165 protein-coding genes, 2 pseudogenes and 2 riboswitches are annotated in these 165,879 nt (G+C 68.7%); of the genes and pseudogenes, 87 read left to right on the plus strand and 80 right to left on the minus strand.

Annotated elements, in window-relative coordinates; translation table 11 throughout:
- Positions 1-288 precede the first annotated feature (288 nt).
- Positions 289-1,110, plus strand: coding sequence for a quinoprotein dehydrogenase-associated SoxYZ-like carrier (locus tag G0D83_RS03695; RefSeq protein ID WP_164189624.1), 822 nt, complete (start codon positions 289-291; stop codon positions 1,108-1,110).
- 52 nt (positions 1,111-1,162) lie between these two features.
- Here G0D83_RS03695 and G0D83_RS03700 read toward each other — a convergent pair whose 3' ends face one another.
- The 19 genes from G0D83_RS03700 to G0D83_RS03790 all read right to left on the minus strand — a co-directional run bounded on the left by G0D83_RS03700 (position 1,163) and on the right by G0D83_RS03790 (position 18,599).
- Complete coding sequence (locus tag G0D83_RS03700; RefSeq protein WP_164189626.1) at positions 1,163-1,678, minus strand: RES family NAD+ phosphorylase; 516 nt, start codon at positions 1,676-1,678, stop codon at positions 1,163-1,165.
- A complete protein-coding gene (locus G0D83_RS03705) occupies positions 1,678-2,028 on the minus strand; it encodes an antitoxin Xre/MbcA/ParS toxin-binding domain-containing protein (RefSeq protein ID WP_108970510.1) in 351 nt (116 codons plus the stop codon). The genes G0D83_RS03700 and G0D83_RS03705 overlap by 1 nt, the downstream gene beginning before the upstream one ends.
- A 69-nt stretch (positions 2,029-2,097) precedes the next feature.
- Positions 2,098-2,448: a hypothetical protein gene (locus G0D83_RS03710; RefSeq protein ID WP_164189628.1), complete on the minus strand. Its 351-nt coding sequence runs from the start codon at positions 2,446-2,448 to the stop codon at positions 2,098-2,100.
- Complete coding sequence (locus tag G0D83_RS03715) at positions 2,445-3,116, minus strand: hypothetical protein (RefSeq protein ID WP_164189630.1); 672 nt, start codon at positions 3,114-3,116, stop codon at positions 2,445-2,447. The genes G0D83_RS03710 and G0D83_RS03715 overlap by 4 nt, the downstream gene beginning before the upstream one ends.
- A 96-nt stretch (positions 3,117-3,212) precedes the next feature.
- Positions 3,213-5,438: a PAS-domain containing protein gene (locus G0D83_RS03720; RefSeq protein ID WP_164189632.1), complete on the minus strand. Its 2,226-nt coding sequence runs from the start codon at positions 5,436-5,438 to the stop codon at positions 3,213-3,215.
- Positions 5,435-6,592, minus strand: a complete 1,158-nt coding sequence (locus G0D83_RS03725) for an FIST N-terminal domain-containing protein (RefSeq protein WP_164189634.1) — start codon at positions 6,590-6,592, stop codon at positions 5,435-5,437. Before G0D83_RS03725 ends, G0D83_RS03720 begins: the two co-directional genes overlap by 4 nt.
- 5 nt (positions 6,593-6,597) lie before the next feature.
- A complete protein-coding gene (locus G0D83_RS03730; protein ID WP_108970515.1) occupies positions 6,598-7,323 on the minus strand; it encodes a response regulator transcription factor in 726 nt (241 codons plus the stop codon).
- Between the two features lie 123 nt (positions 7,324-7,446).
- Positions 7,447-8,073, minus strand: a complete 627-nt coding sequence (gene gfa / locus G0D83_RS03735; protein WP_164189636.1) for an S-(hydroxymethyl)glutathione synthase — start codon at positions 8,071-8,073, stop codon at positions 7,447-7,449.
- Between the two features lie 134 nt (positions 8,074-8,207).
- Complete coding sequence (locus tag G0D83_RS03740) at positions 8,208-8,867, minus strand: hypothetical protein (protein WP_164189638.1); 660 nt, start codon at positions 8,865-8,867, stop codon at positions 8,208-8,210.
- A gap of 197 nt (positions 8,868-9,064) precedes the next feature.
- Positions 9,065-10,204: a plasmid replication protein RepC gene (gene repC / locus G0D83_RS03745; protein WP_164189640.1), complete on the minus strand. Its 1,140-nt coding sequence runs from the start codon at positions 10,202-10,204 to the stop codon at positions 9,065-9,067.
- Between the two features lie 180 nt (positions 10,205-10,384).
- A complete protein-coding gene (gene repB / locus G0D83_RS03750; RefSeq protein ID WP_164189642.1) occupies positions 10,385-11,353 on the minus strand; it encodes a plasmid partitioning protein RepB in 969 nt (322 codons plus the stop codon).
- Positions 11,353-12,528: a plasmid partitioning protein RepA gene (gene repA / locus G0D83_RS03755; RefSeq protein WP_108970519.1), complete on the minus strand. Its 1,176-nt coding sequence runs from the start codon at positions 12,526-12,528 to the stop codon at positions 11,353-11,355. Before repA ends, repB begins: the two co-directional genes overlap by 1 nt.
- A 357-nt stretch (positions 12,529-12,885) precedes the next feature.
- Positions 12,886-13,995, minus strand: a complete 1,110-nt coding sequence (gene pqqE, locus G0D83_RS03760; RefSeq protein WP_164189644.1) for a pyrroloquinoline quinone biosynthesis protein PqqE — start codon at positions 13,993-13,995, stop codon at positions 12,886-12,888.
- Positions 13,996-14,065: 70 nt separating this feature from the next.
- Entirely contained in the window at positions 14,066-14,341 is a 276-nt protein-coding gene (pqqD, locus tag G0D83_RS03765) for a pyrroloquinoline quinone biosynthesis peptide chaperone PqqD (RefSeq protein ID WP_108970521.1), read from the minus strand.
- Positions 14,341-15,099, minus strand: a complete 759-nt coding sequence (gene pqqC / locus G0D83_RS03770) for a pyrroloquinoline-quinone synthase PqqC (RefSeq protein ID WP_164189646.1) — start codon at positions 15,097-15,099, stop codon at positions 14,341-14,343. The genes pqqD and pqqC overlap by 1 nt, the downstream gene beginning before the upstream one ends.
- Positions 15,096-15,995: a pyrroloquinoline quinone biosynthesis protein PqqB gene (pqqB, locus tag G0D83_RS03775; protein WP_164189648.1), complete on the minus strand. Its 900-nt coding sequence runs from the start codon at positions 15,993-15,995 to the stop codon at positions 15,096-15,098. Before pqqB ends, pqqC begins: the two co-directional genes overlap by 4 nt.
- Before the next feature lie 22 nt (positions 15,996-16,017).
- A complete protein-coding gene (gene pqqA, locus G0D83_RS03780) occupies positions 16,018-16,110 on the minus strand; it encodes a pyrroloquinoline quinone precursor peptide PqqA (protein ID WP_040384855.1) in 93 nt (30 codons plus the stop codon).
- Between the two features lie 113 nt (positions 16,111-16,223).
- Complete coding sequence (locus G0D83_RS03785; RefSeq protein ID WP_164189650.1) at positions 16,224-16,904, minus strand: response regulator transcription factor; 681 nt, start codon at positions 16,902-16,904, stop codon at positions 16,224-16,226.
- Between the two features lie 9 nt (positions 16,905-16,913).
- A complete protein-coding gene (locus tag G0D83_RS03790; RefSeq protein ID WP_164189652.1) occupies positions 16,914-18,599 on the minus strand; it encodes a HAMP domain-containing sensor histidine kinase in 1,686 nt (561 codons plus the stop codon).
- A 73-nt stretch (positions 18,600-18,672) separates the two neighbouring features.
- Here G0D83_RS03790 and G0D83_RS03795 point away from each other — a divergent pair, with 73 nt between their 5' ends.
- From G0D83_RS03795 to G0D83_RS03810, 4 genes are all read left to right on the plus strand, one after another.
- Positions 18,673-18,876: a hypothetical protein gene (locus tag G0D83_RS03795; RefSeq protein ID WP_164189653.1), complete on the plus strand. Its 204-nt coding sequence runs from the start codon at positions 18,673-18,675 to the stop codon at positions 18,874-18,876.
- 169 nt (positions 18,877-19,045) lie between these two features.
- Complete coding sequence (locus G0D83_RS03800) at positions 19,046-19,876, plus strand: ABC transporter permease (RefSeq protein ID WP_370457151.1); 831 nt, start codon at positions 19,046-19,048, stop codon at positions 19,874-19,876.
- Positions 19,877-19,887: 11 nt separating this feature from the next.
- A complete protein-coding gene (locus tag G0D83_RS03805; RefSeq protein WP_164189655.1) occupies positions 19,888-20,622 on the plus strand; it encodes an ABC transporter ATP-binding protein in 735 nt (244 codons plus the stop codon).
- Positions 20,619-21,416, plus strand: a complete 798-nt coding sequence (locus G0D83_RS03810; RefSeq protein ID WP_164189657.1) for an ABC transporter permease — start codon at positions 20,619-20,621, stop codon at positions 21,414-21,416. The genes G0D83_RS03805 and G0D83_RS03810 overlap by 4 nt, the downstream gene beginning before the upstream one ends.
- Positions 21,417-21,422: 6 nt before the next feature.
- Here G0D83_RS03810 and G0D83_RS03815 read toward each other — a convergent pair whose 3' ends face one another.
- Positions 21,423-22,304 carry a LysR family transcriptional regulator gene (locus G0D83_RS03815; RefSeq protein ID WP_164189659.1) on the minus strand — a complete coding sequence of 294 codons (882 nt, stop codon included), beginning with the start codon at positions 22,302-22,304 and terminating at the stop codon, positions 21,423-21,425.
- 81 nt (positions 22,305-22,385) lie between these two features.
- Here G0D83_RS03815 and G0D83_RS03820 point away from each other — a divergent pair, with 81 nt between their 5' ends.
- A complete protein-coding gene (locus G0D83_RS03820; protein WP_203595042.1) occupies positions 22,386-23,180 on the plus strand; it encodes a phytanoyl-CoA dioxygenase family protein in 795 nt (264 codons plus the stop codon).
- A 78-nt stretch (positions 23,181-23,258) separates the two neighbouring features.
- Here G0D83_RS03820 and G0D83_RS03825 read toward each other — a convergent pair whose 3' ends face one another.
- The 4 genes from G0D83_RS03825 to G0D83_RS03840 all read right to left on the minus strand — a co-directional run bounded on the left by G0D83_RS03825 (position 23,259) and on the right by G0D83_RS03840 (position 28,736).
- Positions 23,259-26,474, minus strand: a complete 3,216-nt coding sequence (locus G0D83_RS03825; protein WP_164189661.1) for an efflux RND transporter permease subunit — start codon at positions 26,472-26,474, stop codon at positions 23,259-23,261.
- The gene (locus G0D83_RS03830) at positions 26,467-27,450 is read right to left on the minus strand and encodes an efflux RND transporter periplasmic adaptor subunit (RefSeq protein ID WP_370457153.1); all 984 of its coding nucleotides are present in this window, start codon (positions 27,448-27,450) and stop codon (positions 26,467-26,469) included. Before G0D83_RS03830 ends, G0D83_RS03825 begins: the two co-directional genes overlap by 8 nt.
- A gap of 138 nt (positions 27,451-27,588) precedes the next feature.
- Positions 27,589-28,554, minus strand: coding sequence for an LOG family protein (locus G0D83_RS03835; RefSeq protein WP_164189665.1), 966 nt, complete (start codon positions 28,552-28,554; stop codon positions 27,589-27,591).
- Positions 28,551-28,736 carry a hypothetical protein gene (locus G0D83_RS03840; RefSeq protein ID WP_164189667.1) on the minus strand — a complete coding sequence of 62 codons (186 nt, stop codon included), beginning with the start codon at positions 28,734-28,736 and terminating at the stop codon, positions 28,551-28,553. Before G0D83_RS03840 ends, G0D83_RS03835 begins: the two co-directional genes overlap by 4 nt.
- 205 nt (positions 28,737-28,941) lie before the next feature.
- On the opposite strand from G0D83_RS03840, the gene G0D83_RS03845 reads away from it, so the two are divergent.
- The gene (locus G0D83_RS03845) at positions 28,942-29,667 is read left to right on the plus strand and encodes an STAS/SEC14 domain-containing protein (RefSeq protein WP_108970532.1); all 726 of its coding nucleotides are present in this window, start codon (positions 28,942-28,944) and stop codon (positions 29,665-29,667) included.
- Positions 29,668-29,679: 12 nt separating this feature from the next.
- On the opposite strand, the gene G0D83_RS03850 is transcribed toward G0D83_RS03845, so the two are convergent.
- The 7 genes from G0D83_RS03850 to G0D83_RS03880 form a co-directional block, all read right to left on the minus strand.
- Positions 29,680-30,009, minus strand: a complete 330-nt coding sequence (locus tag G0D83_RS03850) for a hypothetical protein (protein ID WP_164189669.1) — start codon at positions 30,007-30,009, stop codon at positions 29,680-29,682.
- Between the two features lie 2 nt (positions 30,010-30,011).
- Positions 30,012-30,956, minus strand: a complete 945-nt coding sequence (locus tag G0D83_RS03855; RefSeq protein WP_164189671.1) for a DnaJ C-terminal domain-containing protein — start codon at positions 30,954-30,956, stop codon at positions 30,012-30,014.
- 139 nt (positions 30,957-31,095) lie between these two features.
- The gene (locus G0D83_RS03860; RefSeq protein ID WP_164189673.1) at positions 31,096-31,935 is read right to left on the minus strand and encodes a transporter substrate-binding domain-containing protein; all 840 of its coding nucleotides are present in this window, start codon (positions 31,933-31,935) and stop codon (positions 31,096-31,098) included.
- Between the two features lie 50 nt (positions 31,936-31,985).
- Entirely contained in the window at positions 31,986-32,747 is a 762-nt protein-coding gene (locus tag G0D83_RS03865; protein ID WP_164189675.1) for an ABC transporter ATP-binding protein, read from the minus strand.
- On the minus strand, positions 32,744-33,478 hold the full coding sequence (locus tag G0D83_RS03870; RefSeq protein WP_164189677.1) for an ABC transporter permease: 735 nt from the start codon (positions 33,476-33,478) through the stop codon (positions 32,744-32,746). Before G0D83_RS03870 ends, G0D83_RS03865 begins: the two co-directional genes overlap by 4 nt.
- Positions 33,479-33,482: 4 nt before the next feature.
- The gene (locus G0D83_RS03875; protein ID WP_095881749.1) at positions 33,483-34,199 is read right to left on the minus strand and encodes an ABC transporter permease; all 717 of its coding nucleotides are present in this window, start codon (positions 34,197-34,199) and stop codon (positions 33,483-33,485) included.
- A 20-nt stretch (positions 34,200-34,219) separates the two neighbouring features.
- Positions 34,220-35,644 (minus strand): M20 family metallopeptidase, encoded by a 1,425-nt coding sequence (locus G0D83_RS03880; RefSeq protein ID WP_164189679.1) that lies wholly within the window; start codon positions 35,642-35,644, stop codon positions 34,220-34,222.
- Between the two features lie 187 nt (positions 35,645-35,831).
- Between G0D83_RS03880 and G0D83_RS03885 the strand changes: the two genes are divergently transcribed.
- Complete coding sequence (locus tag G0D83_RS03885; protein ID WP_164189681.1) at positions 35,832-36,443, plus strand: GntR family transcriptional regulator; 612 nt, start codon at positions 35,832-35,834, stop codon at positions 36,441-36,443.
- A 106-nt stretch (positions 36,444-36,549) separates the two neighbouring features.
- On the opposite strand, the gene G0D83_RS03890 is transcribed toward G0D83_RS03885, so the two are convergent.
- Both G0D83_RS03890 and G0D83_RS03895 read right to left on the minus strand, forming a co-directional pair.
- Positions 36,550-36,774 (minus strand): hypothetical protein, encoded by a 225-nt coding sequence (locus G0D83_RS03890; protein ID WP_108970540.1) that lies wholly within the window; start codon positions 36,772-36,774, stop codon positions 36,550-36,552.
- A 218-nt stretch (positions 36,775-36,992) separates the two neighbouring features.
- The gene (locus G0D83_RS03895) at positions 36,993-37,904 is read right to left on the minus strand and encodes a LysR substrate-binding domain-containing protein (RefSeq protein ID WP_108970541.1); all 912 of its coding nucleotides are present in this window, start codon (positions 37,902-37,904) and stop codon (positions 36,993-36,995) included.
- Between the two features lie 121 nt (positions 37,905-38,025).
- On the opposite strand from G0D83_RS03895, the gene G0D83_RS03900 reads away from it, so the two are divergent.
- From G0D83_RS03900 to argE, 4 genes are all read left to right on the plus strand, one after another.
- On the plus strand, positions 38,026-38,997 hold the full coding sequence (locus tag G0D83_RS03900) for a tripartite tricarboxylate transporter substrate binding protein (protein ID WP_164189683.1): 972 nt from the start codon (positions 38,026-38,028) through the stop codon (positions 38,995-38,997).
- 136 nt (positions 38,998-39,133) lie between these two features.
- Positions 39,134-39,628, plus strand: coding sequence for a tripartite tricarboxylate transporter TctB family protein (locus G0D83_RS03905; RefSeq protein WP_164189685.1), 495 nt, complete (start codon positions 39,134-39,136; stop codon positions 39,626-39,628).
- Positions 39,629-39,640: 12 nt separating this feature from the next.
- Positions 39,641-41,131 (plus strand): tripartite tricarboxylate transporter permease, encoded by a 1,491-nt coding sequence (locus G0D83_RS03910; RefSeq protein WP_164189687.1) that lies wholly within the window; start codon positions 39,641-39,643, stop codon positions 41,129-41,131.
- Positions 41,128-42,333: an acetylornithine deacetylase gene (gene argE, locus G0D83_RS03915; protein WP_164189689.1), complete on the plus strand. Its 1,206-nt coding sequence runs from the start codon at positions 41,128-41,130 to the stop codon at positions 42,331-42,333. The genes G0D83_RS03910 and argE overlap by 4 nt, the downstream gene beginning before the upstream one ends.
- Before the next feature lie 65 nt (positions 42,334-42,398).
- Here argE and G0D83_RS03920 read toward each other — a convergent pair whose 3' ends face one another.
- Both G0D83_RS03920 and G0D83_RS03925 read right to left on the minus strand, forming a co-directional pair.
- On the minus strand, positions 42,399-42,905 hold the full coding sequence (locus tag G0D83_RS03920; RefSeq protein WP_164189691.1) for an isoprenylcysteine carboxyl methyltransferase family protein: 507 nt from the start codon (positions 42,903-42,905) through the stop codon (positions 42,399-42,401).
- Positions 42,905-43,960: a type III polyketide synthase gene (locus G0D83_RS03925; RefSeq protein ID WP_164189693.1), complete on the minus strand. Its 1,056-nt coding sequence runs from the start codon at positions 43,958-43,960 to the stop codon at positions 42,905-42,907. The genes G0D83_RS03920 and G0D83_RS03925 overlap by 1 nt, the downstream gene beginning before the upstream one ends.
- Before the next feature lie 391 nt (positions 43,961-44,351).
- Between G0D83_RS03925 and G0D83_RS03930 the strand changes: the two genes are divergently transcribed.
- Positions 44,352-45,923 (plus strand): FAD/NAD(P)-binding protein, encoded by a 1,572-nt coding sequence (locus G0D83_RS03930; RefSeq protein WP_164189695.1) that lies wholly within the window; start codon positions 44,352-44,354, stop codon positions 45,921-45,923.
- Positions 45,924-46,067: 144 nt separating this feature from the next.
- Here G0D83_RS03930 and G0D83_RS03935 read toward each other — a convergent pair whose 3' ends face one another.
- Together G0D83_RS03935 and G0D83_RS32695 are read right to left on the minus strand one after the other, a co-directional pair.
- Positions 46,068-46,862, minus strand: coding sequence for a substrate-binding domain-containing protein (locus G0D83_RS03935; RefSeq protein ID WP_370457160.1), 795 nt, complete (start codon positions 46,860-46,862; stop codon positions 46,068-46,070).
- Positions 46,863-46,931: 69 nt separating this feature from the next.
- Positions 46,932-47,093: pseudogene (locus tag G0D83_RS32695) on the minus strand (LacI family DNA-binding transcriptional regulator); the annotation flags it as partial.
- A gap of 155 nt (positions 47,094-47,248) precedes the next feature.
- Here G0D83_RS32695 and G0D83_RS03940 point away from each other — a divergent pair.
- From G0D83_RS03940 to G0D83_RS03955, 4 genes are read left to right on the plus strand one after another with little or no spacing between them, the layout of a single operon-like run.
- Positions 47,249-48,388, plus strand: a complete 1,140-nt coding sequence (locus tag G0D83_RS03940; RefSeq protein ID WP_203594913.1) for an aryl-sulfate sulfotransferase — start codon at positions 47,249-47,251, stop codon at positions 48,386-48,388.
- Positions 48,379-49,209 carry an ABC transporter permease gene (locus tag G0D83_RS03945; RefSeq protein WP_108970550.1) on the plus strand — a complete coding sequence of 277 codons (831 nt, stop codon included), beginning with the start codon at positions 48,379-48,381 and terminating at the stop codon, positions 49,207-49,209. Before G0D83_RS03940 ends, G0D83_RS03945 begins: the two co-directional genes overlap by 10 nt.
- A 4-nt stretch (positions 49,210-49,213) precedes the next feature.
- Positions 49,214-50,005, plus strand: coding sequence for an ABC transporter ATP-binding protein (locus tag G0D83_RS03950; RefSeq protein WP_164189700.1), 792 nt, complete (start codon positions 49,214-49,216; stop codon positions 50,003-50,005).
- Positions 50,006-50,033: 28 nt separating this feature from the next.
- On the plus strand, positions 50,034-50,981 hold the full coding sequence (locus tag G0D83_RS03955) for an ABC transporter substrate-binding protein (RefSeq protein WP_164189702.1): 948 nt from the start codon (positions 50,034-50,036) through the stop codon (positions 50,979-50,981).
- 62 nt (positions 50,982-51,043) lie between these two features.
- Here G0D83_RS03955 and G0D83_RS03960 read toward each other — a convergent pair whose 3' ends face one another.
- Both G0D83_RS03960 and G0D83_RS03965 read right to left on the minus strand, forming a co-directional pair.
- Positions 51,044-51,700, minus strand: coding sequence for a 3'-5' exonuclease (locus tag G0D83_RS03960; RefSeq protein WP_164189704.1), 657 nt, complete (start codon positions 51,698-51,700; stop codon positions 51,044-51,046).
- A 132-nt stretch (positions 51,701-51,832) separates the two neighbouring features.
- Positions 51,833-52,291 carry a MarR family winged helix-turn-helix transcriptional regulator gene (locus G0D83_RS03965; RefSeq protein WP_164189706.1) on the minus strand — a complete coding sequence of 153 codons (459 nt, stop codon included), beginning with the start codon at positions 52,289-52,291 and terminating at the stop codon, positions 51,833-51,835.
- A gap of 74 nt (positions 52,292-52,365) precedes the next feature.
- Here G0D83_RS03965 and hmgA point away from each other — a divergent pair, with 74 nt between their 5' ends.
- From hmgA to G0D83_RS04005, 8 genes are all read left to right on the plus strand, one after another.
- The gene (gene hmgA, locus G0D83_RS03970; RefSeq protein ID WP_164189708.1) at positions 52,366-53,733 is read left to right on the plus strand and encodes a homogentisate 1,2-dioxygenase; all 1,368 of its coding nucleotides are present in this window, start codon (positions 52,366-52,368) and stop codon (positions 53,731-53,733) included.
- A 126-nt stretch (positions 53,734-53,859) separates the two neighbouring features.
- On the plus strand, positions 53,860-55,101 hold the full coding sequence (gene fahA / locus G0D83_RS03975; protein WP_164189710.1) for a fumarylacetoacetase: 1,242 nt from the start codon (positions 53,860-53,862) through the stop codon (positions 55,099-55,101).
- 11 nt (positions 55,102-55,112) lie between these two features.
- On the plus strand, positions 55,113-56,063 hold the full coding sequence (locus G0D83_RS03980) for an MBL fold metallo-hydrolase (RefSeq protein ID WP_164189713.1): 951 nt from the start codon (positions 55,113-55,115) through the stop codon (positions 56,061-56,063).
- A 99-nt stretch (positions 56,064-56,162) separates the two neighbouring features.
- Positions 56,163-57,776: an FAD-dependent oxidoreductase gene (locus tag G0D83_RS03985; protein ID WP_164189715.1), complete on the plus strand. Its 1,614-nt coding sequence runs from the start codon at positions 56,163-56,165 to the stop codon at positions 57,774-57,776.
- Positions 57,776-57,970 carry a DUF2783 domain-containing protein gene (locus G0D83_RS03990; protein WP_108970559.1) on the plus strand — a complete coding sequence of 65 codons (195 nt, stop codon included), beginning with the start codon at positions 57,776-57,778 and terminating at the stop codon, positions 57,968-57,970. Before G0D83_RS03985 ends, G0D83_RS03990 begins: the two co-directional genes overlap by 1 nt.
- Complete coding sequence (gene maiA / locus G0D83_RS03995) at positions 57,963-58,598, plus strand: maleylacetoacetate isomerase (protein ID WP_164189717.1); 636 nt, start codon at positions 57,963-57,965, stop codon at positions 58,596-58,598. Before G0D83_RS03990 ends, maiA begins: the two co-directional genes overlap by 8 nt.
- Positions 58,599-58,648: 50 nt before the next feature.
- A complete protein-coding gene (locus G0D83_RS04000) occupies positions 58,649-59,125 on the plus strand; it encodes a MarR family transcriptional regulator (RefSeq protein WP_164189720.1) in 477 nt (158 codons plus the stop codon).
- Positions 59,126-59,249: 124 nt separating this feature from the next.
- Complete coding sequence (locus G0D83_RS04005) at positions 59,250-61,121, plus strand: heavy metal translocating P-type ATPase (RefSeq protein WP_164189722.1); 1,872 nt, start codon at positions 59,250-59,252, stop codon at positions 61,119-61,121.
- A gap of 41 nt (positions 61,122-61,162) precedes the next feature.
- Here G0D83_RS04005 and G0D83_RS04010 read toward each other — a convergent pair whose 3' ends face one another.
- Complete coding sequence (locus G0D83_RS04010; protein ID WP_164189724.1) at positions 61,163-62,176, minus strand: AraC family transcriptional regulator; 1,014 nt, start codon at positions 62,174-62,176, stop codon at positions 61,163-61,165.
- A gap of 149 nt (positions 62,177-62,325) precedes the next feature.
- Here G0D83_RS04010 and G0D83_RS04015 point away from each other — a divergent pair, with 149 nt between their 5' ends.
- The 3 genes from G0D83_RS04015 to G0D83_RS04025 are packed head-to-tail and all read left to right on the plus strand — an operon-like array spanning position 62,326 to position 64,862.
- Positions 62,326-63,102 (plus strand): SDR family oxidoreductase, encoded by a 777-nt coding sequence (locus G0D83_RS04015; RefSeq protein WP_164189726.1) that lies wholly within the window; start codon positions 62,326-62,328, stop codon positions 63,100-63,102.
- Between the two features lie 37 nt (positions 63,103-63,139).
- Positions 63,140-64,369 (plus strand): styrene monooxygenase/indole monooxygenase family protein, encoded by a 1,230-nt coding sequence (locus G0D83_RS04020; RefSeq protein WP_164189729.1) that lies wholly within the window; start codon positions 63,140-63,142, stop codon positions 64,367-64,369.
- A gap of 1 nt (position 64,370) precedes the next feature.
- Positions 64,371-64,862 carry a flavin reductase family protein gene (locus G0D83_RS04025; protein ID WP_164189731.1) on the plus strand — a complete coding sequence of 164 codons (492 nt, stop codon included), beginning with the start codon at positions 64,371-64,373 and terminating at the stop codon, positions 64,860-64,862.
- A gap of 82 nt (positions 64,863-64,944) precedes the next feature.
- Here the strand turns inward: G0D83_RS04025 and G0D83_RS04030 are convergent, their stop codons facing one another.
- Positions 64,945-65,364, minus strand: a complete 420-nt coding sequence (locus G0D83_RS04030; protein WP_164189733.1) for a thioesterase family protein — start codon at positions 65,362-65,364, stop codon at positions 64,945-64,947.
- Between the two features lie 278 nt (positions 65,365-65,642).
- On the opposite strand from G0D83_RS04030, the gene G0D83_RS04035 reads away from it, so the two are divergent.
- The 6 genes from G0D83_RS04035 (at position 65,643) to G0D83_RS04060 (ending at position 70,502) form a co-directional block, all read left to right on the plus strand.
- Positions 65,643-67,928 (plus strand): bifunctional salicylyl-CoA 5-hydroxylase/oxidoreductase, encoded by a 2,286-nt coding sequence (locus tag G0D83_RS04035; protein WP_164189753.1) that lies wholly within the window; start codon positions 65,643-65,645, stop codon positions 67,926-67,928.
- Positions 67,925-68,668, plus strand: a complete 744-nt coding sequence (locus tag G0D83_RS04040; protein ID WP_164189755.1) for an SDR family NAD(P)-dependent oxidoreductase — start codon at positions 67,925-67,927, stop codon at positions 68,666-68,668. Before G0D83_RS04035 ends, G0D83_RS04040 begins: the two co-directional genes overlap by 4 nt.
- Positions 68,665-69,093 carry an acyl-CoA thioesterase gene (locus tag G0D83_RS04045; RefSeq protein WP_370457156.1) on the plus strand — a complete coding sequence of 143 codons (429 nt, stop codon included), beginning with the start codon at positions 68,665-68,667 and terminating at the stop codon, positions 69,091-69,093. Before G0D83_RS04040 ends, G0D83_RS04045 begins: the two co-directional genes overlap by 4 nt.
- A 13-nt stretch (positions 69,094-69,106) precedes the next feature.
- Positions 69,107-69,520, plus strand: a complete 414-nt coding sequence (locus G0D83_RS04050; protein WP_108970570.1) for a RidA family protein — start codon at positions 69,107-69,109, stop codon at positions 69,518-69,520.
- Complete coding sequence (locus G0D83_RS04055; protein ID WP_164189757.1) at positions 69,513-69,905, plus strand: acyl-CoA thioesterase; 393 nt, start codon at positions 69,513-69,515, stop codon at positions 69,903-69,905. Before G0D83_RS04050 ends, G0D83_RS04055 begins: the two co-directional genes overlap by 8 nt.
- Positions 69,906-70,037: 132 nt before the next feature.
- Positions 70,038-70,502: a MarR family winged helix-turn-helix transcriptional regulator gene (locus G0D83_RS04060; protein WP_108970572.1), complete on the plus strand. Its 465-nt coding sequence runs from the start codon at positions 70,038-70,040 to the stop codon at positions 70,500-70,502.
- Between the two features lie 91 nt (positions 70,503-70,593).
- Here the strand turns inward: G0D83_RS04060 and G0D83_RS04065 are convergent, their stop codons facing one another.
- From G0D83_RS04065 to G0D83_RS04075, 3 genes are read right to left on the minus strand one after another with little or no spacing between them, the layout of a single operon-like run.
- Entirely contained in the window at positions 70,594-71,403 is an 810-nt protein-coding gene (locus G0D83_RS04065; RefSeq protein WP_164189759.1) for an SDR family NAD(P)-dependent oxidoreductase, read from the minus strand.
- Entirely contained in the window at positions 71,400-72,242 is an 843-nt protein-coding gene (locus G0D83_RS04070) for a fumarylacetoacetate hydrolase family protein (protein ID WP_164189761.1), read from the minus strand. The genes G0D83_RS04065 and G0D83_RS04070 overlap by 4 nt, the downstream gene beginning before the upstream one ends.
- A 26-nt stretch (positions 72,243-72,268) precedes the next feature.
- A complete protein-coding gene (locus G0D83_RS04075; RefSeq protein ID WP_108970575.1) occupies positions 72,269-72,697 on the minus strand; it encodes a cupin domain-containing protein in 429 nt (142 codons plus the stop codon).
- 358 nt (positions 72,698-73,055) lie between these two features.
- On the opposite strand from G0D83_RS04075, the gene G0D83_RS04080 reads away from it, so the two are divergent.
- The 25 genes from G0D83_RS04080 (at position 73,056) to G0D83_RS04200 (ending at position 99,526) form a co-directional block, all read left to right on the plus strand.
- On the plus strand, positions 73,056-73,847 hold the full coding sequence (locus G0D83_RS04080; protein WP_164189763.1) for a cyclase family protein: 792 nt from the start codon (positions 73,056-73,058) through the stop codon (positions 73,845-73,847).
- A 19-nt stretch (positions 73,848-73,866) separates the two neighbouring features.
- Complete coding sequence (locus tag G0D83_RS04085; RefSeq protein WP_164189765.1) at positions 73,867-75,438, plus strand: NAD(P)/FAD-dependent oxidoreductase; 1,572 nt, start codon at positions 73,867-73,869, stop codon at positions 75,436-75,438.
- On the plus strand, positions 75,435-75,881 hold the full coding sequence (locus G0D83_RS04090) for a MarR family winged helix-turn-helix transcriptional regulator (RefSeq protein ID WP_164189767.1): 447 nt from the start codon (positions 75,435-75,437) through the stop codon (positions 75,879-75,881). Before G0D83_RS04085 ends, G0D83_RS04090 begins: the two co-directional genes overlap by 4 nt.
- Positions 75,882-75,945: 64 nt before the next feature.
- Complete coding sequence (locus tag G0D83_RS04095; protein WP_164189776.1) at positions 75,946-78,090, plus strand: indolepyruvate ferredoxin oxidoreductase subunit alpha; 2,145 nt, start codon at positions 75,946-75,948, stop codon at positions 78,088-78,090.
- A 10-nt stretch (positions 78,091-78,100) separates the two neighbouring features.
- Positions 78,101-79,651, plus strand: a complete 1,551-nt coding sequence (locus G0D83_RS04100) for an indolepyruvate oxidoreductase subunit beta family protein (RefSeq protein WP_164189778.1) — start codon at positions 78,101-78,103, stop codon at positions 79,649-79,651.
- Positions 79,652-79,656: 5 nt separating this feature from the next.
- Positions 79,657-81,204: an NAD(P)/FAD-dependent oxidoreductase gene (locus G0D83_RS04105; RefSeq protein ID WP_164189780.1), complete on the plus strand. Its 1,548-nt coding sequence runs from the start codon at positions 79,657-79,659 to the stop codon at positions 81,202-81,204.
- Positions 81,205-81,325: 121 nt separating this feature from the next.
- On the plus strand, positions 81,326-82,864 hold the full coding sequence (locus G0D83_RS04110; protein WP_164189782.1) for an ABC transporter substrate-binding protein: 1,539 nt from the start codon (positions 81,326-81,328) through the stop codon (positions 82,862-82,864).
- A 72-nt stretch (positions 82,865-82,936) separates the two neighbouring features.
- A complete protein-coding gene (locus tag G0D83_RS04115; protein ID WP_108970583.1) occupies positions 82,937-83,944 on the plus strand; it encodes an ABC transporter permease in 1,008 nt (335 codons plus the stop codon).
- The gene (locus tag G0D83_RS04120) at positions 83,937-84,800 is read left to right on the plus strand and encodes an ABC transporter permease (protein ID WP_108970584.1); all 864 of its coding nucleotides are present in this window, start codon (positions 83,937-83,939) and stop codon (positions 84,798-84,800) included. Before G0D83_RS04115 ends, G0D83_RS04120 begins: the two co-directional genes overlap by 8 nt.
- A complete protein-coding gene (locus G0D83_RS04125; RefSeq protein WP_164189785.1) occupies positions 84,797-85,693 on the plus strand; it encodes an ABC transporter ATP-binding protein in 897 nt (298 codons plus the stop codon). The genes G0D83_RS04120 and G0D83_RS04125 overlap by 4 nt, the downstream gene beginning before the upstream one ends.
- Positions 85,690-86,544 (plus strand): ABC transporter ATP-binding protein, encoded by an 855-nt coding sequence (locus tag G0D83_RS04130; RefSeq protein ID WP_164189787.1) that lies wholly within the window; start codon positions 85,690-85,692, stop codon positions 86,542-86,544. Before G0D83_RS04125 ends, G0D83_RS04130 begins: the two co-directional genes overlap by 4 nt.
- Positions 86,545-86,756: 212 nt before the next feature.
- Positions 86,757-88,394 (plus strand): AMP-binding protein, encoded by a 1,638-nt coding sequence (locus G0D83_RS04135; protein WP_164189789.1) that lies wholly within the window; start codon positions 86,757-86,759, stop codon positions 88,392-88,394.
- 279 nt (positions 88,395-88,673) lie between these two features.
- A complete protein-coding gene (locus tag G0D83_RS04140) occupies positions 88,674-89,153 on the plus strand; it encodes a TRAP transporter small permease (protein WP_164189791.1) in 480 nt (159 codons plus the stop codon).
- Positions 89,150-90,463 (plus strand): TRAP transporter large permease, encoded by a 1,314-nt coding sequence (locus G0D83_RS04145; protein WP_164189793.1) that lies wholly within the window; start codon positions 89,150-89,152, stop codon positions 90,461-90,463. The genes G0D83_RS04140 and G0D83_RS04145 overlap by 4 nt, the downstream gene beginning before the upstream one ends.
- Positions 90,464-90,501: 38 nt before the next feature.
- Positions 90,502-91,473: a TRAP transporter substrate-binding protein DctP gene (gene dctP / locus G0D83_RS04150; protein WP_164189796.1), complete on the plus strand. Its 972-nt coding sequence runs from the start codon at positions 90,502-90,504 to the stop codon at positions 91,471-91,473.
- Positions 91,474-91,734: 261 nt separating this feature from the next.
- Positions 91,735-92,265: a ferredoxin-type protein NapF gene (locus tag G0D83_RS04155; RefSeq protein WP_164189798.1), complete on the plus strand. Its 531-nt coding sequence runs from the start codon at positions 91,735-91,737 to the stop codon at positions 92,263-92,265.
- The gene (locus tag G0D83_RS04160) at positions 92,262-92,534 is read left to right on the plus strand and encodes a chaperone NapD (RefSeq protein ID WP_164189800.1); all 273 of its coding nucleotides are present in this window, start codon (positions 92,262-92,264) and stop codon (positions 92,532-92,534) included. The genes G0D83_RS04155 and G0D83_RS04160 overlap by 4 nt, the downstream gene beginning before the upstream one ends.
- 3 nt (positions 92,535-92,537) lie before the next feature.
- Positions 92,538-95,030 carry a nitrate reductase catalytic subunit NapA gene (napA, locus tag G0D83_RS04165; protein WP_164189802.1) on the plus strand — a complete coding sequence of 831 codons (2,493 nt, stop codon included), beginning with the start codon at positions 92,538-92,540 and terminating at the stop codon, positions 95,028-95,030.
- A 44-nt stretch (positions 95,031-95,074) separates the two neighbouring features.
- Positions 95,075-95,908, plus strand: coding sequence for a ferredoxin-type protein NapG (napG, locus tag G0D83_RS04170; RefSeq protein WP_164189804.1), 834 nt, complete (start codon positions 95,075-95,077; stop codon positions 95,906-95,908).
- Positions 95,905-96,810 (plus strand): quinol dehydrogenase ferredoxin subunit NapH, encoded by a 906-nt coding sequence (gene napH / locus G0D83_RS04175; protein WP_164189806.1) that lies wholly within the window; start codon positions 95,905-95,907, stop codon positions 96,808-96,810. Before napG ends, napH begins: the two co-directional genes overlap by 4 nt.
- A gap of 37 nt (positions 96,811-96,847) precedes the next feature.
- Complete coding sequence (locus G0D83_RS04180) at positions 96,848-97,291, plus strand: nitrate reductase cytochrome c-type subunit (protein ID WP_108970596.1); 444 nt, start codon at positions 96,848-96,850, stop codon at positions 97,289-97,291.
- A gap of 26 nt (positions 97,292-97,317) precedes the next feature.
- A complete protein-coding gene (locus tag G0D83_RS04185) occupies positions 97,318-98,031 on the plus strand; it encodes a NapC/NirT family cytochrome c (RefSeq protein ID WP_108970597.1) in 714 nt (237 codons plus the stop codon).
- A gap of 62 nt (positions 98,032-98,093) precedes the next feature.
- Positions 98,094-98,366: a hypothetical protein gene (locus tag G0D83_RS04190; RefSeq protein WP_235939659.1), complete on the plus strand. Its 273-nt coding sequence runs from the start codon at positions 98,094-98,096 to the stop codon at positions 98,364-98,366.
- A 228-nt stretch (positions 98,367-98,594) separates the two neighbouring features.
- Positions 98,595-99,044 carry a UDP-N-acetylglucosamine--LPS N-acetylglucosamine transferase gene (locus tag G0D83_RS04195; RefSeq protein WP_164189809.1) on the plus strand — a complete coding sequence of 150 codons (450 nt, stop codon included), beginning with the start codon at positions 98,595-98,597 and terminating at the stop codon, positions 99,042-99,044.
- The gene (locus tag G0D83_RS04200; protein WP_164189811.1) at positions 99,041-99,526 is read left to right on the plus strand and encodes a glycosyltransferase; all 486 of its coding nucleotides are present in this window, start codon (positions 99,041-99,043) and stop codon (positions 99,524-99,526) included. The genes G0D83_RS04195 and G0D83_RS04200 overlap by 4 nt, the downstream gene beginning before the upstream one ends.
- Here G0D83_RS04200 and G0D83_RS04205 read toward each other — a convergent pair.
- The 20 genes from G0D83_RS04205 to G0D83_RS04300 all read right to left on the minus strand — a co-directional run bounded on the left by G0D83_RS04205 (position 99,511) and on the right by G0D83_RS04300 (position 122,332).
- Positions 99,511-100,263, minus strand: coding sequence for an SGNH/GDSL hydrolase family protein (locus tag G0D83_RS04205; RefSeq protein ID WP_164189813.1), 753 nt, complete (start codon positions 100,261-100,263; stop codon positions 99,511-99,513). The genes G0D83_RS04200 and G0D83_RS04205 overlap by 16 nt on opposite strands.
- The gene (locus G0D83_RS32445) at positions 100,263-100,769 is read right to left on the minus strand and encodes a DapH/DapD/GlmU-related protein (RefSeq protein WP_203594916.1); all 507 of its coding nucleotides are present in this window, start codon (positions 100,767-100,769) and stop codon (positions 100,263-100,265) included. The genes G0D83_RS04205 and G0D83_RS32445 overlap by 1 nt, the downstream gene beginning before the upstream one ends.
- Before the next feature lie 679 nt (positions 100,770-101,448).
- Positions 101,449-102,162 carry a sugar transferase gene (locus tag G0D83_RS04215; protein WP_164189816.1) on the minus strand — a complete coding sequence of 238 codons (714 nt, stop codon included), beginning with the start codon at positions 102,160-102,162 and terminating at the stop codon, positions 101,449-101,451.
- 415 nt (positions 102,163-102,577) lie between these two features.
- Entirely contained in the window at positions 102,578-103,837 is a 1,260-nt protein-coding gene (locus G0D83_RS04220; protein WP_164189818.1) for a polysaccharide pyruvyl transferase family protein, read from the minus strand.
- Entirely contained in the window at positions 103,834-104,853 is a 1,020-nt protein-coding gene (locus G0D83_RS04225; RefSeq protein WP_164189820.1) for a sulfotransferase, read from the minus strand. The genes G0D83_RS04220 and G0D83_RS04225 overlap by 4 nt, the downstream gene beginning before the upstream one ends.
- Positions 104,846-106,294 (minus strand): oligosaccharide flippase family protein, encoded by a 1,449-nt coding sequence (locus tag G0D83_RS04230; RefSeq protein ID WP_164189822.1) that lies wholly within the window; start codon positions 106,292-106,294, stop codon positions 104,846-104,848. The genes G0D83_RS04225 and G0D83_RS04230 overlap by 8 nt, the downstream gene beginning before the upstream one ends.
- A gap of 48 nt (positions 106,295-106,342) precedes the next feature.
- Positions 106,343-107,230, minus strand: a complete 888-nt coding sequence (locus G0D83_RS04235; protein ID WP_164189824.1) for a glycosyltransferase family 2 protein — start codon at positions 107,228-107,230, stop codon at positions 106,343-106,345.
- Positions 107,227-107,841, minus strand: a complete 615-nt coding sequence (locus tag G0D83_RS04240; RefSeq protein WP_235939668.1) for a DapH/DapD/GlmU-related protein — start codon at positions 107,839-107,841, stop codon at positions 107,227-107,229. Before G0D83_RS04240 ends, G0D83_RS04235 begins: the two co-directional genes overlap by 4 nt.
- Positions 107,842-107,887: 46 nt before the next feature.
- A complete protein-coding gene (locus G0D83_RS04245) occupies positions 107,888-108,964 on the minus strand; it encodes a glycosyltransferase family 2 protein (protein WP_164189829.1) in 1,077 nt (358 codons plus the stop codon).
- Between the two features lie 26 nt (positions 108,965-108,990).
- Positions 108,991-110,352 (minus strand): O-antigen ligase, encoded by a 1,362-nt coding sequence (locus G0D83_RS04250; protein ID WP_164189831.1) that lies wholly within the window; start codon positions 110,350-110,352, stop codon positions 108,991-108,993.
- On the minus strand, positions 110,342-112,174 hold the full coding sequence (locus G0D83_RS04255; RefSeq protein WP_164189834.1) for a hypothetical protein: 1,833 nt from the start codon (positions 112,172-112,174) through the stop codon (positions 110,342-110,344). The genes G0D83_RS04250 and G0D83_RS04255 overlap by 11 nt, the downstream gene beginning before the upstream one ends.
- 85 nt (positions 112,175-112,259) lie before the next feature.
- Entirely contained in the window at positions 112,260-113,501 is a 1,242-nt protein-coding gene (locus G0D83_RS04260; protein ID WP_164189836.1) for a Coenzyme F420 hydrogenase/dehydrogenase, beta subunit C-terminal domain, read from the minus strand.
- Between the two features lie 209 nt (positions 113,502-113,710).
- Entirely contained in the window at positions 113,711-114,946 is a 1,236-nt protein-coding gene (locus G0D83_RS04265; RefSeq protein WP_164189838.1) for a polysaccharide biosynthesis/export family protein, read from the minus strand.
- On the minus strand, positions 114,937-116,484 hold the full coding sequence (locus tag G0D83_RS04270; RefSeq protein WP_164189840.1) for a right-handed parallel beta-helix repeat-containing protein: 1,548 nt from the start codon (positions 116,482-116,484) through the stop codon (positions 114,937-114,939). The genes G0D83_RS04265 and G0D83_RS04270 overlap by 10 nt, the downstream gene beginning before the upstream one ends.
- Before the next feature lie 253 nt (positions 116,485-116,737).
- Positions 116,738-118,036 carry a TRAP transporter large permease gene (locus G0D83_RS04275; RefSeq protein WP_164189842.1) on the minus strand — a complete coding sequence of 433 codons (1,299 nt, stop codon included), beginning with the start codon at positions 118,034-118,036 and terminating at the stop codon, positions 116,738-116,740.
- On the minus strand, positions 118,033-118,536 hold the full coding sequence (locus G0D83_RS04280) for a TRAP transporter small permease (RefSeq protein WP_235939671.1): 504 nt from the start codon (positions 118,534-118,536) through the stop codon (positions 118,033-118,035). Before G0D83_RS04280 ends, G0D83_RS04275 begins: the two co-directional genes overlap by 4 nt.
- Positions 118,537-118,544: 8 nt before the next feature.
- Positions 118,545-119,525 (minus strand): TRAP transporter substrate-binding protein, encoded by a 981-nt coding sequence (locus G0D83_RS04285; RefSeq protein WP_164189847.1) that lies wholly within the window; start codon positions 119,523-119,525, stop codon positions 118,545-118,547.
- A 98-nt stretch (positions 119,526-119,623) separates the two neighbouring features.
- Positions 119,624-120,802, minus strand: a complete 1,179-nt coding sequence (locus G0D83_RS04290) for an NAD(P)/FAD-dependent oxidoreductase (protein ID WP_164189849.1) — start codon at positions 120,800-120,802, stop codon at positions 119,624-119,626.
- Entirely contained in the window at positions 120,799-121,122 is a 324-nt protein-coding gene (locus tag G0D83_RS04295) for a 2Fe-2S iron-sulfur cluster-binding protein (protein ID WP_108970434.1), read from the minus strand. The genes G0D83_RS04290 and G0D83_RS04295 overlap by 4 nt, the downstream gene beginning before the upstream one ends.
- A gap of 34 nt (positions 121,123-121,156) precedes the next feature.
- Positions 121,157-122,332, minus strand: coding sequence for a cytochrome P450 (locus tag G0D83_RS04300; protein WP_164189852.1), 1,176 nt, complete (start codon positions 122,330-122,332; stop codon positions 121,157-121,159).
- Between the two features lie 123 nt (positions 122,333-122,455).
- On the opposite strand from G0D83_RS04300, the gene G0D83_RS04305 reads away from it, so the two are divergent.
- Entirely contained in the window at positions 122,456-123,358 is a 903-nt protein-coding gene (locus G0D83_RS04305) for a LysR family transcriptional regulator (protein WP_164189854.1), read from the plus strand.
- A 15-nt stretch (positions 123,359-123,373) separates the two neighbouring features.
- On the opposite strand, the gene G0D83_RS04310 is transcribed toward G0D83_RS04305, so the two are convergent.
- From G0D83_RS04310 to G0D83_RS04330, 5 genes are all read right to left on the minus strand, one after another.
- Complete coding sequence (locus tag G0D83_RS04310; protein ID WP_164189856.1) at positions 123,374-123,919, minus strand: MT-A70 family methyltransferase; 546 nt, start codon at positions 123,917-123,919, stop codon at positions 123,374-123,376.
- Positions 123,920-124,151: 232 nt separating this feature from the next.
- Entirely contained in the window at positions 124,152-125,189 is a 1,038-nt protein-coding gene (locus tag G0D83_RS04315; protein WP_235939674.1) for a LacI family DNA-binding transcriptional regulator, read from the minus strand.
- 39 nt (positions 125,190-125,228) lie between these two features.
- Positions 125,229-126,725: a tripartite tricarboxylate transporter permease gene (locus tag G0D83_RS04320; RefSeq protein WP_164189859.1), complete on the minus strand. Its 1,497-nt coding sequence runs from the start codon at positions 126,723-126,725 to the stop codon at positions 125,229-125,231.
- A 10-nt stretch (positions 126,726-126,735) separates the two neighbouring features.
- A complete protein-coding gene (locus G0D83_RS04325; protein ID WP_108970439.1) occupies positions 126,736-127,155 on the minus strand; it encodes a tripartite tricarboxylate transporter TctB family protein in 420 nt (139 codons plus the stop codon).
- Positions 127,156-127,231: 76 nt separating this feature from the next.
- The gene (locus G0D83_RS04330) at positions 127,232-128,281 is read right to left on the minus strand and encodes an ABC transporter substrate-binding protein (RefSeq protein ID WP_164189861.1); all 1,050 of its coding nucleotides are present in this window, start codon (positions 128,279-128,281) and stop codon (positions 127,232-127,234) included.
- 249 nt (positions 128,282-128,530) lie between these two features.
- On the opposite strand from G0D83_RS04330, the gene araD reads away from it, so the two are divergent.
- The 3 genes from araD (at position 128,531) to G0D83_RS04345 (ending at position 131,984) form a co-directional block, all read left to right on the plus strand.
- Positions 128,531-130,273, plus strand: coding sequence for an L-arabinonate dehydratase (gene araD / locus G0D83_RS04335; RefSeq protein ID WP_164189863.1), 1,743 nt, complete (start codon positions 128,531-128,533; stop codon positions 130,271-130,273).
- Positions 130,274-130,301: 28 nt separating this feature from the next.
- A complete protein-coding gene (locus G0D83_RS04340) occupies positions 130,302-131,198 on the plus strand; it encodes a dihydrodipicolinate synthase family protein (RefSeq protein ID WP_164189865.1) in 897 nt (298 codons plus the stop codon).
- A gap of 72 nt (positions 131,199-131,270) precedes the next feature.
- A complete protein-coding gene (locus tag G0D83_RS04345; protein ID WP_164189867.1) occupies positions 131,271-131,984 on the plus strand; it encodes a ribonuclease activity regulator RraA in 714 nt (237 codons plus the stop codon).
- Between the two features lie 121 nt (positions 131,985-132,105).
- On the opposite strand, the gene G0D83_RS04350 is transcribed toward G0D83_RS04345, so the two are convergent.
- Positions 132,106-132,570 carry an Lrp/AsnC family transcriptional regulator gene (locus G0D83_RS04350; RefSeq protein ID WP_164189869.1) on the minus strand — a complete coding sequence of 155 codons (465 nt, stop codon included), beginning with the start codon at positions 132,568-132,570 and terminating at the stop codon, positions 132,106-132,108.
- Between the two features lie 130 nt (positions 132,571-132,700).
- Between G0D83_RS04350 and G0D83_RS04355 the strand changes: the two genes are divergently transcribed.
- Positions 132,701-135,079 (plus strand): 1-deoxy-D-xylulose-5-phosphate synthase N-terminal domain-containing protein, encoded by a 2,379-nt coding sequence (locus G0D83_RS04355; RefSeq protein WP_164189871.1) that lies wholly within the window; start codon positions 132,701-132,703, stop codon positions 135,077-135,079.
- Positions 135,080-135,125: 46 nt separating this feature from the next.
- On the opposite strand, the gene cobS is transcribed toward G0D83_RS04355, so the two are convergent.
- From cobS to cobU, 3 genes are read right to left on the minus strand one after another with little or no spacing between them, the layout of a single operon-like run.
- Positions 135,126-135,902, minus strand: a complete 777-nt coding sequence (gene cobS, locus G0D83_RS04360; protein ID WP_164189873.1) for an adenosylcobinamide-GDP ribazoletransferase — start codon at positions 135,900-135,902, stop codon at positions 135,126-135,128.
- Positions 135,899-136,915 carry a nicotinate-nucleotide--dimethylbenzimidazole phosphoribosyltransferase gene (gene cobT, locus G0D83_RS04365; RefSeq protein ID WP_164189875.1) on the minus strand — a complete coding sequence of 339 codons (1,017 nt, stop codon included), beginning with the start codon at positions 136,913-136,915 and terminating at the stop codon, positions 135,899-135,901. The genes cobS and cobT overlap by 4 nt, the downstream gene beginning before the upstream one ends.
- Positions 136,899-137,429, minus strand: coding sequence for a bifunctional adenosylcobinamide kinase/adenosylcobinamide-phosphate guanylyltransferase (gene cobU, locus G0D83_RS04370; protein ID WP_164189878.1), 531 nt, complete (start codon positions 137,427-137,429; stop codon positions 136,899-136,901). The genes cobT and cobU overlap by 17 nt, the downstream gene beginning before the upstream one ends.
- A gap of 52 nt (positions 137,430-137,481) precedes the next feature.
- On the opposite strand from cobU, the gene G0D83_RS04375 reads away from it, so the two are divergent.
- Genes G0D83_RS04375 through cobD form a run of 4 tightly spaced genes read left to right on the plus strand, consistent with a single transcriptional unit; the run spans position 137,482 to position 140,820 of the window.
- The gene (locus G0D83_RS04375; protein WP_235939676.1) at positions 137,482-138,069 is read left to right on the plus strand and encodes a histidine phosphatase family protein; all 588 of its coding nucleotides are present in this window, start codon (positions 137,482-137,484) and stop codon (positions 138,067-138,069) included.
- Complete coding sequence (locus G0D83_RS04380; protein ID WP_235939679.1) at positions 138,066-138,860, plus strand: propanediol utilization protein; 795 nt, start codon at positions 138,066-138,068, stop codon at positions 138,858-138,860. The genes G0D83_RS04375 and G0D83_RS04380 overlap by 4 nt, the downstream gene beginning before the upstream one ends.
- Positions 138,857-139,798, plus strand: a complete 942-nt coding sequence (gene cbiB / locus G0D83_RS04385) for an adenosylcobinamide-phosphate synthase CbiB (RefSeq protein WP_164189888.1) — start codon at positions 138,857-138,859, stop codon at positions 139,796-139,798. The genes G0D83_RS04380 and cbiB overlap by 4 nt, the downstream gene beginning before the upstream one ends.
- 5 nt (positions 139,799-139,803) lie before the next feature.
- Positions 139,804-140,820 (plus strand): threonine-phosphate decarboxylase CobD, encoded by a 1,017-nt coding sequence (cobD, locus tag G0D83_RS04390; RefSeq protein ID WP_164189890.1) that lies wholly within the window; start codon positions 139,804-139,806, stop codon positions 140,818-140,820.
- Positions 140,821-140,824: 4 nt separating this feature from the next.
- On the opposite strand, the gene cobO is transcribed toward cobD, so the two are convergent.
- The gene (cobO, locus tag G0D83_RS04395) at positions 140,825-141,436 is read right to left on the minus strand and encodes a cob(I)yrinic acid a,c-diamide adenosyltransferase (protein WP_164189893.1); all 612 of its coding nucleotides are present in this window, start codon (positions 141,434-141,436) and stop codon (positions 140,825-140,827) included.
- Positions 141,437-141,474: 38 nt separating this feature from the next.
- A riboswitch (cobalamin riboswitch) is annotated at positions 141,475-141,689 on the plus strand.
- A gap of 89 nt (positions 141,690-141,778) precedes the next feature.
- Between cobO and G0D83_RS04400 the strand changes: the two genes are divergently transcribed.
- Genes G0D83_RS04400 through cobJ form a run of 7 tightly spaced genes read left to right on the plus strand, consistent with a single transcriptional unit; the run spans position 141,779 to position 149,879 of the window.
- A complete protein-coding gene (locus tag G0D83_RS04400) occupies positions 141,779-142,192 on the plus strand; it encodes a DUF1636 domain-containing protein (RefSeq protein ID WP_164189895.1) in 414 nt (137 codons plus the stop codon).
- Positions 142,193-142,194: 2 nt separating this feature from the next.
- Positions 142,195-143,253 (plus strand): cobalamin biosynthesis protein CobW, encoded by a 1,059-nt coding sequence (gene cobW / locus G0D83_RS04405; protein ID WP_164189897.1) that lies wholly within the window; start codon positions 142,195-142,197, stop codon positions 143,251-143,253.
- A gap of 12 nt (positions 143,254-143,265) precedes the next feature.
- Positions 143,266-146,580 carry a cobaltochelatase subunit CobN gene (gene cobN, locus G0D83_RS04410; RefSeq protein WP_164189899.1) on the plus strand — a complete coding sequence of 1,105 codons (3,315 nt, stop codon included), beginning with the start codon at positions 143,266-143,268 and terminating at the stop codon, positions 146,578-146,580.
- The gene (locus tag G0D83_RS04415; protein WP_370457159.1) at positions 146,577-147,725 is read left to right on the plus strand and encodes a cobalamin biosynthesis protein CobG; all 1,149 of its coding nucleotides are present in this window, start codon (positions 146,577-146,579) and stop codon (positions 147,723-147,725) included. Before cobN ends, G0D83_RS04415 begins: the two co-directional genes overlap by 4 nt.
- Positions 147,725-148,354 (plus strand): precorrin-8X methylmutase, encoded by a 630-nt coding sequence (locus tag G0D83_RS04420; RefSeq protein WP_164189902.1) that lies wholly within the window; start codon positions 147,725-147,727, stop codon positions 148,352-148,354. Before G0D83_RS04415 ends, G0D83_RS04420 begins: the two co-directional genes overlap by 1 nt.
- A complete protein-coding gene (gene cobI, locus G0D83_RS04425; protein ID WP_203594917.1) occupies positions 148,351-149,130 on the plus strand; it encodes a precorrin-2 C(20)-methyltransferase in 780 nt (259 codons plus the stop codon). The genes G0D83_RS04420 and cobI overlap by 4 nt, the downstream gene beginning before the upstream one ends.
- The gene (gene cobJ, locus G0D83_RS04430) at positions 149,127-149,879 is read left to right on the plus strand and encodes a precorrin-3B C(17)-methyltransferase (RefSeq protein ID WP_164189905.1); all 753 of its coding nucleotides are present in this window, start codon (positions 149,127-149,129) and stop codon (positions 149,877-149,879) included. The genes cobI and cobJ overlap by 4 nt, the downstream gene beginning before the upstream one ends.
- Here cobJ and G0D83_RS04435 read toward each other — a convergent pair.
- Positions 149,852-150,607 carry a cobalt-precorrin-6A reductase gene (locus G0D83_RS04435; protein WP_164189962.1) on the minus strand — a complete coding sequence of 252 codons (756 nt, stop codon included), beginning with the start codon at positions 150,605-150,607 and terminating at the stop codon, positions 149,852-149,854. The genes cobJ and G0D83_RS04435 overlap by 28 nt on opposite strands.
- Here G0D83_RS04435 and cbiE point away from each other — a divergent pair.
- The 8 genes from cbiE to G0D83_RS04475 all read left to right on the plus strand — a co-directional run bounded on the left by cbiE (position 150,606) and on the right by G0D83_RS04475 (position 157,268).
- On the plus strand, positions 150,606-151,820 hold the full coding sequence (gene cbiE, locus G0D83_RS04440; RefSeq protein WP_164189907.1) for a precorrin-6y C5,15-methyltransferase (decarboxylating) subunit CbiE: 1,215 nt from the start codon (positions 150,606-150,608) through the stop codon (positions 151,818-151,820). The genes G0D83_RS04435 and cbiE overlap by 2 nt on opposite strands.
- Entirely contained in the window at positions 151,817-152,185 is a 369-nt protein-coding gene (locus tag G0D83_RS04445) for a cobalamin biosynthesis protein (RefSeq protein WP_164189909.1), read from the plus strand. Before cbiE ends, G0D83_RS04445 begins: the two co-directional genes overlap by 4 nt.
- Positions 152,182-152,991: a precorrin-4 C(11)-methyltransferase gene (gene cobM / locus G0D83_RS04450; RefSeq protein WP_164189912.1), complete on the plus strand. Its 810-nt coding sequence runs from the start codon at positions 152,182-152,184 to the stop codon at positions 152,989-152,991. Before G0D83_RS04445 ends, cobM begins: the two co-directional genes overlap by 4 nt.
- Positions 152,984-154,357 carry a cobyrinate a,c-diamide synthase gene (locus G0D83_RS04455; protein ID WP_164189914.1) on the plus strand — a complete coding sequence of 458 codons (1,374 nt, stop codon included), beginning with the start codon at positions 152,984-152,986 and terminating at the stop codon, positions 154,355-154,357. The genes cobM and G0D83_RS04455 overlap by 8 nt, the downstream gene beginning before the upstream one ends.
- A riboswitch (cobalamin riboswitch) is annotated at positions 154,353-154,532 on the plus strand. Its footprint overlaps the gene before it by 5 nt.
- A 53-nt stretch (positions 154,533-154,585) precedes the next feature.
- Positions 154,586-155,260, plus strand: a complete 675-nt coding sequence (locus tag G0D83_RS04460) for an energy-coupling factor ABC transporter permease (protein ID WP_164189916.1) — start codon at positions 154,586-154,588, stop codon at positions 155,258-155,260.
- A gap of 53 nt (positions 155,261-155,313) precedes the next feature.
- Positions 155,314-156,066, plus strand: a complete 753-nt coding sequence (gene cobF / locus G0D83_RS04465; RefSeq protein ID WP_164189918.1) for a precorrin-6A synthase (deacetylating) — start codon at positions 155,314-155,316, stop codon at positions 156,064-156,066.
- A gap of 281 nt (positions 156,067-156,347) precedes the next feature.
- On the plus strand, positions 156,348-156,665 hold the full coding sequence (locus tag G0D83_RS04470) for a hypothetical protein (protein ID WP_164189921.1): 318 nt from the start codon (positions 156,348-156,350) through the stop codon (positions 156,663-156,665).
- Between the two features lie 24 nt (positions 156,666-156,689).
- Entirely contained in the window at positions 156,690-157,268 is a 579-nt protein-coding gene (locus G0D83_RS04475; RefSeq protein WP_164189923.1) for a hypothetical protein, read from the plus strand.
- On the opposite strand, the gene G0D83_RS04480 is transcribed toward G0D83_RS04475, so the two are convergent.
- The 4 genes from G0D83_RS04480 to G0D83_RS04495 all read right to left on the minus strand — a co-directional run bounded on the left by G0D83_RS04480 (position 157,265) and on the right by G0D83_RS04495 (position 160,916).
- Positions 157,265-158,017, minus strand: a complete 753-nt coding sequence (locus G0D83_RS04480) for an SDR family NAD(P)-dependent oxidoreductase (RefSeq protein ID WP_164189925.1) — start codon at positions 158,015-158,017, stop codon at positions 157,265-157,267. The genes G0D83_RS04475 and G0D83_RS04480 overlap by 4 nt on opposite strands.
- A 10-nt stretch (positions 158,018-158,027) precedes the next feature.
- A complete protein-coding gene (locus tag G0D83_RS04485) occupies positions 158,028-159,356 on the minus strand; it encodes a TRAP transporter large permease (protein ID WP_164189928.1) in 1,329 nt (442 codons plus the stop codon).
- Positions 159,349-159,837 carry a TRAP transporter small permease gene (locus G0D83_RS04490; RefSeq protein ID WP_164189930.1) on the minus strand — a complete coding sequence of 163 codons (489 nt, stop codon included), beginning with the start codon at positions 159,835-159,837 and terminating at the stop codon, positions 159,349-159,351. Before G0D83_RS04490 ends, G0D83_RS04485 begins: the two co-directional genes overlap by 8 nt.
- Before the next feature lie 74 nt (positions 159,838-159,911).
- On the minus strand, positions 159,912-160,916 hold the full coding sequence (locus G0D83_RS04495; protein WP_164189932.1) for a DctP family TRAP transporter solute-binding subunit: 1,005 nt from the start codon (positions 160,914-160,916) through the stop codon (positions 159,912-159,914).
- A gap of 183 nt (positions 160,917-161,099) precedes the next feature.
- On the opposite strand from G0D83_RS04495, the gene G0D83_RS04500 reads away from it, so the two are divergent.
- The 4 genes from G0D83_RS04500 to G0D83_RS04515 are packed head-to-tail and all read left to right on the plus strand — an operon-like array spanning position 161,100 to position 165,568.
- Positions 161,100-161,930 carry an IclR family transcriptional regulator gene (locus G0D83_RS04500; protein ID WP_164189935.1) on the plus strand — a complete coding sequence of 277 codons (831 nt, stop codon included), beginning with the start codon at positions 161,100-161,102 and terminating at the stop codon, positions 161,928-161,930.
- 10 nt (positions 161,931-161,940) lie between these two features.
- Positions 161,941-163,110: an acetyl-CoA acetyltransferase gene (locus tag G0D83_RS04505; RefSeq protein ID WP_164189937.1), complete on the plus strand. Its 1,170-nt coding sequence runs from the start codon at positions 161,941-161,943 to the stop codon at positions 163,108-163,110.
- Positions 163,107-164,741: an acyl-CoA synthetase gene (locus G0D83_RS04510; protein WP_164189939.1), complete on the plus strand. Its 1,635-nt coding sequence runs from the start codon at positions 163,107-163,109 to the stop codon at positions 164,739-164,741. The genes G0D83_RS04505 and G0D83_RS04510 overlap by 4 nt, the downstream gene beginning before the upstream one ends.
- Positions 164,738-165,568, plus strand: coding sequence for a DUF296 domain-containing protein (locus tag G0D83_RS04515; protein ID WP_164189941.1), 831 nt, complete (start codon positions 164,738-164,740; stop codon positions 165,566-165,568). Before G0D83_RS04510 ends, G0D83_RS04515 begins: the two co-directional genes overlap by 4 nt.
- Positions 165,569-165,687: 119 nt before the next feature.
- Here G0D83_RS04515 and G0D83_RS04520 read toward each other — a convergent pair.
- A pseudogene (locus G0D83_RS04520) lies at positions 165,688-165,879 on the minus strand (aldehyde dehydrogenase); the annotation flags it as partial.

Consider the following 165,879-nt stretch of genomic DNA (forward strand, 5'->3'; position numbering starts at 1 on the left):
GGCGCCCGCCACGGGACGCGCCTCGAGCGCGGCGACGCAGCCCGCCCGGTCTGCCGCCTCAAAGCCCGGCAGCAGCGCGGCGCGGCAGGGCGGCTCGCCCGCCAGCCCCGCGCAGAGCATCACGATGGCCTCGAACATGCCGCCTCCCGTTTCACCACGCGCCGTGTCGGGCCAAGCCTCGCGCCCCGGCGCGGCGCGATCCATACCGACCTTGCGCTCGGTAGCCCCCTGCCCCGCCGCGGCCTAGACTGCCGCGACCCAGACCCGACCCGGTCCAGGAGGAGCCCCATGCCGCGCCAAACCATCCCCGCCGCCCTGATCGCCGCCGCCCTCGCCCTGCCCGTGCAGGCCGCCGAGACCGCCGGCACGCCGTTGCAGGACAGTCCCACCTGGGAGGAGCTGCGCCCCGACATCACCGGCGACGCCGCCATCACCCCCGCGGGCGGCCTCTTCACCGTCGAGGCCCCCTACCGCGCCGAGGACGCCGCCACCGTGCCGCTGCACATCGTGCAGACCGACCCGTCGCTGCCGATCGAGCGCGCCACGGTGGTGATCGACGAGAATCCCTCGCCGGTTGCCGGCAGCTTCACCTTCGGCAGCGCCATGGCGCCGCTCGATTTCGAGCTGCGGCTGCGGGTGAACGCCTATTCCAACGTGCGGGTGATCGCCGAGACACCGCAGGGACTGCGCATGGACGGGCGCTACGTGAAGGCCTCGGGCGGCTGCTCGGCCCCGGCCAGCAAGGCAGGAGACGAGGCGCTGGCCGATCTGGGACGGATGAAGCTGCGGCTTTTCGGCCCGGCCGAGGACCACGCCCCGCAGCAGTCCACCGCCCGGCGCGAGGCGCAGATCCAGATCCGCCATCCCAACTTCTCGGGGCTGCAGCGCGACCAGATCACCCAGCTCTTCATCCCCGCGCATTTCATCGACCATCTCGAGGTCTGGCAGGGACAGGAGATGCTCTTCGCCATGGACGGCGGCATCTCCATCTCGGAAAACCCCGCCTTCCGGTTCACCTACGCCGACAACGGCGCACCGGCGCTGCGGGTGACCGCGACCGACACCGAGGGGAACGTCTTCGACTCGGAGCTGCCGAAAGCGGGCGGCTAGGGCCCCGCGCCCGCGTGCACATAGGCGCTCAGGACAGGGCTCAGCACGGGTCTCAGGATGGCGGCGCGGGCGGATGGCGCAGGCGGTTGTCGTCGTCGATGAGCCGCAGCCGGTGCGGCAGCGCCTCTCCCCAGCGCCAGAGCACGAGGTTGCGTGCCGCCGCGCGGGCGCCGGGCGCAAAGCTCGGCACGCGCATGCCGCAATAGCCCATCGCCAGCACCCGCTCCGCCAGGTCCTGCGTCGGCGCGCTGCCCTGCATCGCCTGCCGCGCCGCCCAGTCGGGCAGGGCCAGATCCTCGGGCCGTGCGCCGATCTGCGCCAGCGCCGCCACGTCGCAGGCGTCAAAAAGCGGATCGAGATCGGCCTCCACCGCCACCAGCGTCACCGGGGCGAACTGCCCGGCCTGCTGCACCTCGTTCAGTGCCGTCTCGACGCTGTCGGCAAGGTAGAGCGCCGCCCGGCCGACCCGGTTGAAGCGCCCGCCGAAGCGCTCGGCCCCCTCACCCGACAAGGGGCGGTAAGCCCAGTAGGGCGAGAGCGCGCGGTAGAGCGTGCCGCGGAACTGCATCAGGCGGGGATGCCGGCGTCGAGCCTGTCGAGATAGAGGTGCACCCAGTCGGCGTGGCCATCGCGCACAAGCTGCATCGCCGTCGCCTCACCAAAGCCCGAAAGCGGCGCCGAACGGTACCAGGCATAGGCCAGCAGGTCCGAGCCGAAGCGCGGCGCGACGCGGTTGACGATCTCGACCATCTCGCGCAGGCGCTTCTGGGTGCGCGGGTTGCCCACCCGGTTCGCCCTGGTCAGCGCGTCGCGCCCGAGCCCGGCGGTCTGGGCGATCTCGTCCACCGTGGTGCGCAGGCTCTGCGCCATCAGCCGCGGGGCAAAGAGCCCATCATCCGAAACACCGCGAAGATCCATGCCTGCCACCCATTATGACGTGATACGCGTCAATATGGGTGGCGAAGCGGAAGAGGTCAACCCTTGCGGTCAGAAGAAGCAGACCACCTCGGCCTCGGCCTGTGCCCGGCGCAACTCTGCGACGATGCCATCGGCCATGGCCGAGCTGTTGAAGATCGCCATGCGCTCGCCGCCGGTGAGCCGAAGCGACAGCACCGTCTCGGCCTCGACGTATTTATCATAGGGCAGGATGGCGGCGATCTCGTCGATCGAGCAGGCGCATTTGCGCAGGTTCTCGCGGCTCTGGCCGTTCGCGGCCATGCAGCCGAAGACGTAGTCGGCGCGCACCTCGGTCGGGTAGTCGTTGAGCCGCTCGGCCACTCCCTGCGCCGAGAGCGCCGCCGGGGCGCAGAGCGCCAGCACCAGAACCAGCCGGATCATTGCGCCGCCACCTCGTCGAAGCGCAGCTCCGAAAGATAGCCCCCCTGCGCGCCCTCGGCGCCCGGCGCCTCGGCGATCAGGCTCAGGTACCAGCCCGGCACCGCCTCGGACATGGTGACCCGCAGCTCGAGATCGCCGAAGCCCATCATCCGCGCCCGGTTCGGATCCTCGGCAAACGGGCGCAGGGTAACGGTGCGCGTCTCGATGGTCTTGCTGCCGTAGCTGGCCTGCCCGGTCTCGACCTCGGCGGGGCGCACCAGCGACTCCTTGATCCGGTTGCGGATGTAGAAGGGCGAGCCGCCGGCGGTCTCGGCCATGTCGCGGATCACCGTCTCGTAGAAATACATGATCATCGGGTTGCCGACGCTGGCCGGGAAGCTGCCGAGGTTGCGGTGCTTGCCGTCCTTCAGGAACTGCAGGTTGGCGATCCGCGCCTCGGGCGTCTGCTCGAACGAGAGCGCGATCTCGCCGCTGCCGGTCTCGGCCGCCTCGGGCAGCACGCCGTTCTGCACGGCGCGGCTGTAATGCAGCACCGAGCCGGCAGCGATGCTGTCGAGCGTGCCTTCCTTGAACAGCAGCTCATAGGTCTGCTCCGCCTCGGTGGTGGCCGCGGCTGCGGGCAGCGCGAGCGCCCCCAGCACGGCAATTAGGGCCAGTTTCCTGCGCATGGCGCGACTCCTCCCGCGTGGTCTCCCAGTGCGCAGCCTACCCCCCCTGCCCTGCCTGTCATTGCCGACTTTTGTCGGTGCCCGCCACGTCGCACCCTAGACCTCCGGCGACTGCCAGCGCACCTTCCAGTCGATCAGCGAGCGCAGCCGGGCCAGCTGCACCGGCTTGGTCAGCACCGAGAACCCCTGTGCCGCGCCCTTTTTCAGAAGCCCGTTGCCGCGGTTGGCGGTGATCATGATCGCCGGCACCTGCGCCCCGCTGGCGCGGCGGATCTCGGCGATCGCCACGTCGCCGGTCTCGCCGCCGTCAAGCTGGTAGTCGGCGAGGATGATGTCCGGCGGCATGCCCATGTCGCGCACGTGCCCCAGCGCCTCGGAGATCGAGCGCGCCGCCAGCACGCTCGCGCCCCATTGCTCGAGCTTTTGCGAGAAGGCGAAGAGCACGTCCGGGTCGTTCTCCACCAGCAGCACGATGTGGTCCATCTCGTAGGCCACGGCCGGGGCGCGCTCGCGGTCGTCTTCGGGCGCGGCGCGGCGGCCCTCGACCACCTCCATCTCGATGCTGAAGACCGAGCCCGCGCCGGGCTTGGAGCGCACCCGCACCTGGTGGCCGAGCTGGCGGCAGGTCCGGTCGACGATCGACAGCCCCAGCCCCACCCCCGAGCCGAGCGGCACGTTGTCGGCCCGGGCGAACTCCTCGAAGATGCGCTTCTGGTCCTTGCGCGAGATGCCGATGCCGGTGTCCCAGACCTGCAGCTCGATGCGCCCGCCGCGGCGCCGGCAGCCGACCAGCACCCGGCCGCCCTCTGGGGTGTATTGCAGCGCGTTGACCACGAGGTTCTGGATCGAGCGCAGCAGGTAGACCGGATCGGAGCGCACGAAGACCATGCTCGGCACCACGTCGAGCCGCACGCCGCGGCGCTGCGCCACCGGCACCTGATCCTCCCAGACGCTGCGCATCAGCGTGCCAAGGCAAAGCTCGGAGGGGGTCAGCGCCTTGTCGGCGCTCTCGAGCCGCGAGATGTCGAGCAATGAATGCAGCAGCTGCTCGATCGAGGTGAACGAGCCTTCGAGCCGCTCCACCGTCGGCGCAAAGCGCGTGTTGACCGCGGCATCGAGCAGGGTCGCGATGAGCAGCTTGGCTGCGTTGATCGGCTGCAGCAGGTCGTGGCTGGCGGCGGCAAGAAAGCGGGTCTTCGACGAGACCGCCGCCTCGGCCCGCTCCTTGGCCAGCCGCAGCTCTTCCTCGACCCGGGCCATTTCCTCGAACTGCAGGCGCAGCTGCGCGTTGGCGCGGGTCAGCTCGGCGGTGCGCTCGATCACCCGGTTCTCGAGCATCACCGTGGCGCGGGTTTCCAGCGTCACGTCCTTCAGCTCCAGCAGCACCCCGCCATCGGGCAGCCGGTGAGCGTGCAGGTCCAGCATCCGCCCCGAGGCATGGCGCAGCCGCCGCCGCAACCGCCCCTGCCGCTCCAGCCGGTCGAGCCAATGGGCGATGTCATGCTCGGCGGCCTCGGTGATCAGCCCATGCTGGGCGACGTAATCGAGCATCCGCGCCAGCTCGACCCCCTTTTGCAGCACCGTGTAGGGCAGCCCCAGAAGCTGGCGGAACTGCTGGTTGAACATCATCACCGCGCCCTCGGGCGAAAACGTGCAGACCCCCGATGTCATGTTCTCGAAGACCGCCTGCAGGTAGTCCGCCTGCCGGTCGATCAGGCTTTCCTTCTCGGACCGGTTGCGGCGCAGGATGGCGGTCATCTCGGTGAGCAGCAGCACGATGTTCTCGTCGCTCGTGCGCTGCAGGTTGATCTGGTACCAGCGGTCGCCGGTCAGCTCGATCACCAAAGACACCACCGAGGCCCCTGCCCTGCCCCGCCGCGCCTGTGCCAGCGCCGCGTCGAAGCTGCCCTCGACGCTCACCAGATGCGCGCTCCTGGCCATGGCCGAGAGACAGGCGCCGATCTCGAGCCCCGGCCGAAGCTGCTCGGAGATGTCGGGCAGCAGCCGCTGGAAGTTGTCGTTGCAGACCTCGAGCCGCCCGCCGGTGAACAGCGCCACCCCGCCATCGAGCGCCGCCAGCGCATCGGCGAGGTTCTTGCGCATCCGCTCTGAATCGTGCCGGGCGTGGCGCAGCGCATCCGTGGTCAGCTCGAGATCGCGGGTCTTGGCCCAGACCTGCGCCTGCAGAGCAATGGCCGACTGGAACGCGCCATAGGCGGTGCTGCCGATCTCGTGCTGCCGGTTGGCACGGCGGATCAGCGCGTCGATGATCTTCGCCTGCCGGGCGACCTGGTTCTCGAGCGGCTCGTTGGGGTCGATCATGCGAAATCGCGCCTCCCCGGCTCGAAGAAGGCGACGCCGACGAAGGTCTGGTTCACATGGACCCCGCAATGCTGCTCGCCGTAGGTGTTGAACCCCAGCACCCGGCGCCGCCGGAAGATCTCGCTCACCGCCGGGGCGAGCTGCTTCTGCTCGATCTCAAGCTTGCGCAGCACGCAGTCGAAGCCGAGCACGAAATCCGGCGGCGCGTCCTGCGGGCCGGTGACGTCGAGCTCGTGCTCGAGCGTCTCGAGGATCTCCTTGCCCCGGCCCAGCGTCAGGATCAGCCCGTCGTCGATCGCCCCGAGGAAGGACAGCGCGTGCGAGCTCGGCGCGCCATGCACCGCGCGCACGTGGTAGTTCATGTTCTGCCGCACAAGCATCGGGTTCTCGGCAAAGACCTGCGGCGACAGCCGCTCGACCGGCACGCCGACGATCCGCGCGTATTCCAGCGCCGCGGGAGCACCGTTGATCTCGAACACCAGCCGCTCCTCGGGCAGCGCGCGGGTCACCACCATCTGCTCGTCGGTGGGCAGGAAATGGTCGAAGCCGAGGCCACGGAACTCGAGATCCGTTTCAACCAGAAGGAGAACGGCCGCATTGCTGTGGAAACGCCCGTCGTGCAGCACGAAGGTCTCCTTGAAGGCAAGATTGTCTCCCGCCGAGCCGCCGAAGACCGGCACCTCGCCAAGCGCCGCCTCGAGCGTGGCAACCAGCATCTCTTCTTGCTTCGCGAGCCCGTCGGCAAAGATCAGGGCCAGCCGGTTCCAGCCGGCGGTGCGGCGGAAGCGCCCCGCGTGGCTGCGCACCTCCGAGGCAATGGATTTCATCAGCAAGGGTTTCAGAGGCGAGATCAGCATCGAGGCGCAGCGGAAATGCTCGCGCGGGAAGGCCAGCAGCAGCAGCGCCCCGGTCTCGTAGCCCTCCTGGGTGATCGTCCCGGCAGTGGTGCAGCCAAAGACCGGAACCCCGCCCGCCCCCTCTTCGAGCGCCTGCGCCACGGCGTCCAGCACCAGCCCCTCGGGCATGAAGGCGAGGATGAAGCACGTGTCCGACAGGTCGAGCACCGCCAGCGCTTCGCGGACGGCACCCGCGGCCTCGGTCCGGTACGAGACCGCGATGCGGACGAAGCGCGGCAACAGGCGGTCTGGCGCCATATGGGTCAGCGGCTCAGGAAGGCTTGGGCATCGGCATCCGCGGCACCGATGGTCGTGGCGGGCTGCGAGCTCTCGACCAGCACCGCCGCCTGCGTCCGGTTCTGCACCCCGAGCCGGCGCAGGAGCGCGGTGATATGCGCCTTCACCGTAGCCTCGGCGAGATCGAGTTCATAAGCGATCTGCTTGTTGGGCTTACCGGCGCAGATCAGTTTCATGATGCGTTTCTGCTGCGGCGTCAGCTCTGCGAGCTTGGGGTGCATCGCCTCGAAAGGCGGCGCCTCGGCCTCGCTCACGGTCTCGCCCAGGTACCCCGCGTGCACGTAGCGCCGACCGGCGGCGATCTCGCGAAGCGCCTCGCGCAGCAGCGGTGTCGGGGCGTCCTTGGGCAGGAAGCCCGCGGCCCCCTCCTCCATCAGCGCCTGCACCACCTGCACCGAGGTGAGCGAAGAGATCACCAGCACCGGCACCTCGGGCAGCGCCTCGTGCAGACGCTGGAACCCGGAAATGCCGCAGACATCCGGCAGCTTGAGGTCGAACATCACCAGATCGGGGGCGAGCCCCTGCGCCAGCAGATCGAGCGCCGCGCCGAGGGTCTGCGCCTTGGACGGCTGACATTCCGGGAACACCATCCGCAAGGCGGCGTCCAGCGCGTCGCTGTAGAGCGGATGATCGTCGACGATCAGAACAGGCCCAATCGTGCCCGATGCAGCCGCATCTTGCATGTCTTTCATTGAACTCTCCTCCCACGAAGAAGGTAGCGCATGAAATTTCACTCGCGCAACGGTGTTGTTCCCCAAGGTCAAGGAACGCGCGCCTCCGCGCCGACGTCCGCGGGGCGCGCGTGGGACCCCGTGCTAGGAGAGCGCCCCGCTCTGTTTGGCCACATGGGTGGCGATGGCGTCCATCAACGGCGGCGAGAGGCAGTCGTAGGGCTCGAGCCCCAGCTCGCGCAGCCGGCCGCGGATCTCGTCCATGCGGGACGGATCGACGCCGGATTCGATGATCGAAGAGACGAAGGCGGCAAATTCCGCCGGTGCCCATCCCTCCTCGGACGACAATTCCGTGTGCACGAAGTCGAGCCCGTGGAACGGGTGACCAGTGTTCTCGATGCGGCCGTACATATGCACGCCGCAGCCCTTGCAGGCGTGGCGCTGGATCGTAGCCGAGGCATCCACCACCTCGAGCTTGTCCGCATTCTCGAGCACCTCGACCTGGTCCCGCGCGACCACGGCGATCTGGCTGAACACCGCGCCGTCGGGCTTCCAGCACTTGGTGCAGCCGCAGACGTGATTGTGCGCCGTCTGCGCGCCGATGCGGACCACGACGGGATCGCTGCTGCATTTGCACCTGAGCGTGCCGCCGGCAAAATCGGGCCGTGCCGGGGTGATGCCGCCGTCCACCTGCGGATGAATCTTCACATGGCTGAACTGCGGCGTGGACGGGGACTCGTCCCCGCCGAACAATTTGTCGAGAATTCCCATTTCCTATGGCTCCTCCCATGCGCGCCCGCCTCCCTGCGGACCCGTGGCGCAAGGGTGCGGCCTCGTCCGGGCTCTGGCAATGCAACCATTCGTATCGGCTCGGCGCCCCCTCGCCCGCGCTCGGAGGCGGATTGTCAGCCGTACGGGCAGGCCCGGCGCAGCGCCTGGCCGAGATAGGGCGCGACCTGTTCCGGCGGCAGGTTCGCATCGAGCGCCACGAGGCCGCACTGCGGATCGGGATCGCCATCCTTGCCGTCGGTGACATGCAGCAGCCGCAACAGATGCGCCCGGCACAGCGCCTCGAGCCGCGCCCCCAGCCCCTGGCCGGGCATCTCGAAGCCCGAGGCAATCACCAGCCCCGCGCCGGGCAGCGCCAGCGCGTCAAGCGCGCCGAGCCCCGGCACCAGCGGCGGGTCGTCGAAACTGCCGGCGAGCGCCATGGCTTCGGCCGCCTCATGCGCGGCGACAAGACCGGTGATGATCTCCCGCATGCCGGGCTCGCCCTGGGCGGAGGGCACCACCACCGGCGCGCTCGCGCCAAGCGCCAGAAGCGCGACCCAGCCGCCGTCCTGCACCACGCGCCAGCCGATCAGCGCCAGCGCCTCGGCCGCCGCCACCGAGCGGAAGGCCCTGAGTTGACCGCTCAGCATCGAGGGCCGGAAGTCCGCCACCAGCACCGCACCGGGCCAGTCCCCGGCGAACCACGGATGGAAATGCTCCCGCGCGGTTTCGCGCAGCGCGACGAGCTCGGTCGCTCTGAGGCTTGCACCGGGGACGTGCAGGGAGCGGGTCATCTGGACTTCCTTGGTCAGGGCCCAAAGCGGGCGGCGGGCGCTTCGGCGCGGCGGCTCAGCCGCTGCACCAAAGAGATGAGGACAATCTAGCCGAAGCGGGCAGGGCGCCGGAACACAGCCCATGGTCGCAGCCCCGGCGAACCCGCAAAAACTTGCCAGAGGGCCATATTTTCAACCCCCTGAAAACATGCGCATTTTCAGATTGTCAGCTGACAATTTCCCGCATCGGGCCGGCGCGACAGGGCCGAGAGCAGCGAGAAGACGGAGAAAGAGCCCCTCTGCGCCATCTGTGTCAGCCGCCTGAGATAGGCGCCGGGCTTGCGGATCTGCGCGTGGCGTTCGAGCAGGCACAGCAGGGTTGCCGCGGCCCTTTCCGGGCCCATGATCCGCTGCGCTTCGTGCAGCACCGGCGGCTCTATTCCCATCATCGGCGCAAGCCTCTGCGAGATCGCCACCAGTTCGTGCCAGCCCTTTGGCGCATCCGGGAAGAAGGCGCGGTACTCCCGGCAGGTCTCTGCGATCATCGGGACGGTCAGGCGCGTGTCCTTCTCTGCAGGTTCGGCAGTTTCCAGGCGCGTCACCTTTGGCTGCTGCGCGTTCTCAGAGTCAGAATAGGATCTATCTGATTCCTGTATGTGCCGCTCATTTTGGGTGTTGCTGGCGCTCAATGGGGCGGGATCGGAGACTGTCAGCGCGGGGATGTCGTCGGGCGTCTCGGTCGGAAGCTCGGCCTCGAGACGGCTGACAATCGCGGTCAGAACGTCCTCGGAGCACTTGCGGCGCAGCAGCAGGCGGGCGGCCTCGAGAAGCTCTTCGGGCGCGCCCGTCTCGAGCAGCCGCTGGCGCAGCATGCCGAGCCTGGCGCGCAGCACAGCGATGCGTTCGCGGCGCAGGGTGGCCTCGGTGACCGCCCGCTCGAGCGCAGAGGCAGCACGGGCCAGGGGGGAGAGATCGAAGCCGAAGGCGACGCCGATCTCGGACCCGGCCTGGCGGGCGAAGCGCTTGCCATTGGCGCTGTCGTGACGGTGGATGATCCCGCGCGCGGTCAGCGCGGCAAGGTGCCGCCGCAGCGTGCTCTCTGGCATGCCCGAGAGCCGCTCGGACAGCGCCCGGTTCGAGGGGAAGACGATGGCCCCGCCGGGCGTGCCGGGCAGCTCGCGCTCCGGCCAGAAGCTGAGCAGTGCCTTCAGCACGGACAGCGGGCGGTGGCCGAGACCGAAGTCCTCGGCAGCAATGGTCAGATCGCGCAGCAGCGCCCACTTGTCGTGGGAGCCGACCTGCGCCGTCAGGCAAGCCGATAGCGGCCGCCCGACCGGGTGTCGGGACGTGTCCTGCATGTGAATTTTCACGAAAGACAACAAAATTCCTGCCCCACACCGAGATGCGGAGTTGACAGGGACCGGTGCTGGCGGCTAACTCAAAGTGCTACTTTCGAGAAGGGCCTTCCGGGATCCGTCCTGGGGGGCTTTTCTTTTTGTCGCCTGTCCTCTCGTGCCTCCGTTCCTGTTATCCTGCTCTCAGTCTTCCGACCGGGTGCTTTGCCAGCGGTCGTGAAGTTCGGTGATGATGGCTTCGGCCTGCGAGTCGAGCCACCGGTCGAAGCCGTCTGCAGTGCGCGAGGGCACCGTCAGAGTCAATCCGCGCGAGGTGCTGCGCACCTCTGCCAGCGCCATGCCGTCGCGGGAACGCAGGCTGCGCGGCCGCGGGGCAGGGGCCTTGGGCGCGCTCGCCTTGCGCTGCGTCGCGGCATAAACCGCTTCGAAGCGGGCGTCGGAATCCAGCGCCTCGAAATTGGGGTGCCTCATGGCGTCCTCGGCGCGCGCGCTCGCGGCCGCGTCCTGCAGCGCCTTGGCCAGCGCCATCCAGCGGTCGCGGCCGATGCTTGGGGCCGAGCCGATGCGGCGCAGGAAGGGCAGGGCAAAGGCCGTGCCCACCTTCAGCATCCGGCTCACCATCGGCAGGTCGATCGACAGCGCCGCGGCGATTGTCTGCCGGTCATAGCCCGAATCCTGCAGCTGGGCCGCGAAGCTCGCCTTTTCCACGAAGCTGAGATCCTGCCGCGAGGTGTTTTCCTGGCCCTGCGCCATGACCAGCGCGTGGTCGTCGAGCTGGCGGACCATCGCCTTGACCTTCATCCCCAGCTCGCGCAGCGCCCCGAGGCGGCGTCGGCCGTAAACGATCTCGAAGCGGCCGTTGGTCTTGGGATGCGGGCGCAGAAGCACCGGCACCTGCTGACCATAGGTCTGCAGGCTTTCCTTGAGCTGGTCCTGTGCGGCGGGGTCTAGGCCGAGACGGTCTTCGAAACCGGCGTCGTCGATGAGATCGGCGTCGATCTCCTGAACGGCGTTTTCCTGAAGTTTCGACAGCGAGCTCTGCAGCGCGCCGACGGCGCCGCGCGGCATCATCCGCGAGTCGGCCGGGCTCGGCTTGCGTTCGCCGCCCCCGAGCGTGGAAATCCGTGGTTCCAGAATGCCTTTGCGTGCCATCAGCGTCCCCATGCTTTCTGAATGAGAGACTCGACCTCATCATTGACTTGATTCAGTGAATCGATCGCGCGGTCATAGGTGTTGCGGTGGAACTGCGAGCGGTCGACCTCGTAGAGCGTCTGAGTCGTCAGCCCGGCGTCCGAGATCGCGGTGGATTTCAGCATCGACGAGACCATCACCTCCTCGCCGAACAGTTGGCGCAGGAAGGCCACCACCTGCTGCTGCGGCCCGTCATTGGGCTCGTAACGGTTGATCAGGAAGCGCAGGAAGTCGAACTCCATGCTGGCGCCGGCGTTCGACACGACGTCGAGCAGATCGGCGCTCATCTGCAGGAATTGCGCCATCGAGGCGATGTCCAGCATGTTGGGCACGATGGTGATCAGCACGCCGGTCGAGGCGCAGAGCGCCGACATGGTCAGATAGCCAAGCTGCGGCGGACAATCGAAGATGATCACGTCGTAATCGGCCTCGACCTCCTGCAGCGTCGCGGCCATCCGCGCGAAGAACGGCGGCTGCATGTTGGCCATCAGCGCCTGCGGCGTCTCATGCTCGAATTCCTGCAGGATCAGCCCGCCCGGCGCCAGGTCGATGCCGGTGAAATAGGTCTTCTGGATGATCTGCGACATGGGCACCGGATCGTCGTAGCGGATCGCGTCGTAGATCGTGCCGGAATGCAGGAAATCATACTCGGGGCGGTAGCCGAAGAGCGTGGTCAGCGAGGCCTGCGGGTCGATGTCCACGGCCAGAACGCGGTAGCCCTTGAGTGCCAGACGCTGCGCGGTGTGGATCGAGCTGGTGGTCTTGCCCGAGCCGCCCTTGAAGTTGAGGAAGGACAGCACCTGCACCTTGTCGCCCTCGCGGCGGCCGCGCAGGTAGGTGCCCTTGGTCTTGGCGGTATTGTCGAGCGTCTTGCGGATTTCCTGCAGATCTTCGCCGGAATAGTGTCTTCTTCCACCCGGCGTGGTATGCACCTCGGGCACGCGGTTCTCGAAATGCAGCTTGCGCAGGAAGCTCGGCGAGATGCCGAGCAGCTCTGCCGCCTCGCCCGCGGAAAAGCGGCGAAGTTCCTTGCGCGCATCGGGGGCGAAGACCTTGAGCATATGGTCCTCGAGCGCCGCGCTGATCGCCTCGGCGTTCTCCCGCACACGGGCGTTGATATGGATCGGTTCCGCCACTGCTGCCCTCATCTTCGGTAACGCTGTTTTCCGCCAGCGCTTTTATTACCGTTCCTTTATGCAAGAGAGAGCGGAGTTGTCCACAGATTCCTTCGCCAAGAGGGCAGGGGGGCCGCCGCAATATTTTGCGACTCTTCACAGCGCGGACGCAAGGTGACGGATAATTGTCTGAAATTGCGGCGCTTTTTACCTGCCATCCCCGCGCCAGTCGCTGGTGCGTGTGTTCCCGATTGGACGCGGGTCCGAGCGACCAATGGGGAGTCTCGGCGACAGGGTCCGCTGCGCACACGGAGGGCGACTCGCCGGCGAGTCGCCCCGCAACAGGCTCTAATCAGGCTCAAATGGCGCTGTTTCGGCTCATTCGGCGGGTTCCGTCGCGGGCTTGCCCGGGGCGCGCCGATAGGTGAGGGGCGAGTCGGCCAGCGCATGGGCGGCGGCGCGGGCATGAAGGTCGATATGGTGGGGCGAATTGATGCAAACCGGGTCGGTGGCGGCGGGGTCGCCCGCCAGCGCCATCGCCTGGCACCGGCAGCCGCCGAAATCGATCTCGCGGCGGTCGCAGCTTGCGCAGGGCTCCTGCATCCAGCCGGTGCCGCGATAGGCCTCAAAGGCGGCGCCCTCGGTCCAGATCGCCGCCAGCGGCCGGTCGCGGACGCTGTCGAAGCGCAGGTGGGCAATCGTCTGCGCGGCATGGCAGGGCAGCACGGTGCCGTCGGGCGCGATGTTGAGCCCGGTCGAGCCCCAGCCGCCCATGCAGCGCTTGGGGTAGTCGGAATGGTAGTCGGCGGGCACGTAGTCGATCACCAGCCGCCCCTTCAGCCGGACCCGCGCCTCGGCGACGCGGCGGCTGGCCTCTTCGGCCTGCGCCTTCGTCGGCATCAGCGCGTCGCGGTTCTCAAGCGCCCAGCCGTGGAATTGCACCGTCGCCACCTCGATGCGCCGTGCGCCCATCTCGAGCGCCATCTCGATCGCGCGGGGAAGTTGGTGCAGGTTGCGCCGGTGCAGCACCGCGTTGAGGGTCAGCGGAAAGCCGATCTGCCCGATCCACTGCGCCACCTGCAGCTTCCGGGCAAAGCCGCCCCGGTAGCCGCCGATCTCGTCGGCCATCTCGGGCGTGGTGCCCTGCAGGCTGAGCTGGATATGGTCGAGCCCGGCATCGTCGAGCGCGCGCAGCCGGCGTTCGCTGAGGCCGATGCCGGAGGTGATCAGGTTCGTGTAGAGCCCGGCGTCGCGCGCGGCGCGCACGAGTTCCTCGAGATCGCGGCGGGCGGCGGGCTCGCCGCCCGAGAGGTGAAGCTGCAGCACGCCGAGATCCGCCGCCTCGCGAAAGACGCGGGACCACTCCGCGGTGGACAGCTCGGCGTCCTGGCGCGTCAGCTCGAGCGGGTTCGAGCAATAGGGGCAGGACAGCGGGCAGCGGTGGGTCAGCTCGGCGAGCATCGCGATGGGAGGCTTGGCTGCGGTCATGGCGGGGCCTTTGATCTGTGCTGCAGCCCGGGCTCGGCGCCGGGCGCTGCGTATTTGAAAAGGAGACGGGTCAGGGAGAGAGGTCGAGAAAGCGCCTTGCGTGCAGCGCCTGCAGGAAGCCGGCGGCGTCGGCGGCGATCTGTTCGGGCGGCGCGGCGTAGCGGGCGGCAAGGATCCCTGTGATCTCGGCAAGGCTGCGCGTGCCGTCGACCTCGGAAAGGATCGCGTGGGCGATGGGGTCGAGGGTGACCGCGCGCTCGGGAGCGAGCAGCACCCAGCCGCCGCGCACCCGGTCGTGGTGCAGGCGCACGCCGCGGGGCAGGGCGGGGATGGCGGCGGGATCCATCAGGCGGCCTCGGCGCCGGGGGCCAGACCTTCGCCGGGGCGCCAGGCGCCGGGGGGGATGCGCGCGGGATCCACATAGGCGCCCCAGAGCGCGTCGAGCTGCGACCAGAGCACGTCGGTCTTGAAGATCAGCGCGCGGGCGGCCTGGTCCTGTTTCTCGAGGGTGTCGGCGTGGCCCAGCACCCAGTCGAGACCGAAGGCGACGTCTTTCGGCGCTTCCTTGAGGCGGTTGCGGAAGTAGCTCAGCGCCGCCTCGTCGGCGAAGGCGTAGTTCTGCAGCAGCCCCTCGATCCGCGAGGCGTGGATCTTGGGCGCGAAGAGCTCGGTGAGCGAGGCGGCGACGGCCTCGAGCAGGGTCTTGTCGCGGACGAAGCGCACGTAGGCATCGACGGCGAAACGGGTGGCGGGCAGCACGCCCTCGCAGGAGGCGACGTAGTCGCGGTCGAGCCCCACCGCCTCGGCTAGGCGCAGCCAGCGGCGGATGCCGCCTTCGTTGGTCTCGGTGCCGTCGTGATCCTCGATCCGCGAGCGCCAGGCGCGGCGCAGGGCGGGATCCTCGACGCGGGACATGAAGGCGGCATCCTTCATCGGGATGGAGTGCTGGTAATAGTAGCGGTTGATCACCCAGGCGCGGACCTCGTCGGGGCTGCACTGCCCGCCGTGCAGCCGGTGGTGGAAGGGGTGCAGGTCGTGGTAGCGCGTCGCGCCGATGCGGCGGAGGCGGGCCTCGAAGTCTGCGCGGGACTCTGCGTCGGTCATGCGGTCAGCTCCATGCCATCGTGGCCTATGGTCCAGCCCGCCGCCTCGGCCTCGGCCCGCTCGGGGGCGCCGGGGCGCAGCACCGGGTTGGTGTTGTTCATGTGGACAAAGACCTTGCGGCCCAGATCGAGCCCGTCGAAGGCGGCGATCGACCCCGCGGGGCCGCTCATTGACATGTGCCCCATGCGGCGGCCGGTTTTTTGCCCGAGCCCGGCGGCGATCATCTCGTCGTCGCGCCAGAGCGTGCCGTCGAAGAAGACCAGCGCGGCGCCGGTCAGCCGGGCGCGCAGGCTCTCGTCGAGCCGGGCGCAGCCGGGGATGTAATAGGCGCGGGCGCTGCCCGCACGCAGCTCGACGCCCACGGTCTGCTCGCCCATGAGGTCGGTGTCCACCTCGGCGCCCTCCATGTAGAGCGGCACCTTGCCGGGCACCGCAAAGAGCGTGGCGCTCAGCCCGGGGGCGATCTCGGCGGGCGTGTCCAGCGCCAGCGCGGCGCGGGGCACCACGGCGCTGTCGAGCGCCGAGAAGACCGGGTTTTCGGCGATCACCGCGTGGATGCCGGGGGTGGCGTAGAGCGTGAAGCGCTGCATCTCGCGCAGCGTCAGGAGCCCGGCGATGTGGTCGATGTCGCCATTGGTCACCAGCACCGAGCGCAGCGGCATGTCGCGCAGCCCGGTGGGGTGCAGCTCGGCGGTGGCGGCGAGCTGCGCACGGATGTCCGGCGAGGCGTTGAGGATCGCCCAGTCCGTGCCATTCGCCGAGACGGCCAGCGAACTTTGGGTCTGGGCGGGGATGTCGCCTGCACGGGCCATCCGGCAGTTCTCGCAGCCGCAGTTCCACTGGGGCAAACCGCCCCCGGCTGCGGCTCCGAGAATACGCGCGCGGATCTGTTGCATCACGTTCTCCGCGCGCGGCTGATCAGAACAGCACCCCGTCGTCGTGCTCGGGTCCGTACATGTTGATTTCCATGCCGCACTCGATTTCGCGGATCACGGGTTTCGTCCAGGCCATGAAAGTCTCCTCCTCTCGCAGGTTGCCATGGCAGGAGTGTGCGGCCTCGGGGGTCCGCGGGGCGACTCTTATCTTCTAAGAAGCGCCGCGACGAAAGTCGGTGTCCGCGCCGCTCAGCGGATCGGCGGCGTGCCCTCGAGGCAGAAGCCCTGCTGCCGCAAGGTGATGATATCAAATCCGAAATCTGCCGAAGGTTTCAATTTCCTGCGCAGGTAACCGATGTAGACATCAACGACGTTTTCCGAGCGCGAGTCGCCGGCCCAGAGCCGGTCGAAGATCTCGCCGCGCGAGAGCGGGGTGCCGGCATGGGTGGCGAGCAACGCCAAGAGGGCGAACTCGCGGTCGGTGAGCTGCAGGCTGCGGGCGCGGGTGCTGAGACTGTGGTCCGCGGCCGACAGGCGCGCGGGTTCGGGGCGGATCGCGGCGGCGCGGTGCTGCTGCACCTGGAGGCGCGCGACGAGCTCGTCGAAGGCAAAGGGTTTGACCACGTAGTCATCGGCCCCGGCGGCGAGCCCGGCGGCGCGCTGCTCGACCTCGGAAAGCGCCGAGAGCATGACCACCGGAAGCTGCGCCCCGGCGGCGCGGGCGCTGCGCACCAGCTCGATGCCGCTGTCGGCGCCAAGCATGACGTCGATCACCGCCGCGTCGAAGCGCTGCCCGGTGAGCCGTTCGAGCGCCAGATCGGCGCGGTTGCAGGTTTCCACCGCGTAGCCGTGCAGCCCCAGCCCGCGGGCCAGGGCCGAGCAGATCTCGGGGTCGTCATCGACGACAAGGAGGCGGGGGGCATGGCTCATGGCGGCAGGCTAGCGCGCGGCGCGCGGCAGGCGAAGCGCGATCTTGGTCCCGGGTGAGCCGCCGAGCGCCTCGGCGCGGGGCAGGGGGCTTTCGATGGCGATGTGCCCGCCCTGCTGCTCGATCACCCAGCGGGCCAGCGGCAGGCCGAGGCCGAAGCCCTGTGTCCGCGTGCCGCCGCCGCCCTGCGCGAAGCGGTCGAAGAGCCGGGCCTGCAGCTCTTGCGGGATGCCGGGGCCGTTGTCGGTGAGGGTGATTTCCGCCTCGGGTCCATCGGCGCGCAGCGCTAGCTTCAGGGCGCCGCCGCTGCGGGCGTGGCGGATGGCGTTGCGGATCAACCCCGCCAGCACCTGCCGCAGCCAGTTGCGGTCTGCCTCGACGATCAGCGCGGCAGGGGGGGCGTCGGGGCCGAGGAGGTGCATCCCGGCGTTCGAGAGCTCGGCCGCGGTTTCGGCCGCAGCCTCCCGCGCCAGCTCCGCCAGATCGACCGGCACCGGGTCCAGCGCCAGCTGCCCGGTCTCGGAGCGGGCGACGCGCAGCAGGTCGTCGATGCGTCGGCTGAGGCGGCTGGCACGGGTCTCGATGGTGGCAAAGGCGGCCTCGGGTGCGGGCGCGCCCTGTCTGCCGAGCTGCGCCTCCATCAGGATCACCGTCAGCGGGGTGCGCAATTCGTGGCTGATGTCGGCGAAGAAGCGGCGGCGGTCCTCGTCGGTGCGTTCGAGCCGGGTGTTGGCGGCGCGCAGAGCCTCGGTACGCTGCGCGATGGTCTGGTTGAGCTGCGCGCGGTCCTCGGCCACCGCCTCGGCGCGGGTGGCGAGAGCCTGGGCCATGCGGCTGGTTTCGCCGTAGAGCGCGCCGATCTCGTCCTGGCGGGTGCCGGGCAGGGCGATGGCGAAATCCTCCTGCCCGATGCGCCGGGCGGCGGCGCGCAGCGCGTCGAGGCGGCGGAACTGCGGCCGCACGAGGCCGAAGTAGAACCCCGTCGAGAGCGCCAGCGCGAGCAGCCCCATGCCGAACGCCGCCAAGACCAGCCGCTGGCGCAGCGCGTCGATGCCCCGCAAGATCTCGCGGCGGAGCCGGCGCTCCTCGTTCACCGCCTCGGCAAGCAGCGGGTCCACCCCCGAGGCGAAAGTGTCGAGATGCGCGCGCAGGCGGGCGGGGTCGGTGGTGTCGGAGGTCAGCCCGGCCTGCGCCGAGTGGAACAGCGCCTCGATCCGGGCGATGGAGAGCGAGAGCGTGGCGCGCCGGCTCTGCGCGTCGAGCCCCTGCGCGGCGGCGACCTCGGTGTCGAGCCCGGCGCGCAGCCGCGCGAAGGTCTGGGCAAGGGTCGCGGCGAGGCCCTGGGTGCGCGCGGCGCGGGTCTCGGGGGGCTGGCCGCGCTGGATCAGCTCGGCGGCGACGACGATATAGGTAGAGACCTGCGTGGAAAGCGCGGCATAATCCTCGAGCCGCGCCTCGGCCGCCAGCGCCGAATCGAGTCGGTCCGAGACCCGGGCCATTCCGAGCACGATGATCGCCGCGGTCAGCAGCGTCGCAAGGCCAAGCAGCCCCGCGCCGAGTCCCAGTCGCGCCTTGAGGGAGAGGCCCGATCGCCCGACCCCCTGCCGCCGAGCTTCCGTGTCTGCCTTGAAAATGTGCGTTCGCCCAAGAAACGCGCGCGTTCTCTGGGCAATGCTGCAGTGCGGCGCAACTGACATAAATCGTGAGACCCGAATATTAACACTCAGGGGGATACTGGAAGGGCATCACGTTCAAACCCACGAGGCAACCATGATTGAGCTTCTCTTTATGGCGTGCTTGTCAAGTGCGCCCGATCAGTGTCAGCAGCGCAGCCTGATATATTCCGATGTCACCCCTCTGGCCTGCATGATGGGTGCCCAGCCGGAACTGGCCCGCTGGGTCGAGGAACATCCGGCCTACACGGTGTCCCACTGGAAATGCCGCGAACTCGGCACCGGTGAGCGCGAAGCGTGACCCCGCGCGCGGCCCGGCGGGCCATCTGCGGAGCGCGATCCATTCGTTAGTGAATTTCTATGTAGGTAATCTCTACCATCCCGGGTGGCCGGGACGAACCGCTCCCTAAGGAGCAATTGACGCGGCGCGACTCAGGCGTCACCCTCTCCGGCTGGAGAGGGAGGTCTTCGTGCAGGGCAGTGACACCGCGACGCGCTTCATTGGCAGGGGCATGGGCGGAACGACAGGCGATGCGCGCAGCGGCGCGCGGTCCGAACCGGCACGGCTCGGCGTCACGGCGGTTTCGCTGGCCGTGCTCGTGCTGCTCTGGGTGCTTGCCGCCCATCTCACCGATGATCCGCAGATCCTGCCGCAGCCCTGGGCGCTGGCGGCGCCCTTTGCCGAGGCGCTGCGCTCGGGCGAGCTGCTCTATCACCTGGGACGCACGCTGGGCCGCGTGGCCTGGGCCTTTGCCCTGGCGATGGGCGCGGGCATTGCGCTTGGCATGGCCATGGGGCGCTTTCCGAAGCTCGACCGTTGGCTCGATCCCTGGCTGGTGATCTTCCTCAACCTGCCGGCGCTGGTGCTGATCGTGCTGTGCTATCTCTGGATCGGCCTCAACGAGACCGCCGCCATCGTCGCCGTCACGCTCAACAAGATCCCCAATGTCGCCACGGTGATCCGCGAGGGCGCGCGGGCGCTCGACCCGGGGCTTGACGCCATGGCGCAGGTCTATCGCATGCCGCTGGCGCGCCGCCTGCGCCACGTGGTGCTGCCGCAGCTCGCGCCCTTCATCACGGGCGCCGCGCGCTCGGGGATCGCGGTGATCTGGAAGATCGTTCTGGTGGTGGAATTCCTTGGCCGATCGGACGGGGTGGGATTTCAGATCCACCTCTATTTCCAGCTCTTCGACGTCGGCATGGTGCTGGTCTACGCGTTTTCCTTCATCGCGGTGATGCTGGCGGTGGAATGGCTGGTGCTGCAGCCCTGGGAGCGGCGGGTGCGCCGCTGGCGGGGGTGACCGGAGCCTGAATGACCGCCCTCGACGTCTCTGATCTGCGTTACAGCTACGGGTCCAAGCGCGCGCTCGACGGTGTGAGCTTTGCGTTGCGCCCCGGGTTCACCGCGCTGCTCGGGCCGAACGGGGCGGGCAAATCGACGCTCTTCGCGCTGCTCACCCGGCTTTTCGTCACCCGCGAGGGGCGCATCACCGTCGCCGGGCACGACATGGCCCGCGCGCCGCGCGCGGCGTTGTCGAAGATCGGCGTGGTCTTCCAGCAGCCGACGCTCGATCTCGACATGAGCGTGATGCGCAACATGCGCTATTTCGCGGCGCTTCACGGCATCGCCGGGCGCGAGGCGGTGCGGCGCAGCGAGGCGGCGCTGGCGCAGCTCGGCATGGCCGAACGGGCCGGGGAGAAGGCGCGCAATCTCAACGGCGGCCACCGGCGGCGCATGGAGATCGCCCGGGCGCTCATCCACCAGCCGCAGGTGCTGCTGCTCGACGAGCCGACGGTGGGGCTCGATTTCGAGAGCCGGCAGGCCATCGTCGATCACGTGCACGGGCTGGCGAAGGCCGGGCTGACGGTGCTCTGGGCCACGCATCTCGTCGACGAAATCGCCGAGGGTGACGACGTGGTGGTGCTGCACAAGGGGCGCGTGCTCGCGCATGAGCCAGCCTCGGAGCTGCGCGCCCGCCGGCCGCTGGCCGAGGTGTTCATCGAGATGACCGGGCAGAAGAGCACCGCGCGGGAGGGGCAGGGATGAACGCCTGGCTGGTCGCCATGCTTGCCATCGTCCGGCGCGAGGCGGCCCGCTTCGTGCACCAGCGGTCGCGGTTCCTGGCGGCGCTGGTGCGGCCGCTGGTCTGGCTCATCGTCTTTGCCGCAGGCTTTCGCGCTGCGCTGGGGATGTCGATCATCCCGCCCTACGAGACCTATATCACCTACGAGGTCTACATCATCCCCGGCCTTTGCGGGATGATCCAGCTGTTCAACGGCATGCAGAGTTCGCTTTCGCTGGTCTACGATCAGGAAATGGGCTCGATGCGGCTGCTGCTGACCTCGCCGCTGCCGCGCTGGTGGCTGCTGCTGTCGAAGCTGCTGGCGGGGGTCGCGGTCTCGGTGCTGCAGGTCTACGTCTTTCTCACCGTGGCGGCGGGCTTCGGCATCGTCCTGCCGGGCTGGGGCTATGTGCTGGTGCTGCCGGCGCTGATCCTGTCGGGGCTGATGCTGGGGGCGCTGGGGCTGCTGATCTCGTCCACCATCCGCCAGCTCGAGAATTTCGCCGGGGTGATGAACTTCGTGATCTTCCCGATGTTCTTCCTGTCGACCGCGCTCTACCCGCTTTGGAAGATGGCCGAGAGCTCGACCCTGCTGCGCGACATCTGCGCGGTGAACCCCTTTACCCATGCGGTCGAGCTGATCCGCTTCGCGCTTTACCAGAGCCTGAACGGCTGGGCGCTGCTTTGGGTGGTGCTGGCCTTTGCCCTGTTCTTCGGGCTGGCGCTGGTCGGCTACGACCCGGCGCACGGGATGAGCCGGCGCCCGAAGCGCGGCTGAGCGGAGTCAGGCGAGGCAGGTCTCGAGCGCCGCGACAACTTCGAGGAAGGCCGGGTCGGTGTCGCGCAGGCGCGGCCAGATCAGCGCGATCTCTGTCGCCGCGTCGGAGGTCGAGATCGGCACCGTCGCCACGGGGCGTCCGTCGTAGCAGAGGCTGCTCGGCGGCGCGGAGTAGCTGATGCCGATCCCGGCGCCATGCGCCGCCAGCGAGCGCATCATCTCGAGCGAGCGCACCCTGTGGCCGACGGTGGGGCTGAGCCGCATGGCCTCGAAGAGCGTGGTCATGAAGCCCTCGGACAGCTCTTCGGAGAAGAAGATCAGCGGATGCGCCGCCAGTTCCTGCAGGGTCAGCGTCTCGTTCCGGGCCAGCGGATGGTCCGGCGTGAGGAAGGCCACCGGCAGGATCGTCTTCAGCACGCGGCGCTCGAACCGCGCGCCGAAGCCGACGTCATAGGAGATCGCCAGATCGACGCGGCCCTCGTCGAGCGCCGCGGCCAGATCGGAGAACCGCCCCTCGGCGCCCTCGAAGCTGACCTCGGCAAAGCGGCCGCGCAGGTGGTCCAGCGCCTTGGCGAGCTGCAGCGGCGCGAGATCCTCGAAGCAGCCGAGCACAAAGGGCGCAGGGCTGTCCGAGCTGCGCTCGATCCCCTCGGCAAGCAGCAGCAACTCGCGGATCCGGCCGAGGAGGCGATGTCCCTGCGGTGTGATCTCGACCGGGGCGCCCTTGCGGCGCAGGAAGAGGCGGGTGCCGAGCCGCTCTTCGATCCGGGTGATCGCCACCGACAGCGAGGGCTGCGAGACGTTCAGCCGCCGGGCCGCCTCGGTCAGGCTGCGCAGCTCGGCGACGGCGATCAGGTATTCGTATTGGCGCAGGGTGTTATATAGCATGAAGTTATGTAATTCATGATAAGACATTATTGGAGGTTATCTTTTAGCGGGACTAGGCTCGCCCGAAAAGAGGATATTCCGATGCACGCACTACTCACTCAGGACATGGTCGAGACCTTCCAGCGCGACGGCGTCGTGCTGATCAAGGGGCTCTTCGCCGACCACGTTGACGACATCCGCGCCGGGATCGCGCGCAACATGGCAGAGCCCGGGCCCTATGCCGCCGAGAACCTCAAGGAGGGCGAGGCGGGGCGCTTCTTCGACGATTATTGCAACTGGCAGCGCATCCCCGAGTTCGAGCGCGTGCTGCGCAGCTCGCCCGCGGCCGAGGTCGCGGCCGAGCTGATGCGCTCGGACAGGGTGCAGGTCTTCCACGATCATGTGCTGGTCAAGGAACCCGGCACCTCCAAGCCGACGCCCTGGCACCAGGATGGGCCCTATTACTTCGTGGACGGGATGCAGAACGTCAGCTTCTGGTCGCCGGTGGACCCGGTCACCGATGCCAGCCTGCGCTGCGTCGCCGGAAGCCACCTGTGGGACAAGCCGGTGCTGCCGAAGCGCTGGCTGTCCGAGACCGACTTCTTCCCCGACAGCGACGCCTACATGCCGGTGCCCGATCCCGACGCCGAGGGCATGGACATCCGGGAATGGCAGATGGAGCCGGGCGATGCCGTGGCCTTCAACTACGGCATCCTGCATGGCGCCCGGGGCAACACCTCGACCTCGCGCCGCCGGGCCTTTTCGCTGCGGCTGGTCGGGGACGACGCGCGCTACGTCGCGCGCCCGGGTCCCACCTCGCCGCCATTCCCCGGCCACGGCATGCAGCCCGGAGACGTGCTGCGCGAGGACTGGTTCCCGGTGATCTTCGAGCGCTGAGGGCGCTCGCGGCGGGGGGGCTTGGGCTGGGGTCAGGCGGTGGTCCAATCCGCCTGGCCGCAGGGGCGCTCGCCCCTGTCAGGTCTTTGCCAGCCGGTAGATCGCAGGGATCACCAGCACGGTCAGCGCGGTCGAGGTCAGCAGCCCGAAGAGCAGCGAGATCGCCAGGCCCTGGAAGATCGGGTCCATCAGGATCACCGCCGCGCCGATCATCGCCGCCAGCGCGGTCAGCAGGATCGGCTTGAAGCGTGTCGCCCCGGCCTCGATCAGCGTCTCGACATCGAGCGGTTTGTCGGGCTGGGCGTGGCGGATGAAGTCCACCAGCAGGATCGAGTTGCGCACGATGATCCCCGCCAGCGCGATGAAGCCGATCATCGAGGGCGCCGAGAAGGGCGCGCCAAAAAGCCAGTGGCCGACGATGATGCCGAGGAAGGTCAGCGGCACCGGCGTCAGGATCACCAGCGGCAGGCGGAAGCTGCCGAACTGCGCCACCACGAGGATGTAAATTCCCAGCAGGGCCACCGCGAAGGCCGCGCCCATGTCGCGGAAGGTGACCCAGGTGACCTCCCATTCGCCATCCCACAGAATGCTCGGGCTCGAGGTGTCCTGCGGCTGGCCGTGCATCGAGATCGACGGCTTTTGCCCTTCGGGCCAGTCGAGACCATCCAGGATGTCGGCGGCGGCAAGCATGCCGTAGAGCGGCGACTCGAAGTCGCCCGCCATCTCGCCCATCACCATGATCGTCTCGAGGCCGTTGTGGCGGAAGATCGGGAAGGAGGTGAGCTCGTCCTGCAAGGTCACCACATCGCCCAGTTCCACCACGCCGCGCCCGCCGGGCAGGGCGTCGGCCGGCACCGGGGTCGAGAGCGCGGTCGCATCCATCACCCGGTCCGAGCGGTCGCGCGACAGCACGATGGGGATGGGCCGCCGCTCGCCGCCACGGTGCGAGTAGCCCACGGTGCCGCTCCCGTAGAGCAGCGACAGCGTCTCCAGCGCGTCGGATTCCTGCACCTTGTAGAAATCCAGCGCCGAGGGGTCGAGCCCCACGCGGCGGCGCGGGGCCTGCACGCCGTAGCTGTCGTCGACATCGACGACGTAGGGGATCTCGTCGAAAGCGGCGCGGACGCGCTCGGCCACCCTGCGGCGGCTCTCGGCGTCGGGGCCGTAGACCTCGGCCATGAGCGTCGAGATCACCGGCGGGCCGGGGGGCGGCTCGACGGTCTTCAGCACCGTGCCTGCGGGCAGCTCGAGCGCCGCGAGCTTCTCGCGCAGGTCCAGAGCGATCTGGTGGCTGGTGCGGTCGCGGTCCCCCTTGGGGGCGAGGTTGATCTGCACGTCGCCCATCTCGGGGAGCTGGCGCAGGTAGTAGTGCCGCACCAGCCCGTTGAAGTTGAACGCCGAGGCGGTGCCCGCGTGGGTCTGGGCCGAGATCGCCTCGGGCAGGGTGAGCGCGACGCGCGCCACCTGCTGCGCGACCGCGGCGGTGGTCTCGAGCGCGCTGCCCTCGGGCAGATCGATGACCACCGACAGCTCGGACTTGTTGTCGAAGGGCAGCAGCTTGACCGTGACGTCGCGCGTGTAGAGCGCGGCGAGCGAGCCGAAGGAGAGAACGGCCACCCCCAGCAGGAAGAGCGCCGAGACGGATTTGCGCGCCAGCAGCGGCCGGGCAACCGCGGCATAGAGCCGCCCCAGCGCGCCACCCGCCGCGCCGTGCTCGGCGCCAGGGTGCAGCGGCGCGCGGCCGGCGATCCTGAGCATCAGCCACGGCGTGATGATCACCGCCACGAAGAAGGAGAAGATCATCGCCGCCGAGGCGTTGGCGGGGATGGGGCTCATGTAGGGCCCCATGAGGCCCGACACGAAGAGCATCGGCAGCAGCGCCACCACAACGGTCAGCGTGGCCACGATGGTCGGGTTGCCGACCTCTGCCACCGCCGCGACGGTGGCGCCGAAGCGGCTCTGGCCCGCGTGCTTCATGGCCCAGTGGCGGGCAATGTTCTCGATCACCACGATGGCGTCGTCGACGAGGATGCCGATCGAGAAGATCAGCGCGAAGAGCGACACGCGGTTGAGCGTGTAGCCCATGATCCAGGCGGCGAAGAGCGTCAGAAGGATGGTCACCGGGATGACGATGGCGACCACGATGGCCTCGCGCCAGCCGATGGCGAAGAGCACCAGCACGACGATCGACAGCGTGGCGAGCCCGAGGTGGAAGAGCAGCTCGTTGGCCTTTTCGTCGGCGGTCTCGCCATAGTCGCGGGTGATCTCGACCGTTATGGACGAGGGGATGATATCGCCCTCCATCGCTTCGACCCGGTGCAGGATCTCCTCGGCAACCACAACGGCATTGGCCCCGGCGCGCTTGGCCAGCGCCAGCGTCACGGCGGGGCGGCTCTCAATGCCTTTGGGCCCGTGGCCGACGGTGCTGACGTAGTCCACGCCGGTGTCGGTCTCGAGCGTGACCTCGGCCACGTCGCGCAGGTAGACGGTGCGCCCGTCGCGGGCGGTCAGCTCGAGATTGCCGATCTCCTCGGAGGTGGTGAGCGTCTCGCCGACCACCAGCCCGACCTGCCGGCCGCCCTCGCGCAGGGTGCCGAGGGGCAGCGCGGTATTGGCGCCCTCGATCTTGCCCCAGAGCTGTTGCAGGGTGATCCCGTAGAGCGCGAGCCGCGCCGGGTCGGGGTTCACCCGCAGCTGCGGCTCGGTGCCGCCGATGACATAGGTGAGGCCCACATCCTTGATGGCCGCGAGCCGCGCCTCGAGCTCGCGCGCGACGCGGGTGAGATCGGCGGGGGTGACGGCGGTCTGCCCCTCGGCGGGCGAGAGGGTGAGCGCCACGATGGCCACGTCGTTGATGCCCCGCCCGACGATCAGCGGCTCGGGGATGCCGACGGGGATGCGGCCCAGGTTGGCGAGGATGCGGTCGCGCACGCGCAGGATCGCGGTGTCGGACGACACGCCGACGTTGAATCGCGCGGTGACCATGACCACGTCGTCGCGGGTCTCGGAGTAGACGTGTTCGACCTCGTCGATGCCCTTGACGATGGTCTCGAGCGGCTCGGTCACCAGTTTCACCGCGTCCCCGGCGCGCAGCCCGTCCGCCTGCACGTGGATGTCGACGAGCGGGACCGAGATCTGCGGCTCCTCCTCGCGCGGCAGGGCGGCAAGGGCGATGAGGCCCACCGCGAGCGAGGCGATGAGGAACAGCGGGGTGAGCGGCGACTTGAGGAAGGCGCGGGTGAGGTGCCCGGCCAGTCCGAGGGCGCCCGAGGCGCCGCTATCGTGGTCAGTCATCGAAGAGCACCACGGCCTCGCCGGCATCGAGCCCGGTCAGGATTTCGCGCCATGCGGCGCCTTCCCGGGTCACCGCGCGGCCCGGCACGACGATGCGCTGCACCGGTCCCTCGGCGGTTTCGACCAGGACCATGTCGAGCCCGCCGCCCCTGCCGATTGCGGCCTCGGGCACGAGGATGGCCTGCCGCGCGCCCACCGGAAGCCGCACCGGCAGGCGCAGGCCGACGTAGCGCTCTTCGAGCCCGGCGACCTCGACGTCGGCCTGCAGGCGACCGCCCTCGATCTGCGGGTAGAGCTTGGCGATGGTCCCCCCGCCAGTGGGGCTCCCGGTGGGACTTGCGGGGCCGTGGCCTCTTTCCATCTCGATCCGGTCGCCCTCGGCCAGGGTCTGCGCGAACCGCTCGGGAATCGACAGGCGCAGGAAGGCGCCGCCGCTGCCGATCAGCGCAACCGTCTCGCCTTGTCCGACGAAGGAGCCGCGCGAGACCGGCACCGACAGCACGATGCCCGCCTCGGGCGCGGTGACCCCGCCTTCCTCGATCTGCCGCTGGATCACCCGGCGCTGCGCCTCGGTTGCGGCGATCTGACTGGTCAGCACGTCGACCGAGGTCTGCAACGCGTCGAGCCTTTGCGCCGAGATCGTGCCGCTCTGCTGCAGGGTCTGGCCACGGGTGAGATCGGCTTGGGCGTTGCCGAGCTGGGCGCGCAGGGCCTCGGCCTGGGCATCGAGCGCGTCGATCTGGACCGAGAGCTTTTCATCCTCGACGGTGCCGACGAGCTGCCCGGCGTCGACCCGGTCGCCCTCGGTGACGTTCAGCGCGACCAGCGTGCCCGCGATGCGGGCCCGGGCGGGCAGCTCGTTGCGGGTCTCGACCTCGCCGTAGACGGGCTTCCACTCGGTGATCGGTTCGGAAATGACGGGCTGCGTCTGGGCCAGAGCGCCGCTGGCGGCCCAGAACAGGAGTATCGAAAGCACGGTAGGTCGCATGGCAGTCCCTCGCGGTCGACTTAATATTCGATAAGGTGAATATAAATAGAATTCCAGTAGAAACCTGCACTTCATACTTGGGCGAGGCGTTGCCGGGCACAGGCGATCATCGGCCCCGCGCCCCGCTCACCTGTCCGCCAGGACCTCGGGCGCGGCGCCGGTGAGCTCGCGCCCGGCGCTCTGGTACCAGCGCTGGAGGCCGTCCCAGATCTCTTCGGCCTCTTCCGCGTACCAGAAGAGATCGCGGTCCTCGGGGTCGATCACCCCTTCCTCGACAAGGAAGTCCACGTCGAAGGCCCGCCGCCAGAAGCTTTCGCCGACCAGCACCACGGGCACCGGGAGGATCTTGCGGGTCTGGATCAACGTCAGCGTTTCGAAGAGCTCGTCCATCGTGCCGTAGCCGCCGGGGAAGACGACCAGCGCACGGGCGCGCTTGAGGAAATGCAGCTTGCGCAGGGCGAAGTAATGGAAGCGGAAGCAGAGGTCGGGCGTGAGGTAGGGATTGGGGTATTGCTCGTGCGGCAGGGTGATGTTGAGACCGACACTGCGCGCCCCGGCCTCTTGGCTGCCGCGGTTCGCCGCCTCCATCATGCCCGGCCCGCCGCCGGTGACCACCACCAGCCGGTTGCCGGGCGGCCCTTCCTGCGAGCCGACGATCCGCCCGAAGGCGCGCGCGACGTCGTAGTAGCGACTCTTGTCGGCCACGCGCCGGGCGATGGCGAGGGCGTCTTGCAGGGCCGGATTGCCGGGGGATTGCGCCAATGCGGCCGCGCGCGCGGCCACCTCCGCCGCGGCGCGAGCCGGCTCGGGAATGCGCGTCGCGCCGAAGACGACGACGGAATGGGCGATGCCATGCGCCTGCAGCAGCGTCTCGGCCTTCTGGTAGTCGAGCATCAGCCGCACGCCGCGCATGTCGTCCCGGTCGAGGAAGTCCACGTCGTGATCGCCCGCTCGGTAGCTCGGACTGGCCATGATCCGGCGCACGAGATCCGGCGCGCGCCGGTCCTCGGTGGCGGGTTTCGGCGCGCACCAAGGCAGGTCCACGTCGCGCTCCGCGCTCGGCGGCGGTGTCTCGGGGCAATCTTCCATCATCGGCCCTCCTTCTTCTTTGCGCGCACCGGCAGGCGTCCGGCGGCAAGCTCCATGATCTCCGCGGTGAACGCATCCCGCCGCTGCCGCCCGAACGCCGCAAAAGCCCCGCCGAAATGCTCGTCCACCACCGCGCGGCGGAGGGCGGCGACCTTGTCTGCCGGGTCGAAGCTCTGGGGTTTCATGGGGCGGTCCTCGCCAGGACGATCTGCTTCAAGGTAACGGATTCGCGCGCCGTCACCTTGCGCCGTGTCAAACCCCCCGCCTTTGCAGCGACTTGTGAAGGCGACCGCGATCCCCTTGCCTTGCGCTTCGCGACAGGTCCCGGGTCAGCGCCGGGCTTTCCCGCGGCGCCCGCGTGGCGCATAGTCAGCTCAGGAGGATCCCACCATGATAGACGTGAAAGATATCGGTGAGCACGGCATTCTCGAGCTGACGATGACCCCGCCGGTCACCGATTCGGATTACCGCGACAAGCTGATGCCCGCGCTCGACGCGGCGCTGACCAAGGGGGACCGGCTTCGGTTGCTGGCCATTGTCGAGGCGCGCCCCTCGGAATTTACCCTCGGCGCGATGGTGCAGGACGCGCGGACCGGGCTCAAACACTGGCGCGGCTTCGACCGCATCGCGCTGGTGAGCGACGACAAGGTCGTCAGGGCGGCGGTCGGGGGGGTGTCGGTCTTCATGCCGTGCCCGGTCTCCACCTTCGCGATGGCCGAGGTCGACGCGGCGCGGCGCTGGCTGCGCGAGAGCCTCGGCACGATCCAGCAGGAGGATCTTGGCGACGGCATGCTCGAGGTGCGGCTGCGCGGAAAAGTGGATGGCGCAGCCTATGACGAGGCCATCGGCGATCTCGACAGTTTCTTCGCGGCGCATGAAACGGTGCGGCTGCTCATCGACCTGCGCGATTTCGACGGCTGGCAGGGGCTCGACGCGCTGCGCGACCATTTCTACCTCGTGCGCGGCCATGCCAAGCGGGTGCAGCGCGCGGCGATCGTCGGCGATGCCGGCTGGCAGGAGATGGCGGTTCAGATCGGCAAGCGCGCCTTCGGACTCGAGGCGAAGTATTTCGCCGCCGCCGATATGGCCAAGGCGAAGGCGTGGCTGGCGGGTTGAGTGCGCCGAAGGCTAGCGCCCGAGCCGCCCCTGCACGCGGAGCCTGACGTCGTCGGGCTCCTCGCCGAGCGCGCGCAGGAGCGCGGCGAGATCGCCGCGGGTGCCGTGCAGCTGGTCGATGAGCTGCATGACCATCCCGAGCGCGTCGTCGTTCAGCTCGAAGTCGTCGCAGAGATCGCAGAGAAGCTCCATCCGCGCGATGTCGACCTGGCGATAGACCGCCCGACCGCTCGCCTCGGCGGGAAAGATCACCTGCGCGCGCAGGAAGCGGGTGAGGCGCGCGCGGTCGAGCCGCCCGACGGCGGCGATGGCTTCTTCCTCGGAGTAGAAGACGCGGGTCATGCTCAAGTCCTCCAGCCCTTGCGCGGATCATACGGATGGCTCTTGGCCCAGTCCTCCATGAAGTCGGCGAGCCTGTCGTCGACCTGCTTGGGCATCACGATCTGCAGCTCGATGCGCTGGTCGCCGGCGGGGCGTCCCGCGGCGGCGACGCCCCGCCCGCGCAGCCGCAGGGTCTGGCCGCTGCTGGCGCCGTTGGGGATGGTGACCTTCACCGGCCCGGCGATGGTGGGCGCCTCGACCTTGGCCCCGAGCGTTGCCTCGTAAAGGGTGATCGGCAGCGAGATGACGATGTCGTCGCCCTCGCGGCGGAAGATCGGGTGCGGCTGGATCGAGAGGGTCACATAGGCATCGCCCGGCGCGCCGCCGCCGATGCCCGGCCCACCCTTGCCGCGCAGCCGCAGGGTGGTGCCGTCGGCGACTCCCTTGGGGATTTTCACCTCGAGGTTGCCGCCGCCGGGCAGGGTGATCCGCATGGAGCCGCCGTTCGCCGCGTCGAGGAAGGGGACCTCGAGCGCGTATTGCGCATCGGCGCCGCGGGCGCGGAAGCCGTAGCCGCCCTGTCCCTGAGCGTGTCCACTGCCCTGGCCCCCGGCCTGACGGCGCAGGAACTCGGCGAAGATGTCCTCGGCGTCGCCAAAGTCCTCGTAGCGCGGGTCGCGGCGGTAGGGGTTGTCGGCCTGCTCGGCGAAATCGCGGTAGAAGCGGCGCTCCTGCGGGCGCTCCTGCCCGCTGGCGTCGATCTCGCCGCGGTCGAAGCGGGCGCGCTTCTCGGGGTCCTTTAGCAGCTCGAAGGCGGCGCCGGCCGCCTTGAAGCGCGCTTCGGAGGTTGAATCGCCCGGGTGCAGGTCGGGGTGGCTCTCCTTGGCGATCCTGCGGTAGGCCTTCTTGATCTCGTCGGCGCTGGCGGTCTTTGTCACGCCGAGCACGTCATAGGGGTTGTCGCTCATCGCCGCTCCACCGGTGAGTCCGCTCGTGACGAGTAGAGCCGGTTCGGGCGTGTCCCGCAACTGCGCGCTGCGGTTTTCGGGCCCGAAGGCCGGCAGCCCGGGGGCTGCCGGCGTGGACCAGGGTATGAGAGCGCCGGGCTCAGTAGACCGTCACGTCGAAGCCGAACCACTTCTCGGAGAGCGCCTTGGTGGTGCCGTCTGCCTTCACCGAGTCCAGCGCCTTGTCGAACATCTCGCGCAGCTCGGTGTCTTCCTTGCGCAGGCCGACCGAAGAGCCGCGGCCGAGGATGCCGCCCTGGAAGCGCGGGCCCGCCATGGTCATCTCGGCGTTTGCCGGTTCCTTGATCGTGGTCATCAGGTAGGCGGGCGAGGCGATCACCGCGTCGATGCGCCCGGCCAGCAGGTCGAGGTCATGCTGCTCGGTCGCCTTGTACTCGCGGATGGTCAGCTCGTCACCGAAGGTCTCCTGCATGAAGCGGGCCGAGATCGCCGAGCTCTGCACGCCGATGGTCTTGCCCTTCAGCATCGGGCGGATCTCCTCGATCGCCTCTGCCGCGCCCTCGGGGTTGTTGGCGAGGTTGAACAGCTCGCCCTTCAGCGGCAGCTGCTCGAGCTCGCTGCCCTTGAGCACGCCGAAGGTCTGGCCGGTGGAGCCGTAGGGCTGCGAGAAGGAGATCACCTCTTCGCGCTTTGCAGTGGCCGACATGCCGGCCATGATCGCGTCGTACTTGCCGGCCAGCAGGCCGGGGATGATGCCGTCCCAGTTCTGCGCGACGAGGGTGCATTCGACCTCCATCCGCTCGCAGAGCACCTTGTAGAGATCAACCTCGTAGCCGGTCAGCGTGCCGTCGGCCTCGGTGAAATTCCACGGCGCGAAGGCGCCTTCGGTGGCGATGGTGACGTGGGTCCAGTCCTTCGCCTCGGCAGTTGCGGCAATGGCGGCAAGGCCGAGCGTCGCGGCGATGAGTGTTTTTTTCATGGTGTATTCCCTTGTTGGTCTTTGGTTGCTCTGTTCGGGGGGAGCGCCGCTCAGGTCGTGGCGAAGCGCTGGAAACGGTCGGATCCGCCGCCGCCGAAAAGCTCGGCCGGGCTGCCCTCGCAGTCGATCTGTCCCTCATGCAGGAAGACGACCCGGTTCGAGACGTCGCGGGCAAAACCCATCTCGTGGGTGACGACGAGCATGGTGCGGCCTTCTTCTGCGAGGCCGCGCATCACCCGCAGCACCTCGCCCACCAACTCGGGGTCGAGCGCCGAGGTTGGCTCGTCGAAGAGCATCACGTCGGGGTGCATGGCGAGCGCGCGGGCGATCGCCGCGCGCTGCTGCTGGCCGCCCGAGAGCTGCGCGGGATAGGCGTCGCGCTTGGCGGCGATGCCGACCTTGTCGAGGAAGGCCAGCGCCTCGTCCTTCGCCTCGGCCTTCGAGCGGCCGAGCACGTGGATCGGCGCCTCCATGACGTTCTCGAGCACGGTCTTGTGCGACCAGAGATTGAACGACTGGAACACCATGCCGACGCGAGCGCGCAGTCTTTGCACCCTCGCCGGATCGGCGGGCTTTGCCCGTCCGGCGCGGTCAGTGGCCAGCTCGATGCGCTCGTCGCCGATCCAGACCTCGCCGCCCGTGGGCGTCTCGAGCAGGTTGATGCAGCGCAGCATGGTGGATTTGCCCGAGCCCGAGGAGCCGAGGATCGAGACGACTTCGCCCCGGCGCGCCTCGAGATCGACGCCGCGCAGCATCTCGTTCGCGCCGAAGGATTTTCGCAGGCCGCGCAGGCGGATGGCGGGAGAGGTCATGGCTTGGCTCCTGTCAGGCGGGTGTCGGGGGCGGGCTTGCCCGTGGCGACCGGGCGCAAATGCGCGGTCAGCCGGTGGTCGGCGACGGCCACGATGCGGGTGAGCACGAAGTTGATGGCGAGGTAGATCGCACCGGCGGCGGCGAAGACCTCGATCACCCGGTAGGTGTCCGAGATCAGCTTGGCGGCGAGGCCGGTGATCTCCATCAGCGTGATCATCGAGGCCAGCGAGGTCGCCTTGCACAGCAGGATCAGCTCGTTGCCATAGGCGGGCAGGGCCTGTCGCACCGCCTGCGGCAGCACGATCCGGCGGAACGCCAGCCAGGGCGACATGCCGCAGGCCATGGCCGCCTCGCGCTGGCCGTGGCTGACCGACTGTAGTCCGCCGCGCACGATCTCGGAGCCATAGGCGCCGGTGTTGAGCGCCAGCGCGAGGATGGCACACCAGAAGGGCTCGCGCAGCACCGGCCAGAGCAGGCTGCTTCGCACCGCCTCGAACTGGCCGAGCCCGTAGTAGATGAGGAACATCTGCACGAGGAGCGGCGTGCCGCGGAAGACAAAGACGTAGACCTTCGCTGCCTGCTGCAGGGCGCGCGGCCCCCAGAGCCGGGCGGCGGCAATGGCGATGGCGATGACCACGCCGATCGTGACCGAGAGCGTGGCCAGCAGCAGCGTCAGCGGGATGCCGGCAGAGAGCGTCCGGACGGTCTGCCAGAGGAAGGGAAAGTCCATCGTGTTACCTCTGCAGGCCGCGATTGAAGTGCCGCTCGGCGCGGCCGAGGATCAGCCCCGAGCCCCAGGTGACGACGAGGAAGAGCACCGCCGCGGCGAAGAAGAAGTAGAAGGGCTGGCGGGTCGACCCGGCGCCGATCTGCGCCTGCCGCAGCAGCTCGACGACCCCGGTGACCGAGACCAGCGCGCTTTCCTTGAGGGTGATCTGCCAGACGTTGCCCATCCCGGGCAGCGCGTGGCGCGCGGTCAGCGGCAGCACGATGCGGCGGAACAGCGTGCTGCGCGACATGCCGATGGCGCTGGCGGCCTCGATCTCGCCGGGGTTCACCGCCCGGTAGGCGCCGCGGAACACCTCGGCATGCTGCGCCGCCGATACCACGCCGATCGCCATGGCGCCCGCCGCGAACCCGGGCAGGTCGACGAAGCCCTCGTAGCCGAAGCCGCGCATGAGCTTGGTCAGCATCATCGAGCCGCCGAAGTAGAAGAGGTAGATCACCAGCAGGTCGGGAATGCCGCGCAGCACGGTGGTGTAGGTTCCGGCGATCCCCCGCAGCACCGGGCCGCCGCGCAGCTTGGCCCAGGCCAGCAGTGCGCCGAGCGTGCCGCCGATCAGGTAGCCGGTGCCGGCGACGGCAAGGGTCATCAGCGTCGCCTGCAGCAGGGCAGGGGCCCAGCCATCGGGGCCGAAGCTCATCAGGTCGAAGAATCCGGGGCGGTCCATGGTCTGCTCTCGCTTGGGGGTCAGGCCGGAACCGGCAGGTCCGGGGCGACGTCATCGGGCAGCGGGTTGACGAAGGGCCGCCCGTCGCGGCGGCGCTCGAAGTCCGCCTTGGCGGCAGCCAGTTGCGCCGGGTCCTCGAAGACCGCCTTGGCGGTGGCGGCCATCACCTTTGCGGCGTGAACCATGCCCTTGTGGGCGATGCCAGACTGTCCCTGCGCCACCAGCTGCCAGGAGTGCCCGGGCGTGCCGATGGCATAGGTCGCGCCGCGCACCTGCACGGTGGGCACGACCCAGCTCACCGTGCCGACATCGGTCGAGCCGACGCCGCCGCCCTGTCCCTGGGTGAGCGGCGGGATGAAATCGCAGAGCGGCAGATCCATCCGCGGCGCCACGCCGAAGCGCTTGAAGGCGGCGCGGATTTCCTCGGGGGTGAGGGTCTTGCGGATCGCCTCGGCAAAGCGGCGGTCCTCGGCGTCGAAGGCGGGCGGGCCGAGCCGTTCAAGCTGGGCGTGCATGAGCGCTTCGAGGGGCGTGTTGCCGATCAGGTTGGCATCGCCCGAGAGCACCCGGTTGCGCACCGTTGTGCCGGTCATCAGCGCCGCGCCCTCGGCCACCTTGCGGACCCGTTCGACCAGCGGCAGCAGCTCGTCGAGCTCGCGCGCGCGGATCAGGTAGCGCACCGCCGCATAGGGCTGCACGACGTTGGGCGCATGGCCGCCGGCGTCGGTGATCGCGTAGTGGATGCGGGCCGAGTCGACCATGTGCTCGCGCAGGAAGTTCACGCCGACGTTCATCAGCTCGACCGCGTCGAGCGCCGAGCGCCCCAGTTCCGGCGCGGCGGCAGCATGCGCGGAGCGGCCCTCGAATTCAAAGAGGATTTCGTTGCAGGCCAGCGAGATCGGGGTGTTGACCGCGGCGAGCGGCGCGGGGTGCCAGCAGATCGCCACATCGACGTCGTCGAAGAGCCCCTCGCGCACCATGAAGCCCTTGCCCGAGCCGCCCTCCTCGGCGGGGCAGCCGTAGTAGCGCACCCGCCCGGGGCGGCCGGTCTCCTCGAGCCAGCCCTTCAGCGCAGCGGCGGCCAGCATCGAACCCGCGCCAAGCACGTTGTGGCCGCAGCCATGCCCCGGTGCGCCGGTCTGCAACGGCATCTTCTCGGCCACGCCCGCCCGCTGGCTGAGCCCCGGCAGCGCGTCATATTCACCGAGGATGGCGATCACCGGCCCGCCGTCTCCGGCCTCGCCCATCACCGCGGTCGGCAGTCCCGCGACGCCCCGGGTGACGCGGAAGCCCTCGGCCTCGAGCATCTCGGCGTGTTCGGCGCAGGACCGGTGCTCGGCGAAATTGGTCTCCGGCATGTCCCACACCCGGTCCGACAAGGCGCAGAACGCCGCCTCCCGCGCGTCCACCTGGGGCCAGATGCTGTCGGTGTTGCTGGCGGTCATTTTGATTGCCCTCGCGGTTCTGCCTGATATTGGCTGCAGTATTGGTGCCAATTTTGGTAACATTGCAAGATCGAAGTTTGGGCAGTTTGAAAACAGCCGCTGCCCGGAGGACTTCGGGGCCGGCGATGAAACGATTCCTTTGCCGCGGGGCATGGTCTAGAACCGGGAGAAGGGACAGGGACAAGAAATGTCAGAAGACGCCGAGAAGATCATCGAACGCCTGGCGCAGGATCTGCGCGCGGGACGGTTCACGCCGGGTTCATGGCTCAAGCAAGTGGATTTGCAGAAGCGCTACGGGGTTGGCCGCGCGCCGGTGCGCAAGGCGCTGGAGGCGCTCGCCGGGCGGCGGCTGATCCGGCATGAGAAAAATCGTGGGTATTCGGTTCACCCGGCCGATACCGAGGAGGCGGACCAGGTTCTCGATATCCGCGTCGCCATCGAGACCGGCTTTGCCGAGGCGATCTGCCGCAATGCCGCCGAGGCCGACATCGCCGACCTCGGGCGTCTGGCCGCGGAGTTCGAGAAGATCGCGATCAATGGTCCGTTTCACCTGCTTTATGACGCCAATCTCGCGTTTCACGGCGCCCTGCTGGGCTGTGCGCGCAACCCGGCGATGGTGGCTCTGGTCGCCGATCTTCGGATGCGCACCTCGCCGGCCCCAGCCTCGCAATGGTTGGATCGCTCTCGAATCGAACGCTCGGCGCAGGAGCATTTCGACATGGTCGAGGCGGTCAGAACGGGCGATGGCGCAGGGCTGGCGCGGTTGATCCGCGACCATATCCTGCAGCGCGCCGACTGAGGCGCGAACACGACAGGGCCCGGAGCAGCGGTGACCGCTCCGGGCCCTGCGGGATATTGCGTCGAAGCGATAAAACCTGCTCCGCTCGGGGTATTTTGCCGGGCGTTCAGGCGGCGCGCGACTGCGACCGGCCGCGCGGCGCGATCGACGAGACCAAGACGCTGAGCCGCATGACCTCGTAAAAATCCCGATCCCCCAGAATCTCGCGTGGCGAGCGGTTTTCCAGCGCGCGCTGCGGCGCATTCAAAAAGGCCTTTTCGAGGTCGGTCGCCCCGAGCTTGAGGCGCACCAATTTCCGCAACGAGCGGACCGTATCAAAATCGACAGTCATGAAATCACCTCCCTTGCACAGGCACCTCCACCGTACCCGCGCTGCACAACTTTAATATGACTGTCGCGCCTGTCACGCTGCGGCGCGGCGCCGCAGCGGCCTTGTGAGCGAAGCTCTGCCGGGCGCCGGGAGGGTTCATAATTGTCTCACGGCATCAGACGTTTGACCGTCAGCGCTCTCGGCGCCCGCGTGCCGATAGCGCCGGTGGAGAGGTCCCTTCAGGTCACAATTCCCGCATCCTTTAGGTTGTTTATTTCCGTCTCCACCGCCGCGGCGAAGGCCAGGCCGACCGACCCCAGCGGGCGATCGTGGGGCACGAACTGGGCGATGTCCCAGGTGATTGCCGGAATCAGCCGATGCGAGGAGACTCTCTCCAGGTCGATGAGCTGATTGGCCACCGGGTCGACGATCGCCACCCCGACGCCGCGCTCGACCAGCCGGACCACGCTGTGCAGGGTGCGCAGCTCGGCGGCGATGGTCCGGTGCACGTTGATCGTATCCATCATGTGGTCCACGCGCTGCCGCAGCGGGCTGCCCTGCGCAAGGTCGATGAACCACTCCTTGCGCAGCCGGGGCAGGGGGATCTCGTCAAGCTCGCCAAGCGCGTGTCCCTTCGGCAGCAGGCAATGCGCCTCGCAATGGGCAAGCGGGCGGGATTCGGCACCGAAGGCCTCGGCGTTGAGCGTGATGCCGAAGGCCAGGTCGCAGCGCTGTTCGCTGATCATCCGCAGCATCTCGGCCATGCCGACGTCGACGATTTGCACCGTGGCCTGCGGATGGGTGACGCGGAAGGCGCGCAGCGCGTCGAGCAGGAAGGTGTCGCAGAAGATCGGCTGCGCCGCGATCACCAGATGGCCGACCTCGCCGTTGGCAATGGCGAGGGCCTCCTGTTCGAGCCCGCGCAGCCCGGCAAGGTGACGCACCACGGTCTGGTGAAAGCGAAAGGCCTCGGGCGTCGGCGCCAGTCGGTTGCGCTTGCGCCGAAAGAGGGCGAATCCGACTTTTTCCTCCAGAGATGCCAGAAGGCGGCTCACCAAGGGCTGGCTTGCCGCGAGATCTTCCGCCGCCATCTTGACGCCGCCAAGGCGCATGTAGGCGTCAAATGCCTCTAATTCCCGTGTCTTGAACACAAACCTCTCCCTCAGTATGCAGTTTATGCAAGTTGCGGTGTACTATTGTCAACTTCCGCATACTGTGAATGGTGCACCACATCCAACAGTCCGGCCCGGCCGGAAAAGATGTGAGGTAATCATGAAGAAACTTCTCGGAAGCATCGCTCTGGCGGTGATCGCTGCAACCGGCCCCGCGGTCGCGCAGGACTATCCCGATCAGGCGGTGACGCTGGTCGTCCCCTACGGCCCCGGCGGCGCTTCGGACCTTGCCGGCCGTGCGCTGGCGGAAACCGCGCAGCCCTTCCTCGGCCAGCCGGTGACGGTGATGAACAAGCCCGGCGCCGGCGGCATGAACGGGGCGCGCTCGGTCTCCGAAGCCGAGCCGGACGGCTACACGCTGCTGCTGGCCCGCGTCGGCATGGCGCTCTCGCCGGCCGTGACCCCCGGCAATGCCGTGGAGTGGGACGCCTACACCTTCCTCGGCGCGCTGGAAGCCACGCCGATGATCCTCGCGGTGCGCGGTGACGCGCCCTACAACAGCGTCGAAGAGCTGGTGGCGGCGATCAAGGACAGCGACGGTCGCATGACCTATGCCGCCTCGGGCGCAACCGCGATCGACGGCTTCACCACGCAGGCGCTGCTGGCCGACAACGATCTCGACCCGCTGACCGCCGCGACGCTGGTGCCCTACAAGGGCGGCGGCGAGCTCGCCACCGCGCTGCTCGGCGGCCACGTCGATTTCGTCGCCATGGCAGCCGCCTCGCTGATGCCGCACATCAAGAGCGGCGACATGAAGGCGCTGATGGTCTTCGCTCCCAAGCGCATGGGCGATCTGCCCGAGGTCGCCACCGCGGCCGAGCTCGGCTACGAGAAGGCCGGCCAGATCGCAGGCTGGAGCGCGCTCTACGGTCCCAAGAACCTGCCCGAGGACGTGGTTGCCAAGTGGCACGAGGTGCTGGGCAAGGTCGCGACGGATGAGACGTGGCTCGACCTTGCGGCACGCCGCGGCTCGATCTCGACCATCGGCGACGTCGACATGACCGACTACGCCAAGAGCCAGTACGAGCTGTTCCACGGGCTTGCGCAGGACTTCGGCTACCTGTCGAACTGAGCGCCAAGCGCTCAGGGTGGCGCCGAGGCGCCGCCCGCCTGACTGCCTGAACCCTGGTGCGGTCCCGATCTCGCGGGCCGCACCCCGCCCCGCCCCAGCCCAGACCGGGGCCCCCTCATCTTTCCGGAGCGTCGCCATGCCCAAGCCCGTCCTGCGGGGGCTGATCATTGTCGCCTTCTTTGCGCTGACCGCCTTCGTTCTCGTTCCCCTCTACGTGCCGCGCCCGGCCTTCATCCCGGGCTTCGCCCCGCCGCCGGACATGTGGCCGCGCACCGTCTCGCTTGCCGGCATCCTGCTTGGCGCGCTGGCGCTGCTTTTTGCCTTCACACGCGACGCGCCCGCCGAGGAGCCGGTCGAGACCGACGGCAGTTCCAAGGCCCGGATGAGCGCGCGTTTCGCCGGGCTGATGCTGGCCTTCGTGCTCTTCCTCGTGGCGATACCGCTGCTCGGCTTCCTGGTCTCGTCGGTGCTGCTCACGCTCTGCATCGTGCTGATGACCGGCGAGCGCGGCCATTATGTCTGGATCGCGCTGCTCGCTTTCGGCGGGCCGATCCTGCTGCAGATGTTCTTCCATTCCGCGCTCGGCACGCAGTTTCCCAAGGGCGTGCTGACGAAGCCCTTCGGCTTCTGATCGGAGATACCCATGCTCAATGAAATCCTCTCCGCGCTGGTCGCCGTGGCGACGCTGCAGAACCTGCTGATCATGATCGCCGGCATCTGGGGCGGCGTCATCGTCGGCGCGATCCCCGGGATGACCGGCACGATGGCGGTCACGCTCGCGCTGCCCTTCACCTTCTACATGGAGCCGGTGCCCTCGATCCTTCTGCTGGTCGCGCTCTACAAGGGGTCGACCTACGGCGGCTCGGTCTCGGCGATCCTGATCAAGACCCCGGGCACAGCCTCGGCGGCCTGCACCGCGCTCGACGGCTACCCGCTGGCGCAGCAGGGCAAGGCCGGCAAGGCGCTGAACATGGCGCTCTATTCCTCGGTGATCGGCGACTTCATCTCGAACCTGTCGCTGATCTTTTTCGCCGCGCCGCTCGCCGTGCTGGCGCTGCGCATCGGACCGCCCGAGTTCTTCATGCTGATGCTCTTCGCGCTGACCACCGTGGCGGGCGTGTCGGGCAGTTCGCTGCTGCTGGGTCTCGTCTCGGCGGCGCTGGGTCTGCTGCTGGCGACCGTGGGCGAGGACATGTACGGCTCGTTCCGCTTTGCCTTCACCCCCGACATGCAGGCGGGCCTGTCCATCGCGCCTGTGCTGATCGGCCTCTTCGCGCTGCCCGAGCTGATCAAGCTGGTGGTGATGCGCGCGGCCAAGAAGGAAGAGGCGGCAACGCTCGGCGCGCAGCACGTCACGCGCGAGGAGTTCTTGGGCTCGCTGAAGACCATCCTCAAGGGCTCGGTGATCGGCTCGGTGCTCGGGGCGATCCCCGGCATCGGCCCGTCCTCGGCGGCCTTCTTCTCCTACGGCGAGGCGCAGCGCAGCTCGAAGACGGGCACCAACTTCGGCAAGGGCGAGCTCGAAGGGATCGCCGCCTCGGAATCGGCCAACAACGGCGCCTGCGGCGCGACGATGATCCCGCTGCTGGCGCTCGGCGTGCCGGGCGACGTGATCACCGGCGTCATGCTGGGGGCCTTCATGATCCAGGGTCTCACCCCCGGTCCGCTGCTGTTCCAGACCAACATCCACGAGGTCTACATGCTGCTGATCGGCATGCTGGTCTCCTCGGTGCTGCTGTTTTTCGCCGGCAAGGTGACCATGCGCATGTTCTCCAAGGTCTCGCACATCCCGCAGACCCTGCTGACGCCGCTGGTGCTGCTGCTGTGCATCTTCGGCATCTACTCGATCGCCTCGAGCACCTTCGATGTGGCCGTGCTGCTGATCATGGGCGTGGTGGGCTTCGGGATGTTCCTGCTGAATATTCCGGCGGCTCCCTTCCTCATCGCCTTCATCCTGGGGCCGATGCTCGAGGAAAACCTGCGCCGGGCGCTGGCGATCTCGCGCGGCGACATCTCGGTGCTACTCTCCTCGCCGATCACCTGGATCTTCGCGGTCCTCATCCTGTTCGTGCTGACCATCACGGTGCGGCGGGAAATCCAGAAGACAAAGACAGAAAGACGAGTTGCGCAATGAGCCTGAAACGCGAGAGCCTGCCGGATGCCGAGGCGCGCATCGCGCGCGCGGCAGAGCACCTGGCCGACCTGATCGCCTTCGACACGGTGTCCCGCAACGGCAACCGGCCGCTCATCGACCACATGGCGGCCTATTTCGAAGGTCTCGGCGGGCGGATCACCCTGCTGCCCGACGAGACCGGCGAGAAGGCCAACCTCGTCGCCGCCTTCGGCCCCGAGGACGTCGCGGGGCTGGTCTGGTCGGGGCACACCGACGTGGTCCCGGCAGATGAGCCCGAGTGGCAGAGCGACCCGTTCAAGGCCGAGATTCGGGAGGGCCGGCTTTACGGGCGCGGCGCCTGCGACATGAAGGGCTTTGCCGCCTGCGCCATGTCGGTCGCCCCGGCGCTGGCGCAGGCCCGGCTCGCCCGGCCGGTGTACATGTGCTTTTCCTACGACGAGGAAGTCGGCTGCCTTGGCGCCCCGGCGATCGCGCGGCATCTTGCAGCGCTGCCGGTGCCGCCCGAGTTCGCGATCATCGGCGAGCCGTCGATGATGGAGCTGGTCACCGGCCAGAAGGGCAAGATCGCCATGCGCGCGCATGTCACCGGCACCTCGGGGCATTCCTCCTTCGTGCCCGAGCATGTCAACGCCATCGAATACGCCGCCCGGGCGATCGCGCTGATCTCGGCGCGGGGCAAGCGCTACGAGACCGAGGGGCCGTTCGATCCCGATTTCACCGTGCCGCATGCGACCATGCTGGCGACGATGATCGACGGCGGGGTCGCCACCAACGTGACCCCCGACAGCTGCAGCTTCACCTTCGAGCTGCGCTCGATCGCCGACATGGATCCCGAGGCCGACATGGCCGAGCTGCTGGCACAGATCGAGTCCGAGATCTGCACCGAGATGGCCGCCAAGACCCCCGGCACCGGCATCACCTTCGAGCGGATCTTTTCCTACCCGCCGATGGGCGAAGCTCGCAACACCGCGGGCTATGCCCGCTATGCGCGGCTGATGCCCGAGAGCTGGGCGGGCAAGGTGTCCTATGGCTCCGAGGGCGGCATCTTCGAGCAGGTCGGCGGCATCCCGTCGGTGATCGTCGGGCCGGGCTCGATCGAGCAGGCGCACAAGCCCAACGAGTTCGTCGATCTCGACCAGCTCGCCGCCTGCGTGACGTTCCTCGACGGCATCGTCGCCGAGCTTTCCGGCGGCGCTGACTGAGCCTTCGGCGGACCGGGCGCTTGTCCGGTCCGCCGTTCGGGCGGCACGCCGTGGTCTCTCTGCGGCTAGTGTCCCGCGTGTGCCCGAAGCGGCGCGAGCGCCCGGTTCTCGACCCGGATCCGCCAGCTCAGCATGGCGGCGTTGAGCACGGAGAAGAGCACCGCGACCCATGTCAGCCCAAGCACCATGGGCGCGACGATGATCTCGGCCACGACGAGCATGTAGTTGGGATGCGAGAAATATCTGAACGGTCCGCGCCTCACGAGCGGCGCGTCGACGACGATGATGCGCGTCGTCCAGCGCGGCCCGAGGCTGGCGAGAATCCAGACGCGCAGCACTTGCAGCACCACGAAGACGCCGAGCCAGAAGTGGCCGACCTGCCGGTCATGGCCGAACACCACAAGGCAGAAGACCCAGGCGGCATGCATGAGCACCATCACCGGGTAGTGGCCTTGGCCGACCTCGACGCCGCCCTTTGCGAGAAGCCGGGTCGTGTTCCTCTGCGCAAGCACTAGCTCGCCGAGCCTTTGCAGCACTATGAAGCCGAGAAAGAGCGCCGTTGCCTTTTCCATCACGCTGCCTCTGCGCCGACGCTGAGCGGCTGGAAGGAGGCGGTGAACCCCGGCCCAAGGGCGCAGGCCATCATCTGTCCCGTGCGGCCCGCGTCCAGCACCGCCTTGAGCACGAACAGCACCGTCGGGGCGGACATGTTGCCGGCGCGGCGCAGAACTTCGCGCTCGGCGTCGAGCGCGCCCTGTTCGATGTGAAGGGCGCCTTCCAGCGCTTCGATGACCTTCGCGCCGCCGGGGTGGCAGACGTAACGCGTGATCGGTGTCTCGACGAGGCGCACCGCCTCCTGCGCCGCGGCGCCGAACTCGCTGGTGATGAAGGCCGGGATCGAGCGGTCGAAGACCACGCCGAAGCCCGTTTCGTCCACGTCCCACCCCATGATCCCGAGCGTCTCGGGCCAGGTCTTCTGGTGCGGGGCGCCGAGCCCGACGCTCGGCATGTCCATGGGCCTGCTGTCGGACAGGCAGGCCGCGGCGGCGCCGTCGCCGAAGAGCACCGCGGCGATGATGTCGGCCTTCTGCAGGCGATCGGCACGGAAGGCGAGCGAACAGGTCTCGACGACGACCAGCAGCACCTTGGCTCCGGGCCGTCCCGCCGCGAGAAGGCCGGCCGTTGCCAGCCCCGAAACGCCGCCCGCGCAGCCGAGCCCGAAGATCGGCACGCGGAGCACCGTGTCGCGAAACCCCATCTCGGTCAACGCTTGCGCCTCGAGCGAGGGCGTCGCGATGCCGGTCGAACAGACGGTGACGACGACATCCACCTCGGCGCTTTGCCATCCGGCTTGGCTGAGCGCCGCGCGCGCAGCGTCCACGAAGAGCGCCTTGGCCCCCGCCGAGAAGGCCCGGGCGCGATCTGCCCAGCCATGCGGCTCCGCGAACCAGTCGAGCGGCACGACCGAGTGTCGGGTGTCGATCCCGGCGGTGTCGAAGCTCTTGGAAAGGCGGTAAAAATCCGGGTAGACGCCTCCGAAGATCTCCGCCGCGCGGGCGCGGACCTCGGATTGTTGCAGGCAATGTCCCGGGAGGGCTGTCGAAAGTCCGTGCAGGTATACGTTCATCCGTGCTCTTTCGCTGAAGGCGGCCTTCGAGGAATGCGGCCCGTTACCAGCCCTCCGCGCGGCAGTCGGGGCACAACGCGGATCCCGTAGTTTCGTTCCGCAGCCTCTGCCGGCGCGTCCTTGCCGGGGGGGGCTCGCAGGCCCGGGTCATTGCCGGATGAGCGGGCGATCCCGAAGGCGATCTTGGGCCGATCGGCGAAATACCCCGGCCCGTCGGAACCCGCCGCGATCTTCCGAGTTCGGCTAAACGGAGGATGGTTTCCCCTCCGGCGACTTCCCCTCCAGCGAGCAAAGATTGCGCATGGCTTTCGAGACTCCTCTCCGTCCCACCGCGCGTGGCAACAGGCCGGTGTGCAAGTCCCCCCGGGGTTTGGCGATCCGCCCCCGTGCAATGCATCGGGTCGCGATCGTCGGAGCCGGACCGACCGGCGTCTACACGCTTGCGGCGCTGCTGCGCGAGGCGCCGTCGCGGCTGCATGTCGACATCTTCGAAAAGGGTCCCGCCGCGGGCCCCGGCATGCCCTACAACGCCGAGATGAATGCACCGTCGATGCTCTCGAACATCGCGAGCCGCGAGCTGCCGCCGGTGGCCGTGTCGCTCAACGATTGGCTTCGCGGCCTCGATCGCTCCGACCTCGCGCGGCTCGCACTCCGCGAGGAAGACATCGGCGAGGACGCCTTCTATCCCCGGCTCGCGCTCGGCGCCTATTTCACCGCGCAGATGGCGGAGCTGGTCGCCCGCGGCCGGCGCGGCGGACATTTGATCGAGCTTCACCTGCATCACACGGTTGAGGACATTCGCCCGCGCCTGACGGGCATCGAGGTCACCTGGCACAGCCCCACCGGCGCGGCGAAGGCAGAGTATTCAGACGTGGTGCTCGCCACCGGCCACCGCTGGCCGGATACGGTCGCTGACGGCGGCGTGCAGCTTCAGTCTGCCTGGCCGGCGGAGAAGCTGGGGCGGCTGCCGCAGCGCAGGATTGGCGTGCTGGGCACGTCTCTGTCCGCGATAGACGTCGCGGTGACCGTCGCCTCGGCACGGGGTCGTTTTGTCGACGCGGAGGGAGGCCTCGCCTATAGCCTGGACGAGGGGCAGACCGACTTTCTGATCAGCCTCATGTCGCGCAAGGGCCTGCTGCCGGAGGCGGACTATTGGTATCCGCTGCCCCTGCCGGAGCTGCCCAGGCTGGCCGCCTGCGGGGCGGCGGAGGGGCCGCTGCTCGAGCGGGCGTACCAGGCGTTTCTCGCCGACCTCGACGAGGCGGACGGGGATTGGCTGGACCGCCTCGGGGGGCGCGAGATCGGGCGGGAGGAGTTCAGGGCGGCCTATTTCTCTGAACGTCTTGCGGCGGATCCGTTTGACTGGGCGGAGCAAAACCTCGCGCGGGCCGAAGAGAGCGTGACGGCGCAGCGCCCGACGCCCTGGCGCAGCGCGCTGCTGAGGGCGCACGAGCTTTTCGAGACGCTGATACCACGGTTCACGGAAGCCGAGGTCGAGGCGTTTCATGCCACGCTGAAGCCGGTCTTCACCGACTGCTATGCCTGTGTTCCCCATTTCTCGGTCAAGCGTCTGCTCGCGCTGCGCAAGGCGGGGGTGCTCGAGGTGGTCCGTCTGGGCGACCACAGCCGGATCGCCCAGCATCGGACCGGGCTCTGCGTGACGGGGGATCAGCTGGAGACCGAGGTCGAGATCCTCATCGACGCGCGCGGTCAGCGCGCTCTGAAATTCTCGGACCTGGGGTTCCCGTCGCTCGCCCGCGCCGACCTTCTTGCCCGGCCGCTGCGGTTCGAGGATCTGCTCCTGCCGCTCGGCGCGGCCTCGTCGGGCCGCGTCCACTGCCTCGCGCTGCCGGTGCTGCTGCGTCGGCGTCCCTTCGTGCAAGGGCTGGTGAACGCCTGGGAGATGGGCAGCACAACCGCCAATGTGATCGCCGAGGCCATGGGAGATCGCGCCACGGCCTAGGGCGGAAGTCGGACGTTGGGACAGCGCGCCGCTACATCGGCACCGCGCGTGTAATCTGGTTTATGTAAATACCGCGCGTGACCGGATGCGGCGCGTCATCCGGCTTTGTCCGTGGCGCAAGGCGTGACCTGAGCCTGATTGGTCTCACGGCACCGTCGATCCGCGCACGATCAGTGTCGGCGGCGGGCTTGCCAGATGGGTGGCTGCCGGATGGCCTTCGATGAGGTTCAGCAGCGCATCCGTGGCGGTTGCGGCGACGGAGTCGAGCTGCAGGTCGACGGCGGTCAGCGCCGGCGTCTCCGCGCGCGCGCGAAGTCCGTCGTAGCGCGTCGCCACGCGCACATCCCCCGGAATGCTGAGACCGGCCAGGCGCAGCGCGTCCATGGCCCCTGTGGCCTGGGCGTCCACCGGCACCAGCAGGCCGTCGGTTTCCGGATGTGCCGCGAGGTGGCGGGTGACGCTGCGGGCGGCACCGGCCTCTCCCTCCGCCTCGTCGATGCGCAGCACCGTCGGTGTCATGCCGATCTGCGCCGCGCGCTGACGGTAGCGGGCCTCGAACACCTCGTAGTAGCGCCGGGCGCCGGTCCCGATCAGCAAGGGGACGTTGCGCGCCCCGACCTCGAGCAGGTGATCGATCAGCAGGTCCGCCGTCTGCGCGTAGTTCAGATCGACATGGGCCGAAACCGCCCCATGCGCCTCGCCGATGGCCACCGTCGGAACCTCGCGCGCGGCCAGCAGCGCAAGGAACGGGTCGTCGCGCGTCGGCTCGACAAGCAGCGCGCCGTCAAACGGCACGTTGCGCAGCGCGGTCTCGGGGTCGCGGATCGGCGGCACCAGCACCAGCGCGACGTTGCGCGACAGCGCCGCCAATGCCGCCGAGCCGGCGATTTCCATCAGGAAGCCGAGCTTCGAGGGACCCGCCGCCACTGCCGTCGCCATGGAGGAGAAGAGCGCGATGGTGTTCGCGCGGCCGGTCCGCATACCCCGCGCCGCCATATTCGGCACATAGCCCAGCTCGCGCACCGCGTGGTCGATGCGCGCCCGGGTCTCGTCATCCACGCGCCGCTTGCCGCTGAGCGCGTTGGAGACGGTCCCCGGCGAGACCCCGGCGAGTCGCGCCACATCCACGACCGTGGCGCGCTTTTGCCCTGCTTTGACCTGCCCGCTCATCCTCGTCTCACCCCGTTGGCGCCCCGGCTGCACAAAATTTCGGCGCGCAGTCCTGCTGCATCGGCTTTTTCGCCCTCGTGACGATTAAAACGTTTTAACGGTGGGCCAGCAAGTGAGAAGAGTTGTTAAAACGATTTAATGGAACGGAGGATCCGATGACTGCCCATGTGATGACCCGCCCCGAAACCAAGCCGGTCGAGCAGGTAACGCTGCGCCGCCGCCGCACCGGTTTGACCGCCCATGACCCCGTCCGAAGTGCCGGGGGCTACACGCTCTTTGCCGGACAGACGGCCGAGGGCCGCGTCGACTTGGTGGATATCGACGGCAGCCTTGCGCACCGCTGGCAGATGCCGGTGCGCGCCGGGCGCGACGCGGTGATCTTGCCGAACGGCAACCTCGGCTACAACGGCAGCCATGCCAGCTCGGCGGCGCTCTACCCGGCTTGGGATCTCTGGCACGGCGGCGATTTCTACGAGGCGACCCCTTCGGGCGAGATCGTCTGGCGCCACGAGGACATCTTCCACCACCACGACGCGCAATGGCTGGCGAACGGCAACCTGCTCTACACCGTCGCCGCCCCCCTGCCCGCCGAAAAGGCGGCGCGGGTGCAGGGCGGCGATCCCCGCAAGGACGGCGCCGACGGGGTGATCCAGTCCGACATCGTGCGCGAGGTGAACCGCAAGGGCGAGACGGTCTGGGAATGGCGCATCTGGGATCACCTCGATCCGGCGGATTTCCCGATCCATGCCATTTTCGACCGGCGGCACTGGCCGATGATCAACGGGCTTTCGGTGACCAGCGGCGGACTTGTGTTGATGAGCCTGCGCACCACCTCGGGCGTCATCGCCGTGGACCGGCGCACCGGCAAGGTGGTCTGGCACGTCGGCCCCGATGTGGTGGCGCAGCAGCACACCCCGGTCGAGATGGAGGGCGGCAGCGTGCTGTGTTTCGACAACGGCAACCTGCGGCAGGGCTCGACCTCGCCCTTCTCGCGCGCGCTGGAGTTCGACCCGACGACCGGAAAGACCGTCTGGAGCTACACCGACCCGATGCCGCCTTCGTTCTTCTCGCCCTACATGGGCGGCTGCCAGCGGCTGTGGAACGGCAACACCTTCATCTGCGAGAGTGCCTTCGGCCGGCTCTTCGAGGTGACGCCCGAGGGCGAGACGGTCTGGGAATATGTGATCCCCGATTTTGCCGAATACCCCGAGCCGCTGTCCAAGTTCATCCTCGGCGCGCACAACTCCTGCTTCCGGGCGCACCGCTACAAGCAGGAGCAGGTGTCATGGCTGTGACAGAGCTGAGGCAGCCCGCCCGCCCGAGACCGCGCCGGAGCCCCGCGCGGATCGCCGCCCGTACGCTTGCCGCGAGCGCCGAGATGGGAAAACCCATGCTCTCCTTCCTCTTCGTGCTGGCGATCTGGGCCGCCGTGGGCGCGCTGAAGCTGGTGCCCGAGGCGATCTTCCCGGCGCCCTGGTCGGTCTGGTCTGCGACGGTGGAGATGTGGCAGACCGGCGCGCTGCCCAAGGATCTTGCGGTCTCTTGCAGCCGCGCCGCCATCGGCTTTGCCATCGGCGCCTCGCTTGGCGTGGTGCTGGGGCTGCTGACCGGGCGCGTGGCGCTGGTCCGCACGCTGCTGGGGCCGTTCCTGTCGCTGCTGCGCCCGATCCCGGCGATCGCGCTGGTGCCCGTGGCCATCGTCTGGTTCGGCATCGGAGAGGGCTCGAAGTATTTCGTCATCTCCTACACGGTCTTCCTCGCGGTCTGGTTCAACACCCACCACGGCATGGAATACGTGCCGGACATCTACCTGCGGGCCTCGCGCAGTCTTGGCGCCTCGCGCCGGCGCGAGTTCCTGACCGTGGTGATCCCCGCCGCCGCCCCCTACATCTTCGCCGGGCTGCGGCTCGGGGTGGCGCTGGCCTTCCTGAGCCTCGTCGCCGCCGAGCTGTCGGGCGCCTCCTCTGGGCTTGGCTACCGGCTGCAGGAGGCGCGGCAGTATATCCGCACCGACCGGATGTTCTCGCTTCTCATCATCCTCGGTGCGCTGGGGGCCACGGTTGATCTGATCGTGCACCTCATCGGCCGCCGGATCGTCCACTGGCAGCAGGGGTAGGATCATGGACACCAAGCCACTCCACGGTGACGTGCGGATCAACGACGTCGCCATCACCTTCAAGGGCAAGCAGGGGCCGGTCACCGCGCTCGAGACCACGACGCTGCGGCTGCACCCGGGAACCTTCACCGCATTGATCGGGCCTTCGGGCTGCGGCAAGTCCACGCTGATGAACGCCATCGGCGGCTTCGTCGAGCCCTCGTCGGGCGCGATCACCATCGATGGTGCCGCCGTCCGCGGCCCATCGGACAAGGTCGGCGTGATCTTTCAGCAATACGCGCTCTTCCCGTGGTTCACCGCGCTTGGCAACGTTCGCTTCGCGCTGCGCCGCTTCGGCCTGCCAAAGGCCGAGGAGATCGACCGCGCCCGCGCCGCGCTGGCCGAGGTCGGGCTCGAGCAGCATGCCGGGAAGTTCCCGCAGGAACTTTCGGGCGGCATGAAGCAGCGGGTGGCCATCGCGCGCACGCTGGCCTGCGAGCCCAAGGTGCTGCTGATGGACGAGCCCTTCGGGGCGCTCGACGCGCAGACAAGGATCGGCATGCACGAGCTGCTGCTCAAGGTCTGGGAGCGCCACCGTGCCACGGTGCTCTTTGTCACCCACGACGTAGACGAGGCGCTGCTTCTGGCCGACGACGTGCGGGTGATGAGCCATGCGCCGGGCCGGCTGATCCGCCACTACCCGCTGAGCCAGCCCCGGCCCCGCGCCTTCAACCGGTCGGGCTCGGAACTGCTGGACATCCGCGAAGAGATCCTCGGCCTGCTGCGCCGGCAGAAGGCGCTGGCCGAGCTGCACTGACCCTACCGAAACCAACAGGAGAGAGACAATGACTGCATTGACCAGACTGGCCCTCGGAACCGCGCTGGCGCTGACCCCGGGCCTTGCCATGGCCGAGAGCCTCGTCTTCGGCTGGAGCCCCAACCCGCAGACCCCGCAGGTCGACCTGGCGCTCGAGAAGGGCTATTTCACCGACGCCGGGCTCGAGGTCGAACTGGTGCCCTTCAACTCCGGCCGGGCGGGCTTCGAGGCGCTGCTCGGCGGGCAGGTGGACGTGGTCTTCATGGCCGAGTTCCCCGCCGCCACCGGCGCGCTGATGGGGCAGGAGTTCGCCATCGTCGGCGATCTTGCCCGCTTCACCGGCTCGCGGGTGATCGGCAATGCCGGGGCCGGTCCACTTGACAGCCCTGCCGACCTTGCCGGGCGCCGCATCGGGACCACCATCGGCACCAACGTGCACTATTTCCTCGACAAGGCGCTCGAAGGCGCGGGCGTCGAGGCCGAGATCGTCTCGGCCGCGCCGCCGGATCTGGTGCCCGCCGTGGTGCGCGGTGACGTTGATGCCATCGTCCCCTTCCCGACCTTCTACGGCGCGGCAAAGGACACGCTGGGCGAGGATTACCTCGAGCTGCGCGCGCCGGGCTACGAGGTGCATTACATCCTCGCCGCCACGCCCGAGATGACCGGCCAGAAGTCTGACACGCTCGCCGCCTTCATGGGCGCGCTGGCCAAGGCGGATGCCGATGTCGCCGCCGACCCGGAGGCAGCGATGGCGGCGGTGTCGGCCTCGATGCAGGGCGCGATCTCGACCGAGGCGCTGGCCACCATGTGGCAGGACGTGGAGATCGGCCTGACGCTGGACGAGGGGCTCGCCGAGCTGATCCGCTCCGAGGCCGACTGGATCCTCGGGCAGGGCGTGATCAAGGCAGAGCCGCTCTCCGACGCCGCGCTGGCCGACTATTTCGCCCCTGCCGCCCTGGAGGCCGCGCAGAAGTAGGGTCAACGCCCGGGGCCTTCCTGCAAAGGGCCCCGGTCCTGCGATCGCGGCTCTGTCCCGCGCTACACCGCCACCTGTCTGCGCAGCCGTCCGCCGGGCCGCGGCGCCAGGATCTCGGGAAAGGGTTTTTGCAGGCGGGCTTCGGCCATGAGCACGATCTCTGCCGCGGCGCGGGCATCCTCGCCCGCGTCGTGGTGGCGGAAATCCAGTCCCAGGGCCGTCTTCAGATGGGCAAGACCATGACCGCCGTTGCCCTTGAACTCGGGCCAGGCGAGGCGCGCCACCTTCACGCTGTCGTGCCATTTCAGCGGCTGCGGGGGACGGCCGCAGGCCTCGGTGGCGCTGCGGATCGCGCGCGCGTCGAAGCTGCTGTGCTGGACCAGCAGGTGTCGCTCGAGGAAGTCCCCGAGCGCGTCGAGGAGCGCCGCGAACGTGGGCTCGCCCGACACATGCGCGGCGGTGATCCCATGGATCCGCACATTCATGCCGTCGAACCTGCACTTCGGGTCGATCAGCAGGGTAACGACCTTCTCGACGTCCCTGTCGCTGACGCAGGCAAGACCGATCTGGCAGATGCTGCCTGCGTCGGAGTTCGCCGTCTCGACGTCGACCGCCACGAAGCGGAAGGACTTGTGAAGGATTGCCGCGAGCCCGGCCCCTGCCTGTCCCTGTCCCTGTCCCTGTCCCGGTGACGCGCCGCGTAAGAGTTCATTTCCCATGCTCTGCCCCAATTCCCTGCCCAGCCTCGGGACCGGTTTGCCTCGGGAAGGCGGTCGAGGGCAACCTCGCCCGCGGGGAAAAGGCCCCCCGCGTCGCTTTCGGGGATCCACCACCCGGGCCCGTCCCTGCGCTCAGGGATGGCCGAGCCGCTTCAGAAGATCCCGCAGCTTGCGCGCGTCGCGCTTGCCGAGACGGCGCTCGAGCGCGGCCTCATAGTCCTGCGCCGCGGCGGAGAGGCGGCGAAACGCCTCCTGCCCCGGCGGGCGCAGCGACAGGCGTTCGCTGCGCCGGTCCTCGGGGCTGGTGACCCGCGCGAGGAAGCGCTTTTCCTCCAGCGCGCGCACCGCGCGCGAGACCTTCGTCTTGTGGATCGAGGCACGTTCCGAGATCTCCTTGGCGGTCATGTCGCCATGGCGGCCAAGGTGGAAGAGCACCCGCCACTCGGTCCGCAGCATCCCGTAGAGATCGCGGTAATTTCTTGAAAACACGTCGCTCTGCGCCTCGGCTGCCTGGTTGAGCAGATAGGGCGTGAAAGCGGAAAGTTCAAAGATATCAGAGTGATCGCGCTCTTCTTCCCGAGGTTTGAGCATTCCGAGAATCTCCCTTGTTAGTTACAAAAGTAACTAACAACATGTCATCGATACGTCGAGGGAGGACTTCGGAGATGAATGACCTGAGCAAGATCTCGGGGCTGACACGCGCGGCCGGCATCAGCGCGCTGCACGAGGGGTACATGCCGGGCTTTGGCAATGACTTCGAAACCGAGGCCCTGCCCGGTGCGCTGCCCGACGGGAGGAACTCGCCGCAGCGCTGCGCCTACGGTCTCTATGGCGAGCAGCTCTCCGGCACCGCCTTCACCGCGCCGAGCCATCAGAACGAGCGCACCTGGTGCTACCGCATCCGCCCGGCGGTGAAGCACACTGGCCGCTTCTCGAAGATCGACGTGCCTTATTGGCAGTCGGCGCCCAACGTCGATCCGGACGTGATCAGCCTTGGCCAGTACCGCTGGGATCCGGTGCCGCATGCGCAGGAAAGCCTGACCTGGCTCACCGGCATGCGCACGATGACCACGGCGGGCGACGTCTACACGCAGGTCGGCATGGCCAGCCACATCTACCTCGTCACCGCCTCGATGCAGGACGAGTATTTCTATTCCGCCGACAGCGAGCTTTTGGTGGTGCCGCAGGAGGGCCGGCTGCGCTTTTGCACCGAGCTCGGGGTGATCGACCTCGAGCCCAAGGAGATCGCCATCCTGCCGCGCGGGCTGGTCTACCGCGTGGAGGTGATCGACGGGCCGGCGCGCGGCTTCGTCTGCGAGAACTACGGCCAGAAGTTCGACCTGCCGGGCCGCGGCCCGATCGGCGCCAACTGCATGGCCAACCGCCGCGACTTCAAGACGCCGGTCGCCGCCTTCGAGGACCGCGACGCGAAAAGCCGCGTGGTGATCAAGTGGCAGGGCCAGTTCCACGAGACCTGGATCGGCCACTCGCCGCTCGACGTGGTGGCTTGGCACGGCAATTACGCGCCGGTGAAATACGACCTGCGCACCTATTGCCCGGTCGGCGCGATCCTCTTCGATCACCCCGACCCGTCGATCTTCACCGTGCTGACCGCGCCTTCGGGCGTCGAGGGCACCGCCAACATCGACTTCGTGCTGTTCCGCGAGCGCTGGATGGTCGCCGAGAACACCTTCCGACCGCCGTGGTACCACAAGAACGTCATGTCCGAGCTGATGGGCAATATCTACGGCGAATATGACGCCAAGCCGCAGGGCTTCGTGCCGGGGGGGATGAGCCTGCACAACATGATGCTGCCGCACGGTCCGGACAACGAGGCCTTCGAGAAGGCCAGCTTCGGCGAGCTGAAGCCGGGCAAGCTCGACAACACGATGAGCTTCATGTTCGAGACCCGCTTCCCGCAGCACCTGACGCGCTTCGCCGCCAAGGAGGCGCCGCTGCAGGACGATTACATCGACTGTTGGGACAGCCTGAAGAAACGCTTCGACGGCACGCCCGAGGGCAACTGGGACTGAGTCGACGCGGGAAAGGGGGGATGGCGCCGCCGGCCCTTCTTGGCCCGCGGGAAACTCACCCCCGGCGTCCTTGGCCCGGCGTATTGGAAAGAGAAGAAGGGGCGGGATGCCTCTGGAAGGACTGCAATGAACCTGATGCAGAGCTGGGTCGGCGGGGCCAATGAGCCCGAGTGCGATTTCCCGCTGAACAACCTGCCCTACGGGGTCTTCGACGATGGCCGCGGCGCGCGCATGGGCGTGGCGATCGGGGACTTCGTGCTGGACGTGGGCGCGGTGGACCATGGGCAGGATCCGGCGCTTTTTGCCGCGCCCGCGTGGAACGCGGTGATGGCGGCGGGCCCCGAGGTCTGGGCGGCGCTGCGCGCGCGGCTGACCGAGCTCCTAGGCGATGAGGCGCATCGCGCCGCGGTGGCGCCGCACCTCGTGCCGCTGGAGGGCGTGTCGCTGCTGATGCCCTTCGCCGTCAGCGAATACACCGATTTCTATGCCGCCAAGAACCACGCCTTCAACGTCGGTTCGATGTTCCGGGGACCCGAGAACGCGCTGCCGCCGAACTGGCTGTCGATCCCCATCGGCTACAATGGCCGCGCCTCTTCGGTGGTGGTTTCGGGCACCGAGGTGCGCCGGCCCTGGGGCCAGCTGAAACTGCCCGACGCCGAGCTGCCGGTCTTCGAGCCCTGCCGCCGCTTCGATCTCGAGCTGGAGATGGGCGCGATCGTCGGCATGCCCTCGCAGGGCATGGTCTCGGTCGCCGAGGCCGACGCGATGATCTTCGGCTACGTGCTGCTCAACGACTGGTCGGCGCGCGACATCCAGGCCTGGGAGTACCAGCCGCTGGGCCCGTTCCAGTCGAAGGCGACGGCGACCACGATCAGCCCCTGGATCGTCACCGCCGCGGCGCTGGCGCCCTTCCGCACCGCGACACCGGAGCGCGAGCGCGAGCTGCTACCCTACCTGCGCGAGCCGGGACCGATGCTCTACGACATCGACCTCGAGGTGGCGCTGGCCCCCGAGGGCGGCGCGGAGACGGTGATCTCGCGCACCAATTATTCGCAGATGTACTACTCTGCCGCGCAACAGCTTTGCCATCACACAAGTAGCGGATGCGCCATGCGCACCGGCGACATGCTGGGCTCGGGCACCATCTCGGGCGCGACGCCGGACAGCCGCGGCTCGCTGCTGGAGATCAGCTGGGGCGGCAAGGAGCCGCTCGAACTGCCCGGCGGCGCGACCCGCAGTTTTCTCGAGGATGGCGACACGCTGACACTTCGGGGGGCCGCGCAGGGCGACGGCTACCGCATCGGCTTCGGCGCGTGTTCGGGCAAGGTCCTGCCCGCCGTGCCGCGGCCCGACTGGACAAAGGAATAAAGGAGGCTCTCATGGCCAAGGCATTCGCGTCGCAAGGCGACATGGAAGAAAAGAAGATCAGCTTCACCGAGGTGGGCGAGGGGCTCTATGCCTTCACCGCCGAGGGTGATCCCAACACCGGCGTCATCATCGGCGACGAAAGCGTGATGATCGTCGAGGCGCAGGCCACCCCGCGGCTGGCGCGCAAGGTGATGGACTGCGTGCGCTCGGTCACCGACAAGCCGATCAGCCATCTGGTGCTGACGCATTATCATGCGGTGCGGGTGCTCGGCGCCTCGGCTTATGGCGCGCGCGAGATCATCATGTCCGATACCGCTGCCGCCATGGTCGAGGAGCGCGGTCAGGAGGACTGGGACAGCGAGTTCGGCCGCTTCCCGCGGCTCTTCCAGGGGCACGAGGAAATCCCCGGGCTGACCCGCCCCACCACCACCTTCAGCGACCGGATGACCGCCTACCTCGGCAAGCGCCGGGTCGACATCATGCACCTCGGCCGCGCCCATACCGCCGGCGACGCGGTGATCTGGGTGCCCGACCAGGAGGTGATGTTCACCGGCGACATCGTCGAGTTCCACTCGGCCTGCTACTGCGGCGACGGCCATTTCGCCGATTGGCCCGAGACGCTGGCCAATATCGCCTTCTACGAGCCCAAGGCCATCGCGCCGGGTCGCGGCGACGCGCTGGTGGGCGAGGCGCAGGTGGCGCAGGCGCTGGAGAACACCGCCGATTTCGTGCGCTCGACCTACAAGCCGGTGGCCCGCGTCGTGGCCCGAGGCGGCTCGCTCAAGGAAGCCTGGGACGCGGTGCGCGCCGAGTGCGATCCGAAGTTCGCCGAATACGCGATCTACGAGCATTGCCTGCCGTTCAACGTGGCCCGCGCCTACGACGAGGCCCGTGGCATCGACACGCCGCGCGTCTGGACCGCCGAGCGCGACCAGCAGATGTGGGCCGACCTGCAGGGCTGAGCGCCGTTCGGCGCGGGGTGCCGCGCCGGACACGATACGAGAACACCCCCGCGCGGCCCGGTGGAGGAGCCCGGCCGCGCGACCAAGGGAGGAGAGAGAATGCCCGCATACAGCTACGCCCCGCAGCCCTTCGTGCGACCGCCCGAGCTTGACGGCACCGCCACCGGCGCGCCGGTGGCCATCGTCGGCGCCGGCCCCATCGGTCTGGCCATGGCGATCGACCTGGCGCTGCAGGGCATCCGCTCGGTGGTGCTCGACGACAACAACGTCGTCTCGGTCGGCAGCCGGGCGATCTGCTGGGCCAAGCGCACGCTCGAGATCTTCGACCGGCTCGGCGTCGGCGAGCGCATGCTCGAAAAGGGCGTGACCTGGAAGGTCGGGCGGCTGTTCCACGGCGACGAGGAGGTCTACAGCTTCGACCTGCTGCCCGAGGAGGGCCACAAGTACCCGGCCTTCATCAACCTTCAGCAATATTACGTCGAGCAGTACCTGCTCGAGCGGGCCCGCGAATTTCCCGAGCTGATCGACGTGCGCTTCCTGTCGAAGGTGGTGGACCATGCTGCCAGCGCCGAAGGCGTGACGCTGACCGTCGAGACCCCCGAGGGCCCCTACGAGCTGGCGGCGGACTGGCTGCTGGCCTGCGACGGGGTGAAATCGGCAACGCGCGAGCGCATGGGGCTCGACTTCACCGGCCAGACCTTCGAGGAGCAGTTCCTCATCGCCGACATCGAGATGGACCAGAGCCCCTTCGGCGATCCCGGCATCGCAGAGCGCTGGTTCTGGTTCGATCCCACGTTCCACCCGGGCAAATCGGCGCTGCTGCACGCGCAGCCCGACAATATCTACCGCATCGACCTGCAGCTCGACCTTGGCGCCGATGCCAAGCTCGAGGCCAGCGAGGAAAAGGTCGTCCCGCGCATCAAGGCCATCGTCGGCGACCGCCCGTTTCGGCTCGACTGGCTGTCGGTCTACAAGTTCCGCTGCATCAAGCTCGAGCGGTTCGTGCATGGCCGCGTGGTCTTTGTCGGCGACAGCGCCCATGTGGTCAGCCCCTTCGGCGCGCGCGGCGGCAATGGCGGCATTCAGGATGTGGACAACCTCGGCTGGAAGCTGGCGGCGGTGCTGAAGGGCGCGGCGGATGAGACGCTGATCGAGAGCTACCACGAGGAGCGCAGCCACGGCTCGGCGGAAAACATCCTCAACTCCGCCCGCTCGACCAACTTCATGACGCCGAAGACCCCCATCGAGGCCCTCTTCCGCCGCGAGACGCTGCGCATGGCCCACGACCAGCCCTTTGCGCGGCGGCTGATCAACTCGGGGCGGCTCTCGCTGCCCTGCTCGCTGGAGGGCTTTGCGCTGCAGACCCCGGGCGAGGGCCTCGTGCGCCCCGGTCAGCCGATGGTCGACGCGCCGGTGGGCAACGGCTGGCTGCTGCCCCTGCTGCAGGGAGCCTTCACGCTGGTCGGCTTTGGTGAGATCGCGCTGCCCGACGTGGGTGTGCGGCGTCTCGGCATCGGCCAGTCGGACCGCCCCTACCCCAGCCATGACGACTGCGCGGGCTATGCGCTGCAGCGCTATGGCACCGGGGTCGCCTATCTCGTGCGGCCCGATGGCCATGCGGCGGCGGTGTTCCACGGCGAAGTACCAGAGCCGGCATTGAGAGAGGCGCTGGCCCGCGCCATGGGCCGCAGCTGCGAAAGGGAGATGGCGTGATGCGCGAGATCTACGAGATGGGGCTCGGCGCCCGCGGGGACGAGGCCTACGAGGCGCTCATGGCGGCGCACGAGGGGCTGACCGAGGCGCAGAGCCACGCGCTCAACGTGCGGATCGTGCTGCTGCTGGCCAACCGCCTCGGGGACGTGGATGCGCTGAAGACGATCCTCGAGACGGCGCGCTCCTATGGCTGACGCGGTGCTCTACGACTACTGGCGCTCGTCCGCCAGCTGGCGGGTGCGCATCGCGCTGACCCTCTCGGGGATCGACTGGGAATGCCGCCCGGTGGACCTCATGGCCGGCGATCAGCGCAGCGCCGCGCATCTGGCGCGCAACCCGCAGGGGCTCGTGCCGGTGCTCGAGATTGACGGGTTGCGCCTGACCCAGAGCCTCGCCATCCTCGAGTACCTCGAGGAGACCGGCCGGCTGTCGCTGCGCCCGGAGGCACCGGCGCAGGCGGCGCGGATGCGCGCCATCGCGCTGGCCATTGCCTGCGATGTGCACCCGGTCTGCAACCTGCGCGTCGCGGCCCATGCCGCCGCGCTGACCGGGCGGGACGACACCCGCGCCGACTGGATGCGCCACTTCATCCGCCCCGGGCTCGAGGCGGTGGAGGCGATGCTCGACGAGACCGGCCCCTATTGCATGGGCGCCGCGCTGACCCAGGCCGACCTGTGCCTGATCCCGCAGCTCTACAACGCCGCGCGCTGGGGGGTGGAGACCAGCGATCTGACGCGGATCACCCGCGTCGCGCGAGCCTGCGCGGAGCTTGACGCCTTCCGCCGCGCCGCGCCCGAGGCGCGGCTCCCCGCCGCCGTCTGATCCGAACCGTGCCCGGGCAGTGGCGCCCGCAGCTCCAAGGCAGGACCCCGATGACCCCGATGACCAACGCCGCGCAAGAGCAACAGGCACTCGTTCCGACCACCCAGTCGCTGCCCATCGCGCTCATCCGCGCGCGCGAGGCGCTGCTGCGCGAGCTGCGCCCGATGCTGGCCGAGGCCGGGGTGAGCGAGCCGCAATGGCGCATCCTGCGCGTGCTCCTTGAAACCGGCCCCTGTTCGGTGCAGGGGCTGGCCGAGGCGGCCTGCCTGCAACCGGCCTCGGTCTCGCGGATCCTGCAGTCCATGGTCGCGCGGGCGCTGGTGGAGCGGGTGCAGGACCCTCGGAACCGCCGCCGGCAGGTTGTCACGGTGACCGCGGCGGGTCGCGCCTTGGTGAGGCGCTTCACCCCGGCCTCGCGCGCGATCACCGACGCCTTCGCCGAGCGGTTCGGCAGGGACCGCTACCAGTCCCTGATCGCCTTGCTCGACGCCTTCATCTCGGACTGCGACGGGCCGGCCTCGGACTAGCCCCGCCCGCGCAGCGACCACATTGCCTCCTCGCCGCAAATGGTGTCCCATTCGGCATCGCGGAGCGCATGCCCCGGGTGCCGAATGTCCGCAGCTCAAGACGCCATCCAGCCACGGGGACACCATGCAGGGCCAGTCCGAAACCTTCCGCATCGACCGGGTAAAGACGGCAACCCTCGGGCTGGCGCTGGCGGGGCTCCTGGCGGGGCTCGCCCTGCAGTTCTCCGGCCTGCCGGCCACGGCGCGCGCCGCCCTCATGGCCGGCACCCTGCCCGCCCTCGTCGCGCTGCTCTTCGAGATCGTCGGCAGCATCCGGCGCGGCGACGTGGGGCTCGACGTGCTGGCCGCCCTGTCGATGAGCGCGGCGCTGCTGTTCGGCGAAACCCTCGCGGCCTGCATCGTCGCGGTTATGTATTCGGGCGGCACGCTGCTCGAGGCCCTCGCCGAGGGGCGGGCGCGGCGCGAAATGCGTGCGCTGCTCTCACGTGTGCCGCGGTTCGCGATGCGCCATCGGGACGGGCAGATCGATCGCGTGCCGCTCGACGAGATCGCCCCCGGCGACCGGCTGCTCATCCCCCAGGGCGACGTGGTGCCCGTCGATGGCACGATCCTCTCGGCGGGCGCCTTTCTCGACAGCTCGGCGCTGACCGGCGAGTCGCTGCCGCAGCACCTGGCAGCGGGGGCCGAGGCGATGAGCGGCGCGACCAACGCGGGCGAGCCCTTCGACATGATCGCCACGCGGCGGGCGGAGGAGAGCACCTATGCGGGGATCGTCCGCCTCGTCGAGGCGGCGCAGCGCTCGAAGGCGCCGATGGCGCGGCTTGCCGACCGCTGGTCGCTGGGGTTCCTGCTGGTGGCCGTGGCGATCGCGCTTGCCGCCTGGTGGGCCAGTTCGGATCCGGTCCGTGCCGTGGCGGTTCTGGTGATCGCCACCCCCTGCCCGCTCATCCTCGCGGTGCCGGTGGCGCTGGTCGCGGGCCTGTCGCGCGCGGCGCACTTCGGCGTGCTGGTGAAGGGCGCGAAGCCGCTCGAGGCCATGGCCCGCACCCACACGCTGGTGCTCGACAAGACCGGCACGCTCACCGACGGTCGGCCGCAGATCACCCGGATCGAGCGCAGGGATGGCCTGTCCGAGGATGCGCTGCTGCGCCTTGCCGCCTCGCTCGACCAGGTCTCCCGGCACCCCATAGCGCAGGCGATCGTCGCGGCCGCGAAGTCCCGCGGGCTGACGCTCGCCACCCCGTCAGAGGTGCACGAGTCGCCCGGCGAAGGCGTCGCGGGCATGGTCGAGGGGCACAGCCTCCGGGTCGGGGGCTTCAGCTACGTCCAGGCCGCGCTCGACGCGCCCGACCTGCGCCCCGCACCGCCGGGGGCGGGCGCGGTGGTCGTCGCCGTGGCGCTCGACGGGTGCCCGGCGGGCCATCTGGTGATGGCCGACCCGCTGCGCGACGGCGCGAGCGTGGCGCTGCAGGGCCTGCGCCGCGAGGGCATCGCGCGGCTCGTGCTCGCCACGGGAGACCGCCCCGAGGTGGCCGCCCGGGTGACCGACGGGCTTGGGTTCGACGCGATTCACGGCGATCTCACCCCTGACGCGAAGGTCGCGCTGGTGCACAGCGAACGCGAGGGCGGGCCGGTGATGATGGTTGGCGACGGCGTCAATGACGCGCCCGCCCTTGCCGCCGCGGACATCGGCGTGGCCATGGGCGCGCGGGGCGCTGCCGCCTCGGCGGAGGCGGCCGACGTGGTGCTGCTGGTGGACAGGATCGACCCGCTGGTCGCCGGAATCGCGATCGCCCGCGACGCCCGGCGGATCGCGCTGCAGAGCGTCGTGGCCGGGATCGGCCTGTCGGTGGTCGGGATGATCGCCGCAGCTCTGGGATATCTTGAACCGGTCGAGGGCGCGGTGCTGCAGGAGGTGATCGACGTGGCGGTGATCCTGAACGCGCTCCGCGCCGTGCGCATCACGCCGCGCGGGCCGCTGCCGGAGATCACCTAGCCGGGGCACCGGGATGCTGAGCCTCGGCGACAGTGCCCGGCTCAGGCCCGCAGCGCGCTGCGCAGCGTTTCGACCGGAGAACAGCCGAATTTCCTGCGGTAGTGTTCCGAGAACCGGCCGAGGTGGAAGAAGCCGAGCCCGGTCGCCACATCGGTGACCCGCGTGTCGGCGCCGGGGTTCGACAGATCCTCCCATGCGCGCTCCAGCCGCATGTCGCGCAGCACGGTCATCGGGCCACAGCCGTGGCGGGCGCGAAACGCCGCCTGCAGCGAGCGCACGCTTGTCCCGGCCGCGCTGGCGATGTCCTCGATCATCAGCGCCGCGCCAAGGTTCTCGCGCATGAACTCCTCGGCGCGGCGCACCACGCGCGGCGCATGGCCCGGACGAGGGCTGGGCGCGTCGGCCTCGGTCGGCCGGACCTGCGACTGCAAGAGGCCCACCAGCAGCGTGCGCTCGAGTTGCCGCCCCAGCGCCGAGCCCCGCCCCAGCAGGGCGGCCCCGCGCTGCGTCTCGGAGATCACGAACTGCAGCAGGCCGAGAAACGAGCTCCCCTCTCCGCCCGTCAGCGCCTTCGGGCCGTCAAAGCGCAGCGCCGCGCGGTGCGGCAGCCCGAACTCTGCCCGCGCCGCCTGCTCCAGCGCGCGCCGGTCGATCTGCAGCATGAGCTGCACGCAGTGCTCGCTCCAGATCATGCTGACCTCATCGTCGGGATTGAGCACCCCGCCGCTGCCGCCGCCGATCTCGTAGCCGCGCGCGCCGGTGTTCACCGAGGCATGGCCGTGCAGGGGAAACTGGAAGAGATAGAATTGCTCGAGCGGGCCCGGCGCGATCTGGGTCTTCGCGCCATAGGTCAGCACGTTGATCGACAGGTCCTGCCCGTCTAGCCGGTTGTGCCGCGCCGCCAGCGGCCCCCGTCCCATCACCTCGAGGCGATGATCGCAATAGACCTGCGCCACCCGGGCCCGCGCCTCGTCCAGATCCGCCGTTGCAAAGAGACGATGGTTGCCAAGCGGCAATCCCTGCGGTCCCTCGGGACCGGTCTGAAGCTGGCCCATGAGATGCTCCATGCTCGCGTCGGGGTCTTCCTTCAGTTCTAAAACATAATTTGCGCAATCCGGATCCCGGCTGCGCAATCAGGATAGCGCGCATCCGCGGCCCCCCTGCAAGCTTTCATTTCAGAAAAATGACACACAGGGAGCGCGCAATGCGTGGATTGAGAGACAAAGTCGCCATCGTGCCCGGCGGTGCCACGAAGATCGGCGTTGCCGTTGTCGAGGCGTTCAAATCGCATGGCGTGAAGGTGATCATCGCGGATATCGACGCCCAGAACGGCGAAAAGCTGGCCGGTGACGGCGTGGTCTTCGTGCAGGCCGACCTGCGCTCTGACGCGGATATCGCCCGCGTCGTGCAAACCGCCAAGGACCGCTTCGGCCGCATCGATTTTCTGGTGAACGTCGCCGCGACCTATGTCGACAACGGCGCGGAAAGCACGCGCGCGGAATGGCTTGAAGCTTTGGATGTGAACCTTGTCGGCTCGGTCATGCTGATGCAGGCGGCCCGCGAGGAGCTGCGCAAGACCAAGGGATCCATCGTCAATTTCGGCTCGATCTCGGCCCGCGTGGCGCAAACCGGTCGCTGGCTCTACCCGGTGTCCAAGGCGGCGATCCTGCAGCTCACCCGCAATCAGGCGATGGATCTCGCGCCCGACGGCATCCGCGTCAACGCGGTCTCGCCCGGCTGGACCTGGTCCAACATCATGGACAGCCTGACCGGCGGCGACCGGGCCAAGACCGATGCCGTGGGGGGTGATTTCCACCTTTTCCCGCGGGTCGGGCATCCCGAGGAGGTCGCCTCGACGGTGATGTTCCTCTGCTCGGACGAAGCGAGCTTCATCACCGGCACCGACATCCGCGTCGACGGCGGCTACACCGCCATGGGCCCCGAGCGCGCCGAGCCGGCCATCCCGCGCCTGATGGACTGACCCGGTCCGCAAAAGCAAAAGCCAACAGGAGAGAACAATGAAACGCATTTCCATCGTGGGCGGCGGTCAGTCCGGCCTGCAACTCGGCATCGGCCTCGTGCAGAAGGGCTACGAGGTCAAGATCATCCAGGACCGCACCGGGCCAGAGCTCGCCGCCGGGCGGGTCATGTCCTCGCAGTGCCAGTTCGACGCGGCGCTGCAGCTCGAGCGGGATCTCGGGATCAACTTCTGGGAAGACGCCTGTCCGCCGGTCGAGGGCATTTCCTTCACCGTCCCGAACCCCGAGGGTCCGGGCAAGGCCGTCGAATGGTCGGCCCGGCTTGACCGCAAGGCGCAATCCATCGACCAACGGGTGAAGATGCCGCGCTGGATCGAGGAGTTCGAGCGGCTCGGCGGCAAGATGGAGATCGCCACCGCCGACATCGCCCTGCTCGAGCGCGAGGCAAAATCGGCGGATCTGGTGATCGTCGCCTCGGGCAAGGGCGAGATCGGCAAGCTCTTCGAGCGCGACGCCGAGCGCTCGCCTTTTGCCGCGCCGCAGCGCGCGCTGGCGCTGACCTATGTGCACGGCATGACCCCGCGCCCCGAGCATTCGGCGGTGAGCTTCAACCTGATCCCCGGCGTCGGCGAGTATTTCGTCTTCCCCGCGCTGACCCTCAGCGGCCCCTGCGAGATCATGGTCTTCGAAGGCGTGCCAGAGGGCCCGATGGATTGCTGGAAGGACGTCTCCACGCCCGCCGAGCACCTCGCCCGGTCGCGGGAGATCCTGCACAGCTTCCTGCCCTGGGAAGCCGAGCGCTGCGCCAATATCGAGCTGACCGACGACAACGGCATCCTTGCTGGGCGTTTCCCGCCGACCGTGCGCAAGCCCGTCGGCACCCTGCCCTCGGGCGCCCGGATCCTCGGGCTCGGCGATGCGGTCTGTCTGAATGACCCGATCACCGGACAGGGCGCGAACAACGCCGCCAAGGCCGCGGCGGTCTATCTGGACGCGATCGTGGCCCGCGGCGATGCCGCCTTCGACGAGGCCTGGATGCGCGCCACCTTCGAGACCTTCTGGACCTACGCGCAATGGGTGGTCCGCTGGACCAACATGATGCTGCTGCCGCCGCCGCCCTTCGTGCTCGAGCTGATGGGCTCGGCGCAGGTGCTGCCCGACCTGGCGCACCGCATTGCCAACGGCTTCAACGACCCGCGCGACTTCTTCCCGTGGTTCGCCGATCCCGACGCCGCCGGCAGCTATCTGACCAGCCTGAAGGCCGCATGACATGGCCGTCGACATCTCGACCTTCCGCGAGACGATGGGGCTTTTTCCCGGGGCGGTCACGCTGATCACCACCGGCGCGGGGGAGACCCGGCGCGGCATCACCGCCACCGCGGTCTGTTCGGTGACCGACAGCCCGCCGAGCCTCCTGGTCTGCGTCAACAACCGCACCGGCACCTGCCAGGAGATTGCCCGCAGCGGCCACTTCAGCGTGCAGCTGCTCGGCCAGGGTCAGGCCGACGTGGCCATGGCCTTTGCCGGGGCGCAGGGGCAGAGCGGGCTCGAGAAGTTCGCCATCGGCACCTGGTCAAGCTGCCCGCGCGGCCTGCCCCGGCTCGATGGTGCGCTGGCCTCCATCTCCTGCGAGGTGGCCACTGCGACCGAGGCGGGCAGCCACACCGTCTTCATCGGGCGGATCGAGGATGTGGTGCTCGCGGGCGGCGAGGCGCTGGTCTTCGCCCGCTCGAAATTCCACCGGCTGGCCTGCGTGGCCTGACGCCCATTGCGGCACTCCAGAATCAAGGCGCCCCGGCAGCTCACTGCCGGGGCGCTTTTCGTTTCGGACAGGCGGCTGCGGATCAGGCCGCCATCTCGGGATGCAGGTACTGCTCGAGCCCCTTGCGGCAATCGTCGGGCCAGGGGTGCGACTTGTGGTCCTTGGTCGAGGTCATCACGATCAGCTGCTCGATGGTCCAGATCACCTCGCCCTCGACGGTGACCACGGTGTAGAGGTCCAGCGACGACTTGCCGATCTTGCGCACGTGGACGTTGAATTCCAGCACGTCGCCATAGACCGCGGGCTTCTTGAACTCGATGTTCATCTTCACGCTCGGCAGGCCGAGCTGCCGCTCGAACATCAGCTCCTTCCAGGTCACGCCGAAAGACGCGAACATGGCCTCGTTCACGTCGACGAGCATCGACAGATAGGCCGGATGGTAGGCGATCCCGGTCAGATCGCAGTCACCAAACCGCATGGGTTTTTGAATTTTGAATGGCATTCGGGGTCACTCCGTGTCCTGCCCGACCCGATCGGTGTAAGACGCCCTTGTCAGGCCAGCGAGTCGGCGTATTTATATTTTATGTCTAAATAATAGTCAGGCCGGGCGCGAGGTCAAGGAGCGTGCGATTGCATCAAGTTTTATTGGGTGTTTCGCGGTCGAGGGGAAGATCCCCACGCGGAGGTCGGACCGGAAGCTTCAGATCCTAGTTATTTTAGTCTTGAAGTAATTTCGCGAGAAGGTAATCTACCGGAAACCAAACAGGGAAGCTGTGTCTCATGCAAATCGCCGTCCTTGGCGGGGGCCCCGCCGGTCTCTACTTCGCCATCTCGATGAAGCTGCGCGATGCCGCGCATGACATCACCGTCTACGAGCGCAACCGCGCCGACGACACCTTCGGCTGGGGCGTCGTGCTCTCGGACGAGACCATGGCGAACTTCGAAGACAATGATCCGGTCTCGGAAAAGATGATCCGCGACAAGTTCGCCTATTGGGACGACGTAAAGGTCGTGCGCGGCGACGAGGCGATGACCTCGGGCGGCCACGGCTTCTGCGGCATCGGCCGCAAGCAGATGCTGCTGCTCCTGCAGCAGCGCGCCCGCGAGCTCGGCGTGAAACTGGAATTCGAGACCGACATCACCCCCGAGAAGATCGAGGAACTGAAGGCGGGCAACGACCTTCTGGTCGCCGCAGACGGTCTCAACTCGAAGACGCGCAGCCACTTCGAGGACAAGTTCCGCCCCGAGATCGACATGCGCCGCAACCACTTCGTCTGGCTCGGCACGCATCAGAAATTCGACGACGCCTTCACCTTCATCTTCGAGCAGACCGAGCACGGCTGGATCTGGGCGCATGCCTACCAGTTCGACGACGACACGGCGACCTTCATCGTCGAATGCGGCCCCGAGACCTATGAGGCCTTCGGCTTCGACAAGCTGAGCCAGCAGGACAGCATCGCGCTCTGCGAGAAGATCTTTGCCAAGCACCTCGGCGGCCACGCGCTGATGACCAACGCCAACCACATCCGCGGCTCGGCCTGGATCCGCTTCCCGCGGGTGACCTGCGAGAACTGGTTCTTCGACAACGTGGTGCTGCTCGGCGATGCCTCGGCAACGGCGCATTTCTCGATCGGCTCGGGCTCCAAGCTGGGCATGGAAAGCGCCATTTCGCTGGCCGAGGAACTGTCGCGCGACAAGCCCCTCGCCGAGGCGTTGCAGACCTACGAGGACGAGCGCAAGCTGCAGGTGCTGCGGGTGACCTCGGCCGCGCGCAACTCGACCGAGTGGTTCGAGGAGGTCGAGCGCTACCTCGGGCTCGACATGATGCAGCTGAACTACGCGCTGCTCACCCGCTCGCAGCGGATCAGCCACGAGAACCTGCGCCTGCGCGACCCCGAATGGTTGGCCTCTGCCGAAAGCTGGTTCCACAGCCAGGCCGGCAGCAACTCGACCCGCCGCCCGATGTTCGCCCCCTTCAAGCTGCGCGACATGGAGCTGAAGAACCGCATCGTCGTCTCGCCCATGGCGCAGTACAAGGCGACCGGCGGCATGCCCAACGACTGGCACTTCGTGCATTACGCCGAGCGCGCCAAGGGCGGCGCCGGGCTGGTGTTCACCGAGATGCTCTGCGTGTCGATGGACGGCCGGATCACCCCGGGCTGCCCCTGCATCGGCCCCGAGCAGGTGCCCGCCTGGAAGCGCCTCACCGACTTCGTCCACGCCGAGACCGACGCCAAGATCTGTGCCCAGATCGGCCATGCCGGGCGCAAGGGCTCGACCCGTCTCGCCTGGGACGGCATCGACAAGCCGCTCGCCGAAGGCGAAAACTGGCCCCTGCTCGCCGCCTCGGCGATCCCGCTGATGGAGGGCAACGTGGTCCCCAAGGCGATGGACCGCGCCGACATGGACAGGGTGGCAGAGCAATTCATCGAGAGCGTGCGCGCCGCCGACCAAGCGGGCTTCGACATGATCGAGATGCACGGCGCCCACGGCTACCTGCTGGCCTCCTTCATCTCGCCGATCACCAACCGGCGCGACGACGCCTACGGCGGCAGCCTCGAGAACCGCATGCGCTACCCGCTCGAGATCTTCGCCGCCATGCGCGCCGAATGGCCCGCGACCAAGCCGATGACGGTGCGTATCTCGGCGCATGACTGGATGGGCGAAGACGGCGTGACCCCGGAAGAGGCCGTGCAGATCGCGGCCATGTTCAAGGCAGCGGGCGCCGATGCGATCAACGTCTCGTCGGGCCAGACCGACAAGGCCGAGCAGCCGGTCTACGGGCGCATGTTCCAGGTGCCCTTTGCCGACCGCGTGCGCAACGAGATCGGCGCCCCGACGCTGGTCGCGGGCAATATCTACGAGCCCGACCACGTCAATTCGATCCTGATGGCCGGCCGTGCTGACCTCGTGCTGCTCGCCCGCCCGCATCTGGCCGATCCCTACTGGACGCTGCACGCGGCGGTCGAGCTTGGCGACACCGAGCAAGCCTGGCCGAAGCCCTATGAGGGTGGGCGCCGGCAGGCCAACACGCTGGCCGAACGCGCCAAGGCGATGGCCACATGAGCCTCGCGGGCAAAACCGCCTTCGTCACCGGCGGCGGCTCCGGGGTCGGCGCGGTGCTCGCGCTGGCCTTCGCCGAGGCCGGGGCCGAGGTGGTGATCTGCGGGCGCCGCATGGAGCCGCTCGAGACGGTCGCCGCGCGGCACCCGGGGATCCGCGCCGTGCTCTGCGACATCACTGACGAGGCGGCGATCTCTGCCGCCATCGCCGAGGCCCCGCCCGACATCGTCATCGCCAATGCCGGCGCCTCCGAGAGCGCGCCCTTTACGCGCACCGAGCTTGCCGCCTTCGAGCGGATGGTCTCGGTCAACCTCACCGGCACCTTCCTGACCCTGCGCGAGGGGGCAAAGGCGATGAAGGACAAGCCCTGGGGCCGGCTCATCGCCATCGCCTCGACCGCCGGGCTCAAGGGGTATCCCTATGTCGCGCCCTATGCCGCGGCCAAGCATGGCGTGATCGGGTTGGTGAAATCCGTGGCGCTGGAGCTTGCCCGCAAGGGCATCACCGCCAATGCGCTCTGCCCCGGGTTCCTCGACACCGAGATGACCGAGCGCTCGATCGCCAATATCGTGGAAAAGACCGGCCGCTCCGCCGAGGAGGCCCGCGCCTCGCTCGAGGCGACCAACCCGATGCAGAGGCTGGTGCCGCCCGAGGACGTGGCCCGCGCCGCCCTCTGGCTCTGCGGCGAGGGCTCGGAGATGGTCACCGGGCAGGCGATCTCGATCTCCGGAGGCGAGACGTGAGCCAGACCTTCACGATCCGCAGGCAGGTGGAGTTCAACCATTGCGACCCTGCCGGGATCGTTTTCTACCCGCGCTATTTCGAGATGATCTCTGCCGTGCAGGAACGCTTCTTCGCGGATGCGGTCGGCATGGGCTGGGACCGGATGATCTCCGGCACCGGCATGGCGACCCCGATGGGTCAGATCGATTGCCGCTTCCACGCGCCCTCCCGGCTCGGCGACTGGCTCGACCTGTCGCTCGGGGTGAAACGGATTGGCGGCTCTTCGGCCACCTTCCTCATCACCTGCACCAGCGGCGACGAGCGCCGCTTCACCTGCCAGGCCACGGTGATCCACGCCGATGTCGCGCAGGGCACCTCCGCCGCATGGCCCGCCGAGATGCGCGACGCCATGACCCGCTACCTGATTGCCAAGACCCCCGATTGAGAAAGACCGACGCATGACCGCACTGACACCCCACATGTTCCTTCAACCCGACGGCTGGGTGCCGGCCAAGGGCTATGCCAATGGCGTCATGGCCGAGGGCCGGATGGTCTTCACCGGCGGGCTCGTCGGCTGGAACGCGCAGCAGGAATGGGAGCATGCCGACATGGTCGGCCAGTTCCGCCAGACGCTCGAGAACATTGTCGCCGTGCTCGACAAGGCGGGCGCGCGCCCCGAGCACCTGGTGCGGCTGACCTGGTACATCACCGACAAGCAGGAATATCTCGACAACCTGCGCGGCTTCGGCGCCGCCTACCGCGAGGTGATCGGCCGCCACTTCCCGGCCATGGCCGTGGTGCAGGTCTGCGCCCTGATGGAAGACGCGGCGAAGGTCGAGATCGAGGCCACGGCGGTCATCCCCCATGGCTGACGTCGGCGCTGATCTCGCGGTGCGCCCGGACAGCGCGCCGCGCATCCTCACCGTCGCGCCGCAGTCCGAGACGACGGCGCGCGGCCCGGTGTTCGGCGGATGGATCCTGTCGCAGCTCGACCATGGCGCCGGGCTCGCGGGCCGGAAGATCTCGGGCGGCGACGTGGTGATCGCGGCGCTCAAGGAGGTGCAGTTCCACGCGCCCCTCTACGGCGGCGAGGAATTTGCCCTGCACGCCGATCTCAGCCGGCGCGGCAACAGCTCGTTCAACCTTGCGGTCACGGCCTGGGCCGAGCCCGACGGCGCCTGCCGCCGGATCCTCAGCGCCGATGTTCTGCTGGTGGCGATCGACGAGGCGGGCAAGCCGCGCAAGCTTCCGGCCTGAAGCATCGTCGCGCCACAACGCGCGCGCACTTCGGCAGTTTTCGCCTTTTCGATTGCGTCTCTGCGGCATACACGCAACCTTTAAAGTCGAGACCTGAAACGGTTTGGCACAATCTTCCGCCGAGAGTGACTGATGGAACAACCGACCGAACACGAGGTGACTGACGAGCACCTCGCCCGCCAGCGCCTGCGCCTCTGGCTGCAAATGCTCAAGGCCGTGCGCCACGTCGAGGGCACGCTGCGCGAGCGCCTTCGGTCGGGCTATGACACCACGCTGCCCCGCTTCGACGTTCTGGCGGCGCTGCATGCGGCGCCCGAAGGCATGAAGATGAGCGAGCTGTCGCAGCAGCTGGTGGTCTCGAACGGCAATGTGACCGGCGTGGTCGACCGGCTGGTCGCCGACGGGCTGGCAGAGCGCCAGACCGTGGAGAGCGACCGCCGCGCCTTTCGCGTGCTGATCACCCCCGCCGGGCGCACGCTGATGGACGAGATGGTCGCCGAGCACCTGCGCTGGATCGACGGGATGTTCTCCGAGATCTCCGAGACCGACGCGGCGCGCGGCATCTCGATCATGCTCGACATCCGCAACAAGCACTGAGCCGCCCGACCGCGAGATGCAGATACGAAAGGCCCCCGCATCCTGTGCGGGGGCCTTTGCAATTGTCAGCTGACAATTCTCTGCCGGCGGATCAGAGCAGCCCGGTCTCGCGCGCGACGCGGCGGTAGCCCGCTCCGGCGGTGAAGCCGCCGTCGATCACGAAATCCTCGCCGGTGATGAAGCCCGACGCGTCCGATGCGAGAAAGAGCACCAGTTGCGCCACCTCCGTCGCCTCGCCCGCGCGCTGCATCGGGGTCATGCCGATCATCGGGCCGAGGTGCGGCGAGCCGCGGTTGAGGTCGGTGACGATGAGCCCCGGGCAGATCGCGTTGACCCGGACGCCCTGTTCGGCAAATTCCATCGCCGCCGTGCGCGTCAGCCCCCGCAGCGCCCATTTCGACGAGGTATAGGCCGGATCGTAATGCCCCGAGAAGCCGCTGTTGGACGAGATGTTGACGATCGAGCCGCCCCCCGTCCTGGCCATCATCGGCGCCGCGAGCTTGACCCCGATAAAGGCGCCGGTGGCGTTCACGTCGAGCACCTTGCGCCATTCCTCGACCGACATGTCGGCGATGATCTTGCGGTTGATGATCCCGGCGTTGTTGACCAGCACGTCGAGCCGGCCGGTCCAGTCCTGCACCAGCGCCAGCGCTTCGGCCCAGTCCGCCTCGGAGGTCACGTCGAGCCGCTTGAAGCGCACCTCGTGACCTTCGGACGTCAGCCGCTCGGCGAGGGCGACGCCCTCTGCCTCGAGCACGTCGCAGATCAGCACCGAGGCGCCGGCGGTGGCCAGCATCTCGGCCTCCACCGCGCCCTGCCCGCGCGCGGCGCCGGTGACCAGCGCGGTCTTGCCCGAGAGGTCGGTCAGCGCGGACGTCAGCCCGTTGAAATCGATGCTCATGCCTGCACCATCAGCTGGCGCTGCTCGCCAAGCCCGGTTGCGCCGAGGGTGACCACCTGCCCGGCCTTGAGGAAGGTCGGCGGCTTCATTCCCAGACCCACGCCCGGCGGCGTGCCGGTGGCGATGATGTCGCCCGGCTCGAGCGTCATGAACTGCGAGATGTAATGCACCAGATGCGCGACGCCGAAGATCATGGTCTTGGTGTTGCCGGTCTGGCGGCGCTCGCCGTCGACGTCGAGCCAGAGGTCGATGTCCTGCACGTCGGCGATCTCGTCCTTGGTCACCATCCACGGACCCACCGGGCCGAAGGTGTCATGGCTCTTGCCCTTGATCCACTGGCCGCCGCGCTCGGACTGGAAACGGCGCTCGGACACGTCGTTGACCAGCGCGTAGCCGGCCACATGGTCGAGCGCATCGGCCTCGGCGACATATTTGGCGCGGGTGCCGATCACGATGCCGAGCTCGATTTCCCAGTCGGTGCGATCCGAGCCGCGGGGGATCTCGACGTCGTCATAGGGGCCGCAGAGCGCGGTGGTCGCCTTGCCGAAAAGCACGGGCTCGGCGGGCGGCTCCTTGCCGGTCTCGCGGGCGTGGTCGGCGTAGTTGAGCCCGACGCAGAGGAACTTGCCGGGCCGTGCGATGGCCGAGCCGATGCGCGGGCTGCCCTCGACGCGCGGCAGCGTGGAGAGGTCGAGCGCGGCAAGGCGGGCGAGGCCCTCGGGCGAGAGCGCCGCGCCGTCGATATCGGCGACGATGCCGCCGAGGTCACGTATGGTGCCGTCCGCGTCGAGAAGACCCGGGCGCTCGGCGCCGACGGGTCCGTAGCGAAGAAGTTTCATGCGATGATCCTTTCAGGCCACACCGATCAGGCGCGGCGGTAGCCTTCGAGCGCCTCGTCCGGCACATCCTCGAGGTTCTCCACCAGGTTGTCCGGCGTGCGGCAGGTGAGCCAGACCAGCTCTTCGGTGGTGCTCATGTTGACCTCGACATGGGGCATGAAGGGCGGGACGAAGACGAAGTCGCCCTCGAACATGTCGATGTATTCCTTGTAGTCGTCGCCGAAGTAGATGCGGCCGTGGCCCTTCAGCACGTAGCCGCCGGTCTCGCATTCCTGATGGTGGTGCGGCGGCGAGCGGTGGCCCGGCTCGTTGGTGACGCGGCCGAACCAGATCTTGGTCGCCGGCGTGTGCTGCGGGCTGACGCCGGACTTGCGGACGCAATCGCCCGATTGCTGGGTGCCTTCGTCGAGCTCTGCGGACCGCGTGACGACGGGAACGACTCGTTGCTGGGTCATGTGACTTCTCTCCCTGGACAGACCGTGCGGCACGGCGGCCGCGTCGGGAAGAACGCTAGGGCCAAATGTTTTAGGCTTCAAGTTATTTCTCGCGGGCGAGCTGTTGCGCACCCGGAGTCGCTGTGCGGGGTATGGTTCGGAATGCCCCTGAGACATGTATTCCTTGCAGATATTGCCCGCATAGGTGCTCAAAATCGCAGCGTCGGCGGCATTTCTGCCCGGAGGGATACCCGATCAGGGCCAAAAAATGACAGGATTATAAATTTCGTTCTTGAAGAAAAAAATTATATGTATTTGCATGTACCGCAAAGAACGACCGGCCAACGAGTCACTGACACCACCACAGGGAGACCTCCGAATGACCAACCAAGACGCCCTCGAGACGCTGGCCAGCGGCCTGCTCGACGGGTCGATCCAGGTGATCGACTGCACCGCCCCGCTCGGCCCCGACACGCCGCTGCTGAAGCTGCCGCCGGAGATTGCCGACGACACGCCGAAGATCGAGATCCACAAGATCTCGCAATACGGCGACCGCGGCCCGTTCTGGGCGTGGAACTGGCTGAAGATCGGCGAGCACTCGGGCACCCACTACGATGCGCCGCATCACTGGATCACCGGCAAGGACTATGCCGACGGTTCGGTCGACACGATCAACCCGCAGTATTTCGCCGCCCCCGCCAATGTCATCGACTGCTCGAAAGAGGCCGCCGAGGATGCCGACTTCCTGCTGACGGTCGAGCACGTGAAGGCCTGGGAGGCCGAGCACGGCGAGATCAAGGAAGGCGAATGGGTGCTGATGCGCACCGACTGGGACCAGTACAACGGCGACGAGGCGGCTTATCTCAACGCCGACGAGGCGGGCCCGCACACCCCCGGCCCGACCGCCGAGGTGATCCAGTACCTGATGGAAGAGAAAAAGGCGCTCGGCTGGGGCACCCAGTGCATCGGCACCGACGCCGGCGCCGCTGGCGGCTTCGAGATCCCCTTCCCCGCGCACAACCTTCTGCACAAGCACAACCGCTACGGGCTGGCCTCGCTGACCAACCTCGACAAGCTGCCGGCCAAGGGGGCGATCCTCGTCGCCGCGCCGCTGAAGATCGTCAAGGGCACCGGCTCGCCGATCCGCGCGCTGGCGCTGGTCGCCGCCTAAGACGAAGGAGCGCGCGCCGATGACCGTCCCGACCTCTCCCGACGTTGCCATCATCGGCAGCGGCATCAACGCGCTGACCGCGGCGGCCCTGCTCGCCCGGTCGGGACAGCGCGTCGCCGTGTTCGAACGCGAGGCGGTCGCGGGGGGCTGCATGCGCTCCGAGGACCTGGCCGAGGGGGTCACCTACGATCCCCTCGCCACCACCTTCGTTCTCTGGGTCACCGGCGGCGCCCATGGCGCGCTCGGCGCGGATCTGGCCCGGCATGGCGTGGAGTTCTGCGCCACCGACACGCCGACGGGCGTGCTGCTGCCGGACGGGCGCGCGCTGACCTACACCACCGACCGCGCCGCCAATGTCGCGGCCTTTGACGCGGCCCATGACGGCGACGGCGCGCAGCTGGCCCGCGATCTGGAGGCCTTCGGCGCCGACGCCGAGCTGCTCTTTGGCCTGATGGGGGGCGATCCCTGGTCGAAGCAGACCGCCAAGCTGCTCGCCAAGGAGACCTGGAAGCGCAAGCCGCGCGGCCTTGCCACGGTGATGGGCGGGGCGCTGCAGCCGATGCGGTCCTGGCTCGAGAGCGCCTTCGAAAGCGATTTGTCGCGGGCGCTCTGGGCGCCCTGGTGCCTGCACGCCGGGCTGGGCCCGGAGGCGGCATTTTCGGGACAGATGGGCAAGGTGATCGGCTTCGCGCTCGAGGCCGCCTCGGCCCCGGTGGTCAAGGGCGGTGCCGCCAACATGGTGCGCGGGCTCATTGCCATCATCGAGGAACACGGCGGCACTGTACGCACCTCTGCCGAGGTTGCCGAGATCACCCGCGACGGGGACCGGGCCACCGGCCTGCGGCTCGCCAGCGGCGAGACGATTGCCGCGAAGACCGTGCTCGCCTCGGTCACGCCGCAGCAGCTTTACGGCACGCTCGCCGCCGAGCCCGCACGTCAGGATGACCTGCGCAAATACCGCTATGGAAAGGGTAATTTCCAGCTGCACTACCTGCTGAACGGGCCGGTGAACTGGAAGACCGAGGGGCTCGAGACGGTGCAGCTGCTGCATCTGACACCCGGGCTCGACGGCGTGTCCAAGGCCGGGAACGAGGCCGAGCGCGGCATGCTGCCCGAGGTGCCGACGATCTGCGTCGGCCAGCCCTGCGCCGCCGACCCGAGCCGCGCCCCCGAGGGCCAGAGCGTGCTCTGGCTGCAGATGCCCGAGGCACCGCGCCAGGTGAAGGGCGATGCCGCCGGAGAGATCGAGGTGCCCGCCGACGGTGCCTGGACCGAGACCCTGCGCGAGGCCTTTGCCGACCGCATCGAGGCCATTCTCGCGCGGCACATCGACGGCTTTGCCGACAGCGTGGTCACCCGCCGCGCGATCTCGCCTGCCGATCTCGAGGGCTACAACATGAACCTCGTCGGGGGCGACCCCTATGGCGGCGCCTGCACGCTCGACCAGTTCTTCCTCTGGCGGCCGTTCGCCGGCAGCACGCGCCACGGCACCGACCTCAAGGGCCTCTACCACATCGGCGCGTCGACCCACCCCGGGCCGGGCCTGTCCGGCGGGTCGGGCTTCCTGGTGGCCAAGGAGTTGGGCGCATGACAGGCGCGCCCGGGGATCTCGAATCCTTCACCCCCTACCTGCTGAACCGCATCGGCGCGCGCTACAACAAGAGCGTGGAGACCGCGCTCAAGGAGGTCGGCGTCTCGGTGCCGCAGATGCGGGCGCTGGCGGTGCTGGCCGAGAGCGGGCCTTACACGATCACCGAGCTGTCGGTGCTGACCGTCATCAAGCAGCCGACCCTGTCGCGCACGCTTGACGCGATGGAAAGCGCCGGGCTGGTGCGCCGCGAGGCGCAGGACGGCGACAGCCGGTTCCGCAAGATCAGCCTCACCGACGCGGGCCGCACCGCCTACGAGACCGCCTGGCCGGCGATGCAGGCGATGCGCGACCGCATGCTGCAGGCGCTCGACGACGAAGAGCGCGCGACGCTGAACGATCTGCTGCAGCGCGTGCTGCACGACATCCGACACCACGATTTCTGACACGAAAAGACCGGACGGGCGTCATCTCTGACCAGCCCGGGATCGGCACCCAAGGAGACCACCCATGGCCGAGCGTTCCTTTGCCAAGGAAGTCCAGAAGCTGAAGCAGGGCGAGGGCGAGACCTTCACCGGCGAGGGCATCCTCGCGATCACCAAGGCGCTGCTGGAGAACGGCGTCGGCTATGTCGGCGGCTATCAGGGCTCGCCGATCTCGCACCTGATGGACGTGCTAGCCGACGCGCAGGAGATTCTTGGCGAGCTCGGCGTGCATTTCGAGGCCTCGGCCTCGGAGGCGACCGCCACCGCCATGCTCGCCGCCTCGGTCCATTACCCCATTCGCGGCGCGGTCACCTACAAGTCGGTGGTCGGCACCAACGTCGCCTCGGACGCGCTGTCGAACCTCGCTTCGGGCGGGGTCACCGGCGGCGCGCTGATCATCGTCGGCGAGGATTACGGCGAGGGCTCGTCGATCATGCAGGAGCGCACCTACGCCTTTGCCATGAAGAGCCAGGTCTGGATGCTCGACCCGCGGCCCAACCTGCCCTCGATCGTCAAGGCGGTGGGCGACGGCTTCGAGCTGTCGGAACTGTCGAACACGCCGGTCATGCTGCAGGTCGGTATCCGCTCGTGCCACGTGCACGGCCACTTCGAGGCCTCGGACAACAAGCGCCCCGCGATGACCGTCTCGGAGGCGCTGGAGAACCCCAAGCGCAAGCTCGACCGCATCGTGCTGCCCCCGGCGACCTACATCCACGAGGCCGAGAAGCTCACCAAGCGCAAGCCCGCCGCCGAGCGGTTCATCGTCGAGAAGGGCATCAACGAGCGCTTCGGCTCGGCCCGCGGCAAAGTCGGGCTGATCCTTCAGGGCGGCACCTACAACACCGTGGTGCGGGCGCTGAACCGGCTGGGGCTCGCCGATCTTTACGGCGATACCGAGATCGACATGCTGGTGCTCAACTGCGTCTACCCGCTGGTGGACAGCCAGATCCTCGACTTCTGCGAGGGCAAGGACGCGGTGCTGATCATCGAGGAGGGCCATCCCAACTACATCGAGCAGCAGGTCGCCCACATGCTCTACCAGTCGGGCAAGCGGGTGAAGCTCGAGGGCAAGGGCAAGCTGCCGATGGGCGGCGAATACACCGGGCAGGTCATGGTCGAGGGTCTGGGCGCCTTCTTCTCCGAGCACGCGCCCGAGGTGCTTCCGGTCGCCAAGGTGGCGACCAACGAGGAGCCCATCGCCATCCCCGATCTGTCGCAGACCCTGCCGGCGCGCCCGCCGGGCTTCTGCACCGGCTGCCCCGAGCGCCCGATCTTCGCCGCCACCAAGCTGGTCGAGGAAGAGCTCGGCCCGCACCACATCTCGTCGGACATCGGCTGCCACCTCTTTTCGATCATGCCGCCCTTCGACCTCGGCGCGACCACCATGGGCTACGGGCTCGGGCCGGCCTCGGCGGCCGCCTTCCACAACGAGAACAAGAAGGGGCGCCGGGCGATCTCCTTCGTCGGGGATGGCGGCTTCTGGCACAACGGGCTGACCTCCTCGGTCGGCAACGCGGTGTTCAACAAGTCCGACAACGTGATCGTCATCGTCGACAACTTCTACTCCTCGGCCACCGGCGGGCAGGACATCCTGTCGTCGCGGGCGGTCAACAAGACCAAGCAGACGCAGAACTCCATCGTCGACGCGGTCAAGGGCATGGGGGTCAAATGGGTGCGCCAGATCGACCGCACCTATGACGTCACCAAGATGCGCGACACGCTCAAGGAGGCGCTGACCACCGAAGAGGAAGGCCCCAAGGTCATCGTCGCCTCGTCGGAATGCATGCTCAACAAGCAGCGCCGGGTGAAGCCCGAACTGGCCAAGGCGGCCAAGGAGGGCAAGCGCGTGGTGCGCCCGCGCTTCGGCGTCGACGAGGATGTCTGCACCGGGGATCACGCCTGCATGCGGCTCTCGGGCTGCCCGTCGCTCTCGGTCAAGGACACCGGCGATCCGCTGCGCGACGATCCCGTCGCCGCGATCGACCAGACCTGCGTCGGCTGCGGCAACTGCGGCGAGGTGGCCGATGCCGCCGTGCTCTGCCCCAGTTTCTACCAGGCCGAGATCGTCACCAATCCCACGCAGCGCGAGACGCGCCGCGCCGCGCGCAGTGGCCGGATCATCTCGTGGCTGCAGCGCCGCCGCGATGCCAAGCGCGTCGTCTTCGCCTGAGGGTATGCCCATGAACATGCAGACAAAACCGCTCGTCGCGCGCCGCTCCCCGGGACCGGACGGCGAGAAGATCATCACCCTCGCAGCGCTTGCCGTCGGCGGACAGGGCGGCGGCGTGCTGACCAACTGGATCGTCGCCGTGGCCGAGGCCAATGGCTACCGCGCGCAGTCGACCTCGGTCGCGGGCGTGGCGCAGCGCACCGGGGCGACGATCTACTACGTCGAGATGTGCCGCGACACCGGGCGGATGCCGGTGTTCTCGCTGTCGCCTGCCATCGGCGACGTCGATATCCTCATGGCCTCGGAGCTGATGGAAGGCGGGCGGGCGATCCTGCGCGGCTTCGTCACCCCGGGCCGCACCACGATGATCGCCTCGACCCACCGCATCCCTGCCGTCTCCGAGAAGATCGCGCCCGGCGACGGCCGCGCCAACGGCCCCGAGGTGATCGAGGCCATGGGCATCGCCGCCGACCACGTGGTCGCCTTCGACATGGAGACCGTGGCGAAGCAGGCGGGCTCGGTGATCTCGTCGTCGCTGCTCGGCGCGCTGGCGGGCTCGGGCGCCCTGCCCTTCCCGCGCGAGAGCTACGAAGAGGTGATCCGCGCGTCCGGGCGAGGTGTCGAGGCCTCGCTGCGCGCCTTCGGCGCCGCCTATGACATCGCCACGGGCGCGAGCCCTGCCCCGGCCCCCGAGAGCGACGCGGACGCGCCCGTGCCGGTGCTGCACGTGCCCGAAAAGCTGCGCGCGCAATGGGCGGTGCTGGAGACGCGGCTCGCCGCGCTTCCCGTCGAGGTCCGCGAGATGGCCGGGCTGGGGCTGAAGAAGGTCGTCGACTACCAGGATCTGGACTACGGCGCTGACTACCTCGGCATGGTCGAGAAGGCCGTCGCGGCGGATGCCGCCCCCTACGAGATGAGCGCGGCGGCGGCGAAGTACTGCGCCCGGGCGCTCTGCTACGACGATCTGCTGCGCGTCGCCGACATCAAGACCCGCGCCACCCGCTTTGCCCGGGTGAAGGACGAGGTGGTGGTCAACGACGGCCAGCTGCTGATGCTCACCGAGTATTTCCACCCGCGCTTCGAGGAGCTGGCGACCACGATGCCGCGCGGGCTGGGCCGCTGGCTGCAATCCCGCAAGGGGCTCGAGGCCTGGTACACCCGCCACTTCGACAAGGGTCGCCGGATCCGCACCGACAGTCTTTCGGGGTTCGCCCTGCTCTGGCTGGTGTCGTCGCTTCGCCCTCTGCGACGCCGCCTCTTGCGTCACGACAGCGAGATGCGCCACGTCACCGCCTGGTTCGACACTGTGCTGCAGACTGCCGCCGCCGACCGCGCGCTGGCGACCGAGCTTTTGGCCAACTATCGGCTGATCAAGGGATACTCCGACACCCACGCGCGTGGATTGTCCAAGTTTGCCAAGGTGATGGGCGCACGTGATCTGCTCGCGGGCCGCCCCGATGCCGCCGATTGGATGCGCCGGTTGCGCACCGCGGCGCTCGACGATGTCGAGGGCGAGAAGCTCGACGGCGCGCTCGCCACCGTCCGAAGCTTCGCGGGGTGAGCGCCATGGCAGGCCCCATTCTCATCATCGGCGCCGGGATCAACGGGCTCGTTGCCGCGGCGGATCTCGCGGCGCGCGGCAAGCCCGTGCGGGTGCTGGAACGCGGCCCCACACCGGGCGGCGCGGTGCGCACCGAAGAGCTGACCCTGCCCGGCTTCCGCCATGACATCGCGGCGATGAATCTGTCGATGTTCGCGGGCTCGGCCTTCATGGCGCGGCACGGCGCCGAAATGGCCCGTCACGGCCTGGAGTTCGTGCCGATCACCCACCCGTTCGCGCAGGCGCTGGAGCCCGGGGATCACCTCGGCATATCCACCGACGTCGAGGAGACGCTGGCGAGCTTCGCCTGCGAGGCGGACAGGGCGAGCTGGCGCGCGCTGATGGCCGAGTTCCCCGAGCGCGCGGGCGTGCTCGGCGGGTTGCTCGGCACGCCGATGCGCCGCGGCCCGCTCGCGCGCTTCCTCTGGCAGAGCTGGCGCAAGCTCGGCACGGCCCGCAGTCTCGACATGGCGCGCTTTCTGATGACCTCGCCGCGGACATGGCTCGACGAGACCTTCGAGGACCCGCGCCTGCGCACGGCGCTGGCGTCCTGGGGCATGCACCTCGATTTCGCGCCCGACATCGCGGGCGGCGCGATCTTCCCCTACCTCGAGGCGATGGCTGGTCAGGCCATGGGCATGGTGATCGGCAAGGGCGGCGCCGACGTTGCCACCCGCGCTCTGGTCGGCATGATCGAGGCGCATGGCGGCTCGGTCGACTGCAACGTCGAGGTGGCGCAGATCCTGCACGGGAAAGGCCGCATGACCGGCGTGGTCGCGAACGGAAAAACGATTGAAGCCTCAACCATTCTCGCCGGTCTTGCCCCGAAGCACCTGCGCCGGATGCTGGGCGATGGCTCGGGCGATGCGCGCTTCGACCGAGGCCTCGAGAGCTTCCGCCACGCGCCCGGCACGATGATGCTGCACCTCGCGCTCGACGCGCCCGTGCCCTGGGCGGCCGAGGCGCTGAAGCGCTACGCCTATGTCCACGTGGGGCGTTCGATCGACGTCGCCGCCAAGACCTATGCCGAGGCGATGGCCGGGCAGTTGCCCGCGACACCGCTGCTGGTGGTGGGTCAGCCGACGCTGTTTGATCCGAGCCGCGCGCCGCAGGGCAAGCACACGCTGTGGGTGCAGGCACGGGTCGTGCCCGCGGTCATCAAGGGCGACGCCAAGGGAGAGATTTCCGCGACAGACTGGGAGGATGCCAAGGCACCGATGAGCGAGCGCATCCTCGATCTGATCGAGGAGCAGGCCCCCGGGTTCCGCCAGACCATCCTTGCCCGCACCGCCGTCTCGCCCCTCGATCTCGAGGCCGGCAATCCCAACCTTGTCGGCGGCGACCAGATTTGCGGCTCGCACCACCTGACGCAGAACTTCCTCTTCCGCCCGGTGCGTGGCTTTTCCGACGGGCGCACGCCCATCGCCAATCTGCACATGATCGGGGCAGCGTGCTGGCCCGGTGCCGGAACCGGGGCGGGATCGGGCTTTCTTACGGCGCAGGGCCTCAAGTAGGCCGTGCCAGAGGCGCAGAGATGCGCTTGAATAGTTTAAATTTCGAAATTTGAAGGCCGAATCAAAATCACCCGATGAGCCCGAGCAAACCGGGCCGCACAGACCAACAGGAGACAGAAAGATGACCTCCAGCCTACCCCTTTCCCGGCGCGGCTTCATGGGCGCCTCGGCGGCGCTCACCGCGCTTCTGGCAACCGGCACCGGCGTGCTCGCTCAGAGCGGCGATAGCCTGACCATCGCCTACAACCTGCCCGTGCAAAGCTGGGATCCGACCACCGGCCCCGCCGCGGTGAACCCGGCGCTGCAGTCGGTCTACCTCGCGGTCTTCGACCGCTATATCGCGCAGGCCCCCGACCTGTCGTTCGGCCCCGGGCTGCTGACCGACTGGGGCTTCAGCGAGGACAAGTCGCAGATCACCATGACCGTCCGCGAAGGCGTCACCTGGCACAACGGCGCGCCGCTGACCCCCGAGGACATCGTCTGGTCGCTGACTCGCGCGGGCACCCCCGAAACCGGCAACCCCATGCAGTTCGTCTGGGGCAAGATCGGCAACTTCAGCGTTGACGGCAACGTCATCACCGCCGACGTCAAGGACTTCGAGCCCGCCTTGTTCAAGTGGATGGCCTTCCTGACCGCCTTCGTGCTGCCCAAGACCTATTACGAGGAAGTCGGCGCCGAGGGCTTCGAGAAGGCCCCCATCGGCACCGGCCCCTATATGGTCGACGCCTTCGAGCAGGGCGCCTACGTGCGGCTCAAGGCCTATCCCGGCTATTGGGGTGACAAGCCTGCCTTCGAGACCGTGACCATCAAGTTCGTCACCGACGCCGCCTCGCGCGTGGCCGAGATCGAGTCGGGCAATTCCGATGTGACTTCGAACATCCCCTACGAGGAATACGACCGGCTGATCGCCAAGGACGGGCTCGAGGGGGAGGCCGTGCCAATCACCGACATCGGCATGATCTTCCTCAACGACATCGACGTGATGCTCGACAAGAACGTGCGGCTTGCCGCCCATCACGCCATCGACAAGCAGCTCATCATCGACCGGCTGCTGCGCGGCTACGGCGTGCCGCTCTCGACGCTCGAGGTGCCGGGCTATGCCGCCTACGACGAGAGCATCACCGTCGACTACGATCCCGAGAAGTCCAAGGAGCTGCTGGCCGCCTCGGGCTATTCCACCGACACCCCGGTCAAGTTCACCATCCAGACGACGCGCGGTTTCAAGCCCAAGGATTACGAGATGATCCAGGCGATCGTCGGCATGTGGCGCAAGGTCGGGATCGAGGCCGAGATCGAGGTCTACGAGATCGCCAAGCACTACGAGCTGCGGGCCGCCGACACGCTGGCTCCGGCGGCCTTCTACAACTGGGGCAACTCGATCGGTGATCCCTCGACCTCGACCGGGTTTGCCATGTTCGGCCCCTCGCCGCACGCGGTCTGGGACAGCGCCGACCTGGTCGAGAAGATCGGCCCGCTCTTCGCCGAACCCGACGAGGACAAGCGCATCGCCGGTTACAAGGACGTCTCGCGCTACATCGCCGAGGAAGGCTATGTCATCCCGCTGCTGCAATACGTGATGCCGGTGGTGTTCCGCAGCACGGTCGCGGTGACGCCCTACACCTCGGGCGACCTGTTGCCGCAAGCGATCTCCAAGGCCTGATCCCGCGCATCTTGCAAGACCGCCCGGGCCGAGCGTCGTCTCGGCTCGGGCGCATTGGAGGGTTCTGACCCCATGTTGCTGAAGACGATCCTGATCCGCCTTCTGACCACCGCCGTCACGCTGTTCGGCGTTGCCGTCGTGGTCTTCGTGCTGGTGCGCGTCGCGCCCGGCAACCCCATCGCGATGATGCTGCCCCCCGGCGCGACCGAGTCCGACATCGCCGCGCTCGAGGCGCTCTACGGCTTTGACAAGAGCCTGCCCGAGCAGTTCGTCATCTGGCTCGGCGGCGTGCTGCAGGGCGATTTCGGCACGTCGATCACCCTGCGCCGCCCTGTGGACGAGCTGGTGCTCTCGCGCCTTCCTGCCACGCTGGAGCTGTCGATCATGGCGCTGCTCATCGCCGTGGCGCTTGGGGTCACCGTTGCGGTGATCGGCGCGCGCCGGCGCGGTACCGCCACCGAGGTCGGGCTCGACCTGACGAGCGGTGCGGTGCTTTCGGTGCCGGACTTCCTCTGGGGGCTGGTCTTCGTGCTGCTCTTCGGGGTGCTTTGGCCGGTGCTGTCGATCTCGGGCCGGATCGATCCGCAGATCGACGTCGATTTCACCTCCAACTTCTACACGTTCGAGGGGCTGCTGCGCGGGCGTTTCGACGTGGCTGGCTCGACCCTGTCGCACATGCTGATGCCCGCGCTTGCGCTGGCCCTGCCGCTCGCGGCGATGATCGCGCAGTTGCTGAAGCAGAACCTGAAAGAAGTGCTGCTGCAGGATTACACGACGCTGGCCCGCGTCCGCGGCTTCTCCGAGACCTCGGTGATCCTGCGCGAGGCGCTGCGCAACGCGCTTCTGCCGACGCTCACCCTTGTCGGCGTGCAGTTCACCTTCCTCATCGGCGGCACGGTCATCGTCGAGCGCATCTTTTCCTACGAGGGGCTGGGCAACATGGCGATCGACGCGGTGATCAACCGCGACCTGCCGCTGATCCAGGGCATCGTGCTGCTCTTCGCCGCGCTCTTCATCGTCATCAACCTGCTCGTAGATCTGTCCTACACGCTGCTGAACCCGAGGCTCCGCCATGGCTGACATCACCGCTGCCGCGCCGCGCCGCCGCGCCCGCAGGCTCAACCTCCGGCTCTGGCTGCCGCTGCTGTGGCTGGGCACCGTGGCGCTTGCCGCGATGTTCGCCCCGCTGGTGGCGCCGCAGGATCCGCTGATGCAGGATCTCATGCTCGAACGGCTGCCCCCCGCCTTCATGGCCGGCCACGAGCCGGGCTACTGGCTGGGCACCGACAGCCTTGGCCGGGACGTGCTGTCGCGCATGATCTACGGCGCCCGCATCGCGCTTTTCGTCAGCCTCATCGCCGCCACCGTCACATGTGTCTTCGGCGCCGCGCTCGGCCTTGTCGCGGGCTATTTCGGCGGCTGGTGGGACCGGGTGATCTCGCGGCTGGTCGACATCTGGATGGCCTTCCCGCCGGTGCTCTTCGCGGTGCTGCTGGTGGCGGTCATGGGGACAGGGCTCACCTCGGTCATCGCCGCCATCGCGCTGATCGACTGGACCCGGTTCGCGCGGGTGATCCGCGCCGAGACCATGGTGCAGGCGCGCATGGACTACGTCGACAGCGCCCGCATCGGCGGCGCCCGCCGCCTTGGCACGCTGCTGAGCGAGATCCTCCCAAACGTGCTGCCCTCGATCATTGCGCTGCTGATGCTCGAGATGGGCATTGCGGTGATCGTCGAGGCGATCCTCAGCTTCGTGAATCTCTCGATCTCCTCCGATGATCCGACCTGGGGCTCGATGATCGCCGAGGGGCGCAACGCCATCCACTTCGCCTGGTGGGTGCTGCTCTTCCCGCTGATCGCGCTCTTTCTGACGGTGCTGAGCTTCTCGACCCTCGGCGAGGGTCTCAAACAACGCTTCGATCCGGTGCTCCAATGACAGGCTCGCAAACCCACCTCAATACGCTCGACGTGATGCAGCTCAGCATCGCGCTGCCCAACGGCCACCGCCTGCTGCGCGACGTCTCGCTGAGCCTGCGCCCCGGCGAGGTCCGCGCGCTTGTCGGCGAAAGCGGTGCCGGCAAGTCGATGATCGGCAAGGCGGTGCTCGGCATCCTGCCACAGAACCTGCGGGTGACGGGGGGCGAGATCCTGCTCGAGGGGCAGCACCTGAACGCGATGACACCCTGGACCCGGCGGAAGACCGTGGCGCAGAGCGCCGCGCTGATCCCGCAGGACCCGCTCACCGCGCTGAACCCGGCGCGGCGGATCGGCCCGCAGATCACCGATCCGCTGGTGCGCATCCACGGCTGGAGCCGTGCCAAGGCCCGCGACACCGCATTGGCGCTGCTGGACAGGGTGCACATCCGCGATCCGAAACGGGTGATGGAGAGCTACCCGCACGAGCTTTCGGGCGGCATGCGCCAGCGCGTGCTGATTGCCGCCGCCTTTGCGCCCTCGCCCCGGCTTATCGTCGCGGACGAGCCGACCACGGCGCTCGACGTGACGGTGCAGAAGCAGATCCTGCGGCTCATCCGGGAGTTGCAGCAGGAGACCGGCACCGCGGTGCTGTTCGTCACCCACGACATGGGGGTGGTCGCCAAGATCAGCCAGCAGGTGACCGTGCTCTTTGCCGGCAAGGTGATGGAGGACGCGCCCACCGAGCGCATCTTCACCGACCCCGCCCATCCCTACACCCGCGCCCTGATCGCGGCGACGCCGAGCTATGCGGATCTCGACCGGCCCTTCTCGCCGGTGCCGCAGGCGCTCATCGCCGAGCTGCAGGGTGCCATTGCCCAAGACGACGCCCGGCAGAAAGGAGGCGCGCGATGACCGCCCAGACCCAACCGCGGGCACCGGCTGCCGAGGCGGTCGAAACCGCCCCGAGCCTCTTCACGGTGCGCGATCTTCGCCTCTCGTTCCCCGACCTTGCGCGCAAGCCGCTGCTCGGCGCCGCGCCGCGCACCGAGGTGCTCAAGGGCCTCAGCTTCGACATCCCGGCGGGCAAGATCACCGGCATCGTCGGCGAGAGTGGCTCGGGCAAATCGACGGCCGGCCGCTTGCTGGTGCGCCTGCTCGAGCCCGACTCGGGCAGCGTGCTCTACGGCGGGCAGGACATCGGCCATCTCGACGAGGCGGCGCTGCGCCCGCTCCGGCGCGATCTGCAGATGATTTTCCAGGACCCCATGTCCTCGCTCAACCCGCGCCACAAGGTCTGGCGGATCATCGCCCAGCCGATGAAGCGCTATGGGCTCGGCGGCACCAGGGCCGATGCGATCGCGGCGCTCGGCAAGGTTGGCCTGCCCCCGGCTTTCGCCGAGCGCTACCCGCACGAGCTGTCGGGCGGCCAGCGCCAGCGGGTCGGCATCGCCCGGGCCATCGCGCTGAAGCCGCGGTTCATCCTCGCCGACGAGATCGTCTCGGGTCTCGACGTCTCGAGCCAGGCGCAGGTGCTGCTGTTGCTCAAGCAGCTCGCCCGCGAAATGGGGCTGACCATCGCCTTCATCAGCCATGACCTTTCGGTGATCCGCCACCTTTGCGACCGGGTGATCGTGCTGAACCGGGGCGAGATCGTCGAGCAGGGCTCGGTCGAGGCGGTGTTCCGCGCCCCGGCCTCGGATGTCACCAGAACGCTGCTCTCGGCGATCCCCCTGCCCGAGCTCGATCCCGCCTGGCTGGACTAGCGGCGCCGGGATCGCGGGGCGGAACATTGATGCGTGAAGCAGTTGACCCAGCGTCTGCTTCACGCGTGTTGCGCAACAAGTTAAACTATCGGCGAAAAAAACGGAAATATCTTCGCAGAGCGGAAAAATCTTCTTCAGGATTAAACTTTATACTTGAAATAAAATCGCGGCCGTAGCGTGATGAGTCCAAGACCGGCACCCAGGAGGACTTCATGCTTGGCCCCAGCGCTCACACCGACAGCTTCAGCCGCGACAATCTTCCGGCGGCCGAGCTCCAACCGGTTTTCCTGCTGGAGACGTTCTCCTATCCCGAGCACATCAACGCCGCTGTCGAACTGACCGACCGGATGGTCGAGAAGGGCTTCGGGGACCGCGTCGCGTTGGTCGGTCAGGGCCGCAGCCGCACCTATGCCGAACTTGCCGACTGGACCAGCCGCATCGCCCGCGTGCTGATCGAGGATTACGGCGTTCAGCCCGGCAACCGCATCCTCATCCGCAGCGCCAACACCCCCGCGCTTGTCGCCTGCTGGCTCGGCGCCACCAAGGCCGGCGCCGTGGTGGTCAACACCATGCCGCTGCTGCGCAAGAAGGAATTGATGCAGCACCTCGACAAGGCCGAGGTCTCGCTGGCGCTCTGCGACACGCGGATGCTGGACGAGCTGGAGGCCTGCCTGCCCGAGAGCAAGTTCCTGAAACGCATCGTCGGTTTCGACGGCACCTCCGGGCTCGACGCCGAGCTCGACCGTGCCGCCGCCGCCAAGCCCTCGGGGCCCTGCTGGGTCGAGACCGGGCGCGACGACGTGGCGCTGCTGGGGTTCACCTCGGGCTCGACCGGGGTGCCCAAGGCCACCATGCATTTCCATCGCGACCTGCTGATGATCGCCGACGGCTACGCGCGCGAGGTGCTCGAGGTGCAGCCCGAAGACATCTTCGTCGGTTCGCCGCCACTTGCCTTCACCTTCGGCCTTGGCGGGCTGGCCATCTTCCCGCTGCGCTTCGGCGCCAGCGCCGTGCTGCTGGAAAAGGCCGCGCCGCCCGATCTCATCCGCATCATCGAGCAGCACCGCGCCACCATCTGCTTCACCGCCCCCACCGCGTATCGCGCCATGATGCTGGCGATGGACGAGGGCGCGGACCTGTCGAGCCTGCGCTGCGCCGTCTCGGCGGGCGAGACCCTGCCCGCGCCGGTGTTCGAGGCCTGGGAGCAGAAGACCGGCAAGCCCATCCTCGACGGGATCGGCGGCACCGAGATGCTGCATATCTACATCTCCAACCGCTTCGGCGACGCCAAGCCCGGCTGCACCGGCAAGCCGCTGACCGGCTACGAGGCGAAGATCGTCGACGACGAGATGAACGAGGTGCCGCGCGGCACGCCGGGCCATCTCGCGGTGCGCGGCCCGGTGGGCTGCCGCTACCTGGCCGACGACCGGCAGACAAAATTCGTCCGGGATGGCTGGAACCTGCCCGGCGACACCTTCGTGCAGGACGAAGAGGGCTATTTCCACTTCGCTGCGCGCTCGGACGACATGATCGTCTCGTCGGGCTACAACATTGCCGGGCCAGAGGTGGAAGCCGCGCTGCTTGCGCATCCGGACGTGATCGAATGCGCCGTCATCGGCGCCCCTGACGCCGAGCGCGGCATCATCGTGCAGGCCCATGTGGTGCTGCGCGAGGGGGTCGCCGCCGACGCGGCCACCGCCAAGGCGCTGCAGGATTTCGTCAAGGCGACCATCGCTCCCTACAAGTATCCCCGCTCGGTCATCTTCACCGAGGCGCTGCCGAAGACCGAGAGTGGCAAGATCCAGCGCTTCCGCCTGAAGGATGCCGCGCCCGCCCCGGCAGGCGCCTGACCGGAGCGCTTCGGCGCGACCCTAAAGATGGCTGCCCCCCGGCGCTCGCTGTCGAGCGCCGGGGCCTTCGCATGCCATCACCGCGGAAGAAGTGCGGGATAACTATTTTAATTATAAATTTTCCTCTGACGCAGGAGCTGCGCCCATGCCTGCTCAATTTTGCGGAAAACGTCGCGTAAAACACAAGACATCCTCCTGCATACCGTTCTCTCACGTTGACTTTTAATTGAAGTCTAAAGTAAATGTTTGATGAATTGCCGGAACGAGGGAGCGCATGGAATGTCACAAGCAAGACGCCTGACCTGGGTGATGAGGCTCTGCGGCGGCATCTCCGCCGCCGCCCTGGCGCTGCTGAGCATTCTCGTGGTGGGCGACGTGGTTCTGCGGAACACCGGCCTCGTGCGCTGGTCCTGGCTCAACGAGCTGACCGAGTATCTTCTGACCATCTCGACCTTCACCGGCGCGCCCTGGGTGTTGCACAACCACGGCCACGTGAACGTCGACGTGCTGCTGCGCACCGTCAGCGCGGCAAAGGCGCGCTGGCTGGTGAAGGCCTCGAACCTCTTCGGCGGGGTGATCTCGGCGATCCTGCTCGTCGTCGCGGTGCGGGTGACCTTCGACAGCTACGCGCTCGGCTCGCTGGTCTTCAAGAACCTCATCTTTCCCGAATGGTACCTCATGACCCCCATGGTGCTTTGCTTCGGTCTTTGCACGGCCGAGTTCCTGGCCCGCATCGTGACCGGCGAGGTGCGGATATGAGCTGGCTCGAGATCATCGCGCTGCTCGGCGGCGTACTGGCGATGCTTTTTGCCATCGGCACCCCGGTCGCGCTGGCGTTTCTTGGCGCAAACCTGATCGGTGCCTGGCTGTTCCTCGGCAGCGGCGCGGGCATCGAGCAGCTGGTGCGCAACGCGTCCATGTCGGTCAATTCCTTCTCGCTCGTGCCGATCCCGCTCTTCGTGCTGATGGGAGAGCTGCTGTTCCATTGCGGCCTCGCCTACAAAGCGATCGAGGCGATCGAGCGCTTGCTGCACCGCCTGCCCGCCCGGCTCGGCTGCGTCTCCGTGGTCGGCGGCACCGCCTTTGCGGCGCTCTCCGGCTCGTCCATCGCCAACACTGCGCTCCTTGGCGGCACGCTGTCGCAGGAAATGCTGCGCCGGGGCTATTCGACGACGCTGGCGCTCGGGCCGGTCATGGCGGTGGGCGGCATTGCCGTGTTGATCCCGCCCTCGACGCTGGCGGTGATGCTCGGCTCGCTCTCGGGCATCTCGATCACCCAGCTGCTGATCGGCGGGCTGGTCCCCGGGTTGCTGATGGCCGCGCTCTTCCTGCTCTTCGTCATCCTCACCGGCCATTTCCGCCCGCAGAGCGCACCGAGCGACACCAGCGCCAGCGCCTACACGCTGGCCGAGCGGATCGTGCCCTTCCTGCGCGACGTGGTGCCGCTCTTCGGCATCTTCGTCGCGGTGATCGGCAGCATGCTCGCCGGGATCGCCACCCCGACCGAGGCCGCGGGTCTTGGTGCCTTTGCCGCGCTCATCGCCACCGCGCTCTACCGCAAGCTGAGCTGGGCCGCGCTGACCAAAGCGATGACCGAGACCGCGAAGGTCTCGGTGTCGATCCTCTTCATCATCGTCGCCTCGACGACCTTCTCGCAGATCCTGTCGTTCTCGGGCGCCACCTCGGGCATGTTGCAGCTGATCAACGCCGTTGACCCCACGCCGATGACGCTGATCGTCTGCATGCTGCTGATCCTGCTCGTGCTCGGCTGCTTCATCGACCAGATCTCGATGATGATGATCACCCTGCCGATCTTCATGCCGCTGGCCCATGCCGCGGGCATCGAGGTCGTCTGGCTCGGGCTGATGATGCTCGTGGCGATCGAGCTCGGCATGCTGACCCCGCCCTTCGGCATCCTGCTGATGGTCATGCAGGGCGCCAGCCGCTCGGTGCCGCTGGTCAGCATCTACAAGGCCGCCGCGCCCTTCATCCTGATCGAGATCGGCGTGCTGATCCTGATGCTGATGGTGCCGCAGCTCACACTCTTCCTGCCCGCGCTGGTGCGCTGACAGCCCCTTTTCCAAGTCCAACAGTCCGGAGAACAAAAATGAAAATCCGCTCCCTCAAAACGGCAGGCATGGCCGTTGCGGCAGCGCTCGCCCTGGCAAGCCCGCTCGCCGCGGCAGAGACCACGCTGCGCGCCATCACCGCCTTCCAGCCCGGCACCACCTTCGCCAAACCCTTCGAGGATTTCGTCTCGAAGGTGAACGCGCAGGGTGAGGGCGTCCTGAAGATCGAGGTGATCGGCGGGCCCGAGGCCATGCCCCCCTTCGAGATCGGCAACGCGCTGTGCAACGGCATTGTCGACATCGCCAACACCACCGCGGTGTTCCACGCCAGCCTCGTGCCCGAGGGCGTCGCCATGACCCTCGCCACCCGCCCGATGTCGGAGCTGCGCGAGAACGGCGGCTACGCGCTGATGAACCAGTTGCACGAGGACAAAGCCCGGATCCATTGGCTGGGCCGCCTGACGCAGGGCATCAACTACCACATCTACCTCAACGAGGCGCCCGAGGGCGGCAAGCTCGACGGACTGAAGCTGCGCTCGGTGCCGGTCTACCAGGCCTTCTTCAAGGATCTTGGCGCCACCCCGATGCAGACCGCCCCGGGCGAGGTCTACACCGCGCTCGAGCGCGGCGTCATCGACGGCTATGGCTGGCCCTCGATCGGTGTCTTCGACCTTGGCTGGCAGGACAAGACCGGTGCGCGGGTGAACCCCGGCTTCTACCAGGTCGAGACCGGCCTCTACCTGAGCCTCAAGACCTGGCAGTCGCTGTCCGAAGAGCAGCAGGCCTTCCTCAGCGACCTGATGATCGAAACCGAATCCTCCTCCTCGCTGGTGCAGGACCTTGCCGAGGCCGAGAAAGCCAAGCAGATCGAGGCAGGGATCGAGATGATCGACCTCGACGCGGATGCGGCCACCGAATTTGGCGCGCTGGCGCAGGAGTCCGGCTGGAAACCGATCCTCGCGACCAGCCCCGAGCACGGCGCGAAGCTGCGCGAGCTCTTCGCCGACTGACGGCGGACGACCGGTCCAAAACAGTCAGCCGGGGGCCCATGGCCCTCGGCTTTTTCTATTCCGTTTCTATTCCATTGACGGGACGCGCCGCAAAGTTCCGCCCCGCATCTCTGGAGCATCCCCGCCCTACTGGCGGATTTTCGACGGTTTTCGGAGTTCCAGCACTGCGAGGTTTCTAGGGAGCACAACCTGTGGCAGTCTCGGACTCATATCAAGAGTCCGCAGGATTGATCGCGGAGACATCGGAAGGCCAGGACGTCCATGACGACCCAGCACAGCAGACGCGACTTCCTGCGAGGGCAACCGACCCGCCCCTCCGCCCCTTTGATGCGGCCTCCTGGCGCGCAGTCCGGGTTTTCTCAGCTCTGCAACGGCTGTGGCGCCTGTGCCCGCGCCTGCCCCGAAGCGCTCATCATCCGCCACGAGATCCGCCAAGAGGGCCCCGCCGGAGGGTCGACGCCGGTCGTCGATTTCTCGAAAGCGGCCTGCACGTTCTGCGGAGCCTGCGCCGCGGCCTGCGAGACCGGCGCCCTGCGTTCCGAGGCCGTGTCCGACTGGCCGTGGCGCGCCGTCATCACCGACAGCTGCCTTTCGCTCAATGGCATCTCCTGCCGCTCCTGTGAGGACGCCTGCGCGCCCCGCGCCATCCGCTTCCGCCTGATGACCGGCGGCCGGGCCGCGCCGGAGCTCGACACCGCGCAATGCACCGGTTGCGGCGCCTGCGCCGCCACATGCCCTGCCGGGGCGGTGGCCTTCGAGCGGCCCGCGCCCGTCGCGGAGGGCTCGGGATGAACATCTGCGGCTGCCTCGTCCATGTCCTAAGAGACGCGCTGCCCGAAGCCCGGGCACAGATGGAAGCGCTCGACGGGGTCGAGGTGCATGCCGAAACCGAAGACGGCCGGCTGGTGGTGGTGGTCGAGGACACCGACACCGCCTTTGCCTCGGACATCATCATGTCGCTGCACCAGATCCGCGGCGTGATCTCGCTGACCATCAACTACCACCATTTCGAAGAGCCCCCGCAGCGCCCATCCCCCGCCGCCCCCCATCCGGAGACCTGACCCATGACCATTTCGGACTCGCGCAGGACTTTCCTCAAGGCCACCGCCGCCGCCAGCACCGCCGCCGCCGCGGGCATCTCTCTCGCCCCTGCCGCGCTGGCCCAAACCCCGGGCAATTCGGACATCCGCTGGGACAAGGCGCCCTGCCGGTTCTGCGGCACAGGCTGCTCGGTGCTGGTGGGCACCAAGGAGGGCCGCGTCGTCGCCACGCAGGGTGACCCCGAGGCGCCGGTGAACCGCGGCCTGAACTGCATCAAGGGCTATTTCCTGTCGAAGATCATGTATGGCGCCGACCGTCTGACCACACCGATGCTGCGCAAGTCGGGCGGACAATTCGACAAGAACGGCGAGTTCGAGCCGGTGAGCTGGGATGAGGCCTTCGATGTCATGGCCGAGAAGTGGAAGGCGGCTTTGGCCGCCAAGGGACCAACTTCGGTCGGCATGTTCGGCTCGGGGCAATGGACGGTCTGGGAGGGCTACGCCGCCTCGAAGCTGATGAAGGCGGGGTTCCGGTCCAACAACATCGACCCCAATGCCCGGCACTGCATGGCCTCGGCGGTGGTCGGCTTCATGCGCGCCTTCGGCATCGACGAGCCGATGGGCTGCTACGACGACTTCGAGCAGGCGGACACCTTCGTGCTCTGGGGCTCGAACATGGCCGAGATGCACCCGATCCTCTGGTCACGGCTCACCGACACGCGACTGACCAAGCCCGGAGCGCAGGTGCACGTGCTGTCGACCTTCGAGCACCGCAGCTTCGAGCTCGCGGACAACGGCATGGTGTTCACCCCGCAGACCGATCTGGCGATCCTCAACTACATCGCCAATCACATCATCCAGACCGACGCGGTGAACTGGGACTTCCTGGAAAAGCACGTCAACCTGACCAAGACCGCCACCGACATCGGCTACGGGCTGCGCGACACCAACCCGCTGCAGCAGGCCGCCGCCAATCCCAACTCGGGCGAGCTGACCCCGATCGACTTCGACGAATACGCCGCGGCGGTCTCGGACTACACGTTGGAGAAGGTCGCCGAGATGTCCGGCGTGCCGGCGCATCAGCTCGAGCGGCTGGCCCAGCAATATGCCGATCCGGACCGCAAGGTCATGTCGCTCTGGACCATGGGCTTCAACCAGCACACCCGCGGCTCCTGGGTGAACGGGCTGGTCTACAACATCCACCTGCTGACCGGGAAGATCTCCGAGCCGGGCAACTCGCCCTTCTCGCTGACCGGCCAGCCCTCGGCCTGCGGCACCGCGCGCGAGGTGGGCACCTTCTCGCACCGGTTGCCTGCCGACATGGTGGTCACCAACCCCGAACACCGCGCCCATGCCGAGGAGATCTGGAAGCTGCCCGAGGGCACCATCCCCGACAAGCCCGGCCTGCACGCGGTGGAGCAGAACCGCGCGCTGCGCGATGGCAATCTCAACGCCTACTGGGTGCAGTGCAACAACAACATGCAGGCGGCGGCCAACATCAACGAGGAGGGCTGGCCGGGATATCGCAACGCGGACAATTTCGTGACCGTCTCGGATGCCTATCCGACCGTCACGGCCATGTCGGCCGATCTGATCCTGCCCGCCGCCATGTGGGTCGAGAAGGAGGGCGCCTACGGCAACGCCGAGCGCCGCACCCAGTTCTGGCGCCAGCAGGTCATGGCCCCGGGCGAGGCCCGCTCGGATCTGTGGCAACTCATGGAATTCGCCAAGCGCTTCACCGTCGAAGAGGCCTGGGGCGACGCGCTTGTCGCCAAGAAGCCCGAGCTGGCCGGCAAGACGCTCTACGAGGTGCTCTACCAGAACGGCACTGTCGACAAGTTCCCGCTCGAAGAGACCGCCGAGGGGTTCGACAATGTCGAGGCCCAGCACTTCGGCTTCTACGTCCAGAAGGGTCTCTTCGAGGAATATGCCACTTTCGGGCGCGGCCATGGCCATGACCTCGCGCCGTTCGAGCAATACCACCAGGCGCGCGGGCTGCGCTGGCCCGTGGTCGATGGGCAGGAAACGCTTTACCGCTTCCGCGAGGGCTATGACCCCTATGTGCCCGAGGGCTCGGAGGTGTCCTTTTACGGCTACCCGGATGGCAAGGCGAAGATCATCTTTGCCCCCTACGAGGCGCCGCCCGAAGTGCCCGACGACGACTACGACCTCTGGCTCTCGACCGGGCGGGTGCTCGAACACTGGCACTCCGGCTCGATGACCCGCCGCGTTCCGGAACTGCACCGGGCGTTCCCCGCCGCCGTCGTCTTCATGCACCCGGAGGACGCCGAGGCGCGGGGCCTGCGGCGCGGGCAGGAGATCAACATCTCGACCCGCCGCGGCGAGATGCTCAGCCGGCTGGAGACCCGCGGCCGCAACAAGCCGCCGAAAGGGCTCGTCTTCGTACCGTGGTTCGACGAGAGCCAGCTGATCAACAAGTTGACGCTCGATGCCACCTGTCCGCTCTCGAAGCAGACCGACTTCAAGAAGTGCGCCTGCAAGGTCGAGCGCGTGTGAGCCGATCCCCCCGGCCCTGAGGGAGACGTCAGAGGAGGCCCGTGATGCCCGCCGCTGCCACGCCGCTGTCGCCGCAACGCCGAAGGTTCCTGATGGACACCGCGCGGATGGCGGGCGGCTGCGCGCTGGCCGGGGGCGCGCTGGCCTGGCTCGGCCATGATGCCCGCGCCCTGCCCGCCGAGGCGCTGCGCCCGCCCGGAGCCCTGCCCGAAGTTGATTTCCTCGGGGCGTGCATCCGTTGCGGGCTCTGCGTGCGCGACTGCCCCTATGACACTTTGGCGCTGGCCGAATTGGGCGAGGACGGACCGGCCACCGGCACGCCCTTCTTCACCGCCCGCGAGGTGCCCTGCGAGATGTGCGACGACATCCCCTGCGTCGCCGCCTGCCCCACCGGCGCGCTCGATCCGGCGCTCACCGATATCGACGCCGCGCGCATGGGCACCGCCGTGCTGGTCGATCAGGAGAACTGCCTCAACTTCCTCGGGCTGCGCTGCGACGTCTGCTACCGGGTCTGCCCGGTGATCGACGCCGCGATCACCCTCGAGCTGTCGCACAACGAGCGCTCGGGCCATCACGCGATCTTTGCGCCCACGGTCCACGCCGAGCACTGCACCGGCTGCGGCAAATGCGAGCAGAGCTGCGTGCTGCCCGAGGCGGCGATCAAGGTGCTGCCGCTGCGGCTCGCCCGCGGGGCCCCTGCCGCGCACTACCGCAAGGGTTGGGAAGAGATGGAGGAGCATGGCAGACCGCTGGTCGAGGGGATCATCGACCTGCCCGACCGCCTGCCCGGGCCGGGCACCGACACCCTTGCCGCGCCGGGCGGCTTCGAGCCGAGTTTCAGGCTTCCGGGCGCCCCCGTGCCGGGAGCGGGCGAATGACGGCAAGAACGCGACTCCCGGTCGGCGAAGAGGCGATCCGCCTCAAGGGCTGGTGGCGGGCGCATCGCTTCCTGCTCCTGCGGCGGCTGTCGCAGGCCTTTTTCCTCGGGCTCTTCCTGCTTGGGCCGTGGTTCGGGCTGTGGTGGGTGGCGGGCACGCTGGCGGGTTCGCGCACCTTTGGCATCCTGCCGCTGACCGACCCGATGGTTCTGGCGCAGAGCCTCGTCGCCGGGCACCTGCCCGAGCTGACGGCGTTGATCGGCGCCCTGATCGTGCTCGCCGCCTACGCGCTGATCGGCGGGCGGGTCTATTGCTCCTGGGTCTGCCCGATCAACCCGGTGACCGATGCCGCGCATTGGCTGCACGCGAGGCTCGGCCTGCAGAAGGGCTGGCAGCCGAAGCGGCACACCCGGCTGTGGCTGCTCGCCATGGTGTTCGTCGTCTCGGCGCTGACCGGAACCATCGCCTGGGAGGTCGTCAACCCGATCACCATGCTGCACCGCGGTCTGGTCTTCGGCATGGGTTTTGCCTGGGCGCTCGTGGCGCTGGTCTTTCTCTTCGACCTGCTGGTTTCGCGCCGCGGCTGGTGCGGGCATCTCTGCCCGGTGGGCGCCTTCTACGGCCTGCTGGGCACGCATAGCCTGCTGCGGGTCAGCGCCACGAGACGCGCCGCCTGCGACGACTGCATGGAGTGCTTCGCCGTCTGCCCGGAAAACCACGTCATCGCCCCCGCCCTGCGCGGCGCGCCGGGCAAGACGCCGCTGATCCTTTCGCCCGATTGCACCAACTGCGGCCGCTGCGTCGATGTCTGCTCGGTCAATGTCTTCGAGTTCACCCACCGCTTCGACCAGCACGTCGAAGTCCTGCCACCACCGGACCGCTCCGGGACAACCGCCGCCTGAGGGGATTTTCCCTGCGAGACAACTAAGGAGAGCGCCCATGAAACTGACGGTCATCGCGAAGATCGCCGCCTTCGCCTCGCCCCTGCTGGTCGCGGGGCTGGTCGTCGCACAGACCTCGGGAGGCGTCCAGGACCTGCGCGGCGCATCGGTCGACCAGGAACTTGAGCCGCCCGAAGTCTATCCCCAGCAGCTGGGCCGCGAGGTGCGGAACTACCGCCAGCAGCCGCCGGTCATCCCCCATTCCATGACCCAGTACCAGATCGACCTGCGCACCAACCAGTGCCTCAGCTGCCACGACTGGAGCAACGCCGGCGACCGCGGCGCCCCGACACTGTCGATGACCCATTACCTCGACCGCAGCGGCAACCAGCTCGACACCGTCGCCGGCACCCGCTGGTTCTGCAATCAGTGCCACGTCCCGCAGGCGGATGCGCCGGCGCTGGTCGGCAACGACTTCGAAGCCTCCAGCGAAATGCGCTGAAGCAACGGCCCAATGGGAGAGACGAGATGCCGGACAACAACACGCACGGCGACAAGCCCGGCCGCCGCAACATTCTGCTCCGCATCTGGGATGCCTTCTGGAGCCCCACCGGGCTGTTCAGCACCGGCTTCCTGCTGATCGCGGGGTTCCTGGCGGGCATCCTCTTCTGGGGCGGTTTCCACTGGTCGCTGGAACTGACCAACACCGAGGAGTTCTGCACCTCCTGCCACTCGATGGAGACCAACCTCGGCGAGTACCGCCAGACCATCCACTACAACAACCACTCGGGCGTGCGGGCGATCTGCTCGGACTGCCACGTGCCGCACGAGTGGCAGTACAAGATGAAGGCCAAGATCATGGCGGTGAAGGACGTCTACCACGAGGTGATGGGCACCATAAACACCTCGGAGAAATACGAAGACCGGCGGCTCGAGATGGCGGCGGCGGTGTGGAAGAAGATGAAGGCCACCGACAGCCGCGAATGCCGAAACTGCCACGCTTTCGAATACATGGATTTCACCATTCAGGAGACCCGGGCAGCGCAGAACCACCAGCGCGCGCTCGACGAGGATATGACCTGCATCGACTGCCACCAGGGCATCGCCCACGATCTCGCCCCCGGGTACCTCGAGGAGTACCAGCACGTCGTCGAGACGCTCGCGCAGACCAAGCTGCAGGATGCATCGGGGGGCGTCGATGTCGCCTCGATCAAGTCCTACCTGGGCATTTCCGCCGATTGATCCGAAGGGCGCCGGAGCGGCCCGTGCACGCCGCCGCGCCAGCAACGTAGGGAGACACGACCATGCTGAGCCTGCTTGATCTTCTCGGCACCATCGGGGGCAGCATCCTCGGCCTGCCGGGCATCCTTGGCGTCACGCTCGGCATGACGACGCGGAACTGGATCGTCGCGATGATCCTTGGCGGCGCGATCGGCGTGCTCTCGCCGCTGATTCTCGGCGGTCACCAGTCCGCCCATGTGCCGATCTCCACGCTGGAATACAGCATCTCGACACTCATCGGCATCCTTGCCGGGCTGATCGGCTGCGCCGTGCGTCGCAAGGGCGCGCGGGTGTGATCGGCGGCAAAGCTGAGCTTCACCTCGCCGGGGCCGTGCGCCGCGTGTGAATCTGCTTAGGTCTGCCTCGGTCCTGGTGTATCCTTGATCGACCGCGCGCCGTCATTCGGGGGCGACCGGTCTCTCGGCCTGCGCCTGCGCGCAGCTTGGTTCATTCCAGTATCAAATTTCAGAAGATCGACGCCCGGCCCCGGCCGCTGCTTGGCATTTTCGAAAAGGAGATTGGAAGTGTCTAAAAAGATCCTCGCGGTTGCCTCGGCGGGCGGGCATTGGCAGCAGCTCCAGCGGGTCCGCCACGCCTTCGATGGCGACGAGGTCTTCTTTTTGACCACGCTGCGAGGGCTGCCAGATGATTTCGGCGCCCTGCCTGCGGCGATCATCCCCGAGTGCAATCAGAACACGCCGCGCGCGGCACTTCGCTGCTTTGCCGCCGTCTGCCGCATCGTGCTGCGCGAGCGTCCCGACATCATTGTCACCACCGGTGCGCTGCCGGGGCTCATCGCGCTGGTGGCCGGGCGTCTGGTCGGCGCCAAGGGGGTGTGGATCGACAGCGTCGCCAACGCCGAATGCCTCTCCACTTCTGGGCGGCTCGCCCGCCATGTTGCGCATCTTCGGCTGAGCCAATGGGAGCACGTGGCCCGGGAGGCGCAGGTCGAATACGCAGGGTCCATCCTGTGATCTTCGCAACCGTCGGGACCCAGCTGCCCTTTCCGCGGCTGATCGATGCGCTGGACGCCATCGCGCCGCGGCTCGCCGAGCCGGTGATCGCCCAGGTGGGCGCCTCGGTCGCGGGACATTGGGCCAATCTGGACACGCGGCAGACGCTCCCCCCACATGAGTTCAGCGCGCTCTTCGGCGAAGCGCGGGTCGTGGTGTCGCACGCCGGGATCGGCTCGATCCTCTCGGCCCGGCGCTTCGGAAAGCCGCTGATCCTCTTTCCCCGGCGCGCCGCACTCGGCGAGCACCGCAACGATCACCAGATGGCGACGGTCCGCCACGTGAAGGGCCTGCGCGGCGTGCACGTGGCCTTCGAACAGGGCGACCTCGAGCGGCTCCTGCTGAGGCCCGGCCTTGATGCGGCCGGCGAGGACGGCGCCCCCAGCCCCGAGCATCTGGCGCTGATCGAACGGCTTCACAGCTTCATTCACGACCTGCGCTGACGCTCGCTGCAGCCGGTTCCCGTGAGCGCTTGCGCCACGGCCTCGACGATCACCGGGGTGATGAGATGTGCCGCCGTGCCCGGCTCGGGATGCAGCCCGTCCCTCGACAGGCCGCGGGCTGAGGGCGGCAGGGCCAGCCACCTCGGGTAGAGGTCGATCAACCCCAGGCCCATGTCCTTGGCCAGGGTCCGGTATTGCTGGTAGTGCGCGCGCAGCCGCGGCCGGCTCAGGCCGCGCAGGCCCTGTGCCGGGCTCATCGTCATCAGCGCGATCGTCGTTGCGGGAGATGCGGCGCGCAGCGCGCGGATGAGCGCGACATGCGCTTCGGCCGAGCGTGCCAAGGACATCCCCCCGGTCACATCCGCATCGTTGATCGCGAACTCGACAAGCAGCAGGTCCGGTCTCTCGGCGGCGACCCGCGCCACCTGCGTCAGCCCCCACTCCGACCCCGCGCCGTTTTTCGCGACGACCAAGACCGCCACGGGATGGCCGATGCACCTGCTCAGCCGACCCGCCACGTCCCCGGGCCAGGGCTCTCCCGCGGTCAGGCTGGTGCCGAGGACGGCGAGCCGGATGGGCCGCCCCTCGGGCAGGGCCAGCGCGAAGGGCCGGTCCCCGAGCCGGGGCACGGGCCGCAGCTCGACTCCCGCCCAGCGGGCCAGCACCAAGCCGGTGCCCAGGAGCCCGAGCGTGACGAGGATCATGAGCAGAGCGGCCCCGGGCCGCGAAAGCAGCATCAGGTCTCCCCGGCCGACGCGAGCCGACTTTCGGTCTCGTCTGCGGAGGTGAACCGTCCGAAACGCCCCACGTCGATGCCCGAGCGGACGATCTGCGCCGGATTGCCCGCGACGATGCTGCGCGGGGGCACGGACTTGGTCACCACAGCGCCCGCCGCCACCACGCTGTTGTCGCCGATCTCGACCCCGGGCAGGATCAGCGCCCGCCCGCCGATGAAGCAATTCCGGCCCACCCGCGTGTGCAAGTAGAGCCCCCGCGTCATGTCATGGGTCAGGATCCGCGCCTCGAAGGCGACGTAGCTGTTCCTGCCGACATGCACACCGATCGGAAAGGTCCGGTCGAACTTGGCCGACAAGGAAAACTGGCAGCTCGGGTCAAGGTCCATCTTCCAGACGTGCACCAGATAGGCCCGGCGCAGCGACACCAGCAGATTGCGCAGCGGCGCGAGACGGTTCAGCCCCCGCCGGCGCGCCTTTTTCATCTTCGGAACGCTTTGATCCACCATGTAAATCGCCAATCCAATGGGTCCCTGAATTATCGTCGCCTGGGGCTCCAATTCTCCTCCATGCACCTCAAGTGTGATCTGATGGGTGTAGCAGTTCAATCAACCAAGGCCACCCAACACCCATTGAGTTATTTTTCTGTAACGCTCCCTCAATTCACGAAACATATCATATTGATTCGCAATATCACTCCTAAAAGATTCGGCCAGGCCGACAAAACAAACCAGATTTTCCTAACCTCTTTCCAGATGCGCCATTTCCCGCCGAACGCACCCGCGTATTGTGGCAGCAAATGCGACAATGTGCCGGGTCTTATGCTAGGCTGCAGAGAGTTCCCCCCTTGGCCAGTACAGTTCCGCGGTAGCCGGGCACTTCGACGAGGTTGGAGCACGTGATGAGCCTCCTGAACATCCTTCTGTTTGCCTATCTGGCGACCGTCGTCGTCGCGCTCACCCTCACTCACCGCGAGCGCAGGCGGCATGGCCACAGGTCATGGCGTCACGCAGTGCTTGGCGACGCCCTGTGCTTGGTATGGCCCCTCGTGGCGGTCGCCATGGCACTTTTCTGGCGGTCGCCAGCCTCGCGGACATAGCGGCGGGACGCGGTCGCTGGACGCACCCCCACCTTCCGATGCGTCGATCCGGCGGTGACCCCGCTCTTGGGAAGGCGAAAGACCCCTCCTCAGTGGCCCGTGCCGGAGCAGACGACGAAGACCGTCGCCAGCATGATCCGCAGATCCGTTTTCAGCGACAGTCCGTTGTTGTAGCCGGTGTCGAACCGCGCACGGTCGGCAAAGGACGTTTGGTTGCGTGCCTCGATCTGCCAGAGGCCGGTGATGCCGGGCCGAAGCTCGAAGTAGTCGTTGCCGGGATAGAGCGTGCGCTGCGTTTCCAGCATGGGTCGCGGGCCGACGACGCTCATGTCACCGACGAAGACATTCCAGAACTGCGGCAGCTCGTCGAGCGAGGACTTGCGCAGGAAATGGCCGAGCTTGGTGATCCGCGGGTCTTGTTTCAGTTTCTGGTCCCGTTCCCATTCCTCTCGCGCTTCGGGGCAGGCCGCGAGGTGCGCATGGAGCAGCTCTTCCGCGTTCGGGACCATCGAGCGCAGTTTCCACATCCGGAAATGCCGTCCTCCCCGCCCAAGCCGGATCTGGCTGAAGAAAGGGTTGCTCCGATCCGTCGCAACAAGGAGCACCAAGGGCAGCAGCAGGACAAGGGTCAACGGGGCGGACAGCAGGACCAGCGTCAGATCGAGAACCCGCTTGCCGACGTTCCGATAGAACACATGCCCGAGGCTCCCTCCCCGGGCGCCGAAGACCGGGTCGAGCTCAAGGGGTGAGCCGTGGAGAAGGGTGACCCAGTCGAACGTGATGCCAAATCGTCTAATTTTCATATTGGCCCCCCAGAGGATTTCCAATTCAGACGCGGATCACGCGCCGGAAATCATAGATTTCAGGATGAAAAGCAGAGATCGCTATCGAAATATTTCACGGGGTATTTCACACGGTCCGGGCAATATGCCGCGCGCAGAGCGAGAGACTTGCCCTTCGTCATCACGTTGACGAAGCACCATATATGCATGAAATTTACGTCGGCGGTCCGCAGAAAGGGTGTCGCAGATCCCGGCTCCGCCGATTCCTTATAATTAATTCATTGCGCGCCAATTTGCACGTCTAGGTCGATCTTCCTGCGGGATTTCGCCCATGGCGGTTGCGGCGTGCAGTGCCTTGTCGGGAAATGCCAATCTACCGCGCAGTCCGCGGACAATTGCGGCGCGCGTCGTCCGCTCCAGCCAGATCACCGAAACGTTACGCCTGGATATCCGGGTCGGGTGCGCGCCCCGGCGCCGCAACGCGGCGGTCTGGTCCGCAGAGCACCCCTGCCAGAAAGCTCCGGTAGAGATCGAGCCGCCGCAGCGCCTCGCGGTTGGCGCTCTCGATCTGCGCGGCGAGCTGGCCGCGCCTGTCGAAGCCGTCGAGGATCAGCGCCTCGACCTCGGCACTGCTTGCGGTGCGGCAATCGGCGACATGCCCATAGCCGAGCGTGCCGAACAGGCCGAGGAACTTGCGGCTGTAGGCCATGGGCAGCACCGGCACACCCGAGGAAAAGGCGGCGATGCAGGCATGCATCCGCGCCCCGAAGACATAATCCATGGCCGAGATCACGCTCTTTGCCTCGCTGGGCGCGGGCGCCGGTGGCTCGACGATCACTGCCGGAAATTCCGCGCCGAGCTGCTCGCAGGCGCGCTGGTCGTCCTCTCCCGCGCCCGAGGCGCTGTCGATGATCACATGTCCGATGAGATGCACCACGCAGTCGTCCCGCTCCGAGAACTCCCGGATGAGGCGCCGCAGCAGTGTCGGGTAGTCCATCTTCAGGCCGAACTCGTTCTTGCCGGTGTAGCCGCCCGCGAAGAGCAGACCCGAGACATTGATCCCGACATGGATCTTCCCGTCGACCTCATGTGCCTTGGCGCGCGGCGCATAGGGCAGGTGAAAGGCGACGTCCGTGGCCTCGATCAGGGTGATGCGAACGTCCCCGAAGCTCCGCACATACTCCGAGGACAGCGCATCGCGCGCGCAGACAAAGGCGGCGCGGCGCAGGATCCAGGCAGCGGCGCGCCGGGCCCAGACGCGATTGAACGGGCCGATGGTCTGGGGCGCAAAGCCGAGCGGCGTGCCGGTGCCGGTCACCGCTGCCTGGGCGGCGAGCTGCATCACGAAGCGCTTGGGGCCGTAGATGTCGGTGAAGCTGTCGCCGCCGCAGATGTCGAGCACCAGATCGCAGCGCCGGGCCATCGCCCGCAGCCCGTCGCGGCGCAGGATGAAGCCGCGGGACAGCGGGTGATAGCGCAGGTTCGGCCGCTCGATGTAGACCGGGTGCGGCTCGTGCCAGGCGGTCAGCTCGAAGCGGATGTCCCGTCCGAGCGTCGCCGCCACCTCCTCGAGAATGCGGATATCGGAGAGGGTCAGCGCGCCGATCCCCAGGTTCGACGAGGTGACCGTGTGCCCCAGAAGGCCGATGACCAGCTCCCCGCCCGGGTCGCGCGGCATGGGGCTCATGCGCGTCATGCCCCGCTCGAATTCAACGTGGTGGCCGCGCGCGACGCGCCCTGCCCCTCCGGATCCGGCGCGAAATGGGTGTCCGACCCGATCATCGAGACGCCCTCGTAGCGCGAGAGGCCCGGCGTCGGCCCGATCATCTCGAGCAGCCGCTGGTTGCTTTCGGCAAAGGCGCCCGCGTAGCGGCGGCGCACCACCTCGAGCACCGGTCGGCGGCCGGCCGCGTAGCGCCGCAACGGCGGCAGTTGGAAGAGCTTCGACGTGCCCCGGTGCAGCCAATGCCCGGCGGCGCCGAGATCCACCAATGTCGCGGTCGAGGTCGGTCCGCTGCGCAGCAGATTCACCACACGCAAGGCGCCGACCGCCGCCTCGGGGGCGCTGGCGCCGACCCGCGCGCGGTTGACCTGCCGTGGCCCGGCGATGCCGCTGAACTCGGCCACCTGGGTCGCCACGGCCATGGGGTCCGCCGCCAGCGCCTCGTTGGCAACCACCAGCACATTGCCCGCCCCGAAGAGCCGCCGGTATTCCGCCACCAGACGGTCATATTGAAAGTGCCTGTGATCGAAGGCGCCGTAACCCGGCTCGACCCGGGCGTCGAAGAAGTCCTGCGGCGACAGGGTTCCGGCGCGGCGCAGGTATTGCATGTAGGTCGAGACGATGGCGGCGAGCTGCTCGCGGATGGTGATGAGGATCCGCGCCCGCGGGAAACAGACCTTCAGCCGCTCGGCGCAGAGCAGGCAGTCGCGCGCGCCAAAGAACGGGTTGCCCGAGAGGATCTCGGACGAGAGCATCGGCACAGAGCCCACCGGCACCTGCGCGAGCGGGCCGGCGACGCGGGCGGAGACCTCTTCGGGATCGAAGGCCAGCGGGTAGGGCCGGACCAGCGTCTCGAAGATCTCGCGGTGGTCCAGCAGTTGGACATAGCCGTTCTCGGGCACGAAGAGCGTCCGCTGGAGCCAGGTCGTCCCAGTCTTGTGGTAGCCGATGTGGATGAGACGCGGTCCCGCCGCGGGGGAACTATCCATTCGCGGGGCCTCTCTTTGCGGACGGGGCAGCGCTCCGCTTCAGCCTCAGCGACAGGAAGCGCAATGCCTCCTGCATGGTCATCGCGCTGCACAGCAGGGCGACGAGCAGCAAGAGGCTCCGAAGGCTGAAGATGTGGGCGGGATCCGACGGGACCGGCCAGATCTCTGTGACCAGGACCAGCAGCGCAAAGCTCGCCCCGGCGAGGACGAGCGGCCAGATCATCACCCCGGCCTTCAGGCCGACCCGGTGCCGGACCAGCGCGATCGAGGTGAGGCCGGAGAGCACTTCGCCGACGATCGAGATGAGCACGATCTGCCGCAGATCGGCATCGAGCCAGAGCGCCGCCGCCAGCGCGACCGGCAGCACGCTGACCCGCACCAGGCTGGCGAGCATTGGATTGCTGGTCTGGCCGGTCGCCACCGCAATGGTCGAGGGGCCGGAGCGGGCGACGCGCAGCCCCTGGGCGATGCAGAGCAGCACGAGCAGGTCGACCGCCGCAGCAAACTTCGCGCCGAAGAGCATCACGAAGACCCAGGGCCCGATGATCGACATGACGACCGCAAAGGCCAGCCCCGCCAGCAGCGGCACCTGCAACGACACCTGTACCACATCCTGAAAGTCGCTGCCCGCGTTTCGCCGCTCGGAAAGCAGCGGCAGCATGAGGGTTTGCAGCGTCTTGCCGATGATCAGCGTCGGGGTGAGCGCCAGCGTCAGCGCGGCGCTGAACCAGCCCAGTTCTGCCAGCCCCATCCGGTTCGCGACGATCAGGCGCTCGCCGTTCATCACCACGAACATCAGCGCCCCGTTGATCATCAGCGGCAGGCCGAAGCCGGCGATGCGCAGCATCAGCTCCCGGTCGAAGACGGCGCCGTAGCGGCGCTCGGCATAGACGTGCGACAGCAGCACCATCAGCGCGTGTTGGATCAGGATCGACAGCATCATCGCCCGGTAGTCCCGCAGCCAGTAGGCCAGCGGCACCACGGCAAGACAGGCGACAAGCTGCGCCACCAGCGGCGTCATGACGATGCCACGGAACTCCCGCCGCCGCTGCACGCGGAAGATGTCGAGATGCCGGAAGCCACGCATCATTGGCACCAGCGCCAGCGTCTTGAAGGCCGGCAGCGCCTCGGGCGCCTTGAAGAAGTGGGCCAGCAGCGGCGCCAGCAGGAAGAGCAGCAGGGCCAGCCCCATGCCGCGGGCGATCTCGAGCAGGTGCATCGTGTTCTCGAGCCGCGGATCGTCGCCATCTTCGGCCTGCACCAGCATCCGGTCACCGGCCATGTTCGAGGCCAGCTCCAGCACCGCGACGATGATCGCGAAGGTCATCGCCACCCCGTAGTCCTCGAGCGGCAGCAGCCGGGCGAGGAAGACGTTGCGCACGAAGAGAAACAGCGCGCCAAGCGCGTTGCCGCCAAAGATGAAGAGGCCGCTGCGGATCATCGCGCCCCTCCGCCGATGGGTGCGCGGCAAGGCGGACCCTCGGGCCTCTCACGCTTCATCGAGCGGCCTCCCCATGGCTTGGCGCAGCATCCAGCCCGCGCGGACAAAGCGCAGCCGGAAGAGCGTCGAGGCTGCCCGCCTCCTCTCTGCCGCCGAGCCGAGCCGCGGCGAAAACAGCACCTTGGGCAGATGTCCAAAGGGCGAAAGCGTGACCAGCGCCGCGCGTGCGATCCATGGCAGGCGGGCGGCCTGTCCGGGGTGGGCCAAGGCAAAGCTCTCGCGGGTGAGCCGCAGCCACTTCCTGCGCAGCGCCGGCCAGTCGGAGCGGCTGGGGTGGGCGACCACGAGATCGGGCGCATAGTCGATCCGGTAGCCCTTGGCGCGCGCGCGGTGACACCAGTCCTTGTCCTCGGCGAGCCCGTGGGCCAGTGGCCCGGTGTCGTCGTAGATTTGTCGCCATGTCAGCAGGTTGGCGGTCACGGCAAACCCGTGGTGCCGAACGTAGTCCTCCTGCCGGAAGGCAAAGACCGACTCGAAGGCCTGCGCTCCGCTGCGCGGCGGCGGCGTTTCGTCGAAAATCCGCACCGCCCCGCCGACGATCTGTGCTGCCTCGATGCGGCGGAAGGCGACGGCCAGCCAATCCTCGGCAGGGACGCAGTCGGCGTCGAGAAAGAACAGCCGCGGCGCACGGCTTTCGGCCACGCCGCGATTGCGCGCGGTGGCCGCGCCGCGCCCGGGCTCGGTGACGAAGCGCACCTCGGGATGACGCGCGGCCAGCGCCTCGAGGCTCTCGCTGGAGCCGTTGTCGATCACCAGCACTTCGACCGGCAGGGGGCGCGGGTTTTGCTCGAGCGCCGCGAGGCAGCGCGCGAGGCGGTCCAGGTCGTTGTAATGGGGGATGATGACCGCCGCGGCCGGGCTCTTCGGAGGGCTCATCCGGTGTTCCTCTCGTCCTGCGCCGCGCCGCCTTCAGACGGCTCCTCGATGACCTTGAGATCCGCCATTTTCACCGGCCATGGCGGCCTGCGCTGACCCACGACCCGCGCGGGCGCGCCCGCGATGATCGAGAAGGGCGGAAAGCGGCCCCGCACCACGCTGCCCGCGCCGACCACGCAACCATCGCCGATCTCGGAGCCCGCCAGCACCGTCACCCCGCTGCCCAGCCAGACATCGCGCCCGATGACGACATCGCGCTCTTCCATTTCCTGATCGGTCACCGGCTGGCCGTCGTTGAAGCGGTAGCTCGCCGCCGTGACCATGACGTTCGGGCCAAAGAGCGCGTTCTCGCCGACGATGATCGCCCCGGTCGAGGGCCCGGCCCAGAGAATGCAGCCGCCGTTCACATGCACCCCGTCGCCGAGCCGTATCCGCTCCGGCTCGGAAAACCAGGCGGTGGGCGAGATCGTCACCCCCCTGCCCCGGTGGATGCGGCGCAGCGGCGCCACATGGCTGTAATTGTAGAAGTTCATCACCCTGAGCATGTGCAGGTAGGCGCGCGGGTCGATCACCGCGCCGAGCAGTCTGAGGAACCGGCGAAAGCGGGACATCGCATTCTTTTTCGACATGAAACGTCGCCCCCAAGAATGATTCTATCTAATCCTGAATTTCTTCGTACCCTCGCAACCAATGATTGCGCTCACGCCAGACCCGATCCCAGGTGAGCCGCCCGGGATGATCCGGCCGCCCCGACACAAGGGCCTGCAACCTGTAGAAGAAAAACCGCACCGCGGACCAAAGCCACAGAAGGAAAAGACCTATGGGCACGCTCCAGGGCGCCCAATGCTCGCGGATGAGTGTAGCACGGGCCTGCCCGACAAGGAGGATCTTCTCGGCGCGCACGTTGGTCGAGGCGCCGACAAGGTGCATGATCGTCGCCTCGGGGGTCACCATGGGCGTGTAGCCAAGCGCCCGCGCGCGGTGGCACAGATCCGCCTCTTCGCCGTACATGAAGTACTTCAGATCGAAGCCGCCCAGCCTGTCCCAAAGCGCCTTGGGGATCATCAGGAAGCAGCCGACGACGACATCCACCCGGCGCTCGCTGTCACGCTTCCAGTTGCCGATCGCCTCGGCGTTGAAAAAGCCGCTGCCCGGAAAAATCTTGTCGAGATAGAGCGCGCGGCACAGCTGACTGTGGATCGAGATCCGATTGCAGCAGGAGCCCGGGTTGAGCGAGCCGTCGGGAAAGACCGTCCGGCCACCGTAGATCCCGCCCTGCGGATTGCGGCGCGCGAAGGCCAGCAGGTTCGCCACCGCGTTGGCGTAGGTCTCGGTGTCGGGGTTGAGCAGCAGCAGCATCTCGGCATGGGCCAGCTGGCTCGCCAGGTTGTTGGCCTTGGCAAAGCCAAGGTTCTCGAGCGAGGCAACGGTCTGGATCTGGGGAAATCTCTCGCGGATCGCCTCGGCCGAGCCATCCTGCGAGGCGTTGTCGTAGACGATCACCTCGGCCAGCACGTCGCCGCCCGCCGCGAGCAGGGTCTCGATCGCCTTCAGCGTCAGCGCGCGGGTGTTGTAACTCACGATGAGGATCGACACCTCGGGAGGACCGAGGCGCGCCGCGTCACCGGCGGACCACAGGCGCAGCGGCCTCGGCGGCGCCGCGCTGCGCGCCGCCTGCGGGCATGGCACCTGCGCGGGGGGCTCCGCCGTCCGGGCTGCAGGGAGGTGTGACATGGGCATTCCAATCGCAAGCATGGGAGTCAGGCTGACCGGGAGGGAGACGGCATTCCGGACAGCGCGGGGAGGCGGGAGCTTCGGGAAAAGGTCACGGGCAGCCTACGCTTTGGCCCGTTGTGCGGCGCGGGGCCGGTCCCGAGCATCCACGACCCGCTGCCCAACAGAAAGATCACGAGGACATAGGCTTCGCGCCAGACGTGCACCGTCCAGAGCGCGAGGAAGAGGGCCGCAAGGGTGACCACATAACCCTCGCGGTAGGCGCGCACGCGCGGGTCGGTGATCTTGCGCGTCGCGAGGGTCAGGGGCAGCCACAGAAAGCCGATGAGCATCAAGAGCCCCGCGGGAATGCCGTGCCGCAGCGCGACCAGCATCCAGAACATGTCGATGCTGTCGGACATGCCCGGCAGGTTCACCCAATCCCCGAGGCCGATGCCGAACAGGGGCGCGGCGCGGATGTTCGCGAGCGCGAAGCCGAAGATCCGGACCCGGTTGAAGGCCGTGTCCGGGTTGAAGGCGATCGTGCCGATGACAAGGTCGAGGAAGTAACCGGTCGACAGCTCAAAGACCACGAGTCCGCCTGCGACAAGCGCCAGCAGCATCCAGCGTTCGCGGAGGGGCTTGGTGATGGCGCTCCAGACCAGCAGCGCGACCTGCAGCACCATCGCGATGAGCGCCCCGGACGACAGCGACAGAAAGGCGACGCCCCCCACCAGGCCGGCCCGCGCGCAGCGCAGAACGGCGGGCTGGCCGTCGCCCAGCACCCGGTAGGTCAGGGCGACGAACGCCCCGATGCAGATGCCGAAATGGATCGGGTGATCGAGCGTCGCCTGCACCCGCTCGAGCCCCAACCGGCGCAGCGGCGGCACCTCGGGCTGCGAGGGCAGGATCGCGTTGGTCAGATGCAGCAGCAGGTTGTAGCCGGTCACCGTCTCGAGCAAGGCAAAAGGCGTCAGGAAGAGCACGATGCCGAACATCACGCGGACCATTGCGGCAAAGCTCGCGGCATCGCGGATCATGCAGCGCCCGAGGAAATAGGCCCCCAGCGTCTCGATCGTATTGATGCCGCCGAACTCGATGGCCTCGGCCAGCCCGTGGCGCAGGGTCATGCCCAGGAAGACCCAGACGCAGAAGGCGACCATCGCCACGTCGGAGACCAGAAGCCGCCCCGCGCCGCCGCGCAGCACCCGGAGCGTCAGGGGCAGCAGCAGCACCAGCAGCAGGCCGCGCGAGGCCGAGAGCTTCAGTGGCCCGAGGCTGATCTGGAAGGCGATGAAGAGCGACAGCAGGAACAGGCTCACCGACAGCGGCAGCACCCGCGGCACGGCGGCGGCGCCCAGCCTTGTGGCGCGGCGTCTTGGCCCGCCCTTGAGCGCCTCAACCGACATCGGAGCGCATGTCCCGGTTCAGTGGCAGCAGCTTGACCTTCGAGCCCGCGTTGACGCGCGCGCCCTCCGGTGCTGCGCCCTCCTTGGCCGACTCCCCCGGGCGCGCCGGGGTGAACCCGTAGTCGAGCGGGCCGCGCCCGTAGAGTTCGGACAGGAACTGCGGCGGGCAGTCGTTGACGAAGGCTCCTATGAGATTGTCCCCGCCCCGATCAAGCAGCGCCACTGCGGATTTCGTCCGCGCCAGCCCGGCATGGCCGTGGCGCACCACCAGCACGGTGCCATCGAGCTGCGGCGCCAGCGCCTCGGCATCCGCGGTCATGCACACCGGCGGCATGTCGCAGACGATCAGCTCGAATGTCTCTCGCAGCCGGGCCAGCAGTTGCGTCATGTGCAGCGAGGCCAGCAGCTCGGTCGGGTGTTTCGAGGCCTCGACGCTCGGCAGGATGTAGAGCGGCAGCGCGCCCTCGCCCGGTTCCTCCACGACATAGCCGTCCGGGCCGCGCCCCGAGGCCAGCAGCTCCGCAAGCCCGTTCTGCCGAGGCCCGGCGGTGCCGCGCGACTGGGGGTGCCGCAGGTCCGCCTCGACGAGGACGGTGCGCAATCCGCTGCGCGCGGCTGCCCGTGCGACCTCCCGTGCGACCAGCGTCTTGCCCTCTTGCGCCGCCCCCGAGGTGAAGCCGATCGCCACCGGCCCCTTGCGCAGGTCGGGCATCGCCAGCGACAGCAACCGGCGGATCGACTCGTCGAAAAGCGGCCGGTTCCTGCCACGGTCCGGTGCCGCCGCCAGCACGTGCAGCCCGAGCTCCTCGAAGTGCCGCGGATACCGCAGCTTCTTGTTCAAGAGCTCGCGCAGGGCGAAGACGAGCGAGGCGGCGATGAAGGTGGCGGCGGTCGCGGCAAGCGCGAACCGGCCCGGTCCAGCGGCGGCGGGATCGCTCGGCACGGTGGCCCTGCTGACCACGCGGATCGGGTGCGACTGGATGTTCTGCAGTTGCTGCACCTCGTTGCGGCGCTTGAGCAAGTCGCGGTAGAGCCCCACGTCCGCGTCATGGGTCATCTGCCGCAGCGCGACGGCATCGCTGCTGAGGTCGGTCTGCGCGGACTGGATCCGCGTCCGGATGCTCTGCAACTGCGCATCGAGCCAGGCGACCATCTCGGCGCTCGCCGCGTTGACCCGGCCATTGTACTCGAGCAGGAAGGCCTCGGGCAGGTGGTTGGCGATCCGCGTCGCGGCCTGCGGATCGGGCGAGGTGACGGTGATCGAGATGAGCTGTGTGAGCTCGTTGGTGTTGGTCTCGATCACGGCCGCGAGCTGCTGGATCACCTCGAGCGGCGTGTCCGCCGCCGTGCCGCCGGGCGGCATGGCGGGCAGCGCCTCGTCCTCGCCCGAAATGAGAGCGGCGGGCACTATCGCCGTGATCCGGTCCTTGAGCGTTTCCTTGATGAGCACCCGCTTCGAGCGCAGCGCCTCGGGCTGCTGCACCAGATCAAGATCGTTCACCACCCGCGTCAGCACCGGCACCGACTGGATGATCGCCGCCTCCTTCACGATCGGTGCCACCTCGTTGACCCAGGTCACCTTGGTGTCATCCGCCAGCGCCGCGAAGGCGGACTCCGAGGTCAGAAGCCGCTCTTCACGTTCGTCGAACCAGACGATCGACGTGGCGCTGTAGAGCGGCGGCATCGGCAGCAGCGCGAGGTAGGTGATCGCGCCCATGACCAGCCCGGCGAGCAGGCTTGGCAGGATCTTCCGCTTCACCGCCTGCAGGACATCCAGCACCGAGAGCGTCAGGCCGGTGTCGAGTGTTCCACGGTCGGTCATCGCTGCCTCCAGTCCCGCTGCGACGGGATTTTGCCGGACATCTCCCTCTCCTTCGGCGCGGTGCGTGGGGGCTGGGAAGGACGGTTCATGACTTCAGGCCCAGTTCGCGGATCAGCATGCCGGAGAACTGCCGCAGGTTCTGCCGCCACCCGGCCTGCCGCGCGTTCCGGGCGAGAAAGAACCCGTCATACCTCGGCGCCCATCTCAGCAGAGCGCGCATCGCCATCAGCCGGGCCAACAGGAAGCGCCGCTTGCGCACCTGCCCGGGCTGCATCGGCTCGAGCTCGCGGATGTCGAAGGGCTGCGTGCGGACCGCGCCCCGCGCCTCGGCCTCCTGCAGGCAGCGCGCGCCGATTTCTGTGCGGGCGATGACGAGGCTGGTCCCCTCGCCCTCCTCAAAGCTGGGATAGCCCTCGGCGTCGGTGTGCCAGGCATCGGCGCAGACGAGATCGGCAAAGCTGCCGATCCCGTCCGGGCAGAGCTTGCACCGCTTCTGCACGTGCCGCGACAGGATCCCGCCCCAACTGTCGCGGTAGCTCATCCGCGCGGTGCTCCCATCTCGCAGTGTCGCCGTGGCAAAGCCGGGCCAGCCGTCGCCACGGTAGCGGAAAGCGGCAAGCTGCCCTGGATCGACCCCCATCTTCCCGAGCACCTCGCGCGCGCCCGCGGCGCTGGGAATGCCGGCGCAGAAGAACGACAGCGTGATCACAACCTGCTGGTCGATCCGCGGATCGAGCCGGGCCATCTGGCGCAGCGTCGCCACGTCACAGGGCTTGCCGACAAAGGCGATCCGGCGGCCGCTCTCCAGCGCCCGGCCCAGTTCAAGCAGCGGCGCCGAAGGCGCGTAGCGCGAGCCCGCCGCGGCGAAGATCTCGTCGCGGTGGGTGCTGAGCACCCCGCGCGTGCCCGTCGGCTCCGCAACCGAGGCGGCGGTCTGCACCACCACATCGACCGCGCCGCTCTGCAACAGATGCACCAGCAGCCCCGACAGCACGCCGCCCGATGAACCGTTGTGGCGCAGCGCCGGGTCCGTCGCATGCCCAGAGCGGAGCGCGACATGCGGGCCCCAGAGCACGTGCTCCTCGCGCCCGCCTGCCGCGAGCGCCAGGTGCCGCCCGGGGCAGACCTGCCGGATGGCGCGCTCCTGCCGGGGCGAGAGCGCGGCCTGCTGCACCGGACGCAGGTAGCCCGGCGGTGTCATCGCCATCCGCACGGCGCCCGGCGCCAGCAGGGCACAGCCGCCGCATCCGGCGCAGGTGTCCGCCGCCAACACCTGATCGAGTGTCGCTGAGCGGTTTGGTACAGGGTTCGGAGCCAGGGCGTTCATTGCCTCTCCCCAGAGCCCAAGCGCCGGTCCTCTCGGGCCGCACGCCGGGCTTGATGCCACTTCAGTCTTCCGGGACCTCGGCAGAGGCCGGGGCGCCCGGGGGTCGAACTTCGTGTCGGAACTCGGGAACCAGAGTGAACTTCGGCAAGCACACGCGCCGCGCAGAGCCCGGCGTCACAGGGCGCACCGCCCGCGCGTCCCTTGCCCGGCTACTGGCCGGGGACCGGGGCCGCGCTGAGCCGCACTTCGACGAGATCGCCGGGAAGAAGCGCCATGTCCTCTTCGCCGCCAAGCTCGAATACCTCTTCCCCCGCCCCAGCGCCGCGGCGGAGGGTGATGCGGACCACGCCTTCCTCGAGCGCGTCGGCGTAGTCGGCGCTCAACAGCAAGAGCTGCTGGCGGGCGGCGGTCAGCCGGGCGCGGGTGGTCTCGCGGTCGACCAGCGCATCGCTCAGCAATTCCAGCGAGTCGCGTCGGGCCTCGTCCTCGAAATCTCCGAGGTCGAAGTTGATCCGGGCGAGATCCTTCTCGGCGGCGGCCAGATCGCTGGCTGTGTCCAGCCGCCGGGTCGCCGAGGCCAGCAACGCCCGACGGGTTTCGGTGACCCGGTCGACCTCGACAAGCCCGCGCGCGCGCAGGGTGCGGATGCGCTCGTATTCCTGCTGGTCGGCGTCTTCTCCCTCGAGCTCGGCGCCGAGTTGCTGGCGCAGGACGTCGATCTGATGGGTGACCGCCCTGCGCGCCTCCAGCAAATAGCTCCGCCTGCTCTGCGTTCCCGCGACGCCGGCCACGAGCCGCTGGGTCTCGACCTCCTCGACGGTCTCGGTGCCGGAGGTGGCCGTGATCGCCGCATCGGTGCCGGGGTCGAGCTCGGCCTGATAGCGGCGCACGCGCACGTCGAGTGCCGCCAGCTCGGCACCGAAGGCGTCGATGTTGCCCTGCACCTGGGCGATCTGCGCCATCGGGTCGCGCACGTAGCCCAGATCCTGACCGATCCCGCCCGAGAGCGTCAGCGCCCGCCGCACCGTCAGCCCCGGGGTGAAGGCAAAGGCGCCCGGCGCCTTCACCTCGCCCGACACGTAGACCGGGCGGAATTCGGTGACCGACAGGCTGACCTCGCTCGGAGAGATCGGGAACAGCGTCTCGCGCCCATCGAGGGTGCGCTGGCGGAAGGCGACCTCCCCGAAGCGCCGGGCCACATCCTCCTCGGCGGCGCCGACCGTCTGGCCGCCCAGGCTGACCCGCCCGATCAGCGGTAGCGAGAGGGTGCCATCCGCGCCGATCCTCAGGTCGCGGTCGAGATTGGGCAGCCCGGCGACGCGGATGTCGACGCGGTCACCCGGTTGCAGCACGTAGCCCTCGGCCTGCGCGGGGAGCGGCGCGAGCAGGACCGCAAGCAGCGGCCCGATCAACGACCAGAGCGAGAGGCGGGCGGTCAGGGGCATTGGGCGACGCCCTCCCGCGCTGGTCCCGACTTGCATGGCGGCTCGGTCAGCGCGAGCGCGTGCCCCGGCGCGCCTGTGCCGCCGGTGGGCGGAGACATCCCCCCGGCCTCGATCGCCGCGATGACCCGCGCATAGCGAAAGAGCATGGCACCCTCCTCGGTCATCACCGCGCCCCGCTCCCGGTCGCGGCGCGTCAGAGTGTTGCCGCGCAGCTGCCAGCCGAGCGCCGCGCCCTCGGTCAGCGAGACGTAGCCCTGTACCGTGGCATAGTCCCGCGACAGATCCGGCAGCACGTTGCCGCTGACCTTCACCTCCGACGAACGGCGGGCTATCGACAGGATCGGTGTCGCGATCTTGCCCGTTCCCGCGCCCGGTTCCTGCAGAAGCAGGTTGCCGGTCACCGCAAGCCCGGTCGTCTCGCCCACCACCAGCGCATTGATATGGGCGGTGAGGATCACGTTGCCCTCGATCACCATGTCCTGGAAGAAGAACTCTTCCGACGCCTCGTCCGCCTCCGCCTTTAGATTGCGCATGAAGAGGCCCTGCGCCCTCTCGTCCTGCGCCACCGCGCGCTGCACGAGCAGGTTGGCCCGGATGACCACGTCGCGGGTCGCCGCGTCGGAGTTGGTCGTCCAGAATTGCATGAGGTCAGGATGATCGCCCCTGTGCTCTGCCTCGGCGTGGCGCCACGGGTGCAGGTCGCGAACGGTGTTGCGCTCGATGCGGGCATGCTCGAGCTGGCCGAAGGTCATCCCGTCCGAGCGGACATCGTGCACCAGATTGGCCGAGACCTCGAGCCCCGCCACCCTCTCGAAGGAAAACCCGCGGTAGACGCCCGTGACCTCATTGCCGGTCACCGTGATGTCCCTGGCGTTCTGAACGCGGATCCCGATGCCGGCATAGCTGCCCGCCACGAGCCCCTGCTGCCGTGCAACCGCCACCGCGTCGCGCGGATCGGCGCCGACCCGGTCCGAGACAGGCGCGCCGGCGAAGCGACAGCCCCGCACCGTGATGCGCCGGGCGGGGGTACCGCCAGAGCCGCGCACCTCGAGCATGGCCAGCAGTTTTCCCTCGCCCGCCCCGGGGTCGTGGCGGAAGTCGAGCTGTTCGAGCACCACGTTGCGCGCGCCGTGCAGCGCGATCCGCTCGAAGCGCGCCCGGTCGGCGGGGTCGGCGGAACTCAGCGTCACCGGGCGGTCAAAGGCGCCCGCCGCCCCACGCAGCGCAAGCGTACCGTAGTCGCCGGGCGCCAGCGCGATCACCTCGCCGCCGCGCGCCCGCGCCAGGACGCCGCGCAGCTCCTGCGGCCCCGCCACCCTGAGCACAGTCTGGCGGGCAACCGATCCCGGCGGCTCCGCCCCTTGGGACAGGGTTTGCGCGCCGACGGGCTTCGCCGCAAGCGCAGCGGCAGCCAGCAGCACGGCAACCGCACCCCAAACGCGCCATCCGCGCAGGGCGGACGGGCGGGGCCGGGGCTGTGTGCTGCCGCGAGTCGGCCCGGCGGGGATCGGCACGCCAACGTGCCGGCCAGCAACCATGAGCCATTCTCCTTTGTCGCGATGCCGAAATTCCTGACACGGTGCTAAAAGTCACTGTGCGCGGCCGAGGCTGGCGCGAAAAAACGAAATCAGAATAGCACGAACCGCGCCGATCCTAGGAAAACTTGGCCTATGCGCGCGCCTTCGCCCGCCCAACGGCGGAGAATTGCTTCTTGATCGAGCAACCAGAAGGAGAGGGGAGCCCGCGCGGGGCCGTCGATGCCCTCTTGCGAGGGCATCGCGCCTGCCGCGCCTACATCATCCCCGGCAGCCAGAGCGACAGCTGCGGGATCGCCACGAGCAGACCCAGCGTCACCAGCATCGCCAGCCAGAAGGGGATCACCCCCCAGAAGATATCGATCAGCGGCACGTTCTTGGCCACGGATTTGACGATGAAGACATTGATCCCCACCGGCGGCGAGATCAGCCCCATCTCGAGCGTCAGGACCACCAACACCCCGAACCAGATCGGGTCGATCCCCAGCGACAACACCACTGGCATGAAGATCGGCAGGGTCAGCACCAGCATGGCCAGCCCCTCGAGGAAGCAGCCCAGAACGAGGTAGATCGCGAGGATCAGCACCAGCGTGCCATAGGCCCCGAGATCGAAGGAGACGAGCATCCGGCTCACCTCGGCGGGCAGGTGGCTGAGCGCGATGAACGGGTTGATCAGATGCGCCGCGATCAGGATCAGCATGACCGAGGCGGTGGTGACCACGCTGCTCTGCGCCGCCTGCCAGAAGCTGCGCAGATCGAGCGTACCGCTCAGCGCGCCGATGCCGATGACCAGCGCCGCGCCGACGCCCGCCGCCTCGGTGGGCGAGAAGATGCCGGTGTAGATACCGCCGATGGTCAGCAGGATCACCACAAGGATCGGGATCGCGCCAAGGAAGGCGCGGCGTTTCTCGGCAAGGGTGGTGGACGGCCCCTTGGGCCCCAGCGAGGGCTTCAGAGTGCAGAGCAGCAGGACGGTCAGCAGGAAGAGCGTCAGCAGCAGGATGCCGGGCAGGATCCCGGCCATGAACAGCCGCCCGATGCTCTGCTCGGTCAGGATCGCGTAGATCACGAAGCCGGTCGAGGGCGGGATCAGGATGCCCAGCGTGCCCCCCGCGGCGACCACGCCGGTCGACAGGCGCGGGTCGTAGTTGAAACGGTCCATCTCGGCCAGCGCGGTGCGGCCCATGGTCAGCGCCGAGGCGACCGACGAGCCCGAGAGCGCGGCAAATCCGCCGCAGCCGATCACCGTCGCCGCCGCCAGCCCGCCGCGCACCTGCCCGATGGTGGCATAGGCGGCCTCGTAGAGCCGCCGGCTCATCCCCGTCACGCTCGCGACGTTGCCCATCAGGATGAACAGCGGCACCACGATCAGCTCGGAGTTGGAGGCCAGCGCGAAGGTCTCGGACGACAGCAGGCCGGTGGCCGCCTGCAGACCGTTGAGCAGCCAGATCCCGGCAAAGCCGACGGTGAACATGGCAAAGGCCACCGGGATGCGCAGCAACAGCAGCACGAGAAGCAGCACGAAGCCGGTGGTGCCGACGAATACGGGGCTCATGGTGTCTCCTGTCCCGAAGCGGGCGCGGGGCGGATCCCCAGCGCCGCGCAGGCCGCGCGCATGACCAGCGCCAGCGCGGCCACCAGCGACAGCGCGCAGAGCGCGTACTGAAACCACGCCGTCGGCAGGCGCAGCAGGTTGGTCGAGAGGTTCAGCATCTGGCTCAGCTGCGCGCTCTTGAAGACCGTGTAGGCGATGAGCACGAAGATCACCGCCCCGAGCAGCCCCGCGGCCACGTCGATCGCCCGGTTCAGCCGCGGCGAAAGATGCGGCTCGAAGATGTCGACGACGATGTGCCCGTCGTCGCGGGCGCAGAGCGCCATGCCGCCAAAGACGATGATCACCATGGTCATGATGACCAGATCCTGCGCGCCGTAGAGCGGCATGCCGAAGTTGCGGCCGATCACGTCGACCACGATCACCCCGACAACGAAGAGCAGCCCCAGCGTGCCGAGGAACGCGGACAGGCTGATCAGCCCGTCCGCGGTCTTTTGCAGCATGGCGCGCATCACTCGCCCCGCATCGCGGCCAGCGCCGCCGCGCCGCCGACCTCGGCGACATAGGCGTCGGTCACCTGTGCCAGCGCGTCGTCGAAGGCCTTGCTCTGCGCCGCGTCGAGATCGTTGACGGTGATCTCGCTCGAGGCCCGCGCGGCGTCGAGCGCCTCGGCCGCGGTGGCCACCCAGGCCTCTTCGGTCTGCTTCGAGATCGCCTCGCCCTTGACCGCGTCGAGCGCGGCCTTGGCCTCGGCAGAGAGCCCGTCGTAGACCGGCTTGTTCATCACCGTGTAGAAGGTCAGCCGTCCGAGGTTCGGCCCGGTGGTGACGTTCGAGACCACTTCGCTGAGCTTGAAGTCCGACAGCACCGAGGCGCCGCTGACCAGACCGTCGATCAGCCCGGTCTGCAGGCCGTTGTAGACCTGCGTCATCGGCAGCTGCACCGGGGTCGCGCCAAGCGCTTCCATGGCTTCGGCGGCGATCGAGCCGGCGACGCGGATCTTCAGACCCTTGAGATCGCCGGGGCTGGTGACCGCCTTGTCCCGCATCATCAGGATGTTCGGCTCGGCGCCCCAGAGGGCGATCGCCTCGGTCATCGGGAACTCGGATTTGAGCTCACCCTCGTAGGCGCGCCAGAGCGCGGCATAGCCGGGCTCGTCCAGCGGCAGCGCGCCGGGCAGTTCGAGGATCAGCGTCTTGGGGAATTGCGACGAGGTGTAACCCGGCAGCCCCCAGCCCATGTCCGCCGTGCCCTGCACGATGCGCACATATTGATCCGCGGGGCCCGCGCCAAGCTCGCCGCCGTGGAAGGCGCGCAGCGTCACCGCCCCCGAGGTGCCCTCGTCGACCGCCTTGGCCAGCGGCTCGATCTGCGCGTCGGTGATGGTGTGGAACGGCGGCGCCCAGTTGGCGTATTTCAGCTCCTGCGCGCCGACGGTGGTTGCCAGGGTGACGGCAAAAGCCGCCCCAAGGGTGACAGACGTGATCTTCATGGTTCTCCTCCCGTTTGAACCTTTGTCTTCCCGGCGCCTGCCGCGTTTGGCAGGGCGCCTCTTGCCGCCGATCCGGCGGCGGAGCGCGACCGCCGCCCTCAGGCGGCGATGACCTCTTCCAGCGCCGAAAGGTCCGCCGCCGCACCCGAGGCCAGCAGCCGCCGTGCCTTCATGTGCACCCGGGCGTTGTTGACGGTCTCGACCGCGGCCAGGCCGCGGTCGTCGAACCGGGCAACAACCCCCTCGGTGACGACCTCCTCTGTCGCTCCCGGACCAGCGTAGCCGGCAATCTGCAATTTCTGGTCGCCCTGATCGGACCAGAACCAGGGCAGCGCGGCATAGTCCGCGGTCTCTCCCTTGGCGATCCGCGCGGCGATCAGCCGGGCGTGATCGGTGGCGGCCTGCACGCTCTCGAGCCGCAGCGGCGCCCCGGTGCGCGGGTCGGGGAAGCAGGCGCAGTCCCCGAGCGCGAAAATCGCCGGGTCCGACGTGCGCAGCCCCGCATCCACCGTCACGCCGTTGGCAGTGGCGAGCCCCGCCGCCTCGGCCAGCTCGCTGTTGGGGCACACCCCGGCGGCCAGCAGCACGACCTCCGCCGCCACATGCGATCCATCGGCCAATGTCACCCCTGCGGCATCCACGGCCACGGCGGGCTGCCCGAGGTGCAAGGCCACGCCCTGCGCCCGGTGCCAGCGCGCAAAATGCTCCGACATAGCCGGCGAGACGGCGCGGGCCATCAGCCGCGGCGCGGCCTCGATCACGCTGATCTCGTGGCCGAGCTTGCGCGCGACTGCGGCAAACTCGAGCCCGATGAAACCGCCGCCGATGACCGCGATGCGCTGCGGGGCGGCCAGCACCATGCGCAGCGTCGCCGCATCCTCCAGCGTGCGCAGGTCAAGCGCGCGCTCCAGCCCCGCGATCGGCGGCCGCAGGTTGCGCGTGCCGGTGGCGAGGATGAGCTGCTCATAAGGCAGACGCTGGGTGCCGCCCGGTCCGCTCAGCAGAACCTCGCGGGCCGCGCGGTCGATCTCCTCGGCGCGGGTCTGTGGCAGGTAGCGCACCTCTTTCGAGGTGAAGAAGCTCTCGGGCCGCAGCGCCAGCGCCTCGGCATTGCCCTCGAGCAAATAGGCCTTGGATAGCGGCGGGCGCTGGTAGGGCAGCCCCGGCTCGGCCCCGACCAGCGTCACCGGCCCGGCATAGCCGCTCTGGCGCAGGCTGATCGCGGCCTGCAGACCGCCCTGCCCGGCCCCGAGGATCAGGACCCCCGGCTGGCTCAAAGCTGTTCCTCGGGCAGGTGCACCACCAGCCCGTCCAGCGACGGCTGCAGCTTGATCTGGCACGACAGGCGCGAGCGCTCGGTCACCTCGGCCGCGGCGCCCTCGAGCATATCCTCCTCGTCCGCCGAACGCTCCCCGGTACGCTCTGCCCAGGCGTCGTCGACGTAGCAGTGGCAGGTCGCGCACATCATCGAGCCGCCGCATTCACCGACGATCCCGTCGAGATCGTTCTGCACCGCCGCCTGCATGACGCTGGTGCCCTCCTCGGCCTCGATGGTGGTCGCGCTTCCGTCCTGGGCGACGTAGGTCACCTTGATCATCTGTTTCTCCTCCTTGATTTGCGCCCTGCCGGGCTCAGTTCAGCACGACCGGCAGGTTGATCGGTCCGCGGAAGCCGAAGCCCTTCCAGACCACCGCCTCCGGGTCCGGCAGCGTCATGTTCGGGAAGCGGTCGAACAGCATGGGCAGGATGATCTTGCCCACCGTCCGCCGCGCCACATGCGCGCCGGCGCAATGGTGCGGGCCGTTGCCGAATGCCTGATGCGGGTTCTTGTCACGGAAGACGAAGAAATTCTCGCCGTCCTCGTAGATCTCCTCGTCGCGGTTGGCCGAGGCCTGGACGGTCATCACCGTGTCGCCCTTGAGGATGTCGTAGCCGCCAAGCTCGGTGTCCTCGAGCGCCCGGCGCGAGCTGACCTGGATCGGCGCGACCCAGCGGATGCCTTCCTCGAAGGCCTTGTCCCAGGCGTCCTGCGCACGCACCTCGGCGAGCTGCTCCGGGTTGGTCAGCAGCCCGTAGACGATCGTCGCCAGCGCGTCGCGCGGCTCGTTGATGCCGCCGCCGATGGCGATCTTGATGTTGGAATAGATCTGGCTCATCGGGATCGGATCGTCGGCGTTGAGCATGACCGAGAAGGCCGAGCCGTCGGGCTCGGCGCGGCGTTTGGGCTCGAGCGCGGCAAAGAGCGCGTCCATCTCGTCGTTGGCGGCATCCGAGGCGGCAAAGAGCTCGGGCTTCCAGCCGAAGTTGCCGGCGCCGTCGATCAGAACCTGAGACCAGCGCTGCATCTGCTCGTCATTCGCCTCGGGGATGCCGAGGATATGCGCGAGGATGCGCGCCGCCAGCGGCCCGCAGAGTTCCGAAAAGAGATCCACCGTCTCGCCACGCGGCAAGCGCCCAACATAATCCTCGGCCATCTGCTCGTAGAGCGGGCCCCAGTCGGTCTTGATCATCTTCGGGGTCAGCGACTTGGAAATCGCCTTGCGTTCGACGAAGTGATCCTGCCCGTCCTTGCGCATCAGCGTGTGCGCGCGGAAGGCCGGCTTCATCGGCGTGTGCGGATCGTCGCTGCTGAACAGCTCGGGGTTTTCCTTCACGGCCTTGGTCAGCGCCGCCTTGGTCAGCAGGGTGCGGCCGGTCGCCGCGACCCGCAGCACGGGGCTTTCGGCCCGCAGCCTGCGGTAGATCGGATAGGGATCCGAACTCAATTGATCGAGCGTAATCGCTTCGTCGAGCGGTGCTAGCGCCATGAACTCCTCCCAAAGCTCTCCTCCGGCAGCTGAATAGAAGACGGGGGCTTGCCGAGCAATGCGATGGAATGATTAACTCCCATCAAATTCTTTGATGCCTATTCCCCGACCCCAGGAGAGCCCATGCCGTCCGCCCCGCCAAACCCGGCAAGCATCGATTTCGCAGCCCTGAACCTGCTGCGCGTGGTGCATGAGCTCGGATCCTTCACCGCTGCCGCCGAGAAGCTGAACGTCAATCAATCCGCTGTGAGCTACACCATCGCCAAGCTGCGCGCCTGTTTCCAGGACCCGCTCTTCGTGCGCGAGGGCGGCCAGCAGGTGGCCACTGAGCGCTGCGAGGATATCCTCGCGCGATCGCTGCAGATGCTCGGGATGCTCGACGAAATGCTGCAGCCCGACGCCTTTGAACCGGCACAGGCGCAGCAGAACGTGACCATCGCCTGCAACTACTACGAGCGCGTGCTGCTGATCCCCGGCATCATAAGCGCAATCCGGCGGCAGGCGCCGGGGATGACGGTGAAGGTGATCAGCTCGCTGGGAGACGGGCACCTGCGGCTGCTGCGGCGCGAGGCGGACGTGCTGATCGGCCCCTTCGCCCGCGCCGAGTCGGGCTTCCATTCGCGCCGCCTCTATTCCGAGGAATACGCCTGCCTGATGGATGCCGCGCATCCGAGCGCCGAGGCGAAGCTCGACGCCGCCAGCTACCTGTCGCTGAACCACGTGCTGATCGACTACGGCGCGGGCTGGCAGTCAGCCTACCTGCGTGAGCTGGAGGCCGCGGGGCACAGGCTCCTGCCGACCATCACCGCGCCCAGCCCCGCCGGACTTGGCACGCTGATCTCGGGCTCGGACCTCGTGGCCACCATCCCGCGCCGGCTCGGCGAGCGGAATTTCGAGGAGCTCAAGGTGACCGACTGCCCCTTCCCGGGAGCCTTCGACGTCTCGCTGGTCTGGGCCGCGCATACCAATGCCTCGGCGATGCACCGCTGGCTGCGCGATCTCATCTGGACCGCCTGTCGCGGCTGAGGGCAGCACCGGGCGTCAGGCCGCGTCGGCGCTCCAGACGGTCCAGCCCTCGCGGGTTCCGCGCCCGAAAAGCTCGAGGAACGGGCCCCAGCTGCAGCGCTCGATGAGCCCGTATTGCGCGTCGGGCTTCTGCGCCAGGGCCGGATCGCCCCCCGCGTCGGGCTGGAGGAAGTTCACCGTGCTGCGCGCGGGCGCCAGGGTCCGCACGTTCTTGCCCCGGATGCCGAAGAGCAGAAGCGCGGTGGCGTCGGTGAAAATCTCCGGCCCCTCCTCGCCCTGAATGTCCGAGGACTTCTGCCAGACGATGTTGCTGGTGTACTTGAACCCCCAGGACCGCAGCAGGCTCATCCCCTCGGGCAGCCGCGCGTTGGGCACCCACAGATAGCAATGCGCGCGGTCGTCCATGTGCTCGGCCACCGGCAGCGCGCAGAGCTCCTCGAAGGCGCCCCCGCCAAGGCTCTCAGCCGGGCGATCCCGGAACGGATCGGCAAGGACGCATCCGAATTTCTGCCCTTCGAGGAAGGCGTTCAACTGGGTCGCGGGGCGCGCAGAGTCATCCATCGGTCATGTCCTTGTTTCGCAGCCCCGGTATCTTGGGATTGGCCCGGAAAGTCGACCCTTGATCCACCGCGACACCGCGTCCGGCGGGCACCGGCTGTCGGACTGCTGCAAGGAGGCTGCACCTGCGGCGCACGCGGTGCCGCGCAGGATGACGGGCGCCTGCCCCTGCGCAGCCTCGCCGACCCGATGGACGTATCGGGAGCCCCGGTGGCCGGGGCCCGGGGCCCAACGGTCACGCCGACCGGCGCCCGACGATCTCGAAGCCAAGGTCGATGACCGAGGCGCCGCCGTCCGCCCCCTGAAGCCGTGCCAGCATGGCCTGCGCGGCGGCCCGGCCAAAGGCCGCCATGTCGACGCGCACCGTGGTGATGCCCGGCTCGACCGTGGCGGCAAACTCCTGGTCGCCGAAGCCGATCACCGCGATCTGCCCCGGCACATCGAGCCCCTGTGCCTGCGCCTCGATCAGAACGCCGTGGGCGAGCAGATCCGACGAGCAGTGCACCACGCCGCCGGAGAAGCCCTGCTCGAGCAGTCCGCGCAGCCCGGCGCGTCCATTGGCCAGCGAGGCCTGCGCCTCGAAGAGCATCTTCGAGACCGGCGCGCCGCCTCTGCGCTCCCATTCGCGCGCGAAAGCCTCGCTGCGCCGCCGAGCGCGCTCGTCGCCCGCCGAGACCACGCCCGCCTGCGAATACCCCTTGCGGCGAGCGTATTCGGCGGCGGCCCGTCCGGTCTCGGCGTGGTTGAACCCAACGCAGAAATCGATCGGGCTGTCGGTGATGTCCCAGACCTCGGCCACCGGGATCTCGGCCCCGAGCAGCATCCGCCGGGCCTGCGCGCTGTGGTGGATGCCGGTCAGGAACATCGCGTCGGGCCGCCGCGACAGATGCGCGGCGATGAGCTTTTCTTCGTCCTCGGGGCCAAACCCCGTCTCGGACAGCAGGATCTGGTAGCCCGCTTCGCGCATCTCCTCGGAGAAGGCCTTGACCATCGAGGAATAGACGATGTTGGTGATCGAGGGCACCAGCGCCGAGATCAGCATCGACTTGCTGGAGGCCAGCGCCCCGGCCAGCGCGTTGGGCACGAAGCCGGTCTGGGCGATGGCTTCCTGGATCTTGGCCATGGTCGCGGGGGAGACCTTCGAGGGATCCGACAGCGCGCGCGACACCGTCACCTGGCTGACACCAGCCAGCCGTCCCACCGTCTCCATGGTGACGCCGCGGCCCTGGCCCTTGCGGGCGGCCCGCGGCTTTTTCGCTTGATCTTCGTTCATCGCGCGCATCTTCGGTCCAGCCGCTGGCGGGCGCAAGCCTCAGACGGGCTCTTCCGCGATCTGACGGTTCTTTTTCGCCATCAGCACGGCCCCGGCCACCGAGCCGATGATCAGCACCCACAGCAGCACCGCGATCCAGCTCTTGGTGAAGAAGATGGTGACATCGCCGAAGCTCTCGAGGCTCTTGACGAAATAGATCTCTGCCGAGGGCCCGAGGATGAAGCCGATGATGAAGGGCGCCACCTCGAGCCGCAGCTTGGTGAAAAGCCAGCCCAGCACCCCGAAGATCAGCAGCGTCCAGACGTCGAACATGATGCCGTAGTTGATCGTGTAAGCCCCGATCACGCACATCATCAGGATCACCGGGAACAGGATATGCTTGGGGATGGTCACCACCAGCGCGAAGTAGCGTATGGCGAAGTACATCATCGCGAACATGGCTAGATTGGCGATCAGCATGGCGATGATCATCGCGTCCCATGTGCCGGGGTTGTTGCCGATGAACAGCGGGCCGACCTGGATGCCCTGCAGGGTGAAGGCACCGATCAGCAGCGCCGTGGTGGAATCCCCCGGAATGCCCAGCGACAGCAGCGGCACCAGCGCGCCGCCGGTCAGACCGTTGTTGCCCGCCTCCGAGGCGATGATGCCGCCGGGCTCGCCCTTGCCGAAGCGCTCGGGAGTCTTCGAGAAGGTCTTGGCGTTGGTGTAGCTGATGATCGAGGCGGCCGACCCGCCGACGCCGGGCAAGATGCCGACGAAGGTGCCGATCAGCGACGAGCGCAGGAGGTTGATGCCCTGCCCCCGGAACACGCCAAAGGAAAAGCGCGCGTGTCTGCCGACGTTGATGTCCTTCGAAGAATGGCCTTTCGGCACGCCGATCTCGGCCTGTTCGAGGATCGCGGCAAGACCGAAGAGCCCGATCAGCACCGGCAGGAGGGAAAAGCCGCTCTCGAGCCAGTATTCGGTGCCCGGCGGCACGAGGCGCAGGTTGCCGTTGCCACCGTCCGAAATGTCGTAGGTGCCGATCAGCGCCACGAAGATCCCCAGCACCCCCGAGAAAATGCCAAGCAGCATGTCCGACGAGAGCGCCGCCATGACCGTGAGCGCGAAGAAGATGATCAGGAACTTCTCGACGTAGGAGAACTTGATGGCAAAATCCGCCAGCGTCGGCGCGAAGAGGTCGAGCACCAGCAGCGACACCAGCCCCCCGACCAGCGATGCGACGATGCCGATGCGCAGCGCCTTCTCTCCCTCGCCCTTCTGCGCCATGGGATAGCCGTCAAAGGTGGTGGTGATCGAGCTTGGCGTGCCGGGGATGCCCAGCAGGATGGCGGGCACCAGCCCGCCCGAAATGCCCCCGACGTAGAGCCCGAGCAGCAGCGCCAGCCCGTTCTCGAGGCCCAGCGAATAGGTCAGCGGCAGGCAGACGGCGACGGCCATGGTCGCGGTCATGCCGGGGATCGCGCCGAAGATGATGCCGACCAGCGTGCCGCCGACGATCAGCGACACGAAAAGAGGCGTGAGGATCTCGAACATGGCGGCTCCCTCAGGGCAGGGTCAGGAAGAGCGGATAGGTGAAGAGCCACCACACGAAGGTGGGCCCGACCAGCGCGACGATGAGCAGCGGCAGCACCTTGCGCGGCCCACGCTCGTGCATGAACAGCAGGCCGGTCGCCAGCAGATAGGGGATCGAGCACAGCAAGAAGCCCAGGCCGGTGTTGGGCCAGATGTCGCCCACCGGGACCATCAGCGAGAAGTAGAGCAGCGTCAGCGCCAGCGCGCCGAGGAACCGCGGCTTGTCCATGGCCCCCCAGGTGCGGCGCCAGGTGCCGCCCGCCGCCGCGATGCGCGCACGGTCGCGGATCACGATCGCCAGCCCGAGCAGCCCCAGAAGGAGGGCGATGAGCGTGGGGAAAATCAGGTGCGACGTGTCGAAGTCGATGGTCACACGGGTCAGGTCGCCCATTGGGTCCTCCCTATGGGTGGCAGGCTGCAGTGCGCCCGGCCGGACACCCCCGGCCGGGCGGTGAGATCCGCGGCGGTCAGGAGCCGGAGGAGATCTCGTCGATCACCTGCCTGTAGGTATCCCGCTTCTGGGTCAGGTGTTCGCGCGCTGCCTCGGAGGGCAGGAAGTCGGGAATGAAGAAAGCTTCCTTCTGCCGCTCCTGGATCTTGCCCTCGTCGTAGAGCTCGGTCAGCGCCGTATCGATCGCGGCGATGATCTCGGGATCCATGTCCTTGTTGTAGAGCAGGAAGAATTCCTTGTCGAAAGTAAAGTCCTCGCTGCCGTCGAGGGTCACGCTGGTCTCGGGGCTGGCATAGCCCAGCATGTCGGCGCGCGTCGTGTCTCCCATGCCGGCCTCGGGCGCCTGCTCCAGCGTCTCGGGGCGGGCGGTGATCCAGACGAAACGCATGGCCTTCTCGTCCGAGGGGTCAAGCTGGGTGAACTGCTCGTTGGCCTGGATCGAGCCGTTGATCACATCCGCCAGATCATCCCACATCGCCTGGTTCTTGTCGGACTGCGAGCCGGTGTTGACCGCGACGATATTCGCCTCGGACCCCGGCGCGCGCACCCGCGCGGCGTTCTTCATCGCGGTGAAGCCGATCTCGGAGACGCCGCCCGGCTGGATGGCGACGCGCACGCGCGTGCCCGACTCGGCGGCGGCAAAGATGTCCTCCATCGTCTGGTAGGGGCTGTCGGCCGGCACCAGATAGGCGTTGCCCGGGTTGATCGCCACGGTCGGGCCGACGGTGTAGTCGGCGAAGGGGTCGGCATAGCCGGTAACCCCGTAGAGGTTGCCGAGGAAGCTCTGGTCGTGGAACATCATGATCGTGGTGCCGCGCTTGTCGCGGGCCAGCGCCTTGAAGCCCTCCGAAGCGCCCACGGCATCGACCTTGATGTTGATCCCCAGCTTCTCCGCGAGCGCCTCGGCGACGATCGCGGAGTTCTGGTAAGTGTCGCGCCCGGTCGAGGTCGAGCCGATCACCATGCGCATGTTCCGCGGCAGGTTCTGCGCCTCGGCAGCCAGCGGCGCTGCGACCATGGCCGCGGCGGACACCGCGGCAAGAAGGGTTCTGCGGGTAAATGTCATCGTTTCCTCCCGATGGGCCGTCTTGCGGCCGGCTGTCTCGTGGCCGAGCGGTCTCCTGTCTCGCGCCCGGCCTGAATGGCCATACGCCATGTAAGCGCATACATAGCTGAAGACCACATCTGCAACATACCTGTCAAGGATTTCCAGCTTGCACGCAATTATCGAGCAAATGCCCTCCAATCGCTTGACGCTCGATTGTGTATACGCATACACCAACACCAAGATACCGCGATGAGACGGAGGTGAATCATGTCGCAAAAGCACCGCAAGACGCCCGAACAGCTGCGGTCCGCGCGCTGGTTCGCCCCGGATGACCTGCGCAGCTTCGGCCACCGCTCGCGGATGATGCAGCTCGGCTATTCCGAAGGCGAGTTCCGCGACAAGCCGATCATCGGCATCCTCAACACCTGGTCCGAGCTGAACTCCTGCCACAGCCACTTCCCCGAGCGGGTCAAGGACGTGAAGCGCGGTGTGCTGCAGGCGGGCGGCTTCCCCGTCGAGATGCCCGCGCTCTCGGTCGACGAGAGCTTCAACAAGCCGACCTCGATGCTCTACCGCAACATGCTGGCGATGGAGACCGAGGAACAGATCCGCGCCCACCCGCTCGACGGGGTGGTGCTGATGGGCGGCTGCGACAAGACCACGCCGGGGCTCATCATGGGCGCCATCTCGGCGGGGGTGCCCTTTCTCTTCCTGCCCGCGGGCCCGATGCTGCGCGGCAATTACGCGGGCAAAATCCTGGGCAGCGGCTCGGATGCCTGGAAGTACTGGGACGAGCGCCGCGCCGGCAATATCACCGACGAGGACTGGCTCGGCCTGCAGGGCGGCATCGCGCGCTCGGCGGGCACCTGCATGACCATGGGCACCGCCTCGACGATGACCGCGATCACCGACGCCATGGGGCTCAGCCTGACCGGCGCCTCTTCGATTCCCGCCTCGGATTCCGGTCACCAGCGCATGGGCGCCGACTGCGGTCGCCGCATCGTCGAGATGGTCTGGGAGGACATGACCCCCGAGCAGATCATCACCCCCGCCGCGGTGCAGAATGCCGCCAAGGTCGCCATGGCCACCGGCTGCTCGACCAATGCCGTCGTCCATCTCATCGCCATGGCGCGCCGCGCGGGCGTCGATCTGACGCTCGACCATCTCGACGCGCTCGGCCGGGTCACCCCGCTGATCGCCAACGTCCGCCCCTCGGGCAAGGATTACCTGATGGAGGATTTCTACTACGCCGGGGGGCTGCGTGCGCTGATGAAGCAGATGCAGGAGATGCTCGACCTCTCCTGCCTCACCGTCACCGGGCGCACACTCGGCGACGAAATCGCCACCGCCGAGGTCTACAATGACGACGTGATCCGCCCGCTCACGAACCCGGTCTACCACGAGGGCTCGCTGGCGCTGCTGCGCGGCAACCTCTGCCCCGACGGCGCGGTGATCAAGCCCGCCGCCTGCGATCCCAAGTTCCACGTGCACGAAGGCCCGGCGCTGGTCTTCGACAGCTACCCCGAGATGAAGGCGGCGGTCGACGACGAGACGCTCGACGTGACGCCCGACCACGTCATGGTGCTGCGCAACGCCGGCCCGCAGGGCGGCCCGGGCTTTCCCGAATGGGGCATGCTGCCGATCCCCAAGGCGCTGATCAAGCAGGGCCACCGCGACATGCTGCGCATCTCCGACGCCCGCATGTCCGGCACCTCCTACGGCGCCTGCGTGCTGCATGTCGCGCCCGAGAGCTTCGTCGGCGGTCCGCTGGCGCTGCTCAAGACCGGCGACATCGTGCGGCTCGACCTGCCGAACCGCAGCCTCGACATGCTGGTGGACGAGGAAGAGATCGCCCGCCGCAGGGCCGCATGGACGCCGCCGGAGCCGCGCTTCGAACGGGGCTGGGGCTACATGTTCTCGCGCCACGTCACCCAGGCCGACAAGGGCTGCGACTTCGACTACCTCGAGCGCGACTTCGGCCGCGCCGCCGGCGAGCCCGACATATTCTGAGCCCGACAGTTTCCGAGAAAGGACCCACATGCTCGATCTCGACAGCGCCCTCGCTGGCATCTCCGGCATCCTTGTCACCCCCTATGACGAGGCGGGCGAGATCGCCCCGGCCAAGCTCACCCCGATCCTCGACCGCGCGCTTGGCGCCGGGCTGCACATGCCCGTGGTCAACGGCAACACCGGCGAGTTCTACGCGCTGACCACCGACGAGGCCTGCGTGATGGCCCGCGAGGTCTGCGCCATGGTCGACGGCCGCGCCCCGGTGCTCGCGGGCATCGGGCGCGGCATCCGCGACGCCTGCGCGCTGGCCCGCGCCAGTGCCGAGGCCGGGGCCACCGCGCTGATGATCCACCAACCGCCAGACCCCTTTGTCGCGCCGCGCGGCACGGTCGATTACGTCAAGGCCATCGCCGATGCCTCGGGCGGGCTGCCGATGATGCTCTACCTGCGCAACGACGCGATCGGCACCGGCGCCATCGCCGATCTTTGCGCGGTGCCCGGGGTGAAGGGCGTGAAATGGGCCACCCCCAACCCGCAGAAGCTCGCCGCCGCCAAGGCCGCCTGCGATCCCGCGATCACCTGGGTCGGCGGTCTTGCCGAGGTCTGGGCGCCGACCTTCTACGCAGTGGGCGCGCGCGGCTTCACCTCGGGACTGATCAACGTCTGGCCCGAGCGCTCGCTGGCGATCCACGCGGCGCTCGAGGCATCGGATTACACCGAGGCGAACCGGCTGATCCACGAGATGCAGGCCTTCGAGGACATCCGCGCCGAAGAGCTGAACGGCACCAATGTCACCGGCGTGAAGGCCGCGCTCCAGGCCACCGGCTTTGACTGCGGCCCGACCCGCCCGCCCTCGGCCTGGCCGCTGACCCCTGCGCAAGAGGAGAAACTGCAGGTCTTCCTCAAGACCAACGGCCTGATCTGACACCCATCCGCCGGGCGCACCGAACCTTGCCCCGCCCGACACGCCCCCCCTGTCCTTCTGGAGGAGACCCCGATGAATCCCGAAACCCGCGCCATCTTGATGGATGTCTCCGTCGCAACGCTGGCCACTGCGCTCTTCAAGCGCGGCCTGCGCAGCCAGGTGATCCAGGGCGTGCACCCGGTCGGCTGGAAAGGCCGGAACATGGTCGGCCCGGCCTTCACCCTGCGCTACATGCCCGCCCGCGAGGACCGCAACCAGCTGTCGGAGTTCCGCAATCCCGGGCACCCGCAGCGCGTGGCGATCGAGACCTGCCCCGAGGGCCACGTGCTGGTCATGGACAGCCGCAAGCAGGCCAACGCCGCCTCGGCGGGGGACATCCTGATCACCCGGCTGATGATGCGCGGCGGTGCCGGCGTCGTCACCGATGGCGGCTTCCGCGACGCTGCGGTGATCGCCGAGCTCGACATGCCGGCCTATCACAGCCGCCCGTCGAGCCCGACCAACCTCACCAACAACGAGGCCATCGCGATCAACGAGCCGATTGGCTGCGGCGACGCCCCGGTGTTCCCCGGCGACATCATCGTCGGCGACGCGGATTGCGTCATCGTGATCCCGGCGCATATGGCCGACGAGGTCGCCGCCGAGGCCCGAGAGATGACCGCATACGAGGATTTCGTGGTCGAGCAGGTCAAGGCGGGCGCGCCGATCATCGGGCTCTATCCCCGCGTCAACGAAGAGAAATACGGCCCCCTCTTCGAAGCGTGGCGGGCCGAGAACGGGCGCTGACCGGCCCCGCCAACGTGCGCGTCGCATGTGGCGCTTACGTCACGCCGCATCTTGCGGCGGTTGATCTCCCGACCGGAGGCGCGAGGGTCGCCGAGCGCTGCTGCACGGCACCTGCGCGGGCTCAGTCGAGCCGCGCGGGCGTGTCCTTCACCCGCCGGATCGGGATCGAGGATTCCAGTGAGGCGACCCCGGGCAGCTTGGTCAGCCGCCCGGTGAGAAAACGCTCGTATTCCGTCAGATCCCGCACAGAGATCCGCAGCAGGTAGTCGAAACTGCCGGTCATCAGCCAGCAGTCGACGACCTCGGGACAGCGCCGAACCTCGGTCTCGAAGGCCTCCAGCCGGTCGTCGATCTGCCGGTCGAGCCGCACCGAGATGAACACGCTGAAGCCGAACCCCAGCTTTCCCTCGTCGATCCGGGCGCTGTAGCCGGTGATATAGCCCTCGGACTCGAGCCTGCGGATCCGCCGCGCGCAGGGCGAGGCCGAGAGCCCGATCCGCTCGCTCAGGTCCTGATGACTGGCGCGCGCATTTTTCTGCAGCTCGCGGAGAAGCTTTCGGTCGATCTCGTCGAGGTCCTGGCTCATGTGCGCTGATTTTCCCCATCGAATCCATCTCTCACGCTTATTTCCACTACACAAAGGCGCCATGGGCAATGGGAAAGGCGAGTTCCGCTTCGGCGAGTCATATACGCTCGCGCGGAAAGGGAGGGACTACATGACCGACGACGCGCAGCACCTCAAGATGATCGAGCAGCGACTGCTTTGGCTGTCGCACTGGATGATCCACAACGCCAATCATCTCCGGCCCAAGCAGGACGGCATCAAGATCGGCGGGCATCAGGCCTCCTCGGCCTCGATGGTGTCGATCATGACGGCGCTCTACTTCTCGGCGCTGCGCCCCGAGGACCGGGTGGCGGTCAAGCCCCATGCCTCGCCGATCTTCCACGCGATGCAGTACCTGATGGGCAACCAGACGCGCGAGAAGATGGAGAATTTTCGCGGCTACGGCGGCGTGCAGAGCTACCCGAGCCGCACCAAGGACATCGACGATGTGGATTTCTCCACCGGCTCGGTCGGGCTTGGCGTCGGCATCACCGCGCTGGCTTCGATGGTGCAGGACTTCATCCGCGCCAAGGACTGGGGGGCCGAGGTCGATGCCGGCCGGATGGTCGCACTGGTCGGCGATGCCGAGCTTGACGAGGGCAATGTCTACGAGGTGCTGCAGGAGGGCTGGAAGAACGACCTGCGCAACTGCTGGTGGGTGATCGACTACAACCGCCAGTCGCTCGACGGCATCGTCCGCGAGGGGCTCTTCGGGCGGGTCGAGAAGATCTTCGAGGCCTTCGGCTGGGACGTGGTGCGGGTGAAATACGGCGCCCTGCAGCGCGATGCCTTCGACGAGCCCGGCGGCGCGCGGCTGCGCGACTGGATCGACGCCTGCCCCAATGCCGAATACTCCGCCCTGACCTACCGCGGCGGCGCGGTCTGGCGCGAGCGGCTGATGGAGGATCTGGGCGATCAGGGCGATGTGACGGCGCTCCTCGAGCGGCGCAGCGATGCCGAGCTGGCGGCGCTGATGGAGAACCTCGGCGGCAACTGCGTGTCCACCATGGCCGAGGCCTTTGCCGCCGTGGACCACGACCGCCCCGTGTGTTTCCTCGCCTATACGATCAAGGGCTGGGGCACACCCATCGCCGGGCACAAGGACAACCACGGCGGGCTGATGACCAAGGCGCAGATGGCCGAATGGCAGGCGCATATGGGCGTCGCCGAGGGTCAGGAATGGGAGCCCTTCGCCACGGTGAAGGATGGCGCGGCGCTGAAGCAGTTCCTCGCCCGCGTGCCCTTCTTCGCGCGCGGCGCGCGGCGCTATTCCGATGCCCGCCTGCCCGTCCCTGCCGTCGCGGTGGACACCAGCCGCGAGATCTCGACGCAGATGGCCTTTGGCAAGATCCTCGACGATCTGGCGCGCGGTGACAGCGATCTGGCGGCGCGGATCATGACCACCTCGCCCGACGTGACCGGCACCACCGGCCTCGGCCCCTGGGTCAACCGGCGCAAGCTCTTTGCCCGCGCGGCGCAGAGCGATGCTTTCATCGAGCACCGCATCCCCTCGACCGCCAAGTGGAACTTCGCCCCCGAGGGGCAGCACCTCGAGCTTGGTATCGCCGAGATGAACCTCTTCCTGCTGCTTGGCGCGGCGGGGCTGTCGCACAGCCTCTTCGGCAAGCGGGTGATCCCCATCGGCACGGTTTACGACCCCTTCGTCGCGCGCGGGCTCGATGCGCTGAACTACGCCTGCTACCAGGACGCGCGTTTCATGATCGTCGGCACGCCCTCGGGCGTCACGCTCGCCCCCGAGGGCGGCGCGCACCAGTCGATCGGCACGCCGCTCATCGGCATGAGCCAGGACGGGCTCGCGGCCTTCGAGCCCGCCTTTGCCGACGAGCTGGCGGTGATCATGGAATGGGCCTTCGACTACCTGCAGCGCGATGGACACAAGGACGGCGGCGGAGACCCCGACGAGCGCACATGGCTGCGCGACGAGACCGGCGGCTCGGTCTACCTGCGGCTCACCACCAAGCCGCTCGAGCAGCCCGGCAAGCGCCATGACGACGCCTTCGTGCAGGGCGCCATCGACGGCGGCTACTGGCTGCGCAAGCCGGGGCCGAACTGCTCGGTGGTCATCGCCTATCAGGGCGCGGTGGCCGACGAGGCGATCGCCGCGGCGGGGATGATCGGCGAGCACCGGCGCGATGTGGGGGTTCTGGCGGTGACCTCGGCGGACCGGCTCAACGCCGGCTGGACCGCGGCGCAGCGGGATCGGGCGCGCGGCAATGCGCAGGCGCGCTCGCATGTGGAATCGCTGCTCGGCGAGCTGCCGCGCCACTGCACGCTGGTCACGGCAATCGACGGACACCCGGCAACACTGTCGTGGCTCGGCGCGGTCGCCGGGCACCGGGTGATCCCGCATGGGGTCGAGCACTTCGGCCAGACCGGGACAATCGGCGATCTCTACCGCCACTTCGGTCTGGATCGCGAGAGCCTCGCGCAGGCGGTGACCCATCTGACCGTCGGGGCGGCGGTCGCCTGACGCGGCGGCCCTCTGAAAATTCCACCGGTAAAAATCCCCCTGCGCGCTAGGGCGCCCAGGGGGCCAGCAGCAGCGCCAATGCCGCCCAGCAAGTCACTTCGGAGACAAGCTGTACCGCCCCGAGCACATCGCCGGTCACGCCGCCGATGCGGCGCCGGGCGAGCCACCCAAGCGTTCCGGCCACGCCGCAGCAGAGCAGCCCCAGCACGAGAGCTGCGCCGCCCGCCAGCGCCACCCCCACCAGCGCGAGGCCCAGCACCATCGCCCGCGCCGCCCGGCTGCGGCCCGCGGCGAGCCGCCCCAGCCCATCGGCGCGGGCGGGGGGCAGCAGCTCTTGCAGGCCCACCATCGCGGCGCGGCTGACCATACCGATCAGCACGAACCAGCCCGCCCCGGCGGCGGACCCCAACTCCGGCCCGAGTTGCGCCAGCCCCGCCCCCCAGAGCACGGTGGCAAGGATCAGCGCCATCACGCCGTAGCTGCCGATGCGGCTGTCGCGCATGATCTCGAGGCAATGCTCCCGGTCGCGCCCGCCACCGATCCCGTCGGCGAAATCCGCCAGCCCATCGACATGCAGCGCGCCGGTCGCCAGCACCTGCGCCGCCACCGCCAGCGCCGCCGCCAGCAGGGGCGCGCCCCCCAGCGCCAAGCCCGCCGCAAAGGCCGCCCAGCCGATCAGCCCGACCAGCGCGCCCACCAGCGGAAAGGCCCAGCGGGCGGCGGCGAGCGAGGGCGCATCCCCCGCGATCCGCCCGGCGGGCAGCCGTGTCAGCAGCATCACCGCCACCTGCAGCTCGCGCAGCCGGGCGCGAAGCGGGCTCATCCGCCCGAGACCCCGGCCTGTGCAAAGGTCGCCATGCCGTTGTGGCACTCCAAGGCCGCGCGCAGCACGCCGAGCGCAAGCGCCGCCCCCGAGCCCTCGCCAAGCGCCATGTCGAGCGCCAGCACCGGCGCCTTGTCCATGGCGTCGAGCAACCGGGCGTGGCCGGGCTCGCGGCTGACATGGCCGACGAGACAATGCTCCAGAAACCGCGGATTGGCGGCGAAGAGCGGCGCGGTCGCCGCGGTGCAGATGAACCCGTCGAGGATGACCGGGATACGCCGCGCCCGCGCCTCGATCAGCGCGCCGCAGATCGCCGCCTGCTCGCGCCCGCCGAGCGCCGCGAGAATGCCCAGCCCCTGCGCCCCGGCGTGGCGCGCGCAGGCGCGGCGCACCGCACCCGCCTTGCGTGCAAGGCCCGCCTCGTCCGAACCGGTGCCGCGACCGATCCAGCCCTCTGGATCTCCGCCGAAACCGGCGCAGGCGAGCGCCGCGGCAATGGTCGAGTTGCCGATTCCCATCTCGCCGAGGATCACCACCTGCGCGTCGCCCGCGACCGCCTCGGCGCCGCGCCGCATCGCGGCCAGCGTCTCGGCTTCGGTCATCGCGGGGGCTTCGGTAATGTCCGCCGTCGGCCGGTCGAGGTCGAGCGCCACCACCGACAGCTCGGCCCCCGCGGCGCGGCAGAGCTGGTTGATCGCTGCGCCCCCGGCCTCGAAAGTGGCCACCATCTGGGCGGTGACTTCCTGCGGGAAGGGGTTCACCCCCTGCGCGCAGACCCCGTGGTTGCCGGCAAAGACCAGCGCCTGCGCCTTGCCGAGCCGCGGGCGCTCGGCCCCCTGCCAACCGGCCATGAAGACCGCCAGATCCTCGAGCCGGCCCAGCGAGCCCGGCGGCTTGGACAGGCTCGCCTGCCGGTCCCGCGCGGCCTGCGCCGCGGCCGCGTCGGCCCCGGGCAGCGTCCCTGCCAAATCCGCGATGGCCGCAAGCGTGGGGATGTCAGAAAGAATGCTCATTCGGTTTCACCTTCACTGGGTAGCCCGCCACCGCCAGCCAGACCTCGTCGCAGGCCTCGGCCACGGCTTGGTTCATCCAGCCCGCGGCATCGCGGAAGCTGCGGGCGAGCCGGTTCTCCGGGACGATTCCCGCCCCGACTTCATTGGTCACGAAAATCACCGGGGCGCGCTGCCGCGCGATCTCCTGCACCAGCGCCTGCACCGCGCTGCGCCAGTCCGCCTCGGCCAGCAGCAGGTTCGTCAACCAGAGCGTCAGGCAATCGACAAGCCGAGGCAGATCGCCGTCGCTGGCGCGCAGCGCGGCGCCAAGATCGCGGGGCGCGTGCAGCTCCTGCCAGCAGGCGCCCCGCCGCGAACGGTGCTCTGCGATGCGCGCGGCCATTTCCTCATCACCCTCGTAAATCTCTGCGGTGGCGATATAAATCGCCCGTCCACAGGGGGCGAGCGCCCTGCGTTCGGCAAGCGTCGACTTGCCTGACCGTGCCCCGCCCGTGATGAGTATCGACCTTGTCATTTCCGCATGGGAAAGCATCAATGTCGCCAAAAGGGAAGAGGCAAGCAGGCCGTTGCAGCACAAAACACCCGGCTCCGGAGAGCTGATCCTGATCCGCCACGCACCGATTGCCGAGCCCGGCAGGCTCTGTGGCCGCACCGATCTTGCGGCGCGGATCGAGCCTGCGCGGATCGCGGCCCTGCGCGCCGCGCTGCCCGCGCCGGGCGCTCTCGTCAGCAGCCCCGCGCAGCGCTGCCAGCAGACCGCCAAGGCGCTCTGGCCCGAGCGCGCGGCGGTGCCCGATGCGGTGCTCTGGGAGCAGGATTTCGGCGCGCATGACGGGCGGCCCTACGCCGAGCTGCCCGATCTCGGCCCGATGGAGGGCCCTGCGCTGGCACAGTGGAGCCCACCGGGAGGCGAGAGCTTTGCAGGCCTCTGCGCCCGCGTCCGCCCGGCGCTGCTGTGCTATGGGCGGCAGGCGGCGCAGGACGCCGCGCCGGTGGTGCTGGTGGTCCACGCCGGTGTGATCCGCGCGGCGCTGTCGCAGGTGACCGGGTCCCAGCACGCGGGCCTCGCATTCGAGATCGCGCCTCTTTCGGTCACCCGCCTGCGCTGCGGTGCCGAGGGGCCTTTCTCGGTGATCGAGGCGGGCCGCGCATGAGCTGGACCCCGGTGTGCGTCGAGGGCCATTTCGGCGAGTGGATTCAGGGGCGCATGGGCAAGGGCGGCCCCGTCGCCCTGGTGACCGTCCGCTGCCCGGCCCTGACCGTCCGCGCCCCCGGAGAGGGCGCGCTGCCCTTCTCCCGGGGCCAGCTCGCAAGTTTCGCCGCGCAGCTCGGGATCGCGCCGTGCTTTCCCGGCACGGCGCGGACCGCCCCGCTCGGAGGCGGCGCCGGGGCCTCCACCGCGACGCTTGTCGCCCTGGCCCGCGCCGCGGGTGTCACTGTCAGCGCCGAGCGCCTCGCCGCGGCCTGCCTCGCGGTCGAGGGCGCCAGCGATCCGCTGATGTTCCCCCGGCCGGACGCCCTGCTCTGGGCCTCGCGAGAGGGGCGGATCCTGCGCCAGATGCCCGCGCCGCCCGCCTGCCACATCCTCGGAGGGTTCTGGGGCGCGCCGCATCGCACCGACCCCGGGGACGAGAATTTCGACGACATCGCCGATCTGGTCGACGCATGGGCAGCCGCCGTCACCCGGCGCGACCTGACCGCCTGTGCGCGCCTTGCCAGTGCCTCGGCGCGGCGGTGCACCGCGCGGCGCGGCCCCTCCCTTGCGCAGTCCGACCCGCTGCCCGAGCTGGCACGCGAGCTTGGCGCGCTCGGCTGGCTGCGCGCCCACACCGGCTCGGCGCGGGGGCTGATCTTTGCCCCCGGCACCCTGCCTGCACAGGGCGCCGCGGCATTGGCCGAGGCCGGGCTCACCGGCGTGCTGACCTTCGGGACGGGCGCGGCATGAGCTTTGCGCTGATGATGCTGGGGGGGATGGTGCTCGATCTGTTGCTAGGCTGGCCGGAGCGGCTCTACGTGCGGATCGGCCATCCGGTGACATGGCTGGGCAAGGCGATCTCGGCGCTGGAGCGGCGGCTCAACCGGGGTAGCCGGAGGCGCAGGCTCTGGCTCGGGGCGCTGACCACGCTGTCGACCGTCGCCCTTGCCGCGCTGCCCGCTGTTGCCGTGCAGGCGCTGCTGCCGGACAGCGTTGCGGGCAGCCTCCTCGGCGCGGTGCTCGCCTGGCCGTTGATCGCCCTGCGCGCGATGCACGCGCATGTTGCCGCCGTCGCCACGCCGCTGGCGCGGGGCGATCTCGGGGCCGCCCGCCACGCCGTCTCGATGATCGTGGGGCGCGACCCGGCACAGCTGGACCCCGCGGGGATCGCCCGCGCCGCGACAGAGAGCCTCGCCGAGAACAGCTCGGACGGCATCGTCGCGCCGCTCTTCTGGGGGGCGGTGGTGGGTCTGCCGGGGATCGCCGCCTACAAGGCCGTGAACACGCTCGATTCGATGATCGGCCATCGCAACGACCGCTACGAGGCCTTCGGCAAGGTCGCGGCCCGGCTCGACGACGTGGCCAACTGGCTCCCGGCGCGGCTCACCGGGGTGCTCTTCGCCCTCGCCAGCGGCCGCCGCCTGCCCGCGGCGCTGCGGGTGATGGGGCGCGATGCGCGCAAGCACTGCTCGCCCAACGCGGGATGGCCCGAGAGCGCCATGGCAGCGGCGCTGGATGTCCGTCTCTCGGGGCCGCGCGTCTATGGCGAACGGATCGCCGAGGAGCCCTGGCTCAACGCCGGCGCCCCCGATCCGACGCCGCAGGGTCTCAGCCGCGCGCTGCGCCTCTATCGCCGGGCCATGGCGCTCTGTGCCCTTGCGCTCGCCGCGCTGGTCCTGTTCGAGTGAGCGCCATGGACACCCTGCCCGACCCGCCCTTCGCCCCGCCCGCCGGCCCCTCCAGGGATCACGGCGGCAACCTCGATGCCGCCATGGCGCGCTTCGGCGGAGACCGCGCGAGCTGGCTGGATCTCTCGACCGGCATCAACCCCGACCCCTACCCGGTTCCGGAGATCCCGGCCGAGGCCTGGGCCGTGCTGCCGCGCCGCACCGAGATGGCGCGTCTGATCGCCGCGGCGCGCACCGCCTATGCCTGCCCGGCGCGCATCGTGCCGGTCAATGGCGCGCAAGGGGCGATCCAGCTGGTGCCATCACTGCGCGCGCCCGGACGGGCGGCGGTGCTGGGGCCGACCTACAACGAGCATGCGGCGGCGCTGCGCGCGGGCGGTTGGCAGGTGACCGAGACAACCCGCCTCGCGGCCCTTCACGGCGCCGATATCGCCGTGGTGGTAAACCCTAACAACCCCGACGGGCGGCACAGCGATCCCGAGACGCTTTGTGCGCTGGCAGCGCGGGTCGGGCTGCTGGTGGTGGACGAGAGTTTTGCCGATCCCGAGCCCGGGCGCTCCATCGCGCCGCGCCTCGACGGAGGCCTGCCGAACGTCATCGTGCTGCGCTCCTTCGGCAAGTTCTACGGGCTGGCCGGTCTGCGGCTGGGGTTCGCGCTGGCGCAAGGCGCGCTCGGCGACCGGCTGGCCGAGCTTGCCGGGCCCTGGCCGGTCTCGGGCCCGGCGATCGAGATCGCCTCGGCGGCGCTTGCCGACCGCCAGTGGCAGGCGGAGACCACCGCGCGCCTCACCAGCGACGCCGCGCGGCTCGACGCCCTGGCGCAGGGGACCGGCTGGGCCTTGGTCGGCAGCACGCCGCTTTTCCGCACCTACGCCGCCCCGGACGCGCTGGCGGCGCAGGACCGCCTTGCCCAGAGCCATGTCTGGACCCGCATCTTCCCCTATTCCGAGCGCTGGATCCGCCTCGGCCTGCCGCCCTCGGACCGCTGGGCACAGCTCGAGGCGGCCTTCGCCACGCTTTGAGCGCTCAGAATTCGACGCCCTGCTGCGCCTTGATCCCGTCGCGGAACGGGTGCTTGACCAGCGTCATCTCGGTCACCAGGTCCGCCGCCTCGATCAGCTCGGGCTTGGCGTTGCGCCCGGTCAGGCAGACGTGGGTCATCTCCGGTTTCCGTTCGAGCAGGAAGCCGACCACCTCGTCGATATCGAGATACCCGTAGCGCAGCGCGATGTTGATCTCGTCGAGCAGCACGAAGCGCACCTCGGGATCGAGGATCTGTTCCTGCGCGATCTGCCAGCCGCGCTGCGCCGCCGCGATGTCGCGCGCGCGGTCCTGCGTCTCCCAGGTGAAGCCCTCTCCCGAGACGAAGAAGCGGCACTCATCGGCAAATTTCTCGCGGATCATCTTCGCCTCGCCGGTGACCCAGTTGCCCTTGATGAACTGCACCACGGCGCAGGGCATGCCATGGGCGATGCAGCGCAGGATCATCCCGAAGCCCGACGACGACTTGCCCTTGCCGGGGCCGGTATGAACGAGAATGAGGCCCTTTTCAGCGGTTTTCCCGGCCATCATCCGGTCCCGCGCAGCCTTGATTTTCTTCATCTTTTCCGCGTGGCGGGTGTTGGTCTCATCGTTCATGCTGCTCTCTCCGGTCTTGACAGGGGTCGGATTTCCGGGCGATCTGACCCCACGCTGGTGCCCGTGTAAACGGGTGAAAAGGGAATGTGCAGCCGCGAGTGATCGCGGTCAGGCACAGCCGCCCCCGCGACCGTGAACGGAAAAGGGCGCTCGGAAAGCCACTGGCCATCGGGCTGGGAAGGCAGAGCGCCTGCTGGGCCAAACGCCCTGAATTCCGTGAGCCGGGAGACCTGCCAGCCATGACTTTTGAGACCGGACGGGGTGTGCCGGTGTCGGGGTGTTCCCATGCCCGGGATCCATTCCGCCGTTACCCCTGTGCGCCCAATGGATGAGGCGACACGAATGATGGACTGCGCGCACACGCGTCAGGAGAGTGACACCGAACTGCTGGTCTGCGTGACCTGCCGCCGGGCGGGGGTGACCCCAGAGGACGCGCGGCGCCCCGGTCAGGCGCTCTTTGACCAGATCACCGCGCTCGATCGGCCCGAAGGGGTGCGGATCACCGCCACCGACTGCCTGCAGAACTGCGATTTCGGCTGCACCGTCGCGCTGCGCGGCGGGGCGGAGAAGTGGACCTACGTCTTCGCCAACGTCGACGAGTCCGCGCATCCCGAGATGCTGCTCGCCGGCGCCGCGCAATACCACGCGGCGCCCGACGGGGTGATCCCCTGGCGCCAGCGCCCCGAGCATTTCAAGCGCAACTGCGTCGCCCGCATCCCCCCGCTTACCCCCGCGCCCAAGCAACAGGACCGCTGAACATGGCCGATCTTACGAAACTCCCCGTCACCGTGATCACCGGCTTTCTCGGCTCGGGCAAGACCACCCTCGTCAGCCACCTGATGCGCAACCCGGGCGGGCGGCGGCTCGCGGTGGTGGTTAACGAATTCGGCGACGTCGGCGTCGATGGCGAGATCCTGCGCGGCTGCGCGATCCCGGACTGCCCCGCCGAGAACGTGGTCGAGCTGGCCAACGGCTGCATCTGCTGCACCGTGGCCGACGATTTCATCCCCACCATCGAGGCGCTGCTGGCGCTCGAGCCGCGCCCCGACCACATCCTCATCGAGACCTCGGGCCTCGCGCTGCCGAAGCCGCTGCTGCAGGCCTTCGACTGGCCGCAGATCCGCGCCCGCATCACCGTCGACGGCGTCATCGCGCTCGCCGACGCCGAGGCGGTCGCAGCGGGCCGCTTCGCCCCCAACGTGGCGGCGGTGGACGCACAGCGCGCCGCCGACGAGAGCCTCGATCACGAGACGCCGCTGTCGGAGGTCTTCGAGGACCAGATCGCCTGCGCCGACATCGTGCTGCTGACCAAGCCCGATCTTGCCGGCGCCGAGGCCGTGGCCCGTGCCCGCGAGGTCATCGCCGCCGAGGCGCCGCGCCCGATGCCGGTGGTCGAAGTGGCAGAAGGCGTGGTCGACCCGCGGATCATCCTCGGGCTCGGTGCCGCCGCCGAGGACGATCTCGACGCCCGGCCCAGCCACCATGACACCCCGCACGACCACGACCACGAGGAGTTCGAGTCGATCACCGTCGACCTTCCCGAGCTCGCCGATCCCGCGCAGCTGGTCCACGCCATCGAGGGGCTCGCCCGCAGCCACAACATCCTGCGGGTGAAGGGCTATGCGGCGGTCTCGGGCAAGCCGATGCGCCTGCTTGTGCAGGCCGTGGGCGCGCGGGTGCGGCACCAGTTCGACCGTATGTGGCAGCCGGGCGAGGCCCGCGCCGGGCGGCTGGTGGTGATCGCCGAGCATGATGACATCCGCGAAGACGAGATCCGCGCCGCCCTGAGCCGCGCAGTGCTCGATCCGGCCCTCTAGGCCGCGCCGCAGATGCACGTCGTCTTCCGCGAAAGCCACGGGCTCGAGGACCTCGAGACCCCGACGGACCTGATGCAGGATCCGGCGGATCTCGTGGTGCTGTCCTTCTCCGACAGCGACCTCGGGGCCTTCGCGGAAGCCTGGCACCAGAGCGGCGGAAGCCTGCCCTCGCTGCGCCTCGCCAACCTCGCGCAGCTGCGCCATCCGCTGTCGGTCGACACCTACGTGGAGCGCACGCTTGCGGGCGCCAAGGGCATCCTCGTGCGGCTGATCGGCGGGCGGCCCTATTGGGACTACGGACTCTTGCAGCTGCAGGCGCTGGCGCAGCGGCAGGGGATCGCCCTTGCCGTGCTGCCCGCCGACGGCCGCCCCGACCCGCGGCTCGACGAGGTCTCGACTCTGCCGCTCTCGACCCTGCGCCAGCTTGCCCGGCTCTGCGACACCGGCGGCCCCGCCGCGGCGCAGGCGGCGCTGGCACAACTGGCGCTGGCCTCGGGCCTCGGCGCGCCCCCGGTGCGCGGCGCGCGCGCCCTGCCCGAGGTGGGCCTGTGGACACCCGAGACCGGGCCCGAGTCACTTGATGAGCCGAGGAGCGCCGCCCCTCGCGCTCCCCGGCGCATTTGGAACGAGAAGACGGGGCGACGGATTCTCGTCGTCTTCTACCGCGCCTACCTGGTGGCGGCGGACATGGCCCCCATCGCCGCACTCTTCGCGGCCTTCCGGGCCGAGGGCTGCGAGGTGGTCGGACTCTTCGCCCCCTCGCTGAAAGCGCCCGGCGCGGCGGAGGCGCTGCAAGAGGCCGTGGCCAGGCTCTGCCCCGACGCCATCGTCAGCGCCACCGCCTTCAGCGGGCGCGGCGCGGCGGGCTCGCCGCTCGACGCCGCGGGCGTGCCGGTCTTCCAGGTGGCCCTCGCAACCTCCACCGAAGAGGCCTGGGGCGCGGCGGACCGGGGGCTCTCGCCCGCCGATCTGGCCATGCACGTGGTGCTGCCCGAGGTCGACGGGCGGCTTCTGGCCGGGGTTGTCTCGTTCAAGGCGCACGGGGAGCGAGACCCGGAGCTGCAGTTCGCCCGCACCCTGCACCGCCCTCACGGTCCGGGGATCGCCGCCGCCGTTGCCCGGGTCATGGGCTGGCTGCGCCTGGCGGCACGGCCTGTGGCCGAGCGCCGGGTGGCGCTGATCCTCTCGACCTACCCCGGCAAGGACTGGAACCTCGGCCACGCGGTCGGCCTCGACGCCCCGGCCTCGGCGCGGGCCATCCTCGAGGACCTGCGCGCGGCGGGATACGCGGTGCCCGAGCCGGGTGCTGATCTGGAGGCGGCGCTGCAGGACCGCAGCCTGCGGCTGCCGCTGGCGGAGTACCGCGCGGCGCTGGCCCAGCTGCCGGAGCGCCTTCGGCAGCAGATCACCGCCACCTGGGGCGCGCCCGAGGCGGACGCGCAGATCGACGGCGACGCCTTCCGGGTCGCGGCGCTGGAACTTGGCCCCTGCCTCATCGCCCTGCAGCCCGAGCGCGGCACCCCGGCGGCGCGCGCGGGCGAGTACCACGATCTCGCGCGTGTGCCGCGCCATGCCTATGTCGCTTTCTACCTCTGGCTGCAGACCCGCGCCGACGCGCTGGTGCATATCGGCGCCCACGGCACGCTGGAATGGCTGCCCGGCAAGGCTGTCGCCCTCTCCGGGACCTGCTGGCCGCAGGTGCTGACCGGCGCGCTGCCGGTGCTCTATCCGTTCATCGTCAACGATCCCGGCGAGGCGGCGCAGGCCAAGCGGCGCATCGGCGCGCTCACCCTCGGCCACCTGCCGCCGCAGCTCGCCGCGAGCGAGATCCCCGACCGGCTGACCCACCTGGAAAGCCTGCTCGACGAGTTCTCCACCGCCGACGGGCTCGACCCGCGCCGCCGCGACCGGCTGCAGGCCGACATCCGCGCCGAGGCCCGCGCCCGCGGCGTCGAGGCCGACCTGGGGCTCGGCGAGGCCGCCTCCACCGCCGAGGCGATCCCCCGCATCGACCGCTTCGTCTGCGACATCAAGGAGAGCCGCTTCGGCGCGGGGCTGCACGTCTGGGGCCGCCCGCCGCCGGGCTGCACCGAGCCGGAGATCCGCGCCTCGGTGCAGGCCGAACGGGCCGCGCTCATCGCCGCGCTCGATGGTCGGCGGATCGAGGCGGGGCCCTCGGGGTCGCCCTGGCGCGGGCGGCGCGACGTGCTGCCGAGCGGGCGCAACCTCTACACCACCGACCCGCGCGCGGTGCCGAGCCGCGCCGCCCATGCGCAGGGGGTGCGGCTGGCCGAAGAGCTGATGCGCCGCCACCTGCAGGACCACGGTGACTGGCCGGGCGGGCTGGTCGTCGATCTCTGGGGGTCGGCCACCATGCGCACCGCCGGCGAGGAATTCGCCATGGCGCTGCACCTCTTGGGCGTGCGGCCGGTCTGGGACGAGGGCTCGGCGCGGGTCTGCGGCCTCGAGGTGCTGCCGATCGCCGAGCTCGACCGCCCGCGCATCGACGTCACGCTGCGGGTCTCGGGGCTGTTCCGCGATGTCTTCCCCACGCTCTCGGGGCTCTTCGCGACAGCGGTCGCCGCGCTGGCGGCGCGCGACGAGGCGCCGGAGTGGAACCCCTATGCCGGGACCGCGCCGGGCGCGCGGGTCTACGGCCCGGCGCCGGGCAGCTTCGGGCTGGGCATGGGCGCGGCATTGGACAGCTACGATGACGGGGCCCGACGCGCCGCCGGGGAGGCCTGGCTCGACGCCTCGTCCTGTGCGCTGGACGGCGCGGGCGCGACCCGCGACGAGGCCGGGATCCGCGCCCGCGTCGCGCAGGCCGAGGCCTTCGTGCACCTTCAGGACCTGCCCGAGACCGACCTGCTGCTCGCCGCCGACTACGCCGCGCATGAGGCGGGCTTTGCCGCCGCACAGGCCGCGACTGGCGGGCAGGCCGCACTCTACCATCTCGACAGCACCGACCCCGCGCGCCCCCGCGCCCGCGCCCTGCCCGAAGAGATCGCCCGCGTGGTGCAGGCCCGCGCCGCCAACCCGCGCTGGATCGCCGGAATGCGCGCCCATGGCTTCCGCGGCGCCGCCGAGATCGCCGCGACGCTCGAGCACATGGCCGCCTTCGCGCATCTGGCGGGGGCGGTCGGCGGGCATCTGTTCGACCTCTATCACGCGGCGACGCTCGGCGATCCCGAAACCGAGGCCTTCCTGCGCGGCGCCAACCCCGGCGCCCATGCGGCGATGCTCGAACGCTTCCGCGCACTGCGCGAGGCCGGGCTCTGGGACAGCCGCCGGAACTCGGTGATCGCCGCGCTGGAGGACCGGTCGTGAGCGCCCCGCTGGTCAAGGGCTGGTGCCCCGGCGCGCACCGCCCGATGCTCTCGGGCGACGGGCTGGTGGTGCGGGTGCGCCCGTTCCGCGCCGAGCTGAGCGCCGCGCAGGCGCTGGCGCTTTGCGATCTCGCGCGGACCCATGGCAACGGAACGCTGGAGCTGACTTCCCGCGCTAACCTGCAGATCCGCGGGGTGCCCGAGGCCGCCTTCCCCGCGCTGCTGGAGGGTTTGGACGCGCTAGGGCTGATCGACGCCGACCCGGCGGTCGAGGCGCGGCGCAATATCCTGATGCCCGCGGGCTGGCGCGCGGGCGATCTGACCGACCGGCTTCACGCGGCGCTTCTGGAGACCCTGCCCGCGCTGCCGCCCTTGCCCGCCAAGATGGGCTTTGCGCTCGACACCGGGCCGCAGGGGCAGCTTGCCCCGGGGTCTGCCGATTTCCGCTTCGAGCTGGACCCGGCGGGGGCGCTGCTGCTGCGCGCCGACGGGGCGGCAACGGGGTGTGCGGTTTCGGAAGCGGGCGCGATGGCGGCCCTTGCCGAGCTGGCCCGCTGGTTCGTCGCCACCGGCGGCCCCGAGGCGGGGCGCATGGCGCGGCATCTGCGGCAGGTCTCGCTTCCGCAGACATGGCGGGGCACCGCACCGCGCGCGGCGGGGGCCTGCCCTGAACCCGGTGGCATGGAGGGGGACCGGCTGCTTGGCGTGCCCTTTGGCAGCATGGAGGCCAGCGTGCTCGCGGAGCTTGTCGAAACCAGCGGCGCGCGGGCGGTGCGATTGATGACCGGCCGGCTCCTCTGCCTGCGCGGCGGCCACGCCGACACCGCCGCCCCCGGGTTCGTCACCGCCCCCGGCAGCGCGCTCCTGACCGCCCACGCCTGCCCGGGCGCCCCCTTCTGCCCGCAGGCGACCGTGCCCACCCGCGCGCTCGCGGCCCGGCTGGCACCAAAGGTCCGCGGCACGCTGCACGTCTCGGGCTGCGCCAAGGGCTGCGCCCTGCCGCGCGGCGCCGATGTCACGCTGGTGGGACGGCAGGGCGGCTTCGACCTCGTGGAACATGGCGCGCCCTGGGACACCCCCGCCCGCACCGGCATGTCTCCCGCACAACTCGACGATCTTCCCACCCTCCTATCGGGACAGCCCTGATGCCCTATGACTACGAAAAGGATGGCGCGGCCATCTACCGCCAGAGCTTCGCCACGATCCGCGCCGAGGCCGATCTCGCGCGGTTCTCGCGCGACGAGGAGCCCATCGCCGTGCGGATGATCCACGCGGCGGGGATGGTCGGGCTCGAGCGGCACATCCGCTTCTCCGAGGGCTTCGCCGCCGCCGCCCGCGCCGCGCTGGCGCGGGGCGCGCCGATCCTTTGCGATGCGCGGATGGTGTCCGAGGGCGTCACCCGCCCGCGCCTGCCCGCCGACAACCCGGTGCTCTGCACATTGCGCGACCCCAGCGTGCCCGACTTGGCCCGCGCCATGGGCACCACCCGCTCGGCGGCGGCGCTCGAGCTTTGGCGGCCCCAGCTCGCGGGTGCGCTGGTGGCCATCGGCAATGCCCCGACGGCGCTCTTTCACCTGCTGAACATGCTCGAGGATCCGGCCTGCCCGCGCCCGGCGGCGATCATCGGCTGCCCCGTCGGGTTCGTCGGCGCGGTGGAAAGCAAGGACGCGCTCTGGCAGGCGCAGCCCGTGCCGTGCGTCCTCGTCGAGGGGCGGCTTGGCGGCAGCGCGATCACCGTCGCGGCGATCAACGCCATCGCGAGCCGCGCCGAATGAACGCTCAGGGGGAAATCCGCGCAGAGGCCAGCGCAGAGGTAGGCGCGCGGGTGCAGGGCACGATCTGGGGCGTCGGCCTCGGCCCCGGCGATCCCGACCTCATGTCGGTGCGCGCCGACCGGCTGCTGCGCAAGGCCCGCCACGTGGCCTATTTCCGCAAGGCCGGGCGACCCGGACAGGCCCGGCGCATCGTCGAGGGGATGCTGCGCCCCGACGTGATCGAGATCGCCATGGAGTACCCGGTGACCACCGAGATCCCGCTCACCGATCCGCGCTACAACGCGCTGCTCTCGGCCTTCTACGAGGGCTGTACCGCGAAGCTCCGCGCCCTGTCGGAGGCGGGCCACGAGGTGCTGGTGCTCGCCGAGGGCGACCCGTTCTTCTACGGCTCCTTCATGCATCTCTTCACCCGGCTCAAGGGCCATGCGCCGCTGCAGGTGATCCCGGCGATCCCCGGCATGGCCGCCGCCTGGTGCGCCACCGGCCTGCCGATCACCTGGGGCGACGACGTGATGAGCACGCTCATGGGCACCCTGCCCGAGGCCGAGCTGGTGCGGCAGATGCGCAATGCCGACGCGCTGGTGATCATGAAAATCGGCCGCAACATCGACAAGGTCCGCCGCGCCCTGCGCGCCGCCGGGCGCTTCGAGGAGGCCTGGCTGGTGGAACATGCCGCGATGCCGGGCCAGTCCGTGCAGCGCCTGTCGGAGGCCGAGGGCCGGGTAACGCCCTATTTCTCCATCGTGCTGGTGCACGGACAGGGGCGGCGGCCATGAGCGGACGGCTGGTCATCGCCGGGCTCGGCCCCGGATCGGAGGCACTGGTCACCCCAGAGGTCACTGCCGCGCTGGCCGAGGCGACGGATGTGGTCGGCTATATCCCCTATGTCGCCCGCGTCACGCCGCGCCCCGGCCTGACGCTGCATGCCTCGGACAACCGGGTCGAGCTGGACCGCGCCCGCCACGCGCTCGAGATGGCCTGCGCCGGCCGCTCGGTCGTCGTGGTCTCTTCAGGCGATCCCGGGGTCTTTGCCATGGCGGCCGCGGTGTTCGAGGCGGTCGAGGCGGGCCCACCAGAGTGGCGCGCGCTCGACATCGCGGTGCTGCCCGGCATCACCGCGATGCTCGCCGCCGCCGCCCGCGCGGGCGCGCCGCTGGGGCATGATTTCTGCGCGATCAACCTCAGCGACAACCTCAAGCCCTGGTCGCTGATCGAAAAGCGCCTGCGTCTCGCCGTAGAGGCCGATTTCGCCATGGCCTTCTACAACCCGCGCTCCAAGGCCCGGCCCGAGGGCTTCGCGAAAGCCCTGGATGTCCTGCAGCAGGCCTGCGGCGATGCCCGCCCTGTGATCTTTGCCCGCGCCGTTTCGACCCCGGAAGAAGCGATCCGCGTGGTCCCTCTCGACCGCTGCACCCCCGAGATGGCCGACATGCGCACGGTGGTCATTGTCGGGGCCTCGACCACGCGGGTGATCCCCCGTGATGGCGCGGCCTTCGTCTACACCCCGAGGTCGGTGCCCGCATGATCCAGCCAGCGCAGCACCCCGTCCACCTCATGCGTCTCGCGCCGCGCCGGGATGGCGGGCCGGTCGATCATGATCACCGGCAGGCCCAGTTCGCGCGCCGCCGCGATCTTGGCAAAGGCCCCGCTGCCGCCGGAATTCTTCGAGACCACGAGGTCGATCCGGTGCTCCCGCATCAGCCTTCGGTCGGATTCGAGACCGAAGGGGCCGCGATCAACCACCACATGATGATCGGGAAAAACCAGAGGTGCCTCGGGCGGGTCAACGAGCCGCAGCAGGTAGACATGCTGCGCCTGTGCGGCGAAGTCCGCCAGATGCATGCGGCCCACGGCCAGCATCACGCGGCGCCGCGGACCGGCGAGCGCAGCGACAGCCCCAGCCATGTCCGGCACCCGGATCCAGCGGTCTGCGGCGGTCTCCTCCCAGGGCGCTCGGGTGAGCGCGATCAGCGGCACGCCCGCCGCCCGGCAGGCGGCGACGGCATTGGCGCTCATCTGCGCCGCGAAAGGGTGGGTCGCGTCGATCACATGGGTGATGCGCTCGGCTCGCAGGTGGCTTGCCAGCCCCTCTGCCCCGCCAAAACCGCCGATGCGCAGCGGCAGCGCCTGCGCCGCCGGACTGGCCACGCGCCCCGCCAGCGACACCGTGCCGCGCAAACCCGCCCCGGCCAGCGCCCGGCAGAGCCGCGCCGCCTCGGCGGTGCCGCCGAGCACCAGAAGGTTCGGCTCCATGTCTGAGGCTGTCACGTCCGAAGTCCCTTGGCTGTCGATCGTCGGGCTCGGCGAAGATGGCCCGGACGGGCTCTGCTCCGCAAGCCGTGCCGCGCTCGCGGCAGCCGACATCGTCATGGGACCCGAACGGCACCTGTCGCTGCTCCCCGAGGCGGGCGCAAGGCGGATCGCCTGGCCCGTGCCCTTTGCCGAGGGCATTCCGCAGCTCCTGGCGCTGCGCGGGCAGCGGGTTGCGGTGCTGGCTTCGGGCGATCCCTTCTGGTTCGGTGCCGGCGCGGTGCTGGCGCGGCAACTGGAGCGCGGCGACTGGCAGGCCTTTCCGGGCCGCTCGAGTTTCTCGCTCGCCGCCGCGCGGATGGGCTGGCCGCTGGAGAGCACCGAGTGCTTCGGCCTGCATGCCGCGCCGCTGTCGCGGCTGCGCCCGCGGCTTGCGCCGGGACGGCGGATGCTGGTGCTGCTGCGCGACGGCGCGGCGGTGCGGGCCCTGGCGAACTACCTTGCCGCCGAGGGCTTCGGCGCCTCCGGGATCACCGTTATGGAAGCGCTCGGCGGCCCCCGCGAGCGGCGCACCGAGGCGCGCGCCGAGGCCCTGCCCAAGCGCAGCTTCACCCACCCCGTCTGTGCCGCCGTCGCGGTGGCCGGAGAGGGCGCGGTGCTGCCCCTCGCCAGCGGCCGCCCCGACAGCTGGTTCGAGAGCGACGGCCAGATCACCAAGCGCCCCATCCGCGCGCTCACCCTCTCGGCCCTCGCCCCGCGCCCCTTCGAGCACCTGTGGGATATCGGCGGCGGCTCGGGCTCGATCGGCATCGAGTGGCTGCTCTGCGATCCCACTCTCGACGCCAGCACCGTCGAGCCGCGCCCGGAGCGCGCCGCCCGGATCGCCGCCAATGCCGCCCGGCTCGGCGCCGGGCGGCTGCGGGTGGTCGAAGGCTCTGCCCCCGCGGCGCTGGCGCAACTCGAACGCCCCGACGCGGTGTTCATCGGCGGCGGCCTGACGCGCGACCTGCTGGAGTGGCTGGACACGCATCTTCCCGGGAGCACAAGGATCGTCGCCAACGCGGTGACGCTGGAGTCCGAGGCGCTGCTGACCGAGGCGCAGGCGCGGCGCGGCGGCGCGCTGCTGCGCATCGAACTGTCGTCCGCCCAGCCCCTCGGCCCGAAACGCGGCTGGAAGGCGGCCTATCCCATCGTGCAATGGAGCCACGTCACATGATCGTCGCGGGCTTCGGATTCCGGCAGGGCGCGGGCGCCTCCAGCCTGCGCGACGCCTATGACCGGGCCCGCGCCGGGCGGGAGGCGGGCTGTCTCGCCACGGCCAAGGACAAGGCAGACGCCCCCGCCCTGCGTGCCCTGGCCGGATCTCTCGGCCTGCCGGTCGCTGGCGTCCCGGCCTGCCAGCTCTCCGCGCAGGGCACGGCAACCGACTCCCCCCGCGTGCGCGCCGAACGCGCCACCGGCTCGGTCGCCGAGGCCGCCGCCCTCGCCGCCGCCGGGCCGGGCGCACGTCTGCTTGGCGCGCGCGTCATTTCCTCTGACCGCATGGCCAGCTGCGCGCTGGCAGAAGGACCCGATCCATGACCGTTCACTTCATCGGCGCCGGCCCCGGCGCGCCCGACCTGCTGACCCTGCGCGGCCGCGACATCATCGCGCGCTGCCCGGTCTGCCTCTACGCCGGCTCGCTGGTCCCCGAGGCGATCCTTGGCCATTGCCCCCCCGGCGCGCGGATCGTCAACACCGCGCCGCTGGACCTCGACCAGATCATCGCCGAGATCCGCCTCGCCCATGACGCGGGCCACGACGTGGCGCGGCTGCATTCGGGGGATCTCTCGGTCTGGTCAGCGATGGGCGAGCAGATGCGCCGGCTGAAGGCGCTCGGCATCCCGGTCTCGGTCACCCCCGGCGTGCCTGCCTTCGCCGCCGCCGCAGCCGCGCTCGGCGCCGAGCTGACCCTGCCGGGCCTCGCGCAATCGGTGGTGCTGACCCGCACGCCGGGCCGGGCCTCGTCGATGCCCGAGGGCGAGACGCTGGCCAATTTCGCCGCCACCGGCGCGACGCTCGCGATCCACCTGTCGATCCAGAACATCGCGCGGGTGGTTGCCGATCTCTCCCCCGCCTATGGCGCGGACTGCCCCGTCGCCGTGGTCTACCGCGCCAGTTGGCCGGACGAGGTGATCCTGCGCGGCACGCTGTCGGACATCGAGGACAAGCTCGGCGCGGGCATCACCCGCACCGCGCTCATCCTTGTCGGACCGGCGCTGGCGGGCGAGGGCTTTGAAGAGAGCTGCCTCTATGCGGTGGACTACGACCGCCGCCACCGCCCGCAAAGCGCCGAGAGCCCGTGGAGTGGCTGGACCCCCGAGCAGGAGGCGCAGATCGATGGCTGAGGTTCCCGGACTTCTGGTCTCGGCGCCCTCGTCGGGCACCGGCAAGACCACGGTGATGCTGGGCCTGCTGCGGGCGCTGGCCGAGGACGGCTTGGCGGTTCAGCCCTTCAAGTCCGGCCCCGACTACATCGACCCGGCCTTCCACCGCGCTGCCAGCGGGCGGCTAAGCTTCAACCTCGACGGCTGGGCCATGGGACCACACCTCTGGCAGGCGATCGCGGCGCAGGCGGCGGGGGCGGACATCTGCCTCGCCGAGGGCTCGATGGGGCTCTACGACGGGGTCGCGACGCGCGGCCAGCAGGGCTTTGGCAGCAGCGCCGAGACGGCGCGGGCGATGGGCTGGCCGGTTGTGCTGGTGCTCGACGTGGGCGGGCAGGCGCAATCCGCCGCCGCAACGGCGCTGGGGTTCCGGCAGTACATGCCCGATCTGCCCTTCGCCGGGGTGATTCTCAACCGCGTCGCCTCGCCCCGCCACGAGCGGCTCACGCGGCTCGGCATGGAGCGCGCCGGGCTGCCGGTGCTCGGCGTGCTGCCCCGGCGCGGCGACCTGACCCTGCCGGAGCGGCACCTCGGGCTCATCCAGGCCGTGGAGCATCCGGACCTCGAAGCCGCCATCGCCGGGTACGCCGCCTTCCTGCGCGAGCATGTCGACCTTGCCGCGCTCCGCACCGCTGCTGCGGGCGGGCCGTTGCCCGGCGCAACGCCGGCCCTGCCCAGGCCCCCGGCGCAGCGCATCGCGCTGGCGCAGGACGCGGCCTTTTCCTTCACCTATCCGCACCTTCTCGAAGGCTGGCGCGCCGCCGGGGCCGAGGTCCTGCCGTTCTCTCCGATCGCCGATGAGCCGCCCGCCGCCGGGGCCGATCTGGTCTGGCTGCCCGGAGGCTACCCCGAACTGCACGCCGGGCGGCTCGCCGCCGCCGAGACCTTCCGCGCCGGGTTGCGCCGCCATGCCGAGACGCGCCCGGTCCACGGCGAGTGCGGCGGCTACATGGCCCTTGGCGCGGGGCTGATCGACAAAGGCGGCACGCGGCACGAAATGGCGGGCCTGCTGGGCCTCGTCACCAGCTATGAGACCCGCAAGTTCCACTTGGGCTATCGCCGCGCGGTGCTGCGCGCGCCGATGCCGGGCTTCGACGCCGGGGCGGCGCTGCGCGGCCATGAGTTCCATTACTCCACCATCTTGCAGCAACCCGACCCGCCGCTGGCCGAGGTCGCCGATGCCGATGGCGCCCCGGTGGCCGAGACCGGCTCGCGGCGCGGGCAGGTCACGGGAACCTTCTTTCACCTGATCTCGGCGGAGGAGCCGTCTGCCCCCCGCGCACAAGCCGAAGAGGAGGCGCGCATCCAGACCAAAGCCCGGCGCTGAGCCGACCCCGCATGGTGTCCCGCACGGGACGCAAGGGAACCGGGTGAGAGGCCCGGACTGCCCCCGCAACTGTAAGCGAGGAGCGCCGAGGAAGATCCACTGGCAGGCATGCCGGGAAGGGCCGAGGCGCGACGATCTGCGAGTCAGGAGACCTGCCATGCGACCCCCTTTCCCGCCCTCATGGGCAATTTCGCTGCCGGTGGGGCAGCCACACGTAAAGGAAATATCATGCATATCGAACCCGGCGTCGTCGACGGCGCCAAACTGGCCTTTGCCGCCGTCACCGCGGCAGGCGCCGCCGGCTATACCGCCAAGCTCGCCGCAGAGGACGCGGCGCGCAGCAACCTCGTTTCGCTTGCCGCGCGCACGCTGATGGCCGCCGTGGGCACCTTCGTCTTCTTCGAGGTGCTGCCGCACTTCCCGGTGGGTGTCTCTGAGGTGCATTTCATCCTCGGCTCGACGCTCTTCCTGCTGCTCGGCGCCGCACCCGCCGCGATGGGTCTGGCGCTGGGTCTGCTTGTTCAGGGGCTGTTCTTCGCGCCCAGCGACCTGCCGATGTACTTCGTCAATGTCACCACGCTTCTGGTGCCGCTCTTCGCAACCGCGGCGCTCGCCCGTCGTGTGGTGCCCGCGGACACGGCCTATGTGGACCTGCGCTATGCCGACGTGCTGAAGCTCTCGGGTGTGTTCCAGGCCGGGGTCGTCGCCTGGGTCACCTTCTGGGTCTTCTACGGCCAGGGTATCTCGGCCGAGACCTTCGGCGCGGTGCTGACCTTCGGCGGCGCCTACATGCTGGTGCTGCTGATCGAGCCGCTGGCCGATCTCGCCGCGCTCGCCGCCGCGAAATCGCTGCGCGACACCGGGCTCGGCCGGCTCTTCGCGCCAAGGCTCTATACCGCCTGACCAGGCGCCCGGTCCCCAGAACGGGGCCGGGCACCCACCGCAAGGAAAGCTCCATGATCCAGGACCTCTGGCTTGTCGGCATCGGCACCGGCAGCCCCGGCCATGTGACCCTCGAGGGGGTACAGGCGCTGCGCGACGCGGCCGTCATCCTGCTGCCGCTGAAGGGCGAGGCGAAAGACGACCTCCGGGCGCTGCGCCAGGTGATCCTCGAGGCCGCGGGCACAAACGCCGAGATCCGCACCTTCACCTACCCCGTGCGCGATCCGACGCTCCCCTATGCCGAGCGCGTCGCCGCCTGGCACGACGAGATCGCCCGGCGCTGGATCGCGGCGCTGCACGGCGCGCCGGAGGGGCCGGTCGCCTTGCTGGTCTGGGGGGATCCGGCTCTCTACGACAGCACGCTGCGCATCGCCGGGCGCCTCCAGCCGCCCCCAAGGCTGCGGGTGGTCCCCGGCATCACCGCGATCCAGGCGCTGACCGCCGCCCATGCGATCCCGCTCAACAGCGTGAACGGCGCGGTGAAACTCACCACCGGGCGGCGCCTCCGCGCGCGGGGCTGGCCCGCGGGCGAGGAGACCGTGGTGGTGATGCTCGACGGGGAATGCAGCTTCGCGGGGCTCCCTGCCGAGGGACTGCACATCTGGTGGGGCGCCTACCTCGGCAGCCCGGCGCAGATCCTCCGCTCCGGCCCGCTGGCCGAGGTCGCGCAGGAGATCATCGCCCTGCGGCAGACGGCGCGGGCCAAGCATGGCTGGATCATGGACACCTACCTGCTGCGCCGTGCCTCCACGGACGGCGCAGACTGACGCCTGCGTGTCCGACGACCGGATCCCGGCCCTTCGTCCCCGGAAGCCCGAAACGAAAAGCCTTGGTGCCGGAAAGCACCAAGGCGAAAGGTTCTCAAATGAGCTGCGGCGCCACCACTCACGGATACTCGTCAAAAAGGCACTCTTGACCTAACGCCACGTCGGTTGCGTAGCACGGAGCTCACCTGACTCCAAGAGATTATCAAATTGATAAAGTTAACTGGGCGGCGACCTGTGACATTTCTTGACCCCATGGCCGCGCTGCGCAAAGACTTGCTGCCATGAACAAACTCAGCTCCATCCTTCAGCTTCGCGAGATGCTGCGCCAGCTCGAACGCGATGTCGGTCTCGAAGATCTCAGCCGCCTGGAACGCGACGTGCTCCTTGCCGCGCATGGACTTTGCGAGCGGCCCGGCGACGTGATCAGCTCCGAGCAGATCCGCGACCATGCGCTGGTCCGCTCCTCCGCGCAGGCGACCTTCTACCGGGCCATCCGCACCCTTCTCGACCGCGGGCTCCTGGAACGGGCGGCGGACACCAAGGCGCGGGCCTACGTCGTGCGGAGCGACCTTGTCGGCGCGCCGCTGCCGCTGAGCTGAGCCCCTGCCCCGCGCGCGCCCGACATGACGGTCCTGCAGAACTTCTCCGTGGTGATCCTGGCCTATGTCCTCGCACACGGCCTGACCGCGCTTCTGATCACCCCGATGCAGTCGCGGCTCATGCCGGAGCTCACCATCTTTGCCAGCCTGGCCTACCTGCCGCATGGCGTGCGGGTGCTCTCGACCTGGCTGCTCGGCAAGCGGGCCTTCTTGCCGCTGTTTCTGGGCGCCTTCCTGTCGGAGGCCCTCTTCACGCCGGCGGAGATCAGCACCCCGACCCAGCCGCTGATCCTGCTGTCCATCGCCGTGGGGGCGGCCTCGGCGCCCCTCGCCTTCGAGGCCATGGCGCTGGCCGGGCGGCGCGTCTACGCCGGTCAGCGGGCGCAAATTCACTGGAAGTGGCTGCTGCTGGCAGGGGCGCTGGCCTCGGTGATCAACTCCGCGGGCCAGTCGCTGGTGTTCTCGGGGCATATCCTGCCCGACGACTCGGTGGCGGTCGTGGCGATCTACGCGGTGGGCGACTTGATCGGGCTGATCGCCACCACGCTGGCGCTGATGCTGGTCTTCCGCTGGATCCGCCTGTTCCTGAACCGCGCGCGTTAGACCCGCAGCGCCGGAAGGCCCACCCCGGTCGACTGGAAGCCGCCGTCCGAGGCAATAGTCTGCCCGGTCACGTAGCTCGCCTTGTCCGAGCAGAGGAAGACGATCACCGAGGCGATCTCATCCTCCGAGCCATAGCGATTGAGCGGGATGGCGTCGTGATAGGCCGCGATGATCTCGGGCGAATGCACCGCCATGGCCAGCTTGGTGCGCACCGGACCCGGCGCCACGCAGTTGGCGCGGATGCCGTATTCGCCCAGCTCCGCCGCCTGCTGCTGGGTGAGCTGGATCACCCCGGCCTTCGAGGTGCCATAGGCCACCCGCAGCGTCGAGGCACGCAGGCCCGAGATCGACGCGATGTTGACGATGGCGCCCTGCACCTGCTTGAGGTGCGGGATCGCCGCCTGCGAGCAGAGGAAGACGCCGTCGAGATTGGTCGCCATGACGGTACGCCAGCGCTCAAAGGTGGTCTCTTCGATGGGGCCGAAATCCGCGACCCCGGCGTTGTTCACCAGCGCGTCGATGCGGCCGAAAGCTTCGGCCACCTCGGCGATCATCGCCGCCACCTGGTCCGGCTGCGAGACGTCGCAGACCACCGGCAGCACGTTGTCGAGCTGCCCGGCCTCCGCCATCAGCACCTCGGCGTCCCGGTCGATCATCGCCACGCGGCGACCCTCGGAAAGGAATTGCTTGGTGGTCGCAAGCCCGATGCCGCGCGCGGCGCCGGTGACGATGGCTGTCTTCTGGGTCATAAAGGACTCCTCAGTTGGCGGGGCCGAGCAGGCCGAGGGAAAGCTGCGGGAAGGCACCGATCACCGCCAGCCCGATCAGGCACACCAGCAGGAAGGGCATGGCGCCGCGAGCGACGCGCTCGATCGGCAGGCGGGTGACATTGGCGGCCACATAGAGGTTGATGCCGACCGGCGGGGTGATCAGCCCGATGGCGAGGTTCACCATCACCAGCACGCCGAACCAGACCGGATCCCAGCCCAGCTCGCGCACCACCGGCATGAAGATCGGCAGGCAGATGAACATCACCGTCACCGCATCCATGAACATGCCGGCGATCAGCAGGATCAGCATGATGACCAGCAGGATCACCCCCTCGTTGCCGGAAAGGCCGAGCAGGGCGCCCGAGTAGCTGCCGACCAGATCCTCGACCGTCACCACCCAGCCGAAAAGGCTGGCATAGGCGACCACGAGCATCACCGTGGCCGAAGAGGCGGCGGCGTTGGACAGCGAATTGTAGAGCCCGTCTAGGGTGAGCGTGCGGTAGATCAGCCCGCCCACCAGCAGCGCGTAGACCGTGGCGACCAGCGCGGCCTCGGTGGGGGTGAAGACGCCCGAGTAGATGCCGCCGAGGATGACGACGGGGGTCATCAGCCCCCAGAAGCTGTCCTTGAACGACAGCCACAGGCGCTGCCCATAGGGCTTGTCCGCATGCGGCATCGGGCTCAGCTTTTCCAGCGCGGCGGCGCGACCGGATTGCGGCTTGGCGAAGGGCAGCGTGAGCAGCATCATCACGCCCATGAACAGCCCGGGCAGGATGGCGGCGAGGAAGAGATGCGAGATCGAGGTCTCGGCGATCACCCCGTAGATGACCAGCCCGATCGACGGCGGGATGACGATCGACAACGCCGCGCCGGTGCAGACCAGACCCGCGGCATAGGCCTTGGGATAACCGTCTTCTTCCATGCCCTTGATGATCATCGGCCCGATCGCGGCGACCGAGGCCGGGCCGGAGCCGCTCACCGCGCCCCAGAAGAGGCACACGGTTGTGCCGACGACACTCATGCCGCCTGGGGTTGCACCGATCAGCACGCGGAAGAAGCGGATCATCCGCTCCGCGATGCCAAGCGAGCCCATCAGCGTACCGGCAAGGATGAAGAACGGAATGGCCAGCAGCGAGAACTTGGTGATGCCGGTGGCAATGAGATCGCCCGCCAGCTCCAGCCCGAAACCGATCTGCCACATGGCGTAGATCGCCGACAGGCCCAGCGAGAAGGCCACCGGCACGCGCAGCGCCAGCAGGAGGAAGAACAGGATCACCATCTCGGTGCCCGCGGGCAGGCCGGGGAAGAGATCATACATCGGGGATCACCTCGTTGTCCTCGCCGGTGCGCCAGACCACCCAGGCGTGTTGCAGGTAGCGGATCAGCACCAGCGCGAAGCCGAAGGGCACCGCGGCCTGATAGTACCACGCCGGGATCTGCAGCCCGTAGGAGCGCATGCCATTGTCCATGAGGTTGGCCACCGCCTGCCACGAGAACCACGCCGAGAGCACCAGCAGCAGCGCCGAGGCCAGCACCGAGAACGCGAACACGACCCGCCGCGCCGGGCGCGGCAGCATGTCGTGCACCAGCCCCACCGCCAGATGCTCGCCGCGCCGCGCGGCGATGGCCGCGCCGAAGATGGTCAGCAGCAGGAAGCCGTTGGTCAGCAGCTCTTCGGTGGCGGCCAGCGAGTAATGCGTGCCGTAGCGCACCACCACATTGGCAAAGCCGAGAAAGGTCATGGCCAGGAAGAGCACCGCGCAGATGATCTTCTCGGCCTCGCGCAGGATGAAGGCCATTGCCCCTCCCTTGTCAGCAGGCGTGGGTCAGGACGAAAGGCGTGTCCCCGCGGGGACACGCCGTTTTCGGAGGGTTACTTCGCGCCGTCGATGGCGGTCTGGAAGCTTTGCACCAGCTCGGGGCCGACCTTGGCCGCCCATTCGTCGAAGGCGGGCTGGGTGGCTTCCTTGAAGGCCGCGAGTTCCTCGGCGGAGGGCTCGTAGACCTCCATGCCCTTCTCGCGCAGGAAGTCGATGCCCGAGGCGGTGGCCTCGCGGCTGATCTCGCGCTGGTAGCTCATCGCCTCTTCGGCGGCGCTCTTCAGCTTGGCCTGGGTGTCTGCATCGTAGCTGTCCCACTTCTTCTGGCTGATGCCGATGAAGATCGGATCATAGGAATAGTGCCAGGTGGTCAGATACTTCTGCACTTCGTAGACCTGCTGCGGGATGATCACCGCACCGATCGGGTTTTCCTGCCCGTCGACCACGCCCTGCTGCAGCGCGGTCAGGGTCTCGCCCCACTGCATCTGCTGCGGGTTGGCGCCGAGCGCATTCATCACGTCGATGTACATCGGGCCGGCGACCCGCATGTTGAGGCCCTTCATGTCCTCGGGGGACTTCACCGGACGGGTGTTGTTGGTCACCTCGCGGAAGCCGTTCTCGCCCCAGGCCAGCACGACGATGCCCTTGCCCTTGAGGATCTCGGCCAACTTGGCGCCGGGCTCGCCCTGGGTGGTCGCATCGACCTGGTCGTAATCGGCATAGAGGTAGGGCAGCGAGAAGGCCGCCATCTCCGGCACCAGCGGGGTCACGTTGATCGCCGAGGTCACCACGAGATCGAGCGCCCCGCGGCCGACCATCTCGGCCTGGCGCATCTGGTCGCCGCCGGCGAGCTGGGCGTTCGGGAAGACGCGCACGGTGATGTCGCCATCGGTGGCTTCCGAGAGCAGCTCGGCGAACTTGTCGGCGCCCTTCTGCCAGGTGGTGGTGTCGCCGGTGTTGTGCGACAGGCGCAGGGTCTCGGCGGCAGCGGCGCCGACCATCAGTGCGCCGGCGAGCACGGTTGCGAGGGCGGTGGTGCCCAGTTTCGCGAAAGTCATTCTGTCCTCCCAGGAGTCTCGGGCCGCCCTCGGCCCCGCCCTGCGCGACCTCCCTGCCCCGCACGACGATCCACATCATGGAACAGTTTCATTGCCACGGACAAGAACAACTTGCAATATTCTGAAAGGATCAAAATATTACGGGGCAACTTTTCTAAGTCCCGCGGGAGGAGATGGACCTAGATGGTCCATATTATGGAACACACAAGGGACGGCAGCACCCCCGGCAGTCTCGCCGGCAGCCAGAGCGTCGACCGCGCGCTGGCGCTTCTCGGCATGGTCGGACGCCGCCCGCTCGAGGGCGCAAGCCTGGGTGAGCTGGTCGCGGAGTCGGGGCTCAACAAACCCACCGTGCGGCGGCTGATGCTGGCGCTGATCCGCAACGGCATGGTCGAGCAGAACGAGGCGACGCGGCGCTATTTCCTGGGCGAGGAATCCTACATTCTCGGGACTTTCGCGGCGCATCGGCACGGGCTGCTGGAACTCTCCTTCGAACCCCTGTCGCGACTGGCGCAGCAGACCGGGGACGCCGCCTTCCTGTCGGTCCGGCGCGGCTTCTCGGCGCTCTGCCTGCACCGCGAGGAGGGCACCTACCCGATCCGCACATACGCGCTGATGACCGGGCGGCTGCACCCGCTGGGGGTCGGCGCGGGGTCGCTGGCGATGCTCTCGGCCCTGCCCGACGCCGAGGTCGAGGCGGCGCTGGCCGCCAATGCCGCGCGACTCGAGGCCGACTACCCCGGCCTGCCGCCCGCGCAGATTCGTGCCCGCGTCGCCGAGACCCGGGCGCAGGGCTACGCGCTGAACCCGGGTCTGGTGTTTCCCGACTCGTGGGGACTTGGCGTGGCGCTGCGTCGTCCGGACGGTGCGCTGGCCGGCGCGCTGTCGCTGGCCGCCATCGAAAGCCGCATGCAGCAGCCGCGCCGCGAGGAGCTCGTGGCACAGCTGCAGGCCGCGGCGCAGGAGATCGAACAGACACTCGCGCAGCTCTACGCCGCGCGCACCCGCATTTGAGGAGGACATGATGCAAGACCCACAGATCGTCGGCTGGGGCCACACACCCTTTGGCAAGTCCGAGCACCCGGACACTGAAAGCTTGATGGCCGCCGCCGTGAGCGAGGCGCTGGAGCACGCCGGGATCACCCCCGAGGATGTCGACGGGCTCTTCGTCGGAGTGTTCAACAACGGGTTCTCGCAGCAGGATTTCCAGGGCGCGCTGGTCGCCATGGGCGATGAACGCTTTGCCCACACCCCCGCCACGCGCTATGAGAACGCCTGCGCCACCGGCTCGGCCGCCCTGCACGGCGCGATGGATTTCATCGCCGCCGGACGCGGCCGCATCGCGCTGGTGGTGGGCGCCGAGAAGATGACCGCGACCCCGACGGCCGAGGTCGGCGACATCCTCCTTGGCGCCAGCTACTGCAAGGAAGAGGCGGACATCAGCGGCGGGTTCGCCGGGCTCTTCGGGCAGATCGCCGGCAGCTACTTCCAGCGCTACGGCGACAAGAGCGAAGAGCTGGCGATGATCGCCGCCAAGAACCACGCCAACGGCATGGCCAACCCGCTGGCGCACATGCGCAAGGATTTCGGCACCGCCTTTTGCAACACCGTCTCCGAGAAGAACCCGATCGTCGCGGGGCCGCTGCGGCGCACCGATTGCTCGCTGGTCTCGGACGGGGCGGCGGTGCTGGTGCTGGCCGATGCCGACACCGCGGCCGGGATGCAGCGCGCCATCGCCTTCCGCGCGCGCAGCCACGTCAACGAGATCATGGCGCTGTCGCGCCGCGACGTGCTGGAATTCGCCGGGGCCCGCCGGGCGTGGCAGCAGGCCTTCGAGACCTCGGGGCTGAGCCTCGACGATCTGTCGCTGGTCGAGACCCACGACTGTTTCACCATCGCCGAGATGCTGGAATACGAGGCCATGGGCCTTGCCGAGCGCGGCCAGGGCGGGCGGGTGATCCGCGAGGGGATCACCGCCAAGGACGGCAGGCTGCCGGTCAACGCCTCGGGGGGGCTCAAGTCCAAGGGCCACCCGATCGGCGCCACCGGCGTGTCGCTGCACGTCATGGCGGCGATGCAGCTTGCCGGCGAGGCGGGCGAGATGCAGATCCCCGGCGCAGAGATCGCGGGCGTGTTCAACATGGGCGGCGCAGCGGTGACCAACTACGTGTCGATCCTGGAGCGGGTGAAATGACCATCGACCTCTCCGGTGGCCTGCCCCCCGTGTCCACGCGGGTGATGAACCTTGCCAACTTCCTCACCGAGAGCGCCCGCCGCCACCCCGATGAGATCGGCTTCGTCTGGGGCGAGCGGACCTGGACCTGGGCCGAGATGGAGGCGCGCTCCGCCGCCTTTGCCGCCGCGCTGCAGGGCCGGTTCGGTCTGCAGAAGGGCGACCGGCTGCTGGTGCAATCGGCCAACAACAACCAGATGTTCGAGGCGATGTTCGCCTGCTGGCGCATCGGCGCGGTCTGGGTGCCCGCCAACTTCCGCCAGTCGCCCGAGGACATTGCCTTTCTGGCTCAAAGCTCGCAGGCCAAGGGCATGCTCTGCGAGGCCGCCTTCCCCGAGCATGCCGCCGCCTGCGACGGCCTCGGCTTCGTGATCGGCATCGGCGAGGGTCTGGGGGAGAGCTACGAGGCGCTGGTGGCCGCCCACCTCGGCCAGCGCCCGCCGCAGGCGGCGGTCCAGCGCGACGATCCCTGCTGGTTCTTCTTCACCTCCGGCACCACGGGGCGGCCCAAGGCGGCGGTGCTGACCCATGGGCAGATGGCCTTTGTCGTCACCAACCACCTGTGCGACCTGATGCCCGGTACCGGGCCGGAGGACGCCTCGATCGTCGTCGCGCCGCTGTCGCATGGTGCGGGCATCCACCAGCTGGCGCAGGTGGCGCATGGGGTGAAAACGATCCTGCCCGCCGGGGCCAAGTTCGACCCTGACGAGATCTGGGGACTGGTGGCCAAGTGGAAGGTCACGAACCTTTTCACCGTGCCCACCATCGTCAAGTTGCTGGTCGAACACCCCTCGGTCGCCGAGCACGATCATGCGAGCCTGCGCTACATGATCTATGCCGGCGCTCCGATGTACCGCGCCGACCAGATCCGCGCGCTGCAGGTGCTGGGGCCGAAGCTGGTGCAGTACTTCGGCCTCGGCGAGGTCACCGGCAATATCACCGTGCTGCCGCCCGCGCATCACTCGGCGGAGGATGGCGCGATGCGCATCGGCTCCTGCGGCTTTGCCCGGACCGGCATGCAGGTGCAGATCCAGGACGCCGAGGGGAATGAGGTCGTTCCGGGCGAGACCGGCGAGATCGCGGTGATCGGCCCCGCCGTCTTTGCCGGCTATTTCGACAACCCCGAGGCCAATGCCAAGAGCTTCCGGGGTGGATGGTTCCTCACCGGCGATCTGGGGCACATGGACGCCGAGGGGTTCGTCTACCTGACAGGGCGCGCCTCGGACATGTACATCTCGGGCGGCTCGAACATCTACCCGCGCGAACTCGAGGAGAAGATCCTGCTCCATCCCGAGATCTCGGAGGTCGCCGTGCTGGGCATGCCCGACCCGGTCTGGGGCGAGATCGGCGTCGCGGTCTGCGTGGGGCGCGGCGCGGGGTTGACCCCCGAGGCGCTGCTGGGCTGGCTGACCCCGAAGATCGCCCGCTACAAGCTGCCCCGCCACGTGGTCTTCTGGGAGGAGATGCCGAAAAGCGCCTATGGCAAGATCACCAAGAAGATGATCCGCGAGGCGCTGGTCGCGCGCGGCGACCTGCCGACGGCGGGGGCGGGCGCCCCGGAGCGGAACCCGGAGAGGAGCCCGGCGCCATGACCCTCCGGCAGCAGCTCGCGCACCCGGGCCCCCGGGCGTCCGGGCGCTTCACCGCCCTGCCCTGCCGTGCCCAGAAGCTGGAGCTGCGCCTCGCCGCGGGGCTCACCGTCGAGCAGGCGGTGGTGCAGGCGCTTGCCGAGGCGGGTTTCTCGGCCGGTTACCTGCGGCTGACCGAGGCCGCCTTCGCGCGGCTCGCCTATGTCATCCCTGCCCCCGCCCCCGGAGACGGGCGCGCCGCCTGGTACAGCAAGACCCATGTGCTCGACGGCGCCCTGCTCAGCGAGGCCGGGCTGCACCTGGGGGTGAAGGACGGCGCGCCCTTCGTGCATTGCCACGGGCTCTGGTCCGGCCAGGACGGGCAGCCGCGGATGGGCCACCTCCTGGCGCAGCAGTCGACCCTTGCCGAAGACGTGCTGGTGCACGGCTGGGGCCTCACCGGTGCCACGCTGAGCGTCGCGGCGGACCCGGAGACCGGCTTCGATCTCTTTTCCCCCACGGCGGTGGGCGCGCCCGGAGAGGGGCGTCCCGCCCTGCTCTGCACCCTGCGCCCGAACGAGGACCCCCACGCGCTGCTGCCGCAGGCTGGTGCCCCGCTTGGCCAGGCCCGGATCGAGGGCATCGGCAGCCTCGTGCACAGCCGCTTCGAACACGATGAGCTCGAGAGCTACGCCACCGAGGTGCTGCTGCGCGCCGGGCGGCTGACCGGCGACAGCGTGATCCTCAACGTCGCCTCGGTCGGCTTTGACGGCAGGCCGGTGTCCGGCGTCCTGCGCCCGCATGACAACCAGATCTGCATCACCGCGGAACTCCTGCTGATCGGGGAATAGCCGGGCTGCGGGCGGGGGCCCGCGCCGGGCCCCGCGCGACTTTCCAAATACGCCTGCCCAGACGCAAACGCCCGCGCCGCCGGTCGGGCAGCGCGGGCGCGTCTCGGGTGCGGCGCGGCTTACGTCAGATCGCCGGGCAGCAGCGCGTCGGGCAGGTTCTGGTAGCTCACCGGGCGCAGGAAGCGGCGGATCGAGAGGGTGCCCACCGAGGTGGCGCCGAAGTTGGTCGAGGCCGGGTAAGGCCCGCCGTGGACCATCGCGTCGCAGACCTCGACGCCGGTCGGGAACCCGTTGACCAGCAGCCGGCCGGC

This window comes from Salipiger sp. PrR003 (assembly GCF_010500785.1).
In the GTDB taxonomy this organism is placed as follows: domain Bacteria; phylum Pseudomonadota; class Alphaproteobacteria; order Rhodobacterales; family Rhodobacteraceae; genus Salipiger; species Salipiger pacificus_A.

Bases quoted from the DNA above. Each gene is read 5' to 3' on its own strand.
- G0D83_RS04055 (WP_164189757.1), top strand. From the start codon at position 69,513: ATGGCTGACGTCGGCGCTGATCTCGCGGTGCGCCCGGACAGCGCGCCG.
- napH (WP_164189806.1), top strand. From the start codon at position 95,905: ATGACGGCAAGAACGCGACTCCCGGTCGGCGAAGAGGCGATCCGCCTC.
- G0D83_RS04085 (WP_164189765.1), top strand. From the start codon at position 73,867: ATGACCGTCCCGACCTCTCCCGACGTTGCCATCATCGGCAGCGGCATC.
- G0D83_RS04330 (WP_164189861.1), bottom strand. From the start codon at position 128,281: ATGACATTTACCCGCAGAACCCTTCTTGCCGCGGTGTCCGCCGCGGCC.
- G0D83_RS03705 (WP_108970510.1), bottom strand. From the start codon at position 2,028: ATGGATCTTCGCGGTGTTTCGGATGATGGGCTCTTTGCCCCGCGGCTG.
- G0D83_RS04105 (WP_164189780.1), top strand. From the start codon at position 79,657: ATGGCAGGCCCCATTCTCATCATCGGCGCCGGGATCAACGGGCTCGTT.
- G0D83_RS03695 (WP_164189624.1), top strand. From the start codon at position 289: ATGCCGCGCCAAACCATCCCCGCCGCCCTGATCGCCGCCGCCCTCGCC.
- G0D83_RS04185 (WP_108970597.1), top strand. From the start codon at position 97,318: ATGCCGGACAACAACACGCACGGCGACAAGCCCGGCCGCCGCAACATT.
- G0D83_RS03730 (WP_108970515.1), bottom strand. From the start codon at position 7,323: ATGAAAGACATGCAAGATGCGGCTGCATCGGGCACGATTGGGCCTGTT.
- G0D83_RS04125 (WP_164189785.1), top strand. From the start codon at position 84,797: ATGACAGGCTCGCAAACCCACCTCAATACGCTCGACGTGATGCAGCTC.
- G0D83_RS04110 (WP_164189782.1), top strand. From the start codon at position 81,326: ATGACCTCCAGCCTACCCCTTTCCCGGCGCGGCTTCATGGGCGCCTCG.
- G0D83_RS03850 (WP_164189669.1), bottom strand. From the start codon at position 30,009: ATGACCCGCGTCTTCTACTCCGAGGAAGAAGCCATCGCCGCCGTCGGG.
- G0D83_RS04265 (WP_164189838.1), bottom strand. From the start codon at position 114,946: ATGCCCCTGACCGCCCGCCTCTCGCTCTGGTCGTTGATCGGGCCGCTG.
- G0D83_RS04240 (WP_235939668.1), bottom strand. From the start codon at position 107,841: ATGTCCCGCTTTCGCCGGTTCCTCAGACTGCTCGGCGCGGTGATCGAC.
- G0D83_RS04270 (WP_164189840.1), bottom strand. From the start codon at position 116,484: ATGGTTGCTGGCCGGCACGTTGGCGTGCCGATCCCCGCCGGGCCGACT.
- G0D83_RS03955 (WP_164189702.1), top strand. From the start codon at position 50,034: ATGACTGCATTGACCAGACTGGCCCTCGGAACCGCGCTGGCGCTGACC.
- G0D83_RS03940 (WP_203594913.1), top strand. From the start codon at position 47,249: ATGACTGCCCATGTGATGACCCGCCCCGAAACCAAGCCGGTCGAGCAG.
- G0D83_RS04275 (WP_164189842.1), bottom strand. From the start codon at position 118,036: ATGAGCCCCGTATTCGTCGGCACCACCGGCTTCGTGCTGCTTCTCGTG.
- G0D83_RS04445 (WP_164189909.1), top strand. From the start codon at position 151,817: ATGATCGTCGCGGGCTTCGGATTCCGGCAGGGCGCGGGCGCCTCCAGC.
- G0D83_RS03870 (WP_164189677.1), bottom strand. From the start codon at position 33,478: ATGGACTTTCCCTTCCTCTGGCAGACCGTCCGGACGCTCTCTGCCGGC.
- G0D83_RS04310 (WP_164189856.1), bottom strand. From the start codon at position 123,919: ATGGATGACTCTGCGCGCCCCGCGACCCAGTTGAACGCCTTCCTCGAA.
- G0D83_RS04155 (WP_164189798.1), top strand. From the start codon at position 91,735: ATGACGACCCAGCACAGCAGACGCGACTTCCTGCGAGGGCAACCGACC.
- G0D83_RS04380 (WP_235939679.1), top strand. From the start codon at position 138,066: ATGAGCTGGACCCCGGTGTGCGTCGAGGGCCATTTCGGCGAGTGGATT.
- G0D83_RS04260 (WP_164189836.1), bottom strand. From the start codon at position 113,501: ATGAACGCCCTGGCTCCGAACCCTGTACCAAACCGCTCAGCGACACTC.
- G0D83_RS04100 (WP_164189778.1), top strand. From the start codon at position 78,101: ATGAACATGCAGACAAAACCGCTCGTCGCGCGCCGCTCCCCGGGACCG.
- G0D83_RS04050 (WP_108970570.1), top strand. From the start codon at position 69,107: ATGACCGCACTGACACCCCACATGTTCCTTCAACCCGACGGCTGGGTG.
- G0D83_RS04115 (WP_108970583.1), top strand. From the start codon at position 82,937: ATGTTGCTGAAGACGATCCTGATCCGCCTTCTGACCACCGCCGTCACG.
- G0D83_RS03840 (WP_164189667.1), bottom strand. From the start codon at position 28,736: ATGAAACCCCAGAGCTTCGACCCGGCAGACAAGGTCGCCGCCCTCCGC.
- G0D83_RS03720 (WP_164189632.1), bottom strand. From the start codon at position 5,438: ATGATCGACCCCAACGAGCCGCTCGAGAACCAGGTCGCCCGGCAGGCG.
- G0D83_RS03965 (WP_164189706.1), bottom strand. From the start codon at position 52,291: ATGCTCAAACCTCGGGAAGAAGAGCGCGATCACTCTGATATCTTTGAA.
- G0D83_RS04020 (WP_164189729.1), top strand. From the start codon at position 63,140: ATGAAACGCATTTCCATCGTGGGCGGCGGTCAGTCCGGCCTGCAACTC.
- G0D83_RS03835 (WP_164189665.1), bottom strand. From the start codon at position 28,554: ATGATGGAAGATTGCCCCGAGACACCGCCGCCGAGCGCGGAGCGCGAC.
- G0D83_RS04215 (WP_164189816.1), bottom strand. From the start codon at position 102,162: ATGAAAATTAGACGATTTGGCATCACGTTCGACTGGGTCACCCTTCTC.
- G0D83_RS04460 (WP_164189916.1), top strand. From the start codon at position 154,586: ATGCATATCGAACCCGGCGTCGTCGACGGCGCCAAACTGGCCTTTGCC.
- G0D83_RS04455 (WP_164189914.1), top strand. From the start codon at position 152,984: ATGGCTGAGGTTCCCGGACTTCTGGTCTCGGCGCCCTCGTCGGGCACC.
- cobU (WP_164189878.1), bottom strand. From the start codon at position 137,429: ATGACAAGGTCGATACTCATCACGGGCGGGGCACGGTCAGGCAAGTCG.
- G0D83_RS04500 (WP_164189935.1), top strand. From the start codon at position 161,100: ATGGTCCATATTATGGAACACACAAGGGACGGCAGCACCCCCGGCAGT.
- G0D83_RS04355 (WP_164189871.1), top strand. From the start codon at position 132,701: ATGACCGACGACGCGCAGCACCTCAAGATGATCGAGCAGCGACTGCTT.
- G0D83_RS03820 (WP_203595042.1), top strand. From the start codon at position 22,386: ATGCACGCACTACTCACTCAGGACATGGTCGAGACCTTCCAGCGCGAC.
- cbiE (WP_164189907.1), top strand. From the start codon at position 150,606: ATGTCTGAGGCTGTCACGTCCGAAGTCCCTTGGCTGTCGATCGTCGGG.
- cobJ (WP_164189905.1), top strand. From the start codon at position 149,127: ATGAGCGGACGGCTGGTCATCGCCGGGCTCGGCCCCGGATCGGAGGCA.
- G0D83_RS04320 (WP_164189859.1), bottom strand. From the start codon at position 126,725: ATGTTCGAGATCCTCACGCCTCTTTTCGTGTCGCTGATCGTCGGCGGC.
- G0D83_RS04180 (WP_108970596.1), top strand. From the start codon at position 96,848: ATGAAACTGACGGTCATCGCGAAGATCGCCGCCTTCGCCTCGCCCCTG.
- G0D83_RS04490 (WP_164189930.1), bottom strand. From the start codon at position 159,837: ATGGCCTTCATCCTGCGCGAGGCCGAGAAGATCATCTGCGCGGTGCTC.
- G0D83_RS04350 (WP_164189869.1), bottom strand. From the start codon at position 132,570: ATGAGCCAGGACCTCGACGAGATCGACCGAAAGCTTCTCCGCGAGCTG.
- G0D83_RS04040 (WP_164189755.1), top strand. From the start codon at position 67,925: ATGAGCCTCGCGGGCAAAACCGCCTTCGTCACCGGCGGCGGCTCCGGG.
- cobW (WP_164189897.1), top strand. From the start codon at position 142,195: ATGGCCGATCTTACGAAACTCCCCGTCACCGTGATCACCGGCTTTCTC.
- G0D83_RS03935 (WP_370457160.1), bottom strand. From the start codon at position 46,862: ATGGCGACGGCAGTGGCGGCGGGTCCCTCGAAGCTCGGCTTCCTGATG.
- hmgA (WP_164189708.1), top strand. From the start codon at position 52,366: ATGAATGACCTGAGCAAGATCTCGGGGCTGACACGCGCGGCCGGCATC.
- G0D83_RS03980 (WP_164189713.1), top strand. From the start codon at position 55,113: ATGGCCAAGGCATTCGCGTCGCAAGGCGACATGGAAGAAAAGAAGATC.
- cobN (WP_164189899.1), top strand. From the start codon at position 143,266: ATGCACGTCGTCTTCCGCGAAAGCCACGGGCTCGAGGACCTCGAGACC.
- G0D83_RS03875 (WP_095881749.1), bottom strand. From the start codon at position 34,199: ATGGACCGCCCCGGATTCTTCGACCTGATGAGCTTCGGCCCCGATGGC.
- pqqA (WP_040384855.1), bottom strand. From the start codon at position 16,110: ATGGCCTGGACGAAACCCGTGATCCGCGAAATCGAGTGCGGCATGGAA.
- pqqC (WP_164189646.1), bottom strand. From the start codon at position 15,099: ATGACCGACGCAGAGTCCCGCGCAGACTTCGAGGCCCGCCTCCGCCGC.
- G0D83_RS04070 (WP_164189761.1), bottom strand. From the start codon at position 72,242: ATGAAACTTCTTCGCTACGGACCCGTCGGCGCCGAGCGCCCGGGTCTT.
- G0D83_RS04005 (WP_164189722.1), top strand. From the start codon at position 59,250: ATGCAGGGCCAGTCCGAAACCTTCCGCATCGACCGGGTAAAGACGGCA.
- G0D83_RS04435 (WP_164189962.1), bottom strand. From the start codon at position 150,607: ATGGAGCCGAACCTTCTGGTGCTCGGCGGCACCGCCGAGGCGGCGCGG.
- G0D83_RS04030 (WP_164189733.1), bottom strand. From the start codon at position 65,364: ATGCCATTCAAAATTCAAAAACCCATGCGGTTTGGTGACTGCGATCTG.
- napA (WP_164189802.1), top strand. From the start codon at position 92,538: ATGACCATTTCGGACTCGCGCAGGACTTTCCTCAAGGCCACCGCCGCC.
- pqqD (WP_108970521.1), bottom strand. From the start codon at position 14,341: ATGGATCCCGCCGCCATCCCCGCCCTGCCCCGCGGCGTGCGCCTGCAC.
- G0D83_RS04145 (WP_164189793.1), top strand. From the start codon at position 89,150: ATGAGCTGGCTCGAGATCATCGCGCTGCTCGGCGGCGTACTGGCGATG.
- gfa (WP_164189636.1), bottom strand. From the start codon at position 8,073: ATGGGAATTCTCGACAAATTGTTCGGCGGGGACGAGTCCCCGTCCACG.
- G0D83_RS04485 (WP_164189928.1), bottom strand. From the start codon at position 159,356: ATGTATGATCTCTTCCCCGGCCTGCCCGCGGGCACCGAGATGGTGATC.
- G0D83_RS04000 (WP_164189720.1), top strand. From the start codon at position 58,649: ATGACCCCGATGACCAACGCCGCGCAAGAGCAACAGGCACTCGTTCCG.
- G0D83_RS04015 (WP_164189726.1), top strand. From the start codon at position 62,326: ATGCGTGGATTGAGAGACAAAGTCGCCATCGTGCCCGGCGGTGCCACG.
- G0D83_RS03715 (WP_164189630.1), bottom strand. From the start codon at position 3,116: ATGCGCAGGAAACTGGCCCTAATTGCCGTGCTGGGGGCGCTCGCGCTG.
- G0D83_RS03810 (WP_164189657.1), top strand. From the start codon at position 20,619: ATGAACGCCTGGCTGGTCGCCATGCTTGCCATCGTCCGGCGCGAGGCG.
- G0D83_RS03725 (WP_164189634.1), bottom strand. From the start codon at position 6,592: ATGGCGCCAGACCGCCTGTTGCCGCGCTTCGTCCGCATCGCGGTCTCG.
- G0D83_RS04345 (WP_164189867.1), top strand. From the start codon at position 131,271: ATGAATCCCGAAACCCGCGCCATCTTGATGGATGTCTCCGTCGCAACG.
- argE (WP_164189689.1), top strand. From the start codon at position 41,128: ATGAGCCTGAAACGCGAGAGCCTGCCGGATGCCGAGGCGCGCATCGCG.
- G0D83_RS04280 (WP_235939671.1), bottom strand. From the start codon at position 118,536: ATGCTGCAAAAGACCGCGGACGGGCTGATCAGCCTGTCCGCGTTCCTC.
- araD (WP_164189863.1), top strand. From the start codon at position 128,531: ATGTCGCAAAAGCACCGCAAGACGCCCGAACAGCTGCGGTCCGCGCGC.
- G0D83_RS04080 (WP_164189763.1), top strand. From the start codon at position 73,056: ATGACCAACCAAGACGCCCTCGAGACGCTGGCCAGCGGCCTGCTCGAC.
- G0D83_RS03945 (WP_108970550.1), top strand. From the start codon at position 48,379: ATGGCTGTGACAGAGCTGAGGCAGCCCGCCCGCCCGAGACCGCGCCGG.
- G0D83_RS04160 (WP_164189800.1), top strand. From the start codon at position 92,262: ATGAACATCTGCGGCTGCCTCGTCCATGTCCTAAGAGACGCGCTGCCC.
- dctP (WP_164189796.1), top strand. From the start codon at position 90,502: ATGAAAATCCGCTCCCTCAAAACGGCAGGCATGGCCGTTGCGGCAGCG.
- G0D83_RS04135 (WP_164189789.1), top strand. From the start codon at position 86,757: ATGCTTGGCCCCAGCGCTCACACCGACAGCTTCAGCCGCGACAATCTT.
- G0D83_RS04205 (WP_164189813.1), bottom strand. From the start codon at position 100,263: ATGCTGCTTTCGCGGCCCGGGGCCGCTCTGCTCATGATCCTCGTCACG.
- G0D83_RS32445 (WP_203594916.1), bottom strand. From the start codon at position 100,769: ATGGTGGATCAAAGCGTTCCGAAGATGAAAAAGGCGCGCCGGCGGGGG.
- G0D83_RS03990 (WP_108970559.1), top strand. From the start codon at position 57,776: ATGCGCGAGATCTACGAGATGGGGCTCGGCGCCCGCGGGGACGAGGCC.
- G0D83_RS03785 (WP_164189650.1), bottom strand. From the start codon at position 16,904: ATGAGCCATGCCCCCCGCCTCCTTGTCGTCGATGACGACCCCGAGATC.
- G0D83_RS03865 (WP_164189675.1), bottom strand. From the start codon at position 32,747: ATGACCTCTCCCGCCATCCGCCTGCGCGGCCTGCGAAAATCCTTCGGC.
- G0D83_RS04120 (WP_108970584.1), top strand. From the start codon at position 83,937: ATGGCTGACATCACCGCTGCCGCGCCGCGCCGCCGCGCCCGCAGGCTC.
- G0D83_RS04220 (WP_164189818.1), bottom strand. From the start codon at position 103,837: ATGACGCGCATGAGCCCCATGCCGCGCGACCCGGGCGGGGAGCTGGTC.
- repC (WP_164189640.1), bottom strand. From the start codon at position 10,204: ATGCAGGACACGTCCCGACACCCGGTCGGGCGGCCGCTATCGGCTTGC.
- G0D83_RS04025 (WP_164189731.1), top strand. From the start codon at position 64,371: ATGGCCGTCGACATCTCGACCTTCCGCGAGACGATGGGGCTTTTTCCC.
- G0D83_RS04300 (WP_164189852.1), bottom strand. From the start codon at position 122,332: ATGGCGCTAGCACCGCTCGACGAAGCGATTACGCTCGATCAATTGAGT.
- G0D83_RS04470 (WP_164189921.1), top strand. From the start codon at position 156,348: ATGAACAAACTCAGCTCCATCCTTCAGCTTCGCGAGATGCTGCGCCAG.
- cobT (WP_164189875.1), bottom strand. From the start codon at position 136,915: ATGAGCATTCTTTCTGACATCCCCACGCTTGCGGCCATCGCGGATTTG.
- cbiB (WP_164189888.1), top strand. From the start codon at position 138,857: ATGAGCTTTGCGCTGATGATGCTGGGGGGGATGGTGCTCGATCTGTTG.
- G0D83_RS04305 (WP_164189854.1), top strand. From the start codon at position 122,456: ATGCCGTCCGCCCCGCCAAACCCGGCAAGCATCGATTTCGCAGCCCTG.
- cobO (WP_164189893.1), bottom strand. From the start codon at position 141,436: ATGAACGATGAGACCAACACCCGCCACGCGGAAAAGATGAAGAAAATC.
- G0D83_RS04255 (WP_164189834.1), bottom strand. From the start codon at position 112,174: ATGACCGACCGTGGAACACTCGACACCGGCCTGACGCTCTCGGTGCTG.
- G0D83_RS03860 (WP_164189673.1), bottom strand. From the start codon at position 31,935: ATGAAAAAAACACTCATCGCCGCGACGCTCGGCCTTGCCGCCATTGCC.
- G0D83_RS03885 (WP_164189681.1), top strand. From the start codon at position 35,832: ATGTCAGAAGACGCCGAGAAGATCATCGAACGCCTGGCGCAGGATCTG.
- G0D83_RS04090 (WP_164189767.1), top strand. From the start codon at position 75,435: ATGACAGGCGCGCCCGGGGATCTCGAATCCTTCACCCCCTACCTGCTG.
- G0D83_RS03985 (WP_164189715.1), top strand. From the start codon at position 56,163: ATGCCCGCATACAGCTACGCCCCGCAGCCCTTCGTGCGACCGCCCGAG.
- fahA (WP_164189710.1), top strand. From the start codon at position 53,860: ATGAACCTGATGCAGAGCTGGGTCGGCGGGGCCAATGAGCCCGAGTGC.
- cobD (WP_164189890.1), top strand. From the start codon at position 139,804: ATGGACACCCTGCCCGACCCGCCCTTCGCCCCGCCCGCCGGCCCCTCC.
- G0D83_RS03900 (WP_164189683.1), top strand. From the start codon at position 38,026: ATGAAGAAACTTCTCGGAAGCATCGCTCTGGCGGTGATCGCTGCAACC.
- G0D83_RS04295 (WP_108970434.1), bottom strand. From the start codon at position 121,122: ATGATCAAGGTGACCTACGTCGCCCAGGACGGAAGCGCGACCACCATC.
- cobM (WP_164189912.1), top strand. From the start codon at position 152,182: ATGACCGTTCACTTCATCGGCGCCGGCCCCGGCGCGCCCGACCTGCTG.
- G0D83_RS03710 (WP_164189628.1), bottom strand. From the start codon at position 2,448: ATGATCCGGCTGGTTCTGGTGCTGGCGCTCTGCGCCCCGGCGGCGCTC.
- G0D83_RS04225 (WP_164189820.1), bottom strand. From the start codon at position 104,853: ATGGATAGTTCCCCCGCGGCGGGACCGCGTCTCATCCACATCGGCTAC.
- G0D83_RS04325 (WP_108970439.1), bottom strand. From the start codon at position 127,155: ATGGGCGACCTGACCCGTGTGACCATCGACTTCGACACGTCGCACCTG.
- G0D83_RS04010 (WP_164189724.1), bottom strand. From the start codon at position 62,176: ATGGGCCAGCTTCAGACCGGTCCCGAGGGACCGCAGGGATTGCCGCTT.
- G0D83_RS04480 (WP_164189925.1), bottom strand. From the start codon at position 158,017: ATGACCCAGAAGACAGCCATCGTCACCGGCGCCGCGCGCGGCATCGGG.
- G0D83_RS04235 (WP_164189824.1), bottom strand. From the start codon at position 107,230: ATGAGCCCTCCGAAGAGCCCGGCCGCGGCGGTCATCATCCCCCATTAC.
- G0D83_RS04285 (WP_164189847.1), bottom strand. From the start codon at position 119,525: ATGAAGATCACGTCTGTCACCCTTGGGGCGGCTTTTGCCGTCACCCTG.
- G0D83_RS04190 (WP_235939659.1), top strand. From the start codon at position 98,094: ATGCTGAGCCTGCTTGATCTTCTCGGCACCATCGGGGGCAGCATCCTC.
- G0D83_RS04400 (WP_164189895.1), top strand. From the start codon at position 141,779: ATGATGGACTGCGCGCACACGCGTCAGGAGAGTGACACCGAACTGCTG.
- G0D83_RS03740 (WP_164189638.1), bottom strand. From the start codon at position 8,867: ATGACCCGCTCCCTGCACGTCCCCGGTGCAAGCCTCAGAGCGACCGAG.
- G0D83_RS03930 (WP_164189695.1), top strand. From the start codon at position 44,352: ATGCATCGGGTCGCGATCGTCGGAGCCGGACCGACCGGCGTCTACACG.
- G0D83_RS04130 (WP_164189787.1), top strand. From the start codon at position 85,690: ATGACCGCCCAGACCCAACCGCGGGCACCGGCTGCCGAGGCGGTCGAA.
- G0D83_RS03925 (WP_164189693.1), bottom strand. From the start codon at position 43,960: ATGAACGTATACCTGCACGGACTTTCGACAGCCCTCCCGGGACATTGC.
- G0D83_RS03790 (WP_164189652.1), bottom strand. From the start codon at position 18,599: ATGTCAGTTGCGCCGCACTGCAGCATTGCCCAGAGAACGCGCGCGTTT.
- G0D83_RS04245 (WP_164189829.1), bottom strand. From the start codon at position 108,964: ATGTCACACCTCCCTGCAGCCCGGACGGCGGAGCCCCCCGCGCAGGTG.
- G0D83_RS04515 (WP_164189941.1), top strand. From the start codon at position 164,738: ATGACCCTCCGGCAGCAGCTCGCGCACCCGGGCCCCCGGGCGTCCGGG.
- G0D83_RS03700 (WP_164189626.1), bottom strand. From the start codon at position 1,678: ATGCAGTTCCGCGGCACGCTCTACCGCGCGCTCTCGCCCTACTGGGCT.
- G0D83_RS03795 (WP_164189653.1), top strand. From the start codon at position 18,673: ATGATTGAGCTTCTCTTTATGGCGTGCTTGTCAAGTGCGCCCGATCAG.
- napG (WP_164189804.1), top strand. From the start codon at position 95,075: ATGCCCGCCGCTGCCACGCCGCTGTCGCCGCAACGCCGAAGGTTCCTG.
- G0D83_RS04495 (WP_164189932.1), bottom strand. From the start codon at position 160,916: ATGACTTTCGCGAAACTGGGCACCACCGCCCTCGCAACCGTGCTCGCC.
- G0D83_RS03880 (WP_164189679.1), bottom strand. From the start codon at position 35,644: ATGACCGCCAGCAACACCGACAGCATCTGGCCCCAGGTGGACGCGCGG.
- G0D83_RS03910 (WP_164189687.1), top strand. From the start codon at position 39,641: ATGCTCAATGAAATCCTCTCCGCGCTGGTCGCCGTGGCGACGCTGCAG.
- pqqE (WP_164189644.1), bottom strand. From the start codon at position 13,995: ATGACCGCAGCCAAGCCTCCCATCGCGATGCTCGCCGAGCTGACCCAC.
- G0D83_RS03920 (WP_164189691.1), bottom strand. From the start codon at position 42,905: ATGGAAAAGGCAACGGCGCTCTTTCTCGGCTTCATAGTGCTGCAAAGG.
- G0D83_RS04340 (WP_164189865.1), top strand. From the start codon at position 130,302: ATGCTCGATCTCGACAGCGCCCTCGCTGGCATCTCCGGCATCCTTGTC.
- G0D83_RS04475 (WP_164189923.1), top strand. From the start codon at position 156,690: ATGACGGTCCTGCAGAACTTCTCCGTGGTGATCCTGGCCTATGTCCTC.
- G0D83_RS04140 (WP_164189791.1), top strand. From the start codon at position 88,674: ATGTCACAAGCAAGACGCCTGACCTGGGTGATGAGGCTCTGCGGCGGC.
- G0D83_RS04065 (WP_164189759.1), bottom strand. From the start codon at position 71,403: ATGAGCATCGATTTCAACGGGCTGACGTCCGCGCTGACCGACCTCTCG.
- G0D83_RS04510 (WP_164189939.1), top strand. From the start codon at position 163,107: ATGACCATCGACCTCTCCGGTGGCCTGCCCCCCGTGTCCACGCGGGTG.
- G0D83_RS03805 (WP_164189655.1), top strand. From the start codon at position 19,888: ATGACCGCCCTCGACGTCTCTGATCTGCGTTACAGCTACGGGTCCAAG.
- repB (WP_164189642.1), bottom strand. From the start codon at position 11,353: ATGGCACGCAAAGGCATTCTGGAACCACGGATTTCCACGCTCGGGGGC.
- pqqB (WP_164189648.1), bottom strand. From the start codon at position 15,995: ATGCAACAGATCCGCGCGCGTATTCTCGGAGCCGCAGCCGGGGGCGGT.
- cobS (WP_164189873.1), bottom strand. From the start codon at position 135,902: ATGAGCCCGCTTCGCGCCCGGCTGCGCGAGCTGCAGGTGGCGGTGATG.
- G0D83_RS04230 (WP_164189822.1), bottom strand. From the start codon at position 106,294: ATGATCCGCAGCGGCCTCTTCATCTTTGGCGGCAACGCGCTTGGCGCG.
- G0D83_RS04315 (WP_235939674.1), bottom strand. From the start codon at position 125,189: ATGAACGAAGATCAAGCGAAAAAGCCGCGGGCCGCCCGCAAGGGCCAG.
- G0D83_RS04060 (WP_108970572.1), top strand. From the start codon at position 70,038: ATGGAACAACCGACCGAACACGAGGTGACTGACGAGCACCTCGCCCGC.
- G0D83_RS03950 (WP_164189700.1), top strand. From the start codon at position 49,214: ATGGACACCAAGCCACTCCACGGTGACGTGCGGATCAACGACGTCGCC.
- cobI (WP_203594917.1), top strand. From the start codon at position 148,351: ATGAACGCTCAGGGGGAAATCCGCGCAGAGGCCAGCGCAGAGGTAGGC.
- G0D83_RS03890 (WP_108970540.1), bottom strand. From the start codon at position 36,774: ATGACTGTCGATTTTGATACGGTCCGCTCGTTGCGGAAATTGGTGCGC.
- G0D83_RS03905 (WP_164189685.1), top strand. From the start codon at position 39,134: ATGCCCAAGCCCGTCCTGCGGGGGCTGATCATTGTCGCCTTCTTTGCG.
- G0D83_RS03855 (WP_164189671.1), bottom strand. From the start codon at position 30,956: ATGAGCGACAACCCCTATGACGTGCTCGGCGTGACAAAGACCGCCAGC.
- G0D83_RS04075 (WP_108970575.1), bottom strand. From the start codon at position 72,697: ATGACCCAGCAACGAGTCGTTCCCGTCGTCACGCGGTCCGCAGAGCTC.
- G0D83_RS03845 (WP_108970532.1), top strand. From the start codon at position 28,942: ATGATAGACGTGAAAGATATCGGTGAGCACGGCATTCTCGAGCTGACG.
- G0D83_RS03960 (WP_164189704.1), bottom strand. From the start codon at position 51,700: ATGGGAAATGAACTCTTACGCGGCGCGTCACCGGGACAGGGACAGGGA.
- G0D83_RS03815 (WP_164189659.1), bottom strand. From the start codon at position 22,304: ATGCTATATAACACCCTGCGCCAATACGAATACCTGATCGCCGTCGCC.
- G0D83_RS04250 (WP_164189831.1), bottom strand. From the start codon at position 110,352: ATGTCGGTTGAGGCGCTCAAGGGCGGGCCAAGACGCCGCGCCACAAGG.
- G0D83_RS03825 (WP_164189661.1), bottom strand. From the start codon at position 26,474: ATGACTGACCACGATAGCGGCGCCTCGGGCGCCCTCGGACTGGCCGGG.
- G0D83_RS04095 (WP_164189776.1), top strand. From the start codon at position 75,946: ATGGCCGAGCGTTCCTTTGCCAAGGAAGTCCAGAAGCTGAAGCAGGGC.
- cobF (WP_164189918.1), top strand. From the start codon at position 155,314: ATGATCCAGGACCTCTGGCTTGTCGGCATCGGCACCGGCAGCCCCGGC.
- G0D83_RS04505 (WP_164189937.1), top strand. From the start codon at position 161,941: ATGCAAGACCCACAGATCGTCGGCTGGGGCCACACACCCTTTGGCAAG.
- maiA (WP_164189717.1), top strand. From the start codon at position 57,963: ATGGCTGACGCGGTGCTCTACGACTACTGGCGCTCGTCCGCCAGCTGG.
- G0D83_RS04420 (WP_164189902.1), top strand. From the start codon at position 147,725: ATGCCCTATGACTACGAAAAGGATGGCGCGGCCATCTACCGCCAGAGC.
- G0D83_RS04035 (WP_164189753.1), top strand. From the start codon at position 65,643: ATGCAAATCGCCGTCCTTGGCGGGGGCCCCGCCGGTCTCTACTTCGCC.